The following is a 227,512-nucleotide window of genomic DNA, read 5'->3' as shown; positions in this document are numbered from 1 at the left end:
TTCGGTGTTCACGAAGAGCCCCTGCTCCTCCACCCAGGCCGCCGCCGGCAGAATCACGTCGGCGCGGTGCGCGCCGCGGTCGCCATGGCTGCCCTGGTAAATGACGAAGGGACCTGCATCGATCTCCACCTCGTCAGCGCCGAGATTATAGACAACCTCCGCCCCGTCGATGACGGCTTCAAGGCCGCCCTCGGTCACAGCACCGACATCCATCGCGCCAACGCGGGAGGCTGCCGTGTGCAACACCAGCAGCTTGCTGTCAGTCTGTGCACAGATCTTTTGCGCGGCGGCCAGCACCGCTTCGCCATCAGCTTCGCGAAGGGCGCCCTGACCAACGATCACAATGGAAGGCTTGGAGCGAATCTCGACGGAGCCGCCCATGTCCACCACTTTCTGAAGCGCGGCGCGGTCCGTTCCGGCGTGGAAATAGTCGAATGTCAGATCGACCTTTTGTCCGACCAGGGCGACATCCGCCCCGGCGATCCAGGCCTTGCGGATGCGGGCGTTCAGAACCGGCGCTTCGGTACGCGGGTCGGTGCCGATAAGCAGGATTCGCTCGGCGCTGTCGATATCCTCAAGAGCGGCTGTGCCGACATAGGCGGCACGATTCGCAATCGGCAGGCGCGCGTTGTCGGTCCGGCATTCCACCTTGCCGCCCTGCCCTTCGACCAGTTGCTTGAGCGCGAAGGCCGCTTCGACCGGGGCCAGATCGCCCACGAGACCGGCAATCTTCTTGCCCTTCATCGCGGCAGCGGCGGCAGAGAGCGCCTCGGCCCAGCTCGCGGGTTTCAACTTGCCATCGACACGCACGTAAGCCCTGTCGAGTCGCTGGCGCTTGAGCCCGTCCCAGACGAAGCGCGATTTATCGGCCAGCCACTCCTCGTTGATGGCGTCGTTGTTGCGCGGCAGGATCCGCTTCACTTCGCGACCCTTAGTGTCCACGCGGGTATTGGAGCCAAGTGCGTCCATCACGTCGATGGTCTCGGTCTTGGTCAGCTCCCAGGGCCGCGCGGTGAAGGCATAGGGCTTGGAGACCAGCGCACCGACCGGGCAGAGGTCGATGATATTGCCCTGCAGGTTCGAATCGAGCGTCTGGTTGAGGTAGGAGGTGATCTCCGCATCCTCGCCCCGGCCCGTCTGGCCCATCTGGGTGATGCCGGCCACCTCGGTGGTGAAGCGCACGCAGCGGGTGCAGGAGATGCAGCGCGTCATGTGAGTCTCGACCAGCGGACCGAGATCGAGATCTTCGGTGGCCCGCTTCGGCTCGCGGAAACGGCTGAAGTCGACGCCATAGGCCACGGCCTGGTCCTGCAGGTCGCATTCGCCGCCCTGATCGCAGATCGGGCAGTCCAGCGGGTGGTTGATGAGCAGGAACTCCATCACGCCCTCTCGGGCCTTCTTGACCATGGGCGAGTTCGTACGGACCTCAGGCGGCTCGCCATTGCGACCCGGACGCAGGTCGCGCACCTGCATCGCGCAGGAGGCCGCGGGCTTCGGCGGACCGCCGACCACTTCCACCAGGCACATCCGGCAATTGCCGGCGATCGACAGACGCTCGTGGTAACAGAATCGCGGAACCTCGATCCCAGCCTGTTCGCAGGCCTGAATCAGGGTCATCGCGGGGTCGCATTTCACTTCGATGCCGTCGATGATGATGGTGCGTAGGTCACTCATGCGCTGCCTCCAGCTCCTTCTTGGGGGTACTCCCCTTCAAGACCGGAGGTCTAGGCGCACTCCGGGGTCCCTCTTCGGACCCTCTCTAGCGTCTTCTTTGGCCAAGGCCAATCAGCGATTTCGCCGCGATTTCGGGCGCAGCGCCGCAGGGAGCCGCACTCAATGCAGGGCGAGTCCCTGGCTGCCCGAAACAAGCAAGGTGAAGACGACCAAGGTGGCCGTGGCGATGGAAAGAAATCTGAACATGCGCGTTTCCTTCTGAAATGGGCGCGGGAGGAGCACCCTTTACTTCCAGATGGGGACGCTGTGGCTTTGTTTTCAACAAGGATCGCGTCGTTCCGCCATCCCTGCTGCAATGCAGCAGTTCTTTGCTCAAAACCTGAACGAGCCCGGCGGCTCTTCGCCCAATCACGGAGCCTTGATTGAACGGCCACGCGGCGACCTCTTGAAAGGCCGCAACTCGAAGCCGCACCCCGGCTGCCGGAACAGGGGCTCTCGCGGCCGATCCTACACGGTGAGCTTCATGCCTCCATCGACGAAATAGGTCGAGCCAATGGAATAGCTCGCCCGTTCCGAACACAGGAAGACGAAGAAATCCGCCAGTTCCTCGGGCGAACAGAAGCGCTTGATCGGCGCATATTCGTCGGCTACGCCTTGAAGATACCCCTGCCAGTCGCCGTCGGTGTCCCGCGTCAGCTCCTTGGCGGTATTGACCCAGTCCGGCGTCTGCACCAGCCCCGGATTGACGCAGTTCACGCGGATATTGCGCCCCACGAGCTCGGTCGCCAGCGTCCGCGAGAACATCATCAACGCCGCCTTGGTGACATTGTAGATCGGCTCGTACCAGAGCGGCTGCACGGCACAGATCGAGGCATTGTTGAGCACCACACCACCGCCCCGCGCTTCCATATACGGGACCACACCGCGCGCCAGCCGGACCGCCGCCATCACGTGCAGATCCCAATACTGCTGCCATTTCTCGTCCGGCGCGTCCATGATCGTCTCGTTGGACCCGGTTCCGGCGTTGTTGATGAGGATGTCGACCCCACCAACCGCCTCCACCGCGCCCAGAATCGCGGCAATCCCCTCCGCGGAGGCCACATCGCCCACTGCCGGCACCGCCGCTTCCCCGATATCGGCAATCGCCGCCTCCACCTTTTGGGCGTGGCGCCCATTGATCAGCACCCGCACGCCCTCGGCCGCCAGCCCCTTGGCCACGGCGAGCCCGATTCCGTCAGAGCTTCCGGTGATCAGCGCAGTCTTGCCAGCAAGTTTCAGGTCCATGCTCTCATCCTTTCGTGAAACCGTCCCGAGAGGCATCCACGAACCGGGGATGTCCCCGCTGGCACTTTCTGCCTCGCCTGCACAAAATGCAATCGCGGCTCGCCCAGGAAAATGGACGAGCCGCGAAAATAGTCTGGAATGCCTGTTGCTTACGGGCTTACTGCGACGTGGTCGGATCCACAGCGCCATCGCCGGTGATCTCGACCAAGAAGGCGCCGACCTGCGTACCTTCCTGGATCTCGGCAAACCCGGCCATGCAGACGCGGATGAAATCCGTCTCGTCCTTGCTCAGCTTGTGTTTGTCGAGGAAGGCCGCCTGTGCCGCGCGCACTGCATCGCCCGGATCGGCCATGGAACCTTCGAGATTCTTGGAGTCGAACCCATCCGCAGTGAGGGCTTCCATCACCTCCGTCGTCACATCGGAGGCCTTCACGGCATCGAAGGTCAGATTCGGGCAGGTCGTGGCAATGTTCTCCGCCGTGGTGATCGATACCATCGCATCGACGAAATAATCGGGCGCCGGGCGCAGGTCGTCCGCCAAAACAGGCGTTGCCATCACAAACGCTGCGGCAAGTAGGCTCTTTTTCATCATTGGAACTCCCACTTCCGGCCCTGTATCGAAAAACGGCCCGACGCATGCGCCGGGCCCGTTGTCAGAATGCTAGTGTCAGGATCACTCGGCCGCAATCCCCGGCTTGTTCTTGATCCGGTACTCGATCTCGTCGCGGAAATGCCGGATCAGGCCCTGGATCGGCCAGGCGGCGGCATCGCCGAGCGCACAGATCGTGTGGCCCTCGACCTGCTTGGTGACATCCATCAGCATGTCGATCTCTTCGATCTCGGCCTCGCCCTTCACCAGCCGGTCCATGACCCGCATCATCCAGCCCGTGCCTTCACGGCAGGGGGTGCACTGGCCACAGCTCTCATGCTTGTAGAACTTGCTGAGCCGCCAGATCGCCTTCACGACATCCGTGGACTGGTCCATCACGATCACCGCCGCCGTGCCGAGGCCGGAGCGCTGCTCGCGCAGCCAGTCGAAATCCATGATCGCTTCCCTGGCGATATCGGCGGGCAGCAGCGGCACCGAGGAGCCACCGGGGATGACGGCCTTGAGGTTTTTCCAGCCACCGCGAATACCGCCGCAATGCTTGTCGATCAGCTCCTCGAAGAGGATCGACATGCTCTCCTCGACCACACAAGGGGTGTTCACATGGCCCGAGATGGCGAAAAGCTTGGTACCGGTGTTGTTCGGACGGCCAAAGCCCGCGAACCACTCGCCGCCCCGGCGCAGGACGGTCGGCACGACGGCGATGGATTCCACGTTGTTCACCGTGGTCGGGCAACCATAGAGGCCCGCGCCCGCCGGAAACGGCGGCTTCATGCGCGGCATGCCCTTCTTGCCTTCGAGGCTTTCCAGAAGCGCGGTTTCCTCGCCGCAGATATATGCGCCGGCGCCATGGGCGACGAAGAGGTCGAAATCCCAGCCCGAGCCGGCCGCATTCTTGCCGAGGAGACCTGAATCATACGCCTCGTCGATCGCGGCCTGCAGCGCCTCGCGCTCGCGGATGAACTCGCCGCGGATATAGATGTAGCTCTCATGCGCGCCCATGGCGAAAGAGGCCAGCAGGCACCCCTCGATCAGCGTATGCGGGTCATTGCGCAGGATCTCCCGGTCCTTGCAGGTGCCGGGCTCCGACTCGTCCGCGTTTACAACGAGATAGGACGGACGCCCGTCGCTTTCCTTGGGCATGAAGGACCACTTCAGACCGGTCGGGAAGCCCGCCCCGCCGCGGCCGCGCAGGCCGGAGGCCTTCATCTCGTCCACGATCCAGTCGCGGCCCTTCTTGATGATGTCGGCGGTGCCGTCCCAATGGCCGCGGGCGCGGGCACCGGCGAGCGTACGATCCTTCAGACCGTAGATGTTGGTGAAGATCCTGTCCTTGTCCTGCAGCATCTCTTATCCTCTCATCCCTCGTCGCCGGAGCGGGTGCGCCACATCCGGACTGCCACCACCAGCGCCCAGACAAAGGCCGCCAGCGAGGCGAAATAGAACAACATTTCATAACGCGCGGGAAGCCCCGTCAGGGCCACCAGCGCCGGTGCGAAAATTGCCAGCAAACCGCCAAGCGCGATCACGACAGCCACGATGCGGCCCTGTCGGGCAAAGGCCCGGTCATGTTCGCTGGGTCGGGTCATTGCCGGCGCCATCCGCTCACTTCTTCTTGGCCGAGAACTCGGTCTCGCCGCCTTCCGCCAGGACCTTGGCCTGATCCACCCATTCGTCCCGGGTCACGCGGCCCTTGAAACCTTCGAGGTTCTGATCGACCCAGGCGATCTCCTCGGCGGTCCAGTTCGCGATCTGGTCGAAATGGTAGAAGCCGAGGAAATTGCACATTTCCTCCAGCTTTGGCCCGATACCCTTGATTTTCTTGAGGTCATCCGCCTTGCCCTCGCGCGGCCCGTCGAGCCATTGCGGGCGCGTGCCGGCGATCTCGGCCGCGGTTTCCGGGTCTGGCTTCGCGGTCGACTTCGCAGGGGCTTCCTGAACGGTGGCGCCGGTCTCGTCGACAGGCTGGCCTGCGGCGGGGCGCGGCTCCTCGACGGGCGCGGCACCGACCGCACGTCCGCCCTGGTCGGTCCAGGGCTTGAGCAGCGGCACCTCGGTGCCATCGATCCGTTTGACGGTATCTCCGATCGTCACCGCCAGTTCGACCGAGGCGTTGTACTTGGCGGCATTCTCATTGCCATCCGTGAGCGTCGTCGGACCGCCCAGGGGCTCAGCACCGTAACGGCCGTTCTGCGGGCCCGGCACCGGCACCTTGCCGGCAGCCAACTCGTCGAGGATCTCGGCGAGGCGCTCGGCGGTGAGGTCTTCGTAGAAATCCTTGCCGATCTGCACCATCGGCGCGTTGCCACAGGCCCCGAGGCATTCGACCTCTTCCCAGGAGAACTTGCCATCGGTGGACAAATGGTGCGGCTTCTCGGCGATCTTGTCCTTGCAGACCCCGATCAGGTCCTCTGCCCCGCAGATCAGGCAGGAGGTCGTGCCGCAGACCTGGACATGGGCAACGGATCCAACGGGTTGCAGCTGGAACATGAAGTAGAAGGTCGCCACTTCCAGCGCCCGTATATACGCCATGCCGAGCATGTCTGCGACATGCTCGATGGCTGGGCGGCTCAGCCAGCCTTCCTGTTCCTGGGCACGCCACAGCAGCGGGATGATGGCCGAGGCCTGGCGGCCTTCGGGATACTTGGTGATCTGCGCCTCGGCCCATTCCCGGTTGGCGGGGGTGAAGGCGAAGCTCTCGGGCTGTTCGGGATGGAGACGGCGGAGCATTACACGCGGTCCTTCGATGGCTGGCCGAGGCTCGTGCGGAAAGCGCGGGAGCCTTCGGCGGGGATATTTTCGGAAAGAGGAAGGGAAGCAGGCGCGTGCCGCATCAGCGGTCGATCTCCCCGAAGACGATGTCGAGCGTCCCAATCACGGCCGGGATATCGGCGAGCTGGTGGCCCTTGCAATAGTACCCCGTGGTCTGCAGATGGGCGAAGCCCGGCGTCCGCAGACGCAGACGGTAGGGTTTGTTGGAGCCATCGGAGACGATATAGACGGCCATTTCGCCCTTCGGCGCCTCGGTCGCACAGTAGATCTCGCCGGCCGGGATCTTGAAGCCCTCGGAATAGAGCTTGAAGTGGTGGATCAGCGCTTCCATCGAGGTCTTCATGTCGGCGCGTTTCGGGGGCGTGAGCTTGCCGCGGGCGAGAACGTCGCCCTGCCCGGAGGGCGCGCGCAGCTTCTCGATGGCTTGCAGGACGATCGAGGTCGACTGGCGCATCTCTTCCATCCGCAGCAGGTAGCGGTCGTAGCAGTCGCCGTTCTTGCCCAGCGGGATCTGGAAGTCGAACTCGTCATAAAGATCATAGGGCTGCGTGCGACGCAGGTCCCAGGCAAGCCCGGCGGAACGGGCCATCGGACCGGTCATCGCCCAGTCATAAACATCCTGCTCGGAGACGATGCAGATATCGACGGTCCGCTGCTTGAAGATCCGGTTCTCGGTCAGCAGCTCGTCCAGATCGTCCAGTACCTTGAGGAATTTCGGCGCCCAGGCCTCGATATCGTCGAGCAATTCAGGCGTGACATCCTGATGGACGCCGCCGGGGCGGAAATAGTTGCAATGCATCCGGGCGCCGGAGGCACGTTCGAAGAAGGTATAAACCTCCTCGCGGCCAAGCTCGAAGCCCCAGAGCGGCGGCGTCAGCGCGCCCACGTCCATCGCAGCCGTGGTCACGTTCATCACGTGGTTACCGATCCGGCTCAGTTCCGCCATTAGCACCCGCAGCAGCTGGCCGCGGCGCGGCGCCTGCACTCCGGTCATCTTCTCGATGGCCAGGCAGAAGCTGTGCTCCTGGTTCATCGGCGCGGAGTAGTCCAGCCGGTCCATGTAAGGCGCGTTCTGGAGATAGGTGCGGCTCTCCATCAGCTTCTCGGTGCCGCGATGCAGCAGGCCGATATGCGGATCCGCGCGCTCGACGATCTCGCCGTCCAACTCGGTGACGAGACGCAACACGCCGTGGGTCGCCGGGTGCTGCGGGCCCACGTTGAGGTTGAAGTTGCGGATCGTCTGTTCGCCCGTGCGGACGTCTTCGAAACCCTTGGAACCGTCCATCAGCTTTCGGTCCTCTCCAAATGCGCCTTCGCGGCCTTCGCGGCCACCTTGGCGTTGAATTTTTCCCAGCGGGTAACGGCGCGTTTGTGCGTGCCCTCCCCGATCATATCCTGTCCGTCATGGCCACGGACGCGGAAAGTGATGAATCGGCCGTCGATCCCGATCACTTCCGTTTCCACCGTCACGGTCAGGCCCGGCGGCGTGGGCGCAACATGGCTGAGATCGAAACCGATCCCGAGCGAGCCCTCGCCCGGCTCGTAGTAGGGGGCAATCTGCTCCACGCAGGCCCACTCGAACATGCCGATCATCATGGCCGAGGCAAAGACCTCCGGCATGTCATCCATGATCCACGCATCCGGAAACAGCCGGCAGACGACCTCTTCTGGCCGCACCTCACGGGCAAATGTCGCCCGGTCGCCTATGGCAAGCCCCGGCTTCACTTAGCCTTTTCCGCTTTCTCGTCGCCCGGCAGGATGTATTTCGCGCCTTCCCACGGAGACAAGTAGTCATACTGGCGGTATTCGTGCACCAGCTTCACCGGTTCATAGACCACGCGTTTCTGCGCATCGTCATAGCGCAGCTCGACATAGCCGGAGGTCGGAAAATCCTTGCGCAGCGGATGGCCGCGGAAGCCATAATCGGTCAGGATTCGGCGCAGGTCCGGATGGCCGGAGAAGACCACACCAAACATGTCGAACACTTCCCGCTCGTACCAGTCGGCCGAGGGGAAAATCCCGGTCAGCGAGGGGATGGCTTCGTCCTCCCGCACGCTCGACTTCACGCAGATGCGCTGGTTCTGTTTCATCGACAGGAAATGGTAGACGACGACGAAACGCTTTTCGCGCTCCGGGTAGTCGATTGCCGTGATGTCGACGCATTGGGTGAACTGGCAGGTGGCATCGGCCCGCAGGAACTCGACGAAGCCGAGCAGTGCGGCGGGCGGCGCCTCCACGGTCAGGTCACCATTGTTGATCACCCACTTGGTCACGCAATCCGGGCGGCGTTCGGCGATATATTCGCCAAGGGTGTGAAGCGCATCGCTCATAGCGGTGTCATCCTTCCTTCAAGCAGCGAAGGCCAATCAGCGGGTAATCGTGCCCACCCGGCGGATCTTGCGTTGCAGTTGCAGCGTGCCATAGAGCAGCGCTTCGGCCGTCGGCGGGCAACCGGGGACGTAGACATCGACCGGAACGATCCGGTCCACGCCGCGGACCACCGAATAGGAGTAATGGTAATAGCCGCCGCCATTGGCGCAGGAACCCATGGAGATCACCCAACGCGGCTCCGGCATCTGGTCATAGACCTTGCGCAGAGCGGGGGCCATCTTGTTGGTCAGTGTACCGGCAACGATCATCAGGTCCGACTGGCGCGGCGAGGCGCGCGGCGCGGTGCCGAAACGCTCCAGGTCGTAGCGCGGCATGGAGACGTGAATCATCTCGATGGCGCAGCAGGCCAGCCCGAAGGTCATCCAATGCAGCGAGCCGGTGCGGCCCCAGTTGATGATGTCTGCAGTAGATGTCACCAGGAACCCCTTGTCGTTGAGGTCCTTGTTCATCTTTGCCACCGTGGCGTCCTTGTCGGCGCCGGCGGTGTTGGGGCCGGTCATCACTCCCATTCGAGTGCTCCCTTTTTCCATTCATAGGCGAACCCGACCGTCAGAACGGCAAGGAAGACCATCATCGACCAGAAGGCCGCCATTGAGATGTCTCCGAAGGCGACCGCCCATGGAAACAGGAAGGCCACTTCGAGGTCGAAGATGATGAAAAGGATCGAAACCAGGTAGAAGCGGATATCGAACTTCATCCGCGCGTCGTCCATGGCATTGAAGCCGCATTCATAAGCAGAGTTCTTTTCCGCGTAAGGATCGCTCGGCGCGACCACCCATGCGGCAACAACCATGCCAAGTCCCATCACTATGGCGATGGCGAGGAAAATGAGAATGGGAAGATATTCTCTGAGAAGTCCGTCCACGTCTGGCTCCTTGTCTGCCCGCGCAACTTATCACACAGGTGGTTTGGGGCTAGTAGGCGGTTTACGCGCGGGCCGGGATGGGGTCAACCGGCGGCGTGTCGCGGGCAAGCGGCCATATGTCCCGCCTGCCCCGCCCCGCTTGTCCCACCCCCGGGGCGGCATTCCCGCTTTCATTCCAAGCTGCTGGCGGCCCGCGCATAGGCCGGCGCGAGCGCGTTGACGAGATAGCCGGAGACACAGCCCGCCCCGTGCGGCGAAAGCTCGGCGATACGTGTCGCCAGCAAGCGCTGCGTCGGGCTCCACCCGGACGGAATCTCGGCCGCAAGCGCCGCTTTCTGGAAGAAGGCAGCCGCCGTATCGACGCCCCCCGGCCCCATCCGCCAGCGCAAGCCGCCATCCTGCTGTGCAGCCGCCGCGCGATCATAGATCACCACGTCTTCCTTGATCGTCTGCACGATTTGCACGGCGTCGAGCGTCTCTGGGTCTATGGCGGTCGGGTCCTGCGACAGAATCACCAGGTCGGCCAGCTTGCCGGGTTCCAGCGAGCCCTTCTCGGCCTCCTCGAAATGCTGCCAGGCCGGCCAGAGCGTCATCGCCTTGAGCGCGGTCATCACGTCCACCCGGTGTTCCGGGCCGATAATGTCGCCCGAGCGCGATCGGCGCGTCACTGTCGCGTCCAGCACGCGCATCGAATCGGGGAAGGCGACAGGCGCATCGTGATGGGTGGAAAAGCGCATCCCGCGCTGGAGCACCCAGCCGGTGGGCGAGATATTGTTGGAATTGACCGGGCCCACGGTGCGTTCGCGGTGCCAGTCGCCCCAGTAGAAGGTGTGCATCGGGAAGAGCGACGGGAAAACGTTCAGGCGATTGAGGTCGTCCACCTGGTCCTCGCGCAGGAACTGCCCGTGGATCAGGACCGGCCGGCGGTCTTCCATGCCGTATTCCTTCTCAGCCGTCTCGATGGCCGCCAGCAGCAGGTCGCTCGCCGCCTCGCCGTTGGAATGGGTCAGGATCTGGATGCCATTGCCAAAGGCCCAGTCGATGGCGTCGAAAACGTCATCGGGGCTGGCCGCATGATAGCCCACGTAATCGGCGCGGAAATTCTCGGGCGGGTTGTAATAGGGTCGGTCGCGCCAGGCGGTGAAGCCCTGCGGAGAGCCGTCGATGGTCAGCTTGGCGCCGCCGACGCGGTACCGGTCCACGTAATCGCGGCTGTGAGTCGCGGCGATATAGTCGCGGTCCACTAGCACATCGGGATAGGCAACCACGTCGATCTCCAGCGCACCGCTCGCGGCCACCGCCTCCATGAGCTTGGCCTGCCCAGTGGTCGCCCTGCCCTCCTGAGCGGTGGTGTAGCCATAGCTTGCAATAAGCTCGGTCCCGGCCCGGAACATCGCCATCATGCCCTCGGCATCGAGATGTTGCAGCACGCTCATGAGCGCCACGAAATGCGGCGTTTCTTCCAGCACGCCGGTGGGCCGTGCGCCGCCCCGCTCGCGCCGGATCACGCCACCTTCCATCTCCTCGGTATCCGGACCGATGCCGGCAATTTCGAGTGCGGCGGAATTGGCCACGCCGAGATGTCCGGACTGGTGGACGATATAGATCGGCACGTCGGTGGAAACCGCGTCGAGATCCTCCCGCGTCGGGTGACGTAGCTCGGCAAGCTGGGAATCGTCATAGCCGAAACCGATCACCGCATCCACGGCGGCGATCCGTTCGGGATAGGCCGCAATATAGTCGCGCAGGATCTGCTGGAGATCCGCCACCGAATTGCCGTCGCCATCGGGCGCGGCCAGCAGATTCGCCGCCATCGCCTGCAAGCCGATCATCATCACGTGACCATGCGCATCGACAAATCCCGGCAGCAACGCGCGGCCGTCCAGATCGCGCAATTCCGTCGCGTCCCCCTGATAGGCCAGCATCTCGGCAAGCGAGCCCACGGCGAGGATCCTGCCATCCTTCACCGCCAGCGCCTCGGCGCGGGGGGCGGCATCGTTCATGGTCAGGATCGGGCCGCCTTCGTAAATCGTGTCAGCAATTTCCTGAGCTTGAGCGCTGGCAAGGCTGGCCAACACTGCGAGGGTCGAAAGAAGCGAAATAGGTTTGGTCATGCAAAAATCTCCCTATTTTTCGAAAGAGTGGCATTTTAAAGCGCGATGTCCAGCATGACGAACCTGATCATTGCGGTTTTTCTGAACAATTCGGCGGATCAAACTCTGCGCCAGAACTTGGCCCCGGCGAGCCGGGCGGACCCGAAACGGCGCTTCTTCAGAAGTTCAGGGAACATACACGGCGTGACGCGCCGCAGCTTGCCCGCTTGCCGTTGCAAGTTTTCGAACAGACCGCTGCAACCGCGCGCTTCCCGCGCAGTCTCGCCACTGAATCGGCCCCCCCGGGCAAGGGGGATCGGAAGAATCGGCTCATTGAACACAATCCATCTCCCCCGAGATACATCCGGCCCAATGCACTGACCCAGCCCGTGAGCCCAAACGCCGAACCGTCACGGCAGGGACCCGACTGCCCCCGCTCAGTTCCGCGTGCCCTCGATCCACCGCGCCTTGCGTTTCTCGAAGAAGGCGGCGATTCCCTCCCCGGCTTCCGCGCTCTCCCAACGGCGGACCAGCGCTTCGACCGTGTCGGCAATCGCCGCCTCGTCGATCACCGGACCCAGCCGCCGCAGCAGCGCCTTGGCCTCGGCCACAGCGCCCGGTGCCGCGGCGAGATAGGGTTTCACTTCGGCCTCCACGGCGGCGTCCAGATCGGCCTCGGGAACGGCGCGGGCCAGAAGGTCGAGTGCCGCTGCCTCCTGCGCCTCGAATATCCGGGCCGACATGAAGACCCGCCGCGCCTTGGCCTCGCCCATGCGTGCGGCCACATAGGGGCCGATGGTCGCCGGGATAAGCCCGAGCCGCGTTTCGGTGAGGCCGAACCTCGCCGTGTCCACTGAAATCGCCACGTCGCAGACCGAGATCAGCCCGACACCACCGCCAAAGGCGTTGCCCTGCACCCGCCCGATCACCGGTTTCGGGCAGGTGTTCAGCGCCTGCAGCATGTTCGCCAACTTCATCGCCTCCCGTGCGCGCGTCGGGCCATCCGCGTCCATCTGCTGGCGCATCCAGTCCAGATCGCCGCCCGCACAAAAGCTCGCCCCTGTGCCAGTCAATACGACCACGCGAACCGCCGGGTCGCGCCCCAGCAGAACGATCGCTTCGGTCATCTCCACCAGCATCCGCGCCGACATCGCGTTGTGTTTCTCGGGCCGCGCCAGCGATAGCGTGGCCACGCCGCGCGGGTCGGTTTCCACTCGGATCGTATCGTATTCCACCTGTCTCACTCCCTGCGGCCGCGCATGGCGCGCGCCATCCCGGCGGCCTGCGCGACAATCTCCGCATCCAGCCCCGTCTCGACCCCCAGTTCGGCAAGCCGCGCGATCACCGCCTCGGTCGCCACGTTGCCCTCGGCCCCGGGCGCGTAGGGGCAGCCGCCCAAGCCCCCGACGGCCGCGTCGAAAACACGGATGCCGAAATCCAGCGACAGGGCGATATTGTCGAGCGCCCGGCCGCCGGTATCGTGGTAATGCCCGGCGAGTTGCCCCGTCGGCAGATCGCCCGTTACCGCCTCCAGCATCGGCCGCAGCGTCTCGGACCGGGCCTGTCCAATCGTGTCGCCCAGCGAGACCTCGTAACAACCCAAATCCGCCAGCCGTGCCGCCACCCGCGCCACCTGCCCCGGCGGTGTCGGGCCGTCAAAGGGACAATCGGTGACGCAGGACACGTAGCCGCGCACCTTGAGCCCGGCCGCTTGCGCCCCAGCCACGACCGCTGTGATCCGCGCGAAACTCTCCGCCACCGAGCAGTTGAGATTGGCCCGGCTGAACCCTTCCGAGGCGCTCACGAAGACCGCCACCTCGTCGGCGCGCGCCTCGATCGCGCGTTCCAACCCTTGCAGGTTGGGGACCAGCGCGGTGTAGGACACGCCGTCGGCCCGCGCGATCCGCGCCAGCACTTCGGCCGAATCCGCCATTTGCGGCACCCATTTCGGCGACACGAAGCTGGCCACTTCGATCCGGGCAAAGCCCGCAGCACTCAGGCAGTCGACCAACGCGACCTTTTCCGTTGTCGGAATGGGCCGGGGCTCGTTCTGCAATCCGTCGCGCGGGCCGACCTCGAATATCTCGACACGGTCCGTCATTCCGCCCCCCCCGCCTCTTCCGGGTCCAGCAGGACAAGCGCGTCATGGGCAGCAACCTGCGCCCCCGCCTCCACCAGCACCGCCTCCACGCGCCCCGCGCGCACAGCACTCAGCGCATGTTCCATCTTCATCGCTTCGAGAATGACCAACCGGTCGCCCCGTTCGACCATCTGCCCGGGCTGGACCAGCACCTCGCGGACCAGCCCCGGCATCGGCGCCTCCACGATATTACCGCCCATGGCCTCCGCACTCTCCCGCGCCAGCGGGTCCGGCAGGGCGAATTCCCAGGGTTGGCCGGCAAAGACCACAACCGCACCATCGAGCAGGCGCGCCGGCCCCGGCGCCCGCGCTTCGCCGATCAGCCAGCCCCGCGCGCCACGCCGGCATTGCAAAACCTCTTCCTCGATCTCGATTTCGACGCGGTCCGCCCCCCGGATCGCCACACCGATCCGCCATTGCTTCCCGTCCCGCTCCAGAACGACCGTGCGTTGAAGCGGTGCCCAGAGGGAAAAGCCCGTGAAATCGGCCGGCGGCGCGTCCATCCCGCTAGCCGCAAGCGCGGCACAAGCCAGCACTGCCGCCGGCGGCGCTTCCTGACGGACGAGGCTGTCGAGGTCCCGGTCGATCAACCCTGTATCGACCCGGCCCGCCGCAAAGCCTTCATGACGCGACAGCGCCTCCAGAAAGGCGATATTGGTGACCGTGCCGCCCACTTCCGTCTGCTCCAGCGCACGGGACAGCCGGGCCAGCGCCACCCCGCGGCTCGGGCCATGGGTGATGACCTTCGCAATCATCGGATCGTACCAGGGGCTGATCTCGTCGCCCTCGCGCACGCCGCTATCGTTGCGGGACAGATCGCTGAAGCGCAGATGCGCCAGCCGCCCGGTCGCCGGCAGGAAACCCGCCGGCACGTCCTCGGCATAGAGCCGCGCCTCGAAGGCATGGCCTTCGCAACGGATCTCCTCCTGCGCCAGCGGCAGCTTCTCCCCCGAGGCGACACGCAACTGCCATTCCACGAGATCCAGCCCGGTCACCGCCTCGGTCACCGGATGTTCCACCTGCAATCGCGTGTTCATTTCCATGAACCAGAAACCGTCCGGGCGCAGCACCTCGCCGCCCTCGACGATGAACTCCACCGTGCCCGCCCCGACATAGCCGATGGCCTGCGCCGCGCGCACCGCCGCCTGGCCCATTGCCGCGCGCATCTCCTCGGTCATACCCGGCGCAGGGGCCTCCTCGATCACCTTCTGGTGGCGGCGCTGCAGCGAGCAATCGCGCTCGAACAGGTGCACCACGTTGCCATGCGTGTCGCCGAAGATCTGCAACTCGATATGCCGCGGCTGGCGGACGTAGCGCTCCACCAGCACATCCGCATTGCCAAAGGCCGTGCGCGCCTCTGCCCGCGCAGAGGCAAGCGCGGACGCGAAATCTTCCGGGGCATCGACCCGGCGCATCCCCTTGCCGCCGCCGCCCGCGACAGCCTTGATCAACACCGGGTAGCCGATCCGATCCGCCTCCTCGGCCAGCCGCTCGGGCGATTGCTCCGCGCCGTGATAGCCCGGCACCACGGGCACGCCCGCCGCCTCCATCAACCGCTTTGCGGCATCCTTCAGCCCCATCTGCCGGATCGCCGATGCGGGCGGGCCGACAAAGACCAGCCCTGCCGCCGCGACGGCCTCGACGAAGTCGGGGTTCTCGGAAAGGAACCCATAGCCGGGATGCACCGCTTCCGCCCCCGTCCGCCGCGCAGCCGCCAGCAGCGCCTCCGCATTCAGGTAACTCTGCGCGGGCGCGGACCCGCCCAAATGCACAGCTTCATCGGCCAGCGCCACATGCGCCGCCCCAGCATCGGCATCCGAATAAACAGCAACCGTCGATACCCCCATCGACCTTGCGGTCGAGATGATCCGACAGGCAATCTCGCCCCTGTTCGCGATCAGCAATTTGCGGATCATGCGCCTTCCTCCCTCCTGTTCCGCGCGCCCCAAAGAACGCGGGGTGGGCGGGTGGGAGCGCTCTTTGGGGCGCGCCTCTCCACCAGCCCGAAACGCCATTCACATGCGGAACACCCCGAACCGCGTCTCCTCGACCGGTGCATTCAGCGCCGCCCTGAGGCTCAAACCCAGCACATCCCGGCTCTTGCGCGGATCGATGATGCCATCATCCCAGAGCCGCGCGCTTGCATAGAGCGGGTGGGCCTGCTCCTCGAACATCTCCTCGGTCGGTCGCCGGAAAGCGGCCTCTTCCTCGGCCGACCAGCTTCCGCCCGCCTTCTCGATTCCGACTCGCTTCACCTGCGCCAGAACCCCCGCCGCCTGCGCCCCGCCCATCACCGAGATCCGGCTGTTGGGCCAGGTCCACAGGAATCGCGGCTGGTAGGCGCGCCCGGCCATGCCGTAATTGCCCGCGCCGAAGGAGCCGCCCACCAGCATGGTGATCTTGGGCACGGCGGTCGTCGCCACGGCGGTCACCATCTTGGCGCCATGCCGCGCGATCCCCTCGTTTTCGTATTTCTTTCCCACCATGAAGCCGGTGATATTCTGCAGGAAGACCAGCGGAATACGCCGCTGCGAACACAGCTCGACAAAATGCGCGCCCTTCTGTGCCGCCTCGGAGAAAAGTACCCCGTTATTGGCCACGATGCCCACCGGGCAGCCATGGACATGGGCGAAACCCGTCACCAGCGTCTCGCCGAACCGCGCCTTGAACTCGTCGAAACGCGAGCCGTCCACGATCCGCGCGATCACCTCCCGGATGTCGTAGGGCGTGGAGAGCGAGGCCGGTACGACACCGAAGATTTCCTCCGGGTCATAAGCCGGATCCTCCGGGCTGGCCCAATTGGCCGACACATCCGGCACCGGCCCCAGCGAGCCCACCGCGCGCCGCGCCAGCGCCAGCGCATGGGCGTCATCCTCGGCCAGGTAATCGGCCACGCCCGACAGCCGCGTATGCACATCGCCGCCGCCCAGTTCCTCCGCCGAGACCACCTCGCCCGTCGCCGCCTTCACCAGAGGCGGGCCGGCAAGGAAGATCGTGCCCTGCTCCTTCACGATGATGGTCACATCCGACATCGCCGGAACATAGGCCCCGCCAGCCGTGCACGACCCCATCACCACGGCGATCTGCGCGATCCCCGCCGCGCTCATCCGCGCCTGGTTGTAGAAGATCCGCCCGAAATGATCCCGGTCCGGGAACACCTCGTCCTGCTGCGGCAGGTTCGCGCCACCCGAATCCACGAGATAAACGCAAGGAAGATGGCATTCGGCGGCGATCTCTTGCGCCCGCAGATGCTTCTTCACCGTCATCGGGTAATAGGTGCCGCCCTTCACCGTGGCGTCGTTGCACAGGATCATGACGTCACGCCCCATGACCCGGCCGATCCCGGCCACGGCCCCGGCCGCCGGTGCAGCGCCGCCATACATCCCATGCGCCGCCGTCGCCCCGATCTCGAGGAACGGCGTTCCCGGATCGAGCAGGTTCGCCACCCGCTCGCGCGGCAGCATCTTGCCCCGCTCCAGATGCCGGGCGCGAGCCCGCTCGCCGCCGCCGGCCGCCGCTTGCGCGGCGGCTTCTTGCACGACCTCCAGCGCGGCAAGATGCGCCTGCCTGTTGGCCCGGAAATCCTCCGAGCCTGTCACGACATGACTTGTCAACTTCATGCGTCTCTCCTCGACGAGCCCCGATGTCTCGCTACCTTTCGCCCGCCGGCTGTTCGCGCACCCCGCAGGCATCCTCCCCTTTTTCCGGCCCGCTCACACCGGATACGAAAACGTTCCGAGATTCAGCCTCCCGCTTCGTTTTCCTCCGCCGGCCCTTCCAGCATCCGCCGATGCATCAGCCAGCGCATCCGGTAGGCAAACCGCGCCGCGCGGCTTACATCGGTTTGGAAACTGGCATTTACCGTCGCCGCCACCGCGCCGCCGACAATCGGCACCACGCGGCCCGCACCGCGCCCGGCGAGGCTGAAGCCCAATTGCCGCGCGATGCGCTCGATCACCTTGTCCGTAACCCATTCGCCACCCTTTTCCAGCACGATCCGCCCCTCGGGGCTGGCGAGCCACGCCGCCATGTCCGCCAGATGCGCAAGCGTCTCCTCGCGCCCTTTTTCGGCGCCCGCGGTGGCCACCTGCAGGATCAGCAGGCGATAGGTCTGCTCTTCCTCGCTGTCATTGCCGAAACCGAAGGCCGCGCCCGTCGCCCGGACGTTGCGCGCTGCCAGCGCGATGGTTGCGGGTATGTCGGCGGTCATGCCGATCGCGCCAAAGAACCCCGCCGCGCCGCCAGAGGCCGCATTGGCCCCCACGGCCCAACCCTGCACCCGCCGCGCCGCCCGCTCGCAGGCTTCGAGGTCCTCGACCGAATGGCGGGTGAACTCCGACGGAATGGTATAGCCCGCCGCCTTGTCAGCCATGGAGAGGCCCTGTCGCACGAGGCTGGGCGGCACGAAGCGGCCCACCAGCGCGCCCAGCGGAGCTGTCAGCCGCTCGGCTCCCTTGCCCATCCGCGTGGGTTTGCGCTCTTCATAGGCCCGTTGCCGCTCCAGCGCCGCGCGCAGGATGTCGGAGGCCAGGTGTGGCCGCCGGTCGGGAACCGGTGTCATGTCACGTCTCCCTTCAATGCCATTTGATCAATGCCATTTGACGCAGCTCGCGGCGAATGATCTTGCCGCTGATCGTCATCGGCAGGCTCTCCACGAAATGCACGATCCGCGGATACTCATGCGCGGCCAATCGCTGGCGCACATGCTGCTGCAAACCGGCCCGCATTTCGTCCGTTGGTTCAATCCCGTCGCGCAGCAGCACGAAGGCAGTGACCGCCTCCGTTCGCTCCGGATCGGGCGTGCCGACCACCCCGGCGCTGGCGACAGCCGGGTGGGTCAGCAGGCAGTCCTCCACCTCTCCCGGTCCGATCCGGTAACCCGAGGAGGTGATCACGTCATCGTCACGCCCCTGGAAGCGCAGGAACTCGCCCTCGCGCCAGCCGCGATCCCCGGTCAGCATCCACTCACCGCGAAACTTGCCCCGGGTCGCTGTCGGATTTCTCCAGTATTCCAGCATCATGGAAGCCGAACCTCGCTTGACGGAAATATCGCCTTCACCGTCGCAGGGCATGCCGTCCGGCCCGATTACCTCGAGCTCGTGCCCGGGCACAGCCTTGCCCATCGCCCCCGGACGCGGCTCGAACAGCGCCTCGCAGGCGCTGACGACCATGTTGCATTCTGTTTGGCCGTAGAACTCGTTGATATTCAGGCCAAAAGCCGCCTTCCCCCACTCCAGAATCTCGGCCCCAAGCGGCTCTCCGCCGCTGGCCACAGAGCGCAAACCCAGGATCTCCACATCCGCCGCCCGAAGCGTCCGCAGCGCCGAAGGTGGGAAAAATACATTTTTTACAGATGTTTGCCGAATAATCCTCACACACTCATCTGCCGTGAACTTCTCCATCCGCGCCGAAACCACCGGAACCCCGTGCCAAAGCCCCGGCATCAAGACGTCAAACAGCCCGCCGATCCAGGCCCAGTCTGCCGGAGTCCACAGAACATCGCCAGGCAAGGGCATGAGATTATGAGAAATTTCGACACCGGGCAGATGTCCGCGCAACACCCTGTGGGCGTGCAGCGCCCCTTTCGGATTGCCCGTCGTGCCCGAGGTGTAGATCAGGACCGCCGGATCCTCGGCCGCCGTATCAACCGTCGGGAAGACGATGCCATCAACCGGGACCCGCTCGGCCGGCAAGATCTGCTCCCGCCTAAGGCGCAGATCTCCCGCCTGGCTCCAATTCACGAGCTTCTCCGCGCCGACACCGTCGGTCACGACCACGCTGGCCTCCGCGTCCTCCAGCCGTACCGCCATGGCCTCGGGGCCAAACAGCGTGAAAAGCGGAATGGAGATCGCCCCCAGTTTCCAGATTGCGATATGGGCGGCCGCCGTCCAGGGCGACTGGCTCAGGAACACGCCAACACGGTCGCCCCGTCCCACGCCCATGGCCGAAAGCCTGTGCGCAAGTGCGTTCGCCATGTCGCGCAACCGGCGATAGCTCGTCTCCCGCACCCCCTCACGCAACGGCTCGATCAGCGCCATCCGATCGGGCTCCGTCGCGGCCCAACGGTCGCAGACCTCGCTGGCCATGTTGAGCCGCTCGGGGATATCCCATCCCTGCCCCTGCATGAGCGGCAGATATGTCGGCGTCGTGATCATGCCCACCGTCCCGCGGGCGCAGCCCGCGCCGCTGCGCCGCGCGCAGCGGCCACCGCGCGTGGATCTTCGATCCCGCGCAAGCCCCCGAAGCATAGCGGATTCCCACCGAGCGAGAGCCCGACGCCACAACCGGCAACGGTGACATATGTCGTCCATATCGCCATCACGGGATCAGGAACCTCGGATCGATCTGGGAAGCCAGCGAGCGCAGCTTGGCAAAACGCAGCGCCTCGGCGCGATAGGCGCAGGAAATCTGCCCCGCCTCCGGCACATCGGCGCAAAGATCCACCGCGCCCGCCTCGATATCGTCCAGGATTTCCAGATACCGATCCTTGGCGAATTCCGGCACCCCCTCAAGCTCCGACGGCATTCGTTCCATCAACCCATCGGCGCGCTTCGCCACCGCCGCCGTCATCTCCTCCTCGCAGGCCAGCACCGCACCGTGACAGGCCCCGCGCGCCTCGTTGAAACAGATGATCGTCGTATTGGCGACGTCCCGCCCGGTGGCGCTCTCGACGAGACATGCATCCATGCTCTCCAAAGCCTCGGGGCTTACCCCGTCCGCGGCTGCCGCCGGCCCAACCAGCATCACCGAAAGCAGCGCGCCGCATAGAAAATCACTGGTACCCATGGGTCAACCGAATCTCCAGAATGAGCGCCTGCCGCGCGGTTGCATACATCAGGCAACTGAGCGTGGCCGGCCCGCCACCGGTACCCCCGCCCCATTGCGCACGATCATAATCGCAAGACGCGTCCCGGAACGGGATCCAGGCCCGCTGCATCTCCCGCAGCGCCTCGGAGAGCGAGGGCGCGGACGAACCGATCTCGGCCATTTCGGCATCCACCGCTTTGTCCCGCACCATGACCTGCCGATAGACGGCGTTCAGCCGCGCATCCCAGAAGGCAAGCTCCTGATCCAGGCAATAGCCCATGCCGACCGTCGTGTAACCGAACTCATGCGATTCCATGCAGGCCGTCGCGGCGGTGCCTACACAGGCCTCCATAGCCGGCAAAGTCTCTGCTCCAAGCAAGCAGGATTCGGTTGGCACCGGGGTGAAATGCAACTCCTCCTGTGCCACCGCCGGGCCGGCCACGAACGCTGCCAGTGTCGTCACGATAAAGGCGTTCTGTCTCATAGCTCCGGGTTCTCCTTGATTTGCAGCACTTCCTTGCTCAGGAAGTGGCTGATCGCCGAACGGATCGCCACGAGAAGCCCCAGAAACAGCAGGTCCCCCAGATCGAGGCTCAGCGCCGTGTGCATGATGTCCGAGACAATGAAGACGGTCAGCCCTGCCAGTATGTACCGCGCCAGTTCGATCCTTTCCGAATTCACGATCCGGGCCCGGACCGGTTTGTCCAGCTTGGTCTCGGCCCTCAGGAACCCCAACAGGAAACGCCCAACCCCGACCAGCATGATCAAAATCGCCAAGATGTCGATCCATGCTGCCAGATGCTCCAGAAAATGCGTGATTTCTGGATAGTCGGTGTGAAGAAGGCCAGGTGTGCCCTCCCAGAATGGGCCGGTCTCTGCCACGGTTTACCTCATTGATTGCATCATCTCCCGACCGATGAGCATCCTGCGAATCTCCGAGGTACCGGCACCGATCTCCATCAGTTTTGCATCCCGGAAGAGCCGGCTGACAGGAGAATCGTTCATGAACCCCGCCCCTCCCATGGCCTGCACGGCCTGGTGCGCCTGTGTCATGGCGACTTCCGAGGAGTAGAGAACACAGGCGGCGGCATCGGCGCGGGTCACCGTACCACGGTCACAGGCCTTGGCGACCTCGTAGACATAGGCGCGCGCCGTGTTCAGCGCCGTGTACATGTCGGCGATCTTGGCCTGCATCAGCTGGAAATTCCCGATCGGCTGGCCGAATTGCTGCCGGTCGCGCATGTAGGGCATGATCTCGTCGAGGCAGGCCGCGATGATGCCCGTGCCGATCCCCGCAAGCACGACCCGCTCGTAATCGAGGCCGGACATGAGGACGCGCACACCCTTTCCCTCCTCGCCCAGAACATTCTCGAAGGGCACCTCGACGTCCTCGAAGATCAACTCGGCGGTGTTGGAGCCGCGCATTCCGAGCTTGTCGAAATGCTTGCTGGTCGAGAACCCGGTCATGCTCTTCTCGATGAGGAAGGCCGTTATGCCCTTCGCACCGGCCGCCGGGTCGGTCTTGGCATAGACGACCAGTGTATCCGCATCCGGCCCGTTGGTGATCCAGTACTTGGTACCGTTGAGGACATAACGGTCGTTGCGCTTCTCGGCGCGCAGCTTCATCGAGACCACATCCGAGCCCGCCCCCGCCTCCGACATGGCCAGCGCGCCGACATGTTCGCCCGAGATCAGCCCGGGCAGGTATTTGCGCTTCTGCGCCTCCGTGCCGTTGAGCTTGATCTGGTTCACGCAAAGATTGGAATGCGCGCCATAGGACAGCGAGACCGAGGCCGAAGCCCGCGCGATCTCCTCTACCGCGATCGTATGGGCGAGATAGGACATGTCCGCCCCGCCATATTCCTCGGGCACCGTGATTCCAAGCAGGCCCAGTTCTCCCATCTCTCGCCAGAGATCCGGGGGAAACAGGTTGCCGGAATCGATGTCAGCCGCAAGCGGCTTTACCCGCTCCTGCGCCCAGCGATGAACCATCTCGCGCAGTGCGGACGCCTCTTCGCCGATATCGAACTGTAACGTCGCATTGAACATGCCACAGGGCCTCCCCTCCCCGTTATTGAACAAGCGTTCAAATAGTAGTCACGGTTCGCCCTGCAGGTCAATCACGAATGAAGGCGGAATTCTGGAACGCCAGTGCGGCACAGGCACGAAGGTGGCTTGCCGCCGGGCAGAGCCCGAGCGGCGATGGCGCCGCTTGCGCGGCGCTGGCCGCTACGCGGCCGTCAGTCGGAGATGAATTGCAATATACCTGATACCGGCGTCTCACCGCTGGACGCACGGTCGGCAGGATGGTTCACCCCGTCATTGACGACGATTTCGGAGAAATCAAAGGGGCTGACGCCCTCCAGACAGGCCGCATTGACCCCGTACTGTTCCGGGTTGGAGCGCCGCTGGTGGTGGGTGTAGATCCCGCAGGTCTTGCAGAAATAGTGTTTCGCCGTTCCGGTATTGAATTGGTAGAGGGTCAGGTTCTCTGCGCCCGACAGGATTTCAATCCCGTCCAGAGGTGCGGACACCGCCACCGCGCCGCGCATCCGGCAATAGGAGCAGGAGCAACGGCGCGCCGTCGCCAACCCATCGCTCAGCCGCACGCGAAACCGTACCGCGCCGCAATGGCAGGCGCCGTTTCGACTCTCTGTACTCGTTGACATGACACCTCTCCTTCACGGGCCCGGACAGCTACAGGTCCAACCGAACCAGACCTCCAGGCTGGGCGCAACCACCGCACACCGAAGGTGGGCGGCCACCCCCAACGGGAGGAGCGCATCTGTGACGCGTCGACGACGGGCGGGAGCCTCCCCGGCATGCGTTTTCCGGGAAAGCCATCAGGGAGCGCCGGGTCGTTACTCCGCCGCCACCTTGCGCGCGGCTGCCAGCATCGGCTTGAGGTAGCGTCCGGTATGGCTCTTGGTCTTTTTCGCGATTTCTTCCGGCGTTCCGGTCGCGACAACGCGCCCGCCGCCGTCGCCGCCCTCGGGGCCAATATCGATGATCCAGTCGGCGGTCTTGATGACGTCGAGATTGTGCTCGATCACCACCACCGTATTCCCCTGCTCCACCAATTCGTGCAGCACTTCCAGGAGTTTGCGGACATCCTCGAAATGCAGCCCCGTCGTCGGCTCGTCGAGGATATAGAGCGTGCGTCCCGTCGAGCGCTTGGCCAGTTCCTTGGAAAGCTTCACCCGCTGCGCCTCGCCGCCCGAGAGCGTCGTCGCCTGCTGGCCGACCTTGATATAGCCCAAGCCGACGCGCACCAACGCGTCCATCTTCTCGCGGATGGACGGCACCGCCTTGAAGAACTCCTGTGCATCCTCGACCGTCATGTCGAGCACATCGGCGATGGACTTGCCCTTGAACTTGATCTCCAGCGTCTCGCGGTTGTAGCGCGCGCCGCCGCAGGTTTCGCAGGTGACATAGACGTCCGGAAGGAAATGCATCTCGATCTTGATGACACCGTCACCCTGGCAGGCCTCGCAGCGCCCGCCCTTGACGTTGAAGCTGAAGCGACCCGGCTTGTAGCCGCGTGCCTTGGCCTCCGGCAGGCCGGCGAACCAGTCGCGGATCGGGGTGAAGGCGCCGGTATAGGTGGCCGGGTTCGAACGCGGCGTGCGCCCGATGGGGCGCTGGTCGATATCGATCACCTTATCGAGATACTCCAGCCCCTTGATCGTCTCGCAGGGAGCCGGCGTCTGCCGCGCGCCGTTGAGCCGCATGGATGCGGTCTTGAACAGCGTCTCGATGGTCAGCGTGGACTTTCCGCCGCCAGACACGCCGGTCACGCAGACGAACTTGGCCAGCGGGAACTCGGCGGTCACCTTCTTGAGGTTGTTGCCGGTTGCCTTGACCACGGTCACGGCCTTGCCATTGCCCTCGCGCCGTTTCTGGCTCACCGGGATCTCGCGCTTGCCCGAAAGGTAGGCACCGGTAATCGAGCCCTCATGCGCAGCGATTTCCTCCGGCGTGCCGCAAGCCACAACTTCGCCGCCATGCACGCCGGCGCCGGGGCCGATATCGAAGACGTAATCCGCCTCGCGGATCGCTTCTTCGTCATGCTCCACGACGATCACCGTGTTGCCCTGATCACGCAGGTTCTTGAGCGTGCCGAGCAGCCGGTCATTGTCGCGCTGGTGCAAGCCGATGGACGGCTCGTCGAGCACGTAGAGCACACCCGTCAGGCCGGAGCCGATCTGGCTGGCGAGCCGGATCCGCTGGCTCTCGCCCCCGCTGAGCGTGCCGGCATTGCGCGACAGCGTGAGGTATTCGAGGCCGACATTGTTCAGGAAACCCAGTCGCTCGCGGATCTCCTTCAGAATGGCCCGTGCGATCTCGTTCTTCTGTGCGGTGAGGCTCGTGGGCACGGTCTCGCACCAGTCGAACGCCTCCTTGATCGACATCTGGACCACTTCGCCCACATGCAGGCCCGCGATCTTTACCGCGAGCGCCTCCGCGCGCAGCCGGAAGCCGCCACAGCCGCCGCAGGAGCGGTTGTTCTGGTACCGCTCGAACTCCTCCCGGATCCAGTTGGAATCCGTCTCGCGATAGCGGCGCTCCATGTTCGGGATCACGCCCTCGAAGCTGCGGCTCACCTGGTAGACACGGCCGCCCTCGTCATAGCGGAAATCGATCTCCTCTTCGCCGGAGCCGTAGAGGAACACCTGCTGCACCTTCTCCGGCACGTCTTTCCAGCGCGCGTTCTTGTCGAATTCGTAATGTCGGGCGATGGCCTCGATGGTTTGCAGGAAATAGGGTGACTTGCCCTTGCGCCAGGGCGCGAGCGCCCCGTCGGCGATCTTCAGCGTTGCATCCGGCACCACCAACCGCTCGTCAAAGAACAGCTCTACGCCGAGCCCGTCGCATTCCGGACAGGCCCCGAACGGCGCGTTGAAAGAGAAGAGCCGCGGCTCGATCTCGGGAATGGTGAAACCGCTCACCGGACAGGCAAAATTCTCGGAGAATGTGATCCGCTCGGCCTCGCCCTCGTCTTCGCGCGGCGCGGTCTCCAGAATGGCGATGCCATCGGCGAGATCCAGCGCAGTGCGGAAGCTGTCGGCCAGCCGCGTCTCCATCCCCTCGCGGACCACGATCCGGTCCACCACCACGTCGATATCGTGGCGGAATTTCTTGTCGAGCTTCGGAGGTTCGTCGAGATCGTAGAAGGCGCCGTCCACCTTGACCCGCTGGAAGCCCTGCTTGCGCAGCTCCAGAAATTCCTTGCGGTACTCGCCCTTGCGGTCGCGCACGATGGGCGCAAGCAGGAAGGCACGCGTGCCCTCCTCCATCTCCATGACGCGGTCGACCATGTCCTGCACCTGCTGCGCCTCGATGGGCAGGCCGGTGGCGGGCGAATAGGGTGTGCCAACGCGGGCAAAGAGCAGGCGGAGATAGTCGTAGATCTCGGTGACCGTGCCGACGGTCGAGCGCGGGTTCTTGGACGTCGTCTTCTGCTCGATGGAAATGGCGGGGCTGAGGCCGGAAATATGGTCCACATCCGGCTTTTCCATCATGTCGAGGAATTGCCGCGCATAGGCGGAAAGCGATTCCACGTAGCGCCGCTGGCCCTCGGCATAGACGGTATCGAAAGCCAGAGAGGATTTGCCGGAGCCGGAAAGCCCCGTGATCACAACCAGTTCGTCGCGTGGAATGTCCACGTCGATATTCTTCAGGTTGTGCTCGCGCGCGCCGCGCACCTCTATGAACTTCTGCTCTGGCATCTCTCACCCCGTGACCGGATGCTCTTCAGATAGGCGATGGCGGCGGATTCTCCAATCGAAAACTAAGAACAAAAAGTAAACATCGAGAATATGCCTGTTCCGAGAGCGGCCTGCGACAAGCTGGGCCTTGCCTCAAGATGCAGGTAGGCGCATATGCGCCGTGAAGCATATGCCAGCAAGGAGACTCGCATGCAGGCATTTCTCTCCGCCATAGCCGACCCTGTTCGCCTCGCCGCCCTGCGCATCGTCTGGGACGGCGGTGAGCATTGCGTCTGTGAACTCATGACAAAACTGGACGCGACCCAGAGCCGGATGTCGCGCCACATGAAAACGCTCAAACTGGCCGGAATCATCATCGACAGGCGCGATGCGCAATGGGTGCGCTACCGCCGCAACCCGGATCTCGCCCCGGAACTGACCGCCGTGATCGACGCCGTGCTCGCAGCCGAGTCCGCCTCGGAAAGGAATGCCGCATGAGCTCCGAAACCCAACCTGCCCTGCCCCACGGGGACTGGCCGCCCATCGCCTGGCACCTCGCCGTCGCGGTGCTGGTCGTCGCTTGGTACGCGCTCTACAAGCAGTTGATCCCGCTGTCGGAATGGCTCGTCGCACTGCTGCCGGTGGACCGTTACAGCCATACCGGCGAGGCGCTGGCCTTCTTCTTCTATGACGTGCCCAAGGTGATGATGCTGCTGACGCTGATCGTCTTTGCCATGGGCGTGGTGCGCAGTTTCTTCAGCCCGGAAAAGACCCGCGCAGCCCTGTCGGGCAAACGCGAAGGACTGGGCAACGCGATGGCGGCGGGCCTGGGCGTGCTGACCCCCTTCTGCTCCTGCTCTGCCGTGCCGCTCTTCATCGGCTTCGTCTCCGCGGGCGTGCCGCTCGGGGTGACCTTCTCTTTCCTGATCGCCGCGCCGATGGTCAACGAGGTGGCGCTGATCCTGCTCATCGGGCTCGTTGGCTGGCAGGTGGCGGTCACCTACCTGGTTTTCGGCCTCGGCATTGCCATCGTCGCCGGATTCATCATCGGAAAACTGAAACTGGAAGGCTGGCTGCAAGACTGGGTGCAGGAAATCCATGCCGGCGCCGCACCGCAGGACGGGCTGGACGACGAACCGCTCACTCTCGTGGATCGCTACCGGCTCGGCATCGAAGCCGTGCGTGAGATTTTCGCCAAGGTCTGGGTCTGGATCATCCTCGGTATCGCGCTCGGTGCGCTGATCCACGGTTATGTGCCCGAAGACCTGATGGTCCGCATCATGGGCGCGGATGCGTGGTGGTCCGTCCCGGCTGCCGTCGTCATGGGCATCCCGATGTACACCAACGCGGCCGGCATCATCCCCATCGTCGAGGCACTGCTCGGCAAGGGCGCGGCCCTCGGCACGGTGCTGGCCTTCATGATGAGCGTCATCGCGCTCTCGCTCCCTGAAATGATCATCCTGCGCCAGGTGCTGACGCTGCGCTTGATCGCGGTCTTCATCGGCGTTGTCGGAACCGGCATCCTGATGGTGGGCTTCCTGTTCAACATCCTGTTCTGAGGTGAAAAAATGAAATCGATCAAGGTCTACGGCCCCGGCTGCAAACGCTGCGAAACCACCGCCGATATGGTTCGGAACGCCGCCAGCGCGCTCGGGCTCGAAGTCGAGGTGGAAAAGGTGACGGATCCGCGCGAGATCGCCATGGCGGGGGTCATGTCCACCCCGGGCATCAGCGTGGACGGCAAGCTGGTCCATGCCGGCGGGTTGCCGGATACAAGCAAGCTCGAAGGCTGGCTGAAAGGCTGACCGGAGCGACCGTCAGCCACGATATCCAGAACGATCGGAAGCCCGCGAGCCAAATCCGGCTCACGGGCATCTGTTCAGTTGGTGGCGTTGGCGCCCACGGCGGCACCGGCTGCCGCGCCAGCAACGGTCATGGCGGTCTTGCCCTGGCCGGATCCGAACTGGTTGCCGATCACGCCGCCCACGGCGGCACCGGTCGCCGCATTCATGGCGGTATTGTCCGTGCAGCCAGCAACCGAAAGCATCAGCGCGCCCGCAAGCGCAACAATGGTCAGACGAGTTTTCATGGTTTATCTCCTGTATGATAGGGAAAGCTGTAACCCACCAGAATCGAAGAACAAGCCCTCATGGCGTCCATTCGTTTCCTAGCGCGGGATCCCGCCGTATTCTCAACCGGCGCCCTCATGCACGATGACGAATTGCGGCGTGCCGCCCCAGCCATAGACCTGCACCCGGACATAGCGCCGTTCACCGCGCAGGATGGCAGAAGGAATATACTCCGAGCCTGCCCCGACCCTGCAATCGGCCGAGATTTTCTTGCGATTGGCCAAGGTCGTGAACCAGGCATCGTATTCGTCATATTCGTGCACGATGCCGAATTTATGCACATTCGCCCGGTCCTGCTGGATGATGGCGCAGAAATCCCGCAAAGGCGCACCCTTGGAATTCCGCATGTCTTCATAGCCGATCATTGCATAATAGCCCCCAAGGAGCTGCTGCGCGGCTGCAGGGGCTGCAAAGGCCAGGGTAAACACGAGGGCGGCGGAGAGTCTCAACATGGCATTTCTCCCAAAACAACGGCCGCAGCCTGCGCTTGAAACAGACTGCGGCCAATGTCGCAAATTGCCCCTGTCGAGACTTTACATGTGGATAACCCGATCGAACGCGTCGAGCACGCTTTCATGCATCATCTCGCTGAGCGTCGGATGCGGGAAAACGGTCTCCATCAGGTCCTGCTCGGTCGTCTCGAGCTTGCGGCCAATGACATAGCCCTGGATCATCTCGGTCACCTCGGCACCGACCATATGAGCGCCCAGAAGCTCTCCAGTCTTGGCATCAAACACTGTCTTGACCAGACCCTGCGGCTCGCCAAGCGCGATCGCCTTGCCATTGCCGACAAAGGAGAAACGGCCGACCTTCACGTCGTAGCCGGCTTCCTTGGCCTTGGCCTCGGTCAGCCCGACACTGGCCACCTGCGGGTGGCAATAGGTGCAGCCTGCAATGCTCTCGGGCTTGACCGGGTGCGCGTGCAGCCCCTTGATCAGCTCCGCCACCATCACGCCTTCATGGCTGGCCTTGTGCGCAAGCCACGGCGCCCCGGCGATGTCGCCGATGGCATAGAGCCCGTCGACGCCGGTGCGGCAGAATTCGTCGGTCACGACATGGGTGCGGTCGATCTTTACGCCGAGCGCCTCGAGACCGAGATTTTCCACGTTGCCGACGATCCCGACCGCCGAGATCACGGTGTCGAATTCCTGCTTCTCGACCTTGCCGCCCACCTCGATATGGGCAACCACCTTGTCGGCGGAGCGGTCGAGTTGCTTGACCATGGCTTTCTCCATGATCTTCATGCCCTGCTTGACGAACTGCTTCTTGGCGAAGGCCGAGATCTCGGCATCTTCTACCGGCAGCACCCGATCCATGACCTCGACAACCGTCGTGTCGGCGCCAAGCGTGTTGTAGAAGCTGGCAAACTCGATACCGATAGCACCCGAGCCGATCACCAGAAGCTTCCCCGGCATGTGCGGCGGCTGCAGCGCGTGCTTGTACGTCCAGACGCGTTTGCCGTCCGCCTCAAGCCCGGGCAGTTCACGCGCCCGCGCACCGGTGGCGACAACGATATTTTTCGCGCTCAGTTCCTCGGTACCCTTGTCGGTCTTGACCGAAACCTTGCCCTTCCCGGTGAGCATTGCCTCGCCCATGATCGTGGTCACCTTGTTCTTCTTGAACAGATGCCCGATGCCGCCCGAGAGCTGCGCGGCCACGCCGCGGGAGCGCTTGACCACGGCGTCGATGTCATAGCCGAGTTTCTCGACCTTCAGGCCGAACTCTCCCGCCCTCTCCATCAAGTGGAACACTTCGGAGGACCGCAGCAGCGCCTTGGTCGGGATGCAGCCCCAGTTCAGGCAGATCCCGCCGAGATGTTCACGCTCGACGCAGGCAACCTTGAGGCCCAGCTGCGCGCCGCGGATCGCGGCCACATAGCCGCCCGGACCGGCGCCGATCACGATCATGTCGAAAGTCTGTGCAGCCATTTCCGGCCCTCCAAATCCCAAAACTGGTTTAGCATTAAACTATTTTCAGCCCGCCGCGAAGCCCCGGTCTTCACCGATTCGAAGGAAAGACGCGAATGGCTGCCATACGTCGCGCGCATATCTCGATCGAGGGCGCCCCGCTTGAAAATGCGTAACCGACCCTGCGGATCGTGCCTCCGGCGGAGGTATCTTCGGGAAAGATGAATGAGACAGCGCCACCGTTCTCCTCTTTCCCGAAATGTCTCGGGGGAGAGCACTTGCCAGAGCGCGGGGGCAGCGCCCCCGCCACCGCGAACGTCAGGTCGAATTACTTCCCGTCTTTCTTTTGAATTTCCTGCAGGATTCCAGCATATCCGGCGCCGTCGAGGAATTTCTGCTCGACCGGAAGCGTCATCCGTCCAAACGCCGCGTTGCGATACGGGAAACGTCCGAAACGCCGGACGATTTCGCGATGCGCCCGTGCATGAAGCAGGTTGGAGGCGCCGGTCTGGGGCATCCGTTCGCTCATCAGTCGAATGCAGGAATCCTGGTCGCCCAGCGTCTCCGAATGCATCAGCGGAAGATAGAAGAACTGACGCTCCGGCTCCGGTATGGCGAGGTCCCAGCGGCGATCGATCGCCTTCTTGGCTGCCCTCCGCGCCGCGCCATCGGTCGCAAAGGACCGCGCATCGCCGCGAAACATGTTGCGCGGCAACTGATCGGTCAGAATAAGATACCCCAGAACGCCCTGAGGGTCTTCGCACCAATCCGAGAGCTCGCCATCATGAGCAGCCTGCCAGCAGGGCAGGAAACGCTCCCGGATTTCCGTATCCAGAGCCTCTTCCTGCACGTACCACTTCTGAGGACCGATCTCCTCTATCCAGAATCGCCTTATGTCGGCTGCGGCAATCTCCGCCATGGGGATGTCCTCCAATTCGGCGGGAGCCGTTTCCGACCGGTCTACCCTGCCTGTTCCTGTTCAGCGTCGGCCTCTGCCTCCGCTTCCTGCGCGGCTTCGATGAATACTTCCTGCGCGACCCCGACCGCAACCGGAGATGCAGTTGGCAGGATCGGCGCGTACGAGCCCGTCTCGTCCACCGGCACTGCGTCGCTCTGCGTCATGCGATAGGCCGCATAGCCCGCCAGCGTGGTGCTGAGCACCGTCAGGAACAGGAAGAAACCTTGGGGGCCAACCGCTCCCATCATCCAGCCTGTCACAAGCGGGCCGGAAATGGCGCCGACCCCGTTGATGAAGATCAGCCCGCCCGAGGCCGCGGCCATGTCTTCATATTCGAGGTGATCGTTCACATAGGCAAGCACGAGCGCGTATAGCGGGTTTGCGGTGCCGCCAATGATGAAGGCGGCCGCGAGCAATGTCGAAAAATCTTCGGCCATGGTCATGGCGAGGGCCGCGGCGACCGCGCCGACAGCCGCGAGAACCATGATCAACTGGCGGCGGTCCATCCGGTCCGACATCCAGCCGATCGGATATTGCATGATCATGCCGCCAAGATAGATCGTGGCAATGAATCCGGAGATCTGGCCCACGCTCAACCCGGCTTCCGATCCATAGACCGAGGCCATGCCGAACAGCGCCGAAAAGACCCCGCCAAGCAGGAAAAAGCCCACGCAACCCAGTTGCGACACCTTCCAGAGCTTGCGCAGGCTCATTGGTTTCGTCGTGTCGTAGGCCGGGGTTGGCTGAACTGCCAGCAGGATCGGCGCGAAGGAGATAGAGACCAGAACCGACGGGATGATGAAAAGCACGAAGCCGGAGGGATCGCCCACCAGCAGCAGCCCCTGCGCTGCCACCACCCCCGCCATCTGCACGATCACGTAGAGAGAAAGAGCCTGTCCGCGCCGCTCATTTGTCACCGCGTTGTTGAGCCAGCTTTCGGCGGTCACGTAGACGCCGGACAGGCAGAATCCCATCAGCACGCGGCCAAACGCCCAGGCCACCGGGTGCGCGAAGAGCGGGTAGAGGATCAGAATCGCCGAGACGAACGAGCCGAGAGCGGCAAAGACGCGAATATGGCCGACACGACGGATCATCTCCGGCGCCAGGCGGGAGCCCCCCAGGAAGCCGAGAAAATAGGCCGACATCACAATGGACATCTCGAACGTCGAGAATCCTTCGATACCGCCGCGAATGCCGAGCAACGTGCCCTGCACGCCGTTGCCGACCATCAGCAGCAGAATTCCGAATAGAAGGGCCCAGCTGGCCGAAATCACTTGCAGCACGGCGTGTGTCCTCTTGCCATGAGAATTGTCCCGGGCGCCCTGCGAGACGAGTCGGCACACCAGAAGCGCGCTTTAAGCCGACAGCACCATGTCGGCAATGGTTCATCTCGCCGGGCACAATACCTCAGCTGTCAGGGTGCTGTAGCATTTCCGAAATCCGCCGGCGCACCAACTCGACATGCAGCCGCGCATTATAGGCCCCCGCGCGGAAGGGAGGTGGCAGGCGCATGCCTGCAAGCTCGTGCTCTATCCCGGCAAGCCGCGTGTCGAGAGCGTTCAGGTCGACGGAGGACGTGGTGTTGTCCAGCTCCAGTTCGATCTCGCGGATCACGGTATAGTGACGCCAGACCCGCCGGTGCATGCTCCACCGATAGACGCCGGGCAGGATACGCACCAGCGGAACGACGATAAACAGCAGCGGAAGCAAGATGAGCAAAACCCGGCGAATCTGGGCCGCGATCCAATAGGGCAACCAGTCATGAAAGGCGCTCTGCCCCTCGGCCAGCAATTTCAGAGCGCCCAGGTCGAGCGGCATATCAGCCCCCTCCCCGGTCGGAAACTGCCCCTGTTTGGCGAAGATGCTGCTATTGCCGTGGATCTTGCGCGCGGCGAGGACAAGGCGGTCGACCACTGCCGGGTGCAGATCCTCCACACCGGCCAGCCGCGCCATGAGCGTGATCATCGGCACGTCGACCAAGGGGACCACCGGGTCGAGCGACACCGCCCCGGAGGGCACATTCACGACCCGGCTATTGGGCAGGCGCAACGATATCGCGTCGGCATGCTGGAAACGGACAAGGTCTACCGTCTCGTTGCCCATCAAAGGGACGAAGTAATCCGCCGAAAGCGGCGCGACGAAAATCGCCAGGTCGACCTCGCCGGCCAGCAGCGCTTCGGCGGCCGCAGTGCCGCCGAGATCGCTGAGCGTATTGAGCTGGGTGATGTCCAGAGCATTGAGCAGCCTGTCCGCCGCCACCCGCGTTCCCGACCCCGTGCCGCCGCGCGCGATGGTCAGCCCCTTCCAGGTGCCGGGGTTGGCGGACACCTCGCGATCCGCCCGGGCAAAGACGATGATCGGCTCGAAGAACACCGTTCCCAGGGCCTCGATATCCAGCCCCTCGGTGGAAATGCCGCCCTGCAACAGCCCGACATCGGCCTCCCCCGAGCTCAGCAGACCGAGGTTCTCGAGCGAGCCTGCCGTTTCCAGGATCTCGACCTCGATTCCATCCCGGGCCAGTTCCGATCGGTACCTTTCGGCGATATTCCAGTAACCGCCATCCTGGGAACCGGCGGCAAAGGTGATCCGGCTTGGTGGCGGCAAGTCACGCAAGAGAAAGATCGCGAAGCCAACCGTCAACACGGCGGCCAGCAGAACGGCAAACAGGCGCATGACTTTCCCCCGGATTCGGCTTTCCGTGAAGCCTGCCACAGCCGGCATCGTCACACCAAGCCTCCATTGCCTTCTTGACGCAGCGCGCGCGAAGGCGCATGACGCGGACATGAACCGTTTCGTCGTCTCCCGATTTTATTGGTCGCGTTCCACATAGGAGCGGCCGGACGGATTCATCCAATCTTCAAAGGCCGCCACGGGCGGCTTTTTTCATGACTTTCGGCTTCTCGTGGCGGCAACAGCCAGGAACCGAAACATGCAGATGCAGGAAATTTCAACAGACACGCTCGCGGTGCGGGTGCGACGGGCGGAACGGCAGGACCTTCCCCGCCTTTTGGAAATGGTCATCGCGCTTGCGGCCCATCACGGGGACGTTGCCACGACGTCGACGCGGGCAATCGAGCGCGATCTCTTCGGCAAGCAGGCCTGTGCGAAAGCGCTCGTGGCCGAGCGGAACGGCACGCTATCAGGCTACGCCTTGCTGCACAGCTTTCCGCAAATGCAATGGGGCCTCAGGATCCTCGAAATCAACCATCTCTTCGTGGAAGACGGTCAGCGCGGCCACGGGATCGGTCGGCTGCTGGTGGCGGCCTGCCTGTCGGAGGCGCGCCGGCAGGAATGCGGGCAGATGGTCGTGAGCACGCATCCCGACAATGCCCGCGCGAAGGAGCTGTACCTGTCGCTTGGCTTCCAGCCGCGCGAGAGCGGCGGGGCACGATTCCGGCTGGAATTGCCCTCCAACGGCGCACTGCCGGAGGGATGGATCTGACGCCTAGCCTTCGGGAAGGAAGTCCTCGTCCAACTCCAGTTCGAGGTCTGCCTCCCAGTCCGCCGTGTTGTAGAGCGGGCGGTAATAGTCGATCAGCGCCCGCTCCAGCATGAAGGCATATTCGCGTGCATTGGCCGCCTCGCCGCCCGAGAAATCGAGCGGAACGGGTGCCCAGCTGACATGGATGAAACGGTCATTTCGAATCGTGTTGGCCGTCGCGCTCCCAGTGCCGGTGACGCCCTTGATCCGTGCAAAGGAAATCAGGCGCTTGCCACGATGCTTCATTGCCGCGGCCTTGCTCTCGGTGACCTTTGCCCGCAGATAGGAGCCTAGGCGCCCGCGCAGCCCGCGCTTACCCACGGCGATACCGACATAGAGGCATCTGTCCGGCGACGGCAGGCCCGCGCCCTTGCAGAAGGCATAGAATCCTTTTTCCGTCGGGATCACACCGCGCGCCCCGTGCTCCGCCGTCAATTGGTGGATGGTGTGGGCGGTGCTCCATTGAATAGCTTGCAACCAGTTCAAGACGTATCCCCCCTCAAAACCGGACTCTCGAAATCCAACTTCAGCCTAACGCATCAATGCCCCATCTGAGGAGACCGTTTGTTCGGGCGCGAACGCGCTGGAGGTGAAGGTTGCAGGGGGGCGTTGTCCCCCGCGCTCTTGCGAGCGCTCCCCCGGGACATTTCCGGTCAGAAGAAGGCAGGTTTTTTCCTCACCTTTTCCCGAATACCTCTGCCGGAGGAACGATCCGAAGGACCGTTCCTGCGCGCGGCGAGCCCCAGCAGCGTCACCCCATCGGCAAAAGCAGCGACGCGTCGCCATAGCTGAAGAAACGGTAGCGTTCGGCAATGGCATGTTCATAGAGCGCCATCATCCGATCCCGCCCCATCAGCGCCGAGACCAGCATCATCAGCGTCGATTTGGGCAGGTGGAAATTGGTCATCAGCCCGTCGGCAACGCGGAACTCATAGCCGGGCCGGATGAAGATATCCGTCTCCCCACTCCAGGGGTGGATGCCCTCCGCCCCGGCCGCGCTCTCGATCAGCCGGCAAGCCGTGGTGCCGACAGGGATGATCCGTCCGCCCGTCACGCGGGTGGCGTTGATCTCGGCGGCGGCCACATCCGAGACCTCGCCCCATTCCGAATGCATCTTGTGCTGGCTCACGTCATCGACCTTGACCGGCAGGAACGTGCCCGCGCCGACATGCAGCGTAACTTCGGTGAAGTCCACGCCCATCGCGGCGAGGCGTTCCAGCAACGGCCGGTCGAAATGCAGCGAAGCCGTGGGCGCGGCGACGGCGCCCGAGTGGCGGGCAAAGACGGTCTGGTAATCGGTGCGGTCCTGCGCATCTGCAGCGCGGCGGGCGGCGATATAGGGCGGCAGCGGCATGAAGCCCGCCGCGTCCAGCGCCGCGTCGAAATCATCGCCTTCCAGCGAGAAGGCGAGGTTGAGCTGCCCCTCGGCTCGCCCGGTTACACGCGCCGAGAAGCCCGGCGCGAAATGGATTTCCTCGCCATCCCGGACCTTCTTGGCGGGTTTGGCCAACACGTTCCAGGACCCGTCGCCCTGCGGCTCCAGCAGCGTCACCTCGATGCGCGCCTCGGTCGGGCCCTGCTCGCCATCGCGGCGGCGAACGCCGGAAAGGCGCGCCGGGATCACACGCGTGTTGTTGAGCACCAGCCGGTCACCGGGCCGCAGGAAACCCGGCAGGTCATGAACATGCGAATCCACGGTTCTCCCGCCTTGCGCCACCAGCAGCCGTGCGGAGCTGCGCGGGATAGCCGGGCGGGTGGCGATCAGTTCTTCGGGCAGATCGAAATCGAAATCCGACAGGTTCATGTTCACCCTCCGCCGCGCGGCTGCGGGGGCGGCGCGCGAAAAATGTCGCGGAACATGCCCGGTGTCAGCGCCGAGAGCGGGTTCACTTCCACCGACGGGTTGGAGGAACTGCCACGCATCCGATAGGTGAAGCCGATCAGCCCCTCCCCCTTGCGCGTGAAGATCCGGCCAATGGAATTGACCATGTAGACCGGGGAAAACACGCCCTGCATGTTCAGCCTGTCCCGGTTCATGTCATAGACCCCTTCCATCGAAATGCCGAGCGATGGCCCGACGCCGGAAGAGCGTGTGACGTGCACGAAGCTGGGCGTCAAGCGGAAGACCGCCTCGACATCGGTGAACAAAAGCCCCGTGCCGTTCAATTCGTCGATCAGGCCGACAACGGTGATCGCGTTGAGCAGCGCTGTCAGTCCCGAGGCGCTGCGCACCCGCACATCCTCGACCTGAAGCTGGCCGTCATATTCCCCGGGCGCACCGCGCGGCTGCAGGATCAGGGACATCGCGCCGCCATTGGCCTGCTGGAACATTCCCGCCGCCTTGAAAACCGCACCGGCATTGTCGGACCGAATGCGTACCGCCGTGCCGCCGCGTTTCGCGGGCACAAGCGTGCCATCGACCCGGACTTGCCCGTTCACCGAGCCGGTGAAATTGCCAGAATAGCCGGCCGCCTTGGTCAGCTCGCCTCGGAAACCGGTGAGCGCGATGCCATCGGAAATGGTCAGCCTGTCGAGCACCAGCTTCACGGGCGGTCCAGCGCTGGACCCGCCGCTGTTGCTCGCGCCGCCAATGCTCGTCTTGCGAATATCGATGCGCCCTCCGCGCAGCTCGATTGCCGGCTCCCGGCCCGCGCCGCGCCCCGTGAGCACCACCGGCGCATCGAGCCAGTCCCCGACGGAGACCCGCGAGAACAGCGCTTCCTGCAGCCCGCCCTCCTGCGAGGTCGTCACACTCCCCTCCGCTGTCAGCCCCGCCGCTTTCAGCGACAACGCATCCACATTGGGCCGCTCGCCGAGCCGTCCCGACAATTGCAAGCGGCCCTCGCCTTTTGCAGCCTTGCTCCACCCCAAGGGCGGCAGGGAGAGACCGACACCGCGCAAATCCGAATCAAGCGAATAGCGAATGGCCCCTTCACGCGGCAGTTCCAGCGCGAAATTCGCGGGCCCCGCCCCGGTCACCGCCCCTTTCGGCAGGCCGATCCCGAAGGTCTGCACGAATCCCTCGCCGATCTCGACTTCGCCTTCGATCGTTGGCGCGGCGGCGTCTTCGCCAAAGGGAATCCGCACCGTCGCCCCGGTGAAGGGCACCCCGTCCAACGCGCCGTCACCGGTGATCACCAGCCCCCCGGGCCGCGCCGTCACCCGCGCGTTTTGCCCCTCCAGCGCCCGGTTCGGCACGAGAACTTCGGAACGGAGGTTTTCCGCATAGGCGGTGATCTCGAAATCGACATCGCGCCCCCGGAGGCCACGCTTGAGCGGAAAGACGACCCGCCCCTCGGCGCGGCCCTCGCCAAGCGCAAGATCCACCGGCTGGCCCGCCTTGCTCAGGAAACGGAACGGCTCCTGATCCAGGACCGAAAGCGCCGCGGGTACAGGCGCGCGCGTCTTGAGCAGGAGCTCCACATTGGCCGGCTTCTGCCGCATGTCTGCGACGCGCACCGTGGTACCCGCGGCGTCGATCACGCCGCCCTTCGGCGCGCGCATCTGCCCCTCCTCCAGCGTCATCGCGAAGCGGTGCCCGCCAACAGAGGCGTAGCCGCGCGCGTCGGTAACCGGCGGAAGGGTCTTCATCGCCTGAACCGAGGCATCGCTGAACTCGAAGCTGAGCGCGAGTTGCGGCGGCGTGTCCTGGTCGATCCGCAAACCGCCATGCGCATCGTGGATGACACCGGAGAGAAGGTTCTCCTCGATCCAGCCGCGCGTGCCCGGCACGAGGTTCAACGGCCAAAGGGCCGTCAGCATGGGCGCGCGGATCTCATCGAAGCCCAGATCCAGCGACACGTGCCAGCCGGTATCGTCGGCCGTGACCAGGCCAGCAACGCGCAGATCGGTCTGCCCGCGCGTGTCGTCCGGATCGGCCGTGCTCATGACGAGCTGCCCGATCTCTGCCCGGAACGGATCGAGCGAAACCCTCAGGTCGAGCGCGCCACTATCGAACAGCGCGGGCGCGCGCAGCAATCCCTTCGGATCCAACCGCAGCTCGGAAAAGGCGAACTGGCCGACCAGCGCGGTTGGCCAGCCGGTCTCGATTCCCTCGAAATACACCTGCCCCGTCGCCGAGAGCGTTCCGTCGGGCGCGTGCACCACCAGCTCCTCGAAGGTGATCCGTCCCTGTTCCGGGCGATAGCCGAAATAGGTGCGTGCACCGTCAAAGGGGATCGGGCGGGCACCGGTTTCGGGCTGGAACACGCCGTTGCCGATTTCCAACGTGCCATTGAGCGGCCCCATCCGACCGTCCGCCATCCGCCCGACGATCATCGCCCCCGAGACCCGCGCCTTGAGCGGTTTCAACCAGCTGAGCACCGGGCTGTGCGCGGCGATATCGATGGCACGCACATTCTCGACCAGCGCCGAGGCCTCCGCTTCCGCGCCCGTCTTGCCCATGCTGAGCCGCAGCGCCACGCTGGCCGGCTCGGAATCCTCGTTATCCTCCCCCGGCAATTCGAGCGCGACCGAGAGCGACAGCGCATCCTCCTGATGGGTCAGCAGCATGGTGCCATCGCTGACGCGCCAGGCACGCTCCGCGCGGGCGTCTTCGTAAAAGACCTCCAGTTCCCGCACTTCCAGCCGTTCCACCGGCGCAAGAGCGGGAAGCTCGAAGAGCTGCTGCACGGCCTCTACGGCGCTGTCGAGCGATTCGAAGGCTGCTGGCCTCTGCCCGGTGCCGAAACCCAGATCGAACGACCCGTCCGCCTTGCGGCGCAGCTCCAGTTTGGCTCCAACAACCTCAAGCGTCCGCGGTTGCAACTTGCCCTGCCAGATCGCGCGCTTGTCGACCGAAAGCTGCAGGGCGGGCACGTTCAGCAATTCGGACCCGTCGGGCCCCGTCACCGTCACGTCGCGAAAAATCACCTCCGGCAGGGCTTTCTGCGCCATGCGAATGGTGATCTCGCCCACATTGGTTTCGCCACCGTCGAGGCCGCGCGACAGGATCAGGCTCGCCTGCTCCGCTGCCCAATCCGGCGTCGGCAGGTCACGGCCCTCGATCGTCAGACTGGCCAAGAAAAGCCCGACCCCGAGCACCACGACGGCATCGAACAGGATGAACAGGCTCCAGGACAGCACGCGCCAGCGCTTGCGACGCCGCGGCCGCGACGCGCGTTCCGGATCGACCTGCTGTCGATCGTCACCGGTTTCGGTGTTCTGGCTTTCCTCCACGTTCTGTCCGCCGCTCTGCCGGACCAATGGCCCAGCCTCTTTAACTTCGCGCGCGCCGCACTACTAAGTAAGTGCAACACTTTGCCTGAAGGATGACAGTTACATGATCGACACCCCGACCGGAACCACCCTCACCGAGGGCAATACCGCCCCCGATTTCACCCTGCCCCGCGATGGCGGCACGGATGTGACCCTCTCGGCGCTCCGGCCAAGCCCCGTCATTCTCTATTTCTATCCGCGTGACGATACGCCGGGATGCACGAAACAGGCCATAGGGTTCACCTGCCGCCAACAGGAATTTGAAGAGGCCGGCGCAACGATCCTCGGCGTTTCCAAGGACACCGTCGCCAAACACGAAAAGTTCCGCGACAAGCACGAACTTGGCGTGGCGCTGCTGTCGGATGCCGAAGGCGATATCTGTGAGCGTTACGGCGTCTACGGCGAGAAGAAGATGTACGGCAAGACCTTCATGGGGATCGAGCGCGCCACCTTCCTGATTGACGGCGACGGCGTGATCCGCCGCATCTGGCGCAAGGTGAAGGTTGACGGCCACATCGACGAAGTACTGGAGGCGGTGAAGGCCCTGGGCTGACCTTGCCCGTCGGAGACCCCGTGTCTTCCCGAAACCGGGCTTGCTAGCGGCATGGGCGGCGAACGCCCTTGCCCTTCTTGGCGCGCACGTGACACAGACACCCGCATGAGACTTTGGGGAGCGGATCGTGCCTGAGCAGAAAATCCTGACCGAGATGGCCTGCGAGGTGCTGTGCACCGCCGATGGCCGCGAAAAGACGGCGCTGTCGCGTCGCTACGCGGAGCGCTGGCGCGAGGCGCGCGCGGCGGGTGCGCCGATCCCCGTTGGCACCGCAAACCCGCCCCTGCGCCCTGCCCGGCCCGAGAAGCCCGAACTGCTGGATCCGCGGGACGTGCCGCGCCGCCGGCCTGGCTCGCCGCAGGGACAGGCCGCAATTCTGCATGCGGTGGCCCATATCGAGCTCAACGCGGTGGACCTGCATTGGGACATCATCGCCCGTTTCGGCCATGTGCCCATGCCGATGGGGTTCTATGACGACTGGGTGAAGTCGGCCGACGAGGAGGCCAAGCATTTCAACCTGATCTTCGATTGCCTCGAAGCGCGCGACAGCCATTACGGCGCTCTGCCCGCCCATGCCGGCATGTGGCGCGCGGCCGAGGACACCGCCGAAGACCTGATGGGCCGGCTGGCCGTGGTGCCGATGGTGCTGGAGGCGCGCGGGCTCGACGTGACCCCTGGCATGATCGAGATCTTCCGCAAGGCCGGCGACAAGCAGACCATTGCGGCGCTCGACGTGATCTATGCCGAGGAGGTCCACCACGTCGCCTATGGCTCCAAATGGTTCCACTTCCTGTGCGGACGCGAGGACCGCGACCCGGTCATCGTGTTCCATGATCTCGTGCGCCGCTACTTCCACGGTCCGCTCAAACCACCCTTCAACGAGGAGAAACGTGCAGAGGCCGGATTGCCGCCGGATTTCTACTGGCCACTTGCAGATCGGTCCGGAACGGTCTGAAATCACGTCTCAAATCGGCGATTTTTCGCCGAAAACTCCATATTGCGTGTCTGCGGCACCACAAAACCCCCAAAATTCTTGCACGATTTGTGACCACGCCGTAATCCCCCGTTAACGGGGCGCCGTTGGGGACGGCCGCAACCGGGAAAAACAAGAACGATCCAGGGGACGGAACGGGCCTTGCGTACGCGACTGAGTGACCGCATTCACAATATTCTCGAACGATGGTTTCCCGAGCAGCGCCTTTTTCTGCGCTCGGAGAACGACAGCACACGCTTCATCCGGCTGCGCCCGGGTACGCAGGCACTGATCCTGTTCGGCTCGGCAGCCACGGTTGCCTGGGCCATCATCGCCTCTTCGGTCCTGCTGATGGAGAGCATAGGCGCCGACAATGTACGCGAACAGGCCGGCCGCGACCGCGCGCTTTACGAAGACAGGCTGAACGAGTTGTCGGAAGCCCGCGACGTGGCGGAATCCGAAGCCCTCGCCGCGCATGAGCGTTTCAACTCGGCCCTCGGTCAGATTTCCAGGATGCAATCGCAACTGCTCCAGTCGGAGGATCGCCGCCGCGAGCTGGAAACCGGGATCAATGTGATCCAGACCACGCTGCGCAAGGCAATGAACCAGCGAGACGAGGCGCGCGAAAAGGCAGAGGAAGTGGCCGCCGTCCTGGAAGGCCGCGCCGAGCAGGAAGCCGAACGCAACTCGCTCACCGAAGTGGATGCGACGCTGGCCTTCCTCAACGAAGCGCTGGAACGCACAGCGTCCGAACGCGACGACATGGAGCGCGAGGCGGAGCTGGCGCTGGAAGAGGCGGAAGAGGCGAAGTTCGAGCGCGACCTGATCCTGGACCGCAACGACAAGATTTTCACCCAGCTCGAAGAAGCGCTGACCGTCTCGGTCGAACCGTTGGAGAAAATGTTCTCCAATGCCGGCCTGCCGCCGTCGCGACTGCTCGATGCCGTCAAGCGCGGCTATTCCGGCCAGGGCGGCCCGCTCACCCCTATCGCCTTCTCGACCAAGGGCGTGGAACCCTCCCCGGACGAGGCACGCGCGAACGACCTGCTCAAGGGGCTGGACCGGATGAACCTCTATCGGATCGCCGCCGAGAAGGCGCCTTTTGCGATGCCGCTGCGCGACAGCTTCCGGTTCACCTCGCCCTTCGGTCCGCGTTGGGGCCGCATGCATAATGGCACCGATTTCGCCTCCAGCCACGGCACGCCGATCTATTCCACCGCCGACGGCGTAGTGGTCAAGGCCGGCTGGCACTCGGGCTTCGGCCGCATGGTCAAGATCCGGCACGAATTCGGAATCGAAACATGGTATGGTCATATGTCCCGCCTTCGCGTCTCCGAAGGTCAAAGGGTCTCGAAAGGCCAGCGGATCGGTGATATGGGGAACACCGGACGGTCGACCGGCACGCATCTGCACTACGAGGTGCATGTGAACGGGAAGCCCGTGAACCCGATGAACTTTATCAAGGCAGCCAAAGATGTTTTCTAAGAGCCGAATCAACGAGCCCGGCCCGGCAAAGGAACCCGAAACCTCCAAGGCGCCCGAGGCAGCCAAGAAGCCGGCAATGCCCGGCCTCGACAGCAAGCCCGCGCCCAAAGCCAAGCCTCCGGCATCGGTTCTGTCCTCCGACCTGACGGTCGTGGGCAACCTCAAGACAACCGGGGACATCCAGGTGGAAGGCACGGTCGAAGGCGACATCCGTGCCCATCTGCTGACCATTGGCGAGAACGCGACCATTCGCGGCGAATGCGTCGCCGATGACGTGGTCATCAACGGCCATATCGCCGGCCGCGTACGCGGCCTCAAGGTGCGCCTGACCTCGACCGCCAAGGTCGAAGGCGACATAATCCACAAGACAATCGCCATCGAGAGCGGTGCCCATTTCGAAGGCTCCGTGCAGCGTCAGGACGACCCGCTCAGCGGCACCTCCAACCGCACACCCGTGAAACCGGCAGCCAAGCCCGAAGAATAATCCGGAACCTGTTCCGGATGACAGAATTGTTGCGGACGGCACGGCAGCGTGTCGTCCGTTTTCATTCATGCAGGGCAGAATTCTCCAGGAATACGGAATTCACAATTCCCGCAGGCGGAAGCCCGAACGATCCTGCGTAGCGTGCCTCCGGCGGACGCATTTGGAGAAAGATGAGGCACAAACGCGCAGCCCTTCCTATTTCCCGAAATATCCTTGAGGGGAGCGTTCACAGGCACGCGGCGGAAAAAGCCCCCGATCGCACGGCAAAACAAGCCCAACACCCCTAGGCAGGCATCTCGACCCGAACCCAATGCTATCGCGATTGGGCGACACCTCCGTAACAAAAAGAACATGAGCGATTGATCTGGCCGGGAACATGGGCGCATTGTTCTCCAGCCGGGAGATGTGCCTGGAGACGCGCCATGCCAGTTGAATCACGTATCTATTGCGAACACGGTCTCGTGTTTCACCGGTTTTCCGGGATCGTTCGAATGTCGGACATCCAGGCGGAGATGATGCGCACACTTGCCAACCCCGAATACCATGCCGGCCTGAACGAGATCGTGGACCTTCGCGACGCCACGGAAACGGAAATCGACTTTCCGCAATTGCTCGGTCACACACGTCAACTCCAGACCCTTCAGGAGGGTTCCGGGGTAAGAAAGACGCTTTTCCTCGTCGCGGGCAACGAGCTTGCCTTCGGGATGGCCCGCATGTTCCAGAATATCGCTGATGACGACACCAGCCCGCTCAAGGTGCATGTCGTCACCGAGATGGAGGAAGCCAAGGGCCGTCTCGGGGTGGCGAATCTTCCGCTCTAGCTGGTCCCGTCACCCGGGTGGATGAGCGCCCGGCGATAAAGATGCCAGGTCGCGTGGCCCAGCACCGGCAGCGCGATGAACAGCCCAAGGAACAACGGGATCATCGCCAACACCACATAGACCGCGATGATGATCGCCCAGAGGAACATCACGCCGATATTCTCCCGCACGGCCTCGAAGCTGAGCAGCATCGCCGTCATGAAGTCGATCTCCTTGTCGACCAGAAGCGGCAGCGAAAACGCCGTCAGCCCGAACAGGATGAAGGCCAGCACACCGCCCACGAGCAACTCGACCGCGATCATCGTGAGCCCGTTCGAGGTCAGGAACACATCGAGCGAGGAGGTAACATTGGTCATCACCGAGAGCCCCATGAAAAGTGCGAAAATCATGTGGGCGAGGAAGGAATAAAATAGGAAATAGAAGACGATGATCGCACCCACCCAGGGGATCTGCCGATCCTTCTCTTTCCAGATGACACCGAAGATCTGGTAGAGATCGAGCGGTTTTCCCAGCTCGATCCGCCGGCTTGTCTCGTAGAGACCCACGGCGGCAAAGGGCGCCAGCAGCGGAAAGCCAAGCGCCAGGATCATCGTCTGCGAGACGAAACCGCCGGACACGAAGAACAGGATCCAGCCGCCAAGCACATAGACGCCGCTGAAGACGATGCCGAACATCGGCGCCTTGCGGAAATCCTTCCATCCCATATCCAGGGCGTAGAGAATATCGGAGCGGTCAAGTTCCGCGATATCCGGACGCGGTGACGCCTGGATCTCGGTCGTGTCTGTCATGTGTCGGGCCTCCCCTCCCGGCTACTGGCAAACAATGGCAGCCAGAATGCCGTAGTTCGCGACAGATGCACGCTTTTTTTTGCCCTTAGGACAGATTTCCCGCCACCGCGTCGGATTGCGCGAAATTCGACCACTCCGGTGAGGCGCCTGCGGATGGAGGTTCTCGAACATCGCGCGGAGCGGGATGTTCCGCCCGCCCGCTGCACTCGCCGGCTCAGGTTCGTCATGCTAGACCCGCGCCAGACACGAGAACAGGAGTCCCAGATGGCTGAACACGGCACCCGCCAGACCGAAGGTCGCGGCCAGCGCTACGACAATGTGCTGGACACGATCGGCGACACGCCGGCGATCCGGATCAACCGCCTCGCCCCCGAGCATGTCACTCTCTACGTGAAGGCCGAAGCTTTCAATCCCGGCGGCTCGGTCAAGGACCGGCTGGCCGTGAATATCATCGAGGCCGCGGAGCGCGCCGGCACGCTGCGGCCCGGACAAACGGTGGTCGAGGCCACCAGCGGAAATACCGGGATCGGGCTGGCCATGGTCTGTGCCCAGAAGGGTTATCCGCTCGTCATCACCATGCATGACGGTTTCTCGGTCGAGCGACGTCGCCTGATGCGCATGTTCGGTGCCAAGGTGGTGCTGACCCCCAAGGCCGAAGGGGCCGTTGGTATGCTGCGCAAGGCCGAAGCCCTGGCCAAAAAAAACAGTTGGTTCCTCGCCCACCAGTTCGAAACCGCCGCCAATGCCGATATTCACGAGACGACCACAGCGCGCGAGATCCTGGCCGATTTCGACGGCGAGCGGCTCGACTACCTCGTGACGGGCTATGGCACCGGCGGCACGCTCACTGGCCTCGCCCGAGTGCTCCGCAAGGAACGCCCCGGGACGAAGATCGTGGTGGCAGAGCCCGCCAATGCGCAACTGCTGGCCTCGGGCGAAACACAGGGGCGCCGGGAGGATGGCGCGCCGGCGCACAAGCATCCGGCCTTCGAGGCGCATCCGATCCAGGGCTGGACGCCGGATTTCATCCCCTTCGTTTTGCAGGAGGCCGTCGATTCCGGTTTTTATGATGCGTTGCTCCCCGTCCCGGGCGCGGACGGCATCGCCTGGGCGCGCAAGCTCGCGGCGCAGGAGGGCATCTTTTGCGGCATCTCCGCCGGCGCAACATTCGCCGCTGCGATCAAGACCGCCGAGACGGCCGAACCCGGCTCCGTCATCCTGTGCATTTTGCCCGATACCGGCGAACGCTACCTCTCGACGCCGCTCTTCGAGGGGATCGCGGAGGAGATGACCGAGGAGGAAATGGAGATTGCGGCCTCGGTCTAGGCCCGACAGAGAGATCCGAAACCGCATCCGGGCCGTCCGGCCCGGATCTGCCTAGTTGCCTGGCGCCTTGCGCCTTGCCCACACCGAGGGCATGAGACCTGTCGCAACGCCTCCAAGGATCAGCGCCGCAGCCAGCATGGCCGTGCTGGTGATCGCCTCGCCGAGAAACACCGCGCCCATTGCCAGCGCCAGCACCGGTGCCGAGAGCTGCGCGAGCGCGCCGCGCGTGGCGCCAAGTTGCGGCAGGAGCATGTACCAAAGGGCGTAGCCCAGGGCCGATGTAACCCCGCCGGAGAGGAGCGCGAGGAGGACGCCCTCGCTGCGCGGCATGTTTCCCGGAGAGAGTGCCAGCACCAACAGGACGATGGGCAGGCAATAGACGAAATTCCATGTAGTCTCGTGCAAGGGATCGCGCACCTTTCGGCCAAGCAGCGAGTAGACGCCCCAGCCCACCGCCGCAGCGCTCATCAACAGCACCGCCAGCGGCAGCGGAGCGCCCGCTCCCCCCGGCCAGTTCAGGACAGCGAGACCGGCCAGCGCCATCGCCGCTCCAGCCCAGCGGGCCATGGGGGGCCGCTCGCCCTCGCGCAGCGCCCCGAGGAACATCGTCACCTGTACGCCCCCGAACAGGATCAACGCCCCAAGACCGGCATCCATGGAGACATAGGCGAAGGAGAAGCCGAGCATATAGGCCGCAAGCCCGACCACGGCGGGAATAGCGGGGCGCGGCAGCCGTGGCACGCCCCGATCACGCAACGCCAGCAAAATCAGCAGGACCGTCGCGCCCGCGCCGACACGGATCGCAGCAAACCCGGCCGGTCCGATGGCGCCGTCTGCCAACGCGAGACGGTTCAGCACCGAGTTGGCGGCGAAGGCCACCATCGTCAGTGATGTCAGAACAAAGAGCCTCATGCGCGCATGCCTTCGCAAACCGGTCGAACAGGCAGCGATGCTACTGCAGGCTCCGGCCCCAAGCCATGGTCCGGGGCATCACGTCTGCATCAGCCGCGCGGGGTTCGCGGGGGTCAGTCTTCGGCCTGCGCCTCGGAGCGGCTCTTGCCGGCCACGTCCATGGCGAGTGTTGCGGCCATAAAACCGTCGAGGTCACCGTCGAGTACGCCCGACGTGTCGGAGGTCTCGTAATTGGTCCGCAGATCCTTCACCATCTGGTAGGGCTGCAGCACATAGGAGCGGATCTGGTTGCCCCAGCCGGCCTCGCCCTTGGCGGCGTGCGCCTCGTTGATGGCCGCGTTCCGCTTGTCCAGTTCCATCTGGTAGAGCCGGGATTTCAGCGCCTTCATCGCGATGTCGCGGTTCTGGTGCTGGGATTTCTCCGAACTGGTCACGACGATCCCGGTCGGCAGGTGGGTGATCCGCACCGCCGAGTCCGTGGTGTTGACGTGCTGACCACCGGCCCCGGAGGAGCGGTAGGTGTCCAGGCGGATATCGGCGGGGTTCACCTCGATCTCGATATTGTCATCGACCACCGGGTAGACCCAGACCGAGCTGAAGGAGGTATGACGCCGCGCGGAGCTGTCATAGGGCGAGATCCGCACCAGCCGGTGCACGCCGCTTTCCGATTTCAGCCAGCCATAGGCGTTGGGGCCGGTAATCTTGTAGGCGGCGGATTTGATTCCGGCCTCTTCGCCGGCACTCTCCGATTGCAGCTCGACCTTGTAGCCCTTCTTCTCCGCCCAGCGGACATACATCCGCGCCAGCATGGCGGCCCAGTCACAGCTCTCCGTGCCCCCGGCCCCGGAGTTGATCTCGAGGAAAGTGTCGTTGCCGTCCGCCTCGCCATCCAATAGCGCTTCGATCTCCTTCTCGGCGGCCTTCCCGGCCAGTGCCTTGAGCGCGGCCTCGGCCTCGGAGACGACCTCGGCATCCTCTTCCATCTCGCCCAGTTCGATCAGCTCGATATTGTCCTCAAGCTCCTGCGCGATGCCCTTGTAGGTGGCAATGGAATCCACCAGCACCTGCCGCTCCCGCATCAGCTTCTGCGCAGCGGCCGGATCGTCCCAGAGCGTCGGATCCTCGACACGCGCGTTGAATTCCTCCAGCCGGTAATCGGCGGTCTCCAATCCCAGCCGCTGCCCCAGCAGCGCAAGAGATTTGCGGATCGCTTCAACGGTATTCTGGGTCTCGGCACGCATCGTCGTTCTCCTGAATGAGATCTGCGTCTTAGCGTGGCGCCGCATCCGGGGCAAGCAAACGCCCCGGTTTGGCATGACAATTCTGCCTGGAACCGCAGCGGGGGATTGCCGTCGAGCGGAGCTCGTACGGCGGTGGCGCCGCTGCGCGGCGCGGGATCAGTAGAGGCCGCCCGAGCTGAGCGAGCCGAAGCTTGCCTTGGGCGCGATCTCCACCTTCTTGCCCGTGGAGGTGGTTACCGTCCTGCTCTCGTCATCGCCTTCACCGCGGGAGAACATCGGCACGTTGGACCCCATGACGAAGCCGCCGTCGATGGCAGCGGCCAGACCGAAGATCGGATCCTCGCCCTCGCGGAAATATTCCGCGACCACGTAATCGCCCTCGGCATCGTCGGGCAGGCGCGCGCCGGAGAAACGGTCGATCTTCACGAAGAAGCCTCCCGGGGGAACCTCGAACGGGCCGCCGCCATATTTGGCGATCGCCTCCTTCATGAAGCGCGAGAAGACCGGCCCGCACATGCCGCCACCCGAGGCGCCCCGGCCGAGCGAGCGGGGCTGGTCGTAGCCGATATAGCAGCCGGCCGCGATGTTGGAGGTGAAGCCGATGAACCAGACATCCTTGGCGTCGTTGGTCGTACCGGTCTTGCCGGCCACGGGCACACCCAGCCCCGCCGCGCCAACCGTGCGCGCCGCGGTGCCGCGTTCCACAACGCCGCGCATCATCGAGGTGAGCTGGTATGCGGTGACCGCGTCGATGGCCTGTTTGCGCTGCGAGATGATGCGAGGCGACATGCCCGGCTCCAGTGCGGCATACTCGCAATCGGGGCAGATGCGCCGGTCCTGTCGGTAGACGGTCGAGCCCCAGCGGTCCTGCACCCGGTCCACCAGCGTCGGCTCCAGCCGCTCACCGCCATTGGCGAACATCGAATAGGCCGAGACCATCTTGTAGAGCGTCGTTTCCTGGCTTCCGAGCGCATTGGCCAGGTAGCGGCCAAGATGGTCATAGACACCGAAATCTTCCGCGTAGCGGGCAACGGTGTCCATGCCGATCTCCTGCGCGAGGCGGATCGTCATCAGGTTCCGCGAGCGTTCGATGCCGGTTCTGAGCGGCGTTGGCCCATAGAATTTGTTCGAGGCGTTCTTGGGCCGCCAGACGCCCTGCGGCGTGTTGATCTCGATCGGCGCGTCGACGACGATCGTGGCCGGCGTGTAGCCGGAATCGAGGGCTGCGGCATAGACGAAGGGCTTGAAGGAGGAGCCCGGTTGGCGCGTTGCCTGCGTGGCGCGGTTCAGCTCCGAGCTCTGGTAGGAGAAGCCGCCCTGCATGGCCAGAACGCGGCCCGTGTGGACATCCATCGCCACGAAGGCGCCCTGCACTTCCGGTTCCTGGCGAAGCGTCCATCGCAGGAATTCGCCGTCCTTGGTCATCTGGCGGACATGGACCACGTCTCCGGGCTCGAAATTATCGAAGAAATTGCCCTGGATCCATTTGATATCCTCGCGTGGAACACTGATCGAGCCTTCCACGGTCTCGGCACCAAGTGTCAGCGATTGTTCGGCCACCTTGAGAACGACGGCTGGGTACCACTGGCCCTCCAGTTCGATATCGCGGGCGATATTCACATCCGAGAGCGCGGCGCGCCAGAGCGTCTCATCACCAAGGGTTTCGGTCGGAACCGTCTTGCCACTGCCCCGCCAACGGCCACGGCTGCGATCATAATCTTCCAACGCCTTGCGCAGCGACGCGGTCGCCTCGATCTGCAACTCGGGATCGACGGTGGCCCGGATCGCCAGACCGCCGCCTAGGAATTCGTCCGTGCCGAAATCGCCGGAAAGTTGTCGGCGGATCTCGTCGGTGAAGTAATCGCGCGGCGGCAGGGCGTTACGGAAGGAGTCGAAATCGCCATTCTGCACCGAGCGCAGAGGCATCTCGCGTTCGGATTCATAAGAGTCCCGGTCGAGATAGCCGTTCTGGTACATCTCGCGGAGCACGTAGTTTCGGCGGTTGGTGGCCTCTTGCTTCTCGCGCACCGGGTGGTAGTTCGACGGTGCCTTCGGCAGGGCTGCCAGATAGGCGGCCTCATGCGGCTCCAGATCGGTGAGATTCTTGTTGAAATAGGTCTGCGCGGCAGCGGCCACGCCGTAGGAGTTCTGGCCGAGGAAGATCTCGTTGAGGTACAACTCGAGGATCTTCTCCTTGTCCAGCGCTTGCTCGACCCGTGCCGCGAGGATGATCTCCTTCATCTTGCGCTCGATGGAGCGGTCCGAGGAGAGCAGGAAGTTTTTCATCACCTGCTGGGTGATGGTCGAGGCACCCCGCAGACGCCCGCCCTGCGCCGCATCGAAAGCGGCGGAGGCGATGCCCATCAGGTCATAGCCCTTGTGCTCGTAGAAATTCTTGTCTTCGGCCGAGATGAAGGCCTGTTTCACCAGGTCCGGAACATCCTCCGCCGGCACGAAGAGACGCCGCTCCAGTGCGAATTCGTCGATGATGCTGCCATCGACGTTATAGACCCGGCTGATCGTCTTGGGCGTGTAGCGCGCAAGATCCTCGTGATCGGGCAGATCCCGGCTGTACATCCAGATCACGCCACCGGCGATCAATGCCACGAAAAGCATGCCGGTAACGATCAATGTGAAGATGCCTCCGAAGAAGCGAAGGATGGCACGGAGCATGCAATGTCCTGTCTTTGGCTGGCGCGGTTATACGCAAGGCATGGGGGGCGGTCAAAACCATCCGTCACGAGAATGCGCGACCTGCCGCCGGCGGAGGCGATCACATTTGCGTATTCCCGGCAGGTTTTGCCCTGCACTGTCCCTTCGGACGTCCACCAACAGGCAATCCTTGGACGTTTTCTGCGAAAACTTGCATTTTTCCGCCTGCGATGGCTCGATCCCAGTATGTGCCAGAATTGCCCCTCTCCCGAAGAAATCCTTGCGACCTACGAGGCCGTCGGCCCGCAATGGGCCGCAGAACGCTCGCAAGCCCTGTTCGAGCGGGGCTGGTTGCAACGTTTCGTGGAGATCGCGCCGGGACGGGAGATTCTCGATATCGGTTGCGGATCGGGGCAGCCGATCGCAACCTGGCTGGCGCGCGCCAGACAGCGCGTCACGGGCGTAGACGGGGCCGCCGCACAATGCGCCCTCTTTGCCCGCAACCAGCCCGGACGGGCGGTGCATCACTGTGATATGCGCGGCATGGCGCTCGGACAAAGGTTCGACGGACTGATCGCGTGGGACAGCTTCTTTCACCTGTCGCCCGAGGCACAGCGCGGCATGTTCCCGATCTTCGCCAATCATGCGCGCCCCGGTGCGGCGCTCCTGTTTACCTCCGGACCGTCGGCCAGCATCGCCTATGGTTCGGTTGCGGGGGTGCCTGTCTATCACGCGAGCCTCGACCCGGAGGAATATCGCGCATTGCTGGGCGCGGCAGGCTTCGCGGTACTGGATTTCGTGCCCGAGGATCCCGATTGCGAAAGGCATTCGGTCTGGCTTGCCCGGTATGCCGGCGAGGCTACTGACGTTTGACGGCGGCGCGGGCGCGGTCCTGCGCATCCCACGCCTTGAGCGCGTCCACGATGGCCCCTTGTGCGGCTGCCCGCCATTCCGGATTCTGCAGCTTTTCCAGCTCTTTCGGGCTCGACATGAAACCGATCTCGATCAGGACGGAGGGGATATCCGGCGCCTTCAGCACCGAGAAGGCCGCCTGTTCAAGTGGCCGCTTGTGCAGCCGGACATCCGCCTTCCGGAACCCCTCCAGCAGCGCCTCGGCCAGTGCATCGGTACGCGGGCTGGTCTCGGTCCGGGCGATCGACATCAGCACCCGTGCGACCTCGTCATCCTGTCCAGAGAGATCGACCCCGGCGAGCAGATCGGCCCGGTCGTGACGTTCGGCCAGCTTTGCCGAGGCTGCAGAGGAGGCCTCCTCGGACAGCGTATAGATCTGGGCGCCGCGGGCGATCCCCTCGCTCACAGCATCGGCATGCAGCGACAAAAGCACTTCGCCGTTCGCGCGCCGGGCCACATCGATGCGCGCCTCAAGCGAGACGAACTCATCCTTGGTGCGGGTCAGAATAGCGTCGAACCCCTCGGCGCGCAGAAGCGCATCGCGCAATTCGAGCGCGAAACTCAGCACCAGATCGGCCTCGTGCACATCGCCACGCACGGCGCCGGGATCGATCCCCCCGTGGCCGGGATCGATGACAACCGTCAGCACGCCGTCATCGGGGCCGCGCGCGGCAGGTTCGATCGCCGGCGGCGCGGCCTGGATCGAAGGGCCGGCATGCGCGGCAAAACTGGTCGGGTCGGTCTCGCGCAGGACAATCTCGATACGTGCCGAGCCGTCCGTACTTTCCGTCTCCATCCCGGCCGACTGGACGGCGTAGGGTCCGTCGAGATCGACCACCATGCGGGACCAGCCAGCCTGGATCAGGCCGTGCCGCACGGCCGTGACCGCCGGGCTGACCCCGAGATCCCCGCCGCGCAGAGAGCCGAAATCGGCTTCGCGGAAATCGATGACGAGGCGCGACGGATCGGCCAGCGTCGTCACCTTGTAGGGAATGGGCTGGCTGAGGGTAAGAACGAGGTCGAATCCGTCCGGGTGGCTCACGATCTCGGAACGCTCCGAATCGAGCCGCGCAACGGCGAAAAGCCCCTGCGCCACGGAAGCGAGAGGCAGACACACTATCACTACGGCAAGAATTGCGAGGAGGCGTTTCATATTGCTGCTCGGGTTGGCCCCTGTTTGCGGCGACCATAGGCGGAGCGACACATGAAGGCAAACGGCACTGTTCGGTGCAGCCCAGAGAAGGGAGGATGCCGCCGGGCCAACGACGAGACCGCGTCCGCTTGCGCGGTCACGGTCCCATCTCGCCCCGCGCGGCGGTGGCGCCACTGCGTGGCGGTTCGTCAGCGGCGGCTCATGAAGTCCCGCAGTCGTTCCAGCCCTTCGGCGATATCGCAGGTGGCGCGCGCATAAGAGAAGCGCAGCGTCCCATGTCCGCGCTTCGGGTCGAAATCAAGCCCCGGAGTCAAGGCGACGCCGGCCTCGGCCAGGATCTCGCGGCTGAAGGCGAGGCTGTCCCGGGTCAGGTCGGACACGTCGGCATAGACATAGAATGCGCCATCGGGCGGCGCGATACGGTCGAAACCGGCGCGCGGCAAACCTTCGAGCATAAGGCGGCGGTTCTCGGAATAGGCCGCGAGATTGGCCTGCAGCTCCACATCGCAATCCATCGCGGCCAGGGCAGCGACCTGGCTGACATGAGGCGGGCAGATGAACATGTTCTGCGCCAGCCGTTCGTAACGGCGCACCTCGGCCTCGGGCACTACCATCCAGCCGACGCGCCAACCGGTCATGGAGAAATACTTGGAAAAAGAGTTGATGACGCAGACATCGTCGCTGATTTCCAGCGCCGAGACGGCCCGACCCTCGTATTGGATGCCGTGATAGATCTCGTCGGAGACGAAAGCAGCGCCGATCTCGGCTGCGCGTTCGATCAGCGCGCGCAACGCCTCCGTGGACAGCATCGTGCCGGACGGATTGGCCGGCGAGGCGACGATCAGCCCAGCGAGATCTGCCGGCACGTCCTCCGGCACGGGCTGCAACCGGTTCTCCAGCGAAGTGGGCAGCCCGACCGGCTCAAGGCTGAGCGCCTTGAGGATCTGCCGGTAGGAAGGATAGCCCGGCTCGCCAAGCCCAACACGGTCTCCCGCTTCGAACAGGGCGGTGAAGGCAAGCAGGAAAGCTCCGGAGGAGCCCGGCGTGACGATCACCCGCTCCGGGTTCAGATCCAGCCCGTACCAGTCCTTGTAGAGTTGCGCGATGCGCTGGCGCAGCGCCGGAAGGCCGAGCGCCACGGTATAGCCCAGCGGATCGGCCTCCAGCGCGGTGGCCAGTGCCGCCCGCGCACGGGCGGGTGCCGGCGTGCCGGGCTGGCCGACCTCCATGTGGATGATGCTGCGCCCGGCGGCCTCTGCCTGCCGCGCGGCCTCCATCACGTCCATCACGATGAAGGGATCGACCTCGCTTCGCCTTGATGCGCGCATCGCTTTCTCCTTACTCTGTCGCCCAATGCGTATTTCAATCGACACCGGGGCAGTCAATGGCAGCTGGCAGGGCATTCGGGACCATCACGTTGCGGGCGTCCGCGCGGGCGATGCCGTGGGGTCCAGCCAGGGCGCAATCCTGCACCGCATCCGGCACAGTTGAAGGACGTGACCATTCGTGCCAAATGCCCCGTGGGGAGACTTCCCTGCCGCTCCATGAGCAGGCGCCCTGAAAATGGCATCCTGAAGGCCACAGAGATCCAAGAGAAAAGGAAGACCCGCAAATGAAATCTCTCCTCCCCGCCGCAGTGCTGGCCGCGGGCCTTGCCCTGCCCGCTTCGGCGCTCGACCTGAACGCGATGAACGACGCCGAGCGCGAGGCGTTTCGTGCCGAGGTGCGGGACTACCTGTTGGAAAACCCGGAAATAATCATGGAGGCCGTCGCGGTTCTGGAGCAGCGTCAGGAGGACGCGCAGGCCGCCAATGACGTGTCCCTGGTTCAGGCCAATGCCGCCGATCTCTTCGAGGACGGATCGAGCTGGATTGGCGGCAATCCCGACGGCGACGTGACCATCGTCGAGTTCGTCGACTACCGCTGCTCCTATTGCCGCAAGGCCTTTCCGGAGGTCAGCCAACTGGTGTCGGATGACGGCAATATCCGCCTGATCCTCAAGGAATTCCCGATCCTGGGCGAACAATCGGTCGCCTCGACCCGCATGGCGCTGGCCACGAAACTGGCACTTGGCGACGACGCCTACAAGGCGGTCCACGATTCGCTCATATCCTTCCGTGGCGAGGTGAACCCGGTCTCGGTCAAGGCGCTCGCCTCCGATCTCGACCTCGATGGCGACGCGATTCTGGCGCAAATGGAGAGCCCCGAAGTGGATGCGATCATCGCCGCGAACCACGCGCTGGCGCAGCGGCTCCAGATTTCGGGCACACCGACCTTCGTCGTTGGCGATCAACTCCTGCGCGGCTACCTGCCCTATGCGGGCATGCAGCAGGTCGTTGAGGCCGTCCGCGAAGGCGGCTGACCGGCCACACAGGCCGGACTTCGCCAAACCCGGCCCCTCTGTTTGCGCGGAACGGACGTTGATCAACGTTGCAACAGCGTCCGTTCCGCAATCCGAGGCCTTGTCTTTTTCAGGAATGCACGCGGCCGTCCGGTCTCGGATGCAGAGACCCTATCGCCCCAATGCGTACAAGAGCAGTTCCGGGTAGTCCGTCGATGCCACGAGGCCAACCTCAAGCGCCGCCTTCCACGGGGCAATGTCGGCCTCATTCAAGAGGGCCCGATCTTCCGGCCCGTTCCAGCCCGATATCATCAGCGGCAGGCCCAACGCGGTCATGCGATCAAGAAAGGACGGGGTCAGCCCGGCGCTTACAACGCTGATCATCCTCAGGTCTGTTCCCATCTGCCCAACGATCTGTTCGAGATCCGCCAGGTAGTCGCGAGACCGGAACAGAACGACCACGGCCCCAATCCCGGTGGCATCCGTTGCGGCTTTCAACTTGCTCTGATCGGTGCCTGAATAGAAGAGTTCCCACAAGAGAAGGGTCCGCTTATCGTGTCCCTCCAGCGCCCTCGCCAGGCTCTCCACCTCGTAGGACTTGAGCCCGATCGCAACCAGCACCCTGCCTTCCGCGAGATCGAGCGCCTCCTGAAGCGTGGGGACCGGATGCGATGCGCCCTCATCGTCCGTGACAAGCTGGAGCTTCTTGATCTCCGCGAGAGTATAGTCGCGAACGTAGTCCTTACCGCCCCGTTGCTCCCTTGTGGGGCCGTTCGGCGGGCCATCGGGAAATACATCCACCACATTGGTCATCCGGTTCAAACTGTGGTCGTGCATAAGGATATATCTGTCATCTGCGGTCAACTGGGGATTGATATGCACCAGATCGACCCCCCGGGCGATTGCACCCTCAATCCATGCCAATGAGTTCTCGGGCAGCCCCCCGATCTCGGCACTTCGATGCGCCATGATCGCGGTGGGCTGACCTGGCGCCAGGCGCGCCTCGACTGTGACCTGACTCTCGGCCTGGGCGACTGGAAACCCCAGTACAGCGGCAATTGTCGCGATGAGGAAAACGAACTGGCCCCGCATGCACTCACCCCTTGGGCGTTGGAGATGAACTCAAAGGTTTTGCGGTCGCCAGACTACCCCGAATGCTGCGATCTTGCCTTGATGAGGCTCAAGCGGACATGGAATCCGCCCGACAGAGGTGAGGCTGTGCCGCCTGCTCGACGAGAAGCAGCGTCCGAGCTCGGGTTACCGGCGGGCCGAAAGTATTTGTGCTCCGCAAGCCCGCGCGCCGGGCTCAGCGCTCTGCCCTCTCGCCAGCGTTACTCCGCCGCCTCGGCCCCGGCCTGTGCCTCGATCTCGGCGGCCTTTTTCTCGACCTGCTCGACGATGTGATCGATCATCTGTTCGTTCGACAGCTTGTGGCTCTGCTTGCCGGCCAGGTAAACCATCCCGCTGCCGGCACCGCCGCCGGTAAAGCCGACATCGGTCATCAGCGCTTCTCCCGGCCCGTTCACCACGCAGCCGATGATAGACAGGCTCATCGGCGTCTTCACATGTTCGAGCCGTTTTTCCAGCGCCTCGACCGTCTTGATCACGTCGAAACCCTGCCGGGCACAGGACGGACAGGAGATGATATTCACCCCGCGATGGCGCAGCCCGAGCGATTTCAGGATCTCGAAGCCCATCTTGACCTCCTCGACCGGGTCGGCCGAGAGGCTCACGCGCAACGTGTCGCCGATGCCCATCCAGAGCAGATTGCCAAGGCCAATCGCCGATTTCACCGTGCCGGACATCAAGCCACCCGCCTCGGTGATGCCGAGGTGGATCGGTGCGTCGGTCTGTTCGGCCAACTGCTGATAGGCCGTCGCCGACATGAACACGTCCGAGGCCTTCACCGAGATCTTGAACTCGTGGAAATCATGGTCCTGCAGGATGCGAATATGCTCCAGCCCGCTCTCGACCATCGCGTCCGGGCAAGGCTCGCCGTATTTCTCCAGCAGGTGCTTTTCGAGGCTGCCGGCATTGACGCCGATGCGGATGGAGCAGCCGTGATCCTTTGCCGCCGCGATCACCTCGCGCACCCGGCTCTCGTCGCCGATATTGCCCGGGTTGATCCGCAGGCAGGCAGCACCACTCTCCGCCGCCTCGATGGCGCGTTTGTAATGGAAATGGATGTCGGCCACGATCGGCACCGGGCTCTCGGCCACGATTTCCTTCAGCGCCCGCGCACTGGCCTCGTCCGGCGTCGAGACGCGAACGATATCGGCGCCGGCTTCGGCCGCGGCCTGCACCTGCGCCACGGTCGCGGCCACATCGGTCGTGAGCGTGTTGGTCATCGTCTGGACCGAGATCGGCGCATCGCCGCCGACCTTTACCGAGCCAACCGAGATCTGCCGGCTTTCACGCCGATAGATGTTCCGCCACGGGCGCACGTGATTGATGGACATCTCTGGCCTCCGGTCCTGCGTTTCGCGCCCTATCTAGGACGACAGTCGCATAGGAGCAACATGGCGGCGAATATCAACCGTCACATTCGTGGTATCAGACAGCAACCCGGATTTCCTGCCGACCGGCAGAACCGCCCGGGGCTTACTGCTGGGCGGGTGGGGTCTCGGGGAAGAGCATCGCCTGTGCCACCGCGACGGCCTTCTGGGCGTCGGAGCCGTCAGTGGCCTCGGCAAGGGCATAAGTCTCGGTGAGGGAGGCCGAATTCAGCGCGACCTTGTCCACCACGGCGCCGTTGGCACCTGCCGGGCCATAGGTCTGCCCGTTCACGGCGAAATAGAGCGCACCCGCAGCCCCGGTCCGCAGGGTCGGCGACCCCTCGGTCTGCGGCACGACATAGGTATCGCCCGGGTTCAGGATTTTCTCCAGCAGCACGGAGCCATCCGCCGCGCGCACTCGTACCCAGGCCGGACGCACGGCGACGAGCATGACCTCGGGCATATTCTCGGTCACGCGCGGAATCGCGTTCGGCGTCTCTCCGAGTGCCAGAGCCACGGCGGCGTCAATATCGGTATCGAGACCGGCACCGGCTGGCGTTCCCGGCACACCGGCATCCGAAGCAGAGGCCATCCGCCGAGGATCGGTATCATACTGAACACTGGCAGACATCGGCAGGGACCCGACGGTCGACGGGTCCAGCGCGGCAATCGGTCCATCGCGGGCCACCATGACCGGCACATCCAGCGTCTGTGGCCGGTAGATACGCTCCAGCGCGTCGACGGGAGCGCCTTCGGCGACCACGACCTCGGCCGGCGGCGTTTCGTTGGCGTTCGTGATTTCGCCCAGCGGGTCAACCACGGCCACGGCCGTCGGTGCCCGGTCCACCGGTGTCACGCTGACGCGCTGAATTTCCTGCAGGACCGACCAGCCGCCATAGCTCACAGCCCCGATCAGGGCGAGCAAAACAAGGGTGGACCCAATGGCGCGCGGCTCGAGATTGGCCAGCGGCCCGGAGGATTTCGGCGCGAAGGAGACACGCGGGTCGGCAAAGGGGTTATAGCCTTCAGGCTTTTTCGCTGCCTGGTTGCGATAGACGGGCTTGTTGGAAGCAGGCGGGGTGCTCAGCTTGTCGGCCGTCGAGGCCGAAACGAAATCGGCTTCACGGCAAAAGGTCTCGAAAGCCCATTCGGGATCGAGCCCGAGATAACGGGAATAGGAACGCACATACCCCGCGACAAAGCCCGGGGTTGCGAACGCGGTCGGATCGGCATTCTCGATGGCGGCGATAAAGGACGCCTTGATCTTCAGTTCGCGCTGAACGTCAAGAAGCGACTTTCCCATCGTCGCACGTTCGCCACGCATTACATCGCCAAGGCGAAGATCGAAGTCGTCAAAGCCCTTTGGAGGAGCCTGTTCCTCGACCACCTTGGGCGGTTCCTTGCGCCCAATCATCTGCCCGTCCTCGTCTGCGTCAATTTATTGTGTCCCCGTAAATGCAGCGATTCGACGACTCACCACACCTTAGAGAAACCCTAACACAGGCTCCGAAACCATGCACTTAATGAAAGATCAGGCCGACAGTTCTTGGCGGTTTAACGCGCATTGCGACCAGAGGTTGTCCATCGCGCGCACCAGTCCGTCGAGCATGTCCGGGCTGTGCACGGGCGAAGGCGTGAAACGCAGACGCTCGGTGCCCCGCGGCACTGTCGGGAAGTTGATCGGCTGGACGTAAATACCGAAATCTTCCAACAGCATATCGGACAATTGCTTGGTGTGGACAGGGTCCCCCACCATCACCGGAACGATATGCGAGCCGTGATCGATGATCGGCAGGCCCATCGCCTTGAGGCGGGTCTTGAGGATCTTCGCATGCAGTTGCTGCTTGTCCCGAAGCGCCTGGTCCGTCTTGAGGTGACGAACCGACGCGGCCGCGCCGGCGGCCACTGCCGGGGGCAGCGACGTGGTGAAGATGAAGCCCGGTGCATAGGAGCGAATCGCGTCGCACATCTTGGCGGAAGCCGCGATATAGCCCCCCATCACGCCATAGGCCTTGGCCAGCGTGCCGTTGATGATGTCGAGCCGGCCCATCAGCCCGTCGCGCTCGGCGACACCGGCGCCGCGCGGGCCGTACATGCCAACCGCGTGCACCTCGTCGATATAGGTCAGAGCGTCGAACTCGTCGGCCAGATCGCAGATTGCCTCGATCGGGCCGAAATCGCCATCCATCGAGTAGATCGACTCGAAGGCGATCAGCTTGGGCGCCGCCGGATCGTCCGCTTCCAGAAGTGCACGCAGATGTTCCACGTCGTTGTGCCGGAAGATCCGCTTGGCCCCGCCATTCCGGCGCACGCCTTCGATCATCGAGGCGTGGTTGAGCGCGTCGGAATAGATGATCAGCCCCGGCAGCAGCTTGGGCAGCGTCGAGAGCGTTGCGTCATTGGCGATATAGGCCGAGGTGAAGATGAGCGCGGCTTCCTTGCGGTGCAGGTCGGCCAGCTCCGCTTCCAGCCGCTTGTGATAGACCGTGGTGCCCGAGATATTGCGCGTCCCGCCCGATCCTGCACCGGTGGCCTCCAGTGCTTCCTGCATCGCTTCAAGCACGACCGGGTGCTGGCCCATTCCCAGATAGTCGTTCCCGCACCACACGGTGATGTTCTTCTCGGAGCCATCTGGCTTGGTCCAGACGGCATTCGGGAAGTTCCCCTTTCGCCGTTCGATATCGATGAAGGTGCGGTAACGCCCTTCCTCGTGCAGCTTGGAAATAGCTGTTTCGACGGCGGCGGCGTAGCGGGTTTTATTCGTCACCTGGGGTTACCTCGGTCTGTTTTCGCGCTTTTTCTATGTTGTTGGATCACATTAACGACGCCGGCGCACATTGATATGGCGCAAATTGCCGCTCACTTTCCACAACATGAATATGTTTTGTGCACTTATTGATCGGCTATGACAAGCCTGCAATCCGAACCGCCCTTCGCTTTCGCGGCCGCCGCGCATTTGGAAAGTGCCCTGCCACCATCCCCGCGATCGGCGCCGAACGCCCCTGTCGAGGGCGATATGGCGATCGCCTTGGGCTCGTCCATCTTGCGATATTCCTTGCCGAAATACTTGGTCGCGCCAACCGAGAGCGTCAGCGGCTGCGCCTTGTATCTCTTGGGAGTGATGGTGGCGATCACGACACAGGGCCCGCCCACCGTCCGGCGCGCATTGCAATTGTCGAGCGCCGCCTTCTGGGCGCTTTCGGCGCTGTGCAGGTTGCCGATGGTCGGCATAAGATTCGACGAGGTCGGCTCGCCGGGCGATACCGCGATGGCGCCATAATAGGGAATCTGCTTGCCCGCCTGCTTGATCGCCTTGGCCACGTTGGAATCGATGAGATCGGCCTGGCCGAGGGTCACATCGGAGCTGGTGCCGAACAGCATTTTTTTCGCCGTCCTGCTGTCGATGGTCTGGGCCTGCGCCAGAGGGGCAGCCAGAATGAGTGCCGTGGCCAGGATACGAACCGGTGCGGAAATGCGCATTTCTGAAGTCTCCCTTCGCTTGGCGCGCAACCTAGCGCGCGATCCTCACATCTGCCAGCCCTGTTCTCAGCCCGCGCAAGGCCTTTGCTTCCGGGCTTTATGGGGGCGGATTCCATGTTAACTTATCCATCAGCCATTGGGGAGACGCGCGCGATGATGACCATTCAGGAACAGATCGCCGTGGTGCGCGACATCTCCGACACCGATGTGCTCTGGACAGCCACCCGCGATTTCTTCTTCTCGCGCGGCGCTCAGATGATCGCCTATCGCCACTTCGTTGGCCGCCCCGAGCCTGAATCCCTGGACCGGATGACCGTCGTCGCCGAAGGGTTCCCGGAGGGCCTGATCGAGAAACTCTTCCGCGAGCGGCTGGTGCTGGTAAACCCGATTCCGGACCTTGCCAGCCGAACCGCCGATCCGTTCTTCTGGTCCGACATCCCAAGCATGACCGAGTTGCTGGAGAGCGAAGAAGCCTTTCTCGAAACCCTGAGGGAGTTCCGGCTCGGCGACGGGTTGGCGATCCAGGTTTTTGGCCCGATGTCGCGCAACGGCATCTTCAATGTGGGTTTCGGCGAGACGCGCCCGGCCTTTGGCAAACGCGAACTCAAGGAACTGCAACTGGCCGGACAGCTCAGCCACCTTGCCTATATCCGCATGACGCCCAACCGCGCGAATGGCACCCGGATGACCGCGCGGGAACGCGAGATCCTCGAATGGATCGCCCGGGGCAAATCGAACTCGGTCATCGCCGATATCCTCGGCATCTCGGTGCACACGGTCGATACCCATGTGCGGCGCATCTTCCGCAAGCTGGAGGTCAATGACCGAACGACCGCCGCGGTCAAGGGGCTGGGCGCGGGGCTGGTCAACAGCGCAGCCTAAAAAAGCCGCCGTCACGCAGCTGCGTGACTGAAGCGCCCCCTGCCCGCCCCCTATATCGAGGTCACGGAAGCGGTGGCGGCCGCGAGAGACCGGACACGACGACCCGCAAGAGGCAACCAACGGTGCACGCGCCGTCAGGAGACCGCCAGCGGAGCCCGATGGTCCGGAGCCGCTCTTCTTCTGTGTCCTGTGTCTTTACTCGTTTCGCACGGGGCAACGAGATGTGGCCGGCGCCTCCTCCGGTTCGGCCACCCGGATGCACCACTCACGTGCAACTCTTGCGTGTTGAACGCGCATGGGGCGGCAGGTTCATGGGGATGACCTGCCGCCCGCCTTTTTCCGTCATTTCAACATGTTGAAAACTGGCCGAGAGCAGGCGACCTGCGGACAGTCCAGTATTCGGCGCACCCCATTCACCACGACACGCAGCTTGTCCCGCGCCACCGCTTTTCGCTGTGCTTTCCAAAGACAACCGCTCTTGCAATCGCCCACCCGTGCAGGCTATCACCTCCTGACGGCGGGTGATTAGCTCAGTTGGTAGAGCGCTTCGTTTACACCGAAGATGTCGGGAGTTCGAGCCTCTCATCACCCACCACTTGCACCTTTGAAATCCAAAGTGGCTGCCGTTCGCACTCGGGCTTGCGGGCATTGATGCCCTGCGTTTCGTCCCAACGTCTCGAAAAGTCCGCGCGGCCCGTTCAAACAACGCCAGGCCGGCATCGACCTGCACGAGAGATCATGCGGATCGCAGATATGATCATGTCGGAGCGCACGCCTGGGAACGGCCAGCATCGGCCTTCGGTTGCGCGGCCCACACGTTTTCTTATCCGTGTTGCGTGGCCAGAATCCGATCGGAAATGATTCTGTCAGAATCGGCATTATTCGCCTCAAAACGGCAAATCGGCCCGCTTGGACCGGTTTTTTCGCCCCTGAGGCCTTGCCTCTGCTGCATTTCGGGATTGCGCCATTCAACGTGGCCACGCGGGACCGGCTATCCTATCAACCTTCCGTGGGGGGAAGCTCCCCGAACCCTGAGGAAAAGACCATGACATATCTTCCTGGCGCCTGCCCCGATCGGGACGCCGCGCGGCTTCGTGCGGTCAGGTACTTCGCCGACATCTGCTCGGGACGAGCTCCAATGTCCGAAAAACAAGGGCTGCTCGATAAGGTGCGGGAGCTGGAAGCCATGTCCGACGAGGAACTGTCGTCGCTCGGCATTCTGCGGGAAGATATCGTGGATCACGTTTTCAGGGACGCTCACTTCGTGTGAGCATCAAGCGCGCGAGGCGCCGGATCGTCCCACCGGTTCGGCCTTCGCGCGGTCCAGTCGTCATCGAGGGAGCGGCGTTGTGTCCGGGTTGTGCTATAACGATACACATGATGTTGTCGCGCGCGATCCGGCCCGCAGCCCAAGTGAGCCAGACGAACTCAGCCAAGGTTGTTGCCACGGAATGAAAATAGCTTCGTTCTTCATCGTTCAAAGCATAGAGGCCGGCGCCCCCCGCCGGCTTCCGTTTCCTAACGACCCGCAGATCCGCCTGGAAACAGTTCCACTTAGGAAGGGACGTGACGACGAACCCGACACTTCCGGCCGGGGGCCTTCGTGGCACCCCATCCGTTCGGACGCATCGGTCAATATGTCGAGAGAAACCCGGCTTTCGGCGGCCTTGCATCGCCGCCCGTTAGCCCGCGGGGGCTCCCCCCGCCTTTCGTCAAGAAACGCAACGCCCACGATGGGCGGGGCCTTGGGAGAATAGTCCAGACATGGCAATATCCAAGAAACTAGCAGACGAGCTGGAGCAGCGGCGCGCCATAGCGCTGGCTGGCGGCGGCCAGAAAAAGGCCGACGACCGGCACGCGAAAGGGCGCCTGACTGCCCGTGAGCGCCTCGACGCGCTGTTTTCCAAGGGAACGTTCCAGGAATTCGGCCTTCACGCCAAACACCGCACCCGGCACTTCGGAATGGACAAGAAGGACATCCCGACCGATGGCGTCGTCGTCGGCACGGGCTTCGTCGACGGACGTCCCGTCGCGGCCTTCAGCCAGGATTTCGGCGTGGTCGGCGGCTCGCTCGGCGAGATCCACTCCAAGAAGATCTGTCATACGCTCGACCATGCGGTGAAAGCCGGCATACCGGTCATCGGCTTCAATGACTCGGGCGGGGCCCGGATCCAGGAAGGTGTCGGCTCGCTCGCCGGTTATGGCCAGGTCTTCTACCGCAACGTGCAGCTCTCGGGCGTCGTGCCCCAGATCTCCATCATTGCCGGCCCCTGCGCCGGTGGCGCGGCCTACTCCCCGGCGCTCACCGACTTCATCATCATGACCCGCGAGAACGCCCAGATGTTCATCTGCGGCCCCGAGGTGATCCGCTCGGTCACCGGCGAAGTCACGACGATGGACGAGATCGGCTCGGCCAAGGCCCATGCCTCGATCTCGGGCAATATCCACTTCATCGCCGAGAGCGACGAACATGCCATCGCGCTGGCTCACCGGCTGCTGTCCTTCCTGCCCTCCAACAACATGCAGGACCCGCCGCACAAGGTGGAACCGGACCTCTCCGTGGTCGATGTCCCGGCGCTGGACGAGATCGTTCCCGAGGACCCCAAGGCACCGTTCGACGTGCGCGAAGTCATCAAGCTTCTCGCTGACGACGCGGACTTCCTCGAGGTTCAGGAGCTCTTCGCCCAGAATATCGTCATCGGCTTCGGCCGCATCGGCGGGATCGTGGTGGGCTTCGTCGGCAACCAGCCGACGGTCAAAGCCGGTACGCTCGATATCGACGCCTCCGACAAGTCCGCGCGCTTCGTGCGTTTCTGCAACGTCTACAACATCCCGATCGTCACCCTGGTGGACGTCCCCGGCTTCCTGCCTGGCGTCAAGCAGGAGCAGCAGGGCATCATCCGCCACGGCGCCAAGATGCTCTTTGCCTATGCTTCCGCCACGGTGCCGAAGATCACGGTCATCATGCGCAAGGCCTATGGCGGCGCGTATCTGGCCATGTGTTCGGAAGACATGGGCGCAGACCGGGTGATCGCCTGGCCGACCGCGGAAATCGCCGTGATGGGCGCGGAAGGGGCTGCCAACATCCTCTACCGCAAGGAGATCAAGGAGGCCGAAGATCCGGTCGCGAAGTCCAAGGAACTCATCGCCGAGTACCGTGAAGAATTCGCCACGCCCTATCTGGCCGCCGGTGAACTCATGGCGCATGACGTCATCCAGCCGCGCGAAACCCGCTCGGCGGTTGCGCTCTCCCTGCGCGGCCTGATGTCCAAGCGCGAAACCCGCCCGCCGAAGAAACACGGCAACATCCCGCTGTAATGAAAGGTCTTCCACATGCTTGAAGCCTTGGGAATCATCGGCACCGGCTTTGCTGTCGTGATGTCGGTTCTCGCGTCACTGTGGGCTGCCTGTTCGTTGGTCGGCTACTTCTTCACCCGTGAGAAGAAGGAACAAAAACCGACCGAGGCTGCCCCCGTGCCGCCGCGTGCCGCCGTCGCCTCCCGCGCCGGTGTGCCGCCCCACCACCTAGCCGCGATCTCCGCGGCGGTGTCTGAAATCTTCGGGCCCGGCTACGTGGTTACCCGCGTTGCCGCTCCCTCCCACGTGGTCACCGACTGGCCCATCGAAGGTCGCAAGGACACCTTCGCCGGCCGGCGCATCCGGACAGCCTGGGGTCCCACCCGGCTCACCCTCGGTGGTGAAACCCCCAATATTCTGAGAGGACAGAACAAATGAAACGCCTTCGGATTACCGTTCAGGGCATTGCCTACGAAGTGACCGTCGAAGACCTCGATCTGGATACTCCGGCAAAGGCAGCCCCTGCCCCGGCCGCCGCTCCCGTCTCCGCCCCGGCTCCCGCCGCTGCCCCTGCCCCGGCTCCTGCCGCTGCGCCGGCCCCGGCCGCTGCTCCGGCTGGCGACGGCGCCGTGCCCAGCCCGCTGGCTGGCACCGTGATCAGTGTCGACGTGTCGGTCGGTCAGAAAGTCTCGCAAGGTGACACGCTTCTGGTTCTCGAAGCCATGAAGATGAACACCAACATCGGCGCCCCTTCCGACGGCACCGTCACCGCCGTCAACGTGGCCGCCGGTGCAACCGTGACCGAGGGTCAGGTCCTCGTCACCTTGTCCTAAGGAGGCGTTCCTCCGATGGAAGCCACCACAACAGAAATGTCCAGGCTCGCAGAGCTATGGTCGCTGACCGCTTTCCCGGATCTCACCATTCAAATGGTGGTGATGTGGGTGGTCATCGCCGTGCTGTTCTACCTCGCGGTCTGGAAGCAATATGAACCGCTCCTGCTCATCCCTATCGCCTTTGGCGCGTTGCTCGCAAACCTGCCCACGCAGGGTATGATCAACCTGCCGCATGGCGATCACCCGGGCGGGCTCTATTACTACATCAAGCTCGGCATTGATTACGAGATCTTCCCGCCGCTCATCTTCCTGGGCGTCGGGGCTCTGACCGACTTCGGTCCGCTCATCGCCAACCCGCGCACGTTGCTGCTCGGCGCGGCGGCCCAGTTCGGGGTCTTCGCGACCTTCCTGGGCGCCACGGCCATTGGCTTCTCGCCCCAAGAAGCGGGTGCCATCGGCATCATCGGCGGCGCGGACGGTCCGACCTCGATCTTCCTGGCCAACAAGCTCGCGCCGCATCTGCTCGCGCCGATCGCGGTGGCGGCTTACAGTTACATGGCCCTCGTGCCGATGCTGCAGCCGCCCGTCATGCGGGCCCTAACCACGGAAGCCGAGCGCAAGATCCGCATGAAGTCTCTGCGCCAAGTATCCCGCCTCGAAAAGCTCATCTTCGCCGGCATGGTCACCATCGTCGTCATCCTGCTGGTTCCGGCCGCCTCGGCCCTGATCGGCATGCTGATGTTGGGCAACTTCCTGCGCGAAAGCCTCGTGACCGAGCGCCTTGTGAAAGCCGCCCAGAACGAGCTGATCAACGTCGTTACGATCTTCCTCGGAACGTCGGTCGGCATCACCATGACCGGTGAAGCCTTCCTCAAAGCCGAGACGCTGAAGATCCTCGGCCTCGGCGTGATCGCCTTCGGCATCGCGACAGCCTGCGGCGTGCTCATGGCCAAGCTGATGAACGTCTTCAGCAAGAACAAGATCAACCCGTTGATCGGTTCTGCAGGCGTCTCGGCCGTGCCCATGGCGGCACGTGTGAGCCAGGTGGAAGGCCAGCGCGCGGATCCGGGCAACTTCCTACTGATGCACGCCATGGGTCCGAACGTGGCCGGCGTGATTGGTACGGCCGTTGTCGCGGGCTACTTCATCGCCTCCTACGGCTGATCTCCAGCCGACCAAGGCAATTGACATCGCCCCCGTCCGGGAAACCGGGCGGGGGCTTCTTTTTTGGTCCGGCCGGGAAGGGCGACAAGCCACAGCGACGCCATGGCCGCGACAGCCAAATGCTTCGACCCAACCTGTCTGGCCCAGTTTCTTCCGTGAACCGAAAGAATCGGGCTAGGCTGACCGGACCGCGTCATCCGGCGACCGGATCGGGTCACGCAACCTATTGGAGGCCAGAATGCAGTATTCCATCCTGCTCGAAGACGCCGAGGGCGTGTCCTATTTCGAAGACCGCACCGTCGATGTCCCGTTCCGGGAGTTCGCCCCGCCCGCGGCGCCGCTTCAGATCTCGGAGTTGTATCCGGCGACGGGCTTTGTTTTCCTGACGCTTCCGGCCGGCTGGAAGGGTGTTCAGCACCGCTCGCCGCGCCGCCAGATCGCCGCGATCCTGTCGGGCCGGTTCCGGGTCGAGGCGGGTTCGGGCGAGGTGCGGGATTTCACCGCCGGAGACCTGTTCTGGATGGAAGACACGACGGGTGCGGGACATGTCTCCTCGGCAGAAGATGGTGTGCCGGCGACCATGGTCATCACCCAACTCGGCTGACGGCGCGCCTTCGCGCGTCTCGGAGGATGCGTCCGGGTCCTCTCCCTCAGAAGTAGCGGAGCCAGATATACACGTTGGCGATGATCAGCGTGAGGATCATGATCGGGAAGGCGATCTTGGTAAAGGCGATGAACCCGATCGGCTGCTTGGCCTTTTCGGCGAATGCGGCAACGGTCAGGTTCGCCGATGCGCCGAGCAGCGTCCCGTTCCCGCCGAGGCAGGCGCCAAGCGCCAGCGACCACCAGAGCGGCTCGATCTTGTCCGGACCGAACGTGTGGGCGGTGGACTCGATCATCGGGATCATCGTCGCCACAAAGGGGATATTGTCGAGGATCGCCGAGAGGATTCCCGAGGCCCAGAAGATCAGGAAGGCCGTCCACATCAGGTCGCCTTCGGTGAAATCGAGCACGGCTTCGGCAAACATCTCCAGCAGGCCAACATGCTCGACCCCGGCCACGATCACGAAGAGGCCGCCGAAGAAGAAGATCGTCACCCATTCCACCTCGCCGAAGACATGGTGGAGCGTCTCTGACTGTGCATCCGGCTTCTGGTGGCCATAGGCCAGCAGCATCAGCAGCGCGGCGCCCGCGAGCGCGGCGGTGCCCGGCTGGATGCCATAGCCGTGGCCCATGGTAAAACCGGCCAGCACCAGTGCCAGCACGAAGAGCGACTTGTACATCAGCACCTTGTCCTGGATCGCGCCGGAGGCGTCGAATCCCATGATCCGTTCGCTGGCCGATTTCGGAATGCTGCGCAGCGCCTTGCGGTTCATCAGGTAGATGATGCCGGTCAGAACAACGAGGCAGACCGCGGCGATCGGCGCGAGGTTGAACAGGAAATCGTTGAAGCTGAGGCCCGCCGCGGAGCCGATAATGATGTTGGGCGGGTCACCGATCAGCGTCGCCGTGCCACCGACATTGGAGGCCAGGATCTCGGCCACGAAGAACGGAAACACCTTGGTTTCCAGCGCTTCCGTGATCAGAAGCGTGATCGGCGCGATCAGCAGCACGGTGGTCACGTTGTCCAGCAGCGCCGAGAAGATCGCCGTGATCAGCGTCAGCATGATCAGGATTCCGGTCGGGTCCGCCTTGACCGTCTTGGCCGCCTTGATCGCCACGAACTGGAACAGGCCGCAGCGGCTGGTAATGGCGACGATCACCATCATGCCGATCAGCAATGCCAGCGTGTTGGCATCGACCCCAGCCACGGCCTGCGCCTGGTTGATGATCCCAAAGAGGACCATCAACGAGGCGCCGAGCATGGCGAGAACCGCCCGGTTCACCTTCTCGGTGATCAGGACGGCATAGACGAGCACGAGAATGCCGGTGGCGAGCCAGAGCGGATCGACACCCAGCATGTCCGGAACGGAAATGGCGGCTGCGCCATGTGATGCGGCTTGTTCACTCACTGTTTGCGTTCTCTGTTTCTTCGGGTTGGGCCAGCACGTGGTCCAGGAGCGAGTTGGCACTCATTGTGCCGACGAAGCGGTTCGTTTTCGGATCCACAAGGATCACGTGCCGTTTGTATTGGTGTATCAGGAAGATGCCTTCCATGACCGGCGTCTCGGGCGCGGTCACGGGGATGTTGTCGGGGTTGGAGAGGTTGTCTCCGACCTTCTCGTGCTTGAGTTGTTGGAGGCGCGCGTTGAAATCTTCTTCCGACAGGCTCATGAAGCCAAGGCTGCTCAGCGGCACCCGCGAATGGCTAAGCCCGATCAGAGCCGCCTTGGGCAGGATCAGCTTGAGCAGAGTCGGGGCCGTGAACACGCCGACATATTTGCCGTCATGATCGACCACGGGCAGGAAACGCGCCCGGCTGCGCTTGATGATGTTGAAGGCTTTCGCAACGCTCTCCTCCGGATGGATGGTGTTCTGCACCTCCGGCGAGACCATCACATCAAAGCATGTCAAACCCATATCTGACCTCGAGATTTCCACAGTGGGACCGCCTGCTTGGCATCGGAGCCAATGACCGGCGACATCGCCATTGGGCTCGCCCCACACAGTAAGCCGCTGTTGCGTCACTGCAATGGCTGCTTGATCTCACTGTTTCGCGGTTTGCGCTACGCACCCTATTGCATAGCCGCTTTAACCTGGCCGCCGAAACGGGGCGCCAAGGACAAAAAGATACAGGATTCTTGTGAATTGCGGCCTATTGGTCAAAGCGCCGCGCGCCCCGCCCCGGTCACCAGGGCGCCGGGCAGCGGCGAAGCGAAGCAGCCAGCGCCGCCTCCTATCCGCCTCCTACGTGTCGATCCTGGGAGTATTCCAGCGCGCTTCCCGCGCTTCGATCGCCGCGATACGGACATCGCTTTTGGGGTGACTCATCAGCCAGGCGGGGGTTCCCGCCCCCAATCCGCCGGTCAGTTTCTCCAGCTTGGCAAACAGGCTCTTTTGCGGCCCGGTCCCGATTCCCGACTTGACCAGCAGGGCCGAGGCGTAGGCATCGGCCTCGAACTCGTCCTGCCGGCTCAGCCTCGCTGCCAGCAGCGAGGTCAGCGCCCCCGCGATTACCACGCCAATACCCGGCAGGAAGCGGTTGATCATGCCCGCCAGCGCGACCCGCATGGCGTTCTGGCCGGAGAAATCGATCATCCGACGCCGGGAGTGGCCGAGCGCGACATGGCCCATCTCGTGGGCGATCACGCTGGCGATCTCCTCGTCGCTCACCTCGCCGGCCCGATAGCGGTCATAGAAGCCTCGGGTGATGAAAATCCGCCCGTCCGGCGCTGCGAGGCCGTTGATCGGGGCGACCTCGTAGATGAAGACGCGGATCCGTTCGAGGTCCAGCGCCTTGGCCATCCGGTCCAGCAGCCCGCGCAGGCGGGGGTCGGCCAGCTCGGAGGAGCGGGCATCGAGATCGCGTGCGGTCTTCCAGGCCGAGAAGCGATACATCGCCAGCCCGTAGAGCAGCATCAGAAGGAGCGGAGTGAGCTTGATCATGGATCATGATATGGGCCTGCGAAGCCACTTCGGCAAGCCTTCAGGCGCGCTAGCCGCGCCGCGATGGACGGCTGGTTGCCAATGCGACAGCCGCGAGGATAGCCGCTGCGCCGGCCGCACCATAGCCCGTCGGCACATCGCCGAAGAGCACAAGGTCGAAGCCGAGAGCCCAAAGCAGGCCAGTATATTCAAGCGGCGCAAGTCGCGAGACCGGCGCGCGCGCAACGGCTTCGGCGGAAAGCACGTGGGCGGCGCCGCCAAGCAACCCTGCCGCGAGCAGCCAGCCAAGTGTCGCCGCATCCGGCGTCACCCAGCCGAAGGGTGCGGTTGCAAGCCCGGCAACGCTGCCGGTCAGGGCGAAATAGAACGCGATGGTCGTTGGCCGTTCGGTTCGTGTCATGCTGCGGACATGCACCCGGACAAACGCCATGGTGAGCGCGAAGCCAAGCCCGGCGGCGACGCCGATCATCCTGTCCGTGCCGGGCAGCGTGAGCGGTTCGCCGAGCATGAGTAGAACCCCCGCGAGCCCGGTCTGCGTGGCAAGCACGATCTTCCCAGAGATCCGTTCGCCTGCCAGAAGCGCGGCCATCGGCAGGGTCAGCACCGGCGCGAGATATGCGAGCGCCTGGGCCGTGGCGACCGTCAGGTAGGCCAGCGAGACGAGGGAGAGCGCCATGGACAGAACGCCAAAGAGGCTCCTTGTGACATGCAGCCCCGGGTGGCGCGTGCCGAACGCGGCAGGAAATTCGCCGCGCAGCATCATGTAGCCGACAATCGGAACGACCGCCCCCGCGGAGCGCCAGAACAGGATCTGCCCGATCGGCAACTCCGCCGAGAGGAGGCGCACAATGGCCGACATGGCCGTGATCAGGAAGACCGCGGACAGAAACAGCGTGGCGGCGGGCAAGCGGGGCATTGGCGGGCATCGGCATGTTGGGAGACGTCCGCCGGCGATAGCCGTGTCGGGACTTGTCTTCAAGCATTGGCGCGTTCGGATCAGCCGAGGGTGCGCATTCCACGCTCGATCCCTTCCAGGGACATCGGCACCATGCGGTCGTCAAAGATCTGCCGGATCATGGCGATCGACTGGGTGTATTGCCAGTGCCGCTCCGGTGTCGGGTTGATCCAGAGATTGTCCGGCCATTGCTCGCGCGCACGCCGCAGCCAGAGCTCGCCCGATTCCGCGTTCCAATGCTCGTTGGCGCCGCCGGGTTGCACGATCTCGTAAGGGCTCATCGAGGCATCGCCCACGAAGATGCATTTGTAATCCGGACCATAGGTGTTGAACACCTCCCAGGTCGGGGTCTGCGCGTCCCAGCGGCGCCGGTTATCCCGCCAGACGCCCTCGTAGAGGCAATTGTGGAAGTAGTAATATTCAAGGTGCTTAAACTCGGTGCGTGCGGCCGAGAACAGCTCCTCCACCACCTTGATGAACGGGTCCATCGAGCCACCGACATCGAGAAACATCACCACCTTGACCGCGTTATGCCGCTCGGGGCGCATCTTCACGTCGAGATAGCCGTGATCGGCGGTGGCGCGGATCGTTTCGTCGAGATCCAGTTCCTCATGCGCGCCGTGCCGCGCCCATTGGCGCAGCCGCTTGAGCGCGACCTTGATATTGCGGGTGCCAAGTTCCACCGTGTCGTCCAGATTGCGAAATTCCCGCTTGTCCCAGACCTTGACCGCGCGCTTGTGGCGGCTCTCGTGCTGGCCGATGCGCACGCCCTCGGGATTGTAGCCATAGGCACCGAAGGGCGAGGTGCCGGCGGTGCCGATCCATTTGTTGCCGCCCTGGTGGCGACCTTCCTGTTCCTTGAGGCGCTCCTTGAGCGTCTCCATCAGCTTGTCGAAGCCGCCAAGCGCCTCGATCTCGGCCATTTCTTCCTTGCTCAGATGCTTCTCCGCCATCTTGCGCAGCCAGTCCTCCGGCAGGTCCAGAGCCTCCATGACCTGTTCGACACTGATCGCCTCGATGCCGTCGAAACTGGCGGCGAAGACGCGGTCGAAGCGGTCGAGGTGGCGTTCGTCTTTAACCATGGCGGCGCGGGCAAGATAGTAGAACCCCTCGAGATCATAGGTCACGAGCCCCGCCGACATCCCCTCCAGAAAGGAAAGGTACTCGCGCAGGCTTACCGGCACGCCACCGTCGCGCAGGTTCTGGAAGAAGGGCAGAAACATCGAGCCTCCCGGGTTTCATTGCCTGCCACCCTCCCGTGGCGGCGCGCCAAGGTCAACACCCGCCCCGCTCCGGTAGAACGTTCCCCAATCGCCCGAAGGGCGCCACCCCCAACGCTTTTTGTCGGGCGTCAGCCCGGCGAAAAGGGGCGGGAGCGCTCCCGCCCGTCGCTCGCGCATCAAAGATGCGCTCCTCCCGTTGGGCCGGGCGCGCCTTCGGCGCGTTGGCAACCGTACCGGACTCCGCGACCGAGGCCTCCCGCGCGCCAGCGGCAAACGCTTGGTCCGCGATTCCCTTTCGACAGGTTCAGGAGAGCTTTCCCTTAGCCAGAAGCTTTTGGAAGGCGTCGAAAGTTGTTCGTATCCCCTCCTCCGGCGTGACCGACGGATAGGCGCCAAGATGCGCCCGGATCGGCGCGTCGCTCAGATCGGGCGGAATTGGAAGCAGCGTGCCCACCGTGCGCACCGCATGGCCTGGGGCCACACGCGACAGGATCTCGAGCCCTTCCTCGATGCTCATGCAGGTGCCGTTCAGATCGAACACCGGCGCGCCCTCTCCCTCGCGAGCCACAGCGGCGATGAAGGCCGAGGCGGCTTCGCCCGCGTAGAGCCAGCTCACCGGCCCCCCAAACGATATATCGAAAGCCTCGCCCCGAGCGGCGTGAAGCAGCGCGACACTGAATTCGGAGGTCATGCCCAGATCCCGCCCAACGCCGTAGACCACGTTCGGGCGAATTCCGACCGAGGGCACCTGCCAGTCGAGCCAATAGACCTGCGCGGTATGTTCGTTCGCCAGTTTGTAGGCGCCATAGAGCGTGGCGATGGTCGGCCCGCCCGGTGGCATGCCGTGGATGGCAGAGGAGCTGGCATAGGCCAGCCGTTTCAATCTGTTACGTCGCGCAAGCTCGAGCACGTTGATCGTACCCTCAACATTCACGCGCGCGCCGGCGGCCGGGTCTGCCTTGCAGAAGGGCACCATCAACCCCGCCAGGTGGATGATGGAGCGAATTCCATGCGCGTCGCAGATCTCGGCGAGGCGGGCGCTGTCGGTGATGTCTCCGGTCTCCCAGATCAGCTCCGCGGCTGCTTCTCCCAGAAGCAATGCCGGCCGTGTCCGGTCGTCGCGCAGATCGAAGGCGACGAGGTCGACTCCGGAGGGGGCAAGGATCGAGACCACCCAGGAGCCAATACAGCCCCCAGCCCCGGTGACCAGAACGGGGCCGTCAAAACGGGACGGGTCCACCAGAAACGGGTCTGTCAGAAAATCCATGCGCTCCTCCCCAGGTTGCAATCCGGAGAGTGTGGCGCGGAAAATGCCGGCGGTCGAGCCTTTCCGAAGGCCGTTTCCGCTCTGGCCCGCCTGAAAAAACTCACGAAGTCGGTCTGAAAACCCCAAGTGCGGCGGCTGCCGTTCCGCTCGGGCCAAAGCAGGCCGCCTAAAGCAACCGCTCAAGAACGATCGTGACAATCAGGCCGCAAAGCGCCAGCGCAATGGCATAGCCGGCCGCGTATTGGGCGATATCCGCCGGCTTGCCGCCACGCTTGCGCGCCAGCATGCCGCCCCAGATCGCTCCGCCGATCGATGCCAGAATGACAATCATCTTTGCCCCCGCTATTGCTCGCGCACGGGCTTACCCGCCTGCCGGGGCGGGGGCAAGGCTGGCAATCTCGCTCGCGCGCTGCCGCACCAGATCGTCGGAGCCGAACCCGTAGCGCGCCCAGCCAATCGCCTCGTTGCGTTCGGCGCGCGCCTCGGTCAGCCGGCCCTGAAGCTCCAGCGCTTCCGCCCGCATCAGCATCAGCGTCGACAAGAGCGCCGCATTCTCGGCCGCACGCACCGCCGGAAGGCTCTCATCCACCAGCCTCAGGGTCGCGTTGGCCTCGCCCGCGCTGAGCGAGAAGGCGCCGAGCTGCATGGCGACATGGGCGGCCTGAATCTGGGTGTCGGGGAGCGTGCGATAGATGTTCGAGGCCTCGACAAAGGCAGAAAGCGCCTGGTCCGGGGCCTGGTTGAGCGAGAGCCGTCCGTAGGCATAGAGCGAAAACGCCATCCGCGTATCGCGCCAGCCGGCCGCACGGGCAAGTTCTACCGCGCGTCGCGCCTGTTCGCGGCGATGGGCCGGCGCACCGCGGGGCCCGAGCGCATCCTCTATCGCCTCGATCCAGATATGCGGCGTTGACGGCGCGGGCGGCGGTCCGCTGCGCTGCCCGGCCGGGTTGAGACGAGCGAGGATCGAGGGCAGCGCATCGGCCACCTGTGCACGCCCCATGCCGTTGGCCAGCGCCTTGTCATAGGTCACCCGCAGCATCAGCATGTCGAAACCGGTCAGCACGGTATGGAAATTGTCGTCGTTGAAGACCGAATCCGGCAGGCGGTAAAGGTCGTTGAGCGGGCCGAGCGCCTGCGCGATCTCCTCGTGCAGGCAGTCGCGGGCCTCCTGCGGGCTGACATCGCCGGGAAGGAAGACAGAAGCCACCTCGCGGCTCTGAAGCGTGGTCCAGTCAACCTTGTCCGAGCGGCGCGCCTTGCGGAACTCCTCCCAGCCACGCACGCGCGGGACGACGAAGCAGGCGGCTTGGGGAACGGCGCGCTGCAATTCGCGGCTCGGCAGCACCTCGACGATGATCGCAGCCTGCTCGCCCGGGCGCGCGGCGCGCACGGGCACGCCCGCCTCGCGCTGCAGCCGTCCGATCAGGCGTTCGAGGTCGCGGCGCAGCGACGGCGCGGCATTGCCGCGAAGCTCCAGCGGAATATCGCCCTCGAACCGGGTCAGTCGCGGAATCTCGCGCCCGCTCTCCAGCTCGAAGGTCAGTTCGAGAAAATCGCCAGCCAGTTCGCGATTGCTCCGCACGCTCGGCGTGACGCGCGCGGCGGAAAAGCTCAGCATTGGCGGCAGGGTGCTGACATCCGTTGTCCGGCGCTGCGCGATATCGGCCGAGGGCCCGGGCGCACAGGCCGCCAGCACCAGCGTGAGCGCGGCCGCTCCAAGCGCGCGCAACCTCACGAGAGCCTCCGGTTATAGCGGATGAAAGGGGTCAGTGTTCCGATCCGGTCATAGAGCTGGCGCGCAGTGGCGTTGAAGTCCTGCGTCAGCCAGTAGACGGAGGGCCCGCCCGCCGCATCGGCGGCCTCGTAGACCGTTTCGATCAACGCACGCCCCACGCCCATGCCGCGCGCATCGGGGTCGGCATAAAGATCCTGAAGGTAGCAGGTGTTTTCGACCCGCCACATATGGCGGTGAAAGACGTAGTGGACGAGACCGACGGCGCGGCCATCCCGAATGGCGAGCCGTCCGTGAAACTCCTGCGGATCCGGCGACAGGAGGCGGGCAAAGGATGTGCGATAGACCTCCTCGCTGACGGAGGTCTCGTAAAAATCGAGATAGCCGGTCCACAACCGGCGCCACTGCGCTTCGTCCCCTGCCTCGATGGGACGAACCGTCAAATCTGCTCTGTCGGACATGTTTTTCGGTCCTTGTTATGAGGCGAGGCTACAGCGGGGGTGATTCGGCGGGAACCGTTTTGCGCCTTTTCGGCGTTAACAATCGAGAGAGCGTTGCAGGGCTGCCTCTGTTGCCGGGCGCATTGACTTATCGGATGTGGAAGCGCAGAGGCAGGGAAAACGCGAGGGTGAGCATGCAGCGCAGAGACAGGATCGACACATTCGGCGCGCTCGCCCTGATCGGGTTTTCCGCTTTCCTCGGCTTCAACCAGGTCATCATCAAGGTGGTGAACGAGGGGCTGCAACCGGTCTTCTGGGCCGGGTTGCGCTCGCTCGGGGCCATTCCCTGCATCTGGCTGCTGATGCGGCTTCGCGGGCGGCGCCCCGATCTGCGCCGGGAGACATGGGGCGGAGGTCTGTTGCTCGGGCTCGCTTTCTCTTTCGAGTTCGTTTTCCTGTTCCTGGCGCTGGACCTGACCACGGTCACGCGCAGCTCGGTCATCTTCTATTCGATGCCGGTATGGTTCGCGATCATGGCGAATTTCCTGCTGCCCGGCGAAAGGCTTACCCGGAACCGCTTGGCGGGCCTCCTACTGGCGTTTGCCGGCGTTACCTGGGCGATTGTGAACCGGGGCGGCGGCGCTGGCGAGGCCAGTCTTGCCGGCGATCTCTGCGCGCTTGGCGGGGCGATCTCCTGGGCGGCAATTGCGCTTGTCGCGCGCGGAACGAAAATCTCCGGGGTCGACGCGCAAACCCAGCTTCTGTGGCAAGTGGGCATTTCCGCGCCGATCCTACTGGCGATCTCGCCGCTATTCGGGGAATTCCTGCGCGATCCGCAGCCGATCCACTGGTGGGGCCTGGGTGTACAAATCGTGTTCGTGGTCTCGGTCGGCTTCACCGTCTGGCTCTGGCTGCTCTCGGTCTACCCGCCGGCCTCGGTCGCCGCTTTCAGCTTTCTCACACCGATCTTCGGCGTGAGCATGGGCTGGCTGATCCTCGGCGAAGACATCCAGCCGGGATTGATCGGGGCGCTCGCGCTGGTGATTGGCGGGCTGGTCCTGATCAACCGGCCGCGACGGCCTCAGGTGCCACAGAAGGTACGGTGAACCCGCTCCTCCTCGAGCGGCGGGCGAGCGAGATCGGCCAGATCGCCGGGCAGATCATCAAACGGCCGGGACAGCGCCGCGACCAGTCGCGTCGTTGGCGCAAGGTCTCCATCCAGCGCCGCCGCAATCGCCTGCTCCACCCGGTGGTTGCGGGCAATGATCGCCGGGTTGACCTGTTTCAGCCGCGCTTCAAGCGCCTCCGGTTCGGGTTCACGGGCCAGTCGCGCGCGCCAATCCGCCTCCCACTGGTCAAAGGCCGTGGGATCGGTGAACTGGTCCCGCGCCGCGCCCGTGGCAAGGGCGCGGAACGTGTTGGTGAAATCGGCCTGCTCCTCGGCCATCCGCTGCAACAAGCCGGCCACCAACGCATCGTCCTCCGGCTCCTCGGTCACAAGCCCAATCTTGGCTCGGAAGGTGGCGCTCCAGTTTTCCCGCAGCAGGTCGGGATAGCGTTCCATCGCCGCCTGCGCCGCCTCCAGTGCGGCGTCCTGATCCGCATCGACCAAGGGTAGCAGCGCGCTGGCAAGCTGGGCGAGGTTCCAGCCAAGGATCTCCGCTTGCCGGCCATAGGCATAGCGCCCGCCATGGTCGATGGAGGAATAGACCGTCGCCGGGTGGAACGTGTCCATCATCGCGCAAGGGCCGAAATCGATGGTCTCGCCGCTGATTGCGGTGTTGTCTGTGTTCATCACGCCGTGGATGAAGCCGATGCCCAGCCATTGGCAGACGAGCCGCGCCTGGCTGGCGATAACGGCATCAAGGAAGGCCAGCGGTCCGTCCGCCTGTGGAAAGTGGCGCTCTATCGCGTGGTCGAGCAGCGCTGCCAGCGCCTCGGTATCCTGTCGCGCGGCGAAGAACTGGAAGGTGCCGACGCGGATATGGCTGGCGGCCACGCGGGTCAGAACGCCGCCGGGCAGGTAAGCCTCGCGCCGTACATGCTCGCCGGTGGCGGTGACGGCCAGCGAACGGGTGGTCGGGATGCCGAGCGCATGCATGGCCTCGGAGAGGATGAATTCGCGGATCACGGCCCCCAGCGGCGCGCGCCCGTCACTTCCGGGGCGGGAGAAGGCGGTCAGGCCGGAGCCCTTGAGTTGAATATCCCGCCGCGCGCCATTCCGGTCGATCACCTCGCCCAGAAGGATCGCCCGCCCGTCGCCCAGAACCGGCGAGAAGCCCCCGAATTGATGTCCGGCATAGGCCTGCGCGAGCGGCTCCGCGCCCTCGGGCACGCCATTGCCCGACAGGAAAGCCACGCCTTGCGCGGATTGCAGCGCCTCAGCGTCAAGCCCCAGTTCCTCGACCAACCCGAGGTTAAGCAGCAGCAATTCCGGGGCCTTCACCGGCACCGGCGCCTGCCGCATGAAAAACCGGCCGGGCAAGCGGGCATAGCTGTTGTCGAAAGGGATCTGAATGGTCATTGGCGCGCTCCTGTCCCTTGCAGATAGGCGAAGGGGCGGCATCTATCCAGCCCGAGGCCGCAATAGGCGCGTTGCTCAGCTGACGGACAGCGCCTTTGCCAGTCGCGGCAGGCGGGCCTTTTTAAGCAATTTGCGCAGCTCATGCGGCGCATCGTCGATCTGCTCGGCGCGGGCAAGCACGCGGGCGGCGACCTTCTCCAGTGCTGCCGGGTGATCGAGCCAGAGCTGATAGAGAAACCCGTCCGGCTCGGCCCGCTCCAACCCTTCCTCGAAAAGGGTGTGGCGCGGAAAATCCTTGCGGTTCAGCGTCACGATCACGTCGGCGGAACCGGCAATTGCGGCGGCCAGAACGTGTATGTCGTTCTCATCCGGCAACCACAGGCGTTGCAGGTCGCCATCTCGCGGCGCAATGCAGGCTTTCGGCCAGTTGGCCCGGGCAACCGCGATCTCGCCGCGCGCCTGCACCTCGTCGAGCGGACCACGCCGCGCCGCTGCCCGCGCCCATTCCTCCAGCAGTCGCTCGGACCAGAGCGGGGTGAACAGCCCCTCGCCCGCCGCACCGAGCAGCATCTCTCGCATCACGGTCGGGTAGAGCACGCAGGCGTCGAGCAACGCGCGCATCAGGGCGCGAGCCGGAAGAACAACACCTTGAGATAGCCGCTCTCGGCCAGTTGCGGCAGCATCGGATGATCGGGGCCGGCATAGCCGGTGCGCAGCAGTTGCGCCCGGCGTCCGCCCCGCCCGATGCCTCGGGCCGAGGCGTTGCGGAACTTCGTCAGATCCGCTGCATGCGAACAGGAGCAAAGGCCGAGATAGCCACCCGGCGCCACCAGCGGCGCGGCGAGCCGCGCGACACGTTCATAAGCGCGCAGCCCGGCATCGAGCGCCTGACGCGAAGGAGCAAAGGCGGGCGGATCGCAGATCACGAGGTCGAACTGCGCCCCCTCCCCGGCCAGCGCTTCCATGGTGGCAAAGGCATCGCCCTTGCGCGTGCTCAGCCTGTCGTTCATGCCTGCGGCGCGCGCCCCGGCCTCGGCCAGATCCAACGCCGCGGCCGATCCGTCCACGCAAGTCGCCGAAACGGCGCCCGCAGCCAGCGCGGCGAGGCCGAAGCCGCCGACATGGCTGAATACGTCCAGCACCCGCGCGCCCTTGGCGAGCCGGGCGGCAAAGGCGTGGTTGGGACGCTGGTCGTAGAACAGTCCCGTCTTCTGCCCGCCCAGAAGGTCGGCCATGTAGATCGCGCCATTCATCGGCACCTCGATCGGCGCATCGACATGCCCCGTCAGAACCGCCGTTTCCTCCGGCAGCCCTTCGAGCCCACGCGCCCGGCCCGTGCCGTTTTTGACAATGGTGCTGCAACCGGTCACTTCGGTCAGCGCCGCGGCGATCTCGTCGGTCAAGCGGTCCGCCCAGGCGGCATTGGGTTGCAGCACGGCGGCGTCGCCAAAACGGTCGATCACCACGCCCGGAAGCCCGTCGGCCTCGGCGTGAACGAGCCGGTAGAAAGGGGAATCGTAAAGGCGCTCGCGCAATTCCAGCGCGCGGGCGATCCGCCCGGCCAACCAGGATCGGTCGATCACGGCCTCCGGGTCGCGGTCGAGCATCCGGGCGATGATGCGGGAGGCGGGGGTTACGGCGACAACCCCCAAGGGGCGGCGCTCGGAATCCTCCAGCAGCGCGATGCTGCCCGGGGCCAGCGCCTTGGTGCGCCGGTCGGTGACAAGCTCGTCGCTATAAACCCAGGGGAAGCCATGGCGCAGCGCGCGCGCATCGGCCTTGGGGCGCAGGCGAACAACGGGGAGTGTTTCTGTCTGATCGATCATCCGACCGACCTATCCTCTGCGCGAGGCAAGGGAAAGGGTGAAGCCGCTCAGACCGCCTGACCGGCATCGCGACGAAACGGGCGGGCGACGAGGCGGCCGGTGGCCAGTACAAGGCGCACAAGGGCGTCGGCGCGTTGCCGGGAGGCTTCGGTCTGGATCTCGTGCAGGTGCAATTCGGTGTCGTTCATCTGTATCTCCGCGCGTTTCTGGTCGGTCCGTGGTCTCCTCTCCCTGAGCCGGGTGATACGTGCGGGACAGTTTCCGAACCAGCGCACTCTTGGAAACTCCGCCTTGCAGGCTCGGCATGACCGCGATAGCGAGACAGAAGTCGCATCCCTGTGGCAGTATGTGCAAACGCAAGAAGAATTGACCCGTTAGCGCTAACGTGCTAGCCCGCGACCAATAAGGAAGGAGCGAGTCCCATGAGCCTCAACCCCACCGTCGCAAAGGTGACAGACCGCATTATCGAACGCAGCCGCGGAAGCCGGGAGCAATATCTCGACCAGATGCGCGCAGCGGTGGAAAGCGGACCGGCACGGGCGCATCTGACCTGCGGAAACCAGGCCCATGCCTATGCCGCAATGGGCGCGGACAAGGCGGCGCTTGCCGCCACCCGTGCCCCCAATATCGGGATCGTGACCGCCTATAACGACATGCTGTCGGCCCATCAGCCCTTCGAGCATTACCCGGAACTGATCCGCAAGGCCGCCCGCGCAGCCGGCGCGACCGCACAGGTCGCCGGCGGCGTTCCGGCCATGTGCGACGGAGTCACCCAAGGCCAGGCCGGCATGGAGTTGAGCCTGTTCTCGCGCGACGTGATTGCCATGTCGGCCAGCGTGGCGCTCAGCCATAACTGTTTCGATACCTCGATCTATCTGGGCGTTTGCGACAAGATTGTTCCCGGACTGGTGATGGCTGCGGCCTGTTTCTCGCATCTGCCCGCTGTCTTCCTGCCCGCCGGCCCGATGCCGAGCGGCATTCCCAATGACGAGAAGGCCAAGGTACGCCAGCAATTCGCCGCTGGCGAGGTCGGGCGCGACAAGCTGATGGAGGTCGAGATGGCCTCCTATCACGGCCCCGGCACCTGCACTTTTTATGGCACGGCCAATTCCAACCAGATGCTGATGGAATTCATGGGACTGCACCTGCCGGGCGCGAGCTTCGTGACGCCGAATACGCCCCTGCGCGATGCGCTGACCGAGGCGGGCGCGAAACGCGCGGTAGAGATCACCGCGCTTGGCAATGAATTCACCCCGGCCGGCGAGGTGCTCGACGAGCGCGCCTTCGTCAACGGCATTGTCGGGCTGATGGCGACGGGCGGGTCCACCAACCTGCTGCTGCACCTGCCTGCCATGGCGAAAGCGGCGGGCATACAGTTGGCCGTGGACGACTTCGCAGAACTGTCGGAGGTGACGCCGCTTCTGGCCAAGGTTTATCCGAACGGGCTGGCCGATGTGAACCACTTCCACGCCGCCGGCGGGCTTGGCTACATGATTGGCCAGCTGCTCAAGGTGGGGCTCCTGCATGACGACACCCGCACCGTCGCGGGCGAAGGTCTGGCGCTCTATACCCGCGAACCGAAGCTGCGCGATGGCGAACTGGTCTGGGAAGAGGGCGCCGGAGAGAGCCTCAACGACAAGATCCTGCGTCCGGCATCCGACCCGTTCCAGGCGTCCGGCGGGGTAAAACAGCTCAAGGGTTCGCTCGGCCATGGCGTGATAAAGGTCTCGGCCGTGGCCCCGGAGCGCCGCGTGATCGAAGCCCCCGCCCGCATCTTCCACGATCAGGGGTCGGTCAAGGCAGCCTTTCAGGCCGGCGAGTTCACCGAAGACACGGTGGTGGTGGTCCGTTTCCAGGGCCCGGGCGCGAATGGCATGCCCGAGCTCCACAACCTGACCCCCATTCTGGCCGTGCTGCAGGACCGCGGCCTGAAGGTGGCACTCGTCACCGACGGCCGCATGTCTGGCGCCAGCGGCAAGGTTCCGGCTGCTATCCATGTCAGCCCGGAGGCTGCCATGGGCGGGCCGCTCGCGAAGCTGCGCGATGGCGACCGCGTGCGGGTCGATGCCAACGCGGGCAGTCTGGATGTGCTGGAAGCCGATTTCGACAGCCGCGCGCCCGTGCAGGTAGACTTGTCTGCCAATACTCGTGGCATCGGGCGGGAATTGTTCGCCACGTTCCGCGCCAATGCCGGCCCCGCAACCGAAGGCGCCTGCTCGGTGCTGTGACGCCTGCGGCATCGAAACCGGTTGACCCCACACGGCCCACACTCTCTTTGTGCACGCGCCGTGACTGAGCATTTTGCCGGCCTCTCCCCTGCCGGATACGAAAGGAAACTCGATGACCCCTCAGGAAGCCTCCCTGAAGTCCGCCGAAATCTGCCAGCTCGCCCCCGTGGTGCCGGTGCTGGTGATCGATGACGCCTCCAAGGCACGCTCGCTGGCAGAAGCGCTCGTCTCGGGCGGCCTGCCGGCGCTGGAGATCACCCTGCGCACCCCCGCGGCCCTCGACGCCATCCGCGAGATGAGCAAGGTCGAAGGCGGCGTCGTGGGCGCGGGAACGCTGCTCACCCCCGAAGATGTACTGGCCGCCAAGGAAGCCGGCGCGCTCTTTGGCGTCTCGCCGGGCGCGACGGACCGCCTGCTCGACGCCTGCGAAGATGCCGACCTGCCGCTGCTGCCCGGTGCCGCGACGGCGACCGAGGCCATGCGGCTGCTCGAGCGCGGCTACACCGTGCAGAAGTTCTTTCCCGCCGAAGCCGCCGGTGGCGCACCTGCGCTCAAGGCCATCGGCGCCCCCCTGCCCCAGATCAAGTTCTGCCCCACGGGCGGCGTCTCTCTCGCCAACGCCATGGATTACCTGGGCCTGCCCAACACGCTTTGCGTCGGCGGAAGCTGGGTCGCCCCCAAGGACAAGGTCGTGGCCGGCGATTGGGACGGCATCCGCGAGCTTGCCCGCGCAGCCGCAGCCCTGAAATAAAATTCTTCCAATAGACTGCGCCGATACCGATTTGTCGGCGCAGCACACCCACCAGATCGTTCGAGCGTTCCCCCAGGATATCTGGAGACAGAAGACGTAAGAGCTGTCTTAATTTCATCTTTCCCAAAATACCTCCGGCGGAGGCTCGATCCGCAGGATCGTTCCCGCGCGCGAAGCGCGCGCCACCGAACGGTTTCGCCCTCCGCAAACGCGCCACTCTGGTTACGGGAAACGTCCGGGCAAACTACTCGCGACCGCGCCGGCCGCGCCAGCCGCCACGTCGCGCAGCGGGACGCCCCTGCGCCAGCCCCTCGCGGAGGACCGCGCTCATCGGATGATCCGGCAAAGGCTCGGCATGACGCGAAACAAGTTTCGCGACAGCTTCCTGCGTGGCGACACCCTCGGGTAGGGATAATGCCCAATCCATGAATATCGAACGGCATTCCGCTGTGCTGATCCCTTCAATCCGATAAGCCTCTGCGATCAACGCCTTGGGATCATAGCGATCGCCTTTCATGCCTTTCCCTTTCCACCGATATCCGTGCGCTCCAGCGCCGCATCGATGATCTCGGCGGAGACCGCCCGCCGCGCGGCCAGCTCCGCCATCAACGCGTCGAGATCTTCCAATCCGGTCTCGCGCGCCAGCACTTCCTTTGCGCCTTGCCCCAGCGTTTCCGGATCCAGCGGACCATCCACCAACAAGCGTCCCACGCTCTGCACCGACCGCGCGAGCCGATAAGTCGCCGTCAATTGCTCGGCCTCCGCCTTGCTCAGCCAGCCGTGGCGCGCCGCGGCGGCCAATTGCGGCGGTGTGCGCCTTGCATGCGCCGACGTCAGCAGCGCGCCGGCCTGCGCCAGCAATTCGATGTCCTGCATCCCACCGGGGCCGCGCTTCACGTCGAGCGGACCTTGCTGCCCCTTCGCCTCCGACAGCCGCCGGCGCATGTCGCGCACGTCCTCCAGTACCTTCGCCACATCCCGCGGCTGTTCCAGCACCGAGAGGCGCACTGCCTCGACATCCTCCTTGAGCCGCAGCGATCCCGCGACCGGTCGCGCCCGCGTGAGCGCCAGATGCTCCCAGGTCCAGGCCTCGTTCTTCTGGTAGCTCTCGAAGGCAGAGAGCGAGGTCGCCACCGGTCCCTGCTTGCCCGACGGTCGCAGGCGCATGTCGACCTCGTAGAGACGCCCCTCGGAGGTCGGCGCTGTAATGGCCGTCAGCACCGCCTTGGTCAGCCGAGCATAATACTGCACCACCGGCAGCGGGCGCGGGCCATCGGACACCTCGGCATCGCCCGCATCGTAGATCATTATCAGGTCCAGATCGGAGCGGGAATTGATCCACCCCGCACCGAGCGAGCCCATACCGACAGCGACCCCGCCCCGTCCGGGCATCCGGCCATGTTTATGGGCGAAATTCTCGACGACCGCCGGCAGGAGCGCGGTCAGAACCGCCTCGGCCAGATCGGCATACTGGCGCCCCGCTTCGGCGGAATCGACGATACCGCGCAGCAGGTGAACGCCGACCCGGAAATGCCATTCCTTGAGCCAGCGGCGGGTTTCGTCCAGTTGTTCCTCGTAGTCATCCGTCTCATCGAGCAATTGGCCAAGCGCCACACACAGCTCCATCTTGCCAGGCCAGGGCGCGAAGAACCTGCCGCCGATCACCGCGTCCAGCACACCGGAGTTGCGTGACAGGTAGCTCGCCAGCGCCGGCGCGGTGGAGGCGATATCGACGATCAGCGCCCGCAGATGCGGGTTGGCCTCGAACATGGAGAAGAGCTGCACACCCGCCGGCAGCCCCGAAAGGAAGCCGTCAAAGGCCGAGAGCGCCTCGTCCGGGCGCGGCGCCGCGTTCAGCCGCGCCAGAAGATCCGGCTTCAGCCGTTCGAAGATCTCCTGCGCGCGCTCGGAGCGCAGCGCCGGATAGCGCCGCCAGCGCGAGACGATCTCGGGCTCCGCGGTCGGCGTCGAAGCCCCGCCTCCCTTCTTCCCGGGCGCGAAAAAGCCCTCCGCGGCCTCGCGCACCTCGACCAGCCGCTCGGCGATGCCCGCCTTGAAGGCCGCCGTGTCGCCCTGCCCGCACATGCGCGCGATGCGGTCGAACCCTTCCGCGCTCGTGGGCAGGGCATGGGTGCGCGCATCGGCCACCATCTGCACCCGGTGCTCGATCTCGCGCAGGTAGCGGTAGTGATCGGTAAAACTGGCCGCCAGCCGGTGCGGAATCCATCCCGTCTCGGCCAGCCGCGCCAGCGCCGGCACCGTGCCGCGCAAGCGCAGGCTCGCATCCCGCCCCCCAGCGATGATCTGGCGGGTCTGGGTGAAGAACTCGATCTCGCGAATGCCGCCCGGCCCCAGTTTCAGGTTGCGCCCCTCAAGGCTGCCGGTCTCGTGCAGCCCTTTGTGCTCCTTGATCTTCAGCCGCATGTCATGCGCATCCTGGATCGCCGCGAAATCGAGATGGCGGCGCCAGATGAAGGGCCGCAGCCGCTCCAGATAGGCCTCCCCCGCACCAATGTCGCCACCGCAAGGGCGGGCCTTGATATGCGCCGCCCGCTCCCAGGTGCGCCCGACCGACTCGTAGTAGCGCTCCGCAGCTTCCATCGCCAGGCAGACCGGGGTCACCGACGGGTCCGGCCGCAAGCGCAGATCCGTGCGCCAGACATATCCCTCGCCGGTGATATCGCTCAGAAGCGACGTCATTCGCCGCGTCGCCTTGATGAAACCGGACCGGGCCTCGAGAAAATCGCCCATCTCGTAACGGCTCTCGTCGAAGAGCATGATCAGGTCGATATCGGAGGAATAGTTCAGTTCATGCGCACCCATCTTGCCCATGGCCAGCGCCACCATGCCGCCCGCATCATCCAGATCGTCGAGCGTCTTTCCCGGAAATTTGCCCCGCTCGAACTCGCGCGCCAGCACCGCCTTCATCGCGAGATCCACCGAGAGATCGGCGAAATCGGTCAGCGCGCCGGTCACCTCCTCCAGCGACCAGACGCCTGCCAGATCGGCCAGGCCGGCCAGCAACGCCACCCGGCCCTTCGCCTGCCGCAGCCCCGTCTTGAGGTCGGTCTGGGACATGGGCCTCAGGCGCTCGAACTCGCTTGCCAGAACCTCTCCCGGATCCCGGAAGAGTGCTTCGGCAAGCCACTCCGGCTGCCGCGCCATGAGGCCGCGCAGGTAGGGGCTGCATCCGGCTGTTCCCGCGAGCACCTCGCGCATTTCCGGCGGCAGTTCCGCGAACAGGGACTGCGCATCCGCGCCGGCCTCGGCATCGAAGGGAATGGGTGAACGGGTGATCCGGGCAATGAAACTCATGCCCGTTTGATGGACCGCCACGCCGCGCCGGTCAATGACATGCCGCTTGCCGGAACACACGCGCCGGGGTTACATCGCCGCGGCAAGAAACGAGGGTATCATGAGCAGGAGCCTGAAGCGGGTCCGAGCGGCCCTTGAAGCCTCCGGTGTCGCGCATGAGCTGCGCGAGATGCCCGACAGCACCCGCACCGCCCAACAAGCAGCCGACGCGGTGGGATGCGCGCTCGACCAGATCGCGAAATCCATCATTGTCGAGGGAGAGGAAAGTGGCACGTTATCGCTGTTCGTTACCGCCGGCGGCAACCGCGTCTGCACTGATCGGATCGCGAAACTCCTCGGCGAACCGACCCACCTGGCCTCCGGCAACCGCATCCAGGAGGTGACCGGGTTCGCCATTGGCGGTGTCTCGCCCATTGGGCACACAACACCGATCCGCGCCTTTTTCGATCCACGCCTCGGCATGTTCGACACCGTCTGGGCCGCCGCCGGCACACCGTGCCATGTCTTCGGCATCGCGCCCGAGGCGTTGCGCATGGCCTGTGGTGGCGAAATGGCGGATTTCGTCGAGACCTGACGCGGCAACATGTCGGCACGGTGGCAGGAAACCACGCGACAGAAAAATGTAAAATCTTTTCACATTGCCTATTGAACCCAACCCGTGATGTTCCCATCTTTCGTAATGTGAAAGGCATTCACATTAGTTCGAAACGAGGAGAACAAGGATGACTACCGCAACCCACGTCAGCAACCCGTCCTGGTTTGCCCGGGCCGAAGGCTGGCTCGATGACCGCGGCAAAGGGGCCTGGATCGCCGCAATGGTCCTCGGCTTTATCTTTTTCTGGCCGCTCGGCCTCGCCCTTCTTGCCTACATGATCTGGAGCAAACGCATGTTCAACGGTTCCTGCCGCAGCGCTCGCCGGGCGCATCACCGCAACTACCATGCCGCGATGAAGACCAGCGGCAACTCCGCCTTCGATGCCTATAAGCAGGACACCCTGCGCCGGCTCGAAGAGGAACAGGAAGCCTTTGAATCCTTCCTGCAGCGTCTGCGCGACGCCAAGGACAAGGCCGAGTTCGACGCCTTCATGGATGACCGCACCAAGGCGGCCAGCTCCAGCACCGGCGACAACCCGATCGACGAAGTGCAACCGGCCTGACCGACCCCTCCAGTGGGCGCCCATCTCTCGGGCGCCCCTCCCAAGGCGGCGCATGATTTCCCTCATGCGCCGTTGAAATGTAGCAGCGGATGATACAGATGAGCGACATGATCCAACCCTATCCCGGCCTTCCCGACCCCGACCGCAACGCCGAGTTCTATGCTGACATCCCCGTCAAGCGGGCGGTCGCGTGGATCGTGGATGCGCTTGTCGTCTTCCTGCTGACCCTTCTGGTGCTGCCCTTCACCGCCTTTACCGGGCTGTTCTTCTACCCGTTTCTCTGGCTGGTGGTCAGCTTCGCCTATCGCGTGCTGACTATCTCCGGCGGCTCGGCCACGCTCGGGATGCGGCTGATGTCGGTGGAACTGCGCACCTGGCGGGGCGAACGGTTCGGGCTCGGGGACGCGTTCATGCACACCCTGCTCTATTCGCTCTGCCTGTCCTTCCTGATCCCGCAACTGGTCTCGATAGGACTGATGCTCACGACCGCACGTGCCCAGGGTCTGCATGACCTCGCCCTCGGCACCGCCGCGATCAACCGTGGCCGCTTCTAGGCTTCAAAAACCTGGTCCAGACAGCGCGTATCGCCTTTTGCAGGTCCGCAGGACGCCGAAAGGCCGTGAAAGGCGATACAGCTCTTTGTCCAAACGCCACCGGAAAGAAGGCGTCAAACGGGGGTTGGCGACGCTTTCAAGCCCTGTTACCGTTTCATCAACTATTCGGTCTCACATGAGCGCTCATGCGTCACACTCTCCCACTTGCGCCGCAATTCTACGTGACGGCCCCACAGCCATGCCCCTACCTTGCCGGGCGGATGGAGCGGAAGCTGTTCACCGCCTTGCAGGGCGAACATGCCGAGACGCTGAACGACGCGTTGTCCAAACAGGGATTTCGCCGTTCCCAGAATGTGCTCTACCGCCCCTCCTGCGCCGATTGCACCGCCTGCCTCTCCGCGCGGATTCGGGTTGAGGATTTCCAGCCGAGCCGCAACCAGCGCAAGACGCTGAAACGCAACGCGGCGCTCAAGCGCGAAGCAACTTCGCCATGGGCGACGGACGAACAATATGCGCTTTTCCGGCGCTATCTCGACAGCCGCCATGCCGATGGCGGCATGGCCGACATGGATGTGTTCGAATTCGCCGCCATGATCGAGGAAACCCCGATCCGCTCCCGCATGGTCGAATATCGCGAACCGGGGCTGGAGGAAACGGAAGGGCCGGAAAGCGATCTCGCCGCCGTCTGCCTGACCGATGTGCTCGATGACGGCCTGAGCATGGTCTACAGCTTCTACGAGCCCACGCTCACGCGCCGCTCGCTCGGCACCCATATTATTCTCGACCATGTTGAAATCGCCCGCGCCGCGGGGCTTCCCTACGTCTATCTCGGCTATTGGGTGCCCGGCAGCCGCAAGATGGGTTACAAGGCCAGCTTCGGCGCGCTGGAAATCTACAAGGCCGGGCAATGGCAGTCCATCGGCCACCCCGCCGACCACGACTCGGAAACCCATCCGCTCTCAGTCGACCCCATCGCCGAACAGGTGGCCCGCATCACCCTGCCCGACACCCGACCGACCGGCGGTTGAAAACCGGCCCGGGCGAGCGCCTCCTTCGCAAGCCCCAAGGCATCCTCCTTCCTCACATTTCCCAACGGAGGCACGAATCGTGGGATCGTTCCCGTCATCCGGGCTTTCGGCCCGGGGCTTGGCGGATCGATGCAAATATTCGACACAAACGCACCGTCGAAGCGGTAATGACACAGGTCATGGCTGACCTGACGTAAGTCGCGTAACCTCATCGCGGGAAGGAGGTGTCGCCGTGACGTCCGGGATGGGAAGGCTCTTGCTCGTGGCGCTTGTCGCGATGCCATGCTTATTCACCTTTCTCCCGGCGAATGCGGCGCCACTTGCTTGCGGGACGCCGCTCGTGCGTGTGGACACCGTGGATCGCGCGCTCCATGCCCGGATCTGTGAGATCGTGGCATCAGCCCTTCCATTACTCGAAAACTGCCACCTGAAACTAACAAAACCGGTGACAATCATCTTCTCGGACGACCTTGAGAACGCCCACGGACCCTGTTTCGGCCTCTTCCATCCGGGCAAGAAACAGATGGAGCTTTTGACACCAAAGGCGTTTGCACAGGCGCATGACAAATCGGACTCCTGGGGCGCAATCCCTGTCGCTGAACATTTCGATGTCATTGTCGTGCATGAGTTCGTCCATGCGCTTGTCGACCAGACAGCACGTGGTGAACGAAACTGCACCGCCGATGAAGAGTACATCGCCTACGCAATGCAGATCGAAAGCCTTTCGGAAACGACCAGATCCGCATTGTTGGAAGATGTCGACGCATCGCCACCGATTTCGTTGGAAGAGCTTAACCCGATCCTTCTGGGTTTCGCCCCTCCCCGCTTCGCGGTGAAATCATGGCTGCATTTCTCGGAGCCTGGAAATGGATGTGACTTCATCCAGAAACTCATGCGCGGAGACGTGACGTTGTGGCTGTATCCGGAGTAGGTGCCGAACCACGGCGCAACGGATTTCCCCCCTAAGAATCAAGAAGCGGGGCCCCGAAGGCCCCCGCCTGTTCCGATAGACCTGCGAACCCGATCAGTTCCCGATCAGGTTCGGCAGGATCGTCACCACTGACGGGAACAGCCAGAGCAGCCCCAGCCCCGCAACCTGGATCAGCACGAAGGGGATCACGCCGCGATAGATGTGGCCCGTCGTGACCTCCTTGGGCGCCACGCCGCGCAGGTAGAAGAGCGCGAAACCGAAGGGCGGGGTCAGGAAGGACGTCTGCAGGTTCACCGCTATCATGATTGTCACCCATTTCGGGTCCATCGTGCCGCCATAGATGACCGGCCCGACGATCGGGATGACGATGTAGATGATCTCGAGGAAGTCGAGCACGAAGCCCAGAACGAAGAGCACCAGCATCACGATCAGGAAAACCGTGACCTCGCTGTCATAGCTGCGCAGGAATTGCTGGATGTAGTGCTCGCCCCCGAAGGAGATCACCACCAGGTTCAGCAACTGCGAGCCGATCAGAATGGTGAAGACCATCGAGGTCACCTTGGCCGTCTCGCGCACCACCGGCCTCAACACGCCCTTCGCGAACAGCACGTAGCAGGCGTAGAGGATACCGAACATCGCGTAGAGATAGGCGGCCTTGGCCACAAGGAACCCGACCCAGTTCTCGAACGCGACGTTTTCCTGGTTTACCCGAAGGTCGAAATTCACGCCGACGAGGATCATGATGATAATGGCGAAGGTGGCCCAGATGATCACCTTGCCCTTGCCGTCATCCTCGGCCAACCGCCGGTAGGCCGCCAGCATCAACGCCCCGCCCGCACCCAGCGCGGCGGCCGGTGTCGGGTTGGTAATTCCGCCCAGGATCGAACCCAGCACGGCCACGATCAGCACCAGCGGCGGGAAGACGACCCGCAGCAGCTCGTTCTTGCCCAGAACGCCCGCCGCCGAACGGCAGCCATAGAGAACCATGGCCAGCGGAATGGCGAGCAGCAGAACCGTCTGCCCCGGCGTACTCAGCGGGCCGATAAAGGCCGCATCCACCAGTAACGCCAGCACCACCCCGGCCCCGCCGATCAGCAGGTCCCGCGGATTGCCCGAAGGCGACACGCCGCGCGCGGTGGTCAGCACAATGCTCAGCAGCAGGAAGCCGGTCACGATGGAGCCCGACAGGATCGGCGCATTGGCGACATTCTCGGCCCGCGCGGCGGTGATCTCGTCCTCGGAGAGCTTGCGGCTCTCGGCCACGCCGCCCGCTTCGTCGATGTCGGCCTGCTGCGAGATCGCGTCGTCCCATGCTTCCTGCCCGTGCAGGTCGATCATCGCCGCCTGGCACTGCTCGCTGACATTGGTGCGCAGGCTCGCGGTCTGCCCCGCATCGGAGAAGCTGTCCACGGTCACGTCCTGCGAACCGATGACATTCATCGAGGAAAGCAAGATCGTTCCGCCGATGAGCAACGCCGGCGCAAAGAGGAACCATGTCAGCGCCTCGCCGCGCGATCGCGGCTCGCCATCGCCTTCTTCCATCGGCACCGGCGGGGCCTTGGAGGGGTTGAGGATCGCGTAACCGAGCGCATAGGCGCCATAGAGCACCGCCAGCAGGATGCCCGGCACCAATGCCGCCTGGAACAACGTACCGACCGAAACAACCGCCGGCTCCCCCAGATATGTCAGCGCATCGGAACAGCCGACAAGCTGCGCGCGCTCTTCCTGGGCCGCCGAATAGAGGTCGCCCGCCAGCGTGCCCAGAAGCACGATCACGATCGACGGTGGAATGATCTGCCCCAGCGTGCCGGAAGCCGCGATCACACCCGTCGCCAGCTCCGGCGAGTAGTTGTTGCGCAGCATGGTCGGTAGGGCCAGTAGGCCCATGGTCACGACCGTCGCGCCGACAATGCCCGTCGAGGCGGCAAGGAAGGCGCCCACGACCACGATGGAGACAGCGAGGCCGCCCGGCAGCGGACCAAAGACCCTGGCCATGGTGGTTAGCAGGTCATTGGCGATCTTCGAACGTTCCAAGGTGATGCCCATGAGTACGAACATCAGGACCGCCAGCAGGGTTTCGATCGAGGCGCCGGCGAGCACACGCTCGTTGATCCGGTTGACGATGAAGCTCAGGTTGCGGTCCATCGCCTGTTCCCAACCGCCCGGGAAAACCGACACGGCCTCGCGCGGCAGGTCGGGATATCGGAAGACCGAGATCGCATCCGCGGCCACGCCCGAATTCACGACCTCCCTGTAGGCATCCGACGACTTGTCGATGGCCTGGTGGATCAGCAGCCCGGCCGAGTCGAGCGAGGCGATGATGCCGAACGAGATGATGGCGGCGCCGCCGATGGCGAAGGCCACCGGGAAGCCGGAGAGAATTGCGCCGAACAGGCACAGGAAGACGATGATCAGGCCGATTTCGACCCCGTCGAGTCCAAGAAACATCTGTCCTGCCCCTTAGTGGATTTCTGCGACCAGCTCGGCGTCTTTGTCGCCCAGCTTGTCCTTGTCGAGATGCTTGTTTTCGCTTGCCGGCCCTTCCTTCCATTCCAGGTAGGAGCGGTAGAAGAAGGCGATGGCCTGCAGGAAGACCAGCCCGGCAAAGGCCACGAGCAGCAACTTGAAGAGGAAATAGCCGTTGAAGCCATTGGGGGAGAAACCGATGGTCTCCACGTTCCACTTCACGATCCGGGACTTCTTGAGCATCAGTTCGAGCTTGTCGGAGGCCGAGATCTTGGGCGTGATCAGGTGACGCCACATGAAGAACCAGCCATACATCCAGATGAGTGTCGCCATCGGCATCATGAAGATGATGGAGCCCACCATGTCGATGATCTTGCGGGTGCGGTATCGGACGGTGGCATAGACCAGATCCACGCGCACATGCCCGCCCTGCACGAAGGTATAGGTGGCACAAAGCGCCACGATCATGGCGTTGTAGAGCTTGAGCTCTTCCGACCACCAGGAAACGTCGAAGGTGACCGCCTTGCCGAAGCCGAAGGAGAGCTGGCTGGCCGCGAAGATCCGCTGCATGAACACGATGACGATCTGTTGCAACACCATCAGCAGTCCCGCCCAGGCGGCGAAGCGTCCGACCGTGTTGGCCAGGGCTTCCAGCCCGATGACCACGCCCCACATGACCTTGTTCCAGATCATGCCGATCACGGTCAGCGTCAGGAAGGCCGTGAAGACCACAAAGAAGAATTCGACCGATCCGCCGTAATAGGCGAAACGCATGATCGCTTCCTTGTTCGACCAGTCCAGCCAAAGGCCCGGATGCGTGATCGCGTAGAAGAAATTATAGTAGGATTCGATGATGTTCGCGGCGACCCATCCGAAAAATGTTCCGCCCCATGCCTCGACCAGTCCCATTTGGCCCGTCCCCCGGAAGTTCTCGTTGTCGCCGGTTCAGCCATTCGGCCGGATCGACGAAGGACAGGCCCTCAACGGGCCTGCCCTGTTTCGTTGTCGGTGACGATTAGCCGAGGATGCGGTCACGCTGCCGGCGATAGGCGCCTTCGGAGGCGTCGATCCAGGCGGAGGATGCCTTCATCGAGGCCATCGCGCCGTCATAGATCTTGTCGTAGAGATCGCCGTCGCGCTTGCTTTCGAGGGTTTCCATCGCCGCAGCGCCCATCGCATCCCAGACGCTGTCGGGGAAGGACAGAACCTTCACACCGGCCGATTGCAGGCGCTGCAGAGCGGCACCGTTATTCGACAGGAACTGGGCGAGGTTCCACTGGTGGGTTTCGGCAGCGGCGATCTCGATCACCTTCTGATGCGCGGGGCTCAGGCTGTTGAACACTTCGCGGTTGGTGGCAAGCGACAGGCCCGCACCCGGCTCGTGGAAACCGGCGGTGTAGTAGAACTTGGTGATTTCCTGGAAGCCGGCCTTCTCGTCAGCCCAGGGGCCGATCCACTCGGTGCCGTCGATGGCGCCGGAGGCAAGCGCCTGGTAGACCTCGGAGCCGGGCAGGTTCTGGACGCTCGCGCCGAGCTTGCCGAGCGCTTCGCCGCCAAGACCGGGCATGCGGAACTTGAGGCCGTTGAAATCCTCGGGACCGTTGATTTCCTTGCGGTACCAACCGCCGGCCTGGGCGCCGGTATTGCCGCACAGGAAGGATTTGAGGCCGAACAGCTCGCCCAGCTCGTCATGGGCTTCCATGCCGCCGTCGAAGTAATACCAGTTGACCAGCTCCTGTGCCGTCATGCCGAAGGGCACGGCGGTGAAGAAGGCATAGCCGGGGTGCTGACCGACGAAGTAGTAGTCCGCGCCGTGATACATGTCGGCCTGACCGGCGGTCACCGCGTCAAAGACCTCGAAGGCGCCCACGAGTTCGCCCGCCGCCTTCACCTCGACGGTGAGTTGGCCGTCGGTCATGGCGGTAATGCTGTCGGCAGCGCGCTGCGCGGCGTCGAACACACCGGCGAGGCCGCGGCCCCAGGTGGTAACCATTGTCAGCGTCCGCTTGCCCTGCGCATAGGCCGGTGCCGCCAGCGCGGTCGCGGCGGCCGCCGAGCCGCCAATTGCCGAAGTCTTCAGAAAAGAACGACGATCCATGAATATGTCCTCCCGTTGGTACTTTGGAGCCCGCCTTTTGGCAGGCGGATCGTTTCCAGTGGAGCGGACGTTAGCGGCCCCTTCGCGAGGATCAAATACCGACAAATGCGTAGACCCGGCGGTTTTGGACAAAAAAAGCGGCAGATTTTGCACTAACTTCGGGTGCATTGATGGCTGCACGCGCAGCATTGAATGCGCGAGACGGCATTTGACCTAGCGTCACTCAGAACGTGAAACGCATTGCATTTCGAATCGTCCCCCCGCAAAGACGCCATGGTCCGCGTCAACAGCTTGCATCCGCGACCGGGCTGAGCGTAGGTTTTTCAGCACCTGGCGGCCCGGATGGAGAGCAAACTGCCCGAAGAATCGACATTTCAGCGCATGCGAGACCGGATTCGGCTCAGCTATGCCCAGAAGCTCTTTCTTCTGGCGACGGTGCCGCTTGTGCTGGCCATGGCCGCGATATCGTTGCTGGTAGCGGTTCAAGCGCGCTCGCTGGCAGACAGGGAAATCGCCGAGTTGGAAAACCGGCTGATCGCGGCCAAACGGACGGAACTGAAAAACTACCTGGCGATAGCCCGCAACGCGATATCCAAGGATTACGGCCGCGCGCTGCCCGATGACGAGGGTGCCAAGGAACGCGTCATCCAGACGCTGGCTGCCATGATCTATGGCCAGGACGGCTATTTCTTCGTCTATGACTATGACGGCAACAACCTCGTCGCGCCCCGCCAGACCGAGCTGATCAATTCCAACTGGTCCAGGCTGGCCGATTCTGCCGGCACGCCGATCGTCGATGAACTGATCACGATCGCCCGGCGCGGGGCCGGCTATCACAGCTACCTCTGGCACAAGCCCTCCACAGGCGAAGAAGCGCAGATGGTTTCCTACGTGGTCGGCCTGCAGGATTGGCGATGGGCACTCGGCACCGGGATCTTCATAGACGACGTTCTGGAGACCGTCGCCGCCGCGCGGTCCGAAACCGAGGCCCGTGTGCACGAAACCTTCCTCTGGATCGCAGGCATCACCATGATCGCCCTGCTGCTGGTTTTCCTCAGCGGGCTCTGGCTCAATATCCGCGAGCGGCGGCTGGCCGATGCCAAGCTGAAGGCCCTCACACAGCGGATATTCGACACACAGGAAGAGGAACGCGGGCGGGTGGCGCGCGAGTTGCACGATTCCATCAGCCAGATACTCGTCAGCGTCCGCTACACACTGGAACTGGCGCGCCGGCGCCTGCGTACGGGCGATGACCGCGCCGAGGAAAATCTCGATATGGGGATCACGGCGCTTGGCGGAGCCATCCAGGAGGTGCGCCGGATCAGCCGGGACCTGCGCCCCGGCGTGCTGGACGATCTGGGCCTTGGTCCGGCGCTGCAATCGCTGATCGAGGAGTTTGGCAACCGCACCGGCCTTACGGTGGAGTTCGAGACCGTCGTCTTCCGCAACCGGCTCGACCAGGATGCCAAGATCTCGCTCTACCGCGTGGCGCAGGAGGCGCTGATGAACATCGAACGCCATGCCGAAGCGAGCCATGTGAGCCTGCGCGTCTTTGGCCACAAGGGCGGCGCGACACTGCGCATCGCCGATAACGGCCGCGGGATCGCAGCGGCGCGGGCCGCCTCGGGGCAAAGCCTCGGGTTGGGATTGCGCAACATGCAGGAGCGGATCGAACAACTCGACGGGACCTTGCGGATCATGAGCACCCGCACGGGAACGATCATCGAGGCGCAGGTGCCATTGACCCATATGCTCGCCCCCGAAAGCGGCACGGATGGCCCTAAATCCGGGCATGGCTCGGCGACGGAAAGGAAAAGCGCATGAGCGAGACCCGCGTATTGATCGTGGACGACCACCCCATGGTCGCTGAAGGGATCAAGGCCATCCTGGAGAGCTACCCCGACATCGAGGTCGTCGGCACGCTCACCAATGGCCAGGAAGCCGTGGAACAGGCGGCCGGCCTCGCGCCGGACGTGGTGCTGATGGATCTCAACATGCCGAATGTGAACGGCTTGAACGCCACCGAATTGCTGCTGGAGGACAATCCGGAGCTGAAGGTGCTGATTCTGTCCATGCATGACTCCCCGGAATACATCTCCACTGCGCTCGGCCACGGCGCACGCGGCTACGTGCTCAAGGACGTGCCAACCGAGCAGATAAAGGACGCCATCGACCGGGTGATGGCCGGGGAACGTTACCTGTGCACCGGCGCATCGGACTCGCTCAAGCCCGCCACCGAGAGCGGACGCGAACCTCTGACCAGTCGCGAACAGACGATCCTGCTTCAGCTTGCGCAGGGCAAGTCGAACAAGGAAGTCGCTCATATCCTAGATATTTCCGTACGCACTGTGGAAACGCATCGCAAGAATATCAAGCGCAAGCTTGGCATCTCCTCGACCGCCGGCCTGACGCGCTATGCCTTGGAGCACGGTGTCCTGCAAGGGACCGGCGCGGGTTTCTGAACCGGCTTTACCAGCTATTAGTTCCCCGGGCGTATGCAGGCAGCATCCATTCGCAAATCGGACAATTGTGATGCTGCGTGCCCGCCTTTCCAAACTCTCCACTCGATTTTACGGCATTGTCGCCCTGGCAACCGCCTTGATGGCCATTCTGGCCTATGCCCTCCTGAACCTGGCCGTGGAAAACGCCTACGAGATGAGGAACCTCCATCTGAGAGACGTCTCCGAAACGGCCGTCAGCGTGCTCGAAGACCTCGAAAAGGAGGTGACTGCCGGCAGGATGAGCCGCCAGGAAGCCCAGGCAGAAGGGCACCGCCTGCTTTCCGAACTGCGATATGGCGAATCGGGATATTTTTTCGCCTTCGACAGCAACCACGTGATCAAGGTCCTGCCAACCAAGCCGGAATGGGTCGGCAAGGACAAGTCCGACGTCAAGGATGTCAACGGTGTTCCGATCTACGTCGAACTGGTGAAGGTTGCCCTGAAGGACGGCAAGGGGTCGTTGATCTATCACTTCACCAAGCCGGACTCAGATGTGGCCGAAGCCAAGATCGGCTATGTCGTCCATTTCGAACCCTGGGATTGGATCGTGGGGACCGGGTCGTATGTCGCCGATATCGAGGCCGATTTGGCACTTCTGAACAAGGTGTCGCTGGCTGTTCTGGGGATAAGCCTTCTGGTTCTTTTGGTTTGCTCCGGCCTTGTTGTCCGCAGTGTCACCGCACCGCTCTCCGCGTTGATCAAACGGATGGCTGGAATGTGTGACGGCGATCACGAAACCGATGTGCCCCATACAGCGGCCCGGGGCGAAATCGGTCAGATGGCACGATCGATCGATGTCTTCCGACATGCGCTTGTGGAACGGACGCACCTTGAGCACGAACAGGTCGCCAAGGATGCGGAGCTGGCCCGAGAACGTGAAGAAGCCCTTCAGCACAAATTGGACATGGAAGCGCAGCAGGCCGAGGAAGCCGAGCAACGTCGCGCGGACGAGGCGCGCCATCAGGCCGAGCGCGAAGAGCAACGCGCCATGGTCGAAGCGGAACGGGAAAGGAACCGGAAGGAGCAGGAAGGCGTAGTCGCCGCTCTCTCCCAGTCCCTCAAGGGGATGTCGGACGGCGATCTGAGCATTCGCATCGAGCAGGTTTTCCCCGAGGATTACGAATCCCTACGCCGGGATTTCAACACTGCGATCGGGCGCATCGAAGATCTTGTAGGTTCCATGGTTGAAGGCTCCCAGGCTATTCGGAGCGAAAGCGAGACATTGAACAGCGCTGCCCTGGAAATGAGTCGCCGCACCGAATCCCAGGCCGCTTCGTTGGAAGAAACCGCCGCCGCCGTGACGGAGCTTTCTGCATCGGTCGAGAACTCTTCAGCTGGCGCAAGACGCGCCTCCACCAGCGTAAAGGAAGCGCGTGACCGTACCTCAGTCGGCAAGGAAGTCGTGCAGCGGACGATTTCGGCCATGACCCAAATCTCCGACAGCTCGGGCAAGATCTCCCGCATAACAAGCGTGATCGACGACATCGCCTTCCAGACAAACCTGCTCGCACTCAATGCCGGTGTTGAAGCAGCGCGCGCTGGCGAAGCTGGACGCGGCTTCTCCGTCGTCGCCTCCGAAGTGCGCGCTCTCGCGCAGCGTTCCTCTGATGCGGCCCGGGAAATAGCGCAACTGATCTCGACCTCGGGACAACAGGTCGAAACCGGTGTCGCGCTGGTCAACGAATCCGGAAGCTCGCTCGAAGAAATCGAAAAACTTGTGACCTCGCTGGAAAACCTGGTGTCCTCTATCGCGGACTCCTCGGCCCAACAATCCACGGGTCTGTCGGAAATATCCACGGCAATGAACCGTCTCGACCAGGTCACACAACAAAACGCCGCGATGTTCGAGGAAACGACTGCTGCCGTCAATTCGCTCCAGTCTCAGGCAACGACACTCGAATTCAGCAGTTCGGCATTCAAGATCTCGCAGAAAGACGCACGTAGTCAGAGCGGCCTCCGCCTGTATGCGTGAAATTGTATTTTGGTACTCAGCGGCGGCGTTGTTACACAAGGGCCGTCCGGAGGTTGGGTCCGTGTCGTGCCGAAACCTGCCGTTCCCCGATATCGAACGGCGCAATGGTACAACTATCGAGCCATTGAAGCGCCATTGGTTCGGGCGCAATGGCGAGAAAGATACTTCGGAGACGAAGATCAATGCTGGTCTGGTTCGAACACGCCATGGCTTGGTGAGAACGGCGATGCGAAAGTCGACCACGGTAGCGGCGGGATGAATCTGCTGCGGGCATCGTAAAAATCGTCCACCTTTGCCCTTCCCATTTTTAACGGAGGGAGAGCGGGAGGATCTTCACCGTGGATTTGTATCGCAAAGTTCTTCTGGCTTGCGCAGAAGACACGAGCCAGCGTGAAGCTGCCCGGCATTTCAGGATATCTCGTGACAGCGTTCGGAAGTTTTGGTCGTTTTCGGTTCCCCCCGGCTACCGGCGTTCAGCGCCGATCCGACGGCCCAAACTGGATGGGTTCACCGGGATCATCGACTAATGGTTATCGGAGGATCGGGAACGACCGCACAAGCAGCGGCAAACAGCCAATCGGGTTTTCGAACGGCTCCGTGACGAGCATGGCTTTGAGGGGGGATGTACCATCATAAAGGATCAAGTGAGAGAGGATGGGCGGCGGCATCGTGAAGTGTTCGTCCCTCTGCCGCACAGGCCGGGTCATGCCCAGGCCGACGTTGGCGAAGCGGTCGTCGTAACCGGCGGCGTCGATCAAAAGACCCACTTCTTCGCGCTGGATCTGCCGCACGGCGATGCCTGCTACGTCCGTGCGTATCCAGCGGCTACGGCGGAAGCCCCACAGATCCGGCTGAACCATCAGCTCAAGAGGCTGAAGCTGCCGACCATCCTGCGGGAGTACGACAAGCAGGCCCGGTCTGCGCCGCCGGGGGCGGGACCATGTCCAGTCTCTGACCCGTCCGATCGAGTTGGAACTCATCGACCGGGAACGGCGGATGATCGAACGCCGGAGAAAGGCGGCGAAATTCCTGGCTACCAAGAGCGTGGACAGCTTCGGCTTTGTCGCGATCCCTTCTTTGAAAAAACTGCAGATAAAAAAACTGCAGATACTAGAGTTGGTGCGCGGTGAATGGATCGACCGCTGCTAAAACGTCATCGCTCTCGGCCTCAGCGGCACCGGCAAGACCCAAGTGGCGCTCGGCCTCGGCGTGGTCGCCTGCCAGAAAGGGCTGGCCGTTCGCTTCACGACCGCTGCCTCAATCGTCCACGAGTTGATGGAGGCCCGCGACGAGCGCCAGCTCCTGCGGCTTTAGAAGCAACTGGTGAAGCAGAAAGTGCTGATCATCGGCGATCTGGGCTTCGTGCCTCTCAGCAAAACCGGCGCTGAGCTCCTGTTCGAGCTGATCTCCCAACGATACGAGCGTGGCTCCATCCTGATCGCCTCGAACGTACCATTCGACAAATGGACCGAAACCTTCGGATCAGAACGCCTGACAGGCGCTTTGCTCGATCGGCTGACCCACCACGTCAGCATTCTGGAGATGATTGGCGACACCTATCGGCTGGCAAAGAGCAAGGCACGCCAGAAATCCTGAAACATCACCGAAATTGGTCCTTGCGGACCAAGGCGCCAGTCACGCCAAGACTGGCCGACTTTTGCGCCGCCGTTGACACACCGGACCGTTCAACTCCATATGTCTTGAACACGCGGCCATTGCTGCAACCCTGACTGCGCTACTGCCCGACCGCCTGTCCCGCCGCGCGACGAAGCTGGCCAAACCGGCGATACCCAAGGGGCCGTCGATCCGAGGCAGATGGATTCTGGCCATCCTCATCGTCTTTCTCGTGGTGGCACGCTTCTATTTCCTCGCCAATGGCGGCTGAGGCTCGCCGGGACGGACGCCTTGAACACAGGAAACACGCCGGCGGCAGGAGCAGACGCCGACCGTCAGGCATCGCGGCGTAGCTATCGGCCAGTTAGATCGCAGGCGAGAAATCCGACCTGAGAACCGCAATTTCGCGCGACGCTAACCTGCATCAGGGCGAATCTGGCGCGCGACGATAGAGTATAGCGTGGCCTCCAGATTTCTGGGGGAATGAGTGGATTTTAGCATTCGAGGGGCGCGGGAGCGCAACGACCCACAAAAGGTCTGAACCGTCTCCGCGCTTCCTATTTGTGGTTCTTGGAAAGCCAGATTCTCAGTCCCGAGGGGAACCGACACCCTTCGCACTGACGTTCGACCAATGCCAACGCCCTCAGCTCAGAAGAGGCCCGGTGTGGTTCAGATACTCGGGGTCAAACTCCGCTAAAGTCACGAGACCATCGTAGTTTTCGAACGACACCTGGCCATCCCGAAAAGTCATCAATCCTTCTTCACGAAGCCGTCGCAGCACGCGGTTGACATGGACCGCACTGAGACCTAGCGCATCGGCGAGATGATACTGGGTCAATGGACAGGCGAAGCCTGCCTTGCCTCCCATACCGACGAGAGCCAGCCTGGCAGCGAGTTCCAGAAAGAAATGGGCAACGCGCGCTTCCGCGTCCCGTTGTCCGAGACCAACAAGATGTTCGACCACCATCGCCTCGTCGCGTGAGGCTGCCCAGAGAATGGCCGTCGCCAGTCGCGGGGTGTGAGCGAAAGCATCCAGAAGGTCGCTTACGAGGATTTCCGCCGCTTCGATCTCGACGATAGGCACGATGCTGTGGTCCGACGTGTGCAACAGAACACTACGTAGCCCAAGAAAATCGCCCGGGATCTGGAAATCGACGATCTGACGCGAACCGTCACGCTGGATCTTGTAGGAGCAAACCCAGCCCTCGGCCAGAATATAGGCCGCCTGATCCGACTGCCCCTGATGCACGAGATCGATCCCCTGCACGAAGGTTCTCCGGCGCTGATGCAGACGATCAAGCACGGCCATTTCCATGTCGCTCAGTGCCACGAAGACGGAAAGCTTTCGTGTGAGCGGGCTGTTTTCGATGGCGTTCAAGGAAACCTCCGAACTCGGTGAAGGAATCACGAAGATATCCGCGCAGGGACTGCTTTCGATCAGTTCTCAGTATCACGTTTCCTGCGAAAGTGCGGGAGATCATCAGGCTCTCGCTCGATCCTGCTCTCACATGCAAGGAGGAACGGCACGCGATGTCCGACCAAAATCACCATTCAGGGATGGCAGCGCTCTCGATTTGCGAAGCGCTCCTGCTCGCAATGAATGATCGCAAGCTTCTTCCCGAGCGCGAGATCGTTGGTATTCTCCGCGACGCCGCCGCGACGCACGAGAACGCCATCGGATCCGTCGCCGAAACGGAATCCCACCAGGCCGTTGCCGGGTTGATCAACATGATGATCGCAGGCGGATACTCTTCCGGGCGGCCGTGATGAAATCCCGCAGGTGCTGCAAACCTCCGAGACTGTTTGTGCGAGATGCGGGACCGATGGGGTGTCCGGAAATGCGCAGGCGCGAGCTTCATTGGAACGCGTTTGTTTGACCGCCGAGCTCCGCCGCCCTGCCGATCAACCTGCTCGCTCACTAAAGACAATATATCTACCTGATCCCGAAAGGAAAATCGATGTCCAAAGGCAACAAGAAGCGTGGCAACCGGGAAGTTAAAAAGCCCAAGAAGATCAAGGAAAAGGCTCCTGCAACTGCCGATTTTTCCAAAGGCAGAAGCCCGGTAACTCTCGGAGAGAAGAAGAAACCGTAATCTGGCACCATATCTTTTGGTTTCAGAGGCGTCGGAATGACGGGGCGCCGATTTGAACCTCGGTTCGGGCTTCCCGCGTTTTGGTGGGCCTCCTTGATGTTCGATCGGAAGCTTTCGCCGGTCCATTCGGTTGTCCATTTCGGGCCAAGTACCGTCATTCGGCGGCGCAAACAACTATCCCTCCCAGCCCGACCTCGGCGATCAGAAAACCGGTGTGGGAGTCGCCCATCGTCTTTCCGACCGCTGCCAAGCACTCTGGTCGCAAGCCACGTCGTTGATGCTGTTACCGCCTCAACAGCACCCTTCGTTTCAGGGCGATGGTGCCCGAATTCGTGGATAAGGAACGCCAAGGCAGCCCAAAATCTCCGCCAAGAATTAAAGCAATGTACTGAGCTGAACGAGCCACGAGGCGCTCTATATTGAGCACCTTAGCCGCATTTCAGGGATACTGGAGTGTTTGGTCGGGACGGCAAGATTCGAACTTGCGACCTACGGTACCCAAAACCGTCGCGCTACCAGGCTGCGCTACGCCCCGCTCCGGATGCCCCCCATGAGATCGGGCGCATCAATTTCCAACCAGCCGAATGGATGGCACGATCAGATCGGCGCTATATGACCGCAGATCGGGCAAACCACAAGCACTCGGTTGCATCGACAGTGCAAGAATTTCTAAATTGGTCGCGCAGGGCGGATCATTGCCGGCTCAACGATCGCAGAACCACGCGGCCTCCGGCCCCAGAGCAGGATGGCGCAGCTCGTCTCCGACGGAGATACCCAATGCCTCCGCGAGGCCACCATTGATTTCCAACACGACAAGCACGCCATCGCCACCGTCGATCGGGGTAAGATCGCCCGGAATGGCCCTCGAATGAACCCTCGTCACGACGCCGCGTTGATCGGCAAAGATCATGTCGAGCGGAATAAGGGTGTTCTTCATCCAGAAACTGACCGGACCGGCCGTCTCGTATACGAACAGCATCCCTGCCGAGCGCGCCAGATTCTCCCGGTGCATGAGTCCTTGGGAGCGCTCGCCGGGGTCGTCGGCGAGTTCGACCGAAAAACGCGCGCTGCCCCACGGCCCCCGCACGTCCAAGCGATCAAGAGAACATTCCGCAAGGGCCTGCTGAGACCAGATTGCCAAAAGCAACGGAACGATCAGCAGTTTTTGCCAGTTGCGCATCATTCTCGTTCCCGGATCGCCCTTTCCCATGCCGATACCTGTATCGCCATCAGTCCCCGGCGTCCATCGACGACCTTCAGCCCCACGGCTTCGCCTGGCTGCAGATCGGCCAGCCCCGATCGGCGCAGGATTTCGACGTGCACGAAAATATCTTCCGAGCGGCCGAACACATTGGCGAATCCGAAGCCCTTGCCCTTGTCGAACCACTTGACGCGTGCCGGTTCAAGCGGCAGCGCCTCCAGCTCTTCGGCCGACATCGTCGCGAGGTCCTCGAGCGGGGCCCCCTCCTCCTCCGTCGGCGGCACGATGGAAAGTACCTCCACCGCCTGCATGCCGCGGGTCGTATTCTGAACCAGTATCTCGATTTCAGCGCCGTCCGCGACAGAGGACTGGCCGAAATTCCGCAGCACATTCGCGTGCAGCAGGATATCGGGACCGCCTTCGTCAGCCACCACGAATCCGAACCCTTTCATCGGGTCGAACCATTTCACATGACCGCGCATTGCGCCGGCCATAGTCGTCTTTTCGTTCTCGGTCACCAGCGGGTCACCATTGCACCACTCCCGTATTTCGGGTGAGCCTCGTTACATACCAGTGCACCAATGAATTCGCTTGCGGGATAATTCAGAAAATCGCCGTCAGGCAATAAATACGAGACAGCATCCTTAGGACAACGTCCAGAGAACATCAAGCATCGGGGGCAAAAAGGCCGATTTCTACCGGAATCCCTTCGGCTTCCACCGATTGTCAGAAGAGCGGAAACAATCTTAGGGTGAAAGCCGTTCCACCCGCCAACCACCCTGCCCGTCGTCGCTCCAACGGAAACGATCATGCAGCCGGAAGGCCCCGTCCGCCCAGAATTCGATCTCGACAGGGCGCAGCCGGTACCCTCCCCAAAAGGGCGGGCGCGGAGGGTTCGTGCCGTAGCGCGCGGTCACGCGGGCGACCTCCGCCATCAGAGCAGAACGCGACGCGAGCGGCTGACTTTGTTGCGAGGCCCAGGCCCCCAGTCGAGACTTCAGCGACCGGGACGCAAAATAGGCATCCGCCTTGGAACTCTCTTCGCGGACAACATGGCCACGGACCCGCACCTGACGGCGCAAGCTCTTCCAATGCATGACGAAAGCGGCCTTGCCGGCCTGCTCCAGTTCCGCCGCCTTTGTGGATCCGTAATTGGTGTAGAAGACGAAAGCGTCGTCCTCGATCTCCTTGAGCAGAACCATCCGGGCGTTGGGCATGCCATCGCTATCAACGGTCGAGAGCGCGATGGCGTTGGGGTCATTCGGTTCGCTCGCCTCGGCCTCCGCCAGCCACTTGCGTGCCAGCTCGAAGGGATCGTCGCCCGCGAAAAGTCCGCTACGGTCGCTCATCTACCTCTCCAGATTTCGGTTCAAATGTGATGTTTGATGGCTACACCGCCGGACGCGCCGGCGCCAGCGGCAAAGCGGGCACTCTTGCGCCCGGCCCATTGCATGGCCTAAACGGGCTGAAAGGATTTCCGAGCGGTGGAGGGACCGATGACGACAGGGCTGATGGCCGGCAAGCGCGGCCTGATCATGGGGCTGGCAAATGACAAGTCCATCGCATGGGGTATTGCGAAAGCCTGCGCCGATGCCGGTGCCGAGCTTGCACTCACCTATCAGGGCGATGCCTTTCGCAAGCGGGTCGTCCCGCTTGCCGAGCAACTGGGCGTGACCCAGCTGGCCGATTGCGACGTGAGCGACGATGCCTCCGTCGACGCGGTTTTCACCCAGCTCGAGCAAGCCTGGGGCTCGCTCGATTTCATCGTTCACGCCATCGGCTTTTCCGACAAGAACGAGCTGCGCGGGCGGTATGTTGAGACCTCCCGTGAGAATTTCACCATGACGATGGACGTCTCGGTCTATTCCTTTACCTCCGTGATGCAGCGTGCCGAGAAGCTGATGAAGAACGGCGGCTCGGCGCTGACCCTGACCTATCTCGGTGCCGAACGGGTGATGCCGCATTACAATGTGATGGGTGTGGCCAAAGCAGCGCTGGAAGCTTCCGTGCGCTACCTCGCCGAGGATCTCGGCAAGGACGGTATCCGCGTCAACGCTATTTCGGCCGGCCCGATCAAGACGCTTGCGGCCTCCGGCATCGGCGATTTCCGTTATATCCTGAAGTGGAACGAGTTGAACTCGCCGCTGCGCCGCAACGTGACCATTCAGGATGTCGGCAAATCGGCGCTCTACCTGCTGTCCGATCTCGGCAGCGGCGTGACCGGCGAATTGCACCATGTCGATGCCGGCTACCATATGGTCGGCATGAAGGCCGTGGACGCGCCCGATATCGATGTCGTACCCGGAAAGAAGTGAGCCAGCCAATGAGCGAGCGCCCCCGCCCCGACCGCCTGCCCCATGAAAAGGGCTTCCATATCAGTTGGGACCAGATCCACCGCGACAGCCGTGCGCTGGCTTGGCGGCTGGACGGACAGGGGCCCGATGATGGCGGCTGGAGAGCGATTGTCGCCATCACGCGCGGCGGCATGGCCCCGGCGATGATCATTGCGCGCGAGCTGGATATCCGTCTGGTCGATACGATCTCGGTGAAGTCCTACAACCACCAGACGCAGATGGACGCAGTGGTTCTGAATGCGCCGAACGAAGAACTGATGGGCGATGGCACAGGCATCCTCGTGATCGACGATCTCGTGGATTCCGGCAAGACGCTGGAACTGGTGCGCAAGCTTTACCCGAAGGCGCATTTCGCCACCGTCTATGCCAAGCCCAAGGGGCGGCCCATGGTGCATACCTTCATCACCGAGGTGAGCCAGGACACGTGGATCTTTTTCCCATGGGATATGGCTCTTCAATATGTCGAGCCCTATCGCGGCACCGACTGACAGATCCGCGCGACGCTCCAGAGCGTCGCGCGGGAAGCGGTCCATTAGACCTTTCCCGAGACACGCCTCCGCGATATCCCTTGCCACCGCAAGTAACCTGCCACAGGCGCGGATTTTTTGTGCTGTAGCGAGGGATTTCTGTTGAAATCGTCTTCCAACCCCTTAATCATGTAAATTAGATATCTATTTTAGTGCCGTTTGTGCTGCCCTCACGGCACAACGGGTGGGTGTTTGTGATTGCGGGTCGCCGGATCGGGTCCGACCTGTCCCGATGTCTTCGGCCGGCCCTGGTTGCCTGCCGCCCAGGGGATGCAGTCCCACGGGCGCGAGATCGAAATGTTGAGTGAAACCGCATCGATATGCCAACCGGGAGGCAATCGGATTGATGCGCGAGGGAAGAAGATACGCAAACTGCGATCACGTGGTCTCCACGGCCTGCGGAAGCTGCGCCTCACCTTCGCTTTCGCCTTTGGACTGCCTTCCCGGATTTGACGCCAGCATCTCGCCATCTGGCCCGCCTATTGGCATATCGTTCATTTCTTTTCAGTCAGTTGCGCTCGCCCCTCCGCACAAGGCCGCCCCAACCACATCCGCAAAGATGCGGAGGGCTCTGGCCATCCCCTGCCACACAGTTCAAGCGCTTCCGTCTCCAACCGTTTTCATCCGGCCCGCTCCGTGCCCTCGTCGCGAGAGCAGCAAAAAGGACCCATCAATCGCAGGACATCACCTGCTGGCTTTCAAGAAGGTGGAGAAGATCATGTTCACACAAAGCATCTTTTCGACGATTGCCGGACTCCGGTCATTGCGCATTTCTCGAAATCCTGTCGCGCGGGGCGGCGCGTTCGCGGCAGCGGCGCTGCTCCTGCTGACCGGTCTGCCGGCGGGTGCAACGCCCAATATGGTTGGGGATTGCACCCTGTGTCATCTCAGCGGCTCCAACCTGCCGCAAGACCATGTGGCCGTAGACGGAATGAACCGTCAAAAATGCCTTTCCTGCCATGTGCCGGTGGACGCGGGCCTTTCGACGCCGCAGCCGACGCCGACGCCACGCGCCCAGGCGGCCATCGCCCCGCAAGAGCAGCTGGCACTCGAAGGCTCCGTCGCGGAAATTGCGGAGGATCAAACGGCCTTCATCCTGCCGGCCAGGCATCCCGCAGGCCTGCCCTATCCGCCCGATCCCTTCACCCTGACGGCCAGCTTCGGCGTGCTGTCGAGTTCGAATATCGGCATGCATCGCTCGGGCTGGATCTTTGACGGCGCGCCCATCCAGTCGACCGGGCTCTGCGGCCCGCCCTTCTGGCGGTTCGAGCGCGACGAAGAGCATGACAGCCAGATCTCCGGCAACCGGATCCATCTCGGGCTTGACGGCAAGTACACGCGCCCCACATCGACGACCGACAGCCTGATCCTCGGCTTCGGGGTCACCCGCGACCAGTTCCCGCAAGAGGATCTCGGTCGGAGCAACGCCCGCCTCAGCGCGGGCTGGCAGAGACGAACCGATAGCGGGACGATGAAGGCGACGGCAATTTTGCACAGGGCACATTATGACGGTGACGGGTCGGATGATTTCACCGACCACACGGCCCTGGGGTTTAGTTTCAACTATCACCACTTCCTGCCCTCGAACCAGACGCTCTCGACCTGCCTGCGCTTTCGCAAGAGGCAATATGATGACGAGGATGCGCCCCGACAGGCGGATTGGAGCGCTTCGCTCGCCTATTCACGGCTTCTGCCGAATGCCAGCCGCTACGGCCTCGGCGTGGCATTGAGCGACCGCAACAACCCCGAAAAGGACTCCAGCCGCTATGTTGGCCCGTCGATTTTCGGTGTTTTCGACAAGCAGCTCGGCGAAGGCCTCTCCGGCCGGCTCTCGGCTGAAGCCGGTGTGCGGCGTTACGATGCCGAGCACGAGCATACCGGCATCACGCGCGATGACAGGGTCTGGGATATCGGGCTGGAGCTGGTCGCGACACGTCCGGAATTCGCCCCTGCCCAGATTCGGTTCGGCTGTCACTACACGCAGACGAATTCCAATATCGATGCCGAGGACCGGAACGACAGCTACTGCGCGGCACTGATCGAGGCGCGGTTCTGATCCGCACCGGGCGGCCCCGGTAACGGGTCCGCCGTACGGGCGCCGTCGTCGTTGCCTTCGTGGCAAGCCGATGAAAGGGCCTTTCGGCCATGCCACCGGCTTGCTACGTCTTGGCGCATATCGCTCCGGAGCCGCCCATGCCCCTGCCCCTGAACCCGGCCATGATGACCACGGATGTCTCGCCCGTTCCGGAGGCCGCGCGTTGGGTGGCCGGCGTGACGTTCCCGCCCGACCGGCCGCTGATCAATGTGAGCCAGGCCGCACCGGTGGCCCCGCCACCCGCCGCCTTGCGCGAAGCCATGGCGCAGGCGCTTCTGGAGGAGACGGCGAGCCATCTTTACGGCCCGGACCTCGGCCTGCCCGCGCTGCGCGAAGCGCTGGCCGAACAGGTCTCAGGGCAATATGCCGGGCAGGTTTCCCCCGCGCAGGTCGCCATCACCTCAGGGTGCAACCAGGCCTTTGCCGCCGCCATCGCCACCCTTGCGGGTCCGGGCGACGAGGTACTGCTGCCGACGCCATGGTATTTCAACCACAAGATGTGGCTGGACATGAGTTCTATCCGCGCGGTGCCCTTGCCCACGGACGAAGCGTTGCTGCCCCGGCTGGACGTGGCCGAAGAACGGATCACGCCGCGCACGCGCGCCATCGCGCTTGTCAGCCCGAACAACCCTGCGGGCGTGGAATATCCAGCAGCCCTGATCGCAGGGTTTCGGGACCTTGCGCGTGCACATGGGCTGGCACTTGTGATCGACGAGACATATCGCGATTTCCACTCCGGCGAGGGCGCGCCGCATGAATTGCTCACCGATCCCGACTGGGACGACACGGTGATCCGTCTTTACAGCTTCTCGAAGGCCTACCGGCTGACCGGCCATCGCATCGGCGCGATGATGTCGAGCCCAGCCCGGCTGGCCGAGGTGGAGAAATTCATCGACTCCGTCACGATCTGCCCAAGCCAGGTCGGCCAGCGCGGGGCACTCTGGGGCATCCGCAACCTGGGCAACTGGCTCGCCGGCGAGCGGCAGGAGGTCCTCGGGCGACGCCGGGCCATCGAGCAGGGCTTTCCCCGGCTGGCGGCCAAAGGCTGGCGGCTCAAGGGGTGCGGCGCCTATTTCGCCTATGTCGAACACCCCTTTGCCCTGCCCTCCGATCAGCTTGCGCGCAAGATGGTGGAGGAGGCCTCTGTGCTCTGCCTGCCCGGTACCATGTTCGAGCCGCGCGGTGCCGCTTCAGGTGCCCGGCACCTGCGGATCGCCTATGCCAATATCGACCGCGACGGCATCGCGGCGCTGTTCGAGCGGCTGGAAAGCCTGGAGCCGGCGCGCTGAGTCCGCTTGCCTCCCTGCGCCGCAACGCCTAGACAAACGCGACCACTTCCGCAGGAGGCCACCGGGCAATGACGCAAAAGAAAAAGTCGGTAAGCGACTACTTGATGATGGCTCTTATGGGGATGCTGATCCTCGGCCTTGGCGGCTTCGGCATCACCAATTTCTCAGGCGGCGGAACAACCATCGCCTCGGTGGGCGACCGCGAAATCACCGCCGAGGATTATTACCGCGCCATGATTCAGGCGATCCGCGCGCAGGAAGCCTCCGGCGCCACCGACCTGACGCTCGCGGGGCTGGAAGCGCAGGGCATTCCGGCACAGGTGCGCGGGCAGCTGATCGGAACCGAAGCCATCAACAACGAGGCCGATGGGCTCGGCCTGTCGGTGGGCGATGAAGAAGTGGCCCGCATGATTACCGAATCCTCCGCTTTCCAGGGCGTCGACGGCAAGTTCGACCGTGAAGCCTACGAGTTCATGCTCGACCAGAATGGCTGGAATGTGTCTGATTTCGAACAGGATGTGCGTGAGGAAAGCAGCCGCAATATCCTGCAATCCTCCGTCGTTGTCGGCGTGGCGCCCCCCGCGCAGCTGACCGACATCCTGACCGAGTGGTTCGGCCAGCGGCGCAGCTTCCGCTGGGCAGAATTCGGCCGCGACGGCCTCGCGACCGAGATTGGGGAGCCGACGGAGGAGGATCTGGTTGCCTTCCACGAGGAAAATGCACCGCTCTTCACCCTGCCCGAGACGAAGGCCATCACCTATGCGTGGTTGACGCCCGACATGCTGCTCGACCAGGTCGAGATCGACGAGGAAGCGTTGCGCGCGCTCTATGCCGAACGGGCCGATGAATATGTGATCCCGGAGCGGCGGTTGGTCGAACGGCTGGTTTTCGGCACGCCCGAGGAAGCAAGCGCAGCGAAAGACGCCATCGAATCCGGCGAGAAGGATTTCGCCGCCATTGTCGAGGAACGCGGGCTGACGCTGGACGATGTCGATATCGGCGATGTGGCCGAAGACGCGTTGGGACAGGCCGGTGCGGCCGTGTTCGGGCTCGAGGAGCCGGGGCTTGTCGGCCCCTACCCGACCGATTTCGGGCCGGCGCTTTTCCGGATGAACGGCATCCTTCAGGCACGCGAGACCAGTTTCGAACAGGCGCTGCCGGAACTGCGGGCCGAGCTTGGCCGCGAACGCGCCCGCCGCCTGATCGAGGACATGATCACCGATATGGATGACCGCCTTGCCGGTGGCGCCACGCTGGAAGATCTGGCCGGCGAGACCGAAATGGAGCTTGGCGGCATCGACTATTTCTCCGGCATGCAGGACGGGATTGCCGCCTATGAAGGGTTCCGCGAAGCTGCCGCCACGCTGACGGACAAGGATTTCCCCGCGATCCTGTTGCTTGATGACGGCACGATCTATGCGATGCGCCTCGACGCGGTGAAGGCCCCGCGCCTGCAGCCGCTGGAAGATGTGCGCGACGCTGTCATCGCCGGCTGGACCGCCGAAGCCGAGCGCACGGCGCTGGCAGCCGAAGCCGAAGCGGCCAAGGCGGAAATGGAAGCCGGCAAGACGCTGGTCGACGTGGCCGGGCTTGGGGTGCAGAGCGCCGAGAACATCACCCGTAGCAGCTTTGTCGAGGGGCTCGACCCTGCCGTGAGCGACGCCATATTCAGCATGGAGCCGGAAGAGGTTGCCGTGGTGAAGACCGCCAATGGTGCCGTTCTGGTTGTGCTCGACAGTGTCGCCGAGGCCGATCTCGAAGATCCTCAGGTGGCGCTGTTCAACCGCGCCATGCAGCAGCAGGCCGCACAGGGGCTGTCGTCGGACCTGTTCAACTACTATGCCCAGTACCTGACGGCCACCGCGGGCATTACCATCAACGATGCCGGCGTGAACGCCGTGCATTCGCAAGTGTTCCGTTGACGCGATGACCCAGCTTTTCCCCTCCCAGGACGACTTCGCCAAGGGCTTCGATGCCGGACGCAACCAGGTCGTCTATGCACGTCTTGCCGCCGATCTGGACACGCCGGTGAGCCTGATGCTCAAGCTCGCGGGTGCGCGGACGGACAGCTTCATGCTCGAATCCGTCACTGGCGGCGAACTGCGGGGGCGGTATTCCATCGTCGGGCTGAAGCCGGACCTGATCTGGAAATGCGAGGGCTCTCAGGCGCGGATCAACCGGCAGGCGCGGTTCGACGCAGAGTCTTTCGAGGACGAGCAGGCCGACCCGCTGACCTCGCTGCGCTCCCTGATCGCCGAGAGTCGGATCGAGTTGCCCGATGACCTGCCATCGGCCGCGGCGGGCCTCTATGGCTATCTCGGCTATGACATGATCCGCCTTGTCGAGCATCTGCCCAATGTGAACCCCGACCCTGTCGGCCTGCCGGATGCGGTGATGATGCGCCCCTCCGTGGTGGCGGTTCTGGACGGCGTGAAGGGCGAGGTGATCCTCGTCTCCCCCGCGTTCACCGGCTCGGGGCTGACGGCCAAGGCCGCATATGCCCAGGCGGCCGAACGGGTGATGGATGCGCTGCGCGATCTCGATTTTGGATTGCGGGGCGAGTCGCGCAACCTTGCCGACGCACTTGACGTGGGCGAGCCGGTGTCGAACTTCACCAAGCCTGCCTACATGAAAGCCGTTGAAAAGGCGAAGGAATACATCAAGGCCGGCGACATCTTCCAGGTCGTCCCCTCGCAGCGCTGGACGGTGCATTTCCCGCTACCGCCCTTCGCGCTCTATCGCAGCCTGCGGCGCACGAACCCCTCGCCCTTCATGTTTTTCTTCAATTTCGGCGGCTTCCAGGTGATCGGCGCCAGCCCCGAGATCCTCGTCCGGCTGCGCGAGGGCGAGGTGACAATCCGGCCCATCGCCGGCACCCGCCACCGCGGTAACAACGAGGAAGAGGATCGCGCGCTGGAAGCCGATCTTCTGGGCGACGAAAAGGAAATGGCAGAGCACCTGATGCTGCTGGACCTCGGCCGCAACGATGTCGGCCGGGTGGCAAAGATAGGCACGGTGAAGCCCACCGAGGAATTCGTCATCGAGCGCTATTCCCACGTCATGCATATCGTCTCCAACGTGGTGGGCGAGTTGAAGGATGGCGAGGATGCACTCTCGGCCCTGCTCGCCGGCCTGCCCGCCGGAACGGTATCCGGCGCGCCGAAGGTGCGGGCGATGGAGATCATCGACGAGCTGGAGCCGGAGAAGCGTGGTGTCTATGGCGGCGGGGTGGGCTATTTCTCCTCCGATGGCGACATGGACATGTGCATCGCGCTGCGCACCTCTGTGCTCAAGGACGAGCAGCTCTATATCCAGGCCGGCGGCGGGGTTGTCTATGACAGCAACCCGGAAGCGGAGTGGCAGGAAACGGTGAACAAATCCCGGGCCATCCGCGCCGCGGCACAAGATGCCGGGCGTTTCGCGCGCGGCGGGAACAGCTGAGGCCAGAGGGCAGCCACCGGCTCTTGACAATCTTCCCGATTTCTACCGGCGGCTGAGCGTCCTGTACAGACGGCGAAGCGTGGGGCAGCGCGCCCCTTCAGCGGCTGCTCTTGGCTTTGCCGCAACAGTTTGCTTGCCTGTACTGCCCCCCCATGCCCAACTTCCCGTAGCGCAATAATGGGTTTCTTCATGCATAGCTCCACCGACGCCAAGGTCATTGACCTCACCATCCGAATTGGATTTCTCGGGCTCTTCATCTACGGCTCGCTGATGCTCGTCGCCCCGCTCGTGGGGTTGATGCTCTGGGCGGTCATCCTGACTGTCGCCGTCTACCCGCTTCATGCGACCCTGTCGGGGTGGCTCGGAGGGCGCCAGAAAATCTCCGCGACCTTCCTGACATTGATAGGCCTTGCGATCACGCTCGGCCCAGTGGCGCTACTCGGACTTGGTATCATGGAGGCCGGGCAGACCATCAATGAAGGGCTCGCGAAAGGGACGCTACATATCCCACCACCGTCAGAAACCGTGATCGACTGGCCGGTGGTCGGGCCGAAACTGCACGCAGCCTGGAACTCCGCGCATTCCGATATCCTTGAGATGATCGGGCGGTTCGAACCACAATTGCTCAAGGCCGGCAGCCTGTTGCTCGGGCAGTTGGCCGGTGCCAGCATGGGTGTCCTTACGTTGGCGATGGCTGTGCTCATCATGGGCGTTCTGCTGATCGCGGGACCGGGTCTCGTGATGGGCGCGCGCAAATTCGCCAATCGGGTCTTTGCCGATAGTGGCCCGCTGCTGGTCGACATGGCCGGGGCGACGGTGCGCAATGTCTCGCGCGGCGTGATCGGCGTTGCGGTGATCCAGGCATTGATGGCCGGGATCGTGATGGCCGCGTTCGGGATCGGCGCTGCGGGGCCGCTGTCGCTGGTGGCGCTTCTGCTGGGCGTCATCCAGATCGGGCCGGGGCCGGTCCTGCTGCCGGTCATCATCTGGGCCTGGACATCGATGGATACCGTTACGGCGCTGCTTTTCACGCTGCTGATGCTTCCGGTGATGGTGATCGACAATGTGCTCAAGCCGATCTTCATGTCGCGCGGGCTGAACACGCCGATGCTTGTCATACTGATCGGGGTTCTGGGCGGGCTCATGGCTTACGGCCTGATCGGGATATTCGTGGGGCCGGTCATCCTGTCGGTCTTCTACGAACTCTTCACCCACTGGATCAATCACGAGCCGGAGCCAGCCGCCGCACGGATCGAAGAAGAAACCTGAAGCGGGGCCCTACGTACCACGGAAGGTGTTCCACCACTGCTGCGTGCCGGGCGAGAGCGAGACGGAGCTCTCAAAGGTCGGCAGAGCGGGCACGCCCGGCTCGGCCGGGGCGAGTGCGATATCGGCCCAGACCGGCAGGTGGTCGGAGGCGCGACTGGCGAGCGCCCCCTCTTCTACCCCCGCGTCGCGCAGCGCCACCTTGCGGCCAAGCGCGAACCGGTCGAGGCTGGCAATCGGGCGCGCGGCATGGAAGGAATTGCCGGGGCTGATCACCTCGTAATCTTCATCGAGCGGCTCCAGCCCGCGCCCCTCGGACCACTCGTTGAAATCGCCGAGAATTACAGTGCGCGCCGGAGCGTCGTCCAGATGGCCGCGGATGGTTTCGAGCTGCAGCCGCCGGAAATTCCGCACCAGCCCCAGATGCGCCCCGACGATAGCAAGCGGCCCCTCGGCCGTGGCGATATCCACCCGCACCGCGCCGCGCGGTTCAAGCCCCGGCAGCCCGATATGCCCGGTGGCGAGGATCTCGTGATCGCGATGCACCAGGACCGCGTTGCCATGCCAACCGAGGCTGACCTCGTTGCGCGAAAGCGGTGCGATGCGGAAATCGGTCTCGGCCTCGATCATGCGCCGGCAGAGCACGGAAGGCCGCTCGCCCAGGCGCTTGTCGACCTCCTGAAGCGCCACCAGATCGGCCTGCAGCATGTTGATCACGTCGATGATCCGAGCGGGATCGCGGCGGAAATCCACCCCGACGGCCTTCTGGATATTGTAGCTGGCCAGTCGAAGGTCCTTTGACATTACATTTCCCGACACATGCTCTACAGGATCGGCGCGAGCAGGCGGGCGAAAGGCGCACCGATGCGCCGTCGCCATGGCTGCTCGTCCAGACTCTTCTCCAATAGATAGGCACGCGCGAAATCCGCTTCCAGCATGAAGGCCACTTCCTCGGCCACGCGGCTGTCGAAGAACATTGCCGTTGCCTCGAAATTGAGCCGGCAGGAGCGGTTATCCATGTTCGTGGTGCCAACGGAGGCGATATCGTCATCCACCAGGATCACCTTCTGATGCATGAAGCCCGCATCATAGCGCCAGATACGGACACCGGCATCGCGGATCTCGTCGAAATAGGCGAAGGCGGCGAGCCAGGGTATCTTGTGGTCAATCACATCCGGCACGAGAATGCGCACATCCACCCCGCGCAGGGCGGCCAGCTTGAGCGCTGTCAGGATATCGACATCCGGCACGAAATAGGGCGAGGCGATCCAGATCCGCCGCGTCGCCCGCGTGATACAGGCACAGAAATAGAGCGAGCCGGTTTCCAGCCGGTCCCCCGGGCCGGTGGCGACGATGAGCGCATCCATATTGTCTGGAGACGACTCCGTCGCCCATTTCAGCTTCGGAATAAGCAAAGTCTGCGTGGCCCAGTGCCAATCCTCGGCAAAGACGAGTTGAAGCTGCTGCACGACAGGACCGGTCAGACGGCAATGGGTGTCGCGCCAGTCGCCGAATTTCTCGTTTCGCCCCATGTATTCGTCACCGACATTCAACCCGCCGATGAAGCCGACCTGTCCGTCGATGACCACGGTCTTGCGGTGGTTGCGGAAATTGACCTGGAAACGGTGGCGGGGGCCGCGGATGGCATGAGCGTTGACGACCTCCACGCCCGCCTCCTGGAGGTCATCAAGATAGCTCTGCGGAAGTTTCGCGCTGCCTACGGAGTCAAAGAGCAGCCGCACGCTCACCCCGCGACCAGTTGCGGCCTTCAGGCGTTCGGCAAAGGCGCGACCAAGATGATCGTCATTGATGATGTAGAACTGGACGAGGATGTATTCCTCGGCCTTATCCAGCGCTTCGAAGATCGCGTCGAAGGTTTCCCGCCCATCCACCAGCAGATCGAAGCCATTGCCGCCCACGACCGGCATTTCCGCGATCCGCTCGAAACTGGCAAAGCCAAAGAGACCGCCATCGCCGCTGGCCGGGTTCTGCTCCCGAAAGGTCCCGACGCCGGCGATCACCTCCTCGGAATCGCGCCGTGCGATGACATATCCGCGGAACTTCGTATGCCCCAGCACGAGAAACGCCGGTACAGAGATCCACGGCATCGAGATCAGAAAAGCGACCCAGGCAATGGAGCCTTGCGGCGTACGCGCCCGGGCAACCGCCCGGTAGGCGAAATAGATCGCAAAGACCTCCAGCACGACATAGCTGACGGCATAGATCGAAACCCACATTGCAGCACCTCCCCTGCGGCAGGATGCATCCAATGCCGGTGCCGCGGCAAGGTTTCATCCTGCCGAACCACCGGTTTCAGGTGCCGAACGGGCCCGAAATCGGGCCCTATTGCTGGCGCAGCACCGCCGAGACCGGGGCAAGCGCCACCTGGCCGGCCTTGCCGCCAAGCGCCCAGGAGAACAGCGCGGTCACGGTTTCTGGCCGGCTGTGGCCGACCATGATGACCGATCCGTCCTGCGCCGCCTTGAAGGCCGCGCGGTCAAGATACCTGCGGATGGTGGCGCTACTCTCGTCGCCGGCATCCAGCACCCGGTAGACCAGCCCGACCGGCGAGTCCCCCTTGCGAGCCGCCGCGTCCAGAGGGCCAAGCCCGCGCGACCAGCCGATCAGCCCATGCCCTTCCTGCGCCGCGATCATCAGCGCCTGCTCGACCAGTTCCCGCTTGCCGGCGATGCCGCCCTCTTCCGGGTCCATCAGGGCGACGGCCTGCGGCAGTTGCGCCAGATGCGACTCAAGCGAGGTTTCCAGGTCTCGGGCAGTCGCGCCCTCGGGCAATCCGCTGGCAAGCGCCACAACCTCGAAGCCGGCCCGGGCAAATTCCTCGGCGGCTGCGCGCGCGTCCGGCCGGGTCGGATCGATGGCAAATGTCACCGGGAAGGAGAAAGTGCTCAGCACGGAGCGGTCGAGCCCGCCGTCGCCCTCGTCGATCAGGATCACCGAAAAGAGCGGCTTACCTTCCGTGTTCTCGAACGGGCGGGCGTTGCGGGCCAGCGCGCCGAGCTTCAGTTCCTGCTCTGCCGGCGGATCCTGGCTCTCCGTGGTCTCGGCAAGAGCCAGCTCTGCCTCGCCCGCATCATCGGCTCCACCGATCTGCGGCAGGCGCGAAGAGACCCCGCCGCGCTCGGTGAGCGGGCGGATATGGGTTGCGATCCCCTTCGCTTCGGTCGCCGGTGCCTGCGATCCGGTCACCGTCTCCGGTGCGACCGGATCGGTCTGTTCGGCCATGGCAACCGTCGCGGAACCATCGCCAAAGGCGCCGCCGGCAAGCGGGCCGTCGCTGGCCACGACGGGGGCGATTTCCACGGTTTGGGCTGCAGGGCTGGCTGCGTCCTGCGTGGTGGCAGGCGCGGTCGCAACCGGATCCGGCGTTTCCTGCACGGCCGAGACGAAGGCGCCTCCGGTCGCTGGCGCGAGCGCGGTGACTTCCGGGGCCGGCGCGCCTGCGGCGACGGTTTCTTCCGCCCCGGTGGCGGGCTGGCGATCCGCCGTTTCCGCCGTCCCTGCGAGGGTATCGGTAGCGCCCGGATCGGCGGCCATGGTTTCGGAATCGCTGGCGGCCTGCACGCTCTGAGGCGCTTCAGGGGCAAGCGAGGAAACTGCCGGCGGCGCACCGGCCGTTTCCGCCATCTGCGCTGCCTGCGTTTCCGGTGCATCGACCGCTTTCACGGACTCGGCTTCGGTCTCGACCTCGGCGATGGTTTCCTGAGACCCTTCGCTCGGAGCCACGGCGGGCGCCTCGACGGTTTCGGCCCGACGCGGTGGCGGGAAGCCATTGACGAGGTTGCTGTCCGGCGCGGCCTCTCCGCTGTCCGCCTGTGGCAAGGCAGGCCCGGTGGCGGCCTCGGGGGCGTTGCCCTGGGCAGGCGCGGTCGTATCCGCCGCCTCGGGCTCTGCTACCGGCGCATTCGGTGCGGACACTTCCATACCGGGCAATGCCGGGCGCGGCGCGGCATCTTGTGGCAGGCTCGCCACGACATCCTCGCCACCTCGCGACGGCGCAGTTGGCGCCGAGACCTGGGCCGGCGCGGCGGCCCCTTCGGGCAGCTCGGCTTGCGTCTCGGCCGGCGCCTTGCGGAACTCGGAGCCGGCAGGCAGCTCGACAGCGGTCGCGGGGCGTTCCTGCGCGCCGCTCGCAGCCGCATCGGAGGCGGGCGGTTCGGCCGCGGGCTCCGGCGTGCTCTCAGCTTCGGGGCTTTCCATGAGGGGGGCCACGCCGGGCGCGGCCTCCTCCGCCGGCGCGACCGTTTCGGTCCCCGTGTCCGTTCCGTCCGGCATGGCTTCACCATCTGCCGGAGTTTCAGCCGTTTCCGCTGCGTTTTTCGACATTTGTCGGGATGCGTCGATTGGCGAAAGCTGTGACATGGCGCCGAGGACGACGACCGAGATTATGCTGCCCCAGATCAGGCCCGACAGGATTCCGCGTCCCATCTCTTACCCCTGTTGTTATCGTTGTGCTCCGCCAAGGGCCCCCTTTCGGGCGGGATGACCTTGACCCCGGCGAATGCCTCTGAACATGTATAGCCCGACCCGTTCGCCGGTTCACCCCCTATTGCTCGGACCTGACGCTATGCTGCTACTTATCGATAATTACGACAGCTTTACCTATAACCTCGTCCATTATCTGGGCGAGCTTGGGGCCGATGTTCAGGTCTGGCGAAACGATGCAATGGACGTTCAGCAGGCCATGGGTCTCGGTGCCGAGGCGATCATCCTCAGCCCTGGCCCCTGCGATCCGGCGCAGGCTGGCATCTGCCTGCCGCTGACAAAGGCCGCCGCCGAGGCAGGCGTGCCGCTCTTGGGCGTCTGCCTTGGGCACCAGACAATCGGCGAAGCCTTCGGCGGCAAGGTGGTCCGCTGCCACGAGATCGTGCATGGAAAGATGGGCCATATACACCATGACGGGCGCGGCGTGTTCGATGGGATCGACGGCCCCTTCGAGGCGACTCGCTATCACTCGCTGGTGGTGGAGCGCGAGAGCCTGCCCGATTGCCTGGAAGTGTCTGCCTGGCTTGAAGACGGCACCATCATGGGGCTGCGGCACAAGAGCCTGCCCATCGAGGGCGTGCAGTTCCACCCCGAAAGCATCCGGTCCGAGCATGGCCACAAGATGCTCGGCAACTTCCTCAACCGCATGAAGGTGCCGGCATGAGCGATACACTCAAACCCCTGATCGGCCCCGCCGCCGACCGTCCGCTGACCGCAGCCGAAGCCGAGACCGCCTTTGACGCTCTGTTCGAGGGCGAGGCGACGCCCAGCCAGGTTGGCGGCTTCCTGATGGCGCTGCGCACACGGGGCGAGACGGTCGAGGAGATCGCTGCCGCCGCCCGCGTGATGCGCGCCAAGTGCAACGCCGTGACCGCCCCCGAAGGCGCGATGGATATCGTCGGCACCGGTGGCGACGGCAAGGGCACGCTGAATATCTCCACCGCGACCGCCTTTGTGGTGGCAGGCGCGGGCGTTCCGGTGGCCAAGCATGGCAACCGCAATCTCAGCTCCAAGTCCGGCGCGGCCGACGCGCTCGGGCAGATGGGCATCAACGTCATGGTTGGCGTCGACGTGGTGAACAAGGCGCTGGCCGAGGTCGGCATCGCCTTCATGATGGCGCCGATGCATCACCCGGCGATGCGCCATGTCATGCCGACGCGGGCAGAGCTGGGCACTCGGACGATCTTCAATATCCTCGGTCCCCTGACCAACCCCGCCGGTGTCAAGCGGCAGTTGACCGGCGCTTTTTCGAAGGACCTGATCCGTCCAATGGCCGAGACGCTGGCCTCGCTCGGCTCGGAAGCCGCCTGGCTGGTGCATGGCTCCGATGGCACCGACGAGCTGTCCATCGCAGGCCCCTCCTGGGTGGCCGAGCTGAAGGATGGCGTGGTGAGCGACCGCGAGGTCTCGCCCGAGGATGCCGGCCTGCCGGTGCACCCGTTCGAGGCCATCCTGGGCGGAACGCCCGAGGAGAACGGCAAGGCCTTTGCCGCGCTTCTGGCGGGCGAACCGGGTGCATACCGTGATGCGGTCCTGCTCAACACCGCCGCCGCGCTGGTCGTGGCGGGTGTTGCCAGCGACCTGCATCAGGGCGTCGAGATGGGCCGCGCCTCCATCGACAGCGGCGCGGCCAAGGACAAGATCACCGCTCTGGCTGCGCTGACCTCCGCCGCCGGATGACCCCCGGGACGGCGCATATCGGGGCCTGGGCCGAGCTGCCTTTCTTCCGGGAGGACCTGCCGGCCATTGCCGACGCGCTTGAAGCAGAGCCGCGACAGGTGCTGCCCGCGCCAGAACGGATCTTTGCCGCGCTCGAGATGACCCAACCCGAACAGACCCGCGTGGTGATCCTCGGGCAGGATCCCTACCCGACGCCCGGCCACGCGCATGGGCTGGCCTTTTCGGCCGAGGCGGATGTGCGGCCTCTGCCCCGCTCGCTTGGCAATATCTACAAGGAGATGCGGGCCGATCTTGGCGACGCACCGAGGAATGCGGACCTGCGTTTCTGGGCGAGACAGGGTGTTTTGCTCCTCAACTCGGTACTGACTGTGCCGGCGGGCGAGGCCAACGGGCACAAGGCGCTCGGCTGGCAGACGCTCACCGCGCAGGTGCTGGATCGGCTCTCGGATGCCCCGCGCGTCTTCCTGCTCTGGGGCCGTCCGGCGCAGAAGGCCGCAGCGCAATCGCTGCAGGGCGCGCATCACCTGCGGATCGAGACCGCCCATCCCTCGCCATTGTCTGCAAGCCGAGGTTTTTTCGGCTCCCGCCCCTTTTCACGCGCGAATACATGGCTGCAGGAACGTGGCCACACCCCTATCAATTGGATTACCCCGGAGGCCGCATGAGCACGCCGACAATTCTTGAAAAGATCAAGGCCTATAAACTGGAACATATCGCGGCCTGCAAGGAGGCCCGCCCGCTCGAAGAGATCGAGGCGATGGCCAAGGCCGCGCCGCGCGTGCGTCCATTTGCGAACGCGCTCGCCAAGGCAATCCAGAACGGCTACGGCCTGATTGCCGAGGTCAAGAAAGCCAGCCCGTCGAAAGGCTTGATCCGGGAGGATTTCAACCCGGCCGTGCTGGCCGAAGCCTATGAGAAAGGCGGGGCGACCTGCCTGTCGGTGCTCACGGACGGCCCGTCCTTTCAGGGCGACGATGCTTTCCTGATGGCCGCGCGCGAGGCGGTGTCCCTGCCCGTGTTGCGCAAGGACTTCATGTACGAGACCTACCAGGTCGTCGAGGCACGCGCGCTTGGGGCCGACTGCATCCTGATCATCATGGCCTCTGTTTCTGACGATCAGGCTGCCGAGTTGGAAGCCGCCACCGTCGAACTGGGCATGGATGCGTTGATCGAGGTGCACAACCGCGAGGAGCTGGACCGGGCTTTGCGCCTGAAATCCCGCCTGATCGGCATCAACAACCGCGACCTGAACACTTTCGAGACAACGCTCGACACCACGCGCAACCTCATCAAGCATATTCCAGCGGACCGGCTGATCGTCTCCGAGAGCGGATTGAGCGGGCCGAAGGAACTGGCCGAACTGGCCATGTATGGCGCGCGTTGCTTCCTCATCGGCGAGAGCCTGATGCGCCAGGATGACGTGGAAAAGGCAACCCGGGATCTGCTCGCAAACCCGCTGACCGCCGCGCATGGTGGGGGGATGTAATGACGCTCACGCATTTCGACGCGTCCGGACAGGCGCATATGGTCGATGTCTCGGACAAGGCGGTGACATCGCGCGTGGCCGTGGCCGAGGGCTGGGTGAAGATGCTCCCGGAGACGCTGGCCCATGTCGAAGCCGGCACCTCCAAGAAGGGCGATGTGCTTGGCATCGCCCGCCTCGCCGGAATCATGGGCGCCAAGAAGACCTCCGAGTTGATCCCGCTCTGCCACCCGCTGCCGATTACCAAGGTGTCGGTGGAACTGGAGCCGGATGCGGAGCTGCCCGGGGTACGGATCTCCGCCACCGTGAAGACGACCGGGCAGACCGGCGTCGAGATGGAGGCGTTGACGGCAGTCTCGACCGCGGCCCTGACCGTCTATGACATGCTGAAGGCGGTAGAGAAGAGCATGGAGATCGGCGGCGTCCGCGTGACGCTCAAGGATGGCGGCAAGTCCGGCCGTTACGAGGCCGCGCCATGATCCCGGTACGCGAGGCGCTGGAAGAGGTTCTCGCCCTTGCCGAGGTTCTGGAAACCGAAACCGTACCGCTTCAGGCGGCGGCGGGCCGCGTTCTGGCCGAACCGGTCATCGCCAGGCGCCTCCAGCCGCCCTTTGCGGCCTCCGCGATGGATGGATACGCGATCCGCAGGGAGGATCTGGCGCAGGACGCCCGTTTCGACGTGATCGGTGATGCCCCGGCGGGGCGCGCCTTCGAAGGCACAGTCGGCCCCGGACAGGCAGTGCGGATCTTCACAGGCGGGGTTGTTCCCGAGGGCGCGGATTTCGTAGTCATTCAGGAAAATGTCCGCCGTGACGGTGATCGGATCACGCTCACCGATGCCGATGCCCATAGCGACAATATCCGCCCTGCCGGTGGCGATTTCCGCCCCGGCGACCGGATAGAGGCCCCAAGGCGGCTTGTACCGGGCGATGTCGCGCTTGCGGCGGCGATGAATGTGCCCGAGCTGGTGGTGCGCCGTCGCCCTGTCGTGGCGTTGTTGGCGACCGGTGACGAGCTGGTCATGCCGGGAGAAGAACCGAAACCGGACCAGATCGTTGCCTCAAACTCCTTCGGGTTGAAGGCGATGTTCGAGGCCGAGGGCGCCGAGGTGCGGATGTTGCCCATCGCGCGCGACACGGAGGCGAGCCTGCGCGCGGCCTTCGCTCTGGCCAGTGGCGCAGACCTGTTGGTCACCATCGGTGGCGCCTCGGTTGGCGACCATGACCTTGTCAGCAAGGTCGCGGGAGATCTCGGCATGGAGCGTGCCTTCTACAAGGTCGCCATGCGGCCCGGAAAGCCGCTCATGGCCGGTCGCTTGAACGGAGCAGCCATGATTGGCCTACCCGGAAACCCTGTTTCCGCAATGGTTTGCGGCCATCTTTTTATCCTGCCGATGCTGCGCTCCATGCTGGGCCTCGGCCGGGCGCCGGCGCCCCGGCAAAAGGCGGTGCTGGGAAGCGACGTTCGGGCAAACGGCCCACGCGAGCACTACATGCGCGCCATGGTCAAAGACGGCATCGTGACCGCATTCGAGCGACAGGATTCCGCGCTGCTGACGGTCCTTGCCGGCGCGAATGCGCTGTTGATCCGCCCTGTCAAGGACGGGCCACGACAGGCAGGCGACGAGGTCGAAATCGTCCCGCTTTGAGCGGGACGGTTGACACAAAACGTGAACACTGGCAGAACATCCCGTAAACGCGCGTCATTCCGCGCCTGTTGGGAACCGAACGAGGGCCTGCCATGCTGACGAAGAAACAACTCGATCTTCTGGAGTTCATCCACAAGCGCGTGCAGCGTGACGGCGTGCCGCCTTCCTTCGACGAGATGAAGGACGCGCTGGACCTGCGTTCCAAGTCCGGCATTCACCGCCTCATCACCGCGCTGGAAGAACGGGGGTTCATCCGTCGCCTCGCACACCGGGCGCGGGCCATCGAGATCGTGAAGCTGCCGGATTCGATGCTGGCCAAGGGCTTTACCCCAACCGTGATCGACGGAGACCTGCCCGATAGCGGACACGCACCGAGCGGCGCGATGCCGGTCAAGGTGCACGCGACCGAGCTTCCGGTGATGGGCCGGATCGCGGCCGGTGTTCCGATCGAGGCCATCAGCCAGATCAGTCATACCGTTGCCGTGCCGGGACAGATGGTCGGTGCCGGCAAGCATTACGCGCTCGAAGTACGCGGGGACTCGATGATCGATGCCGGCATCAACGATGGCGACATCGTCGTGATCCGCGAACAGAGCACGGCAGACGATGGCGACATCGTGGTTGCGCTGGTGGTTGAGTCCAGCGAAGCGACGCTGAAGCGTTTCCGCCGCAAGGGCAAGATGATCGCGCTCGAAGCCGCCAACCCGGCCTATGAGCCGCGCATTCTGCGCGACGATCAGGTGAAGGTTCAGGGCCGACTGGTTGGGCTGATCCGCAGCTATCTGAACTGACCATCGGGGGGTCAGCGGGTCCAGAGCCGCTGACCGGATGTTTCTGCGACCGTCTCCACGTGCAGCCCGTCGGACCTCATCCAGATCGCCACCGCGCCGCTTTCGCGCAGCGATGCTGCATCGAACGCAAGACAGCTGCCTGACGGACGGTCTGCCAGTGGCTTGTTGGAGACGATCACGTCGGCTTCGCAACGTCCGCTGAAGGCTTCGGCCGCCTTCACACCTGACAAGGCCAGGATGCGGGTGCCTGTGACCTCCAAATACCGCGTGCCGCGTGGACCGGAGACACCCTCTCGTGCGGCGGCCTGCTCCTGATCCGCGCCGTCTCCATCGTTTTCGAGCCAGTTTCCGGCCGCGAACCCGTCGCCGCGCGGTTTGGAAAGGACCCGGCCGCCCTCGCCCATGACACCGACAAGCCCACCCGTATCCGCGATCAGGATCGGCGGCCGTTCCGCCTGAAACCAAAGAAAGACCGCGGCCAGGATCGGACACAGCCCGAGCCACCGTCCGGCTCCACGCCAGATGATGAGCAGAAGAAACCCGAGGCTGAGGCTTGGCAGCACCCAGGGGCCGGGCGCAATGACATAGGTTACGGCTCCCTCGATGCCGGCAATCCTGTCGGCCACCAGCAGGATCCACTCCAAACCGTAGCGCATGACCTGCAACGGCAACCATGCCAGCCCAAGTGGCCCCAATAGTGCGACTGCAACCGCGGCGGGCATGATGAGCGCCCCCATCAGGGGCACCGAAAGCAGGTTCGCGATCAACCCATAATCGGCGATCCGATTGAAATGCGCGGCCCCGAAAGGTGCTGTCGCGGCGCCGGCCACGGCCGAGGAGAGCACCACCGCCAATATCGGGGCCAGCCAACGCGGCAGCCTTGGCAACCGGTCCCGATAGTCGCGCAACAGGCCAAAGACGGCGACAAGCGCGGTCGTTGCGGCAAAGGACATCTGGAAGCCGGCGCCGAACAACGCTTCAGGCGCCAAAACGAGGATCAGGCTCGCCGCGATCGCCACGGAGCGCAGCGAAATCGCCCGCCGCTCCAGCAGCACCGCCACAAGCATCACGGAGACCATGATGAAGGCCCGTTCGGTCGAAACCGCCCCGCCGGAGAGCGCCAGATAGGCCGCCCCGGCCAGAAGCGCGCCGATTGCGGCGAATTTCCGGGTCGGGTAACGCAAGGCGAACCATGGGAAAAGCGCCATCCCCGCACGCAGCGCCGAAAAGACCACCCCGGTCAGCAGCCCCATATGCAGTCCGGATATGGCAAGCAGGTGCGCCATGTTTGTCGCACGCAGCGCCTCGACGCTTTCACGCGGCATCGCGGAGCGGTCCCCGGTCAGGATGACCGCCGCAAAGGCACCGGCCGCGCCGGGAATACGCGCCTGCACCCATTCGCTGATGACGATCCGCAGGCGAAACACCGAAAGGCCAGCCCGCCCGTCGTCGGCGGGCATAAGCGCCAGGACCGGCGTCCGCGAGTAGCCGACCGCCCCGAGTCGTTCGAACCATGCCAATCGGCGGAATTCGAAACCACCGGGTTCGACCGGCCCGTTGGGCGCAGACAGGTGGCCGGTCAGGATGACGGTTAGTCCCGGCTCGGGCGCGACATGCGGACCGTCGCCATGCAGAGACACCCGCACCCGTGTCGGAACGCGTTCGGGGCGAATGTCTTCCAGCACAACATTGTCGAGCGTCAAACGCAGCTTGTCCGAGGAGGAGCGGTCGATATCGACGATCCGGCCCTCAATGGGGCCGTAATAACGGAACCCCAGCACAGGTGCGGTCACAGAATGCGCCCGCGCTCCGGCCAGAAGCACCCCGATCAGGATCAGGGTCGCGCCCCAGAAGACCGGCGCGACGAGCTCGCCGCTGCGCAAACCGAGGCCCGCAAGTCCTACGGCCAATGCACCGCAGACCCAGTAGACTCCGCTCGAAGGCTCGTTGGGAAGTGAAAACCACGTGCCGATCCCGATGGAGAGACAGATCGGCACCCAAAGCAGCAGGTGCCCCCGTTGCGCCAGAAGCGCCCCGGAGATCCGCAGCCGCGTGGCTGCCGGGCGGTCAGACAGCGCCCCGGGCAAGGGTTCCGCATACATCGCCCCACCCTTGGGCGATCACGGTTACCAAAGGATTAACACCATTCTCCGGCGCCCGTCCGTCATGTCCGGCACCCGCGCGAAGGGAAGGAAATCTGTGACGACCGGCGCTCTTTCCTTCGACATGCCAAGCGATTATAGCTTGCTCGACCAAGAGACATGGGCGCGAGGAACGAAGCCGGATTCATCCTGCAACTTCAGAAACTTGAACGCCCGACCGATCGAAAGGCAGACAGGATTCATGGCTGAAGCCAAACAGGTAGTCACCCGCATCGCTCCCTCGCCAACGGGCTTCATGCATATCGGCACGGCCCGCACGGCGCTGTTCAACTGGCTCTACGCGCGCGGGCGCGGTGGGAAATTTCTGCTGCGGATCGAGGATACCGACCGTGAGCGCTCCACGCCGGAAGCCACGGATGCGATTCTGGCGGGAATGCGCTGGCTTGGGCTGGACTGGGATGGCGATGCCGTGAGCCAGTTCGAGCGCGTCGAGCGCCACGCGGAAGTGGCACATACGTTGCTTGAGAACGGCGGTGCCTACAAATGCTTCTCCACGCAAGAAGAAATCGCGGCTTTCCGCGAGGCGGCCCGCGCCGAGGGCAAATCCACCCTTTTCCGCTCGCCCTGGCGGGATTCCGACCCGACCGCCTTCCCGGACGCGCCCTATGTCGTGCGCATCAAGGCGCCGAGCGAGGGCACGACGGTGATCGACGATCAGGTGCAGGGCAAGGTGACCTTCAAGAACGCCGAGTTGGACGACATGATCCTGCTGCGTTCGGACGGCACGCCGACCTATATGCTCGCCGTGGTTGTCGATGACGTTGATATGGGCGTCACCCATGTCATCCGGGGCGATGACCACCTGGCCAATGCCGCGCGCCAGTCGCTGATCTATGCCGCCATGGGCTGGGAGTTGCCCGTCTACGCGCATATCCCACTGATCCTGGGGCCGGACGGCAAGAAACTCTCCAAGCGGCACGGGGCGACCGGTGTCGAAGAATACCAGAAGATGGGCTACCCGGCCGCCGGCATGCGCAATTACCTCACGCGGCTCGGCTGGAGCCACGGCGATGACGAGTTCTTCACCGATGCGCAGGCGCTTGAGTGGTTTGACTTCGACGGAATCAACAAGTCCGCAGCCCGCTTCGATTTCAAGAAACTCGAGAATCTGTGCGGACAGCATATTGCAGCTGCAGAAGATTCCGATTTGGTGACCGAAATTCTCGCATATCTGGACGCAATCGGCGCTGAAAACCTTGCCGCAGAAAAGAAAGATGGTCTGTCTCGTGGAATGTATTGCCTCAAGGAGCGCGCGAAGACATTCGAAGAACTCCTTGAAAAGGCACACTTCATTCTTGGAGACCGCCCCTTTGAGCCCGATGCGAAATCCGCGAAGAGCCTCGATCCGGTATCCCGTGGTATACTGGAAGAATTGACGCCGCACCTGCAAAATGCTAGCTGGTCCCGCAATGGGTTGGAGGAGGCCGTCGCCGGGTTTGCGGAGGACAAGGAACTCAAGCTTGGCAAGATCGCTCAGCCCTTGCGTGCCGCCCTCGCCGGGCGCACGGTGACACCGAGCGTCTTCGACATGATGCTCGTGATCGGTCGGGAGGAGACCCTTGGCCGTATAGAGGATGCCGCGGGCCGAGCGGGGGAGTGATCCACCGGCCCGCACTTGGTAAAGCCGTGCCCACCAAGGAAATACTTGGCCGGGCGAAGTCAGAGAGGGATGTCAATGACTGAAAGAAAAGCGACGCTCACGTTCGACGACAAGACGCTAGAACTGCCGATTTATTCCCCCACACTGGGTCCGGACGTTTTGGACATCCGCAAACTCTACGCCCAAGGCGATGTGTTTACCCACGACCCGGGTTTCACCTCGACCTCGGCCTGCGAGTCCACCATCACCTTCATCGATGGCGAAAAGGGTGAATTGCTGCACCGCGGCTACCCGATCGACCAGTTGGCCGCGGACAGCCACTATCTCGAGGTCTGCTACCTGCTTCTCTACGGAGAGCTGCCGACCCGGGCACAGATGGAAGATTTCGAGACCCGTGTGACACGCCACACGATGCTGCACGACCAGATGACCTATTTCTATCGCGGTTTCCGCCGCGACGCGCACCCGATGGCAATCATCGTGGGCGTGATGGGCGCGATGTCGGCCTTCTACCACGACTCTACCGACATCACCGATCCCTGGCAGCGCGAGGTCGCCTCGATCCGCCTGATCGCCAAGATGCCGACCATCGTGGCATGGGCCTACAAGTACTCGATCGGGCAGCCCTTCGTGTACCCCAACAACAAGCTGGGTTACGCGGCGAACTTCCTCAACATGTGCTTCTCTGTCCCGGCAGAAGACTATGCGATCGACCCGATCTTGGCCCGCGCCATGGACCGGATCTTCACGCTTCATGCCGACCACGAGCAGAACGCGTCGACCTCGACCGTCCGCTTGGCGTCTTCCTCGGGCGCAAACCCGTTCGCCTGTATCGCAGCCGGCGCGGCCTGTCTCTGGGGTCCCGCACATGGCGGCGCCAACCAGGCCTGCCTTGAAATGCTGCGCGAAATCGGTACCGTCGATCGGATCCCCGAGTTCATCGCCCGCGCCAAGGACAAGAACGACCCGTTCCGCCTGATGGGCTTCGGCCACCGCGTCTACAAGAACACCGACCCGCGCGCCAAGGTGTTGAAGGAGTCGGCCGACGAAGTGCTCGACCTGCTGGGGGTTCACGATAACCCGACGCTCCAGGTCGCCAAGGAACTGGAAGCGCAGGCCATCGCCGACCCGTATTTCTCCGAGAAGAAACTGTTCCCGAACGTGGACTTCTACTCGGGGATCATCCTCGAAGCGATGGGTTTCCCGACCTCGATGTTCACCCCGATCTTCGCGCTGTCGCGGACCGTCGGCTGGATCTCGCAGTGGCACGAGCAGCTCTCGGATCCGGAGCACAAGATCGGCCGCCCGCGCCAGCTCTATACCGGCGAGCCGCATCGCGACTACGTTCCGGTCGACAAACGCGGCTAAGCTCAGTCATAAGCCAAACGCAGAAGGCCGGGGAAATCCCCGGCCTTTTTCAGTTTCCAGCAGAGCGGCGCGTCAGTTCGGCTGCTCAAAGATTTCCTTGAGCGCCGTATCGAGACGATCTGCCGCCTCCCGGTTCTGCTCCAGCGAGTGGATGAAGCGGCGCCCCAGAAGGAGTTTTCTCAGAAGCTTGAAGCTCGCCGCGCCAAGCCGCCCAAGCGCGCCCGCCATGCGGCCGAAAAACATGCTTTCGCCTCCATCAGACACGGCCGTCTCACCCCACCAGAGCCAGCAGCAGGCTCGAGAACAGAAGAGCGCCCGCCACCGGAAGAAGAAAAGCACCGCGACGATAGCCGAAGGAGGTCTCCAGCACCTCGAAATGCAACACCGCGCCGGTCATCAGCAACCCCATCAACAACAACAAAAGCTCGTTCTCGTTCATCCAGGCCGGCCGCCCAAGCTGTGCCGATAGCCACCCCCACCCCATGACCATCGCCGATCCGGCCCACGAGAAGGCCATTCCCAGCGACAGCGGCGACATCCGCATGCCCCAAAGCCAGAGGAAAATGGCGGAGATCATCAGCGCCATGATTGTCAGCGCACCGAACAGGATCTCGGCCGTCCCCACATAACCTTGCATCAGGAATGCCAAATGCGTCCCCGCAAGGACAAGTACATAAATCGAAAGGGCCTGTTTCACTTTCCCGGTCTCCTCTCAGCCCACGCGGTCACGCGGCAGGCGTTCACGGATCAAGGTGGTGATTTCCACGATGATCTCGGTATTGCGGTTCAGGATGGTCCGGGTCGCATCATCCTTTTGATGGTCCCGGAACAGCAGGTAGAAAACCAGAAGCACCCACGGCCCGTGCTCCGTGGCCAGGGAGATCCAGAAGTCGTCAGGAATGGGCATTCTTCCACTCCGCAAGCGCGGCATTTTCCGGGAAATTGCCCTCGATCACATTGGTCTCGGCGGACTGGGCCTCTTCCACGCCCGACCCCGATTGCAACGCCCGAAGTGCCGAGATGCCTTGCGTCACCTGCCCTGCCCGGGCCAGCGTCGTTGCTATGGAGCGCTGAAAGTCCTGCCCTTTTGCCTGGTGGCGCGCGCCGAAATAGAAACCGACGATCGCCCCCAGAAGCCACCAGAGCGGCTCCGGAACCAGCGCGATACCCTGCATGCGCGAGGCAAACCAGATCGGATCGACCATTGCCGACACGAACAGGCCCAGAGTGCCCAGTGCCATCGCCGGGCGCGGAACCCGGTTCAGGCCATCGATCACCTTGTCAAAGGTGGATCTCTGCTCCAGAGCAAACTCCGCCGCGAACTGGCTCAACGCGGACTGAACCTGTTCCGCGTCCCGCTCCGCACCATTTTCCGCGTTCTCGCGAAACACCTCCACCGTTTCGACCACGACATTCCGCCCGCTCCCGAACAAGGTCGAGACCAGCTCGTTGATCATCCCCATTGCGCCACCCGTTCCTTGTGTTCGCCCTCGCTCAGGTGAAACCGTGGCGAGATGAACTCCTCTGACCGCCGGATCCAGCCGCCCTTGCCGCCATCGCGACGGCGGGCATATTTCCGGCTCGACGGTCGGCGGTCTGCCAAGGCGTAGTAATAGTTCCGGCGGGCGATCCCGTACGCATCTGCCAGATGCTCCGGTGCCGTCCGCGCGGCGGTATCGGCCGCCGCGAGGGTCTGCGGCCCGATAGCACCGTCCACCGCGATCTCCTCGCCCATCTGGCAAAGCAGTCGTTGCAGGATCTTCACCGCGTTGGAGCCTGCGTTCACATACATGTCGAACACACTGGCATGCAGGCATTCGGGCAGATCGGAGATGCGCGGGCGACGGAAGTAGTGCTCGATAAAGATGTTTTCCGCGGTTTTTCGATCCAGTTTTCGGACATCCGCCACTGTGACCCGTCCATCACCGTCGAGATCCAGGCCGAGCCGGCGCATGGTGCCTATAGTCACGCCATATTTCGTGGCGCCCCCCGGATCATCGGGATCATTCACGAAGCCACCCTCGCGGGCGACGATTTCATGTGCAATTGCCTCAATGTTTTTCATGGAGCCTGTTCCCCGGCACAATTGGATAGGACGAAAGCTGCGCCAAAGTGTTTAAGAAGAGTAAACCACTGCGTTCGCCCACCTTTGAAACGCGGGACGACATCCATGCGACCAGGAGACAATATGCCGGGATATCTGACACTTATTTTCGTCTGCCAACTGCTCGGCGAGTTGGCCGTGGGGGCCTTGGCCCTTCCGATCCCTGGGCCGGTTCTCGGCATGGTCCTGCTTTTCGTCTGGCTCCTGCGCCGCGGCGCCGTCCCCGAAGGGCTGGGGGACGTGGCCGGCGGGCTGCAACGCGCAATGTCGTTGCTCTTCGTTCCGGCCGGCGCCGGTGTGATGCTGCATTTTCAACTGCTGGGCGACGCACTGCTTCCGCTGGGCATCGGCCTCGTGGTCAGCACATTGCTCACCATCCTCGTCACCGGGGCAATGATGCACTGGCTCGCCAAGGGGGACGCGCAATGAATAACCTTCAGGAAACATGGGTCTATCTCAGCGCATCGCCGCTCTTTCACCTGACCTTGACGCTGGTGGCTTTCCAGGCGGCCTCTTGGCTTTTCGAGCGCGGCGGACGCAATCCGCTGCTCAACCCGGTACTTGGCGCGGTGCTGATCGTCGTGGCCGTTCTGGTGGCGACCGGCACCGACTACGGCACTTATTTCGAGGGGGCGCAATTCGTCCATTTCCTGCTCGGCCCGGCCACCGTCTCCCTCGCCATCCCGCTCTATCGGCAGTGGCACCGTGTTCGCGCCTCCGCTTTGGCCATCACTGTCAGCCTGCTCTGCGGCTCTCTTACGGCCATTGTTTCGGCCGTGCTCGTCACCCGCGCCTTGGGCGGAGGCTCCGAAATCCTGGCGTCCATCGCTCCAAAATCCGTCACTGCCCCCGTGGCCATGGCGATCGCCGAAGAGCTTGGTGGCCTGCCCTCGCTCACCGCAGTGCTGGTCATCGTCACCGGCATCCTTGGTGCGATGTTCGGCCCACTGCTGCTCGACCTCGCCCGCATTCGCGGCTGGCCCGCGCGCGGCCTTGCCATCGGCACCGCCAGCCACGGGATCGGCACCGCCCGCGCGCTGCAGGTCAACGAGACCGCAGGCGCCTTTGCCGGCCTCGCCATGGGGCTGAACGCGCTGGCGACCGCCCTGCTCCTGCCAATCCTCTGGCACCTCGTTTTCTGACAAAAAAGGCCGCGTATCAAATCAGATACGCGGCCTCATCAACTCAGTTCGCGTGTCGGTTCAGCTGCCGCCTTCTTGCGTCTCCTGGTAGACACCCTGCTCCTTCAACGCATCCACCACTTCCTTGGGCATGTAGGTTTCGTCATGGCGGGCCAGGATCTCGCTGGCCACGAACACGCCGTCCACAAGGTTGCCCGTACCGATCATCCCTTGCCCTTCATTGAACAGGTCCGGAAGCACGCCGGTATAGGAAACCGGCACCGAAGCCCCCCCATCGGTCACGCTGAAGGTGATGGTCTCGCCTTCACCGCGAATGAGCGTGCCCTCTTCGACAAGCCCGCCAATCCGGAAGGTCTCGCGCGCTTCGGGCGGCGCATCCACCACATCGGACGGCGCGCGGAAATAGTTGATCCCGTCCCGCATCGCGTAGCCGATCAAGGCAGTGCTTCCCGCCAGCGCCAAGAACGCCAGCAGGATGATCTGTACCCGTCTCTTCTTTTTCAGGCCTTTCATGCCAGCCATCGTCGCGTTTCCTCCCCAGAATAACGCCTGATTTTACGGATAGACCGGTGAAAGCATCAAGCCCTCGGTCTCCTCATGTCCCAACATAAGATTGGCGTTCTGCAGCGCTTGTCCAGCCGAACCCTTGGTCAGGTTGTCAAGAACGGTATAGATCGTCGCCCGGCCCGCCTTGCGCTCCTGCACCACGCCAATATGCACGAAATTGGTCGCCCGCACATGCTTTGTCGCCGGCACCTGCCCGAAAGGCAGCACGCATATAAAGGGCTCGTCGGCATAGGCCGCCTGCAGCGCCGCATGGATCTCGGCCGCGTCTCCGCGCACGTAGCTCGCCGCCAGAATGCCGCGGCTCGCAGGAACCAGCGTCGGCGTGAACTGCACCTCGACCGGACGACCGGCGGCCTTTGAGAACTCCTGGTCGAACTCGCCCAGATGGCGGTGCTTGCCCCCCATGCCATAAGCGTACCAGTTCTCGCCCAACTCGGCCTGGAGCAGGTTCTCCTTGAGAGAGCGCCCCGCGCCGCTCACGCCCACCTTCATGTCGATGATGATCTCATCGAGGTCGATCACGCCGGCCTTGATCGCGGGGATCAGCGAAAACTGCCCGGCCGCAGCGTTGCAGCCCGTTCCGGCGATGAGCCGCGCGCTCCGGATCTCCTCGCGGTAAAACTCGGTCAGGCCATACACGGCCTCTTTCTGTAGCTCCGGCGCCGAATGCGGCTTGCCGTACCATTTCTCGTAAACATCGAGATCCCGCAGACGGAAATCCGCGCTCAGATCCACGATCTTCACGCCCGCAGGCAGCGTTGCGATCACCGCCTGGCTTGTGGCGTGCGGCAGGGCACAGAAGCAGATATCGATCTCGGAAAAATCCAGCTCCTCGATCCGCTTCAGCACCGGCAGTTTCATGTGGCGCAGATGCGGATACACCTCCGACATTTCCATCCCCGCCTTTCGGTCGGCGGACAGGGCTGCGATTTCCAACCCCGGATGGGTTGCAATCAGGCGGACGAGTTCGGCGCCGGTATAGCCGGACGCCCCAAGAATAGCGGTTTTATGGGTCATGTCGGGACCTGGGAGTTGAGTAAGGCTGCAGGTTTAGCGAGATTTCAGGCGCCCCGCAATCACGCGGAGACAAACTCGATCTTTCGTCGCAGGAATTGCGTGGCACGGTTCGAGACCACGCGTGGATTTCCAGTCGTCAGGAAAACGGAATTCTGCCCCTCCCCAACCATCTTGGGGTGACGTCCGAGATAGTCGGCAAGGCTCTCGGCGACGAGATTGGCCTGCGAGTAGACCTTCACCTCCGGCCCGAGCGCATCGGCAAAGATTTCTTCCATCAGCGGATAGTGGGTGCAGCCGAGAATCGCGGCCTCGGGATGCGGCATCTTGCGTTTGAGCGCATCCACATGGCTGCGCACCAGCGCTTCGGCAAGGATAAGGTCGCCGTCTTCGATCGCGTCCACGACGCCACCGCAGGCCTGCGCTTCCACATCTACACCGATCGCCCGAAAGGCAAGTTCGCGCTGGAAGGCCCGGCTGGACACCGTCGCCGGCGTCGCGAACAGAGCAACATGCTGAACGGCCACTTCGCGCGGCGGGGAGTTGTCGCCCCATTGCCGCTCCGTCATCGCCTCGATCAGTGGCACGAACACGCCGAGCACGCGCTTGTTGGTCGGCACCCAGCTTTCCTGCATCCGCCGAAGTGCCGCGGCCGAAGCCGTATTGCAGGCCAGGATGACAAGGTCGCACCCCTCCTCCCACATCCGCGCCACCGCCGACGTGGTCAGCTGATAGACGTCTTCGGCGTCCCGCACCCCGTAGGGCGCATGCGCATTGTCTCCGAAATAGACGAAGGGAACATCCGGCAGACGCTTGCTCACCGCTTCCAGAACCGTCAATCCGCCTAGGCCGCTGTCGAAAATTCCAACTGCCATCAGTACACCCGATGCCCTTTCTCGCCTTTTTCGTCGCGATATTTCTCGTCGAACTCGAAACCGTAATCGAGCGATTTCAAGGGTCTTGGGGAAAGCGCGTAGGTTTCAGCACGCAGGAAATCCATCATCGCCCGCGAATCTCCGGCTTTTTCCGCCAGACGTTCCTGATCGATCGGGTTGCCGATCACAACCCGCACCGGCTCATCCATCCGTTTCTTGAACTCCTTGAGCAGGAGCGCAAGGCGCAGGGTCGAATGCAGATGACTGGCAAACTGGAACAGGCGGCTGTTATGGCCCTCGAAGAAGATCGGCACCACGGTCGCATTCGATTTCGCGACCATCCTTGCGGTGAAACTTCGCCAGCCAGGATCCATCGGGCGGGTGTAGAACTTCGCCGAAGTCGATACCGTCCCCCCCGGGAAAACGCCGATCGCACCGCCGCTGTCGAGATAACTCAACGCCGTCTTCCGGGTGAGGAGGTTTTCGCGCATGGCCTCTTTGGTCTCCTCGAAGGAGATCGGCAGGATCACCTTGTTCAGGTCTTCCGCCTTTCGAAACACGTTATTGGCCAGAATCCGGAAATCGCCGCGCACGATGGACAGGATATGCCCCATCATCAGCCCGTCGAGAATGCCATAGGGGTGGTTTGCAATCACGACCAGCGGCCCCTCGGCGGGTAGATTCGAGAGGCTCCCACCGACCACATCAAGGCTCAGCCCGTAACGCGCGACCATGACGCCCCAGAAATCCTTGCCCGCGGCGATATCGTGTTCGTAGCCCTCGGCGCGCTTGATCAACCCGATCCGCCCCGTTGCGTTCTCCAGAACCCGCACCAAGGCCCGTCCGCCTCGCGACCGGACGGAATTGGCATAGGTTATGTCGCGCGCGACGTGCCGGCCTGGCATTCGTTACGTCTCCTCGTTTCGTGGCGAAATACCTCGGAATACCAAGCGTTGTCATCATATATGGTAGGGATGCGACGATTGGGAGGCCCGAAACAGGGCTTCCGGAACACGCGCAGTCGTGCCGAATCGCGACAGGATGAGACACATTCTGTCGCTATATGGATTTTTCTTGCAACGGGGATATGATCTCGGCGCAGGGCATGCAAAAAGGCGCGGCAAGTATACGAGCGCAAACAACAAACCGGGTAACCAAAAATGGACTGGGACAAGCTTAGAATCTTCCACGCCGTGGCGTCCGCCGGCAGCCTCACCCATGCCGGAGATTCGCTGCATCTGTCCCAGTCGGCGGTCTCCCGCCAGATCCGCGCCCTCGAAGAAAGCTTGAACACCACGCTCTTCCACCGCCATGCGCGGGGCCTGATCCTGACGGAGCAAGGCGAGCTGCTGTACGACGCGACCAGTGGCATGAGCAAGCGCCTTGAGGCCGCCTCTGCGCGCATCCGCGATTCCGAGGAAGAGGTCTTCGGCGAATTGCGCGTGACCACGGCCCATGGTTTCGGCTCGCTCTGGCTCGCGCCACGTCTAGAACATCTTTACGGCAAATACCCCGATCTCAACATCGACCTGATGTTGGAAGAGCGGGTCCTCGACCTGCCGATGCGGGAAGCGGATGTTGCCATCCGGATGAAAGAGCCCTCGCAGGCCGATCTCATCCGCAAGCGCCTGATGACCGTCCGCATGCGGCTCTACGCTTCGCAGACCTATGTGGACAACCACGGCCAGCCCGAGACGCCGGACGAGATGGCGAACCACCGCTTGATCTGCCAGGGCGCCTCCTCAACCCAGGTCGCCGCCGGCGCGGCGATGGTACAATGGCTTCTGGGCCATGGAATCACCTCACGCCTGAACGTGAACAACTATTTCGGCGTGCTGCAATGCGTGCAGAACCATCTCGGCGTCGGCGTCCTGCCGAACTACATCGTCGAGAGCGCTCCGAACCTGGTGCGTGTTCTGCCCGAGGTCGAAAGCGCTGAAGTGCCCGTTTTCCTTGCCTATCCTGAAGAGCTGCGCCAATCCAAGCGGATTGCTGCCTTCCGCGATTTCATCGTCGAGGAAATCCAGGCGTCCCGCCGCCGGAGCGAGGGCGACGAGGACTAGAGGTCGGGTAACGTTGCGCATGCAACACATACATGACAGCTATTCGCACCCACAGCATTTTTGAGCTTGTCCAAGTCGGCCCGGCTTCCTAAATCTGGGGTATCGACGGACATTGATTGTTCGTCTTTACCTCCCTGTTGGACTTGGGCCGAGACTTGTTCTCGGCCTTTTTTTTTGCGTGTCTCACTCGCTCCGGGCGGGTCTCCTACAAACACCTTTCCAGATCAGGGATGAAGTTTTTTTCGGATGGTTGACGGCGAAAGCAGCATTTGGAAACCGCGGATCTTGAGCTAAGGTGTAGGTAATTTAATCGGAGGATTCCTATGCTTATGCGCAACCTTGTCTTTTCCGCCATTGCCATGATCGGCCTTGCGGGCCCGGGCCTTGCTGCACAATGCGGCAACTCGTCGGGAGGTTTCGAAGCCTGGAAGCAGGCTTTCGCCAAGGAAGCGGCCAGCGAAGGCGTCGGCAAGCGCGGGCTCTCTGCGTTTTCTCAAACCCGCTACGCCCAGGGCACGATCAACGCCGACCGGAATCAGAAGAGCTTCAAATACAGCTACGAGAAATTCTGCCAGGTGCGCGGGTGCAACGTGATCGCCTCGCAGGGCCGCAAGCGCAAAGCACAGAGCGCCAGTTTCTACGCCTCTCTTGAAAACGCATATGGCGTGCCTGCTGGTGTTATAATCGCAATCCACGGCATGGAGACCGGATTCGGCCGTTTCATGGGCGATTCCAACGTGCTGAGCGCGACGGCGACCCTCGCCTACGATTGCCGCCGGCCTGATTTCTTTCGTCCGCACCTGATCGGCGCGCTCATGATGATCGACAGGGGAATGATGTCGCCCAATGCGATCGGGGCCAAGCATGGTGAGTTGGGACACACGCAATTCCTGCCGGGCAACGCCTATCGCTATGGCCGTGACGGCAATGGGGACGGCCGCATCGACCTCAACAACCAAGCCGATGCCCTTGCCTCCACCGCGAACTACTTACGCCAGAAGGGCTGGAAACCCGGCCAGAGCTACCAGCCGGGCAGCTACAATTTCAACGTGCTGAAGCAGTGGAACGCGGCCTCCGTCTACCAAAAATCGCTCGCCGCCATGGGCGCCCAGATCGACGGCTGATCCGGGCGTTGGCCTTCTTTTTTCAAGTTGCGGTGGCGACAAGCGCATAGGGCCTGTCGCCACCCTCGCGTGGCCTTGATTTTGAAAATGCCCCGAGCGTGCCACCCGCATCCCGCCCGCGCAATTCAACCGCATGGTCCGCCCCTCTTCCCCTTTTGCGCAACAGGCCCTAAAAGCTCAGCCGACAAAGGGGAATGTTCATGCAAGAGCCAGCCATCACGCCGGAAATCATCGAAGCCCATGGCCTCAAGCCCGAGGAATATGCCGAGATCCTGCGGATCCTGAACCGCGATCCCAATTTCACCGAGCTGGGCATCTTCTCGGCAATGTGGAACGAGCATTGCTCCTACAAGTCTTCCAAGAAATGGCTGCGCACCCTGCCGACCACCGGCCCGCAGGTCATCTGCGGCCCCGGCGAGAATGCCGGCGTGGTCGACATCGGCGACGGGCAGGCCGTGATCTTCAAGATGGAGAGCCACAACCACCCCTCCTATATCGAGCCCTATCAAGGGGCTGCGACCGGGGTTGGCGGTATTCTGCGCGATGTCTTCACCATGGGCGCCCGCCCCATCGCAGCGATGAACTCGCTCTCTTTCGGCGTCCCCGAACACCCCAAGACCAAATCGGTCGTCTCCGGCGTCGTGGCCGGCGTCGGTGGCTATGGCAACTGCTTCGGCGTGCCGACCATCGGCGGCGAGGTCCGCTTCCACGCTGCCTATAACGGCAACTGCCTGGTCAACGCCTTTGCCGCCGGTCTGGCCGACACCGACTCGATTTTCTACTCCGCCGCGTCTGGCGTCGGCATGCCAGTCGTCTATCTCGGTGCCAAGACAGGCCGCGACGGAGTCGGAGGCGCGACCATGGCGTCTGCCGAATTCGACGACACCATCGAGGAAAAGCGCCCGACGGTGCAGGTCGGTGACCCCTTCACCGAAAAGCGCCTGATGGAAGCCACGCTGGAGCTGATGCAGACCGGCGCCGTGATCTCGATCCAGGACATGGGCGCTGCCGGCCTCACCTGCTCCGCCGTCGAGATGGGCGACAAGGGCAAGCTCGGCATCAAGCTCGATCTCGACTGCGTGCCGCAGCGCGAGGCGAACATGACGCCCTATGAGATGATGCTCTCCGAGAGCCAGGAGCGGATGCTCATGGTGCTGCGCCCCGAGAAGGAGGCCGAAGCCAAGGCCGTCTTCGAGAAATGGGAGCTGGATTTCGCCATCGTTGGCGAGACCATCCCCGAGGACCGTTTCCTAATCCAACACAAGGGCGAAACCGTCGCCGACCTGCCGCTGGCGACACTCGCAGGCTCCTCGCCTGAATATGACCGCCCCTGGATCGAAACGCCCCCGGCCCCGGCGATGGACCCGGTGCCGGAGATCGACCCGATCGACGGGCTGAAGGGGCTGATCGGCTCGCCCAACTATGCCTGCAAGTCCTGGGTCTATGAGCAATATGACCAATCGGTGATGGGTGACACCGTGCGCACGCCGGGAGCGGGTGCCGGAATTGTCCGGATCCACGGCACCAACAAGGCGGTTGCCTTCACCTCTGACGTGACCCCCCGCTACGTGCGCGCGAACCCGCTGGAAGGCGGCAAGCAGGCGGTGGCCGAAGCTTATCGCAACCTCACCGCCGTCGGTGCCAGGCCGCTGGCAACCACGGACAACCTGAACTTCGGCAACCCGGAAAAACCCGAGATCATGGGCCAGCTGGTCGGCGCCATCAAGGGCATCGGCGCGGCCTGTGCGGCGCTCGACATGCCGATCGTGTCGGGCAATGTCTCGCTCTACAACGAGACCGATGGCGAGCCGATCCTGCCGACGCCGACCATTGGCGCCATCGGCCTGATCGACGACCTTTCGCACATGATCGGCCGCGAGGCCCGCGAGGGCCACGTGCTGCTGCTTCTGGGTGAGACCGCCGGCCATCTCGGCCAATCCGCCCTGCTCTACGAGGTCTTCAACCGCGAGGACGGCGACGCCCCTGCGGTCGATCTCGACGCCGAGCTTCGCAACGGCAATTTCATCCGGGACAACCGCGACCTGATCGACGGCTGCACGGACCTTGCTGATGGCGGCCTTGCACTTGCCGCCTTCGAAATGGCGGAAGGCGCCGGCGTTGGCGTCATTCTCGACCCCGCCGACACGCCCTCACTCTTTGGCGAAGATCAGGGCCGTTATCTGATCACTTGCTCCTACGACAAGGCCGAAGCGCTGATGGTCGAAGCTGGCAAGGCCGGGGTGCCGCTGCAAACCGTTGGCCGCTTCGCCGGCGACACGGTCCGCTTCGGCAATTCCGAAGCCCCGCTCGAAGAGCTCTCCACGCTCTATCATAGCGCCTTCGCCGAAGCGGTCGGCTGATGCCACGCCCGGAGCAATGACAGGGAAGCCCCATGCAGCAGTATCACGACGCCCTGCGCACTATCCTCGAACACGGCCACGAATCCACCGACCGGACCGGCACCGGCACGATTTCCCATTTCGGATTGCAGTGCCGTTACCCGCTCGCCGATGGCTTCCCGCTCGTCACAACGAAAAAGCTACATCTGCGCTCGATCATCCACGAGCTGCTCTGGTTCCTCTCGGGCGACACCAATATCGCCTACCTCAAGGAGAACGGCGTTTCGATCTGGAATGAGTGGGCCGATGAGAATGGCGATCTCGGCCCCGTCTACGGGCATCAATGGCGGCATTTTCCGAAACTGGAACCGACCGGATCCGAGACCGACGGCCGCCCGCTGTTTCACGCCGGCGAGGTCGATCAGATCGTCGATCTGGTCGACGCCATCCGCAGGACTCCGGACTCGCGCCGCTTGATCGTCTCCGCCTGGAACCCGGCGGACGTGCCCGACATGGCGCTGCCCCCCTGCCACACGCTCTGGCAGGTCCGGGTGCTGAACGGCAAGCTGCACCTGCAGCTCTACCAGCGCTCGGCGGACATGTTCCTCGGCGTGCCGTTCAACATCGCCTCCTACGCGCTGCTGCTGGTCATGCTGGCCCACGTCACCGGATACGAGCCGGGCGATTTCGTTCACTCCATCGGCGACGCGCATATCTATTCCAACCACATGGACCAGGTGCAGACCCAGCTCGCCCGAACGCCCAAGCCCCTGCCCCAACTGCGCCTCGCCCGCGACGTGCCCTCGCTTTTCGACTTCCGCTACGAGGATTTCGAGATCCTCGGCTACAATCCCGATCCGGGCATCAAGGCCCCGGTGGCGGTCTGATCATGCTTAGCCTGATCGTGGCCCGCGCCCGCAACGGCGCCATCGGCAAGGGGAACACCATTCCCTGGCACGCCCCCGAAGACCTCGCAGCCTTTCAGCGCGAAACCATGGGCGGCGCGCTCATCATGGGGCGGCGCACCTGGGAAAGCCTGCCCGTGAAACCGCTCAAGGGGCGGCTGAACTGTGTCGTATCTTCCAACACTGAATTGGCCGAACATGTGTTCGCCACACCCGAAGCCGCGCTGGAATTCGCGCTGCATTCCGGCTACCGGCGCATCTATGGTATTGGCGGCGAAGCGATCTATCGCAATCTGCTGCCACGAGCCGACCGACTGCTCGTGACCGAAGTCGATCTGGAGATCGCGGAGGCGGATGCCTATTTCCCTCCATTCGATCCAGAGGACTGGTGCCAACAGCCGCAATCGCTTCTACGGACGGCAAATCCGCGCTGCGTTCTACACGAATATCTCCGGTAAGCCGGATCCCCCGCGGAATAAGCATATGAGTCACAGCATAAGGCTTTGACGATTCCCGCCTGCATTGTCGGTTGACAGCGAGTCCACCAGTTCTGCACATTCGACCCAAATAAAAATATCGAGGCAGAGCAGTTCAATGATCCAGAAGCTGGCGCTACTCATGGCGCTGCTTGGCATGCTTGCGGCATGCGGAGGCGGCGATGGCACCAACCCGGTCAACAATCCGGGAACGGACGAAGACGATACAGAGACCGAACTCCCCGACGGCACCGATGACGCGACAGCGAGTGATCCGATCACCCGCTACGAGGAGCAGGATGGCAGCGGGAACGGTTACGCGAGCGACATCAGCTACGATGCCGCGACCGACACTTTCACGGTAAACAATCTCGGCTTCGACGGCGCCAACGTCTACACGCGCGACGATCAGGTGGCCTCACTCGGCCCCTTCGCTGTCTATGAGGCGACAGATACCTTCTACGACTCCATTACTGGCGCGCCGATCAACCAGATCGCGGATTACAAGGCTGTCTATGGTGTCTCCACCAGCGGCCAGACCAACTTCGCCATCGTCCGCACAGGTGGCTATATCGATTACGGTTTCGGCGGGTTCGTTTATGCCCGCAACGGCTCCGTCACCCTGCCCACGACGGGTCAGGCCGCCTATTCGGGCGACTACGCCGGCCTGAGGGATTTCAGCGGTCGTGGCGGCATCGAATATGTCACCGGCGACATGAACATGTCGATTGATTTCGAAGATTTCGATGATGGCGATGCCGTTAAGGGCTATGTTTTCAACCGGCGTGTCTATGACACCGCCGGCAACGACGTCACCAACAATATCCTTGACGCGATGGGCAATGGGGCAACTGCGCTTCCGACACTCGTCTTCGACGTTGGTCCGGGCGTAACCCAGGAAAACGGCGAAATTGCCGGTACTCTCGGTTCCAATACCTTTGACGAGAATGGCGTTGCCACACAATATGAAGACGGTAACTACTACGCCGTTCTCTCCGGCAGTAATGCCGAGGAGGTGGTTGGCGTGATTGTCGTGGACTCCAACGATCCTCGTTTTGGCGTAGACGTGCGTGAGACCGGTGGTTTCATCCTCTACCGATAAGGCCCGCAATGGGCCAATCCGCCGGAACCGAGCATTGCTCGGGCTAGCGCTTGGCGTTTCCCTCTCCTTGGGAAGCGCCATTACTGCGCTTGCGGAAAGCTTTACACTCGATCCGGATGCTATGCGGGCCACGGCGGCCCTCTCGATCGAGCAAAACAATCCCCAACAGGCGCTGCAACTGGCCGAAGCCCTGCTGCAACGCGACCCCGAGGATGTCGAAGCGCTGGTTCTGAAATCCCGCGCATTGCGCGATCTTGGGAAATACCGTGAAGCATTGGACGCAGCGCGCGCGGCGCATCAGCTCGCCGAGAGCGATGTCGAGATCTATTCCACCTCGCTCGCCCGCGCACAGGCGCTGTCCTCGCTCGGGGCCAGGACCCGCGCCCAGCTCTGGCTGCGCATGGCCGGTCAGCACGCGCCCAACGAAGAGGCCCGCGCCCGCGCCATTCAGGATTTCCGCTATGTGCGGGCCCGTAATCGCTGGAACACCAATCTCAGTTTTTCCATCGCCCCCACCTCCAACGTCAATGGCGGTAGTGTTCATGACACGATCAGCTATGGCGGCCTGCAAGGAATCGTTCTGGGCGGCACGGCCAGGGCGCTGTCGGGGCTGTCCTATTCCGGCGGCCTGACCACGCGGTACCGTTTTTCAGAAAGCCGCAACCACCAGACCGAGCTTGGCCTGCACCTGTATCACCAGAGCTATCTGCTCTCGGACGAGTCGCAGGAACAGGCGCCCGATGCCGAGGGCGACGATTTCGCCTATAGCTCCGTCGCGGTCGGACTGCGGCACAAATGGCGTCCCGAAGGCTGGAACACGCCGCTGGAATTTTCGCTGCTGGCCGGGCGCGGCTGGTACGGGCTGGAAGACTACTCCCGCTACACGCGCACCGCGATCGCCCGCGCCTTCCTGCTGGGCAAAAGCACCGCCCTGCGGCTGGAAGCCGGTGGCGAGCAGTTTCATCGCGTCACCGACGATGCCGAACAACGCTCGTTGCACGCAAGCGCTACCCTGCTGCATGAATTCGACAATGGCGGCGGGATGCGGCTGAATTTCGGCATACGAGACAGCGATTCCGACACCGGCTCGCTCGACTATCGGCGCGTCATGGGCGGGGTCGGCTACACATTGCCCAAGCCCATCGGCTCGGCACGCGTCACACTGGAGGCCGATATCGAGCATCGGCTCTACGAGAATTTCCCGACGGTCGACACCACCGACATCTTCATCATCATGACCGAAAAGGAACGCGAGGACTTGCGCACCTCCGTCGGTGTGCAGCTTTTCTTCGACAAGGTGGAGTATTACGGCTTCTCGCCCACAGTCACTCTGCGCCATTCCGAAACCCGTTCTACGGATGACCGCTATGACACGGTGGAGACGGGGTTGAATTTCGGTTTCCGTTCGAACTTCTGATCGGCCCTCGTCGCGCGAAGTCGCATTCACCTTCGGCCTTCCGGGAGGTACTGTGCGGGCGGAATGAAATCGGGAGAAGTTCGAGATGAAGGTTACCTATCTGCACACGATGGTTCGCGTGAAGGATCTGGAGAAATCCATGGCCTTCTACAAACTGCTGGGACTTGAGGAGACGCGCCGTATCGACAACGAGAACGGTCGTTTTTCGCTGATCTTCCTCGCCCCTCCGGGCCAGCCTGAATGCCCGGTCGAGCTGACCTATAACTGGGATGGAGATGACGCGCTGCCCTCCGACAGCCGGCATTTCGGTCACCTCGCCTATGAGGTCGAGGATATCTACGCGATGTGCCAGCATCTTCAGGATAACGGCGTGGTCATCAACCGCCCGCCGCGCGACGGGCGCATGGCCTTTGTGCGCTCGCCGGACAATATCTCCATCGAACTGCTGCAGGCAGGCGACGCCAAGGCCCCGGCCGAGCCCTGGGCGAGCATGGAGAATACCGGTCACTGGTAAGGCAATCCGGCGGCTGGCCGGGCTGTTTGGCCTGACAGCCCTTCTGTCTGCGTCGCCCGTCGCGGCGCAGACCCCATGCCGTCTTGCCCTGCAATTGGCGCTGGACGTGTCCGGCTCCGTCGATTCCCGCGAGTACCGGCTTCAGCTGGACGGCCTTGCGAGCGCCCTGCTCGACCCGGAGGTACAGGCCGCGCTTCTCACGATGCCCGATGTTCCGGTGGTCCTCAGCGTCTTCGAATGGAGCGGGAAGGACTCGCAACGCGTCCTCTTCGATTGGAGTCCAATCCGGAACAAAGTGGACGTGGCGGCACTGGCTTCTCAGCTTCGTGACACCCAACGCGCCGAGATGTCCGTCAGCACCGGATTGGGTACCGCGATGCTCTTTGCAGGCGCGCGATCCGAAACTGCACCGGCCTGCTTTCGGCAGGTTCTGGATGTGTCGGGAGATGGCAAGAACAATGACGGACCGCGTCCTCAGGATGTCGGCGCGGCATTACCGCCCGGCCTGAATATCAACGCTCTGGTCATCGGTCCGCGCTCGCCCGGTGCCGTCGGCGCCCAGGCGGGCGAGATAAACGAGCTCGTGGGGTATTTCCAGGCTTACGTCCTGCGTGGCCCTGAGGCCTTCGTCGAAATTGCCGTCGGTTACGAAAACTATGCCAAAGCCATGCAGCGTAAATTGCTGAAGGAGTTGCAGGTTCTTACCCTGAGCGACGCACGCTCCGCCTTCCCGGAATAGCCCTGCCGATCCTGCGACCGATCCTTCAACTTCCCCATGAAACCGAAGTCCGCAAGTAGCAAGACCGCGCGCTCATTTCCAGCGAATGCCTTTGAAGAGTGGGAACAGGCTTCCAGATTGCCGCGCCCCTACCAGCCGCGTTCCGTCATGCCGCCGAACTATCCGTCCTTACCGACGCCAGCCATGGCATCGGTTTTGGCGTTGGCGACGGCGTTGGATCAATAGATGTAGCGAATCTGGTCCGTCCAGTAGCGTTCCATCCGACGCAGGGCGGTCGTGATGTCTTCCAGCCCCTCCATGGTGATGATCTCTCGTTCGATCAGGCCTTCGGCATGGCGCTCGAACAGTTCGGTGACGATCCGCCGGATCTCCCGCCCCTTTTCCGTGAGACGGACGCGCACCGCGCGGCGGTCGATCTCGCAACGCTGGTGGTGCATGTAGCCCATCTCCACTAGCTTCTTGAGATTGTAGGACACGTTGGAGCCCTGATAGTAGCCGCGTGTTTTCAACTCGCCGGCTGTCACCTCGTTATCGCCGATATTGAACAGCAGTAGCGCCTGCACCGCGTTGATATCGAGGATTCCGACCCTTTCGAACTCGTCCTTGATCACGTCCAGCAATAGACGGTGTAGGCGTTCCACCAGGGCCAGCGTATCCATGTATCCGGACATGAACCCGTGGCCCCGTCCGGGCAAGACGCTGCTGTGAATGCTCATTCTGGCCTCCGCTTGGCTCTCTCTTTGAGCGAGTCATAGGCGGCAAAGTCCGAACAAGCGGTTAAATCCGCTCAAAAACTCGAAGAATTCGAACGATCACTTCGCGGTGCCTTGCGACTTGGCATGATCGGAAATCCGCTGGAACAGTTCCGTGTACTGCTCCGGCACCGGATCCAGACCGGTGATCCAGCGCAGCAGATCCTGGTCCATTTCGGCCAGAAGCGCTTCGTAGAGGTCAAGCTCGGCATCGTCCATGCCGCTCAGCTTGTCATCCGAGTAGCGCCCAAGAACAAGGTCCATTTCCTTGATTCCGCGCCTCCAGGAACGCATATACAGCCGCTTCACGCGGTTTTCGCGGGTTTCGGTGGTCATTCTTCGGTTGCCTCCAGCAAGGCCGTCCTGAGCCTCTTCTCGACGCGGGCCAGCCGGTCGGCCGCATCATCGACCTCGGCGCGGATCTGGCGCAGCTCCAGCAAAAGCGAGCGCACTTCGGGAACGAGCGTCGCTTCTTCCTCGGCGGGGCCGTCGAGCCCCTCGCCTTCGCCGTTCAGCAGCCACATCAGCGACACGCCCAGCACGCCGGACAGCATCTGAAGCTTGTTGGCTCGCGGCTCGCTGAGATCGTTTTCCCAGGCACGGACGGTTTTCAACTTTACCCCGAGGCGTCGGGCCAAACCGGCCTGATCGAGCCCGAGCGCTTCGCGCGCACCGGCCACACGATCGCCGAAAGTCGCGGTTTCCGCGCCATACCAGTCGGTTTTGTCTTCCATCGGGGTCTCCATGTGGTCGGTTAATCCTTGAATGGGCCCAAGCGCAAGCCTAAGAAGCCCGCGGACCTTTCCCTGAGACAACAAGACCGGAGGCCGTTTATGTCTTTTCTGTCCGCGACCCTCGACCGGGTGAAACCGTCGCCTACCATTGCCGTGTCGACCAAAGCCCGCGAACTCAAGGCCGCCGGCAAGGACGTTATCGGCCTTGGCGCAGGCGAGCCTGACTTCGATACGCCCGACAACATCAAGGCCGCCGCAAAGGCCGCGATCGATGCCGGCGACACCAAGTATACCGCGCCCGACGGCACGCCCGCACTGAAGCAGGCGATCTGCGCCAAGTTCAAGCGCGACAATGGGCTCGACTACACCCCGGCCCAGATTTCCGTCGGCAATGGCGGCAAGCAGATCCTGATCAACGCGCTGATGGCGACCATGAACCCCGGCGACGAAGTGATCATCCCCGCGCCCTACTGGGTGTCCTACCCGGACATGGTGCTGCTGTGCGGCGGCGAGCCGGTGATCGTGGAGGCCAAGGCCGAGACGAATTACAAGCTGACGCCGGAAGCGCTGGAAGCGGCGATCACCGACAAGACCAAGTGGTTCATCTTCAACTCGCCCTCGAACCCAACCGGTGCCGCCTATAGCTGGGATGAGCTGAAGGCGTTGACGGATGTTCTGGTCAAGTACCCGCATGTCTGGGTGATGACCGACGACATGTACGAACACCTCGTCTATGACGATTTCAAGTTCTGCACCCCGGCCGAGGTGGAGCCCGCGCTCTATGACCGCACGCTGACCTGCAACGGTGTCTCCAAGGCCTATGCCATGACCGGCTGGCGCATCGGCTATGCCGGCGGGCCGGAGAAGCTGATCAAGGCGATGGGCAAGATCCAGTCGCAATCGACTTCCAACCCCTGCTCCATCTCGCAGGCCGCCGCGGTCGAGGCGCTGAATGGCACGCAGGACTTCATCCCCGCCAACAACGTCGTTTTCAAGCGCCGCCGTGACATGGTGGTCGAGCTTCTGAACGCCGCCGAGGGGATCACCTGCCCCAAGCCGGAGGGTGCGTTCTACGTCTATCCTTCGATCGAAGGCTGCATCGGCAAAACCACGCCGGCCGGCACGAAGATCGAGAATGACGAGATCTTTGCCACCGCGCTGCTGGAAGAAAAGGGCGTCGCGGTCGTGTTCGGCGCGGCATTCGGGCTGGAGCCCTGCTTCCGCGTCTCCTACGCGACCTCGGACGAGAACCTGAAGCAAGCCTGCAAGCGGATCCAGGAGTTCTGCGCTTCGCTGACCTGAGCTTGCCGTGTTGAACCAGAAAACAGGCCGCGCTTCTTCGGAGGCGCGGTTTTCTCATTTCCTCAGATTGAAACACTGGTCGATCATGGCGGGTTTGCCGGCCGTTTGGGGGGCGCGCGCTTCGCATGCGGGGATATTTCTTGAGAGAGGAAGACGCAGGTCCGTTCTATTTCGAGGACAGGCACTTAACCGCGGCCGCAGCATTTCCCGAGTTCTTTGACAGTTCGCCCTGCCATCAATAGGCTTGCCGGGATTTCAGACAGCCGGTGTGACAGATGACCGAACTCCCAGAATTCTACTTCCGCGTTCGGGAGAACGGCGCGACCGTTTTTCGTGTCGATACCGATAATCGGCAGCGGCGCATCGAGATGGACCAGATAGCTGTGCTGAACATTCGCAATGGCGAGATTCGCGCCCAGGGCCAGCGCGAACTCTTGGACCAGGAGCGTGCCGCCATCGAGAGCTGGATGGAAGAGCGCCGCGCATTGCTGGCGAAGCGGGACATGGATGACATCCACCGTGCGGTGGATTACCTCAACATCACCACGCAATGGGTGCAGTCGAAGGCATCGCCAGAGCAGCTTGAGGAGGTCACCGATCCGCTCCTGATGGCGATGCATGATCTTCGGACGGTGCTTGTTCGCAAGAAAGCCGAGCGGCTGGCAGAAGCGCGCTCGGAACAGTAGCGCCGCGCTACGTCTTTCCCCGGGCCGCAAGCGCCGGCAGGGAACGGAACCAGAAGCGGTACATGAGCAATATTCCGGCGACGATCAGTCCGATGACGAGGCCCGCCCAGATTCCTATTGCACCGAGTTCCATGTGGAAGCCAAAGAAATACCCCGCCCCGAGCCCGATGGGCCAATAGGAGGCCGCGGACATGATAAGCGGCACGCGGGCGTCCTGAATTCCTCGCAGCAGGCCATGCGCCATGACCTGCGCGCCATCGGCAAGTTGAAACAGGGCCGCCATAAGCATCAGCCCCGTTCCCATCGCGAGGATTTCCGGCTTGAGAGGATCCTCTGGGTCAATGAACAGGCTCAGCAGTTGTTCCGGCCAGGTGAGAAAGGCCGCGACCGTCGCGCAGGCAAAGATCATCGACAGGGCGACAGCGACCTTCCCACCGCGCCGCAGATGGTCGAAATCCCTGCGGCCCAAAGCCTTGCCCGCGCGAATGGTGACGGCATTGGAAAGCCCCAGATGCACGAGGAAGGTGGCGGTCGCGCATTGCATGGCGATACCGTGCGCAGCCAGCGGGATCGTGCCCAGCCACCCGACCATGACGGCGGAAAACACGAAGAGACCAACTTCGGTGAGGTTCGTGAGCCCGATCGGCCAGCCGAGGCGGAAAACCTGTGCGAAGGCAGACCAGTCCGGTCGCCAGAAGCGCTGGAACAGTGCATGTTGTGGAAAACTGCGGATGGCATAGATCACCAGCCCCACCAACGAGATGACATGCACTGTCAGCGAGGCGATGGCCGCGCCGCGTATACCCAGCTCCGGAAACCCGAAGGAGCCGAAGATCAGCAGGTAATTCACACCCGCATTGACCACCGCTGCCGCGAGCGTCACCCAAAGCACGACATGCGCCCGCTCCAGCGCCGCGAGGTAGGATTTGAGCACCATGACCCCGAGCGCCGGCAAAACGCCCCACCCCGCGATTTCGAGATATTTCCCGGCATCGGCCGCAAGCTTTGGTTCCTGACCAATGGCCAGCAGAATCGGTTCGGCCAAGAGCAGCGGCGGAAGCGCCAAGAGAACGTAGAGAAGCGAAATCCAGATCCCCATCCGGGTCACCCGACGGATCTGTCTATCCCCGTCGTCGTTCTCGCTGGCCGCCGCCACCATCGGCATCACCGCAAAGGCGAAGCCGGAACCCATGATGAAGATCGTGAAGAACAGCGAGCCGGCCAGCACAACCGCCGCCAGCGCCTCGACATCATACCAGCCAAGCATGATCGTATCGGTCGCCTGGATCGCGAATTGCGCCAGGTGGCCGCCGATCAGCGGAACGCCGAGAGTGAGCAACGCACGCGCGTGCCCGTATGAGGTCATGACTGTGGACATTCCAGCCCCTTAGACCCGGTGGATCAAAACGGCAAGCGCCGGATCTGCACCCGACATTTTCCCGCTCATTGGCCGGACATGGCCTGATGCGGCTCCCGCCCCTCTTCCCCAGACTGGCCATTCCTGTCAAAATGGCCCACAACATCTGGCAGCATACAAACAAGAAGAGCAGCAACATGCCCGACGATCTCCTCTCCGGCGGTCAGCCGAACCAAGCCTATGATGCCTCCTCCATCGAGGTGCTGGAAGGGCTGGAACCGGTGCGCAAACGGCCCGGCATGTATATCGGCGGCACCGACGAGCGGGCGCTGCACCACCTCGTCGCCGAGGTGCTCGACAACTCGATGGACGAGGCCGTTGCCGGCCACGCCAACCGCATCGAGGTTGAGCTGCATTCCGACTACGCCATCACCGTCCGCGACAATGGCCGCGGCATCCCCGTCGATCCACACCCGAAATTCCCCGGAAAATCGGCGCTGGAGGTGATCCTGTGCACGCTGCACGCGGGCGGAAAATTCTCCGGCAAGGCCTACCAGACCTCCGGCGGCCTGCATGGCGTGGGTGCCTCGGTGGTCAACGCGCTCTCCGATTCCATGGTGGTGCAGGTCGCCCGCGACCGGCAACTCTACGAACAGCGTTTCTCGCGCGGCAAGCCGCTCGGGCCGATCGAAATCGTCGGCAAGGCGCCCAACCGGCGCGGCACCACCACCACCTTCCATGCCGACGAAGAGATCTTCGGCAGCCACCGCTTCAAGCCCGCACGGCTCTTCAAATCGATCCGCTCGAAGGCCTACCTCTTCTCCGGCGTGGAGATTCGCTGGAAATCCGAGATCGACGACGGCGAGACCCCGCAGGAGGCCACCTTCCACTTCCCCGGCGGGCTGGCCGATTACCTGCGCGAGACGATGAACGGCTCCACCACCTATTCCGAGCAACCCTTTGCCGGGAAGGTGGACTTCACCTCGAAATTCGGCGAGCCGGGCTCGGTGGAATGGGCGATCAACTGGACGCCCACGCGGGACGGCTTCCTGCAATCCTACTGTAACACCGTGCCCACGCCCGAGGGCGGCACCCATGTCGCCGGCTTCTGGGCGGCGATCCTCAAGGGCATCCGCGCCTACGGGGAACTCAGCAACAACAAGAAGGCGGCGCAGATCACGCGGGAGGATCTCATCTCAGGCGGCTGCGCGCTGGTCTCCTGCTTCATCTCCGAGCCCGCCTTCGTGGGCCAGACCAAGGACCGCCTCTCCACCGAATCCGCCGCGCGGATGACGGAGAACGCGGTGCGGGACCATTTCGACCACTGGCTGACCAGCGACCCGAAATCCGCCGGCGCCATTCTCGATTTCCTCGTGCTGCGGGCCGAGGAACGCGCCAAACGCCGGCAGGAAAAGGAAACCGCGCGAAAATCGGCCACCAAGAAGCTGCGCCTGCCGGGCAAGCTGGTCGATTGCTCGGCCACCAGCCGCGCGGGCACGGAACTGTTTATCGTCGAGGGCGACTCGGCGGGCGGCTCGGCCAAGATGGCGCGCAACCGCAAGACGCAGGCGCTGCTGCCGCTGCGCGGCAAGATCCTCAACGTGCTCGGCGCGGCCTCTTCCAAGCTGGGCAGCAATGCCGAGATCTCGGACCTGTCACAAGCTCTCGGCACCGGCCTCGGAACCCGCTTCGTGCTGGACGACCTGCGCTATGACAAGGTCATCATCATGACCGACGCCGACGTGGACGGCGCCCATATCGCCGCCCTGCTGATGACCTTCTTCTTCAGCCAGATGCGCCCGATGATCGACGCGGGCCACCTCTACCTCGCCTGCCCGCCGCTCTATCGCCTGACGCAGGGCGCCAAGCGCGTCTACTGCCTCGACGAAGCGGAGCGCGATGCGTGGATGGAAAAGGGACTCGGCGGCAAGGGCAAGATCGACGTGAGCCGCTTCAAGGGCCTGGGCGAGATGGACGCCAAGGACCTCAAGGACACCACCATGAACCCGGCCAGCCGCAAGCTCATCCGGGTGAGCATCGACGAGGACGAACCGGGCGAAACCGGGGACCTCGTGGAGCGGCTGATGGGCAAGAAGCCGGAACTGCGCTTCCAGTATATCCAGGAGAATGCGCGGTTCGTGGAGGAGTTGGATGTTTAATGGACTTAGAAACGATCCTCGGCTCAAAGGCCCTAACAGCAGTTTCTGTCAACGGGTTGCTGGTGCCCGTAGACTCGTTGTCCAAGACTTTAAGAAGCTTTTCTGAACCAGTTCTTTTCTATTGCAAGGATTTCGGCGAACATGGCCTCAGTAAAAGCGGGTCGCTATTCAAGACAAAGTTTCGCGGGCGTTATTTCGGAATTATCTCTGCCCATCAAATCCAAAAAAGCAGCTATTCATATCAAGAACTCGTTCTTTCAACGGACGACAAGGGAAATTTCGTAACTTCTTCGATGGCGTCCTTTCCCCTTGAAGATGTCGACCGTTCGGGCGATTTTGACTGTTTGGCGTTTGATTTCACTGAACCGGTAAACGCAGGTGTCCTGCCAACGACAGGCTGGTTCAATCTTTCTAAAGATTGGGATGTCGGCTGGCCCCCGAAACCTGATCTTGTTGTTGCCATTGGGTATCCTTCTCATAGAAATAACATTGACTACGAAAAAATGCATTATCCAGCCGGCCCAAACGCCGTTTGGGGTGACGCAACCAAACCAAATATCAGTGGAAGACTGGCGTTTAAGCCAGATCCACCGCTTGACTACAATCCAGAAGGCATGAGCGGCAGTCCCGTGTTTGCTATTTCTGTGAACGGCATGGAAACAAAACTGTTTTTTGCCGGAATTGTTACGGAGGCGGGAAGCTACATGTTTCACTTCTTTCCATTCTTCCGAATTAGGAAACTACTCTCAAACTTGATGGAAGACAGCGCAATCTGAAGGGGTTCCACCGCACTACTCCCAACACCGGTACAATGCGCAAAGGGAGCGCCCGACCCCGGGTGTGCGCTTTGCAACGCCGGTTTAACGCGATTTATCCCAAAGCCCCGGGCGACATCTCAACACAACACCACATCGCCAATGCGCCCTCCCCGGGGGGAGGGTCGGGCGTTCGAGGGGCTTACGCGGCCGCACTGCGGCCACGGTCCCCTCTCACTCCGGGCTGGACGCCCGAACCAATGGGTGCGCAGCGAGGTGCCCTAAACAGCTGCCGTCAGAGCGCCTCAGTCCGGTAGAGCTGCACCTTCAGCCCGCCATGCGCCACCGGCGCGCCCGTGGGCAGGAAGGGCAGCCCGGTCGCCTTGGCCAACCCGCCATCCGAGGTGATGATCCCCACGCGCCAGCCGTGGAAACGCTCCTTCAGCACCTGTCCGAGCGCGTTATGCAGCGCAAAGAGCGGCTTCTTGTTGCCAATCCGCGCGCCATAGGGCGGGTTGATCATCACCAGCCCCGGCGGTCCGTCGGGGCGTTGCAAGTCCGCCACCGCACCGCGCGTGAAGCTGCACCAATCGGTCACCCCTGCCCGCTCCGCATTGGCCTGAGCACCGCGAATGGCGCCGTCATCCCGGTCCGAGCCATAGAAGCGCGCCTCGGGCACCACCGGCTGCACGCCCGCGCGCAGCCCCTCCCACGCGGCGGGATCGAAGCCCGGCAGTTCCTCGAAGGAAAAACGTCGCGTGCGGCCCGGGGCCAGCCCGGCGGCGATCTCGGCGGCCTCGATCACGAAGGTGCCGGAGCCGCACATCGGGTCCAGCACCGGCTCGGAGCCATGATACCCGCATTGGCGCAGGAACATCGCCGCCATCGTCTCGCGCATCGGCGCCTTGCCGACGAATTCCTTGTGCCCGCGCTTGTGCAGCGATGGGCCCGTGCTATCGACCGAGACCGTCACGAGGTTGTCGTCGATCCGCACCAGCAGGCGCAGCGGCGCCTCGGCCGAGACCTCGGCCCCCGCCTCCTCGACCAGCGCCCGCTCGATCCTCTGCGCGGCGGCGCCTGCGTGGTAGATCTTGGATTTCTTCGTCGTCACCTCGACCTTGACCGCCTGCCCGCGCCGTATCACCTGCGCCCAGTCGAATTTCCGCGAACGCTTGTCGAGCTGCGCGAGGTGGAAGGCGCGGAACGATCCGATCCGGGCCAGCACCCGCGTCGCGCCCCGCAAGACCAGGTTCGCCCGCCAGACATCCGGCCAGCCGCCGGTAAAGGCCACGCCGCCATCGGTGACCGCCGCCCCGGCAAAGCCGCATTCCCGCGCCTCCTCGCAGAGCACGGTTTCCAGCCCCGGCGTCGCCACGAGGTAGATTTCAAATGTCTCGTTATCCATTGGACCGTCTTAGACGGAAGCCGCGCCCGCTACGACAGGAAAAGGGCCGCCGGAGACCGACGGCCCTTCCTGCATTTCGGTTTCGATGGTTCAGAAGCGGAAATTCCAGAGCAGCATCGGGCCGCTTTGGTAGTAGTTGGTGACCATGTCGTCATCCGGAAGTTCCCACTCCATGTGGCGATAGCCGAAAACGATATCGTTGCGCCCGAACCGGTAGCCGACCCCGAGCCCGGCCTGCCATGTCAGGTCCGACTGGCCGGCGCCGACATCCAGAACCCAGGGCATGAACCAGTTCTCGTTGAAGCGCGCCTCGCCCTGCAGGCCGACCACGGCATCCCAGTAGTCATCGTCGCTTTCGAGCGACAGTTTCTGGTTCGCAACCTTCAGCTGGATTGTGGAGTCCAGCCTGAGGTAACGGGCGCCGCCCGTCACATACATCGTGTAGTTTGGCTCGTTGATCACCCGGTAGCCACCACCAAAGGACACCACCGTCGACTTTACCTCGGTGTCGAGATCGACGTCGATATCGACACCGATGGAGGTGTTGATGGTCGCGTCGTCCTTGTAGCCGAGAGCGGCATATCCCAACTCGCCATAGCTCATCCAGTTGCCGTTATAGGCCTTCAACCCGCCCATCAGGGCAAAGTTCAGGTTCTCAACAAGGGTGTCGAACCCGATATCGAAATCGTTGCCATTGGCGACACCGCCCACTTCCGTGCCCCAGATGTAAAGCTGCAACTGATAGGTCCAGCCACTATCGGCCGTCCCGCCATAGCCGGCCGCCTCCACCGGGGCCATGTCCTGGGCCGCGGCAAGGCTGGACATTGTAAGAAAGCCACCCACGGCGACAGCGCTCGATAAACGTCTCATATCAATCCCTTCCCTCTCGGCGGCGCAGGAGCCGTTCCTGACCATCCTCTCGGTTGCCATTATAGCGCAAAGCCAGAAAACCTCGAAACCAAACATTGGGGACAAAAAGAAGCTGCGCAGGTGGATTTCGGCACTGCTTCACGCGCGCACCGCTCCTCCCAGATGTCGCGCGTCTGTTGCCCGACGCCCTCAAAATGTCGCCGTGAAGGGGCGTTGCGGGCGCCCGCCGTCCCTCATAGGGTGCGCGCAAACATTTAGGAGATTTCCCGATGTCTCTCGACGATCCCAGAACGATCCATCTCGCCGACTACACGCCTTTCACCCATGTCGTGGAGCAGGTCCAGCTGACCTTCCAGCTGGCGCCAGAGGCGACGCGGGTGATTTCCAGAATCTCCTTCGCGCCAAATCCAGACAGCAAGGGCGGCGCCTTCTTCCTGCATGGCGAGCAGCTCAAGCTGATCCACGCCCGGATCGACGGCAAGGACGTGACCCCGGTCGCAACCGAAGGCGGTATCACCTGCGAAGTCCCCGATGGCCCGTTCACCTGGGAAGCCGAGGTCGAGATCAGCCCGCAGACGAACACTGCCCTGGAAGGTCTTTACATGTCGAACGGCATGTATTGCACCCAGTGCGAGGCCGAAGGCTTTCGCAAGATCACCTACTACCCTGACCGCCCCGACGTGATGGCCCCCTTCGATGTGCGCATCGAAGGCGCGCTTCCGGTGCTGCTGTCCAATGGCAACCCGGTGGCCAAGGGCGATGGCTGGGCCGAATGGTCGGACCCCTGGCCCAAGCCCGCCTATCTCTTCGCGTTGGTGGCGGGCGATCTGGTCAACCACCCGGATCGCTTCACCACCCGCTCCGGCCGCGATGTCGAGCTGAATATCTGGGTTCGTAAACCCGATCTCAAGAAATGCGCCTTTGGCATGGACGCGCTCAAGCGTTCGATGAAATGGGACGAGGAGGTCTATGGCCGGGAATACGATCTCGACGTGTTCAACATCGTCGCCGTGGACGATTTCAACATGGGAGCGATGGAGAACAAGGGGTTGAACATCTTCAACTCCTCCGCCGTGCTGGCATCGCCCGAGACGGCAACGGACGCCAATTTCGAGCGCATCGAGAGCATTATCGCGCATGAGTATTTCCACAACTGGACCGGCAACCGCATTACCTGCCGCGACTGGTTCCAGCTCTGTCTGAAGGAGGGGCTGACCGTCTTCCGCGACCAGCAATTCTCCGGCGACGAGCGCTCCCACGCGGTGCAGCGCATCAACGATGTTCTGGCCCTGCGCGCCCGCCAGTTCCGTGAGGATAACGGCCCGCTTGCCCACCCGGTGCGCCCCGAGAGCTTCGTCGAGATCAACAATTTCTATACCGCGACCGTCTATGAAAAAGGCGCCGAGGTGATCGGCATGCTCAAGCGCCTTGTCGGCGACGAGGGGTATTCCAAGGCGCTGGATCTCTATTTCACCCGCCACGACGGCGACGCCGCCACGATCGAGGATTGGCTGAAGGTCTTCGAGGACGCCACCGGCCGCGACCTGTCGCAATTCAAGCGCTGGTACAGCCAGGCCGGCACACCGCGCATCGCCGTGCAGGAGAGCTTCGAGAACGGCACCTACACACTCACTCTGTCGCAAACGACGCCCCCCACGCCAGGTCAGCCCTACAAGGAACCGCTCGTGATCCCGGTCGCCGTCGGGCTGCTTTCGCCCAATGGCGACGAGGTGGTGCCGACGCGGGTTCTGGAACTGACAGAACCCGAACAGAGTTTTACTTTTGACGGGCTCTCCGCGAAACCTGTCGCCTCGATCCTGCGCGGTTTTTCCGCCCCCGTGGTGCTGCAGCGCGAGCAGAGCGCCGGCGAACGTGCCTTCCTGCTCGCCCATGACACCGACCCCTTCAACAAGTGGGAAGCGGGCCGGACGCTGGCCAAGGACGTGCTGGTCCGAATGATCACCGAAGGCGCCGCCCCCGACCCGGCGCTGCTCTCGGCGCTGGAGAACGTGGCCCGCGACGAGACGTTGGACCCGGCCTTCCGCGCTCTCGCCCTCGGACTGCCCGGGCAGGACGACCTCGCCCAGACGCTCTTTCAGTCGGGGCGGACCCCAGACCCGCTCGCAATCCACGACGCGGTCCAGCAGCTGCGCGAGGCAATCGCCCAACGGCTCGGCTCCACCCTGTCCGATCTCTATGACGACATGGCCGTGCACGGCCCCTACCGCCCCGATGCAAGCGATGCCGGCCAACGCGCCCTGCGCCAGTCCGCACTTGGCTTCCTGAGCCTGTTGGACGGCGGCGCCCGCGCCCAGTCCCAGTATGAAACCGCCGACAACATGACCGAGCAGCTTGGCGCTTTGGCCTGCCTGCTCGACATCGGCAAGGCCGAGGCTGCGCTCGCCGCCTTCCGCCGCCAATGGCAGAAGGACCGGCTGGTCATGGACAAATGGTTCGGCCTCCAATCCAGCCTTGCCGCTCCGGCCAAGGCCGCCGACGTGGTCCGCCATCTGACCGAGGACAAGGATTTCGACTGGAAGAACCCCAACCGTTTCCGCTCGGTCATGGGCGGGCTGGCCATGAACGCGGCCGGCTTCCACGACCCGTCGGGCGCGAGCTACGCGCTGCTGACCGACTGGCTGATCCGCCTGGACCCGGTCAACCCGCAGACCACGGCGCGCATGCTGACCGCGTTCGAGACCTGGAAGCGCTATGATGCGGACCGTCAGGGGCTCATCCGAGAGAACCTGGAACGGCTGGCAGCCACGCGGGAACTGAGTCGTGACAGCTCGGAAATGGTTGGTCGCATCCTCGGGGCCTGACGCCCGGAAGAGGCGATCATATCGAGTAAAAACGGTTGTTTACCGCGCATCAAGCGGAGAATCGCGTATCGCATTTACGCAGGAATCCCACGGGGAGCGCTTGAAAAAGCGCAAGGCGCAGCGCCCCCCGCCCCTGCCCATCTGCAAAATGACCGAAAAAAGGGCGTTCTTCGGCTGCAAGGCATCCGTTCCGGGTGACGGGTCGTCATCAAGGTGCTAAATTGCGGTCGTAGCGTTGTGGGAATGCGCAATGGCTGGGTGCGGAACGTACCGTCTATTGAATGTATTTTCCGTTATCCCACAGATTTGCTGAGGTAAGGCATGCGAGATAGAATTGATCCCATGATCGAAGAAAGGGCTGCCTGGCTCTTCAAGGACAATTTCGTCAGCCGAAATGCCCATCGCCTGTTGAACAAGATGCTCGGATATGACCGGACCATCGAGCTGAGTTCCGAACTCCGCGACGAGCCGAATGACGTCATCATGCGCCGCATGGCCGATCTGATCGCGAAGGACGTTCAGGTCAGTGGTCTTGAGAACGTGCCGGTCGATGGGCCGGCGTTGATCGTTGCCAACCACCCGACGGGAATCGGCGACGGAATCATCCTGTGGGACGCGATCACCCGGCGCCGTCAGGATCCCTTCATCTACGCCAATTCCGACATCCTGCGGTTCATGCCGCAGATGAGCACCATGATCTGCCCGGTCGAATGGCGGCTGGAGAAACGTAGCCACGCCAAGACGCGCGAAACCATGGCCTATACCCGCAAGGCGATCGAACAAGGCCGAATCGGCGTGATCTTCCCCTCCGGCCGGCTGGCAAAGCGCCGCTGGCTCAAACTGCATGAGCGCGAGTGGATGGCCTCGGCGGCGATGATCGCCCGCAAATGGGATCTGGACGTGATCCCGGTGAACATGCGCGCGCGCAACTCGGCGCTCTTCTACCTGTTCGACATGATCCACCCGAGCCTGCGCGACATTACGCTCTTCCACGAGACGCTGAACAAGGACAGCCAGCCCTTCCGGCTGACCTTCGGGCGTCCGATCCCAGCCAAGTCACTCTCGACGAACTCCAACGAGGCCATCGAGGAACTCAAGGCAGCAACCCTCAAGCTCGGCGGCCGGCACGCGCCGACTGTCTCGCTGGCCGAAATGACCCGCCGCCCTCGCTGGGTCCGCTCGACGCAGTCGGCCTGACGTCTCGGGACGGCAACCGGCCGACCGAGTGGATCGCTCACAAGCCGCGCGTGTCGGCACCGATATTTCGAGAACCGCACCCAAATGACGCGGTCTCGGATCCGTCGGATGCGACCATTCTTGATCCCCTCCGAGCAGGTAGCCGTTGTTGACGGGGCGCCTCGCGCACCCGCGTCTTTGGAACGCTGCTCTCGGATGGTTACTCTGTCCGAAAAACGCCGGACTTGGCGAGAACTGTCCGGCCCGTCGCTATCCGATCATGGTCCCGCCCGCGATCCAGCCCCCCCAGACGAGAAGCACTGTTCCTGAAACGAAATCCAGCCAGCGCAGGGCGGCAGGCTTCATCCGATTTCCGACGAAGAGCGCAAGTTGTACCAGCAGCAGCCACCAGAGCGCCGATCCAGCGAAGACCCCGATGACCAGCCAATAGGGCGCGGCCGGATTGCCCGAGGCTGCCGAGCCAAGCGCGGCCACCATGCCGATAAAGGCCAGGATTGTCATCGGGTTGGAAAGCGTAAGGAAGAATGTTGTCGTCCACGCAGTCGCCACCCCCCGATAGGGGCGTACGCCACTGGCCGGTTGAGTTTCCGGCATATCTGGCGTGACGAAGAACCTCTTTAGCGACATGGCTCCGAGAAGAGCCACCAACACCCCACCCGCTACGGCCAGCGGCGCGGCATAGGAGACCAGCACGCCCGTCGCCGCGAAGCCCGCTGCCACCATCAGCCCATAGCTTCCATCCGCGGTTGCGGCCCCGAGTCCGGTCGCCAGCCCCGCCGCGCGCCCATCGATGAGCGTCCGCCGGATACAAAGCAGCCCGATCGGACCGACCGGGGCGGCAATGGCGAAACCGATCCCGATTCCCTTGAGCAGAACCTCAAGCATCGTCCCCGCCAATGTCCAGACCGGCGATCGGCATGGCCGTCGTCTCCTTCAGGGCTTCCAGCGACAGCAGGGTTTCCGTCCGGCGCACGGCTGGCAATGGTTTCAACACCTCCTGCAGAAAGGCTTGCAGCGACCGGCTGTCCCGCACCCGAATCTTCATCAAGTAGGAGTGCGCACCACTCACATGGTGCAGTTCCATCACCTCCGGTCGCGCGACAAGCGCAGCGCAGGCTTCCGGCTCACCCTCGTAATCCATATCGATGAACACAAGCGCGCAAAGCCCCGCCCCGACCGCATCCGGCTCCAGACGCGCCTGCCACCCGATCACCACGCCTTGCGACACCAACCGGCGCACCCGCTCATGTGCAGAGGAAACCGACAGGCCAACCGCTTCGGCCAGTTCCGCGCTGGAAGCACGGGCGTTTCCCTGCAAAAGGCCGCAAATTTTTCGGTCAATGTCATCCATGACCGGATATTTGCCGGAATGCAAAACCACTTTCAAGCAAATTAATGCCCGTGAGGAATGCCGTCGAATATACAACTCGCAAACAACAAAACGGCCGGAAATTTTCCGGCCGCTTGCGCACTGCTCTGGGCAATGGAGAAAAACTCAGCCCTTTGTCATACCCTTCAGGAGAGCCGCAGGCCCCTTGGCCTCGGCCTTTCCCTGGCAGAAAGGCTGCGACCGCGTCCACGCGATCATGTCCGAGCGTTTCTTGGCGGAATGGAACGGCCCCCAATCGGCCGCCACGCCGCGCATCCCTTCGCTCACCACGCCATCGCGCGACACCGTCGAAGACATGATCCGGATGGCACAGCTGACATTGCTCGCCCCGTTCTTGAGCGCCTCACCGCTGCGTGCCGCGCAATTGTAACCGCGCGCCGTTTGCGGCGAGATCTGAACAAGACCGAACCAGGCCCCGCCACCGCCAACGGCCTTTGGATTCCAGGTGCTTTCATGCTTGGCCAGTGCCGAGATCAGCCCGACCCAGAACGCTTCCCGCTCCTCCTGGCTGCCATTGACATAGCCGGGGCACCATTTCTCGATATCGCGTGGAACCATGTGGGGCAGAACCGCCCCATGCGTGCGCAGCGCTGACACCGCAGTCGCCGTCCACGCATCCGAATTCGGCTGGTGATCCCAACGCATCGCGTAGTCAAGCTCGGGCGTCTTGGTCGAAGCCCTCGCCGTTGGCTCGCCATCGGGCCCAAGCGCCTGTTGAACATCGGCACAAGCCGCAAGGGTCAGCGCCCCAACCAGGACAGAAGCCTTGGCAATGCGCGCAATCAGATTGGACATCTGTAACTCTCGTTAACCGCCTCAAACCGCAAGGCAGCTTCTCATACCCGAATTCGCGTTCTGCGGCAAAGGTGACGAAAATACATCGGCGATTTCCCGCAAACCCGGGACCGGCCGGCCAATCCTCCCTGCTTCGAAACGCCCGCCCAGGCGGCATCGTCGGCTTCAGGCGCGCGGGAATGGCGATGGATCGCGCCAGACGACTTGCCCCTTACCCCGCGCTGTTCTAAGACCGCTGCGATCAGCCAAAGGGACCTGCGCAATGCTCGACCTCACCTATGAAGCCCCGAAACCAAAGGTCATTTCCGGTGCCAAGGAAGACTGGGAACTGGTGATCGGCATGGAAGTCCATGCCCAGGTCGCCTCCCGGGCCAAGCTGTTTTCGGGCGCCTCGACCACCTTTGGTGCCGAGCCGAACTCCAACGTTGCCTTCATCGATGCCGGCATGCCGGGCATGCTGCCGGTGATCAACGAGTTCTGCGTCGAGCAGGCGGTACGCACCGGGCTTGGCCTCAAGGCCGAAATCAACCTGTTCTCCGCCTTCGACCGCAAGAACTATTTCTACCCGGACCTGCCGCAGGGCTACCAGATCTCGCAGCTCTACCACCCGATCGTGGGCGAGGGCGAAGTGCTCGTTGATATGGGTCCCGGCATTGCCCGCAAGGTGCGCATCGAGCGCATCCATATCGAGCAGGATGCAGGCAAGTCGATTCACGACATGGATCCGCACATGTCCTTCGTCGATCTCAACCGCACCGGCGTGGCGCTGATGGAGATCGTCTCGCGCCCCGACATCCGCGGACCGGAAGAAGCGGCGGCCTATGTCGTCAAGCTGCGCCAGATCCTGCGCTATCTCGGCACCTGCGATGGCAACATGCAGAACGGCAACCTGCGGGCCGATGTGAACGTCTCCGTCTGCCGTCCGGGCCAGTACGAGAAGTACCAGGAAACGCAGGACTTCTCGCATCTCGGCACACGCTGCGAGATCAAGAACATGAACTCCATGCGCTTCATCCAGGCCGCCATCGACTACGAGGCGCGTCGCCAGATCGCGATCCTAGAAGATGGCGGATCCATCGATCAGGAAACCCGCCTCTACGATCCGGACAAGAACGAGACCCGCTCGATGCGGAGCAAGGAAGAGGCGCATGATTACCGCTACTTCCCCTGCCCCGACCTGCTGCCGCTAGAGATCGAACAGGACTGGGTCGACGGCATCGCCGAAACGCTGCCCGAACTGCCCGATGAGAAGAAGGCCCGCTTCGTGACCGATTTCGGTATGACCGAATATGACGCCTCGGTGCTGACCGCCGAGGCCGAAGCGGCGTCCTATTTCGAGGAGGTCGCCACTGGGCGCGACGGCAAGCTCGCCGCCAACTGGGTGATCAACGAGCTTTTCGGCCGGTTGAAGAAAGACGATGCCGATATTGCCGAAAGCCCGGTCTCCGCGGCCCAACTCGGCGGCATCATTGATCTGATCTCCAAGGGCGACATTTCCGGCAAGATCGCCAAGGACCTGTTCGAGATCGTATACACCGAAGGCGGCGAGCCGGCCGAGATCGTGGAGAGCCGCGGTATGAAGCAGGTGACCGATACCGGCGCCATCGAGAAGGTCGTGGACGAGATCATCGAGGCCAACCCGGCTCAGGTCGAGAAAGCCAGGGTGAACCCGAAGCTCGCCGGCTGGTTCGTCGGCCAGGTGATGAAGGCCACGGGTGGCAAGGCCAATCCGAAGGCCGTGAACGAGATCGTGGCCAGGAAACTCGGCTAAACCGGGCTGCGCAGGCAGCAAAGGACAGAGTTTGCAGGCCCCAGCCACTTGCCTATAAGGGGCCGCGTCGCAAGCGGTGCAGATTGGGAAGACAATGGCGGTATACGAATACAAGGTGGTGCCTGCACCGGAAAAAGGGCTCAAAGGCAAGGGCGTGAAGGGCCCGCGAGAGCGGTTTGCCAACGCGTTGCAGAGCGTCATGAACGAACTCGGCGCCGAGGGCTGGGAATATCTGCGCGCCGATACGCTGCCCTGCGAGGAGCGCTCCGGGCTGACCGGCTCGACCACTACCTATCAGAACATGCTGGTCTTCCGCCGCGTGGTCGCTGCCTCCGAGGCCCCGCAACCCAAGGCACTCCCGGCGCCCGAGGCCACTCCAGCGGCCGAAACGGCTGCCGAGGCGGCCCCGTCCAGGGCCTCCGAGAAAGCCGTCCCGTCGATCGTCCCCGAGCGCGGCGCGGCCGCAACGGATCAGGCGGCAGCCGCTGCAGCCGCCGCCGCCCTGACCGCTTACCGCGAATCGACCTCGGGCGCGCCCAAGCTCGGCCCGGCCACGGGCCGCGGGCAAAAGTCAGACTGATTTCCGAACGCCCACTGTCAGGGCGCCAGATCCAGGGAAAGCGCGTGGATCCGGCCTACAAGCTCGGCCCCAAGCGCGGAATGCACAGCCCTGTGCCGCGCAATGCGGCTCATATCAGCAAAAGCGGGCGTGCGTAGCCGCACGTGGAAGTGGCTTTCCCCTTCCTCGCGGTAACCGGCATGGCCGCGATGTTTCTCGCTTTCGTCGATCACCTCGATCTCGCTCGGCGAGAAGGCCTCGGTAAGTTTCTGCTCGATTTCTGCGGCAACGCTCATTTTTTGCCTGACCCCCTGTTCTAATCCCCGTCCGACAGATTAAACTCCTGCGTCCGAGTCGGAAAGAACTCAGAATCGAGCGCAGCAGTTTCGAGAAAGGATACCGTTCCATGGCAAAGTCCGATCCCTTCGGTTTCGATATCCGCGTAAAAAGCGACAAGAAAAAGCGCTCGCGCGGCAAGAGAGGCATGTCCGGTGCAATCGAAACCTCGCAACGGGTTTGCGATCATCCGGGATGCGAAGAATCGGGCAAGTACCGCGCGCCCAAATCGCCCGACTCGCTCGACGACTTTTTCTGGTTCTGCAAGGATCACGTCCGCGAGTACAACCTGAAGTGGAATTTCTTCGACGGCACGAGCGAGGAGGACATGCAGGCCCAGGTCGACAAGGACCGGGTCTGGGAACGCGAGACCAAGCCTTTCCGCCAAACCGCGGAGGAACGCGCCTGGGCCCGGCTCGGCATTGACGACGCCCACCAGGTGCTGGGCGAGAATGCCACCCGCAACCCCGGCAAGGGCTCCGGTGGCGGGCGGCGCCTGCCGCCGACCGAGCGCAAGGCGCTGGAAATCCTCGAGGCCAAGGATCACTGGACCAAGGCCGAAGTGCGCAAGGCCTACAAGAGCCTGATCAAGATTCTGCACCCCGACATGAATGGCGGCGACCGCTCGGACGAGGACCGCCTGCAGGAGGTCGTCTGGGCTTGGGACCAGATCAAGGAAAGCCGGAACTTCAAATAAGGATTTCGCCGCCACACCATCTCTGGCGCGCCGGCGTGCGAATGGGCCGCCCGCCCAACTAGCTGCGAGCGCGCCCTGCGCGAATATGGGTCAGCACGATCAGCCCGCACCAGACCACGGCCACGAGTGGCTGTCCGGCCATCGCAAAGACCGGAATTAGAAGCCCCGCCAGAACCGAGATCAGGTCTGCCAGCTGGAAACCGTCGGCGACCAGTTCCGGCAGTCTCCCGAAGCCAGCCCCCACGAGGCAGGCCAGCAAGGTCGTCACGACGCCGCCTACTCCCGCAAGCGCCCAGCCGAGTACCCCTCCGCGCCCAAACAGCCCGGCCAGCAGCCAGCCCGCCAGCGCACCACCGAGCCCCATGGACAGCAGGTAGAGAAGCACCGTCATCCAGGGAAGGTCGGCCCATTCCAGCTCGGTGAAATTCTGCACATCCTCCCGCAGCAGGAAGAACAGGAACATCGCACTGGTCGGGGCCATCATCAGCGCCACCACTCGGCGCGGCGTGGCGGCCCTGACTTCGCTTGAACTATCGGTCATCCTGTTGGCTCCTCACGCATCCTCTGTGCGCCAATTTGCCGGGGATGCGGACCAATTCATAGCCCCCAAGAGCAGTACAGCCCCTCAAAGCTCCGCCCCCTTGCAGGCCCGCCGCCCTTCCGGGCCGCCCCCCCTTGCACGCCCGCACGGAATGGTGCATCCCCGACTGCGTCGTCGTTCGCGGCGGCGACCCTTTATTTCGAGGATCTGGATCATGGCAGCCACCGCAATCGACCCGAGTACACGCCCCACCGAGGAGATTTCCGTCCGCGATGTCTTTGGCATTGACACAAATATGGTGGTGAAGGGTTTTGCAGAGCGCGGCGACCGGGTGCCGGAGGTCGATGCGACCTACAAGTTCGACCCGGACACGACGCTCGCGATCCTCGCCGGTTTCAGCCATAACCGCCGCGTCATGATCCAAGGCTATCACGGCACCGGCAAATCGACCCATATCGAACAGGTCGCTGCGCGCCTCAACTGGCAGACCGCGCGGGTGAACCTCGACAGCCACATCTCGCGGATCGACCTGATCGGCAAGGACGCGATCAAGCTGCGCGACGGCAAGCAGGTAACCGAGTTCCACGAGGGAATCCTGCCCTGGGCGCTGCGCAACCCCGTCGCCATCGTCTTTGACGAATACGATGCCGGCCGAGCCGACGTGATGTTCGTCATTCAGCGAGTGCTGGAGCATGACGGCAAGCTGACGCTGCTCGACCAGAACGAGATCATCACGCCGCATCCGAGCTTCCGCCTGTTTGCAACCGCGAATACGGTTGGCCTGGGCGACACGACCGGTCTCTATCACGGCACCCAGCAGATCAACCAGGCGCAGATGGACCGCTGGTCGCTCGTCGCCACGCTGAACTATCTCAGCCACGACGCGGAAACGCAGATCGTCCTGTCGAAAGCGCCGACTTACAACACGGACAAGGGCCGCAAGACGGTCAGCCAGATGGTGACGGTGGCGGATCTTTCGCGCACGGCCTTCATGAATGGCGAGTTGTCCACCGTCATGAGCCCGCGCACGGTGATCAACTGGGCCCAGAACGCGCTGATCTTCCGCTCCGTGGGCTATGCCTTCCGGCTGACCTTCCTCAACAAATGCGACGAGCTGGAGCGGCAGACTGTGGCCGAGTTCTACCAGCGCTGCTTTGACGAGGAACTTCCCGAGAGTGCCGTCAGCACCGCGCTGGTCTGACATCGCCGCCTTACAGGCCTGATGCTTCCGAACCCGCCCGGCGCAAGCCGTGGCGGGTCTCGCTTGGGTAATTCTGGCGTCCCCAAAGGCTGGGTCCGTCCAGATACGCGCGGCGGTCGGGGGCGATATCCCCCCGCGCCCCTTGAGCCCCCCCGGGATATTTCCGGAACGAAGATGTTTTGCATGCCAATTGCAGTCGTCGATCAGCGCGACAAGGCAGTCTCGGATACGCCATCATTTCCCGTCGGAGAAAGGTCGGGAAGGATCTTTCACGCTGTCCAAGAACGCGCGTCGAAAACGCGGCCGGTTCCGAACACCGGATCCACAGCGCCTCGTGGCGCAGTCGCTATCAAACGCGCTCTACCGCCACGTCCGGATTGCTGGTGTGAAAGGCGATGAGATCCTTGAGCGGCTCCATTCCCTCGATGGGGCTTTGGTAGGACCAGGCGGCGTTGCTTAGCGTCTGGTTCTTGGTCTGGATGGAGAAGTAGTGCGCATCACCCATATGGGGGCAATGGCCGCTCTGCTCGGACGCATCGAGGAAGGCCATCGCGATATCCTCTCGCGGGAAATAGATCACCGGCGCCTGTTCGCCATCGGTCAACTCCAGCGCATTGCGGCTTTCGGCCAGAACGGCTCCGCCGGCACGGACAACCCATGTTCCATCGGCCTTGCGGATCTTGATATGGTCTACCATGTCGGTTCCTTCGAATTCCTGCCATCCATCTATGGGAGGGCATTTTGACATTCGCATGAATGCCTAATGTTAGCGTGCGACACTACAGGGGAGAGGTCACCGCGTCCAGCCAGTTCGCGGCGTCACCATCCAGCAGCGGACCGATCCGCTGGCGGCACCCGGCGTGATAGGCATCCAGCCAGGCGCGTTCCCCTGCGCCGAGCATGTCGACCGCGATCATCCGGCGGTCGATGGGCACCCAGGTCAACGTTCCGAAGGCCAGCATGGCACGATCATCGGCATCGGGCAGCGGTGGCGCGGGCAGGACATGGAGGAGGTTCTCGATACGGATGCCAAATGCGCCTTCGCGGTAGTACCCCGGCTCGTTCGACAGGATCATGCCGTCCTGCAAGGCGACATCCGAGACGCGCGAGAGCCGTTGCGGCCCCTCGTGGACCGACAGATAGGCGCCGACGCCATGTCCGGTGCCGTGGTCGTAATCCAGCCCTGCCCGCCAAAGCGGCGCGCGGGCCAGCGCATCCAGGTCGCGCCCGGCCAGCCCCTCAGGCCAGCGTTGCATCGAAATGGCGATCATCCCTTGCAGGACCCGCGTGAAGCAGGTGCGCTCCAACTCTCCCACTGGCCCCGTGGCGACGGTGCGGGTGATGTCTGTCGTCCCATCGGCATATTGCCCGCCCGAGTCCACCAGCAGGACCTCTCCCGGGGTGATCGCTCGGTTGCTCTGCTCGCTCACACGATAATGCACGATGGCCCCGTGTGGCCCAGAGCCGCAAATCGTCTCGAAGCTGATATCGCGCAGCAGCGGATCCTTGCGCCGTTCCTGCTCAAGGCGGCGGACAACGTCGATCTCGGTCAGCGTCCCTTTGGGCGCCTCCTGTTCGAGCCAGCACAGGAACCGGCACATCGCAGCGCCGTCGCGCAAATGCGCGGCCGCCATGCCAGACAGCTCCGCGGCGTTCTTGCGCGCCTTGGGAAGGGTGCATGGGTCCGGAGCCGGGACAATCTCGGCCTCCTTCAGCGAATCCGCTACCCGGACCGGCGCACTTGCCGGGTCGATCTGGACCGTCCCAAGGAGCGCTTGCAGGGCCGCCTCGAATTCGTCCGCTCCGTGGCAATGAACCTCCGGGCCGAGATGTTCCCGAACGGCTTCGGTCACCTTCGCGGCGGCGCAGTACAACTCCACGACGCCTGATTGGTGCAGAATGGCAAAAGCATGCGGAACCGGGTTCCGTACGATGTCGCTCCCACGGATATTGAGCAACCAGGCAATACTGTCAGGCAGGGTCAGAACGGCCGATTGGACGCCCGCCTCCGCCAGTGCGGCGCCAAGTTCCCGCCGCTTCTCAGCATGTGGCGTTCCGGCCAGATCCAGAGGATGCACAAGGATCCTGCCAGCCGGCGGCACCGGCTGATCCTCCCAGATCGCATCGACTGGGTTGTCACAGGCGATCAGTTCGATCCCCCTATCCGCTCCGGCCACCTGCAATTTCTCGATTTCCTCGACCGAATGCAGCCATGGATCGAACCCGATACGCCCGCCCTCGGGCAAATGCTCCAGCAACCATTTCGCAAGCGTCACTTGTGGCCAGGCCACCGGCGTAAAATGCTCCAGCGCGACCTGCGAGCGTACCTGAACCCGGTAGCGACCATCGACAAAAACCCCGGCAATATCCTTCAGTACCGCGCAGAATCCCGCCGAACCGGTGAAACCGGTCAGCCATGCCAACCGCTCATCATGCGGGGCAACATACTCGCCCTGATGTGCATCGGCCCGCGGCACGAGGAACCCGTCGAGATCGGTGGCCTCAATTTGCGCCCGTAAAGCCGCCAGCCTCGGTGGTCCGTCTTCCGGCCGCGTCGATACCTCGAAGCTCTGATACATGCGCTGCCCTCCAGCCGCCGAGGCGAACCACCGCCCCTTCTTCTTGGAAAAATCCACCCGCCGGTGGCACGATCCGCTGGATCGTTCCCCGCTCAGGACGCCCGCTTCAACCCGGAAAACCGCGCCCGCGCCCGCTTGTCGGTGTCAAAGAGCGATGCAAGCTGTTCGGTCATCGCCCCGGCAAGCTGCTCCACATCGGTGATTGTCACCGCGCGGTCGTAATAGCGGGTCACGTCATGGCCGATACCGATCGCCATCAACTCCACCTGCCGCCGACGCTCGATCATCGCGATCACGTCGCGCAGGTGCTTCTCCAGATAGTTGGCCGGGTTCACCGAAAGCGTGGAGTCGTCCACCGGCGCACCATCCGAGATCACCATCAGGATCTTGCGCGCCTCTGGGCGCACGACCATCCGCTTATGTGCCCATTCCAGCGCCTCGCCGTCGATATTCTCCTTCAGCAGACCCTCTTTCATCATCAGGCCCAGATTATCGCGGGAGCGCCGCCAGGGCGCGTCGGCCGACTTGTAGATGATGTGGCGCAGGTCGTTGAGGCGGCCGGGCAATTGCGAACGTCCTTCCTTGAGCCAGCGTTCGCGGCTCTGCCCGCCCTTCCAGGCGCGAGTGGTAAAGCCGAGGATCTCCACCTTCACCGCACAACGCTCCAGCGTGCGCGCCAGCACATCGGCGCAGATCGCGGCGATGGAGATCGGGCGGCCGCGCATGGAGCCGGAATTGTCCAGCAGCAGCGTCACCACCGTGTCGCGGAACTCGGTATCCTTCTCCACCTTGAAGGAAAGCGGCGTCGTCGGGTTCGCGATGACACGGGCCAGACGCCCGGCATCGAGAATGCCTTCCTCCAGGTCGAATTCCCAGCTTCGGTTCTGTTGTGCCTGCAAGCGGCGCTGCAGCTTGTTGGCCAGTCGCGAGACCGCGCCCTTGAGTGGCTCCAGTTGCTGGTCGAGATAGGCCCGCAGCCGTTCCAGCTCCACCGGCTCGGCCAGATCCGTCGCGTCGATGATCTCGTCGAAATCGGTGCTGAAGACATCGTAATTCGGGTCGGCCTCCGAGACCGGCGCGGGCGGGGGCGGCTCCAGCGGCGCCTCGCCCTCTGGCAACTCGGTCTGCTCGTCCATGTCCGAATCCGCCGAGTCGTCCATCGAGACCTCGGCCTCGGTCGGATCGTCGGTCGCGTCCTGATCTTGCTCGGGCTGGCTGTCGTCCTCCTGGGCGTCCTGGTCTTCGTCGCCGGAGCTCTCGGCCTCTTCCGGTTCGTCCTGCGCCTGCTCGGGCTGCTCCTCGTCGTTCATCTCGTCGGGATCGTCGCCAAGCTGGTCGCCATAGCCCAGATCCTCGATCACCCGGCGGGCAAAGCGCGCGAAAGCGGTCTGATCCTCGAGACAGTTCTCCAGGTCCGGCAGCGTCTCGGCGGCCGAGCCTTCGAGATAATCCCGCCACAGGTCGAGTACGTTCTGCGCCCCCTCGGGCAGCTCGCGCCCGGTGGCCAATTGCCGGATCATATAGCCCGCGGCAACCGCCAGCGGCGCCTCGGTTGCCTTGGTGATCTGGTGATAGCCCTTCCGGCTCGCCTCGTAGTCGATCTTGGCATCGATATTTGAGGCAGTGCCCGGCATCGCCCGCGCCCCCACGGCCTCGCATCGCGCGGTCTCCATCGCCTCGTAGAGATCGAGCGCCATCTGCCCCGATGGCAGGTAGCGCTGGTGGATCGCGGAATCATGGAAACGCCGCTTCAGCGCCAGTGCATCCGCGGTACCGCGGGCCAGCAGGACCTCGTCCTTGGTCATCCGGCGGCTTACCTGCGGCAGACGCATCTGGTCGGCCGTCATGCCCGACGGATCGACCGTGAAAACAATGCCAAGATCCGGATCATCCGCGATCACCCGGGTCGCTTCGCTCAAGGCCTTCTTGAACGGATCGGCTGGATTGTCACTCTGGCTCATGATGCCCGATCCCTTGCTCTTGCCCGGGGGCGTTGCCGCACCGCCGGGGCTTCCCTTGAACCTGTAATCGGACAAGCTCGATCAAATGACAAGGGGCGGCTCCGGGGGGGCCTCGTTTTCACCCTTTCCAAGGAGGACGGCAGGTCGGCCCGGGTTCGACGGATCTGATCCTGCCGATCGCCACCTGAACACCTGACCCGCCCAGTGTCGGCGTGTGGGGCGGAGAACGGGCACCGAAAAAGCGGACGGCAGCAGCTTGCGCCGACCGCTCAGCGCCAGAAAGGTCCTGTCACGGTCACGTCGCGCCACAAGCCCCTGGCGTGCGCCCAGGCCGCCTCGGCCTTCACCGAGCGCGCGCCGAGTACCCATCCGACCGCGCGCTGCGCGTTGGCGTTGCGCGCGCCGGGGCTGTCATTCTGGCACAGAAGCTCCTCGGCCATGGCAAGGTCGTTCAGATCGCCAAAGATGTTCTGCATCTTCTTCATCGTCTTAACGAAGCGGGCGACCTTCTTTGCCGAATAGAGCGGACCAAGGAATTCAATCGTGTAGCGGAGCTTTTTCAGTTCCTTTCTCAACTCATGGCGCTCGTCGATCGTCAGATGATCGATGCCGCGAGCATGCTTCACACAGGATTTCCACCGCTTGCCAAGCGCCTTGCAGGACAGCGCCCGGATCGGCTGCGCCAGCCGCGCCGTTTGCTCAAAATCCTCAGGCGTCAGCCAGCGTCGGGTTTCGATGAACCGCGCCAGGTCAATCTGGAAGCTCTGCGCGCGCTCGGAACGCAGGTACTCCCGCAGTTCCTCGCGAACGGCTTCGCGGCGGGCCTCGATGGCTGAGCGCAGCGCGTTGAAGCCCTGCTCATGGGGGTGCGCCTCGTGCTCCGGGTCGATGATATCGGTGATCACCACATCCAGGTCGCGCAGCGCGCCGACCTGTGCGCCGACGAGTTTCGCTTCTTCGTTCAAGCGCATCAATTCCGGATGCCCGATAACCGGCTTGAACATGCCAAAGGCCGCGCGCAACCGGCGCAGGCCAATGCGAAGCTGGTGCGGGCCCTCGGGCGCGTCAGTGAACAGGACGACCTCGATATTGGCCGAGATCTGTTCGAAACACTCGCGCAGCACGTCGCGCGCCGCAATTTCGGACGTCATCTCGGCACCGAGGGGCACCGTGCAGGCATTGCGTGGCAGGGGCTCCGTCTGCGCCCTGCCCGTCGCGGCCAACATGTAGCCGCGTTCCGATTTCGACATGGTCGACAGATGCAAACCACCATCGGGAAAGAGCGTCTGGGTCAGGTCGTAGAGCGAATCCACATCACCCTCCAGAAGCTCCAACTCGGCTTCGTGGAAGGGCTCGCGCAGCTCGCCTGCGATGATCTCGCCGGAATCTATGGCCAGTTCGATCCTGGCGCCATTTTCCAGCATCAGCACACTGGTGACCCGCTTCATCTGGGTCTCGCAGACAGGCGCCAACTCCGCGCCGGCAATCGCCTCCTCCACCTCGGCCCGCACCGCGAGAACAGGGATCTTCGTCAGGTCCAGCCGCCCGCCGGGCGCGGGGTTCTCGACCTCCTGCGCCCGCAACAGGCCACCATTGATCGATGCCCGCGCCTTCACGGTCTGAATCCAGCGGCGTCCGTCCCGGCGCATGCGCAGCGCCGTGCCGGCCTTGCGCAGGCTGTGTTCGGGCGTGTCGTAATAGACGCTACGAAGCGTCCGTGTGCGCGCAGCGCTCTCGTTCAGTTCCAACCCTTTCAACCGGTTTTTCAAGCGGCGGATGCTGTCTTCGTTCAGGACGAACTTCAACTCGATCTCGGTCATGTCACATCAGTATGAAATGGATACCTCAGGTACAAGTAAAATAGGGGAGAATTGCATGGGTGCAGGCAGGCCCATGCTGCTCCAAACGGCTTCCTCCGCACTGCCCACTCGACGGATGCCCGCCACGCGAGTACCATTGGACGCACGCGACCGGAGAAAGATCGATGAAACCCGCCTCCCGCATTGGCGACATGCATGTCTGTCCGATGATCAATCCCGGGCCGGTGCCGCATGTCGGCGGGCCGATCTTGCCGCCCTGCGTTCCGACCGTTCTCATCGGCTGCATGCCTTCGGCGCCGGTTGGCAACATGTGCACCTGTGTCGGTCCGCCTGACGTCACTGCAATGGGCTCGGTTACCGTGCTGGTGGGGGGCCGCCCGCAAGTTCGCTTGGGCGATTCGACAGCGCATGGCGGAACGATCGTGGTCGGTTTTCCGACAGTTCTGGTCGGCGGGTAGCGATCCTAACGGATCATCAGCGCCTCGCATTGCGTGATTTCGGCAGAGACCCGCCTCTGCGCCCAGGCCGCATCCCTTGCATTCTCGTTGAACGTGGCACGGCTCAGCAGGGCCGCGTGTGCCTGCCGTGCGGCGGACCGAAACCTGAGCGCTTGCCGCCCCGAACCTGTCGGAAGGGCCGCGTCCAGCAGATCGATCATCGCCGCACGATAGGCCTCGGTCCGATCCGCTGCCGGATCCGACAGCAACCATTGGTGCTGCATCTGTGCCGTCAAGCGCCCTGCGCAGGAGGCAAAGACCTGAACGATTTCCGGCAGCGGCGGAGCGTCAGCCTCGCTCGGCTGCGCGAAAAGGAACAGCACCCCGGACAGAAGGGAAGTTACCGTTTTGTTCATAATTTAATCTTTAAGGCGAATTTAACGCCAATCAACTATGCGGTTTGAAAACTTTTTGACGTGTTGCAATGGCTGCCCAATCCGGGAGGCAAGCCGAGCGTTGACCCAGATCATTGACCACACCGTCTTGTTGAGTCGAACGTGAAGCGATTGCAAAGAAAGAGGAAAGAGCGTGTTCGTGCCGCAGCTAAAACGGCTTCCGCGAGAGAGGCCACATCTGGAATGCGCAGGGCGGGCCGTCATGCAGGGCGCGAAGCCGACCAGCCGCTCCCCGTTCCGTTTCGCCGGCCTGTTGGCCAGCTTCCTGATGTCGGCGGGAACGGCCTCGGCCTGGGATGTCTGCGCCAATTTCGGAGCAACCGAGCTTGTCGGCGGTATGACCTATTGCGTGGCATCTGTCCTGCCGTCGAGCAATGTCGCCAGTTACGGGCCGGACAACCTCTTTGACGGCATTGGCCAGACGGCATGGTGCGAGGGCAGTCCCGGACAGGGCGTTGGGCAGCGGATCGTCATCTACATTCACAACGGCGCCCCATTCCGGCAATTGTTGATCCGGATCGGCTATGGAAAATCCGGGCAAACCTATGGGAGAAACTCCCGGCCGAGCCTGGTTCGGATCACCACCGACAGGGGCACCACCCATGATGTGAACCTGCCCGACTACCATGGCGAACTGGCGTTACCGATGCCGGCCCTTGCGACCTATTCCAGCGTGACGCTGGAAATTCTCGCCGTCTATCCGGGCAGCAATTACCAGGACACCTGCATCAGCGAATTCTACCCCGATTTCGAGTACCAGTGACGGTTGCCGGCAACGTGGGTGAGCCTGTCGACGCTGCCTCCAACGCTCAGTCGTTCTTCTGACCAGAAATATCCTGGGAGGCGCGCTCGCACGAGCGCGGGGGGGGGGGCAAGCCCTATCCCACATCGCGAGCCGGCTCGGACCATGGCCAACCACGCGCCCGGACAAATCGGCTCCCGAAACCCGAGCGGCCGACGCAGATTATCTCAGGAATGTTCCTCGGCCGCAGTATCGGCCAAAGCCCGGTTATAAGCTTTCAGAGCATCCACCTGAAACAGCGCCCCCAGCAATTCCGCCTGTCCGCCATCTGCCGCAGGCGCCACGACCGGCAGGAAACTCTCTCCGGTCTCGTCAAACATCGGCAGGGACACTTCGAGCGTCGTATCGGGGGTGATCGAAATGCCGGCATCGACGAGCTTGCGGCAAGCGTCTTCCGGCGCGGCTCGGGGCGAGTCCTTCGAGCGCATGATGACGGCGGCGGAATAGATCGACAAAAGGTAGGCCTGCGGCCCGGCCGCCAGATGCACGCCGCGATGCTCCAGTTGGGTCAGGAAGAAAGACCGATCGACAAGCCGGCTGGCCAGGGCCGTGGACAGCGAGACGGCGACCATCACCGCAAGCCCGGTCTGCCAGTCCCCCGTCAGCTCGAAAACGATCATGGTGGTAGAGATCGGTGCCCCCAGAACGGCGGCGGCAACGGCGCCCATGCCGGCGAGCGCGTAAAGCTCGCCCGTGCCCGAATATTGCGGCACCACCTGCGTCGCCACCAGCCCAAAGGCAAGCCCCGTCAAAGCGCCAACCATGAGAGATGGCGAAAAAACACCGCCCCCCATCCGTCCGCCCATCGTGACGGAGACCGCAAAGACCTTGAGAATGGCAAAGACGACCGCCTCGTGAAACAGCAGATCGGCCTTGAGCGCCCGTGCCGTCGTCTCGTAGCCCACCCCGATGATATGCGGGAACCCGATGGCCAGCAGACCGAGTATCGCGCCTGCCGCGGCCGGGCGCAGAACTTGCGGAATCCGCCATTTCCGCTGCAAGTGGCTGGCAAAATCATCGGCAAAGAACAGCGCCCGCATCAGCAGCACCGCCACGATCCCGCAAAGCAGGCCCAGCAGCATGAAGGCGGGCAGTTCGACATAGAAGGAAAGCGAGCCCTTCGGCGTCAGGGTGAACTCGGTGACATTGCCGAAGGCGAGGCGCGAGATCACGGTCCCCGCGACGGAGGCAATCACGATCGGCGCGAAGGCATGGACGGCGAAATGGCGCAGCACCACTTCCAGTGCAAAGAGCGCTCCGGCGATGGGCGCGTTGAAGCTGGCCGAGACGGCGGCGGCCACGGCGCAGCCCAGCAGGTCCCGCCCGGTTATGCCACTCGCGCCAATCCGATCCGACACCCAGGTAGAGATCACCCCGGCAAGGTGCACCACCGGCCCCTCCCGCCCCGAGGAGCCGCCGGAAGAGAGCGTGATCAGCGAGGCCGCGGCCGAGGCAAGCCCGGCCTTTATCTCCACCCGGCCCCGATGCAGCGCCGCCCCCTCGATCACGTCGGCCACCGAGCGCACCCGTCCATCCGGCGTGAAGCGGCCAAGGATCACCCCAACGGCGAGCCCGCCGCAGATCGGCAGCGCAAGCAGCATCCACCACGGCAGGCTGGCCGCGAAACTGTGGATGTTGCGGATATCCTCGGCCCCGTAGAGCGTGCCCTGCAGCCAGACGATCCCCTCGCGAAAGCCGACAGCGGCCGCACCGGCGACAATGCCAACGGCCAGTGCGATGAACCAGAACTGCACCTGGCTCGTCCCGCGCCGCAACAGAAGCTGCCAGCCGCGCTGCAGGGCGCTGCGGCTTTCCTCCCATTGGCGTCGGATCAGGTCTCTCGTGCGTTCAGGCAAAATGCGCGTTCCGCGGGCGAGGCAAGGCTTTCCCCGGGGGCCCGCCTGCCCTAGGGTACCAGTCGGTTTAGCGCAGGGGAGGTGCGGATGACCATCGCCACGGCACTTGAGGTTCTTTCCACTTTCCTAGGCGATCGGCTGTCGCGGTCCAAGTCGGATCTGGCCGCACATGGGCAATCGGAGAGCTACTTCCTGCCAACACCGCCCGATGCGGTCGCATGGCCCGAGACAACCGAAGACGTCTCGGAAATCATGCGTACTTGCAACGAACACGGCTGCCCGGTCACTCCATGGGGCGCAGGAACGTCGCTCGAAGGGCACGCGTTGGCCGTTCGGGGCGGGCTCAGCCTCGATTTCGGCCGTATGAATGCCCTGCTCGAAATCCACCCCGAAGATATGGACGCCGTGGTGCAACCCGGCCTGACGCGGGAGGAGCTGAACCGCGACTTGCGGGCGACCGGTCTGTTCTTCCCGGTCGACCCCGGCGCCAATGCGTCGCTGGGTGGCATGGCGGCGACGCGGGCCAGCGGCACGACGACAGTGCGCTACGGCACAATGGCCGACAACGTGCTGGGCCTTCAGGTGGTGCTAGCCGATGGTCGGGTGATCCGCACCGGCACGCGGGCGCGCAAATCGGCCTCTGGCTATGACATGACACGGCTCTTCGTCGGCTCGGAGGGCACACTCGGCATCATCACCGAACTGACGCTGCGCCTGCACGGCCAGCCGGAGGCGATCTCGGCCGCGATCTGCGCTTTTGACGATATCGGCGCCGCGGTCGATTGCGTGATCGCTACGATCCAGTCAGGGATCAAAGTTGCACGGATCGAGTTCGTCGATGCGGCGACAGCGGCGGCGGTGAACGCCTATTCCGCCGGAAGTTTTGCCCAGAAGCCCCACCTGTTGATCGAGTTCCATGGCTCGCCACAGACCGTCGCGGAGGAATCGCAGCGCTTGGGCGAACTGGTCGATGACATGGGCGGCGAAGGCTTCCGCTGGTCCACGAAACCCGAGGATCGCAGCGCGCTCTGGGAGATGCGCCACACCGCCTATTGGGCGATCCTTGCCAGCCGCAAGGGCGCGCGCGCGGTAGTGACGGATCTCTGCGTACCAATCTCGCGGCTCGCCGAGGCGGTGGAGGAAACCCGCGCCGACATCGCCGAAAGCCCGATCCCCGGCCCGATCCTGGGCCATATGGGCGACGGCAATTTCCATGCCATCCTGCTGATCCATGACGACGCCCCCGACGAGTTGGCAGCCGCCAAGGCGCTATCGCACCGCATGGTCGAACGCGCGCTGCGGATGGGCGGAACGGTGACGGGCGAGCATGGCGTAGGCATGGGCAAGCTGGACTACATGCAGGCCGAACATGGCGATGCCTGGGAGCTGATGGGCGACATCAAGCAGGTTCTGGACCCCAAGGGCATCCTGAACCCCGGCAAGCTCGTGCCGCAGCTTTAGCTGCTCAAGAGCGCCCGGGCCGCCGCCCGGGCCTCCTCGGTGACGGTGTCGCCGGCCAGCATGCGCGCCAACTCGTCCACCCGAGCGTCGGAATCGAGCGGGGTCACGTTGGACAGGGTCATGCCACCGCTGACGCGCTTTTCCACCCGCCAGTGATGCCCGCCAAGCGCGGCCACCTGCGGCGAATGCGTGACGACAAGCACCTGCGCCCCATCGGCCAGCGCCTTCAGCCGCCGACCGACAGCGTTGGCAGTGGCGCCGCCAACACCCCTGTCGATCTCGTCGAAGATCATGGTCACGCCCGTGGCCTCGCCCATCAGGCATACCTTGAGTGCCAACAGGAAGCGCGACAGCTCACCGCCCGAGGCGATCCGCGCCAGCGGCCCGGAAGGCGCGCCGGGGTTGGTGGCGACGGTAAAACTCACCTCATCCTGCCCTTCAGCCCCCGGGAGGACGGTTTCGACCCGGGTAGTGAAAATGGCCCGCTCCATCTTGAGCGGCGCGAGCTCGGCGGCCATTGCCTTGTCGAGCCGCTTGGCGGCCGCGCGGCGCAGCTCGCTCAAGGCATCACAGGCCGCCTGATGCGCAGTGGTCGCCTCGGCCAGCACCGCTTCCAGCGCTGCGATGCCCTCGCTGCCCGCTTCGAGCGCATCCAGCGCCGCGCGCAACTCCACCGCCTTCTCTGGCAGTTCATCCGGCTGAACCTGGTATTTGCGGGCCATGTCGCGGATGGCAAAGAGCCGCTCGGCGACCCGCTCCAACTCGCGTGGATCGAAACTCAGGCTCTCAAGGCAATCGGAAATCTCGCGCTCCGCGTCGCCCAGGGCATCCAATGCCCGCGACAGCGCTTCGGAAGCTCCATCGAGCCGCCCTTCGACTGCGCCCGCCGCCCCGTCAAGCCAGCGCATGGCATCGGAAACGATCCCTTCGGCACCGTCGCCCGTAACTGCGCCGTAAGCGCGCGAAATATCCTCGCGAACCCGCTCGGCATTCTGCATCAGCCGGCGGCTCGCATCGAGCCCGGCCTCTTCGCCTGGCTCGGGGGCCAGGGCCTCCAACTCGTCCACGGCATGACGCAGAAAGGCCTCTTCCGCGTTCAGCGCCTCCAGCCGCGCGCGCGCGCCCGACAGCGTCGACGCCGCTTCCTGCCGCGCCTTCCATGCCGTGCGAACATTTTCGCTTGCAGAGGCGGCGCCGGCGAACTCGTCCAGCAACAGACGGTGCCCGCGTGCGTTCAACAACCCACGGTCGTCATGCTGCCCATGCAACTCGACGAGACTCGCCGAGACCTGCCGCAGCACCTCTCCAGAACAGCGCCGGTCATTGATCCAGGCCGTCTTGCGCCCGTCGGCCGTGTTCACGCGGCGCAGGATCAACTCGTCGCTGACCGGCAGGCCCGCCTCGCGCAGCACGTCCCGCGCGGGATGATCCTCCGGCAGGTCGAACCACGCGATCACCTCGCCCTGTGCCGCGCCTTCACGCACCAGCTCGGCACGGCCGCGCCAGCCAAGAACGAATCCCAGCGAATCCAGAAGGATGGACTTGCCTGCCCCGGTCTCGCCGGTCAGCACGTTCAAGCCTGGCTGAAACGACAATTCCAGCCGGTCAATGATCAGCATGTCACGGATATCAAGCCCGCGCAGCATCCCGCACCCTCACCCTCGGACGCACCCCGCGCCATCGGCTTCTACATAGCGCGGCCAGCGTGTGGATTGCCAGCCGCACAGGATAAGCTCCGTGAAACTTTCCCGGGGAAACGTCACGACCTGTCCGGCCGGACTGTTCAGGCCACCGGCCCGATCAGAGCCATTGCCCCTTGACCATCTGGCGGTGAACCTGCCGCAGCCAGCTGTCGCCCTTTGCCTGGGCCGTCAGGCCACGCTTGACCAACAGTTGGTAGGTATCGAAATACCAAGAGGTCGCCTGGAAATTATAGGCCAGGATCGCACCCGCGGTCTGCGCCTCATCTACAAGGCCGAGAGACAGGTAAGCCTCTACCAGCCGGTGCAGCGCCTCGGGCGTGTGGGAGGTCGTCTGGAATTCCTCAACGACAACGCGGAATCGGTTGATCGCCGCGGTGTAGTTCTCACGCCGCAGGTAGTAGCGACCGATTTCCATCTCCTTCGCCGCGAGATGGTCGAAGGCCAGGTCGAATTTGAGAATCGCAGACCGGGCGTATTCGCTGTCGGGATAGATCTCGATCACCTCGCGCAGCGATTGCAGCGCCTGGTAGGTCAGGCCCTGATCACGCCCCACCTCGTCGATCTGATCGTAATAGCTCAACGCCAGTAAGTATTGCGCGTAGGCGGCATCCTCGTCGGCGGGGTAGAAATCGATATAGCGTTGCGCGGATGCGCGGCTGTTCTCGAAGTCACGGTCCTGATGAAATGAGAAGGCCTGCATGATCAGCGCGCGCTTGGCCCATTCCGAATAGGGATAAAGGCGCTCGACCTCGCCAAAAAGCTGCGCCGCATCGTCCGGGTCGCCGTTCTCCAGGTCGTATTCGGCCCGCTTGAAGATCTGCTCCGCCGTAAAGTTCTCCAACGGAACTCCCCGGCTCGCATTCACGCCCTTCCGGTCGCCGCATGCGGTCAAGACCGCCACCACGGCCAGAGCACCGACCAGCCGGATTATCACACTGCGCACCGCCATGCCTTGATACCCTTGCACTACCCTGCCCTGCATCGACCCTCGCGTCGATATTTGCCACCCTCTAGCACAGAAAAATCCGGTGCAAAATGTCTGGCACCGGATTTCCCGCACTTCATTTCAAGTTGTTGTCAGGCAACCGCGTCCAGATCGGCAAGGCTCACGCCCACGCCGGGCAGTTTTTGCATCGTACCGTAAGAACAGGGCACCCATTCCACCGCGCCGGGCGTGGCAAAGAGCGCACGCAGAAGCTTGTTGGTTATGGTATGGCCAGCCCGGTTGCCGACGTAACGACCGAGAATCGGCGCGCCTGCCAGGGCCAGGTCGCCAAGCGCATCCAGCATCTTGTGCCGAACCGGCTCATCCACGTGACGCATCCCGCCGGGGCTGAGCACGTGAGAGCCGTCCACCACGACCGCATTTTCCAGCGTTCCACCGAGCGCCAGCCCGTTGGACTGCATGAACTCGACCTCGGAGCGGCGGCAGAAGGTGCGGCTGTCGCACAGCTCATGCACAAAGGCGCCATTGGCCATGTTCAACGTCCGGTGCTGGTGACCGATCGCCTCGTCCGCAAATTCGATCTCGAAATCGATCGTCAGCCCGTCGGAGGGCTCAAGCCGCGCACGCGCTTCCCCATCCACGACTTCGACGGTCTTGCAAACCTTGAGAACCATCAGCGGCGCGTCGAGCGAGCGCACGCCCGCCTTTACGATCGCCTTGACGAAGGGCGCCGCGCTGCCGTCGAGAATCGGAACTTCCGGGCCGCTGACCTCGATCAGCGCATTGTGCACCCCGAGACCGGCAAGCGCCGCCATGACATGTTCCACCGTGGAAACGCTCGTTCCGGACGCATTCACCAACCGGGTGCAAAGCGGCACATGCTCGGTCGCATCCCAACGGGCAGGAACCAGCGCATCTTTTTCGGTGACATCCGTGCGACGAAAAACGATCCCGCTATCCTCAGTGGCCGGGTTCAGCGTAATCCGGGCCGGGCGTCCCGAGTGGAGCCCTGCGCCTGCGAGTGTTACCGATGTCTTGAGCGTGGTTTGCACGACCAGTTCTTTCTGCTTGGCGAGAGCTGCTCCTCCCGCAACTTGCATTTACGAAGCGGTCAGCAAATGCTCAATTCAAACATTGTAACCGTGTGAAACATGGGCTTGCCGGGGTGAGCGGAACCCCGCCCATTGCGGCAATACAGCTGCCAATCATTTGATTCAAAATAGAAAAGGGCCGGCGAAAACCGGCCCTGTTCAAAGCGACTGAAGAAAAATGTCAGTTGGCCTGGCGGCGAAGGAACGCAGGAATTTCAATACGTTCCTGTTCCGGGTCCATTTCTGAATCGTCTTCGTAGGCCTGGCTGGGTCGAGTCGTTTGCTGGCGCAGCTGCGGCGGTTGCTGCCGCGAGGGTTGCGCCGGACGCTCGGGCGTCTCGCCGGTGCCGGACATGCGATGGATCAGGTTGCCAATACCGAAGCTCGGCTTCTTCGCAGCGGGTTCCGCTTCGGCGCGTCGAGCCGGAGCGGCCGCAGTTTCCGGCTTCGGCGCGGAGGGTGCGGCCTTGCTGACAGCGGCCTGAAGGCGCTGGATCGCTTCAGGGCTCGGGGTGCCGGCCGGGCGTTTCTTTGGCGCGACATACTCGTCGGCGGCCGGTTCGATCGCATCCACCAGCGGCAGCGGATCGCTTGCGGGCTGATGATAGGCCGGCGGCGGAAGATCGTCAGAGACTTCCTCGACCACCTGCTCGTGACCCCTCGGCTGGAAACCGGTGAAGAGCGAAGGCTCCTCGGCCGCAACGGCCACTTCGGCGACGGCCGGTTCCGGCAGTTCGGCCTCGGTCGGGGCCGGCTTTTCCGAAACGGAGATGGACGGGCTTGCCACCGCACGCAGCTTGCGATCGGGGCGCGGAATGTCCTGCTGCACATCGGAGGCGTCGATGCCGGTGGCGACCACCGAAACGCGCATCTTGCCTTCCATGTCCGTGTCGAGCGTCGAGCCGACGATGATGTTTGCCTCCGGGTCCACCTCTTCGCGGATCCGGTTGGCTGCTTCGTCCAACTCGAACAGTGTCAGGTCGTAACCACCCGTGATGTTGATCAGAACGCCCTTGGCGCCGCGCAGCGAGATCTCGTCCAGCAGCGGGTTGGCAATGGCTTTCTCGGCGGCTTGGATCGCGCGATCCTCGCCATCGGATTCACCGGTGCCCATCATCGCCTTGCCCATCTCGTCCATCACCGAGCGCACGTCGGCGAAGTCGAGGTTGATCAGGCCCGGGCGCACCATCAGGTCGGTCACGCCCTTGACGCCCTGATAGAGCACGTCATCGGCCATCGAGAAGGCCTCGGTAAAGGTCGTCTTTTCGTTGGCGAGGCGGAACAGGTTCTGATTGGGGATGATGATCAGCGTATCGACGACCTTCTGGAGCGCTTCTACGCCCTCCTCGGCCTGCCGCATGCGCTTGGCGCCTTCGAACTGGAACGGCTTGGTCACGACACCGACGGTGAGAACGCCCAGCTCACGTGCAGCCTGCGCAATGATCGGAGCCGCGCCTGTGCCGGTGCCGCCGCCCATACCGGCGGTGATGAAGCACATATGGGCACCGGCGAGGTGATCGACGATCTCCTCGATGGTTTCCTCGGCCGCGGCCGCGCCAACCTGCGGGCGGGCACCGGCGCCGAGGCCTTCGGTGACCTTCACACCCATCTGGATGCGGGCTTCGGCGTTGCTCTGCTGCAGCGCCTGGGCATCGGTATTGGCGGTAACGAACTCCACGCCTTCCAGATGCTTTTCGATCATGTTGTTGACGGCGTTGCCGCCAGCACCGCCGACACCGAAAACGGTGATCCGCGGCTTCAATTCGTCCTGCTCCTGGGGGATACCGAGGTTCAAAGCCATGTTTTCTCCGCCTGTATTTTGCCGCCCCGTCCCCGGGCGGTTTGCCATCTGTCCCTAAACGGGGCAATTGGACCCCGATATTCGTTTAGTTACAGTCGAGCATAGGCGAGCGACAAACATTCGTCATCAGAAAAGTGCAGAATTGCCACAAAATATGGACCCTAAATAGTTAATTGAGCGCTTATCTGCTGACTGGCACGCGATCTGGTGGCGCCAAGCGAGAATAGCACAAGACCCGCACAAATGTTCGATATTGCACGGATCCACTCGCAACAGCGAGCCAGGGTCTAACGATGTGGGGCGGCTGCTCGGCCTGCCATTCGCCGGATTCCCAGCGTTGTTGGACGCCAACGTAGCGACAGCTTTCTCCGGATTCCAGCTTTTTCCACACCCTGTGGATTTCTTTTTCCAACCTGCGCCCGCCGCCTTTGCGGCGCGAGACGGTTTTCGACGGAAAATCGACCGAAGCCGCACTAATTCGGAACACAGTTCGTCCCTTTTTGGAGGTTAACCATACGTTACCCAATCAAAAGGACATTTCAGATGATCGAGACCATCGTCGCATTCGTGACCCAAAATCAAAGCCAGCTGAACGCCGTCGCGGCCTTCCTCACGGGGGCCTGCCTTATGCACCTGGTGATTACGCGAACCCTTCGGAAACGTCGCATGGAGGAGGCGCAGAGGGCTGCTTAGCCCTCCCACAGTTACGCTCGTTCCGGGGCAGGTACGAACCGATCCTACCAGTTGTCCCGGAACCATTTCACGGCGCGCTTGAGAGAGCGGGCCGGATAGCGGTCGGCGGGTACGTCGAAATCCCACCATTCGTCCTGCGGATGGGCGGCGAAAAGGCACAGCCCCACGGCCGAGGAAAACGCCGGCCCGGTTGCGGCCTGTGGCAAGCCCTGCACGCGCAGCGGACGGCCCAGGCGGACCTGCTGGCCGAGGATGCGTGTGGCAAGTCCGTCGAGCCCCGGGATCTGGCTGCCGCCGCCGGTCAGCACGATCTGTTGCGCCGGAAGATGGTCGAAGCCGGCCGCATCCAGCCGCATGCGCACCTCTTCGAGGATCTCCTCCACCCGCGGGCGCATGATGCCGATCAGTTCGGCCCGGCTCACGGTGCGCCGGTCCCGTTCCCAATCGCCGGTATCGCCACCGATCTCGATCATCTCGCGGTCGTCCATGCCCGTCGCCATCACGCCGCCATAGAAGGTCTTGATGCGCTCGGCCACGTTCAGCGGCACTTTCAAGCCCTTGGAAATGTCCTGCGTGATGTGATCGCCGCCGATCCGGACGCTGTCGGCAAAAATCATGTGTTTCTTGATGAAAACCGAAATGCCGGTCGCGCCGCCGCCAAGGTCGACACAGGCCGCGCCCAATTCCTGCTCGTCCTCGACCAGCGCCGAGATGCCCGAGACATAGGCCGAGGAGGCCAGGCCCGCGAGCTCCAGATCGCAACGCTTGATACAGTAGAGCAGGTTCTGCACCGCCGAGGTATCCACCGTCAGCAGATGCATGTCGGCGGCCAGCGAGTTGCCCATCTGGCCGCGCGGATCGCCCAGGCCCGAGCGGTGGTCGATGGCGAAATTCACCGGCTGCGCGTGCAACACCTCGCGCTCACGCCCATAATCGGGCACGTCGCAGGCGGCCAGAACACGCGCAACATCATTCTCGGTCACGATGCTGTCGGCCAGATCGATCCGGCCATCGAGCCCATAGCTGCGCGGTCGGGCACCGGCGAAACAGGCGATGACGTGGTCCACCCGCACATTGGCCATTTTCTGCGCTGCCTGCACAGCGGTGCGAATGGCGCGCTCCGTCTCCTGCATGGCGTCGATCTCACCGAATGTTACACCGCGCGAGCGTGTCGTTGCCGCTCCGATCACCCGGAAGCTCGATTGCCCCGCTAGCGAGCCGACGCTGTCGCTGCCCAGGAACTTGTCCGAACCGTCGAAGCGCAGCACGAGGCATCCTATCTTGGAGGTGCCCACGTCAAGGATCGCAATCACGCCGCGATCCATCGCCTGTTTGCGCATCCGACGCATCGCGCGTTGGGTCTGGTACAGCTCGGTCATTCTGGTTGGCCTCCGGACTCGATGTCTCTTATGTTCCGCAGTTCATGGACCGCGTTGGTGTTGAGCCGCACCGTCGGGCGGCGGGGATTACGAAAATCGACGATGGTAACGTCGCGCTGTAGCATGTCGCGCCCCTTGTCGAGCGCGATCAGCCGCTCAAGCGCGGCGACAGGTTCCCTTTCAGGAAGCAGCAGGCGCTGACCGCGATCGAGAACGGCGTCCCAACGACGCTCCCCCATGCGGACCAGCCCACGGAAACGGTCGTTGAGCGGCGCGGCGGCGGCGATGAGCGCGAGCGCCTCGGGGATCACCAGCTCCGCGCCCTCTCCGGCGACTAGCGGCAGATCGGGCCAGTCGGCCCGCAGCGATGCGCCGGCCACCATGTTCCCCTCGGCATCCAGAAGGCTCAGGCCATCGGCATGGCGCCACAACACGGCCGGTTGCCGTTCGGTAATCTCGACGGCAAGCACCCCGCCCGGCCGCACACGCAGATTGGCATCCGCGACCGCGTTGAATTTCTTCACACTCTGGCGCATCGCATCCAGATCCATGTCGAAACTCGACATCGGAAGGCGCAACGCGAGCGTTTCACGCACTGCCTGCGCGAGCTCGGGAGACGCCCCCTCGACCGACATGACCTTGACCATGAATTCCGGCCGTTCCTCGATCGCTTCGCGCGCCTCGCTCACCGCCTCGGTGATCCGGGTCACGCGCGCCTCGTCGGAGACATACCAGAACACGGCGCCGAACATGGCCAGCGCCGGCACCCCGACGCGAAGAGCGCGCCGGTAAAAGGGCGTCAGCCACCAGCGATGGATCCGATAGGACCAGCGCGACGGCGCCGGATCGTGCTGTGGAGGCGTCACCGATTGCACGAGGCGTCCTCCACCAGCCAGCGGCAGAGCGCACCGAAGGAGATGCCAACCGAAGCGGCCTGTTCGGGCGAAAGCGAGGTCGGCGTCATGCCCGGTTGGGTATTCGTCTCCAGCAGGATCAAGCCGTCCAGCCCACGCGGCTCGTCCCAGCGGAAATCGGTCCGAGAAATCCCCCGACAGCCAAGCGCTTCATGCGCGCGCAGGGCGTAGTCCATGCAGGCATCGAAAATCTCGACCGGGAGCTCGGCCGGCACAACGTGGCGCGACCCGCCCGGCTTGTATTTCGCGTCGTAGTCGTACCAACCATCGGTGAGGATATCGGTCACCGTCAGCGGCCGGTCGCCCATCACGGTTGTGGTTAGTTCGCGCCCGGGCGCGAAGGCCTCGACCATGACCACCTCGGGCATGGCCTCGTCCAGTTTCGGCGGCCCGTTCGCCACATCGTGCACTATATAGACACCGACCGAGGAGCCTTCGTTATTTGGCTTCACCACGTAGGGCGGTTCCATCACGTGGCGCGCGCGCACTTCGGCCGCACAGGCCAGAAGGCTTTCCACCACCGGCAAACCAGCGGCCGTATACGCTTCCTTGGAGCGCTGCTTGTCCAGCGCTAGCGCGGAGGCCAGCACGCCGGAATGGGTATAGGGTATGCGCAGCCATTCCAGCATCCCCTGCACGCAGCCATCCTCGCCCCAACGGCCATGCAGCGCATTGAAAACGACATCCGGCGCGACCTCGACGAGGCGCGCCGCAAGGTCCGGACCCGCGTCCAGCTCGACAACTTCAAACCCTTCGCCCCGCAGCGCGGCGGCGCATTCGCGCCCAGACGAAAGCGAAACCTCACGCTCCGCCGATGGCCCTCCGAGAAGAACCGCCACCTTTGGGGATGTCCTGCTCGACATGCCCGCCTCTTTTCCGGACCTGCGTCCGATTTTTATATTGTGAAATCCGCTGGTTGCGTGGTTTCACTGCCCGTCATCCCGGCGTGGTTCCGCCGGTGTCATTCCGGGGCCGGTTCACCGACCCTCATGATTTCCCACTCTAGCTCTATTCCGCTGTTTTGGTAAACCTTTTTCCTGACCAACTCGCCGAGTCCTTCGAGCTCCGCCGCGGTGGCGTTATTGGCATTCAGCAGGAAATTCGAGTGCTTCTCGGACATCTGCGCGCCCCCCAACCAGGCGCCGCGCATTCCGGCATCGTCAATCACCTTCCAGGCTTTCAATTCATGCGTGTCATCGGCCCATCCCGTCGAGCTGAAACCGGCCGGATTACGGAAGGTGGAGCCGGCGGAACGTTCCTTGGTGGGTTGCGTCGCGTCCCGCTTGGCAAGCTGGCTGGCCATGCGGGCCTGAAGGCCGTCAGGGTCGGCTTTTCGGGCACGCAAGCGCGCCGAAGTGATGACCCAACCGCGTGGCAGCTTGGTAGATCGATATGCAAATTTCAACATCTCCGGTGTGAGATGCACGACGTTGCCATTGCGCGTCACCGCCTCGGCCTCGATCAGGTGATCGGCCATGTAGGAGCCATAACAGCCCGCATTCATCCGAACAGCCCCGCCAATTGCTCCTGGAATGGTCCGAAGAAAGGTCAGATCAAGCCCCGCCTCGGCCGCTTTTCGGGCCACCATGGAATCGAGCGCGGCCGCGCCGGCTGTCACTATTCCATCATCGCAGTCGATCTGGTTGAAACCGCGCCCCAGACGGACCACCACGCCCCTGATGCCGCCATCACGTACGATCAAGTTGGAGCCGACGCCCATGGGAAAGACCCGGATATCGTGGTCGAGCTGCTCCATGAACGCGCACAAATCCTCCCGGTCGGCCGGCTGGAAGAGCCAATCCGCCGGCCCACCAACACGCAGCCATGTCAGCCCGTCGAGGGGCCGGTTCGGGGTCAGTTCACCGCGGATCTCGATCTGGTCGGGCTGGGCCATGTCCTGTTCCTCCAACATATGGATCGCGCCTTGATAGACAGGCGTCGGCGGTCAAGTCGAGGGCGAAATTGGTGGGGAGCCGAAGGCCGATCTAGCCGAAGATCCGCCGCGCCCACCGCCACAGATACACCAACGGCCAACGCAGGATCGAAGCTCCGGCAAGGAAGACGAGAAGCCCCACCAAGATCCCATTTTCATGGATCACGAAACCCAGGATCGGCAGACCGAACGCGATCAGCACATAGGCCTGTGGCCAGTGGTGACGTCGGGACGGGATCAGCGCGATCACCGCAGCCGTGACGACCCAGAGGCAGGCAAGCGTGAGCGACAGGCTCACTGCCGCTCTCCCAGAACGCGCCCCCGGGCGCTTTCACGGGTCGCGCCGGTTACCCGAAGCGCGAGGTAGCGCAACGGCTTGCGGAACATCGACAGCACGGCAACGGTGGCCAGCAGAAGCGGCAGCCAACCATAGTCACCGCCGATCTGCCAGACGAGCCAGGGCGCGCTCAGAAGCAGCGTCAGGCCGGGGAGGGTCTGGTAACGTAAGGGCAACATCGCGGTGGCAGCACCGAGAAGCACCCAGAGACACCCGAGGACAAGAACGTTCATGCGTTCCTCCCTGGGGCCGGCCGAACAGGCCGGCGGTTTCACTCACCCCTGCAGGCGTTCCGGCAGGGCATTGGCCCAGGCGCTGATGGTACCGGCGCCAAGGCAGACCACCATGTCGCCCGGCTGAGTCTGTTCGCGCACAAGCCGCTCAAGGTCGTCCTCGCACAGAAGCGCGCGGGCATGGCGGTGTCCGTGGCGGATCAACCCGGCCACGAGCGCATCCCGGTCCGCGCCCTCGATGGGGGTTTCGCCGGCGGCAAAGACTTCGGCGATGCCAACCACGTCCGCCTCGTTGAAGCAGGCGCAGAAATCGTCGAAGAGGCTATGCAGCCGCGAATAACGGTGCGGTTGGTGCACGGCAATGACACGTCCGTCACAAGCCTGCCGTGCGGCCTTCAGCACCGCTGCGATCTCGACCGGGTGATGGCCGTAATCGTCGATGATGGTCACACCGTTTACTTCGCCCACCTTGGTAAAGCGACGGTTAACGCCACCGAAATTGGCCAGCGCCTCACGGATTTCGTCGGCCTTCATGCCGAGGTGACGCGCAACGGCAATGGCTGACAGCGCGTTGGAAACGTTGTGATCACCCGGCATCGGCAGGGTGCAGCCCTCGATGACCATGCCGTCATTCTTCAGCTCGACATCGAAATGCGCGATGCCCGCCTTGTAGTGCAGGTTGAGCGCCCGCACATCGGCCTGCGCGTTGAAACCATAGGTGATGACCCGGCGATCCGTGATCTTGCCGACCAGTGCCTGCACCTCCGGGTGATCGGTGCAGCAGATCGCAACGCCATAGAAGGGCAGGTTCTCGACGAAAGTCTTGAAGCCCGCGCGCAGGTTATCGATCGAACCCCAGTGCTCCATGTGCTCGGGGTCGATATTGGTGATGATGGCCACGGTCGCGGGCAGGCGGTTGAAGGTGCCGTCGCTTTCGTCGGCTTCAACCACCATCCACTCGCCCTGCCCCGCGCGCGCGTTGGAACCGTAAGCGTGGATGATGCCGCCATTGATCACCGTCGGGTCAATGCCGCCGGCATCGAGAAGGGTGGCGACCATGGTGGTGGTCGTCGTCTTGCCATGGGTGCCGGCAATGGCGATGTTGGATTTGAGCCGCATCAGCTCGGCAAGCATCTCGGCCCGGCGCACGACCGGCAGGCCGCGGGCGCGGGCGCCGTCCAGCTCCGGGTTGCCCGGCTTGATCGCGGAGGAAATCACCACGACCTCGGCATTTTCGAGATTGTCGTCCCTCTGCCCGATGAAGACCGTCGCCCCGAGCCGCTCCAGCCGCTCCGTGATCTTCGACGGTTTCAAGTCAGAGCCCTGAACGGTGTAGCCATGGGTCAACAGCACCTCGGCAATGCCGGACATGCCGATTCCGCCAATTCCGACGAAATGGATCGGGCCCACATCGGTGGGGAGTTTGGTGACTGCGTTCATAATTCTGCTTCCGTCCATCATGGCTGCGCGCCCTCCTGCGTCTTGTGACCGGACAGTTCTTCGACCATCTCGACCAGCCTCTCGGTGGCGTCGGGGCGCCCTTCGGAGAGCGCATTCCGCGACATCTGCAAGGCCGCATCCGGGTTTTCCAGTATCGCGCGTATCTGCTCTGAAAGCGTTTCGACATCAAGCTGCGATTCCGGAATCACTATCGCCGCCTGGGCATCGGCAAGACCTCGCGCATTGGCGGTCTGGTGATCGCCCGCTGCCACTGCATAGGGGATCAGGATCGAGGGCCGGCCTATGATCGAGATATCCGCCACCGAAGACGCGCCCGAACGCGAGATCACGAGCTGTGCCTCGCTCATGCGGCGGGGTACGTCGGTGAAGAAAGGCTGCACATCCGCCGTGATCGCATGCTCAAGGTAATAGGTCTCGACCCGTTCCTGATCCTCGCCGCGCGCCTGATGGGAGACGCGCATATGCTCAAGGTGCTCCATCGGAAGGGCCGCGATGGCGGGCGGTACGACATCGGAAAGGATCCGCGCCCCTTGGCTGCCGCCAATCACCAGCAGCTCCATCGGGTAGTCTCCCGGCGGAATATAGCCGGCGCCTGCCCGCTCCATGACCGCCGCCCGCACAGGGTTTCCCGTGTGAACGCCCTCGACGCCGGCGGGCAGTTCGGTCGGCCATGTGCCGCAAGCAACTGCATTGACGCGTTTCGAGAAGATCCTGTTCACCCGGCCCAGCACACCGTTCTGCTCATGCAGCATCCGGGGCAGGCGCAGGATCCACGCCGCCGTCATGGCCGGAATGGCAGGGTAGCCGCCGAACCCCACGACCACGGCGGGCCGCTCCAGCAGCATGCGGAAGGTCGCGCCGATCACGCCACCGAGGATGCGGAACGGCGCCAGCGCCTTGGCGAGAATCCCGCCGCGCGCAAAGGTCGCCGAGGCAACCTCGACGATCTCGACCGCATCCGGGAAGCCGCCGGCATAACGCGCGCCGCGCGCATCGGTGGACAGGCGCACCCGCCATCCTTTCTCCAACAGCGCTTCGGCCAGCGCCTGGGCGGGGAACATGTGCCCGCCCGTGCCGCCAGCCGCGATAATGATCAGAGGTTGAGCCACTAGTGCCCCCTGCGTTGGAAGACATCCGCGATTTCGCCCTGCGGGCGGGTGCGGGTAAACGCCAGAAGCATGCCGACGGCAATCCCTCCGGCGATCAGCGAGGAGCCGCCATAGGAGACAAAGGGAAGCGTCATGCCCTTGGCGGGCAGCAGGCGCACGGCAACGCCCATATTGATCATCGCCTGAACACCGAACATGCAGGCAAGCCCCGTCCCGGCCAGACGCGTGAAGGGGTCGCGCTCCCGCATAAGCCGGAACAGCGAGCGCAGCACGACAATACCATAGAGCACAATGATCGCCATCACGAGCACGAGCCCGTATTCTTCCGCCGCAACGGCAATGATGAAATCGGTATGCGCATCCGGCAGGGACCATTTCACCTGTCCCTCGCCCACGCCGACACCGAAGAAGCCGCCCTCCTGAATCGCGTTGGTGGCATAGCCAAGCTGCGTACGCGGATCGATTTCCGGGTTGAGAAAGCCGTCGATCCGGCGGGCGAAATGCTCCGAGGCATTATAGGCCATGAAGCCGAACCCCACGATCCCCCCGGCAATGCCGACAAGCAGGACAAGCGGCGCACCGGCCACGAAATACATCACGCCCCAGGCGAACATGGTCAGCGCGGCCTGCCCGAAATCGGGCTGCAGCGCCAAAAGGCCGACAATGGCACAGACCAGCGCAAAGGAAATCGTCTTCCCCGGAGGTCCACCCACTTCCTGGCTGGCGGCCATGAGCCAGGCAGCCAGCACCACGAAGGCGGGTTTGAGGAACTCAGACGGCTGCACCGAGGCGAAGCCGAAGGAATACCAGCGCACCGCGCCCTTGCCGAAATCGGTCCCGAAGAAGGGTAGCAGCACGAGGGAGAAAAAGGCCGCGATGAAACCCAACACCGCCAGACGGCGCACCAGCGCCGGCGACATCATGGATGTCAGAAGCATGGTGATTATGGCCAACCCGCCAAAGAACACCTGCCGCTCCACGTAGTGGAACGAACTCAGCCCGTTGCGCGCGGCCAGCGGCGGCGAGGCGGCAAGCCCCAGCAACAAGCCGATGCCGAACAGCAACAGGATGGCCGACATCGTCCATTTGTCGACCGTACGCCACCAACGTGGAAGAACCGGATCGCCCGCGCGCGCGGGCGCGGTGCCATAGACCATCTCCGTCATGGATAAACCGCCACTCTGCCTCTACATGCCCGGTTTTCCGGGTCTATGCGCGGACTCTACGCGCCTGTGGCCGTTTTTTCCAGAAGAATGACAATCAGGGGACTTTTTCTTGTCGCCCTGAATCCGAAAGCCGACAGTCATCGGTTGGGGCTTGACCCCGTCGCGGCGGAGCGGCAGGTGCCAAGGCATGAAGCTCGACACCCTGATCCTTGGAGCCGGAGCCGCGGGGCTCATGTGCGCCGCCCATGCCTGCGGGCGCTGCCTCGTTGTGGATCACGCGAAAGCGGCGGGCGAGAAGATCCGCATCTCGGGCGGCGGGCGATGCAATTTCACCAATCTCCATGCCGGCCCGGACAACTTCCTCTCGGCCAACCCGCATTTCTGCAAATCGGCGCTGAGCCGCTATACGCAGTGGGATTTTCTGGATCTCGTCGGGCGCCACAAGATCGCATGGCACGAAAAGACGCTCGGGCAATTGTTCTGTGACGGCTCCGCCAAGGAGATCATCGCCATGCTTCTGGCCGAAATCGCCAAGGCCGGGGCCGAGATCTGGCTGGAGACACAGATCGGCGAGATCACCCATTCCGACGGGCGCTTTCGGGTACAACTGACCCGCGGCGGCAAGGTCACCACCGTCGAAACCCGCGCGCTGGTCGTGGCCACGGGCGGCAAATCCATCCCCAAGATGGGCGCCACGGGCCTTGCCTACAGGATTGCCGAGCGTTTCGGGCTGCCGCTCGTCGAAACGCGCCCCGCCCTTGTGCCGCTTACCTTTGGTGGAAGCACGCTGGAGGGCCTGAAGCCTCTGGCCGGCCTGTCGGTCGAGGCCGAGATCACCTGCAACGGTACGCGCTTCCGCGAAGGTCTGCTTTTCACCCACCGCGGCCTCTCCGGCCCCTCGATCCTGCAGATCTCCTCCTATTGGCGCGAAGGGGACGCATTGTCGGTCCACCTGCTGCCGGATCAGGATTTCCTCGCTCTTCTGCAATCCCATCGGCAGACAGAGGGCCGCAAGGCGCTGCAAACCGTGTTGGGGGAGTTTCTTCCAACAAGGCTTGCGCGAAAGATGGTGGAGGAGAGCGGGCTTGTCGGAAATCTTGGCGACCAGTCCGACAGATCCCTGCAAGGGCTCGTCTCGAAGCTGACCGATTGGCAACTGACCCCGACCGGCAGCGAAGGCTACCGAACCGCCGAGGTGACGCTTGGCGGCATAGACACCGCGGCACTATCGTCCCGCACAATGGAAGCCAACGCCCTGCCCGGCCTCTATTTCATCGGCGAAGCGGTCGATGTCACCGGTTGGCTCGGCGGCTACAATTTCCAGTGGGCCTGGTCGTCGGGCTGGGCGGCCGGACAGGCGATCGCCTCAACCTGAGGCGCTCCGTGTCAATGCGCGGCAATGGCCCGAAGGGCTCAGGAACAATGCGCCGCAGGCGCGCTGTTTGATAGCCGGCCCCTACGCGTCGAGCGCGGCCCGCACCCGCTCCATGAAATCCTCGCCGCGCTTCTCGAAGCTGTCATACTGGTCGAAACTCGCGGCAGCCGGCGCCAGAAGCACGGTCTCTCCCGGCTGCGCCTCGGCCATGGAACGCAAAACCGCCTGCTCCATGGTGCCACAGATCTCGCTCTCGACCCCGTCACCGAGCCCGAGCGCGAAATGTTCCGCCTCGCGCCCGATCACATAAGCCTTGGTCACGTTGCCAAGATGCGGATGCAGCGCCGCCAACCCGCCTTCTTTCTCCAGCCCGCCACAGATCCAGCGGATCCGGTCGAATGCCTGCAAGGCCTGCGCCGCCGAGTCGACATTCGTCGCCTTGGAATCGTTGACGAAAACAACGCCGTCCTTCTCGCCCACCACCTGGCTGCGATGCGGCAGGCCCTGGAAGGAATGCAGGCCAGCCTCGATCACCCTCGGCGCAACACCGAGTGTACGCGCCACCGCGTAAGCCGCGCAGGCATTCTGATGGTTATGCGCTCCCGGCAGGCCCTTCACTTGCCGCAGATCAATCGAGGCCACCTGCCGCCCCTTGCGTGTCTCCGCCAGGAACCCCTTTCGGGTAAAAACGGACCAGCCCGGCCCTTGCAACTTGCGCCCGGACGACACCCGGATCACCCGGTCATCCGCCGGTCCCTCGGAAAGCTGCCCGGCAAGAAACAGCCCCTCGGGTTCGTCCACGCCGATCACCGCCCGATCCGGTCCGCCTTCGGCCAGAAGTCTCCGCTTGGCTGCGAAATACCCGCCATAACCGCCGTGCCGGTCGAGATGATCCGGCGAGAGATTCGTGAACACGGCCACATCCGGCGTCAACGAGCGCGCAAGGTCGGTCTGGTAGGAACTGAGCTCGATCACCACGACACCGCCATCCTCCGGCGGGTCGATATCGAGCACGCCACGGCCGATATTGCCGGCAAGCTGCACCGAACGGCCGGCCTCTGCCAGCAAATGCGCGATCAAGGCAGAGGTCGTGGACTTGCCATTGGACCCGGTCACCGCAACCACTTTCGGGATGGTCTCGAACTGATCCCAGTCCGATATCGCCAGCGAGCGGAAGAACAGGCCGATATCATTGTCGACCGGCACGCCAGCCTCCAATGCTGCGGCAATGGCCCGGTGCGGGGCGGGGTAGAGATGCGGAATGCCGGGCGAGGTCACCAATAGGGCTATATCGTCCAGCGCACCGGCTCGACTGATATCCCGTATTTCAAACCCTTCAGCCTTCGCGCGCTCCCGTCCAGCCGCGCCGTCATCCCAGCACATGGGGGTACCGCCGCCCGCCTGCACGGCCCGCGCTGCGGCAAGGCCCGAGCGCCCAAGACCCAGGATAGCGATATTCTGTCCTTCAACTCCGCGAACCGGGATCATGTCCTGTCTCCTTTCGTCAAGAGGGGCTTGCCCGCGGGCGGAGCCCGACGGGCGGTGGCGCGCGCAAGCGCGCGCGGATGGCAGTCAAGGGCGGTGCCTTTCACCACGAGATTTCCTTGCGGCGCCGGAAGAAGCCGCCCGTGGGGCCATCCTGTGGCAATGTCGCCAGCCAGATCGCCGTATCGGCCCCCTCTTCGGGGCTGAGATTGGCGCCATCGCCCCCCATGCGCGTGCGAACCCAGCCGGGGCACATGGTGTTGATCTTCACGCAATCGGGCAGGTCGCGCGCCAAGGCCTTCGTCTGCGCATTCAGCGCTGCCTTGGCGATGCCATAAGCATTCGGCCCGCCCAGCCCCTCGGCAAAAGCACCCCAACCGGAAGACATATTGACGATCCGCCCGTAGCAACGCGCGATCATCCCGGGCGCCAGCGACAGAACAAGCCGAAAGGGCGCATCGACCATGACCGCCATCGCGTCGAAATAGCCGGCCGGGTTCTCCAGCAGGCTTCCCTGCGGCAGGATACCGGCATTGTTGACCAGGATGTCGAACTTCGCACCATCGAACTGGCGCAGCGTGTCCGGCTCCAGCAGATCGGCCAAGGCCCAGTTGCAGCCGAGCGCCGCCGCGGCACCTTCTCCTGCGTCCCGATCTCGCGCGGTGATGGTCACGTCGAACCCCTGCGCAACGAGTCCGGCCGCGATAGCGCGACCGATGCCACGATTTCCACCGGTTACCAGAGCGGCCCTGGCCATGGTTCTTCTCCCTCGGGCAATTGCCTCAGCGGATTTTCAGCGTTGCCAGACCAATCAGGCCCAGGATCAGCGAGATGATCCAGAAGCGGATGACGATCTGCGGCTCTGCCCAGCCGCGCTTCTCGAAATGATGGTGGATCGGCGCCATAAGGAAAACCCGTTTCCCCGTGCGCTTGAAATAGGCGACCTGGATGATGACCGAAAGCGCCTCGACCACGAACAGACCGCCGACGATGGCCAGTACGATCTCGTGCTTGGTCGAAACGGCGATGGCGCCGAGCGCACCGCCAAGAGCCAGCGATCCGGTATCGCCCATGAAAACGGCCGCAGGCGGTGCGTTGTACCACAGGAAGCCCAGCCCTCCGCCGATCAGTCCGGCGACGAAGACGATCAACTCACCGGTGCCCGGCACGTAATGCAGGCCCAGATACTCGGTATAGTCCGAACGGCCAACGAAATAGGCGATGATCCCCAACGTACCGGCGGCGATCATCACCGGCATGATCGCCAACCCGTCCAGCCCGTCGGTCAGGTTTACGGCGTTTGCCGCGCCCACGATCACGATCATGGCGAAGGGGATGAACAGGAAGCTCAGGTTGATCAGCATGTCCTTGAAGACGGGCAGCGCGAGCTGGTTGGTCAGCTCCGCCGGATGCATCCAGGCCGCCAACCCGCTTGCCAGCGCTGCGATCAGGAAGCCCAGCCCAAGGCGTACACGCCCAGATACGCCGGCCGTGTTGTTCTTGGAGACCTTGGCATAATCGTCAGCAAACCCGATAGCCCCGAACCCCATGGTGACAAATAGCACGACCCAGACGTAGGGGTTGTCGAGCCGCGCCCAGAGCAGGGTCGAGAATACGAGCGCGCCCAGGATCAGAACCCCACCCATGGTGGGCGTGCCGGCCTTGACGAAATGGCCCTCCGGCCCATCCTCGCGGATCGGCTGCCCTTTGCCCTGCTTGCGCCGCAGCAGGTTGATCAGCGGACGGCCAAAGAGAAACCCGAAGATCAGCGCGGTGAAGAACGCGCCGCCGGTGCGGAAGGTGATATAGCGAAACAGGTTGAAGAAATCGCCGCCATCCGAGAAATTTGTCAGCCAGTAGAGCATTCGCCCTGCCCCTTCTTGTTATTCCGCCACCGATTGACCCAGTTTGCGAACGGCGTCAACGACACGCGCAAGCCGTATGCCGAGCGACCCCTTGATCAGCACGATATCGCCGGGGGCGACCACCGTTCGGATCCTGTCGGCCATCTTGGCGCTGTTGTCGCAACACAGGCCCTGCTGTGCCTTGGGCAACGCCTCGTAGAGAGCCTGCATGCGTTCACCCACGCAATGCACCACGTCCACCGCCTCCATCGCCGGAAGATCGGCCAGTGCTGCATGCAAGTCCGCTTCCTGCGGGCCAAGCTCCAGCATATCGCCCAGAATGGCGATCCGGCGCCCACGCGGCTCAGATGCCGCCAGCATGGCCAGCGCCGCGCCAACGGAAGCCGGGTTGGCATTGTAGGAATCGTCGATCAGCTCGAAACGAGCCGTCTCGTCCACGATATCGAACGAAATGACCTCCCGTGCGCCCCGGCCCTCATAGGGTTTCCAAAGCGCGAGGTCATGTGCCGCAATGGCCAGGTCCGCTCCAACGGCGGTAGCGGCGGCCAGTGCGCCCAGACCGTTCATGGCGAAATGCCGTCCCGGCGATTGCAGCTTGAACATGACCGGATGGGATTTGCCATCCGGCCCGGTCATCCGGGCCTTGGCAATCGTCATGCCTTCCTGAAGCAGCACTTCGATCAGGCGGGCCTGTGCGCCGGTCTCCCCGAAACCGATGATCCTGGCGCCATGCGCTCGCGCGGCGTCGAACAGGATATCGGCTGTCGGGACATCGGCGTTCAACACCGCCGGTCCGCCCGGGCGCAGCCCCTCCAGAATCGACGCCTTCTCGCGCGCGATCCCTTCTATACCCTCGAAAGCTTCCAGATGTGCCGGCGCGACGATGGTCACCAGCGCCGCGTCCAGATCGGCCAGACGCGCGAGCGGGGCGATCTCGCCGGGGTGGTTCATGCCGATCTCGATCACCGCGTAATCGGCATCGGCCGGCATACGGGCAAGCGTCAGCGGAACGCCCCAGTGGTTGTTGTAGCTCTTTTCGGCCGCGTGAACCTTGCCCTGGCCCGCGAGGATGGCGCGCAGCATCTCCTTGGTCGAGGTCTTGCCAACAGACCCCGTGACGCCGATTACCTTCGCCCTTGTGCGAGCCCGCGCGGCGGCGCCGAGCGCTTCCAGCGCGGACAGAACATCTTCGACGATCAGGAGTGGCGCATCTTCGGCCACACCTTCGGGGATCCGGTTGACCAGCGCCGCCGCAGCGCCTTTCTCCAGCGCCTGCGCCACGAAATCATGCCCGTCACGCACGTCTTTCAACGCCACGAACAGCCCGCCCGGCGCCAGCGTGCGGGTGTCGATGGACACCGAACTGGCCTGCCAGTTGGTGGTCGCGCGCCCGCCGGTCGCGGCAGCGGCGGCCTCAGAAGTCCACAGGATATTGTTCATGTCAGATGTCCGTCCAATGCGGCCACGGCAACCGAGGCCTGCTCCACATCGTCAAAGGGGTAGACCACATCGCCCACCGTCTGGCCCGTCTCGTGCCCCTTGCCCGCGATGAGCAGCGCATCGCCAGGGCCGAGCGCATCGACGCCGCGCAGGATCGCCTCGGCCCGGTCGCCGACCTCGGTTGCTTCCTGGCACCCTGCCTTGACCATGGCCCGAATGTCCGCCGGGTTCTCGGAGCGGGGATTGTCGTCGGTCACGATGGCGACGTCGGCATTCTCGGCCACGGCCTGCCCCATCAGGATGCGCTTTCCGGTATCCCGGTCGCCGCCGGCGCCGAACACGCAGATGATGCGCCCCATCACATGCGGGCGCAGCGCCTTGAGCGCGGTCGAGAGCGCATCGGGCGTGTGGGCATAATCGACGAAAACCGGTGCGCCATTGTCGCGCGTGGCAGCCAGCTCCATCCGGCCGCGCACGCCAACAAGCTTCGGCAGCACACCGAACACATCCGCCGGGTCGCTGCCGGAGGCAATGGCCAGCCCTGTGGCGATCATGACATTTTCGGACTGGAAGCCGCCGATCAGCTTCAGCCGCACCTGCTGCAAGGCGCCATTCCAGGCGAAGCGCACATCCTGCCCGGTGCTGTCGAAGCGCAGCCCGAGAATGCGCAGGTGGTTCTCCTCGCCGCGTCCGACCCGGACTACCTCCTGCCCGACAGATTCGGCCACACCGGCCATGCGCGCACCATAGGCGCTGTCCATCTGGATCACGGCAATGCCGTCATCGCTCATCACGCGTTTGAACAGACCCGCTTTCGCGGCGAAATACTCCTCGAAATTCGCATGATAATCGAGGTGGTCCTGCGTGAGGTTGGTGAAGCCGGCCGCAGCGAGCCGCACCCCATCGAGCCGCTTCTGTGCCAATCCATGCGAGGAGGCCTCCATCGCGGCGTGGGTCACGCCGTTCGCGGCGGCCTCGGCAAGCGCGCGGTGCAGCGTGATCGGCTCGGGTGTTGTGTGGCGCAGCGGCGCCTCCCAGGCGCCTTCGACGCCGGTGGTGCCGAGATTGACGGCTTCAAGGCCAAGATTGGTCCAGATCTGGCGGGTAAAGCTGGCGACCGAGGTCTTGCCGTTGGTGCCGGTCACGGCGACCATCACCTCGGGTTGGGCGGCGAACCAGAGCGCCGCCGCGCCCGCCAACGCGGCACGCGGGTCTTCAACCACGACAACGGCGACCGGGTTGGTGATAAGCTCGGCCTCGGCAATGCGCGCGCCCTCGGCATCGGTCAGGATCGCGCCCGCCCCTTGCCGCAGCGCATATTGGATGAACTCTCCGCCATGCACCTTGGTTCCCGGCAGCGCCGCGAAAAGAGTACCGGGCGCCACCTCGCGGCTATCGACGGCGAGGCCCGTGATCCGCGCCTCCGCGCCGCCCTGCGCGGTCAGCCCCAACTCGGCAAGGGATTTTGTCGCAACTTCGCTCATTCCTGCCCACCCCATGTTTCCCAAGGGACATCCGCCCTTCAATGATGGCGCTCTTTTTCGTCCCTTTTTGGCGCGGGGTCCACCGCTCAATGCTGTGCGACGCGAACGACCTCGGCCTCTGGGAGGGGCTCGGCCTGAGGGCGCAGGCCCAGCAACGGCGCCGTGCGCCGGATCATCTCGGCGGCGACCGGAACCGCCGTCCAGCCGGCGGTGCGGCGCGGCTTGGTGCCCGAGGTTTCCACCGGCTCGTCCAGCGTGACGATCAGCACGTATTTGGGATCATTCGCGGGAAAGACCGAGGCAAAGGTCGCGATCACCTTGTCATTGTAATAGCCGCCCTTGGGCTTGGGCTTGTCGGCGGTGCCGGTCTTGCCGCCCACGGCATAGCCGGGAACTTCGCCAAAGCTCGCGGTGCCGCGTGTCACCACCTGCCGCAGCATGCTGCGCGCGGCTTTGGAGGCTTCTTCGGACACGATGCGCTCACCATGCTGGGGCTTTTCCTGCCGCAGCAATGTCGGCCGAACCCGCAGCCCACCGTTCAACAACGATGCATATCCGGCGGCGAGATGCACCGGCGAAGAGCTGAGACCGTGGCCATAGGAGATCGTGATGGTCGAGATCTCCGTCCAGCGGGGCGGCAGCAGCGGCTTGCCCGTGGGCGCCTCGACCATTTCGAGCGGCGTCGGCTGCAGGAAACCGAGCGTGTCGAGGAATGTCTGCTGTCGCTCGGCCCCGATCGCAAGCGCCAGTTTGGCGGTGCCCACATTGGAAGATTTCACGATCACATCGGTCACTGACAGGGTACCGTAGGATTTATTCTGGAATTCCTTGATCTTGAACTTGCCCCATTTCATCGGCGCATGGGCTTCGATCATGGTGTCGGCGTTGACCAGGCCCAGGTCCATCGCCTGTGCGGCGGTGAATATCTTGAACACCGAGCCAAGCTCGTACACACCCTGAACCGCGCGGTTGAATAGCGGGCTGTCACCGGCATCGCCCGTGGTGAGCGGACGGGGGCGGTCGTTGGGATCGAAATCGGGAAGCGAGATCATCGAGAGGATCTCGCCGGTTTTGACATCCATCAGGACGGAACTGGCGCCCTTGGCATTCATCAGCCGCATGCCACCTTCGAGGATCTCGCGCGAGGCGGCCTGCACCGTCAGGTCCAGCGACAATTCCAGAGGTGCGCCGTTATTGGCCGGGTCCCGCAGCCAGGCATCGAACTCCTTTTCGACACCGGCCACGCCGACAACCTCGGCAGAATGGACGCCCTCGCGGCCGAAACTTGCCCCCCCAAGCACATGCGCGGCCAGTTTTCCGTTCGGATAGAGCCGCATTTCGCGCGGGCCGAACAAAAGCCCCGGCTCGCCGATATCATGCACGGCCTGCATCTGCTCGGGGCTCAGCTTCTTCTTGATCCAGAGGAATTTCCGCTTGCCGGTGAAATCGGAATAAAGCTTGTCCGCGTCGAGATCGGGAAAGATCTTGGCTAGCTCGCGCGCGGCCCGTTCCGGCTCGACCATGTCGCGAATCTGGGCATAGAGCGAATGGGTAGACAGGTTCGTGGCAAGGATACGGCCGTTGCGATCGACGATATTGGCGCGCTGTGCAACGATATCGGACCCGGTCGCGGCGGCGCGTGGCTCCGTTGGCTCGGAAGCCGCAAGGCTCCCCATCCGCATGCCGATCACCGCGTAGGCACAGAAAAAGCAAAGCACGAGCAGGAACAGCCGGCCCTCGGCCCGATGGCGCGCCCGGTCGCGCATTTGCTCGTGGCGCTGACGAAGGTTCTCTTTCTCGATAGCCTCGGGGTTCTCACCCTTTTCACGCGCCGACAACACGCGGGCGAGCGGGCGCAGCGGTGTGCGGATCATGGGAACTGTCCTCCGACGGCAATATGACCGCGCACCTCGATTGGATCCGAAATGGCGAGCCCGGGCAGCGGCGGGAAGGCCACCTGTTCCAGCGAGCCGAATTGCTCCGGCATGAGCGGCAACAGGCCCAGCGTGTCGAAATTGATCTCGGCCAGCTCGGCCAATCGCCCGGGCCGGTTTAGATAGGCCCACTCGGCCTCCAGCACCGCAAGCTCCTGACGAAGATCGCCGATTTCACGCTTGAGCACGGCCGATTGCTTGAGCGCGGCCTGGGTCTGGTAATTTTCCTGGTAGGCCCAGAAGGCCAGCCCCATGACGAAAAGCGCGGACATCAGGTAGAAAAACGTCTTCATGGCGTCTCCTTCCACCAATCCTTGGGGCCCGGAAGGCCCATGGCGGTGCGGTCGAGGGGGGTAATGGGAGCGTCCGTCCGGATCGCGGCGCGCAACTTGGCCGAGCGCGCACGCGGGTTGGCGGCAATCTCCTCGTCACTCGGCCCGATGGCCTTGCGGGAAATCAGCTTGAACTGCGCCACCTGCTCTTCTGCCTCGGGCGCGTAACGGTTGGTGCGCGCCATGCTGCCCGAACGCGCCTGCAAGAAGCGTTTGACCACGCGGTCCTCAAGCGAATGGAAGGTCACGACCGCGAGTTTTCCGCCCGGCTTAAGCGCCCGTTCGGCCGCCTGAAGTCCCGCGATCAGCTCTCCGAACTCGTCATTCACCGCAATGCGGATCGCCTGAAAAGACCGGGTGGCCGGGTGGATCTGCCCCGGACGCGGACGCGGCAGGCACGAGGCGACAGCCTCAGCCAGTTGCAGCGTGTTCTCGAAGGGCCGCACGGCGACAATCGCCCGCGCGATGCGGCGCGAGGCACGCTCCTCGCCATAGTGATAAAGAATGTCGGCAAGCTCGTCGGCGCTGGCAGAGTTGACCAGGTCGGCGGCCGACGGCCCCTGATCGCTCATCCGCATGTCCAGCGGCCCCTCGCGCAGGAACGAAAACCCGCGCTCGGCCTGATCGAGCTGCATCGAGGACACGCCGAGATCGAGCACGACCCCGTCGAGCGGCTCCCCGGCATGCTCGTCCAGTTCGGAAAACTTGCCTTGGACCAGTTTCAGCCGGTCGCCATATTCTTCCTGCAAGGGCGCCGCGAGCGCGAGCGCACTCGGATCGCGATCGACACCGATCACCTTCTCCGCCCCTGCATCGAAAAGGCGTCGGGTATAGCCGCCCGCACCAAAGGTGCCGTCCAGCCATGTGCCGGAAACGGGCGAAACCGCCTTGATCAACGGGTCGATCAAAACGGAGACATGCGGCGATTTGGGGTCGTTCGAAGGGGCGGCACCAACCATGGTTCAGAAGCCTCCTGCCTCCAGGAGCGTCAGCGGATCGACATCGTCGGGCAGTTCATCCAGCATCGCTTCGGTTTGCGGGGCGACTTCCCGCTCATAGGTTTCCGGGTTCCAGATGTGGAACGTGTCGTGGGAGGCGACGAAAAGCGCCTCCCCTTCCAACCCGATCATGTCGCGAATGTTTTGCGGCAACAGCAGGCGCCCGTTGTCATCCACGCTTGCCGGATGTGACTGCGCGTTGAAATAGGCTTCCATCATGCGGCGCTCCTTGGAGCCACGCGTCATGCCGCTGATCTTGGCATCGACTTCGGCTGCGGCCTCCATCGTGTAGACTTCGAGGAATTTCTTGCGGGAGGTGCCGTAATGCACGACCAGGTTCGGCTGCAGGCCGTCTTTCCACTCAGGGTCACAGGCTTCCAGCACACGACGAAACGGGGCGGGTACTGAAACCCTGCCCTTCGCATCGACCTTGTTGCGGCCCTGACCTCTGAATACACGCGCCACTTTGAGCGCTCCTTGCTGCCTCTCGTTTCCGTCCCTTTAACGAAAACGGCGGATCAGACTGCTGCCACTGTCTGATCCGCCGCCCTCGTCCCATCGCTGGGTATGTCCGATCGCGCGTGCCACCTGGGGGGATGTCTGCTCGCTCACGCGTCGGATCTCTTTTTGTCGATGAAAAGCGGGTGCCTGTATGAAACCTGACCTTGGGAAGTTCCGGGGTCTGTCGCCCCTTTTTTTGTCTGCCCGTCCTCATCGTGTGAATTCACTATGCCGCCCCCCTTCATAGAAATCAATAACACTTTGCCCCACACTGACCCACTTGGTGAAGAACGGGGCTCAATGAGGACAGGAGTACCCCGCATTTTCGGCACAAATAGCGATCAGGGAGCAGACAGGCACAAGATATGCCACCGACGCCGTTAACGAAAAAAATCTTGGGAATGCCTTCGAACTCATGAAATCGACCCGATTTTTTCAGTATTTCCCGTCTCGGACCATGATTTCCCATACGAATCAAGCCATCGCCACCGGCGCGATTCGCCTTGCCGCACCCCTAGGGCTAGTCGGTGTCATGATTTCCCATCGCCGGAATCAAAACGGGAGGGGACAGCCCCCTCCCGTCGGATTTTCAGCTTATTCGGTCTGGATCAGGCCATGCCGCCGCCCACAAGTCGCGCCGCCAAAGCCGCATAGGCATCGGCCGCAGGCCCCTCGCCCAACGCGACCGGCACCCCGGAATCGCCCGCGACCCGGGTTTCCAGTTCCAACGGCAGCGCTCCAAGGAAGGGCACATCCATCGCCTGCGCCTCGGCAGCCACGCCACCATGACCAAACAGATGCGCCTCATGTCCGCAGCTGGGACATATATAAGTAGACATGTTCTCGATCAGACCGAGGATCGGCACCTTGAGCTTGGTGAACATGTCGATTGCGCGGCGCGCATCGAGCAGCGCGACGTCCTGGGGCGTGGAGACGACGATCGCGCCGTTGGTCCGGTATTTCTGGCCAAGGGTAAGCTGTACGTCGCCGGTTCCCGGCGGCAGGTCGATGATCAGGACATCAAGCTCGCCCCAGGCCACATCCCCCATCATCTGCTGAAGCGCCCCCATAAGCATCGGGCCACGCCAGATCACGGCTTCGGATTCCTTGAGCAGCGAGCCCATGGACATGAGCGTGACGCCATGTGCTGTCAACGGCACGATGGTTTTGCCATCCGGCGACGCCGGCCGGCCGCTCGCCCCCATCATCCGCGGCTGAGACGGACCATATATATCGGCATCCAGCAGCCCGACACGCCGCCCCTGCCGCGCAAGCGCCACCGCGAGGTTAGCCGAAACCGTGGATTTGCCGACGCCCCCCTTGCCGGAGCCGACAAGAAGAATGCGTTCGATGCCGGGAACGCCCTGAGGGCCGGCGGGTTGTGCCGTAGGATGCCGCCCCACCTTCAAATTCGGCGGCGAACTGGCCTGCGCTCCGCCACCCGGGGCTCCGGAATGTGCCGTCAGGATTGCGGAAACCGCCGTCACGCCGTCGAGTCTTGCCACGACACCCTCGGCAGCCTGCCGAACCGGCTCCATCGTCCGCGCCATCTGCGCAGATTCGGCTTCGATGACGAAACTGACCCTCCCACCGGGATCGACGGAAAGAGCACGCACGAGGTCGCGTGAGACCAAATCGCCACCATCTTCCAGAGATACGCCCTTCAGCGCCTTGACAACTTCTTCACGGGTTAGAGCCATTTTCTTGTCCGACCTTCCGAAAACCTACCGTCACACCTAACCTCCCCACGGTCGAGCGCAAGTCACGTCCGTATCTCGCCCAAAAAAGCAGCGACCCGCCCCCAAAAAGGTCAGGCCTACATATGCAAATGCTGCATAGCGGCATTGAAGCTGCTGGTGATTGCGCAAACGGTTTCCATCCTTATTTTGAATATCAACGAGGGCGCTAACGGAACGCAAGTCAGGCGCTAACACAATCGAAACCCGCTTCGGGTAGAATGGTGAGAAACGCGGATAGATCCGCAAGGAGCGAGAAGATGGCTACGGCAAGGAATGCACAAGACATGCGCAGCCGCACATCTGGCAATCGTTTCTCCACCGTACTGCTGGGCGCGACGGGATGGTTTGGGCAAGCGCGGAGGTTCCGCCGGACCCGGAGTGAACTGTCCGCGCTGACCGATGCGGAACTGAACAAGCTGGGCCTCAGCCGGGACATGATCCGGCCTCTGGCATGGCAGGCTGCGAAAGCGGCGTAACGAGATAGAGTTTCAGGAACCCGTCCTCCTCCCTGGGTTTTCTGATACGGCGGCAACACCCTCCTCCTCCCTGGTGTTGCCGCCACAAGATACCGCCCGAAAGGGCAGAGATACGGAACCGGAAGCCCCTCCTCCTCCCTGGGTCATGGTTTCGGCGGCGGCACCCTCCTCCTCCCTGGTGTCTCCGCAACCTACACGGTCGGGCAAGCCCGACGCGCCTGAGAGGCGCAGCGACATAAAGTTCCGAAGATCCGTCCTCCTCCCTGGGTCTTTCGGTTCCGCGGCGACACCTTCCTCCTCCCTGGTGTCGCCGCACCTAATTCCAGCCGGTTTGTCCGGAGCGCGAAAGCGCAGAACATGGTTACAGAAAGCCCGTCCTCCTCCCTGGGTTTTCTGCATTACGGCGGCGACACCCTCCTCCTCCCTGGTGTCGCCGCCATTTTTTTGTCTCCACCGCCAAGTTGAATTGGAAAGCTGCGCTAAACCTGCGCGAAGCAATGCTTAACGCTAACATCATAGCTCACGGCGCAAACTGCATAGCGGCTTTGACCATTCTCGGGATTGCCCCGAAACGCCCAATCACTAAATTGAGGCTCAAGAGAGCGCTAACAATGACTGATTAGATGCCTCAACACCCGGTTCGGAAAGGTTCCGAACAATCCGAAGGAAGACGAAAATGGATATCGCTGCCAACACCTCCCGTATCGAAACCGGCGTGAACGCATCCTGGTTTTCGGCGATGGTCGATGGTGGACTGACCAAGTTGCGCCAGTTCCGCGCCTATCGCCGGACCATGGATGAGCTGAGCACGCTTGGCGATCGCGAACTTGGCGACCTTGGCCTGAGCCGCGCAATGTTCCGCGAAATTGCGCGCGAGGCCGCACGCAAAGCCTGAGTTTTACCAAACTACGGTCCATCTCCTCCCTCAGGACCGTAGATCAAAATGGCGACGACACCCTCCTCCCTGGTGTCGTCGCCATTTCTTTTTCTGCGCCGGCATTTGTGCCTAAGTATGAACCTTTTGTGAAAATCAGATTGCAAATGCTGCATAGCAGCATTGCCCAATCAAGCGTTCAAATCGCCACAATCCGGCGTATCTTAATCAGTGAAGATAGCGCTAACAGAACGAACGGCGCGCTGAACCAAAAGCCCTTCGCGGCACCGAATGCAGGATTGAAAAATGGAAACGACTTTTACGACGAACAGCATCGTCAGCTGGTACTCCGCCCCGATCGAAACCCTTCGGGTCCACATGCAGAAGCGCAAGATCTATCGCCAGACCTATCGGGAACTGTCCAGCCTCTCGGATCGCGCCCTGGCCGACCTGGGACTGAGCCGCTCGATGATCAAGAGCCTCGCCTACGAGGCCGCCTACGGCGCCTGATCCGGCGATTACGGAAATCGGAAAGCCCTCCTCCTCCCTGGGCAGATCCGGTCAGGCGGCGGCACGTACCTCCTCCCTCGTGCCGCCGCTGAAAATACGAGACGACAGCGGGACATTCCCGCGCCCCTGAAATCCAATTCGGCGACTTGCCGAATATCCCCCAAGGAGCCTGAAATGGCATTCATGTCCGAAACGCCCCGTGCCGCTGGTGGTTCTATCCCGGTCTGGTTTTCGGCAATGGCCGAAGCCATCCGAATTCAACGAGTCCGCCGCAAAGCCTATCGCCGCACGTTCAACGAATTGAACGCGATGAGTGAAAAGGAACTGGCCGATATCGGGTTGAGCAGCCTGATGGTGCGCGACATCGCCATGCAAGCCGCAGAAATGGCTGTGTAAGCTTCAACAAAGCTTACTCTAGGGAAAGATTCTCCGATAGCCATCAAACTGCGTGTTATCCAATCCCGGGATCCGCCCTCTTGTAGCGAGGAACCCTGAGCGGAATGCGGTTTACTGACGGAACTCTGCGCAACCACTCTCGAAGCTTGGAGCCGGTGCACGGCGCTCGTTGCCCTGAACGGCATTACAGACTTCGACGAGATCCTCGATGTCCACCGGTTTTCGTATTGTCGCCGCGACGGCGGGCGACATGGCAAAGAGGGTCTTTCGAGAATACTCCGCCGATCCACTCACGACCACGACCTTGCAGAGCGGGTTGCGATAGGTGGCCAATGTCGCGACCCCGAGCGCCTTTGAACCATTCATGCACAGGTCCAGCACGACGAGGTCATAGGGCTTGCTCTGAAGCAGTTTGAGCGCCTCGGTCTCGGTATCGACCAGCAGCATCGAATGACCGGCTCGCTCGAGGACATCGCCCCACAGGGCCCCCAGGTTAGGATCGTCCTCGACAACCAGTATTCTCATGCGCTCACTCCGCGACTCGGGGAACAGGGAAAACTCCATCCGGACCCCTAATTACACACAAAATGTCGCAGGTCAAAAGGGCACATCGTCGGCTGAAGCCGCCGGAACGACGAATTTTGCGACAACTTTCTTCACCCCGGCTTTGTCGAAGGCGATCTCGAGCTTGTCGCCCTCAATTGCCGTGACCGCGCCATAGCCGAATTTCGTGTGGAACACCCTGTCGCCCAAGCCAAAGGCCGAGACAGCCTCCAGGTCGATCGTGATGTTGCGGGTTTCGCGCGGCTGCCCCATCGGGCGGGTCTGGCTGCGGGCCTGCATCCGTTTCCAGCCGGGCGAATTGTAGACATCGGCCCGCGATGCCTTTTCGTGCTGGTCCGACCGCGCGGGCTGCGCCGTGGCCGCCGCACCATAGCCACCGCCATAGAGACCCGGCGGGGTAAGCACATCGACATGCGCTTCAGGCAATTCATCGATGAAACGCGAGGGTAGCGCCGACTGCCACTGGCCATAGATTCGACGATTGGCGGCGAAGGTAATGGTGCAGAGCTCCTCGGCACGGGTGATGCCAACATAAGCCAGCCGCCGCTCCTCCTCCAGCCCCTTGAGCCCGGTCTCGTCCATCGCCCGCTGGCTGGGGAACAGCCCATCCTCCCAGCCAGGCAGGAAGACCGCCGGAAATTCCAACCCCTTGGCCGCGTGCAAGGTCATCAGCGTGACCTTGGCTTCCGCATCCTCTGTCTCGTTGTCCATGATCAACGCGACATGCTCCAGGAATCCCTGAAGATTGTCGAAATTTTCCAGCGCCTTGACCAGTTCCTTGAGGTTTTCCAACCGTCCCGGCGCTTCCGGCGTCTTGTCGTTCTGCCAATGCGCGGTGTAACCGGATTCCTCCAGGATCGTCTCGGCCAGCTCAATATGCGAGACGCGCGGTCCTGCCCCCGGCGCGACCGTCGTAAAAAGCCCGTCATCGAGCACGTCGTCATCGTCAGGCAGCGGTGGCGCGGTTCCGACGGCTGCCCGGTGCCAGCGTTCCAGCCCGGCCAACAGCTCGGCCAGCGCCTTCGCGCCCTTTCCCGTCAGCCCCTTGGCCGCGAGCAGGATCTTGGCGCCTTCCACCAGCGACACCCCGTTGGCGCGCGCCGCCACCTGAATTTTCTGCTGCGCCTTGTCTCCAAGGCCGCGTTTTGGCGTGTTCACAATCCGCTCGAAGGCCAGATCATCCTCGAGACTCACGGCGAGGCGGAAATAGGCCATCGCATCGCGGATCTCCATCCGCTCGTAGAAGCGCGGCCCGCCGATGACGCGGTAAGGCAGACCGATGGTCAGGAAACGATCCTCGAAGGCCCGCATCTGGTGCGAAGCCCGCACAAGAATCGCACATTCGTTGAGCCCAATGGGGCGCTGACCGCGCGTCCCCTGTCCCATTGCTTCCAGTTCCTCGCCGATCCAACGCGCCTCTTCCTCGCCGTCCCAATGGCCGATGAGGCGGACCTTCTCGCCGCCCTCCGCGGCCGTCCAGAGCGTCTTGCCGAGCCGGCCCTTGTTGGCCTCGATCACACCGGAGGCGGCGGCCAGGATATGTGCGGTAGAGCGGTAGTTCTGTTCCAGACGCACCACGACGGCGCCCGGGAAATCCTTTTCAAACCGCAGGATATTGCCCACTTCGGCACCCCGCCAGCCATAGATCGACTGGTCGTCATCGCCCACGCAACAGATATTCTTGTGCCCGCCGGCCAGTAGGCGCAGCCACAGGTACTGGGCCACGTTTGTGTCCTGGTATTCGTCCACGAGGATGTAGCGGAACCAGCGTTGATATTGGGCGAGCACGTCCTCGTGGCGCTGGAAGATCGTCACCACATGCAGGAGCAAATCGCCGAAATCCACGGCGTTCAGCGTCCGCAGCCGCTCCTGAAACTGGGCGTAGAGCTTCACGCCCTTGCGGTCGAAGGCGCCCGCCTCCGCCGATGGCACCGAATCCGGCGTCCAGGCGCGGTTTTTCCAATTGTCGATCACCTGCGCCAGGTGGCGTGGCGGCCAGCGTTTCTCGTCGATCCCGGCGGCCACGATCAACTGCTTGAGCAGGCGCTGCTGGTCATCGGTGTCGAGAATTGTGAAATTCGACTTCAAGCCAACCAACTCGGCATGCCGCCGCAACAGCTTCACACAGATCGCGTGAAAGGTGCCAAGCCACGGCATTCCCTCGACAGATTCGCCCAGAAGCCGCGCCACCCGCTCCTTCATTTCCCGCGCGGCCTTGTTGGTGAATGTTACCGCGAGAATCTCGTTCGGCCGCGCAGACCCGGTATTGAGCAAATGCGCAATTCGCGCCGTCAGCGCCTTTGTTTTGCCGGTCCCGGCACCGGCAAGCATCAGCACCGGTCCATTCAGCGTTTCGACGGCGTCCCGTTGCGCCGGGTTCAGCTCATCGAGATATGGCATCGGGCGCGCTGCCATGGCGCGCTTCGAAAGCGGAACCGCGGCCGCGAAGGCCTCTTCATCATCGTAACTGCTCATGCCCGCACCTTATCCTGCGCGGTGGACAAGGAAAACCTGTGTTCGCCATGTGTTCCGTCGATCTTCGTGACAATCCAACGTGGACACCAAACCTATATCATCAACTTTTTTGAATTATTATCATTATTGTCGATTTTTTAAAGGTGACGCCATACCGATTTATACGTTATTGCCATGTAAGCCCGAACCGACTTACACCTATGCTGCAACTGCAAAGGGAGGCCCGCCATGCCCGAATTCAACAAGATCCTTGTCGCCAACCGCGGCGAGATTGCCATTCGCGTCATGCGTGCAGCCTCTGAACTGCGCAAACGCACCGTTGCCGTCTATGCCGAGGAAGACAAGCTTTCCCTGCACCGTTTCAAGGCGGACGAAGCTTATTCCATCGGCGAAGGTCTCGGCCCGGTCCAGGCCTACCTGTCGATCGACGAGATCATCCGAGTCGCCAAGGAATGCGGCGCCGACGCGATCCATCCCGGCTATGGCCTGCTCTCCGAGAATCCCGATTTCGTCGATGCCTGTACCGCCAACGGTATCGCCTTCATCGGTCCCAAGGCCGAAACCATGCGCCAGCTCGGCGACAAGGCCAGCGCGCGCAAGATCGCAATCGAGGCGGGTGTGCCCGTCATCCCGGCAACCAATGTGCTGGGCGATGACATGGAAGCGGTCAAGAAAGAAGCCGCCGAGATCGGCTATCCGCTGATGCTCAAGGCCTCCTGGGGCGGCGGCGGGCGCGGCATGCGCCCGATCATGGCCGAGAGCGAGTTGGTCGAGAAGGTGCTCGAAGGCCGGCGCGAGGCCGAGGCCGCTTTTGGCAATGGCGAGGGCTTTCTGGAGAAGATGATCACCCGCGCCCGCCACGTGGAGGTGCAGATCCTCGGCGATCAGCATGGCAAGATCTACCATCTCTACGAGCGCGACTGCTCGGTGCAGCGCCGCAACCAGAAGGTCGTGGAACGCGCACCCGCGCCGTATCTCTCCTCCGCACAGCGCGAGAAGATCTGCGCGCTTGGCAAGCGCATCTGCGAGCATGTGCATTACCAATGCGCCGGTACCGTCGAGTTCCTGATGGATATGGATTCGGGCGAGTTCTACTTCATCGAGGTAAACCCGCGCGTACAGGTGGAACACACCGTCACCGAGGAAGTCACCGGGATCGATATCGTCCGAGCCCAGATCCTCGTGACCGAGGGCAAGAGCCTGATCGAGGCGACTGGCGTTGCGAGCCAGTATGACGTGAAGCTCGACGGCCACGCCATGCAGTGCCGGATCACCACCGAGGACCCGCGCAACAATTTCATCCCCGATTACGGCCGCATCACTGGCTATCGCGGTGCCACCGGGATGGGCGTCCGGCTCGACGGCGGCACGGCCTATACAGGCGCGGTGATCACCCGCTATTACGACTCGCTGCTGGAAAAAGTCACCGTCTGGGCGCCGACGCCCGAAGATGCCATCGCCCGGATGGACCGCGCGCTGCGTGAGTTTCGCATCCGTGGCGTTGCCACCAACATCGCCTTCGTCGAGAACCTGCTCGCGCATCCGATGTTCCTCAACAACGAATACCACACCAAGTTCATCGACGAGACGCCGGAGCTGTTCCACTTCCCGCGGCGCAAGGACCGCGCGACGAAGCTCTTGCGCTACATCGCCGATATCACCGTGAACGGACACCCGGACGTTGCGGGCCGGCCGAAGCCACCCGCCGATATTCGCCAGCCCGTGGTGCCGCCGCTGCTGACACGCAATCCGAAGCCCGGTACGCGCAACATCCTGGAGGATTTCGGCCCGCAGGCCGTCGCCGACTGGATGGCGGACCAGAAACAGCTGCTGATCACCGACACCACCATGCGGGACGGCCACCAGTCGCTTCTGGCCACAAGGATGCGCTCGATCGACATGATCAACGTGGCGCCCGCCTATTCGTCAAACCTTCCGCAGCTTTTCTCGGTGGAATGCTGGGGCGGCGCGACCTTCGATGTCGCTTACCGCTTCCTGCAGGAATGCCCCTGGCAACGTCTGCGCGACCTGCGCGCTGCCATGCCCAACCTGATGACGCAGATGCTGCTGCGCGGGGCCAATGGCGTAGGCTACACCAACTACCCCGACAACGTGGTGCAGGCCTTCGTGAAACAGGCTGCTGAAACCGGAATCGACGTTTTCCGCGTCTTCGACAGCCTCAACTGGGTCGAGAACATGCGCGTCGCCATGGACGCAGTGGTCGAGAACAACAAGGTCTGCGAGGGCACGGTCTGCTACACGGGCGATATTCTGAACCCAGACCGGGCCAAGTATGACCTGAAATACTATGTCGCCACGGCCAAGGAGCTAAAGGCCGCCGGCGCGCATATTCTCGGGCTGAAGGACATGGCAGGCCTCTTGAAGCCCGCCGCCGCCCGAGTGCTGATCAAGGCACTGAAGGAGGAGGTCGGCCTGCCGATCCACTTCCACACTCATGACACCGCCGGCATTGCCTGCGCCACGATCCTTGCCGCATCCGAGGCGGGCGTGGACGCGGTGGACTGCGCGATGGACGCTTTCTCCGGCAACACCTCGCAGGCCACGCTTGGCACCGTGGTCGAGGCGCTGGCGCATACCGATCGTGACACGGGGCTCGATATCGAGGAAATCCGCAGGATATCCAACTACTTCGAAGCCGTACGAGGCCATTATGTCGCCTTCGAGAGCGGCATGCAGGCGCCCGCCTCCGAGGTCTACCTGCACGAGATGCCGGGCGGACAGTTCACCAATCTCAAGGCGCAGGCCCGCTCGATGGGTCTGGAAGAACGCTGGCACGAGGTGGCCCACATGTATGCCGAGGTGAACCAGATGTTCGGCGACATCGTGAAGGTCACACCGTCTTCCAAGGTGGTGGGCGATATGGCGCTGATGATGGTCTCCCAGGGCCTCACCCGCGCCGATGTCGAGAATCCCGAGCGCGACGTCTCCTTCCCGGACTCGGTGATCGACATGATGCGCGGCGCGCTCGGTCAACCGCCGGGCGGCTGGCCCGCGGCCCTGCAAAAGAAGATTCTCAAGGGCGAAGCCCCCTCCACGGAGCGGCCGGGCAAGAACCTTGCCCCGGTTGATCTCGAAGAGGTGCGCGCGGAGATGAAGGCGAGCTTCGACTACGATCCCGATGACGAGGATCTCAACGGCTACCTGATGTATCCAAAGGTCTTCAGCCAGTACCGCGCGCGCAACGAGGAATACGGCCCCGTCCGCGTCCTGCCGACCCACAGTTTCTTCTATGGAATGGTGCCGAGCGAACAGATCACACCTGCTATCGAGAAGGCCAAGACGCTGGAAATCCGCATGCAGGCGGTCTCCGAGACCAACGAGGAAGGTCTGGTGAAGGTCTTCTTCGAACTCAACGGCGAACCGCGCGTCATCCGCGTTCCCGACCGCAAGAACCAAGGCGCGGTGGCGGTGCGCCCGAAGGCAGAAGTGGGCAATGCCAACCATGTCGGCGCGCCGATGCCGGGCTCGATCGCCTCGGTCGGTGTTCAGCCGGGGCAGAAAGTCTCGACGGGCGACCTGATGGTGACCATCGAGGCAATGAAGATGGAAACCGGCATCCACGCCGAGCGAGATGCCGTGATCAAGGCGGTCTATGTCCGCCCCGGCGAACAAGTGGATGCAAAAGATCTGCTCGTCGAGTTCGAGTAAACGTTTCGGGGATCATGGCTCTTGCCGTGATCCCCGCACATTCCACCGCTCTGTTTCGGCACAGCGCCCAAGTGACTAGCGCGGCAAACCGTCCAGCTCTTGCACGCGATCGAGGCCATCATCCCACTCGGCCCGGCTGGAACAGCAAATATGCGCATTCGGCGGGATGTCGATTGGGCTGTCCAGACATCCGGCCGGCACGACCAAAAGACTGCCGTCCATCTGAACCGAGGGAAGCGCCGAGCCGCATTCCGAACAGAAACTCTTTTCGTGATGCGTCCCGGGAATCTGGAACGGTTTCACTTTATCCTCGCCCTTCTCCCAAGTGATTTCTGCACTCTTCGAGAACAGGTTCGCCGAATGTGCCGAGCCGGAGTCTTTGCGGCACCGCTTGCAGTGACACAGGAAAAAACTGTCGAACTCTCCCAGGATCCGAAAGCTGACGGCCCCACATTGGCAACTTCCAGCAAAACTCTTGCTCATCGCGCAACACCACCTCGTTCCAATCGAAAAGCAGACCACGTCCGCAACTCCCCTATAGGAACGATTCAGGCTTGGCGCAAATCCATCCCCTGAAAATCGGGGACTGGCAGCACAGCCCCTTTCTTTCAAATCGTTAGTGGAGGTTACTTTACCCGCGTCCAGGTCTGGCTGCGGCAGATCGGGCCGACACAGCCGGACACCTTCAGCGCATTGCCATTCAACGCCATCTTGGACTTGTAGGTCTTGTCGCGATCCGGCGCCCAGATCTTGCCGCCCGAATACGCGCCGTTTCCGTCGGATTTCATGTCCCAGACCATGCGCTTGCCCACCTTGTCCGAGGGCACCGAATTGCCGGAACTATCATAGGCCTTGCCCAGCGTTCCGCAGATCATCCCGCCACAATTGTCCATCGTGACATGGGCATAGTTGCCTTCGTCACCGGGCTGGGTTTTCCAGACGCCGTGGATCGGATCGGCCAGCCCCATTGTGGCAAGGCAGGCAAAGGCCGCGGCCAAAGCGAATTTCGTCATTTCATGTCCTCCCGAGTTTTCCCGGGCACACTGTCGCAGCCGGTATGAGGCGATCAACATTAACGTTCCGTCGCTTTGCATTCGCGCGCGGGCCGTGGCACAGAGCAGTTCGAGCAATAGTGAAAGGCCCAAGCCATGATCCTCTATCCCGCCATCGACCTGAAGGACGGTCAATGCGTGCGTCTTCTCAAAGGCGATATGGACAAGGCGACCGTGTTTGGTGACGATCCGGCCGCACAAGCCCGCCACTTCGTCGCGGCCGGTTGCGAATGGCTGCACCTGGTGGATCTGAACGGCGCTTTCGCCGGCCGGCCCGTCAATGCCGAGGCCGTGGAAGCCATTCTCGGTGCCGTCGATGTGCCGGTGCAGTTGGGTGGCGGCATCCGCGATATCGAGACCATCGAGATGTGGCTGGGAAAGGGCGTATCGCGCGTGATCCTTGGCACGGTGGCCGTCGAGGACCCGGAACTCGTCCGCGAGGCGGCGACGCTGTTTCCGGGCAAGGTGGCGGTCGGGCTGGATGCGCGGAATGGCAAGGTGGCCACGCGCGGCTGGGCCGAGGAAACCAAAGTGACGGTGACTCAACTGGCCGGGCAGATGGAAGACGCCGGGATCGCCGCGATCATCTATACCGACATCGACCGGGACGGCGCCATGCAGGGGCCGAATGTACAGGCCACCGCCGCGCTGGCGCGCTCCACGACGATTCCGGTGATCGCCTCGGGCGGCGTTTCCTCGCTCAAGGACATCGAGGCTCTGCGCGATGCGGTTGGCATTTCCGGCGTCATTACGGGCCGGGCGCTCTATGACGGAGCAATTGATCTCGGCGAAGCGCTGAAGCTGCTCTAACCACCAGCGGCGGCTGCGGTGAGTTTCGACAACGCGCCGGACATCTTGCCGAGGTATTCGGCGTCATCGTCGATCTCGAGATCATCGAGCATCTCGGCAGGATCTTCATAGGCCAGCCAGACTGCCCCATCGCCATCCTCGTACACGAGCACCCGCAACGGCAGGTAGAGGCCGGCCAGTGGATCGTCCTGCATTGCCGGGGTGCCGAGCATCGGATTGCCGAACACCAGTAGCTGCGATCCGGGAAGGGTCATGCCAACCGACTCTGCACCTCCCGAATGGTCGACGCGAGCAAAAACGGTCGCGCCAGCCTTGCCGACCGCGGCTTCGAGCGCATCCATCGTCGTTTCGACATCGCCAGAAGCGCGCACAGAAACGATATCCTCCGCCAGACCAGGCGTTGCGAGGCTGGCGGCGAGGGCCATGATTGCAGCAAATCTCATCTCGATCTCCCTGATTCCCCAAACGTATTGATGTCGCTCTATGGTCTGGCCTATCGGCGCGATTGCCCATAAAACATCTCGTGATTTGTTAAGGACGTCTTCCATATGCTCAAAACGCGCATCATCCCCTGCCTGGACGTCAAGGACGGCCGTGTCGTCAAGGGTGTGAATTTCGTCGACCTGATCGATGCCGGCGACCCGGTGGAGGCGGCCAAGGCGTATGACGCGGCCGGGGCCGACGAGCTTTGCTTCCTCGACATCAACGCGACCCATGAGAACCGGGGCACCATGTATGATCTGGCCACACGCACGGCGGAGCAGTGTTTCATGCCCCTGACCATCGGTGGCGGCGTGCGCACGTCCGAGGATGTGCGCAACCTGCTGTTGGCAGGCGCGGACAAGGTGAGTTTCAACTCTGCCGCCGTGGCCAATCCGGATGTCGTCGCACATGCGGCGGAACGTTTCGGCAGCCAGTGCATCGTTGTCGCCATCGACGCCAAGACGGTCAGCCCCGGCAAGTGGGAGATCTTCACCCATGGCGGGCGGCGTCCGACGGGGATCGACGCGGTGGAGTTCGCGAAAACCGTGGTGGCGAAAGGTGCCGGGGAGATCCTGCTGACATCGATGGACCGCGACGGCACGCGGGCGGGTTTCAACCTGCCGCTCACCCGGGCGATTTCGGATGCGGTGAGTGTTCCGGTCATTGCCTCGGGCGGCGTGGGCACGCTCGATCACCTGGTCGAGGGCGTGACCGAGGGCGGCGCGAGCGCGGTCCTGGCTGCCTCGATCTTCCATTTTGGCGACTACACCATCCGCGAGGCCAAGGAACATATGGCGGCGGCAGGGATTCCCGTGCGGCTGGACTGAGATTGCGGGACCGGCCCCCCCCGCACCCCCGAGGTATTTCTTGAAAGATGAAGGCTGAAAATGAGTGCCATTGAGCGGCTTGCCGAGACCATAGAAGCCCGAAAGGGCGCGGATCCGGACTCGTCCTGGACGGCGAAGCTGTTCGCGAAGGGGCCGGAAAAATGTGCCGAGAAGTTCGGTGAGGAGGCCGTGGAGGCAATCATCGAAGCGGTGAAGGGCGACCGGGAGAAGCTCACCGCCGAAGCCGCGGATGTGCTCTATCACCTGTTGGTCATGCTGGCCGCGAGGGATGTTTCACTGGCGGATGTCGAGGCGGAACTGGCGCGTCGCGAGGGCACCTCTGGCATTGTTGAGAAGGCCAGCCGGGGCTGATAGAGCGAGCGCTCAGCCGACGCGCCAGTCCGGTCCGAAAAGGCGCGGGATTTCGATTTTCGGGCAGCGGTTTTCGATGACATCGACGCCGCGTTCACCCGCCATCATGGCGGCGTCGGCATTGGCAACGCCGATCTGCATCCAGACCGTGCGCAGCCGGGGCAAGTGGATCAGCGCCTGGGCCACAATTGGCGAAACCTGTTCCGAGCGGCGGAAGATGTCGATCATGTCCACCTCGGCTTCGACCTCGGACAGGCTGCCGACCACGGTTTCGCCAAACAACTCCTGTCCCGCCAGCCCGGGGTTCACCGGGATGACGCGGTATCCGCGTTGCTTGAGGAAGATGGAAACGTAATAGCTCGGGCGGGCCGGGTTGGCGGAGGCCCCGACGCAGGCGATGACGCGGCTGCGTTCGAAGATCTCGCGAATCTGTTGGTCGATTGCGTTCATGCGGCAAGATGTGCCCGCATCGTGCGAAAAAGAAAAGGCGCTCGGGAGTACCGAGCGCCAGTTGCGGAACGAGGGACAGTGCAGCGGGTTGCGTTGTTCCAAAACTGCAACCCATGAGTAAGATGTAGGTTTTTTCCGGCTCTTTCCAAGAGAGTGTAATAAAAATGTGAACACGACCGGGTTTTTCCAAAAAAGGACTTGACTACCCCCGCGCCGCAAAGCGCGGCCTAGTCAAAGATATCCTCTATCTCATCCAGAATATCACCGAACACTCTTCTAAACGACGGTTTTTTCGGTTTAGAGCGCTTTTTCGACTTCGTTTTCTTTGCCGATCTGGGGTCAAAAGGCGCCGTTTTGTTCGCGGATGACGTCTTCGTCGTCTTGCCGCTCGGCAAGCTCTTGAGGTCGCTCAAAGGGGCACCGCAACCACCACAGGCCAAGCTATGGCGGTCTTCGCCAAGGACCAGCGTCGCACGCATGCCGCAATAGCAGCAGGTTGCCAGCTTGGTATTTCGGTGCATCCTATTCTCCGGTTGTCCTTGCCTGTGTGGCATATAGGGCAACCGCGGCCGCATTGGAGACGTTGAGAGAGCCAAAAGCGCCAGAAGCGTCGATTTTCACCAGTTTATCGCAAGTATTGCGGGTACGTTCCCGCAGGCCCGGACCTTCTGCGCCCATCACGAGTCCGAGGGGGATGTTCCGTGCCTCTTCCGCCGCTTGGGCAAGATCCGTCTCGGCTTCGCCATCGAGACCGATGAGCAGGTAGCCCATCTCGCGCAGCTGGGTCATGCTGTCGGCCAGGTTGCGGACCCGCAGATAGGGCTGGCGTTCGAGCGCGCCGGAAGCCGTCTTGGCCAGCGCACCGGTTTCGGGGGCGGAATGGCGCAGCGTGCCGATCACGGCGCGGGCGCCGAAGACCTCGGCCGAGCGCAAGATGGCGCCCACGTTATGCGGGTCGGTCACCCGGTCCAGTAGGACAACGCGCGGCGAGGCGCTTCCGGGCGCACAAAGCTCCTCCAGGCTGCCCCAATCCAGCGGGCGCACTTCCAGCGCCGCGCCCTGGTGGACGGAGCCGGGATCGAGCGGCACCGGGAACTTGCGCGGATCGGCAATCTCGGGCTCAAGCCCGCCGACGGCGATGGCATCGGCCAGCTTGTCGGCGGCATTGCGCGTCACCACGAGGCGCAGCCGGTCGCGGGCGGGGTTTTCCAGCGCATCGCGCACCGCATGCAGCCCGAACAGCCAGATCGTCTGTGCGGCGGCGGCGCGGCGGGCGCGTTCCTTGTCGATAACCCAAGTCGGTTTCTTCATGTCTGCATTCCTTCTTCCCCTCCCCTGCCCGTCCGTGGCGGGAATGGCAAGTTCGGCACGGGGATCCAACGCCGTTTTGGCCGTTTAACCCGCAATTGGAAGCATTACACGCCCGAAGGCGCACCGGTGCGGGATCTGCACGGACCGAAGAGCGCGGCCAGCGCAAGAATGACACCGGACACGGTGGCGATCATGCCGGCGGCCGAGACCGCATCCTGCCCGCCGAACCAGAGCGGGCCGTAGCCGGCGAAGACATAGCCCAGCACCGCCGAGAGCGCGGCGAAGGCAACCGACCAGGCGATCTGAATCTCCAGCCGGTTGGTCATCAGCCGCGCGGCGGCGGGCGGGCAGATGAACATGGCGATCACGATGATGGAACCCACTGCATCGAAGGCGGCGACCGCCGCGATGGCGGACACCACGACCAGCGCCATGCCCATGGTCCCGGTGCGGATACCGACGCCCTGTGCAAAGCCATCGTCGAAGGTCGAGATCTTGAGCGGACGCCAGAACAGCCAGAGGAAGGCCAGCACGCCGAGCAGGGTGACGAAGATGCGCGGCAGCTCAGGCGGCAGCCCCGCCAGCGCCACCGGATCGAGCAGCGAGGACCAACCCATCGCATCGAGCCAGATCAACGATTCCAGGTTCCCCATAAGGGCATGTTCGACATCAAGATGGACCGTGGAGGTGTCGGAGCGCTCCAGTAGCAGCACGCCTCCGGCGAACATGGAGGTAAAGACGACGCCCATGGCGGCACCGGTCTCGATCCGTCCCAGCCGCCGGATGGCCTCGATCAGGATCACGGCGATGATGGCTGCAAAGGCGGCGCCGATCATCATCGGCCAGGTGCTCAGCGTGCCGGTCACCAGAAAGGCCACGACGATCCCGGGCAGGACGACATGGCTGATCGCATCGCCGATGAGCGCCTGCTTGCGCAGCAAGAGGAAATTGCCTGGAAGCGCGCAGGCAATTGCGGTGAAGGTGCCGATCAGGATTGGCACGAGGCTCAGTGCAACGAACTCCTCACCCATCATGGGGTCACCTCCGCAGGGCCGCCGATCAGGGCGTCGATCTCGGCCAGTTGGTCGGCAGTCAGGACGGATTCGATATCCCGCAGCCCGTCATACAGGCTTGAGATAGCTTCGAAATCGGCCATCCCATGGACGATTTGCCAGCGGTGCTCATCGAGCAGGGCCTTGGCGGCGCGCGCGCGGCCGGCCTCCGTCGGGACGCCATCAAGCCGGGCCAGCCCTTCGCGCGCCAGAAGCCGGATCGTCAGCGGCTCATAGACCGGCTGTTGCTGGGCCAGCGAGAGAAGCCCCTGCCGGATATGGACTTTCTCCTGGAACCTGCGGTGGCGGAGATAGGCCGCCAGCACACCGCGTTCCGGCGCCAGGAAGAGGGAGACGAGAAAAAGCGCGAAACAGGTCAGCACGATGATCGGACCGGTCGGCATGTCCGGGGTCGAGGCCGAAATTGCCGCGCCCACATAGCCCGACACGCCGCCCACCACCCCGGCATAGGTGGCCACCTTTTCGCTACGCTCGGTCCAGAAACGCGCGGTGACGGGCGGGATGATCAGCAGCGCCACGATCAGGATCAGCCCCACGATCTTGAGCCCGACCACGGTGACCGAGAGCACGAGCAGCATGGTCAGCATATCGACCCGGTCGGGATCGATGCCGATGGAACGGGCATATTGCGGATCAAAGGCAACAAGGGTCATGGCGCGTCGCAACAGCAGGACAAGCGCCAGGGTTATCGCGCCACCCCCGGCGATGATCATGGCATCCTGCATCAGCATGCCCGCTGTCGAGCCAAGCAGGAGCCCGTCGAGCCCCGCCTGCCGGCCGGAGGACATGCTCTGGATGATCGTCAGCAACACCACGCCAAAGCCGAAAAAGACCGACAGGATCGCCCCAATGGCCGCGTCTTCGGAAAGGCGCGTGCGGCGGGTGAGCGATTGAACGCAGATGAGCCCGATCCACGCCGAAAGCGCCGACCCGGCCATGAGACCCGCGAGGTTCCGTCCGTCTCCTCCGAGCAGGACCATGACGATAAAGGCCAGACCGACGCCCGGAAGCGTAGCATGGCTGATCGCATCCGAGACAAGCGCCCGTTTGCGCAGGAACAGGAAAGTGCCCGTCACCCCGGCCGAAATCCCGAGCAGGGCCGAACCAATGGCCACCAGCGTGGCGTTGTAGCCAAGTTGCAGTGCCAGCGCTTCGAACAACATCGCCTTATCCCGCGCCCAGCTCCAATTCCTCGATCTGCGCCGTGGCCAGACGGCCGCCATAGGCCTTTTGCAGATTCTCGGCAGTAAAGGTCGTCGCCACCGGCCCTTCGGCCACCTTGCGCACGTTGATCAGGAAGACATGGTCGAAATACTCGGTGATCGTCGCCAAGTCGTGATGCACCGCCACAACCGTCTTGCCCTGCGCCTTCAGCGCCTTGAGCACGTCGATGATCGCCTTTTCGGTGGCGGCATCGACACCGGCAAAGGGTTCGTCGAGCAGGTAGAGATCGGCGTCCTGCGCCAAGGCGCGCGCCAGGAAGACACGCTGCTGCTGGCCTCCCGAAAGCTGGCCGATCTGGCGTTCGGCGAAATCGGCCATGCCGACACGCTGCAAGCACTCTAGTGCCTTCTGGCGATGCCCGCCGGTCAGCCGGCGCAGCAGGCCGAGCTCGCGATAGAGGCCCATCAGCACGACGTCGATCACGCGGGCCGGGAAATCCCAGTCGATCGAGGCGCGCTGCGGCACATAGGCGATGCGCGCGCGCTGGCCTTCCAGCGGCGCGCCATAGACCGAGACCGTTCCCGAGAGCGGCTTGATCACGCCAAGCGCAGCCTTGAGCAGGGTGGACTTTCCGGCGCCGTTGGGGCCGATGATCGCCGTCATCGAGCCGTCTTGCACCGTCGCGTCAATGGAAAAGACCGCCGGCTTTTCGCCATAGGAGACCGTCAACCCACGGATCGCCAGCGGGCTTGCAGCAAGGGTTTCCGCCGCCACGATATGTCCCCGGTCCGTCGCCAGTTCCAACTGTGTCATTCCACTCTCCTCAAAGCCCGGCACTCAGCCGGCCCAGCATGCCGCGTTCCGGGGCGTCCCCGCCCAGGGCACGGGTAATACTCGTGACGTTGTGATCGATCATGCCGAGATAGCTGCCCTCATAGGTGCCCGTCTCGCCCATCGCGTCCGAGAACAGCTCACCACCGATCCGAACCTCGTGGCCACGCGATGCGGCCCCCTCGATCAGCGCGCGGATATTGCGGTCCGAGACCGAGCTTTCAACGAAGACCGCGCCGATCTTGCGGTTCACCAGCACATCGACCAATTCGCCGATCCGGTTCAGCCCGGCTTCGGATTCGGTCGAGATCCCCTGGATCCCCAGCACCTCGAACCCGTAGGCGCGACCGAAATAGCTGAACGCGTCATGCGCGGTGACCAGCACCCGGCTTTGCTCCGGCACACTCGCCAACACGCCGCGCGCATAGTCGCCGAGTTTGTCGAGATCGGCCAGGAAAGCCTCCGCTCCGGCATCGAAGGCCGCTTCGTGTTCCGCCCGCGTGTCTTTCAGCGCGTCCCGGATCACCGGTACCACCTGTGCCCAAATCTCGGGCACCATCCAGACATGCGGATCAAACTTGTCGTCATAATCCGGATGCCCCAACAGCACGTCGCGCGGCAAGGCATCGGCCACGGCGGTCACATTGCCCCGGCGCTCCAGCTTGTGGAAGAACTCTTCCATCTGCGCCTCAAGGTAGAGCCCATGCCAAAGCACCAGATCCGCCTTGGTCATGGCGACGATATCCGTCCGCGTCTGACGATAGGAATGCGGATCGACCCCGGGGCCCATCAGCCCGCGCACCTCGACCAGCTCTGCCCCGATCTGCCGGACCGCATCGGCGATCATGCCGGTCGTGGCAACAACACTCAGCGTTCCCGCTGCTCGGGCTTGCCCGGGCAACACCGTCGCATAAAGCGCAGTCGCCCCCATCGCTGCCAGCAGCGTTCGTCTTTGCATCTCGATTCCTTTGGACTCGGGCGCAACGCACCCTCCTGTTCACTCACTGTATATGCAAATCAGTTGCAGGAATCAACAATATTGCGAACGATTATCATCTGCATAAATCACATATCCGCTACCCATCCCCTAAATTTGCGCGGCAGGCACATCCCCGTTCAGAACCTCACCGTTCCGGCAATCCTTTGCAGAACTCTGCCGCGAAGATTTTCGCTTTTTTCTGTTGACCCCGGAAGTCCGCTTGGCTACGTACGCCCGGCGTCGGGCGACGTGCTGCAAGGTGCGGCAGCGGACTGTAACTCCGCCGGGGAGACCCATGCCTGGTTCGATTCCAGGGTCGCCCACCATCTTTCCAAGATGTTGGTTTGCCTCACAAATCCCCAAGTCGCGGACCACAAAGCGCCTCAGATATCGTACTTTTTTGCCTTGATATCGTACTTTTGCTCTCAGACCATGGGGTATGACCCAGCAAAAGATCCGATACCTGACCCCCGGAAACGACCGAAACTTCTACTACCAGCGCAAGGTGCCAAAGGTGCTCGTGCCGGTCCTCAAGATGTCCCGTTGGTACATCCCGCTCGGCGATGATTTCGAGCTGGCGAAAGATCGGGTCACCGATTTGAAGCGGCAACACAACGCGATCATCGCCGCCGCAAAGGCTGATCCCGATTACGCTACCAAGATCCGACGCGAAGCTGAAGCCACACAACAGGCCAAGTGACCTGCCCCCCGTTGGTCCCTCAGTCATAACGAGAGTCTGCGG

214 protein-coding genes, 3 tRNA genes and 2 pseudogenes (1 of these 219 cut by a window edge) are annotated in these 227,512 nt (G+C 63.3%); 87 read left to right on the top strand and 132 right to left on the bottom strand.

What is annotated here, in order from left to right; genetic code table 11:
* The 24 genes from nuoG to uvrA form a co-directional block, all read right to left on the bottom strand.
* Positions 1–1,674, bottom strand: partial view of an NADH-quinone oxidoreductase subunit NuoG gene (gene nuoG, locus AX756_RS09855; protein ID WP_068310537.1) — the 5' portion only. It extends 348 nt beyond the left edge of the window; the window shows 1,674 of its 2,022 coding nt (coding positions 1–1,674); its start codon is at positions 1,672–1,674; the stop codon falls past the left edge of the window.
* 507 nt (positions 1,675–2,181) lie between these two features.
* Positions 2,182–2,958 (bottom strand): SDR family NAD(P)-dependent oxidoreductase, encoded by a 777-nt coding sequence (locus AX756_RS09850; RefSeq protein ID WP_068310535.1) that lies wholly within the window; start codon positions 2,956–2,958, stop codon positions 2,182–2,184.
* 157 nt (positions 2,959–3,115) lie between these two features.
* The gene (locus AX756_RS09845; protein WP_156461442.1) at positions 3,116–3,547 is read right to left on the bottom strand and encodes a DUF5333 family protein; all 432 of its coding nucleotides are present in this window, start codon (positions 3,545–3,547) and stop codon (positions 3,116–3,118) included.
* 84 nt (positions 3,548–3,631) lie between these two features.
* Positions 3,632–4,912, bottom strand: coding sequence for an NADH-quinone oxidoreductase subunit NuoF (gene nuoF / locus AX756_RS09840; protein ID WP_068310531.1), 1,281 nt, complete (start codon positions 4,910–4,912; stop codon positions 3,632–3,634).
* An 11-nt stretch (positions 4,913–4,923) separates the two neighbouring features.
* Positions 4,924–5,154 (bottom strand): DUF5337 domain-containing protein, encoded by a 231-nt coding sequence (locus AX756_RS09835; RefSeq protein ID WP_068310633.1) that lies wholly within the window; start codon positions 5,152–5,154, stop codon positions 4,924–4,926.
* 16 nt (positions 5,155–5,170) lie between these two features.
* Positions 5,171–6,295, bottom strand: a complete 1,125-nt coding sequence (locus AX756_RS09830; protein WP_068310529.1) for an NADH-quinone oxidoreductase subunit E — start codon at positions 6,293–6,295, stop codon at positions 5,171–5,173.
* 103 nt (positions 6,296–6,398) lie between these two features.
* A complete protein-coding gene (locus tag AX756_RS09825) occupies positions 6,399–7,622 on the bottom strand; it encodes an NADH-quinone oxidoreductase subunit D (RefSeq protein ID WP_068310527.1) in 1,224 nt (407 codons plus the stop codon).
* Positions 7,622–8,062: a thioesterase family protein gene (locus AX756_RS09820; RefSeq protein ID WP_068310525.1), complete on the bottom strand. Its 441-nt coding sequence runs from the start codon at positions 8,060–8,062 to the stop codon at positions 7,622–7,624. Before AX756_RS09820 ends, AX756_RS09825 begins: the two co-directional genes overlap by 1 nt.
* Entirely contained in the window at positions 8,059–8,667 is a 609-nt protein-coding gene (locus tag AX756_RS09815) for an NADH-quinone oxidoreductase subunit C (RefSeq protein ID WP_068310523.1), read from the bottom strand. Before AX756_RS09815 ends, AX756_RS09820 begins: the two co-directional genes overlap by 4 nt.
* A gap of 36 nt (positions 8,668–8,703) precedes the next feature.
* Positions 8,704–9,228, bottom strand: coding sequence for a NuoB/complex I 20 kDa subunit family protein (locus AX756_RS09810; RefSeq protein WP_068310522.1), 525 nt, complete (start codon positions 9,226–9,228; stop codon positions 8,704–8,706).
* Positions 9,228–9,593: an NADH-quinone oxidoreductase subunit A gene (locus tag AX756_RS09805; RefSeq protein WP_068310520.1), complete on the bottom strand. Its 366-nt coding sequence runs from the start codon at positions 9,591–9,593 to the stop codon at positions 9,228–9,230. Before AX756_RS09805 ends, AX756_RS09810 begins: the two co-directional genes overlap by 1 nt.
* Before the next feature lie 170 nt (positions 9,594–9,763).
* Positions 9,764–11,707, bottom strand: a complete 1,944-nt coding sequence (locus AX756_RS09800; RefSeq protein WP_068310518.1) for an amidohydrolase — start codon at positions 11,705–11,707, stop codon at positions 9,764–9,766.
* A gap of 416 nt (positions 11,708–12,123) precedes the next feature.
* A complete protein-coding gene (locus AX756_RS09790; protein WP_068310514.1) occupies positions 12,124–12,921 on the bottom strand; it encodes a crotonase/enoyl-CoA hydratase family protein in 798 nt (265 codons plus the stop codon).
* Positions 12,922–12,926: 5 nt separating this feature from the next.
* Entirely contained in the window at positions 12,927–13,787 is an 861-nt protein-coding gene (locus tag AX756_RS09785; RefSeq protein WP_068310512.1) for a hydroxymethylglutaryl-CoA lyase, read from the bottom strand.
* Positions 13,784–15,742 (bottom strand): acetyl/propionyl/methylcrotonyl-CoA carboxylase subunit alpha, encoded by a 1,959-nt coding sequence (locus AX756_RS09780; protein WP_068310510.1) that lies wholly within the window; start codon positions 15,740–15,742, stop codon positions 13,784–13,786. The genes AX756_RS09785 and AX756_RS09780 overlap by 4 nt, the downstream gene beginning before the upstream one ends.
* A gap of 99 nt (positions 15,743–15,841) precedes the next feature.
* A complete protein-coding gene (locus AX756_RS09775; protein WP_068310508.1) occupies positions 15,842–17,446 on the bottom strand; it encodes a carboxyl transferase domain-containing protein in 1,605 nt (534 codons plus the stop codon).
* Positions 17,447–17,568: 122 nt separating this feature from the next.
* Entirely contained in the window at positions 17,569–18,387 is an 819-nt protein-coding gene (locus AX756_RS09770; RefSeq protein WP_068310506.1) for an EcsC family protein, read from the bottom strand.
* Positions 18,388–18,400: 13 nt separating this feature from the next.
* Entirely contained in the window at positions 18,401–19,981 is a 1,581-nt protein-coding gene (locus tag AX756_RS09765; protein ID WP_068310504.1) for an AMP-binding protein, read from the bottom strand.
* Between the two features lie 163 nt (positions 19,982–20,144).
* On the bottom strand, positions 20,145–20,612 hold the full coding sequence (locus AX756_RS09760; protein ID WP_068310502.1) for a hypothetical protein: 468 nt from the start codon (positions 20,610–20,612) through the stop codon (positions 20,145–20,147).
* Positions 20,599–21,117, bottom strand: coding sequence for a lysozyme inhibitor LprI family protein (locus AX756_RS09755; protein WP_068310500.1), 519 nt, complete (start codon positions 21,115–21,117; stop codon positions 20,599–20,601). Before AX756_RS09755 ends, AX756_RS09760 begins: the two co-directional genes overlap by 14 nt.
* Positions 21,114–21,515, bottom strand: a complete 402-nt coding sequence (locus AX756_RS09750; protein WP_068310498.1) for a DUF1622 domain-containing protein — start codon at positions 21,513–21,515, stop codon at positions 21,114–21,116. Before AX756_RS09750 ends, AX756_RS09755 begins: the two co-directional genes overlap by 4 nt.
* Positions 21,516–21,518: 3 nt before the next feature.
* Positions 21,519–22,682, bottom strand: coding sequence for an isovaleryl-CoA dehydrogenase (locus AX756_RS09745; RefSeq protein ID WP_068310496.1), 1,164 nt, complete (start codon positions 22,680–22,682; stop codon positions 21,519–21,521).
* Between the two features lie 191 nt (positions 22,683–22,873).
* Positions 22,874–23,302 carry a GFA family protein gene (locus AX756_RS09740; RefSeq protein WP_068310494.1) on the bottom strand — a complete coding sequence of 143 codons (429 nt, stop codon included), beginning with the start codon at positions 23,300–23,302 and terminating at the stop codon, positions 22,874–22,876.
* Between the two features lie 192 nt (positions 23,303–23,494).
* The gene (gene uvrA / locus AX756_RS09735) at positions 23,495–26,362 is read right to left on the bottom strand and encodes an excinuclease ABC subunit UvrA (RefSeq protein WP_068310492.1); all 2,868 of its coding nucleotides are present in this window, start codon (positions 26,360–26,362) and stop codon (positions 23,495–23,497) included.
* Between the two features lie 189 nt (positions 26,363–26,551).
* Here uvrA and AX756_RS09730 point away from each other — a divergent pair, with 189 nt between their 5' ends.
* Genes AX756_RS09730 through AX756_RS09720 form a run of 3 tightly spaced genes read left to right on the top strand, consistent with a single transcriptional unit; the run spans position 26,552 to position 28,146 of the window.
* Positions 26,552–26,839, top strand: a complete 288-nt coding sequence (locus tag AX756_RS09730; RefSeq protein WP_068310490.1) for an ArsR/SmtB family transcription factor — start codon at positions 26,552–26,554, stop codon at positions 26,837–26,839.
* Positions 26,836–27,900 carry a permease gene (locus AX756_RS09725; protein ID WP_068310488.1) on the top strand — a complete coding sequence of 355 codons (1,065 nt, stop codon included), beginning with the start codon at positions 26,836–26,838 and terminating at the stop codon, positions 27,898–27,900. Before AX756_RS09730 ends, AX756_RS09725 begins: the two co-directional genes overlap by 4 nt.
* Before the next feature lie 9 nt (positions 27,901–27,909).
* Positions 27,910–28,146 (top strand): thioredoxin family protein, encoded by a 237-nt coding sequence (locus AX756_RS09720; RefSeq protein WP_068310486.1) that lies wholly within the window; start codon positions 27,910–27,912, stop codon positions 28,144–28,146.
* Positions 28,147–28,220: 74 nt separating this feature from the next.
* Here the strand turns inward: AX756_RS09720 and AX756_RS09715 are convergent, their stop codons facing one another.
* From AX756_RS09715 to AX756_RS09690, 6 genes are all read right to left on the bottom strand, one after another.
* A complete protein-coding gene (locus AX756_RS09715) occupies positions 28,221–28,430 on the bottom strand; it encodes a glycine zipper 2TM domain-containing protein (RefSeq protein ID WP_068310484.1) in 210 nt (69 codons plus the stop codon).
* A gap of 102 nt (positions 28,431–28,532) precedes the next feature.
* Positions 28,533–28,922, bottom strand: coding sequence for a hypothetical protein (locus tag AX756_RS09710; RefSeq protein ID WP_068310483.1), 390 nt, complete (start codon positions 28,920–28,922; stop codon positions 28,533–28,535).
* An 81-nt stretch (positions 28,923–29,003) separates the two neighbouring features.
* Positions 29,004–30,398 carry a dihydrolipoyl dehydrogenase gene (gene lpdA / locus AX756_RS09705; RefSeq protein ID WP_068310481.1) on the bottom strand — a complete coding sequence of 465 codons (1,395 nt, stop codon included), beginning with the start codon at positions 30,396–30,398 and terminating at the stop codon, positions 29,004–29,006.
* A gap of 307 nt (positions 30,399–30,705) precedes the next feature.
* Positions 30,706–31,296, bottom strand: a complete 591-nt coding sequence (locus AX756_RS09700) for a DUF924 family protein (protein ID WP_068310479.1) — start codon at positions 31,294–31,296, stop codon at positions 30,706–30,708.
* Positions 31,297–31,337: 41 nt separating this feature from the next.
* On the bottom strand, positions 31,338–32,618 hold the full coding sequence (locus tag AX756_RS09695; protein ID WP_068310477.1) for an MFS transporter: 1,281 nt from the start codon (positions 32,616–32,618) through the stop codon (positions 31,338–31,340).
* Between the two features lie 124 nt (positions 32,619–32,742).
* A complete protein-coding gene (locus AX756_RS09690) occupies positions 32,743–34,008 on the bottom strand; it encodes a TAXI family TRAP transporter solute-binding subunit (RefSeq protein WP_068310475.1) in 1,266 nt (421 codons plus the stop codon).
* A gap of 256 nt (positions 34,009–34,264) precedes the next feature.
* Here AX756_RS09690 and AX756_RS09685 point away from each other — a divergent pair, with 256 nt between their 5' ends.
* Positions 34,265–34,777 (top strand): GNAT family N-acetyltransferase, encoded by a 513-nt coding sequence (locus tag AX756_RS09685; protein ID WP_068310473.1) that lies wholly within the window; start codon positions 34,265–34,267, stop codon positions 34,775–34,777.
* Positions 34,778–34,780: 3 nt separating this feature from the next.
* Here the strand turns inward: AX756_RS09685 and AX756_RS09680 are convergent, their stop codons facing one another.
* The 3 genes from AX756_RS09680 to AX756_RS09670 all read right to left on the bottom strand — a co-directional run bounded on the left by AX756_RS09680 (position 34,781) and on the right by AX756_RS09670 (position 40,021).
* A complete protein-coding gene (locus AX756_RS09680; RefSeq protein WP_156461441.1) occupies positions 34,781–35,302 on the bottom strand; it encodes a hypothetical protein in 522 nt (173 codons plus the stop codon).
* 265 nt (positions 35,303–35,567) lie between these two features.
* The gene (gene queA, locus AX756_RS09675; protein ID WP_068310469.1) at positions 35,568–36,620 is read right to left on the bottom strand and encodes a tRNA preQ1(34) S-adenosylmethionine ribosyltransferase-isomerase QueA; all 1,053 of its coding nucleotides are present in this window, start codon (positions 36,618–36,620) and stop codon (positions 35,568–35,570) included.
* Positions 36,621–36,622: 2 nt separating this feature from the next.
* Positions 36,623–40,021, bottom strand: coding sequence for an AsmA-like C-terminal region-containing protein (locus AX756_RS09670; protein WP_068310467.1), 3,399 nt, complete (start codon positions 40,019–40,021; stop codon positions 36,623–36,625).
* A 76-nt stretch (positions 40,022–40,097) separates the two neighbouring features.
* Between AX756_RS09670 and bcp the strand changes: the two genes are divergently transcribed.
* The 5 genes from bcp to AX756_RS09645 all read left to right on the top strand — a co-directional run bounded on the left by bcp (position 40,098) and on the right by AX756_RS09645 (position 44,349).
* Complete coding sequence (gene bcp / locus AX756_RS09665; RefSeq protein ID WP_068310465.1) at positions 40,098–40,586, top strand: thioredoxin-dependent thiol peroxidase; 489 nt, start codon at positions 40,098–40,100, stop codon at positions 40,584–40,586.
* Positions 40,587–40,740: 154 nt separating this feature from the next.
* The gene (locus tag AX756_RS09660) at positions 40,741–41,541 is read left to right on the top strand and encodes a ferritin-like domain-containing protein (RefSeq protein ID WP_068310631.1); all 801 of its coding nucleotides are present in this window, start codon (positions 40,741–40,743) and stop codon (positions 41,539–41,541) included.
* 180 nt (positions 41,542–41,721) lie between these two features.
* A complete protein-coding gene (locus tag AX756_RS09655; RefSeq protein ID WP_068310463.1) occupies positions 41,722–43,044 on the top strand; it encodes a M23 family metallopeptidase in 1,323 nt (440 codons plus the stop codon).
* Positions 43,034–43,528 (top strand): bactofilin family protein, encoded by a 495-nt coding sequence (locus AX756_RS09650; protein WP_068310461.1) that lies wholly within the window; start codon positions 43,034–43,036, stop codon positions 43,526–43,528. Before AX756_RS09655 ends, AX756_RS09650 begins: the two co-directional genes overlap by 11 nt.
* A gap of 422 nt (positions 43,529–43,950) precedes the next feature.
* Positions 43,951–44,349, top strand: a complete 399-nt coding sequence (locus AX756_RS09645; protein WP_068310459.1) for a hypothetical protein — start codon at positions 43,951–43,953, stop codon at positions 44,347–44,349.
* Here AX756_RS09645 and AX756_RS09640 read toward each other — a convergent pair.
* Positions 44,346–45,137, bottom strand: coding sequence for a DUF2189 domain-containing protein (locus tag AX756_RS09640; protein ID WP_068310457.1), 792 nt, complete (start codon positions 45,135–45,137; stop codon positions 44,346–44,348). The two genes, AX756_RS09645 and AX756_RS09640, sit on opposite strands and share 4 nt — an antisense overlap.
* Before the next feature lie 264 nt (positions 45,138–45,401).
* On the opposite strand from AX756_RS09640, the gene AX756_RS09635 reads away from it, so the two are divergent.
* Complete coding sequence (locus AX756_RS09635) at positions 45,402–46,463, top strand: PLP-dependent cysteine synthase family protein (protein ID WP_068310629.1); 1,062 nt, start codon at positions 45,402–45,404, stop codon at positions 46,461–46,463.
* A gap of 51 nt (positions 46,464–46,514) precedes the next feature.
* Here the strand turns inward: AX756_RS09635 and AX756_RS09630 are convergent, their stop codons facing one another.
* The 3 genes from AX756_RS09630 to AX756_RS09620 all read right to left on the bottom strand — a co-directional run bounded on the left by AX756_RS09630 (position 46,515) and on the right by AX756_RS09620 (position 51,289).
* The gene (locus AX756_RS09630; RefSeq protein WP_068310455.1) at positions 46,515–47,375 is read right to left on the bottom strand and encodes a DMT family transporter; all 861 of its coding nucleotides are present in this window, start codon (positions 47,373–47,375) and stop codon (positions 46,515–46,517) included.
* A gap of 113 nt (positions 47,376–47,488) precedes the next feature.
* Entirely contained in the window at positions 47,489–48,616 is a 1,128-nt protein-coding gene (gene prfB / locus AX756_RS09625) for a peptide chain release factor 2 (protein WP_068310452.1), read from the bottom strand.
* Between the two features lie 156 nt (positions 48,617–48,772).
* Positions 48,773–51,289 (bottom strand): penicillin-binding protein 1A, encoded by a 2,517-nt coding sequence (locus AX756_RS09620; protein ID WP_068310449.1) that lies wholly within the window; start codon positions 51,287–51,289, stop codon positions 48,773–48,775.
* 225 nt (positions 51,290–51,514) lie between these two features.
* Between AX756_RS09620 and AX756_RS09615 the strand changes: the two genes are divergently transcribed.
* Positions 51,515–52,141, top strand: a complete 627-nt coding sequence (locus AX756_RS09615; RefSeq protein WP_068310627.1) for a class I SAM-dependent DNA methyltransferase — start codon at positions 51,515–51,517, stop codon at positions 52,139–52,141.
* On the opposite strand, the gene AX756_RS09610 is transcribed toward AX756_RS09615, so the two are convergent.
* Both AX756_RS09610 and AX756_RS09605 read right to left on the bottom strand, forming a co-directional pair.
* Positions 52,128–53,333 (bottom strand): N-acetylmuramoyl-L-alanine amidase, encoded by a 1,206-nt coding sequence (locus tag AX756_RS09610; RefSeq protein ID WP_068310447.1) that lies wholly within the window; start codon positions 53,331–53,333, stop codon positions 52,128–52,130. The genes AX756_RS09615 and AX756_RS09610 overlap by 14 nt on opposite strands.
* A gap of 188 nt (positions 53,334–53,521) precedes the next feature.
* Complete coding sequence (locus AX756_RS09605) at positions 53,522–54,661, bottom strand: pyridoxal phosphate-dependent aminotransferase (RefSeq protein WP_068310445.1); 1,140 nt, start codon at positions 54,659–54,661, stop codon at positions 53,522–53,524.
* 284 nt (positions 54,662–54,945) lie between these two features.
* Between AX756_RS09605 and AX756_RS09600 the strand changes: the two genes are divergently transcribed.
* Complete coding sequence (locus tag AX756_RS09600) at positions 54,946–55,695, top strand: DsbA family protein (protein ID WP_068310443.1); 750 nt, start codon at positions 54,946–54,948, stop codon at positions 55,693–55,695.
* A gap of 150 nt (positions 55,696–55,845) precedes the next feature.
* Here AX756_RS09600 and AX756_RS09595 read toward each other — a convergent pair whose 3' ends face one another.
* The 5 genes from AX756_RS09595 to AX756_RS09575 all read right to left on the bottom strand — a co-directional run bounded on the left by AX756_RS09595 (position 55,846) and on the right by AX756_RS09575 (position 61,649).
* On the bottom strand, positions 55,846–56,766 hold the full coding sequence (locus AX756_RS09595; RefSeq protein ID WP_068310440.1) for a glycerophosphodiester phosphodiesterase family protein: 921 nt from the start codon (positions 56,764–56,766) through the stop codon (positions 55,846–55,848).
* A gap of 239 nt (positions 56,767–57,005) precedes the next feature.
* Entirely contained in the window at positions 57,006–58,133 is a 1,128-nt protein-coding gene (gene ispG, locus AX756_RS09590; RefSeq protein ID WP_068310438.1) for a flavodoxin-dependent (E)-4-hydroxy-3-methylbut-2-enyl-diphosphate synthase, read from the bottom strand.
* A 142-nt stretch (positions 58,134–58,275) separates the two neighbouring features.
* Positions 58,276–59,583, bottom strand: coding sequence for a helix-turn-helix domain-containing protein (locus tag AX756_RS09585; protein ID WP_068310436.1), 1,308 nt, complete (start codon positions 59,581–59,583; stop codon positions 58,276–58,278).
* 117 nt (positions 59,584–59,700) lie between these two features.
* On the bottom strand, positions 59,701–60,936 hold the full coding sequence (gene hemA, locus AX756_RS09580; RefSeq protein WP_068310434.1) for a 5-aminolevulinate synthase: 1,236 nt from the start codon (positions 60,934–60,936) through the stop codon (positions 59,701–59,703).
* Between the two features lie 125 nt (positions 60,937–61,061).
* On the bottom strand, positions 61,062–61,649 hold the full coding sequence (locus tag AX756_RS09575) for a hypothetical protein (RefSeq protein WP_068310432.1): 588 nt from the start codon (positions 61,647–61,649) through the stop codon (positions 61,062–61,064).
* 153 nt (positions 61,650–61,802) lie between these two features.
* Between AX756_RS09575 and AX756_RS09570 the strand changes: the two genes are divergently transcribed.
* From AX756_RS09570 to AX756_RS09535, 8 genes are all read left to right on the top strand, one after another.
* Positions 61,803–62,531 carry a helix-turn-helix transcriptional regulator gene (locus AX756_RS09570; protein ID WP_068310430.1) on the top strand — a complete coding sequence of 243 codons (729 nt, stop codon included), beginning with the start codon at positions 61,803–61,805 and terminating at the stop codon, positions 62,529–62,531.
* 519 nt (positions 62,532–63,050) lie between these two features.
* A tRNA-Val gene (locus AX756_RS09565) sits at positions 63,051–63,126 on the top strand.
* Between the two features lie 543 nt (positions 63,127–63,669).
* Complete coding sequence (locus AX756_RS26630) at positions 63,670–63,801, top strand: hypothetical protein (protein ID WP_269432948.1); 132 nt, start codon at positions 63,670–63,672, stop codon at positions 63,799–63,801.
* A gap of 494 nt (positions 63,802–64,295) precedes the next feature.
* Positions 64,296–65,849, top strand: a complete 1,554-nt coding sequence (locus AX756_RS09555) for an acyl-CoA carboxylase subunit beta (RefSeq protein WP_068310426.1) — start codon at positions 64,296–64,298, stop codon at positions 65,847–65,849.
* 15 nt (positions 65,850–65,864) lie between these two features.
* Positions 65,865–66,266 (top strand): OadG family protein, encoded by a 402-nt coding sequence (locus AX756_RS09550; protein WP_068310424.1) that lies wholly within the window; start codon positions 65,865–65,867, stop codon positions 66,264–66,266.
* Complete coding sequence (locus AX756_RS09545) at positions 66,263–66,661, top strand: acyl-CoA carboxylase biotin carboxyl carrier protein subunit (RefSeq protein ID WP_068310422.1); 399 nt, start codon at positions 66,263–66,265, stop codon at positions 66,659–66,661. Before AX756_RS09550 ends, AX756_RS09545 begins: the two co-directional genes overlap by 4 nt.
* A 15-nt stretch (positions 66,662–66,676) precedes the next feature.
* A complete protein-coding gene (locus AX756_RS09540; protein WP_082739030.1) occupies positions 66,677–67,825 on the top strand; it encodes a sodium ion-translocating decarboxylase subunit beta in 1,149 nt (382 codons plus the stop codon).
* Positions 67,826–68,063: 238 nt separating this feature from the next.
* The gene (locus AX756_RS09535; RefSeq protein ID WP_068310419.1) at positions 68,064–68,429 is read left to right on the top strand and encodes a cupin domain-containing protein; all 366 of its coding nucleotides are present in this window, start codon (positions 68,064–68,066) and stop codon (positions 68,427–68,429) included.
* Positions 68,430–68,475: 46 nt separating this feature from the next.
* Here the strand turns inward: AX756_RS09535 and AX756_RS09530 are convergent, their stop codons facing one another.
* From AX756_RS09530 to AX756_RS09490, 9 genes are all read right to left on the bottom strand, one after another.
* Positions 68,476–69,837 carry an ArsB/NhaD family transporter gene (locus AX756_RS09530; RefSeq protein WP_197431068.1) on the bottom strand — a complete coding sequence of 454 codons (1,362 nt, stop codon included), beginning with the start codon at positions 69,835–69,837 and terminating at the stop codon, positions 68,476–68,478.
* A complete protein-coding gene (locus AX756_RS09525; protein ID WP_068310415.1) occupies positions 69,830–70,345 on the bottom strand; it encodes a CBS domain-containing protein in 516 nt (171 codons plus the stop codon). Before AX756_RS09525 ends, AX756_RS09530 begins: the two co-directional genes overlap by 8 nt.
* 327 nt (positions 70,346–70,672) lie before the next feature.
* Positions 70,673–71,371 (bottom strand): M48 family metallopeptidase, encoded by a 699-nt coding sequence (locus AX756_RS09520; RefSeq protein ID WP_068310413.1) that lies wholly within the window; start codon positions 71,369–71,371, stop codon positions 70,673–70,675.
* 49 nt (positions 71,372–71,420) lie between these two features.
* Complete coding sequence (locus AX756_RS09515; RefSeq protein WP_068310411.1) at positions 71,421–72,287, bottom strand: DMT family transporter; 867 nt, start codon at positions 72,285–72,287, stop codon at positions 71,421–71,423.
* Positions 72,288–72,367: 80 nt separating this feature from the next.
* The gene (locus AX756_RS09510; RefSeq protein ID WP_068310409.1) at positions 72,368–73,549 is read right to left on the bottom strand and encodes a vWA domain-containing protein; all 1,182 of its coding nucleotides are present in this window, start codon (positions 73,547–73,549) and stop codon (positions 72,368–72,370) included.
* A 304-nt stretch (positions 73,550–73,853) separates the two neighbouring features.
* Positions 73,854–74,816 (bottom strand): NAD-dependent epimerase/dehydratase family protein, encoded by a 963-nt coding sequence (locus AX756_RS09505; RefSeq protein ID WP_068310407.1) that lies wholly within the window; start codon positions 74,814–74,816, stop codon positions 73,854–73,856.
* A 166-nt stretch (positions 74,817–74,982) separates the two neighbouring features.
* The gene (locus AX756_RS09500) at positions 74,983–75,147 is read right to left on the bottom strand and encodes an apolipoprotein acyltransferase (RefSeq protein ID WP_068310405.1); all 165 of its coding nucleotides are present in this window, start codon (positions 75,145–75,147) and stop codon (positions 74,983–74,985) included.
* Positions 75,148–75,177: 30 nt separating this feature from the next.
* Positions 75,178–76,545 (bottom strand): DUF2927 domain-containing protein, encoded by a 1,368-nt coding sequence (locus tag AX756_RS09495; RefSeq protein ID WP_068310403.1) that lies wholly within the window; start codon positions 76,543–76,545, stop codon positions 75,178–75,180.
* Positions 76,546–76,547: 2 nt separating this feature from the next.
* Positions 76,548–77,009, bottom strand: a complete 462-nt coding sequence (locus tag AX756_RS09490; protein ID WP_068310401.1) for a GNAT family N-acetyltransferase — start codon at positions 77,007–77,009, stop codon at positions 76,548–76,550.
* Between the two features lie 173 nt (positions 77,010–77,182).
* Here AX756_RS09490 and AX756_RS09485 point away from each other — a divergent pair, with 173 nt between their 5' ends.
* On the top strand, positions 77,183–78,094 hold the full coding sequence (locus AX756_RS09485) for a DMT family transporter (RefSeq protein ID WP_068310399.1): 912 nt from the start codon (positions 77,183–77,185) through the stop codon (positions 78,092–78,094).
* Here AX756_RS09485 and AX756_RS09480 read toward each other — a convergent pair.
* The 4 genes from AX756_RS09480 to AX756_RS25590 form a co-directional block, all read right to left on the bottom strand.
* A complete protein-coding gene (locus AX756_RS09480; protein ID WP_068310397.1) occupies positions 78,070–79,512 on the bottom strand; it encodes a protein adenylyltransferase SelO in 1,443 nt (480 codons plus the stop codon). The genes AX756_RS09485 and AX756_RS09480 overlap by 25 nt on opposite strands.
* Positions 79,513–79,587: 75 nt before the next feature.
* Positions 79,588–80,133, bottom strand: coding sequence for an RSP_2648 family PIN domain-containing protein (locus AX756_RS09475; protein ID WP_068310395.1), 546 nt, complete (start codon positions 80,131–80,133; stop codon positions 79,588–79,590).
* A complete protein-coding gene (locus AX756_RS09470; protein WP_068310393.1) occupies positions 80,133–81,338 on the bottom strand; it encodes an RSP_2647 family RNA methyltransferase in 1,206 nt (401 codons plus the stop codon). The genes AX756_RS09475 and AX756_RS09470 overlap by 1 nt, the downstream gene beginning before the upstream one ends.
* Positions 81,339–81,385: 47 nt before the next feature.
* Positions 81,386–81,526 (bottom strand): hypothetical protein, encoded by a 141-nt coding sequence (locus tag AX756_RS25590; protein WP_156461439.1) that lies wholly within the window; start codon positions 81,524–81,526, stop codon positions 81,386–81,388.
* 234 nt (positions 81,527–81,760) lie between these two features.
* On the opposite strand from AX756_RS25590, the gene edd reads away from it, so the two are divergent.
* Together edd and eda are read left to right on the top strand one after the other, a co-directional pair.
* The gene (edd, locus tag AX756_RS09465; protein ID WP_068310391.1) at positions 81,761–83,566 is read left to right on the top strand and encodes a phosphogluconate dehydratase; all 1,806 of its coding nucleotides are present in this window, start codon (positions 81,761–81,763) and stop codon (positions 83,564–83,566) included.
* Positions 83,567–83,678: 112 nt separating this feature from the next.
* On the top strand, positions 83,679–84,317 hold the full coding sequence (gene eda / locus AX756_RS09460; RefSeq protein ID WP_068310389.1) for a bifunctional 4-hydroxy-2-oxoglutarate aldolase/2-dehydro-3-deoxy-phosphogluconate aldolase: 639 nt from the start codon (positions 83,679–83,681) through the stop codon (positions 84,315–84,317).
* Between the two features lie 244 nt (positions 84,318–84,561).
* On the opposite strand, the gene AX756_RS09455 is transcribed toward eda, so the two are convergent.
* Complete coding sequence (locus AX756_RS09455) at positions 84,562–84,834, bottom strand: hypothetical protein (protein ID WP_068310387.1); 273 nt, start codon at positions 84,832–84,834, stop codon at positions 84,562–84,564.
* Positions 84,831–87,632, bottom strand: a complete 2,802-nt coding sequence (gene glnE, locus AX756_RS09450) for a bifunctional [glutamate--ammonia ligase]-adenylyl-L-tyrosine phosphorylase/[glutamate--ammonia-ligase] adenylyltransferase (RefSeq protein WP_068310385.1) — start codon at positions 87,630–87,632, stop codon at positions 84,831–84,833. Before glnE ends, AX756_RS09455 begins: the two co-directional genes overlap by 4 nt.
* Before the next feature lie 100 nt (positions 87,633–87,732).
* Here glnE and AX756_RS09445 point away from each other — a divergent pair, with 100 nt between their 5' ends.
* The 5 genes from AX756_RS09445 (at position 87,733) to AX756_RS09425 (ending at position 91,302) form a co-directional block, all read left to right on the top strand.
* Positions 87,733–88,206, top strand: a complete 474-nt coding sequence (locus tag AX756_RS09445; RefSeq protein WP_068310383.1) for a YbaK/EbsC family protein — start codon at positions 87,733–87,735, stop codon at positions 88,204–88,206.
* Positions 88,207–88,354: 148 nt separating this feature from the next.
* Positions 88,355–88,789: a DUF2852 domain-containing protein gene (locus tag AX756_RS09440; RefSeq protein WP_068310381.1), complete on the top strand. Its 435-nt coding sequence runs from the start codon at positions 88,355–88,357 to the stop codon at positions 88,787–88,789.
* 98 nt (positions 88,790–88,887) lie between these two features.
* Positions 88,888–89,343 (top strand): RDD family protein, encoded by a 456-nt coding sequence (locus AX756_RS09435; protein WP_231701020.1) that lies wholly within the window; start codon positions 88,888–88,890, stop codon positions 89,341–89,343.
* 185 nt (positions 89,344–89,528) lie between these two features.
* Positions 89,529–90,371 (top strand): arginyltransferase, encoded by an 843-nt coding sequence (locus AX756_RS09430; RefSeq protein WP_068310379.1) that lies wholly within the window; start codon positions 89,529–89,531, stop codon positions 90,369–90,371.
* A 262-nt stretch (positions 90,372–90,633) separates the two neighbouring features.
* Entirely contained in the window at positions 90,634–91,302 is a 669-nt protein-coding gene (locus tag AX756_RS09425) for a DUF6639 family protein (protein WP_156461438.1), read from the top strand.
* Positions 91,303–91,395: 93 nt separating this feature from the next.
* On the opposite strand, the gene AX756_RS09420 is transcribed toward AX756_RS09425, so the two are convergent.
* The 3 genes from AX756_RS09420 to AX756_RS09410 all read right to left on the bottom strand — a co-directional run bounded on the left by AX756_RS09420 (position 91,396) and on the right by AX756_RS09410 (position 95,866).
* Complete coding sequence (locus AX756_RS09420) at positions 91,396–93,750, bottom strand: TRAP transporter large permease (protein ID WP_068310374.1); 2,355 nt, start codon at positions 93,748–93,750, stop codon at positions 91,396–91,398.
* A gap of 12 nt (positions 93,751–93,762) precedes the next feature.
* Positions 93,763–94,677, bottom strand: a complete 915-nt coding sequence (locus tag AX756_RS09415) for a TRAP transporter small permease subunit (protein ID WP_068310372.1) — start codon at positions 94,675–94,677, stop codon at positions 93,763–93,765.
* Between the two features lie 106 nt (positions 94,678–94,783).
* Complete coding sequence (locus AX756_RS09410; protein WP_068310370.1) at positions 94,784–95,866, bottom strand: TRAP transporter substrate-binding protein; 1,083 nt, start codon at positions 95,864–95,866, stop codon at positions 94,784–94,786.
* A gap of 342 nt (positions 95,867–96,208) precedes the next feature.
* On the opposite strand from AX756_RS09410, the gene AX756_RS09405 reads away from it, so the two are divergent.
* The 5 genes and pseudogenes from AX756_RS09405 (at position 96,209) to istB (ending at position 101,935) form a co-directional block, all read left to right on the top strand.
* Positions 96,209–97,690: a cache domain-containing protein gene (locus AX756_RS09405; RefSeq protein WP_068310368.1), complete on the top strand. Its 1,482-nt coding sequence runs from the start codon at positions 96,209–96,211 to the stop codon at positions 97,688–97,690.
* Positions 97,687–98,328 (top strand): response regulator transcription factor, encoded by a 642-nt coding sequence (locus AX756_RS09400; RefSeq protein ID WP_068310366.1) that lies wholly within the window; start codon positions 97,687–97,689, stop codon positions 98,326–98,328. The genes AX756_RS09405 and AX756_RS09400 overlap by 4 nt, the downstream gene beginning before the upstream one ends.
* Positions 98,329–98,398: 70 nt before the next feature.
* Complete coding sequence (locus AX756_RS09395; protein ID WP_068310364.1) at positions 98,399–100,339, top strand: methyl-accepting chemotaxis protein; 1,941 nt, start codon at positions 98,399–98,401, stop codon at positions 100,337–100,339.
* 338 nt (positions 100,340–100,677) lie between these two features.
* A pseudogene (locus tag AX756_RS26350) lies at positions 100,678–101,178 on the top strand (helix-turn-helix domain-containing protein); the annotation flags it as partial.
* 6 nt (positions 101,179–101,184) lie between these two features.
* Positions 101,185–101,935: pseudogene (gene istB, locus AX756_RS09390) on the top strand (IS21-like element helper ATPase IstB).
* A gap of 661 nt (positions 101,936–102,596) precedes the next feature.
* Here istB and AX756_RS09380 read toward each other — a convergent pair.
* Complete coding sequence (locus tag AX756_RS09380) at positions 102,597–103,268, bottom strand: Crp/Fnr family transcriptional regulator (RefSeq protein WP_082739035.1); 672 nt, start codon at positions 103,266–103,268, stop codon at positions 102,597–102,599.
* Between the two features lie 215 nt (positions 103,269–103,483).
* Here AX756_RS09380 and AX756_RS09375 point away from each other — a divergent pair, with 215 nt between their 5' ends.
* A complete protein-coding gene (locus AX756_RS09375; RefSeq protein WP_068310358.1) occupies positions 103,484–103,720 on the top strand; it encodes a hypothetical protein in 237 nt (78 codons plus the stop codon).
* 191 nt (positions 103,721–103,911) lie between these two features.
* The gene (locus AX756_RS26625) at positions 103,912–104,046 is read left to right on the top strand and encodes a hypothetical protein (RefSeq protein ID WP_269432947.1); all 135 of its coding nucleotides are present in this window, start codon (positions 103,912–103,914) and stop codon (positions 104,044–104,046) included.
* Between the two features lie 458 nt (positions 104,047–104,504).
* Here AX756_RS26625 and AX756_RS09370 read toward each other — a convergent pair.
* The 4 genes from AX756_RS09370 to pdxH form a co-directional block, all read right to left on the bottom strand.
* Positions 104,505–104,581: transfer RNA gene (locus AX756_RS09370), tRNA-Pro, on the bottom strand.
* Positions 104,582–104,749: 168 nt separating this feature from the next.
* Positions 104,750–105,226, bottom strand: coding sequence for a DUF192 domain-containing protein (locus AX756_RS09365; RefSeq protein WP_068310622.1), 477 nt, complete (start codon positions 105,224–105,226; stop codon positions 104,750–104,752).
* The gene (locus tag AX756_RS09360) at positions 105,226–105,741 is read right to left on the bottom strand and encodes a cold-shock protein (protein WP_068310356.1); all 516 of its coding nucleotides are present in this window, start codon (positions 105,739–105,741) and stop codon (positions 105,226–105,228) included. The genes AX756_RS09365 and AX756_RS09360 overlap by 1 nt, the downstream gene beginning before the upstream one ends.
* A gap of 252 nt (positions 105,742–105,993) precedes the next feature.
* Positions 105,994–106,596, bottom strand: a complete 603-nt coding sequence (gene pdxH / locus AX756_RS09355) for a pyridoxamine 5'-phosphate oxidase (protein ID WP_068310354.1) — start codon at positions 106,594–106,596, stop codon at positions 105,994–105,996.
* A 147-nt stretch (positions 106,597–106,743) separates the two neighbouring features.
* On the opposite strand from pdxH, the gene fabI reads away from it, so the two are divergent.
* The 7 genes from fabI (at position 106,744) to AX756_RS09320 (ending at position 116,222) form a co-directional block, all read left to right on the top strand.
* Positions 106,744–107,562 (top strand): enoyl-ACP reductase FabI, encoded by an 819-nt coding sequence (gene fabI, locus AX756_RS09350; RefSeq protein WP_068310352.1) that lies wholly within the window; start codon positions 106,744–106,746, stop codon positions 107,560–107,562.
* Between the two features lie 8 nt (positions 107,563–107,570).
* Positions 107,571–108,089 (top strand): xanthine phosphoribosyltransferase, encoded by a 519-nt coding sequence (gpt, locus tag AX756_RS09345; RefSeq protein WP_068310350.1) that lies wholly within the window; start codon positions 107,571–107,573, stop codon positions 108,087–108,089.
* A gap of 757 nt (positions 108,090–108,846) precedes the next feature.
* On the top strand, positions 108,847–110,184 hold the full coding sequence (locus tag AX756_RS09340; protein WP_068310348.1) for a surface lipoprotein assembly modifier: 1,338 nt from the start codon (positions 108,847–108,849) through the stop codon (positions 110,182–110,184).
* A 137-nt stretch (positions 110,185–110,321) separates the two neighbouring features.
* Positions 110,322–111,512 carry an aminotransferase gene (locus AX756_RS09335; protein WP_068310346.1) on the top strand — a complete coding sequence of 397 codons (1,191 nt, stop codon included), beginning with the start codon at positions 110,322–110,324 and terminating at the stop codon, positions 111,510–111,512.
* A gap of 68 nt (positions 111,513–111,580) precedes the next feature.
* A complete protein-coding gene (locus AX756_RS09330; protein ID WP_068310344.1) occupies positions 111,581–113,434 on the top strand; it encodes a peptidyl-prolyl cis-trans isomerase in 1,854 nt (617 codons plus the stop codon).
* A 4-nt stretch (positions 113,435–113,438) separates the two neighbouring features.
* A complete protein-coding gene (trpE, locus tag AX756_RS09325) occupies positions 113,439–114,953 on the top strand; it encodes an anthranilate synthase component I (RefSeq protein WP_068310342.1) in 1,515 nt (504 codons plus the stop codon).
* 189 nt (positions 114,954–115,142) lie between these two features.
* Positions 115,143–116,222, top strand: a complete 1,080-nt coding sequence (locus AX756_RS09320; protein ID WP_068310620.1) for an AI-2E family transporter — start codon at positions 115,143–115,145, stop codon at positions 116,220–116,222.
* A gap of 9 nt (positions 116,223–116,231) precedes the next feature.
* Here AX756_RS09320 and AX756_RS09315 read toward each other — a convergent pair whose 3' ends face one another.
* The 3 genes from AX756_RS09315 to AX756_RS09305 form a co-directional block, all read right to left on the bottom strand.
* Positions 116,232–117,023 carry an endonuclease/exonuclease/phosphatase family protein gene (locus AX756_RS09315; protein ID WP_082739027.1) on the bottom strand — a complete coding sequence of 264 codons (792 nt, stop codon included), beginning with the start codon at positions 117,021–117,023 and terminating at the stop codon, positions 116,232–116,234.
* 20 nt (positions 117,024–117,043) lie between these two features.
* Complete coding sequence (gene cls / locus AX756_RS09310) at positions 117,044–118,456, bottom strand: cardiolipin synthase (protein WP_068310340.1); 1,413 nt, start codon at positions 118,454–118,456, stop codon at positions 117,044–117,046.
* Positions 118,457–118,562: 106 nt separating this feature from the next.
* Complete coding sequence (locus AX756_RS09305; protein ID WP_068310338.1) at positions 118,563–120,665, bottom strand: divergent polysaccharide deacteylase family protein; 2,103 nt, start codon at positions 120,663–120,665, stop codon at positions 118,563–118,565.
* 139 nt (positions 120,666–120,804) lie between these two features.
* On the opposite strand from AX756_RS09305, the gene AX756_RS09300 reads away from it, so the two are divergent.
* From AX756_RS09300 to lexA, 7 genes are all read left to right on the top strand, one after another.
* Positions 120,805–121,386, top strand: coding sequence for an anthranilate synthase component II (locus AX756_RS09300; protein ID WP_068310336.1), 582 nt, complete (start codon positions 120,805–120,807; stop codon positions 121,384–121,386).
* Entirely contained in the window at positions 121,383–122,402 is a 1,020-nt protein-coding gene (gene trpD, locus AX756_RS09295; protein ID WP_068310334.1) for an anthranilate phosphoribosyltransferase, read from the top strand. Before AX756_RS09300 ends, trpD begins: the two co-directional genes overlap by 4 nt.
* Positions 122,399–123,067: a uracil-DNA glycosylase gene (locus tag AX756_RS09290; protein WP_068310332.1), complete on the top strand. Its 669-nt coding sequence runs from the start codon at positions 122,399–122,401 to the stop codon at positions 123,065–123,067. Before trpD ends, AX756_RS09290 begins: the two co-directional genes overlap by 4 nt.
* Positions 123,064–123,888, top strand: a complete 825-nt coding sequence (gene trpC / locus AX756_RS09285) for an indole-3-glycerol phosphate synthase TrpC (protein WP_068310331.1) — start codon at positions 123,064–123,066, stop codon at positions 123,886–123,888. Before AX756_RS09290 ends, trpC begins: the two co-directional genes overlap by 4 nt.
* Positions 123,888–124,364 carry a cyclic pyranopterin monophosphate synthase MoaC gene (gene moaC, locus AX756_RS09280; protein ID WP_068310329.1) on the top strand — a complete coding sequence of 159 codons (477 nt, stop codon included), beginning with the start codon at positions 123,888–123,890 and terminating at the stop codon, positions 124,362–124,364. The genes trpC and moaC overlap by 1 nt, the downstream gene beginning before the upstream one ends.
* A complete protein-coding gene (locus AX756_RS09275; protein ID WP_068310326.1) occupies positions 124,361–125,533 on the top strand; it encodes a molybdopterin molybdotransferase MoeA in 1,173 nt (390 codons plus the stop codon). The genes moaC and AX756_RS09275 overlap by 4 nt, the downstream gene beginning before the upstream one ends.
* Before the next feature lie 92 nt (positions 125,534–125,625).
* Positions 125,626–126,324 (top strand): transcriptional repressor LexA, encoded by a 699-nt coding sequence (lexA, locus tag AX756_RS09270; protein ID WP_068310324.1) that lies wholly within the window; start codon positions 125,626–125,628, stop codon positions 126,322–126,324.
* An 11-nt stretch (positions 126,325–126,335) separates the two neighbouring features.
* Here lexA and AX756_RS09265 read toward each other — a convergent pair whose 3' ends face one another.
* Entirely contained in the window at positions 126,336–128,426 is a 2,091-nt protein-coding gene (locus AX756_RS09265) for a ComEC/Rec2 family competence protein (protein ID WP_068310322.1), read from the bottom strand.
* A gap of 241 nt (positions 128,427–128,667) precedes the next feature.
* Here AX756_RS09265 and gltX point away from each other — a divergent pair, with 241 nt between their 5' ends.
* Both gltX and gltA read left to right on the top strand, forming a co-directional pair.
* Positions 128,668–130,086, top strand: a complete 1,419-nt coding sequence (gltX, locus tag AX756_RS09260) for a glutamate--tRNA ligase (protein ID WP_068310618.1) — start codon at positions 128,668–128,670, stop codon at positions 130,084–130,086.
* A 75-nt stretch (positions 130,087–130,161) separates the two neighbouring features.
* On the top strand, positions 130,162–131,454 hold the full coding sequence (gene gltA / locus AX756_RS09255) for a citrate synthase (RefSeq protein ID WP_438938398.1): 1,293 nt from the start codon (positions 130,162–130,164) through the stop codon (positions 131,452–131,454).
* Between the two features lie 72 nt (positions 131,455–131,526).
* On the opposite strand, the gene AX756_RS25585 is transcribed toward gltA, so the two are convergent.
* The 5 genes from AX756_RS25585 to AX756_RS09235 are packed head-to-tail and all read right to left on the bottom strand — an operon-like array spanning position 131,527 to position 133,519.
* Positions 131,527–131,697 carry a hypothetical protein gene (locus tag AX756_RS25585; protein WP_156461437.1) on the bottom strand — a complete coding sequence of 57 codons (171 nt, stop codon included), beginning with the start codon at positions 131,695–131,697 and terminating at the stop codon, positions 131,527–131,529.
* Positions 131,698–131,725: 28 nt separating this feature from the next.
* Positions 131,726–132,151 carry a hypothetical protein gene (locus tag AX756_RS09250; protein ID WP_068310318.1) on the bottom strand — a complete coding sequence of 142 codons (426 nt, stop codon included), beginning with the start codon at positions 132,149–132,151 and terminating at the stop codon, positions 131,726–131,728.
* A gap of 15 nt (positions 132,152–132,166) precedes the next feature.
* Positions 132,167–132,361, bottom strand: coding sequence for a hypothetical protein (locus AX756_RS09245; RefSeq protein ID WP_068310316.1), 195 nt, complete (start codon positions 132,359–132,361; stop codon positions 132,167–132,169).
* A complete protein-coding gene (locus tag AX756_RS09240; protein ID WP_194247529.1) occupies positions 132,348–132,917 on the bottom strand; it encodes a holin family protein in 570 nt (189 codons plus the stop codon). Before AX756_RS09240 ends, AX756_RS09245 begins: the two co-directional genes overlap by 14 nt.
* A complete protein-coding gene (locus AX756_RS09235; protein ID WP_068310314.1) occupies positions 132,908–133,519 on the bottom strand; it encodes a holin-associated N-acetylmuramidase in 612 nt (203 codons plus the stop codon). The genes AX756_RS09240 and AX756_RS09235 overlap by 10 nt, the downstream gene beginning before the upstream one ends.
* Before the next feature lie 123 nt (positions 133,520–133,642).
* On the opposite strand from AX756_RS09235, the gene AX756_RS09230 reads away from it, so the two are divergent.
* Together AX756_RS09230 and AX756_RS09225 are read left to right on the top strand one after the other, a co-directional pair.
* A complete protein-coding gene (locus AX756_RS09230; RefSeq protein WP_068310312.1) occupies positions 133,643–133,987 on the top strand; it encodes a CidA/LrgA family protein in 345 nt (114 codons plus the stop codon).
* Entirely contained in the window at positions 133,984–134,700 is a 717-nt protein-coding gene (locus AX756_RS09225; protein WP_068310310.1) for an LrgB family protein, read from the top strand. Before AX756_RS09230 ends, AX756_RS09225 begins: the two co-directional genes overlap by 4 nt.
* Before the next feature lie 60 nt (positions 134,701–134,760).
* Here the strand turns inward: AX756_RS09225 and ccmE are convergent, their stop codons facing one another.
* The 4 genes from ccmE to AX756_RS09205 are packed head-to-tail and all read right to left on the bottom strand — an operon-like array spanning position 134,761 to position 138,061.
* Positions 134,761–135,213, bottom strand: a complete 453-nt coding sequence (gene ccmE / locus AX756_RS09220; RefSeq protein WP_068310614.1) for a cytochrome c maturation protein CcmE — start codon at positions 135,211–135,213, stop codon at positions 134,761–134,763.
* A 42-nt stretch (positions 135,214–135,255) separates the two neighbouring features.
* Positions 135,256–136,284, bottom strand: coding sequence for an N-acetyl-gamma-glutamyl-phosphate reductase (argC, locus tag AX756_RS09215; RefSeq protein WP_068310308.1), 1,029 nt, complete (start codon positions 136,282–136,284; stop codon positions 135,256–135,258).
* 59 nt (positions 136,285–136,343) lie between these two features.
* Positions 136,344–137,156 (bottom strand): glutamate racemase, encoded by an 813-nt coding sequence (gene murI / locus AX756_RS09210; RefSeq protein WP_068310306.1) that lies wholly within the window; start codon positions 137,154–137,156, stop codon positions 136,344–136,346.
* Positions 137,156–138,061: a lysophospholipid acyltransferase family protein gene (locus AX756_RS09205; RefSeq protein ID WP_068310304.1), complete on the bottom strand. Its 906-nt coding sequence runs from the start codon at positions 138,059–138,061 to the stop codon at positions 137,156–137,158. The genes murI and AX756_RS09205 overlap by 1 nt, the downstream gene beginning before the upstream one ends.
* Before the next feature lie 255 nt (positions 138,062–138,316).
* Between AX756_RS09205 and AX756_RS09200 the strand changes: the two genes are divergently transcribed.
* From AX756_RS09200 to AX756_RS09160, 9 genes are all read left to right on the top strand, one after another.
* On the top strand, positions 138,317–139,219 hold the full coding sequence (locus tag AX756_RS09200; RefSeq protein WP_068310302.1) for a LysR family transcriptional regulator: 903 nt from the start codon (positions 138,317–138,319) through the stop codon (positions 139,217–139,219).
* A 329-nt stretch (positions 139,220–139,548) separates the two neighbouring features.
* Entirely contained in the window at positions 139,549–140,343 is a 795-nt protein-coding gene (locus tag AX756_RS09195) for a lytic murein transglycosylase (protein WP_068310612.1), read from the top strand.
* A gap of 200 nt (positions 140,344–140,543) precedes the next feature.
* Positions 140,544–142,703, top strand: coding sequence for a phosphoribosylformylglycinamidine synthase subunit PurL (gene purL, locus AX756_RS09190; protein WP_068310609.1), 2,160 nt, complete (start codon positions 140,544–140,546; stop codon positions 142,701–142,703).
* A 32-nt stretch (positions 142,704–142,735) separates the two neighbouring features.
* Positions 142,736–143,569: a thymidylate synthase gene (locus tag AX756_RS09185; protein WP_068310300.1), complete on the top strand. Its 834-nt coding sequence runs from the start codon at positions 142,736–142,738 to the stop codon at positions 143,567–143,569.
* A gap of 2 nt (positions 143,570–143,571) precedes the next feature.
* Positions 143,572–144,045 carry a dihydrofolate reductase gene (locus tag AX756_RS09180; protein WP_068310298.1) on the top strand — a complete coding sequence of 158 codons (474 nt, stop codon included), beginning with the start codon at positions 143,572–143,574 and terminating at the stop codon, positions 144,043–144,045.
* 136 nt (positions 144,046–144,181) lie between these two features.
* Positions 144,182–145,165: a hypothetical protein gene (locus AX756_RS09175; RefSeq protein ID WP_068310296.1), complete on the top strand. Its 984-nt coding sequence runs from the start codon at positions 144,182–144,184 to the stop codon at positions 145,163–145,165.
* Positions 145,166–145,199: 34 nt separating this feature from the next.
* Positions 145,200–146,582, top strand: a complete 1,383-nt coding sequence (locus tag AX756_RS09170; protein WP_156461436.1) for a surface lipoprotein assembly modifier — start codon at positions 145,200–145,202, stop codon at positions 146,580–146,582.
* 85 nt (positions 146,583–146,667) lie between these two features.
* Positions 146,668–147,096, top strand: a complete 429-nt coding sequence (locus tag AX756_RS09165; RefSeq protein ID WP_068310293.1) for a VOC family protein — start codon at positions 146,668–146,670, stop codon at positions 147,094–147,096.
* Positions 147,080–147,835: a DUF1194 domain-containing protein gene (locus AX756_RS09160; protein ID WP_331457759.1), complete on the top strand. Its 756-nt coding sequence runs from the start codon at positions 147,080–147,082 to the stop codon at positions 147,833–147,835. The genes AX756_RS09165 and AX756_RS09160 overlap by 17 nt, the downstream gene beginning before the upstream one ends.
* A 218-nt stretch (positions 147,836–148,053) precedes the next feature.
* On the opposite strand, the gene AX756_RS09155 is transcribed toward AX756_RS09160, so the two are convergent.
* The 3 genes from AX756_RS09155 to AX756_RS09145 all read right to left on the bottom strand — a co-directional run bounded on the left by AX756_RS09155 (position 148,054) and on the right by AX756_RS09145 (position 149,321).
* The gene (locus AX756_RS09155) at positions 148,054–148,551 is read right to left on the bottom strand and encodes a MarR family winged helix-turn-helix transcriptional regulator (protein WP_068310291.1); all 498 of its coding nucleotides are present in this window, start codon (positions 148,549–148,551) and stop codon (positions 148,054–148,056) included.
* 96 nt (positions 148,552–148,647) lie between these two features.
* The gene (locus tag AX756_RS09150; protein ID WP_068310289.1) at positions 148,648–148,923 is read right to left on the bottom strand and encodes a succinate dehydrogenase assembly factor 2; all 276 of its coding nucleotides are present in this window, start codon (positions 148,921–148,923) and stop codon (positions 148,648–148,650) included.
* Complete coding sequence (locus tag AX756_RS09145; RefSeq protein WP_068310287.1) at positions 148,920–149,321, bottom strand: helix-turn-helix domain-containing protein; 402 nt, start codon at positions 149,319–149,321, stop codon at positions 148,920–148,922. Before AX756_RS09145 ends, AX756_RS09150 begins: the two co-directional genes overlap by 4 nt.
* Positions 149,322–149,420: 99 nt before the next feature.
* Here AX756_RS09145 and AX756_RS09140 point away from each other — a divergent pair, with 99 nt between their 5' ends.
* Both AX756_RS09140 and AX756_RS09135 read left to right on the top strand, forming a co-directional pair.
* On the top strand, positions 149,421–150,623 hold the full coding sequence (locus tag AX756_RS09140; RefSeq protein WP_068310285.1) for a pyridoxal phosphate-dependent aminotransferase: 1,203 nt from the start codon (positions 149,421–149,423) through the stop codon (positions 150,621–150,623).
* 275 nt (positions 150,624–150,898) lie between these two features.
* The gene (locus AX756_RS09135; RefSeq protein WP_068310283.1) at positions 150,899–151,309 is read left to right on the top strand and encodes a hypothetical protein; all 411 of its coding nucleotides are present in this window, start codon (positions 150,899–150,901) and stop codon (positions 151,307–151,309) included.
* A 7-nt stretch (positions 151,310–151,316) separates the two neighbouring features.
* Here the strand turns inward: AX756_RS09135 and AX756_RS09130 are convergent, their stop codons facing one another.
* Positions 151,317–152,687, bottom strand: a complete 1,371-nt coding sequence (locus AX756_RS09130; RefSeq protein ID WP_068310281.1) for an MATE family efflux transporter — start codon at positions 152,685–152,687, stop codon at positions 151,317–151,319.
* A gap of 176 nt (positions 152,688–152,863) precedes the next feature.
* Between AX756_RS09130 and parE the strand changes: the two genes are divergently transcribed.
* Positions 152,864–154,825: a DNA topoisomerase IV subunit B gene (gene parE / locus AX756_RS09125; RefSeq protein WP_068310604.1), complete on the top strand. Its 1,962-nt coding sequence runs from the start codon at positions 152,864–152,866 to the stop codon at positions 154,823–154,825.
* Positions 154,825–155,601: a hypothetical protein gene (locus AX756_RS09120; protein ID WP_068310279.1), complete on the top strand. Its 777-nt coding sequence runs from the start codon at positions 154,825–154,827 to the stop codon at positions 155,599–155,601. Before parE ends, AX756_RS09120 begins: the two co-directional genes overlap by 1 nt.
* 274 nt (positions 155,602–155,875) lie before the next feature.
* On the opposite strand, the gene AX756_RS09115 is transcribed toward AX756_RS09120, so the two are convergent.
* Entirely contained in the window at positions 155,876–156,985 is a 1,110-nt protein-coding gene (locus AX756_RS09115; RefSeq protein ID WP_068310277.1) for a THUMP domain-containing class I SAM-dependent RNA methyltransferase, read from the bottom strand.
* Between the two features lie 90 nt (positions 156,986–157,075).
* The gene (locus AX756_RS09110) at positions 157,076–157,855 is read right to left on the bottom strand and encodes a hypothetical protein (protein ID WP_156461435.1); all 780 of its coding nucleotides are present in this window, start codon (positions 157,853–157,855) and stop codon (positions 157,076–157,078) included.
* A gap of 269 nt (positions 157,856–158,124) precedes the next feature.
* Between AX756_RS09110 and pepN the strand changes: the two genes are divergently transcribed.
* Together pepN and AX756_RS09100 are read left to right on the top strand one after the other, a co-directional pair.
* Positions 158,125–160,677: an aminopeptidase N gene (pepN, locus tag AX756_RS09105; protein WP_068310273.1), complete on the top strand. Its 2,553-nt coding sequence runs from the start codon at positions 158,125–158,127 to the stop codon at positions 160,675–160,677.
* 342 nt (positions 160,678–161,019) lie between these two features.
* Positions 161,020–161,874, top strand: coding sequence for a 1-acyl-sn-glycerol-3-phosphate acyltransferase (locus tag AX756_RS09100; protein WP_231701018.1), 855 nt, complete (start codon positions 161,020–161,022; stop codon positions 161,872–161,874).
* Between the two features lie 249 nt (positions 161,875–162,123).
* Here AX756_RS09100 and AX756_RS09095 read toward each other — a convergent pair whose 3' ends face one another.
* The 3 genes from AX756_RS09095 to AX756_RS09085 all read right to left on the bottom strand — a co-directional run bounded on the left by AX756_RS09095 (position 162,124) and on the right by AX756_RS09085 (position 164,059).
* A complete protein-coding gene (locus tag AX756_RS09095; protein WP_068310270.1) occupies positions 162,124–162,759 on the bottom strand; it encodes a LysE/ArgO family amino acid transporter in 636 nt (211 codons plus the stop codon).
* A complete protein-coding gene (locus AX756_RS09090) occupies positions 162,752–163,225 on the bottom strand; it encodes an Lrp/AsnC family transcriptional regulator (protein ID WP_156461434.1) in 474 nt (157 codons plus the stop codon). Before AX756_RS09090 ends, AX756_RS09095 begins: the two co-directional genes overlap by 8 nt.
* Before the next feature lie 144 nt (positions 163,226–163,369).
* Positions 163,370–164,059, bottom strand: coding sequence for a transglycosylase SLT domain-containing protein (locus AX756_RS09085; protein WP_068310266.1), 690 nt, complete (start codon positions 164,057–164,059; stop codon positions 163,370–163,372).
* 262 nt (positions 164,060–164,321) lie between these two features.
* On the opposite strand from AX756_RS09085, the gene gatB reads away from it, so the two are divergent.
* Positions 164,322–165,830: an Asp-tRNA(Asn)/Glu-tRNA(Gln) amidotransferase subunit GatB gene (gatB, locus tag AX756_RS09080; protein ID WP_068310264.1), complete on the top strand. Its 1,509-nt coding sequence runs from the start codon at positions 164,322–164,324 to the stop codon at positions 165,828–165,830.
* A 94-nt stretch (positions 165,831–165,924) separates the two neighbouring features.
* Positions 165,925–166,410, top strand: a complete 486-nt coding sequence (locus AX756_RS09075; RefSeq protein WP_082739026.1) for a DUF4177 domain-containing protein — start codon at positions 165,925–165,927, stop codon at positions 166,408–166,410.
* 17 nt (positions 166,411–166,427) lie between these two features.
* On the opposite strand, the gene AX756_RS09070 is transcribed toward AX756_RS09075, so the two are convergent.
* Entirely contained in the window at positions 166,428–166,685 is a 258-nt protein-coding gene (locus AX756_RS09070) for a BolA family protein (RefSeq protein WP_068310263.1), read from the bottom strand.
* Positions 166,686–166,795: 110 nt separating this feature from the next.
* Here AX756_RS09070 and AX756_RS09065 point away from each other — a divergent pair, with 110 nt between their 5' ends.
* A complete protein-coding gene (locus tag AX756_RS09065) occupies positions 166,796–167,422 on the top strand; it encodes a DnaJ domain-containing protein (RefSeq protein WP_068310261.1) in 627 nt (208 codons plus the stop codon).
* Positions 167,423–167,480: 58 nt separating this feature from the next.
* Here the strand turns inward: AX756_RS09065 and AX756_RS09060 are convergent, their stop codons facing one another.
* Positions 167,481–167,963, bottom strand: coding sequence for a hypothetical protein (locus tag AX756_RS09060; protein WP_068310259.1), 483 nt, complete (start codon positions 167,961–167,963; stop codon positions 167,481–167,483).
* 214 nt (positions 167,964–168,177) lie between these two features.
* On the opposite strand from AX756_RS09060, the gene cobS reads away from it, so the two are divergent.
* Entirely contained in the window at positions 168,178–169,164 is a 987-nt protein-coding gene (gene cobS, locus AX756_RS09055; RefSeq protein WP_068310257.1) for a cobaltochelatase subunit CobS, read from the top strand.
* 349 nt (positions 169,165–169,513) lie between these two features.
* On the opposite strand, the gene AX756_RS09050 is transcribed toward cobS, so the two are convergent.
* The 4 genes from AX756_RS09050 to AX756_RS09035 form a co-directional block, all read right to left on the bottom strand.
* Positions 169,514–169,861: a DUF427 domain-containing protein gene (locus AX756_RS09050; protein WP_068310255.1), complete on the bottom strand. Its 348-nt coding sequence runs from the start codon at positions 169,859–169,861 to the stop codon at positions 169,514–169,516.
* 82 nt (positions 169,862–169,943) lie between these two features.
* The gene (locus AX756_RS09045; RefSeq protein WP_068310253.1) at positions 169,944–171,743 is read right to left on the bottom strand and encodes an aminopeptidase P family protein; all 1,800 of its coding nucleotides are present in this window, start codon (positions 171,741–171,743) and stop codon (positions 169,944–169,946) included.
* A gap of 92 nt (positions 171,744–171,835) precedes the next feature.
* Positions 171,836–173,704 (bottom strand): cobaltochelatase subunit CobT, encoded by a 1,869-nt coding sequence (gene cobT / locus AX756_RS09040; RefSeq protein WP_068310602.1) that lies wholly within the window; start codon positions 173,702–173,704, stop codon positions 171,836–171,838.
* Positions 173,705–173,973: 269 nt separating this feature from the next.
* Complete coding sequence (locus AX756_RS09035) at positions 173,974–175,524, bottom strand: CYTH and CHAD domain-containing protein (protein WP_068310251.1); 1,551 nt, start codon at positions 175,522–175,524, stop codon at positions 173,974–173,976.
* A 164-nt stretch (positions 175,525–175,688) separates the two neighbouring features.
* Between AX756_RS09035 and AX756_RS09030 the strand changes: the two genes are divergently transcribed.
* Positions 175,689–175,982, top strand: coding sequence for a PAAR domain-containing protein (locus AX756_RS09030; protein ID WP_068310249.1), 294 nt, complete (start codon positions 175,689–175,691; stop codon positions 175,980–175,982).
* A 5-nt stretch (positions 175,983–175,987) separates the two neighbouring features.
* Here AX756_RS09030 and AX756_RS09025 read toward each other — a convergent pair whose 3' ends face one another.
* A complete protein-coding gene (locus AX756_RS09025; protein WP_068310247.1) occupies positions 175,988–176,377 on the bottom strand; it encodes a hypothetical protein in 390 nt (129 codons plus the stop codon).
* A gap of 241 nt (positions 176,378–176,618) precedes the next feature.
* Between AX756_RS09025 and AX756_RS09020 the strand changes: the two genes are divergently transcribed.
* Positions 176,619–177,179 (top strand): NADase-type glycan-binding domain-containing protein, encoded by a 561-nt coding sequence (locus tag AX756_RS09020; RefSeq protein WP_068310245.1) that lies wholly within the window; start codon positions 176,619–176,621, stop codon positions 177,177–177,179.
* Positions 177,180–177,385: 206 nt separating this feature from the next.
* Here the strand turns inward: AX756_RS09020 and AX756_RS09015 are convergent, their stop codons facing one another.
* Positions 177,386–179,074: a chloride channel protein gene (locus AX756_RS09015; protein WP_068310243.1), complete on the bottom strand. Its 1,689-nt coding sequence runs from the start codon at positions 179,072–179,074 to the stop codon at positions 177,386–177,388.
* A gap of 87 nt (positions 179,075–179,161) precedes the next feature.
* Between AX756_RS09015 and AX756_RS09010 the strand changes: the two genes are divergently transcribed.
* Positions 179,162–180,535: an FAD-binding oxidoreductase gene (locus tag AX756_RS09010; protein WP_068310241.1), complete on the top strand. Its 1,374-nt coding sequence runs from the start codon at positions 179,162–179,164 to the stop codon at positions 180,533–180,535.
* On the opposite strand, the gene recN is transcribed toward AX756_RS09010, so the two are convergent.
* The 4 genes from recN to ftsZ form a co-directional block, all read right to left on the bottom strand.
* Positions 180,532–182,181 carry a DNA repair protein RecN gene (gene recN / locus AX756_RS09005; RefSeq protein WP_068310239.1) on the bottom strand — a complete coding sequence of 550 codons (1,650 nt, stop codon included), beginning with the start codon at positions 182,179–182,181 and terminating at the stop codon, positions 180,532–180,534. The two genes, AX756_RS09010 and recN, sit on opposite strands and share 4 nt — an antisense overlap.
* 154 nt (positions 182,182–182,335) lie before the next feature.
* Positions 182,336–183,187, bottom strand: a complete 852-nt coding sequence (locus AX756_RS09000) for an outer membrane protein assembly factor BamD (protein ID WP_068310237.1) — start codon at positions 183,185–183,187, stop codon at positions 182,336–182,338.
* 128 nt (positions 183,188–183,315) lie between these two features.
* The gene (lpxC, locus tag AX756_RS08995) at positions 183,316–184,236 is read right to left on the bottom strand and encodes a UDP-3-O-acyl-N-acetylglucosamine deacetylase (RefSeq protein WP_082739033.1); all 921 of its coding nucleotides are present in this window, start codon (positions 184,234–184,236) and stop codon (positions 183,316–183,318) included.
* 220 nt (positions 184,237–184,456) lie between these two features.
* Positions 184,457–186,076 (bottom strand): cell division protein FtsZ, encoded by a 1,620-nt coding sequence (gene ftsZ, locus AX756_RS08990; RefSeq protein WP_068310235.1) that lies wholly within the window; start codon positions 186,074–186,076, stop codon positions 184,457–184,459.
* 543 nt (positions 186,077–186,619) lie between these two features.
* Between ftsZ and AX756_RS25580 the strand changes: the two genes are divergently transcribed.
* Positions 186,620–186,769, top strand: a complete 150-nt coding sequence (locus AX756_RS25580; RefSeq protein WP_156461433.1) for a hypothetical protein — start codon at positions 186,620–186,622, stop codon at positions 186,767–186,769.
* A 44-nt stretch (positions 186,770–186,813) separates the two neighbouring features.
* Here AX756_RS25580 and ftsA read toward each other — a convergent pair whose 3' ends face one another.
* The 9 genes from ftsA to ftsW form a co-directional block, all read right to left on the bottom strand.
* Entirely contained in the window at positions 186,814–188,148 is a 1,335-nt protein-coding gene (gene ftsA / locus AX756_RS08985) for a cell division protein FtsA (RefSeq protein WP_068310233.1), read from the bottom strand.
* Complete coding sequence (locus AX756_RS08980) at positions 188,145–189,023, bottom strand: cell division protein FtsQ/DivIB (protein ID WP_068310231.1); 879 nt, start codon at positions 189,021–189,023, stop codon at positions 188,145–188,147. The genes ftsA and AX756_RS08980 overlap by 4 nt, the downstream gene beginning before the upstream one ends.
* Positions 189,011–189,925: a D-alanine--D-alanine ligase gene (locus AX756_RS08975; protein WP_068310229.1), complete on the bottom strand. Its 915-nt coding sequence runs from the start codon at positions 189,923–189,925 to the stop codon at positions 189,011–189,013. Before AX756_RS08975 ends, AX756_RS08980 begins: the two co-directional genes overlap by 13 nt.
* A 98-nt stretch (positions 189,926–190,023) precedes the next feature.
* A complete protein-coding gene (gene murB / locus AX756_RS08970) occupies positions 190,024–190,956 on the bottom strand; it encodes a UDP-N-acetylmuramate dehydrogenase (protein ID WP_082739025.1) in 933 nt (310 codons plus the stop codon).
* 91 nt (positions 190,957–191,047) lie between these two features.
* Positions 191,048–191,293: a DUF2484 family protein gene (locus tag AX756_RS08965; protein ID WP_068310226.1), complete on the bottom strand. Its 246-nt coding sequence runs from the start codon at positions 191,291–191,293 to the stop codon at positions 191,048–191,050.
* Entirely contained in the window at positions 191,290–191,565 is a 276-nt protein-coding gene (locus AX756_RS08960; RefSeq protein WP_068310224.1) for a DUF2484 family protein, read from the bottom strand. Before AX756_RS08960 ends, AX756_RS08965 begins: the two co-directional genes overlap by 4 nt.
* 42 nt (positions 191,566–191,607) lie before the next feature.
* Entirely contained in the window at positions 191,608–193,005 is a 1,398-nt protein-coding gene (murC, locus tag AX756_RS08955) for a UDP-N-acetylmuramate--L-alanine ligase (RefSeq protein ID WP_068310222.1), read from the bottom strand.
* Between the two features lie 17 nt (positions 193,006–193,022).
* Complete coding sequence (locus tag AX756_RS08950) at positions 193,023–194,087, bottom strand: UDP-N-acetylglucosamine--N-acetylmuramyl-(pentapeptide) pyrophosphoryl-undecaprenol N-acetylglucosamine transferase (protein WP_068310599.1); 1,065 nt, start codon at positions 194,085–194,087, stop codon at positions 193,023–193,025.
* A 47-nt stretch (positions 194,088–194,134) separates the two neighbouring features.
* On the bottom strand, positions 194,135–195,301 hold the full coding sequence (gene ftsW, locus AX756_RS08945) for a putative lipid II flippase FtsW (RefSeq protein ID WP_068310221.1): 1,167 nt from the start codon (positions 195,299–195,301) through the stop codon (positions 194,135–194,137).
* Between the two features lie 187 nt (positions 195,302–195,488).
* Between ftsW and AX756_RS08940 the strand changes: the two genes are divergently transcribed.
* Entirely contained in the window at positions 195,489–196,676 is a 1,188-nt protein-coding gene (locus AX756_RS08940) for a BaiN/RdsA family NAD(P)/FAD-dependent oxidoreductase (RefSeq protein ID WP_068310219.1), read from the top strand.
* A gap of 81 nt (positions 196,677–196,757) precedes the next feature.
* On the opposite strand, the gene murD is transcribed toward AX756_RS08940, so the two are convergent.
* From murD to AX756_RS08890, 10 genes are all read right to left on the bottom strand, one after another.
* Positions 196,758–198,164: a UDP-N-acetylmuramoyl-L-alanine--D-glutamate ligase gene (gene murD, locus AX756_RS08935; protein ID WP_068310217.1), complete on the bottom strand. Its 1,407-nt coding sequence runs from the start codon at positions 198,162–198,164 to the stop codon at positions 196,758–196,760.
* A 100-nt stretch (positions 198,165–198,264) separates the two neighbouring features.
* Positions 198,265–198,918, bottom strand: a complete 654-nt coding sequence (locus AX756_RS08930; protein WP_068310215.1) for an SDR family NAD(P)-dependent oxidoreductase — start codon at positions 198,916–198,918, stop codon at positions 198,265–198,267.
* A gap of 25 nt (positions 198,919–198,943) precedes the next feature.
* The gene (mraY, locus tag AX756_RS08925) at positions 198,944–200,026 is read right to left on the bottom strand and encodes a phospho-N-acetylmuramoyl-pentapeptide-transferase (RefSeq protein ID WP_068310213.1); all 1,083 of its coding nucleotides are present in this window, start codon (positions 200,024–200,026) and stop codon (positions 198,944–198,946) included.
* 18 nt (positions 200,027–200,044) lie between these two features.
* Positions 200,045–201,466, bottom strand: coding sequence for a UDP-N-acetylmuramoyl-tripeptide--D-alanyl-D-alanine ligase (locus tag AX756_RS08920; protein ID WP_068310211.1), 1,422 nt, complete (start codon positions 201,464–201,466; stop codon positions 200,045–200,047).
* Positions 201,463–202,950, bottom strand: a complete 1,488-nt coding sequence (locus AX756_RS08915) for a UDP-N-acetylmuramoyl-L-alanyl-D-glutamate--2,6-diaminopimelate ligase (protein ID WP_068310209.1) — start codon at positions 202,948–202,950, stop codon at positions 201,463–201,465. Before AX756_RS08915 ends, AX756_RS08920 begins: the two co-directional genes overlap by 4 nt.
* Positions 202,951–203,036: 86 nt before the next feature.
* Positions 203,037–204,824, bottom strand: a complete 1,788-nt coding sequence (locus AX756_RS08910; RefSeq protein ID WP_068310207.1) for a peptidoglycan D,D-transpeptidase FtsI family protein — start codon at positions 204,822–204,824, stop codon at positions 203,037–203,039.
* A complete protein-coding gene (gene ftsL, locus AX756_RS08905; RefSeq protein WP_068310205.1) occupies positions 204,821–205,177 on the bottom strand; it encodes a cell division protein FtsL in 357 nt (118 codons plus the stop codon). Before ftsL ends, AX756_RS08910 begins: the two co-directional genes overlap by 4 nt.
* Complete coding sequence (rsmH, locus tag AX756_RS08900; RefSeq protein WP_068310202.1) at positions 205,174–206,175, bottom strand: 16S rRNA (cytosine(1402)-N(4))-methyltransferase RsmH; 1,002 nt, start codon at positions 206,173–206,175, stop codon at positions 205,174–205,176. The genes ftsL and rsmH overlap by 4 nt, the downstream gene beginning before the upstream one ends.
* 3 nt (positions 206,176–206,178) lie before the next feature.
* Positions 206,179–206,679, bottom strand: a complete 501-nt coding sequence (gene mraZ, locus AX756_RS08895) for a division/cell wall cluster transcriptional repressor MraZ (RefSeq protein WP_068310200.1) — start codon at positions 206,677–206,679, stop codon at positions 206,179–206,181.
* A gap of 644 nt (positions 206,680–207,323) precedes the next feature.
* Positions 207,324–208,415, bottom strand: a complete 1,092-nt coding sequence (locus AX756_RS08890; protein ID WP_068310198.1) for an Mrp/NBP35 family ATP-binding protein — start codon at positions 208,413–208,415, stop codon at positions 207,324–207,326.
* A gap of 296 nt (positions 208,416–208,711) precedes the next feature.
* Between AX756_RS08890 and AX756_RS08885 the strand changes: the two genes are divergently transcribed.
* The 4 genes from AX756_RS08885 (at position 208,712) to AX756_RS08870 (ending at position 210,710) form a co-directional block, all read left to right on the top strand.
* A complete protein-coding gene (locus tag AX756_RS08885; protein WP_231701017.1) occupies positions 208,712–208,930 on the top strand; it encodes a DUF1127 domain-containing protein in 219 nt (72 codons plus the stop codon).
* Positions 208,931–209,606: 676 nt separating this feature from the next.
* Positions 209,607–209,825 carry a DUF1127 domain-containing protein gene (locus tag AX756_RS08880; RefSeq protein WP_068310194.1) on the top strand — a complete coding sequence of 73 codons (219 nt, stop codon included), beginning with the start codon at positions 209,607–209,609 and terminating at the stop codon, positions 209,823–209,825.
* 285 nt (positions 209,826–210,110) lie between these two features.
* Positions 210,111–210,314: a DUF1127 domain-containing protein gene (locus tag AX756_RS08875; RefSeq protein ID WP_068310192.1), complete on the top strand. Its 204-nt coding sequence runs from the start codon at positions 210,111–210,113 to the stop codon at positions 210,312–210,314.
* 174 nt (positions 210,315–210,488) lie between these two features.
* Positions 210,489–210,710, top strand: coding sequence for a DUF1127 domain-containing protein (locus AX756_RS08870; RefSeq protein ID WP_068310190.1), 222 nt, complete (start codon positions 210,489–210,491; stop codon positions 210,708–210,710).
* 111 nt (positions 210,711–210,821) lie between these two features.
* Here AX756_RS08870 and AX756_RS08865 read toward each other — a convergent pair whose 3' ends face one another.
* Both AX756_RS08865 and AX756_RS08860 read right to left on the bottom strand, forming a co-directional pair.
* Complete coding sequence (locus AX756_RS08865; protein WP_068310188.1) at positions 210,822–211,235, bottom strand: response regulator; 414 nt, start codon at positions 211,233–211,235, stop codon at positions 210,822–210,824.
* Between the two features lie 72 nt (positions 211,236–211,307).
* The gene (locus tag AX756_RS08860; RefSeq protein WP_068310186.1) at positions 211,308–213,749 is read right to left on the bottom strand and encodes an ATP-dependent helicase; all 2,442 of its coding nucleotides are present in this window, start codon (positions 213,747–213,749) and stop codon (positions 211,308–211,310) included.
* A gap of 228 nt (positions 213,750–213,977) precedes the next feature.
* Here AX756_RS08860 and AX756_RS08855 point away from each other — a divergent pair, with 228 nt between their 5' ends.
* On the top strand, positions 213,978–217,418 hold the full coding sequence (locus AX756_RS08855) for a pyruvate carboxylase (RefSeq protein WP_068310184.1): 3,441 nt from the start codon (positions 213,978–213,980) through the stop codon (positions 217,416–217,418).
* 75 nt (positions 217,419–217,493) lie between these two features.
* Here the strand turns inward: AX756_RS08855 and AX756_RS08850 are convergent, their stop codons facing one another.
* Positions 217,494–217,901, bottom strand: a complete 408-nt coding sequence (locus AX756_RS08850; RefSeq protein WP_068310182.1) for a GFA family protein — start codon at positions 217,899–217,901, stop codon at positions 217,494–217,496.
* Positions 217,902–218,044: 143 nt separating this feature from the next.
* Positions 218,045–218,431, bottom strand: coding sequence for a DUF2147 domain-containing protein (locus AX756_RS08845; RefSeq protein ID WP_068310180.1), 387 nt, complete (start codon positions 218,429–218,431; stop codon positions 218,045–218,047).
* A 135-nt stretch (positions 218,432–218,566) separates the two neighbouring features.
* On the opposite strand from AX756_RS08845, the gene hisA reads away from it, so the two are divergent.
* A complete protein-coding gene (hisA, locus tag AX756_RS08840; RefSeq protein WP_068310178.1) occupies positions 218,567–219,280 on the top strand; it encodes a 1-(5-phosphoribosyl)-5-[(5-phosphoribosylamino)methylideneamino]imidazole-4-carboxamide isomerase in 714 nt (237 codons plus the stop codon).
* Here the strand turns inward: hisA and AX756_RS08835 are convergent.
* A complete protein-coding gene (locus AX756_RS08835) occupies positions 219,277–219,723 on the bottom strand; it encodes a DUF302 domain-containing protein (RefSeq protein ID WP_068310176.1) in 447 nt (148 codons plus the stop codon). The two genes, hisA and AX756_RS08835, sit on opposite strands and share 4 nt — an antisense overlap.
* A gap of 105 nt (positions 219,724–219,828) precedes the next feature.
* Between AX756_RS08835 and hisF the strand changes: the two genes are divergently transcribed.
* Both hisF and AX756_RS08825 read left to right on the top strand, forming a co-directional pair.
* Positions 219,829–220,590: an imidazole glycerol phosphate synthase subunit HisF gene (hisF, locus tag AX756_RS08830; RefSeq protein WP_068310174.1), complete on the top strand. Its 762-nt coding sequence runs from the start codon at positions 219,829–219,831 to the stop codon at positions 220,588–220,590.
* 60 nt (positions 220,591–220,650) lie between these two features.
* Positions 220,651–220,962: a phosphoribosyl-ATP diphosphatase gene (locus AX756_RS08825; protein WP_068310172.1), complete on the top strand. Its 312-nt coding sequence runs from the start codon at positions 220,651–220,653 to the stop codon at positions 220,960–220,962.
* A 12-nt stretch (positions 220,963–220,974) separates the two neighbouring features.
* Here AX756_RS08825 and AX756_RS08820 read toward each other — a convergent pair whose 3' ends face one another.
* From AX756_RS08820 to AX756_RS08790, 7 genes are all read right to left on the bottom strand, one after another.
* Positions 220,975–221,412, bottom strand: a complete 438-nt coding sequence (locus AX756_RS08820) for a CoA-binding protein (RefSeq protein ID WP_068310597.1) — start codon at positions 221,410–221,412, stop codon at positions 220,975–220,977.
* A 227-nt stretch (positions 221,413–221,639) separates the two neighbouring features.
* Positions 221,640–221,933, bottom strand: a complete 294-nt coding sequence (locus AX756_RS08815; RefSeq protein ID WP_068310169.1) for a hypothetical protein — start codon at positions 221,931–221,933, stop codon at positions 221,640–221,642.
* Position 221,934: 1 nt separating this feature from the next.
* Positions 221,935–222,723, bottom strand: a complete 789-nt coding sequence (gene rlmB / locus AX756_RS08810; protein WP_068310167.1) for a 23S rRNA (guanosine(2251)-2'-O)-methyltransferase RlmB — start codon at positions 222,721–222,723, stop codon at positions 221,935–221,937.
* Positions 222,724–222,827: 104 nt separating this feature from the next.
* The gene (locus AX756_RS08805) at positions 222,828–223,757 is read right to left on the bottom strand and encodes a metal ABC transporter permease (RefSeq protein ID WP_068310165.1); all 930 of its coding nucleotides are present in this window, start codon (positions 223,755–223,757) and stop codon (positions 222,828–222,830) included.
* Positions 223,754–224,959, bottom strand: a complete 1,206-nt coding sequence (locus AX756_RS08800; RefSeq protein ID WP_068310163.1) for a metal ABC transporter permease — start codon at positions 224,957–224,959, stop codon at positions 223,754–223,756. Before AX756_RS08800 ends, AX756_RS08805 begins: the two co-directional genes overlap by 4 nt.
* 4 nt (positions 224,960–224,963) lie before the next feature.
* Positions 224,964–225,773 (bottom strand): zinc ABC transporter ATP-binding protein AztA, encoded by an 810-nt coding sequence (aztA, locus tag AX756_RS08795; RefSeq protein WP_068310161.1) that lies wholly within the window; start codon positions 225,771–225,773, stop codon positions 224,964–224,966.
* A gap of 10 nt (positions 225,774–225,783) precedes the next feature.
* Positions 225,784–226,749 (bottom strand): metal ABC transporter solute-binding protein, Zn/Mn family, encoded by a 966-nt coding sequence (locus AX756_RS08790; protein WP_068310159.1) that lies wholly within the window; start codon positions 226,747–226,749, stop codon positions 225,784–225,786.
* A 263-nt stretch (positions 226,750–227,012) separates the two neighbouring features.
* On the opposite strand from AX756_RS08790, the gene AX756_RS08785 reads away from it, so the two are divergent.
* A tRNA-Tyr gene (locus AX756_RS08785) sits at positions 227,013–227,096 on the top strand.
* Positions 227,097–227,209: 113 nt separating this feature from the next.
* Positions 227,210–227,470, top strand: coding sequence for a hypothetical protein (locus tag AX756_RS08780; protein ID WP_068310157.1), 261 nt, complete (start codon positions 227,210–227,212; stop codon positions 227,468–227,470).
* The last annotated feature ends 42 nt before the right edge of the window (positions 227,471–227,512 follow it).

The organism is Aliiruegeria sabulilitoris, from assembly GCF_001558155.1.
Taxonomy (GTDB): Bacteria; Pseudomonadota; Alphaproteobacteria; order Rhodobacterales; family Rhodobacteraceae; genus Tropicimonas; species Tropicimonas sabulilitoris.
Note: the sequence above shows the minus strand (reverse complement) of the source record. Positions and strands in the feature narration are given on the sequence as shown.

Bases quoted from the DNA above. Each gene is read 5' to 3' on its own strand.
- AX756_RS09545 (WP_068310422.1), top strand. From the start codon at position 66,263: ATGAAACGCCTTCGGATTACCGTTCAGGGCATTGCCTACGAAGTGACC.
- ispG (WP_068310438.1), bottom strand. From the start codon at position 58,133: ATGTCCATCAATCACGTGCGCCCGTGGCGGAACATCTATCGGCGTGAA.
- AX756_RS09110 (WP_156461435.1), bottom strand. From the start codon at position 157,855: ATGAGACGTTTATCGAGCGCTGTCGCCGTGGGTGGCTTTCTTACAATG.
- hisA (WP_068310178.1), top strand. From the start codon at position 218,567: ATGATCCTCTATCCCGCCATCGACCTGAAGGACGGTCAATGCGTGCGT.
- AX756_RS09320 (WP_068310620.1), top strand. From the start codon at position 115,143: ATGCATAGCTCCACCGACGCCAAGGTCATTGACCTCACCATCCGAATT.
- AX756_RS09730 (WP_068310490.1), top strand. From the start codon at position 26,552: ATGCAGGCATTTCTCTCCGCCATAGCCGACCCTGTTCGCCTCGCCGCC.
- trpD (WP_068310334.1), top strand. From the start codon at position 121,383: ATGAGCGATACACTCAAACCCCTGATCGGCCCCGCCGCCGACCGTCCG.
- AX756_RS09335 (WP_068310346.1), top strand. From the start codon at position 110,322: ATGCCCCTGCCCCTGAACCCGGCCATGATGACCACGGATGTCTCGCCC.
- AX756_RS08820 (WP_068310597.1), bottom strand. From the start codon at position 221,412: ATGAACGCAATCGACCAACAGATTCGCGAGATCTTCGAACGCAGCCGC.
- AX756_RS09415 (WP_068310372.1), bottom strand. From the start codon at position 94,677: ATGGGACTGGTCGAGGCATGGGGCGGAACATTTTTCGGATGGGTCGCC.
- AX756_RS09025 (WP_068310247.1), bottom strand. From the start codon at position 176,377: ATGAACAAAACGGTAACTTCCCTTCTGTCCGGGGTGCTGTTCCTTTTC.
- AX756_RS26625 (WP_269432947.1), top strand. From the start codon at position 103,912: ATGTCCAAAGGCAACAAGAAGCGTGGCAACCGGGAAGTTAAAAAGCCC.
- AX756_RS09185 (WP_068310300.1), top strand. From the start codon at position 142,736: ATGCAGCAGTATCACGACGCCCTGCGCACTATCCTCGAACACGGCCAC.
- AX756_RS09180 (WP_068310298.1), top strand. From the start codon at position 143,572: ATGCTTAGCCTGATCGTGGCCCGCGCCCGCAACGGCGCCATCGGCAAG.
- AX756_RS25585 (WP_156461437.1), bottom strand. From the start codon at position 131,697: ATGTTTTTCGGCCGCATGGCGGGCGCGCTTGGGCGGCTTGGCGCGGCG.
- AX756_RS09235 (WP_068310314.1), bottom strand. From the start codon at position 133,519: ATGAAAAACATTGAGGCAATTGCACATGAAATCGTCGCCCGCGAGGGT.
- AX756_RS08950 (WP_068310599.1), bottom strand. From the start codon at position 194,087: ATGTTCCCCGCCCAGGCGCTGGCCGAAGCGCTGTTGGAGAAAGGATGG.
- AX756_RS09030 (WP_068310249.1), top strand. From the start codon at position 175,689: ATGAAACCCGCCTCCCGCATTGGCGACATGCATGTCTGTCCGATGATC.
- murB (WP_082739025.1), bottom strand. From the start codon at position 190,956: ATGGCCCAGCCCGACCAGATCGAGATCCGCGGTGAACTGACCCCGAAC.
- AX756_RS09610 (WP_068310447.1), bottom strand. From the start codon at position 53,333: ATGAAACGCCTCCTCGCAATTCTTGCCGTAGTGATAGTGTGTCTGCCT.
- AX756_RS09515 (WP_068310411.1), bottom strand. From the start codon at position 72,287: ATGCCCCGCTTGCCCGCCGCCACGCTGTTTCTGTCCGCGGTCTTCCTG.
- AX756_RS08835 (WP_068310176.1), bottom strand. From the start codon at position 219,723: ATGAGATTTGCTGCAATCATGGCCCTCGCCGCCAGCCTCGCAACGCCT.
- AX756_RS08845 (WP_068310180.1), bottom strand. From the start codon at position 218,431: ATGACGAAATTCGCTTTGGCCGCGGCCTTTGCCTGCCTTGCCACAATG.
- AX756_RS09780 (WP_068310510.1), bottom strand. From the start codon at position 15,742: ATGATCCGCAAATTGCTGATCGCGAACAGGGGCGAGATTGCCTGTCGG.
- AX756_RS09490 (WP_068310401.1), bottom strand. From the start codon at position 77,009: ATGTCCGACAGAGCAGATTTGACGGTTCGTCCCATCGAGGCAGGGGAC.
- AX756_RS09770 (WP_068310506.1), bottom strand. From the start codon at position 18,387: ATGACACCGGTTCCCGACCGGCGGCCACACCTGGCCTCCGACATCCTG.
- AX756_RS09540 (WP_082739030.1), top strand. From the start codon at position 66,677: ATGGAAGCCACCACAACAGAAATGTCCAGGCTCGCAGAGCTATGGTCG.
- AX756_RS09645 (WP_068310459.1), top strand. From the start codon at position 43,951: ATGCCAGTTGAATCACGTATCTATTGCGAACACGGTCTCGTGTTTCAC.
- AX756_RS09810 (WP_068310522.1), bottom strand. From the start codon at position 9,228: ATGACCGGCCCCAACACCGCCGGCGCCGACAAGGACGCCACGGTGGCA.
- AX756_RS09395 (WP_068310364.1), top strand. From the start codon at position 98,399: ATGCTGCGTGCCCGCCTTTCCAAACTCTCCACTCGATTTTACGGCATT.
- AX756_RS08915 (WP_068310209.1), bottom strand. From the start codon at position 202,950: ATGAGCGAAGTTGCGACAAAATCCCTTGCCGAGTTGGGGCTGACCGCG.
- AX756_RS09685 (WP_068310473.1), top strand. From the start codon at position 34,265: ATGCAGATGCAGGAAATTTCAACAGACACGCTCGCGGTGCGGGTGCGA.
- AX756_RS09330 (WP_068310344.1), top strand. From the start codon at position 111,581: ATGACGCAAAAGAAAAAGTCGGTAAGCGACTACTTGATGATGGCTCTT.
- AX756_RS09535 (WP_068310419.1), top strand. From the start codon at position 68,064: ATGCAGTATTCCATCCTGCTCGAAGACGCCGAGGGCGTGTCCTATTTC.
- AX756_RS09120 (WP_068310279.1), top strand. From the start codon at position 154,825: ATGGACTTAGAAACGATCCTCGGCTCAAAGGCCCTAACAGCAGTTTCT.
- AX756_RS09455 (WP_068310387.1), bottom strand. From the start codon at position 84,834: ATGAAAGGCGATCGCTATGATCCCAAGGCGTTGATCGCAGAGGCTTAT.
- AX756_RS09690 (WP_068310475.1), bottom strand. From the start codon at position 34,008: ATGCGCCTGTTTGCCGTTCTGCTGGCCGCCGTGTTGACGGTTGGCTTC.
- AX756_RS08960 (WP_068310224.1), bottom strand. From the start codon at position 191,565: ATGAACGTTCTTGTCCTCGGGTGTCTCTGGGTGCTTCTCGGTGCTGCC.
- AX756_RS08850 (WP_068310182.1), bottom strand. From the start codon at position 217,901: ATGAGCAAGAGTTTTGCTGGAAGTTGCCAATGTGGGGCCGTCAGCTTT.
- AX756_RS09000 (WP_068310237.1), bottom strand. From the start codon at position 183,187: ATGGCGGTGCGCAGTGTGATAATCCGGCTGGTCGGTGCTCTGGCCGTG.
- AX756_RS09165 (WP_068310293.1), top strand. From the start codon at position 146,668: ATGAAGGTTACCTATCTGCACACGATGGTTCGCGTGAAGGATCTGGAG.
- AX756_RS09265 (WP_068310322.1), bottom strand. From the start codon at position 128,426: ATGTATGCGGAACCCTTGCCCGGGGCGCTGTCTGACCGCCCGGCAGCC.
- pepN (WP_068310273.1), top strand. From the start codon at position 158,125: ATGTCTCTCGACGATCCCAGAACGATCCATCTCGCCGACTACACGCCT.
- AX756_RS09115 (WP_068310277.1), bottom strand. From the start codon at position 156,985: ATGGATAACGAGACATTTGAAATCTACCTCGTGGCGACGCCGGGGCTG.
- AX756_RS09605 (WP_068310445.1), bottom strand. From the start codon at position 54,661: ATGCGCGCATCAAGGCGAAGCGAGGTCGATCCCTTCATCGTGATGGAC.
- AX756_RS09430 (WP_068310379.1), top strand. From the start codon at position 89,529: ATGCGTCACACTCTCCCACTTGCGCCGCAATTCTACGTGACGGCCCCA.
- AX756_RS09600 (WP_068310443.1), top strand. From the start codon at position 54,946: ATGAAATCTCTCCTCCCCGCCGCAGTGCTGGCCGCGGGCCTTGCCCTG.
- AX756_RS09225 (WP_068310310.1), top strand. From the start codon at position 133,984: ATGAATAACCTTCAGGAAACATGGGTCTATCTCAGCGCATCGCCGCTC.
- AX756_RS09525 (WP_068310415.1), bottom strand. From the start codon at position 70,345: ATGGGTTTGACATGCTTTGATGTGATGGTCTCGCCGGAGGTGCAGAAC.
- AX756_RS08805 (WP_068310165.1), bottom strand. From the start codon at position 223,757: ATGATGGGTGAGGAGTTCGTTGCACTGAGCCTCGTGCCAATCCTGATC.
- prfB (WP_068310452.1), bottom strand. From the start codon at position 48,616: ATGCGTGCCGAGACCCAGAATACCGTTGAAGCGATCCGCAAATCTCTT.
- cobS (WP_068310257.1), top strand. From the start codon at position 168,178: ATGGCAGCCACCGCAATCGACCCGAGTACACGCCCCACCGAGGAGATT.
- AX756_RS08910 (WP_068310207.1), bottom strand. From the start codon at position 204,824: ATGATCCGCACACCGCTGCGCCCGCTCGCCCGCGTGTTGTCGGCGCGT.
- AX756_RS09480 (WP_068310397.1), bottom strand. From the start codon at position 79,512: ATGACCATTCAGATCCCTTTCGACAACAGCTATGCCCGCTTGCCCGGC.
- AX756_RS09775 (WP_068310508.1), bottom strand. From the start codon at position 17,446: ATGAAGTTGACAAGTCATGTCGTGACAGGCTCGGAGGATTTCCGGGCC.
- nuoF (WP_068310531.1), bottom strand. From the start codon at position 4,912: ATGCTGCAGGACAAGGACAGGATCTTCACCAACATCTACGGTCTGAAG.
- AX756_RS08890 (WP_068310198.1), bottom strand. From the start codon at position 208,415: ATGGCTCTAACCCGTGAAGAAGTTGTCAAGGCGCTGAAGGGCGTATCT.
- AX756_RS09020 (WP_068310245.1), top strand. From the start codon at position 176,619: ATGCAGGGCGCGAAGCCGACCAGCCGCTCCCCGTTCCGTTTCGCCGGC.
- AX756_RS09640 (WP_068310457.1), bottom strand. From the start codon at position 45,137: ATGACAGACACGACCGAGATCCAGGCGTCACCGCGTCCGGATATCGCG.
- AX756_RS09585 (WP_068310436.1), bottom strand. From the start codon at position 59,583: ATGATTGGGCGCAAGGAACCGCCCAAGGTGGTCGAGGAACAGGCTCCT.
- fabI (WP_068310352.1), top strand. From the start codon at position 106,744: ATGACGACAGGGCTGATGGCCGGCAAGCGCGGCCTGATCATGGGGCTG.
- rsmH (WP_068310202.1), bottom strand. From the start codon at position 206,175: ATGGTTGGTGCCGCCCCTTCGAACGACCCCAAATCGCCGCATGTCTCC.
- mraY (WP_068310213.1), bottom strand. From the start codon at position 200,026: ATGCTCTACTGGCTGACAAATTTCTCGGATGGCGGCGATTTCTTCAAC.
- AX756_RS09140 (WP_068310285.1), top strand. From the start codon at position 149,421: ATGTCTTTTCTGTCCGCGACCCTCGACCGGGTGAAACCGTCGCCTACC.
- AX756_RS09715 (WP_068310484.1), bottom strand. From the start codon at position 28,430: ATGAAAACTCGTCTGACCATTGTTGCGCTTGCGGGCGCGCTGATGCTT.
- bcp (WP_068310465.1), top strand. From the start codon at position 40,098: ATGATCGACACCCCGACCGGAACCACCCTCACCGAGGGCAATACCGCC.
- AX756_RS08880 (WP_068310194.1), top strand. From the start codon at position 209,607: ATGGATATCGCTGCCAACACCTCCCGTATCGAAACCGGCGTGAACGCA.
- purL (WP_068310609.1), top strand. From the start codon at position 140,544: ATGCAAGAGCCAGCCATCACGCCGGAAATCATCGAAGCCCATGGCCTC.
- AX756_RS09510 (WP_068310409.1), bottom strand. From the start codon at position 73,549: ATGTTTCTGCCCTTCTTCCAGAACCTGCGCGACGGTGGCGTGCCGGTA.
- parE (WP_068310604.1), top strand. From the start codon at position 152,864: ATGCCCGACGATCTCCTCTCCGGCGGTCAGCCGAACCAAGCCTATGAT.
- AX756_RS09520 (WP_068310413.1), bottom strand. From the start codon at position 71,371: ATGATCAAGCTCACTCCGCTCCTTCTGATGCTGCTCTACGGGCTGGCG.
- glnE (WP_068310385.1), bottom strand. From the start codon at position 87,632: ATGAGTTTCATTGCCCGGATCACCCGTTCACCCATTCCCTTCGATGCC.
- AX756_RS09360 (WP_068310356.1), bottom strand. From the start codon at position 105,741: ATGGCCGGCGCAATGCGCGGTCATGTGAAATGGTTCGACCCGATGAAA.
- AX756_RS08825 (WP_068310172.1), top strand. From the start codon at position 220,651: ATGAGTGCCATTGAGCGGCTTGCCGAGACCATAGAAGCCCGAAAGGGC.
- gltA (WP_438938398.1), top strand. From the start codon at position 130,162: ATGACTGAAAGAAAAGCGACGCTCACGTTCGACGACAAGACGCTAGAA.
- AX756_RS09475 (WP_068310395.1), bottom strand. From the start codon at position 80,133: ATGCGCGCGTTGCTCGACGCCTGCGTGCTCTACCCGACCGTGATGCGA.
- AX756_RS09230 (WP_068310312.1), top strand. From the start codon at position 133,643: ATGCCGGGATATCTGACACTTATTTTCGTCTGCCAACTGCTCGGCGAG.
- AX756_RS09555 (WP_068310426.1), top strand. From the start codon at position 64,296: ATGGCAATATCCAAGAAACTAGCAGACGAGCTGGAGCAGCGGCGCGCC.
- AX756_RS09070 (WP_068310263.1), bottom strand. From the start codon at position 166,685: ATGAGCGTTGCCGCAGAAATCGAGCAGAAACTTACCGAGGCCTTCTCG.
- AX756_RS08885 (WP_231701017.1), top strand. From the start codon at position 208,712: ATGGCTACGGCAAGGAATGCACAAGACATGCGCAGCCGCACATCTGGC.
- AX756_RS09315 (WP_082739027.1), bottom strand. From the start codon at position 117,023: ATGTCAAAGGACCTTCGACTGGCCAGCTACAATATCCAGAAGGCCGTC.
- AX756_RS09400 (WP_068310366.1), top strand. From the start codon at position 97,687: ATGAGCGAGACCCGCGTATTGATCGTGGACGACCACCCCATGGTCGCT.
- rlmB (WP_068310167.1), bottom strand. From the start codon at position 222,723: ATGAAGAAACCGACTTGGGTTATCGACAAGGAACGCGCCCGCCGCGCC.
- AX756_RS09440 (WP_068310381.1), top strand. From the start codon at position 88,355: ATGACTACCGCAACCCACGTCAGCAACCCGTCCTGGTTTGCCCGGGCC.
- AX756_RS09100 (WP_231701018.1), top strand. From the start codon at position 161,020: ATGATCGAAGAAAGGGCTGCCTGGCTCTTCAAGGACAATTTCGTCAGC.
- ftsL (WP_068310205.1), bottom strand. From the start codon at position 205,177: ATGAAGACGTTTTTCTACCTGATGTCCGCGCTTTTCGTCATGGGGCTG.
- AX756_RS09300 (WP_068310336.1), top strand. From the start codon at position 120,805: ATGCTGCTACTTATCGATAATTACGACAGCTTTACCTATAACCTCGTC.
- AX756_RS08975 (WP_068310229.1), bottom strand. From the start codon at position 189,925: ATGTCGAGCAGGACATCCCCAAAGGTGGCGGTTCTTCTCGGAGGGCCA.
- AX756_RS09745 (WP_068310496.1), bottom strand. From the start codon at position 22,682: ATGTTCAATGCGACGTTACAGTTCGATATCGGCGAAGAGGCGTCCGCA.
- trpC (WP_068310331.1), top strand. From the start codon at position 123,064: ATGAGCACGCCGACAATTCTTGAAAAGATCAAGGCCTATAAACTGGAA.
- AX756_RS09785 (WP_068310512.1), bottom strand. From the start codon at position 13,787: ATGACGGACCGTGTCGAGATATTCGAGGTCGGCCCGCGCGACGGATTG.
- AX756_RS09075 (WP_082739026.1), top strand. From the start codon at position 165,925: ATGGCGGTATACGAATACAAGGTGGTGCCTGCACCGGAAAAAGGGCTC.
- AX756_RS09135 (WP_068310283.1), top strand. From the start codon at position 150,899: ATGACCGAACTCCCAGAATTCTACTTCCGCGTTCGGGAGAACGGCGCG.
- AX756_RS09090 (WP_156461434.1), bottom strand. From the start codon at position 163,225: ATGGATGACATTGACCGAAAAATTTGCGGCCTTTTGCAGGGAAACGCC.
- AX756_RS09485 (WP_068310399.1), top strand. From the start codon at position 77,183: ATGCAGCGCAGAGACAGGATCGACACATTCGGCGCGCTCGCCCTGATC.
- gatB (WP_068310264.1), top strand. From the start codon at position 164,322: ATGCTCGACCTCACCTATGAAGCCCCGAAACCAAAGGTCATTTCCGGT.
- AX756_RS09410 (WP_068310370.1), bottom strand. From the start codon at position 95,866: ATGGATCGTCGTTCTTTTCTGAAGACTTCGGCAATTGGCGGCTCGGCG.
- pdxH (WP_068310354.1), bottom strand. From the start codon at position 106,596: ATGAGCGACCGTAGCGGACTTTTCGCGGGCGACGATCCCTTCGAGCTG.
- AX756_RS09010 (WP_068310241.1), top strand. From the start codon at position 179,162: ATGACCATCGCCACGGCACTTGAGGTTCTTTCCACTTTCCTAGGCGAT.
- AX756_RS09045 (WP_068310253.1), bottom strand. From the start codon at position 171,743: ATGTATCAGAGCTTCGAGGTATCGACGCGGCCGGAAGACGGACCACCG.
- AX756_RS09550 (WP_068310424.1), top strand. From the start codon at position 65,865: ATGCTTGAAGCCTTGGGAATCATCGGCACCGGCTTTGCTGTCGTGATG.
- AX756_RS09815 (WP_068310523.1), bottom strand. From the start codon at position 8,667: ATGAGCGATGCGCTTCACACCCTTGGCGAATATATCGCCGAACGCCGC.
- AX756_RS09365 (WP_068310622.1), bottom strand. From the start codon at position 105,226: ATGCGCAACTGGCAAAAACTGCTGATCGTTCCGTTGCTTTTGGCAATC.
- murD (WP_068310217.1), bottom strand. From the start codon at position 198,164: ATGATCCCGGTTCGCGGAGTTGAAGGACAGAATATCGCTATCCTGGGT.
- AX756_RS09830 (WP_068310529.1), bottom strand. From the start codon at position 6,295: ATGCTCCGCCGTCTCCATCCCGAACAGCCCGAGAGCTTCGCCTTCACC.
- eda (WP_068310389.1), top strand. From the start codon at position 83,679: ATGACCCCTCAGGAAGCCTCCCTGAAGTCCGCCGAAATCTGCCAGCTC.
- AX756_RS09505 (WP_068310407.1), bottom strand. From the start codon at position 74,816: ATGGATTTTCTGACAGACCCGTTTCTGGTGGACCCGTCCCGTTTTGAC.
- AX756_RS09035 (WP_068310251.1), bottom strand. From the start codon at position 175,524: ATGACCGAGATCGAGTTGAAGTTCGTCCTGAACGAAGACAGCATCCGC.
- AX756_RS08920 (WP_068310211.1), bottom strand. From the start codon at position 201,466: ATGAACAATATCCTGTGGACTTCTGAGGCCGCCGCTGCCGCGACCGGC.
- moaC (WP_068310329.1), top strand. From the start codon at position 123,888: ATGACGCTCACGCATTTCGACGCGTCCGGACAGGCGCATATGGTCGAT.
- AX756_RS08875 (WP_068310192.1), top strand. From the start codon at position 210,111: ATGGAAACGACTTTTACGACGAACAGCATCGTCAGCTGGTACTCCGCC.
- murI (WP_068310306.1), bottom strand. From the start codon at position 137,156: ATGGCAGTTGGAATTTTCGACAGCGGCCTAGGCGGATTGACGGTTCTG.
- ftsW (WP_068310221.1), bottom strand. From the start codon at position 195,301: ATGACGGAGATGGTCTATGGCACCGCGCCCGCGCGCGCGGGCGATCCG.
- AX756_RS09635 (WP_068310629.1), top strand. From the start codon at position 45,402: ATGGCTGAACACGGCACCCGCCAGACCGAAGGTCGCGGCCAGCGCTAC.
- AX756_RS09470 (WP_068310393.1), bottom strand. From the start codon at position 81,338: ATGATCGATCAGACAGAAACACTCCCCGTTGTTCGCCTGCGCCCCAAG.
- AX756_RS25580 (WP_156461433.1), top strand. From the start codon at position 186,620: ATGATCGAGACCATCGTCGCATTCGTGACCCAAAATCAAAGCCAGCTG.
- recN (WP_068310239.1), bottom strand. From the start codon at position 182,181: ATGCTGCGCGGGCTTGATATCCGTGACATGCTGATCATTGACCGGCTG.
- AX756_RS09755 (WP_068310500.1), bottom strand. From the start codon at position 21,117: ATGAGACAGAACGCCTTTATCGTGACGACACTGGCAGCGTTCGTGGCC.
- AX756_RS09660 (WP_068310631.1), top strand. From the start codon at position 40,741: ATGGCCTGCGAGGTGCTGTGCACCGCCGATGGCCGCGAAAAGACGGCG.
- gpt (WP_068310350.1), top strand. From the start codon at position 107,571: ATGAGCGAGCGCCCCCGCCCCGACCGCCTGCCCCATGAAAAGGGCTTC.
- AX756_RS09825 (WP_068310527.1), bottom strand. From the start codon at position 7,622: ATGGACGGTTCCAAGGGTTTCGAAGACGTCCGCACGGGCGAACAGACG.
- AX756_RS09760 (WP_068310502.1), bottom strand. From the start codon at position 20,612: ATGGGTACCAGTGATTTTCTATGCGGCGCGCTGCTTTCGGTGATGCTG.
- AX756_RS09245 (WP_068310316.1), bottom strand. From the start codon at position 132,361: ATGCCCATTCCTGACGACTTCTGGATCTCCCTGGCCACGGAGCACGGG.
- AX756_RS09085 (WP_068310266.1), bottom strand. From the start codon at position 164,059: ATGTCCAATCTGATTGCGCGCATTGCCAAGGCTTCTGTCCTGGTTGGG.
- murC (WP_068310222.1), bottom strand. From the start codon at position 193,005: ATGAACGCAGTCACCAAACTCCCCACCGATGTGGGCCCGATCCATTTC.
- lpdA (WP_068310481.1), bottom strand. From the start codon at position 30,398: ATGGCTGCACAGACTTTCGACATGATCGTGATCGGCGCCGGTCCGGGC.
- AX756_RS09130 (WP_068310281.1), bottom strand. From the start codon at position 152,687: ATGTCCACAGTCATGACCTCATACGGGCACGCGCGTGCGTTGCTCACT.
- ftsA (WP_068310233.1), bottom strand. From the start codon at position 188,148: ATGACCGAGCTGTACCAGACCCAACGCGCGATGCGTCGGATGCGCAAA.
- AX756_RS09850 (WP_068310535.1), bottom strand. From the start codon at position 2,958: ATGGACCTGAAACTTGCTGGCAAGACTGCGCTGATCACCGGAAGCTCT.
- AX756_RS09835 (WP_068310633.1), bottom strand. From the start codon at position 5,154: ATGACCCGACCCAGCGAACATGACCGGGCCTTTGCCCGACAGGGCCGC.
- ftsZ (WP_068310235.1), bottom strand. From the start codon at position 186,076: ATGGCTTTGAACCTCGGTATCCCCCAGGAGCAGGACGAATTGAAGCCG.
- AX756_RS09420 (WP_068310374.1), bottom strand. From the start codon at position 93,750: ATGTTTCTTGGACTCGACGGGGTCGAAATCGGCCTGATCATCGTCTTC.
- AX756_RS09845 (WP_156461442.1), bottom strand. From the start codon at position 3,547: ATGAAAAAGAGCCTACTTGCCGCAGCGTTTGTGATGGCAACGCCTGTT.
- AX756_RS09380 (WP_082739035.1), bottom strand. From the start codon at position 103,268: ATGGAAATGGCCGTGCTTGATCGTCTGCATCAGCGCCGGAGAACCTTC.
- gltX (WP_068310618.1), top strand. From the start codon at position 128,668: ATGGCTGAAGCCAAACAGGTAGTCACCCGCATCGCTCCCTCGCCAACG.
- trpE (WP_068310342.1), top strand. From the start codon at position 113,439: ATGACCCAGCTTTTCCCCTCCCAGGACGACTTCGCCAAGGGCTTCGAT.
- AX756_RS09195 (WP_068310612.1), top strand. From the start codon at position 139,549: ATGCGCAACCTTGTCTTTTCCGCCATTGCCATGATCGGCCTTGCGGGC.
- AX756_RS09095 (WP_068310270.1), bottom strand. From the start codon at position 162,759: ATGCTTGAGGTTCTGCTCAAGGGAATCGGGATCGGTTTCGCCATTGCC.
- edd (WP_068310391.1), top strand. From the start codon at position 81,761: ATGAGCCTCAACCCCACCGTCGCAAAGGTGACAGACCGCATTATCGAA.
- AX756_RS08790 (WP_068310159.1), bottom strand. From the start codon at position 226,749: ATGCAAAGACGAACGCTGCTGGCAGCGATGGGGGCGACTGCGCTTTAT.
- cls (WP_068310340.1), bottom strand. From the start codon at position 118,456: ATGTGGGTTTCGATCTATGCCGTCAGCTATGTCGTGCTGGAGGTCTTT.
- AX756_RS09630 (WP_068310455.1), bottom strand. From the start codon at position 47,375: ATGAGGCTCTTTGTTCTGACATCACTGACGATGGTGGCCTTCGCCGCC.
- AX756_RS09205 (WP_068310304.1), bottom strand. From the start codon at position 138,061: ATGCCAGGCCGGCACGTCGCGCGCGACATAACCTATGCCAATTCCGTC.
- AX756_RS08940 (WP_068310219.1), top strand. From the start codon at position 195,489: ATGAAGCTCGACACCCTGATCCTTGGAGCCGGAGCCGCGGGGCTCATG.
- AX756_RS09065 (WP_068310261.1), top strand. From the start codon at position 166,796: ATGGCAAAGTCCGATCCCTTCGGTTTCGATATCCGCGTAAAAAGCGAC.
- uvrA (WP_068310492.1), bottom strand. From the start codon at position 26,362: ATGCCAGAGCAGAAGTTCATAGAGGTGCGCGGCGCGCGCGAGCACAAC.
- AX756_RS09620 (WP_068310449.1), bottom strand. From the start codon at position 51,289: ATGCTCCGTGCCATCCTTCGCTTCTTCGGAGGCATCTTCACATTGATC.
- argC (WP_068310308.1), bottom strand. From the start codon at position 136,284: ATGACCCATAAAACCGCTATTCTTGGGGCGTCCGGCTATACCGGCGCC.
- aztA (WP_068310161.1), bottom strand. From the start codon at position 225,773: ATGACACAGTTGGAACTGGCGACGGACCGGGGACATATCGTGGCGGCG.
- AX756_RS09725 (WP_068310488.1), top strand. From the start codon at position 26,836: ATGAGCTCCGAAACCCAACCTGCCCTGCCCCACGGGGACTGGCCGCCC.
- AX756_RS09290 (WP_068310332.1), top strand. From the start codon at position 122,399: ATGACCCCCGGGACGGCGCATATCGGGGCCTGGGCCGAGCTGCCTTTC.
- AX756_RS25590 (WP_156461439.1), bottom strand. From the start codon at position 81,526: ATGAACGACACCGAATTGCACCTGCACGAGATCCAGACCGAAGCCTCC.
- lexA (WP_068310324.1), top strand. From the start codon at position 125,626: ATGCTGACGAAGAAACAACTCGATCTTCTGGAGTTCATCCACAAGCGC.
- AX756_RS08930 (WP_068310215.1), bottom strand. From the start codon at position 198,918: ATGGCCAGGGCCGCTCTGGTAACCGGTGGAAATCGTGGCATCGGTCGC.
- AX756_RS09800 (WP_068310518.1), bottom strand. From the start codon at position 11,707: ATGACCAAACCTATTTCGCTTCTTTCGACCCTCGCAGTGTTGGCCAGC.
- AX756_RS09145 (WP_068310287.1), bottom strand. From the start codon at position 149,321: ATGGAAGACAAAACCGACTGGTATGGCGCGGAAACCGCGACTTTCGGC.
- AX756_RS08860 (WP_068310186.1), bottom strand. From the start codon at position 213,749: ATGAGCAGTTACGATGATGAAGAGGCCTTCGCGGCCGCGGTTCCGCTT.
- AX756_RS09200 (WP_068310302.1), top strand. From the start codon at position 138,317: ATGGACTGGGACAAGCTTAGAATCTTCCACGCCGTGGCGTCCGCCGGC.
- AX756_RS08865 (WP_068310188.1), bottom strand. From the start codon at position 211,235: ATGAGAATACTGGTTGTCGAGGACGATCCTAACCTGGGGGCCCTGTGG.
- AX756_RS09375 (WP_068310358.1), top strand. From the start codon at position 103,484: ATGTCCGACCAAAATCACCATTCAGGGATGGCAGCGCTCTCGATTTGC.
- AX756_RS09240 (WP_194247529.1), bottom strand. From the start codon at position 132,917: ATGGGGATGATCAACGAGCTGGTCTCGACCTTGTTCGGGAGCGGGCGG.
- ccmE (WP_068310614.1), bottom strand. From the start codon at position 135,213: ATGAAAGGCCTGAAAAAGAAGAGACGGGTACAGATCATCCTGCTGGCG.
- AX756_RS09050 (WP_068310255.1), bottom strand. From the start codon at position 169,861: ATGGTAGACCATATCAAGATCCGCAAGGCCGATGGAACATGGGTTGTC.
- AX756_RS09405 (WP_068310368.1), top strand. From the start codon at position 96,209: ATGGAGAGCAAACTGCCCGAAGAATCGACATTTCAGCGCATGCGAGAC.
- AX756_RS08855 (WP_068310184.1), top strand. From the start codon at position 213,978: ATGCCCGAATTCAACAAGATCCTTGTCGCCAACCGCGGCGAGATTGCC.
- AX756_RS08815 (WP_068310169.1), bottom strand. From the start codon at position 221,933: ATGCACCGAAATACCAAGCTGGCAACCTGCTGCTATTGCGGCATGCGT.
- AX756_RS09175 (WP_068310296.1), top strand. From the start codon at position 144,182: ATGATCCAGAAGCTGGCGCTACTCATGGCGCTGCTTGGCATGCTTGCG.
- AX756_RS08800 (WP_068310163.1), bottom strand. From the start codon at position 224,959: ATGTTGTTCGAAGCGCTGGCACTGCAACTTGGCTACAACGCCACGCTG.
- hisF (WP_068310174.1), top strand. From the start codon at position 219,829: ATGCTCAAAACGCGCATCATCCCCTGCCTGGACGTCAAGGACGGCCGT.
- cobT (WP_068310602.1), bottom strand. From the start codon at position 173,704: ATGAGCCAGAGTGACAATCCAGCCGATCCGTTCAAGAAGGCCTTGAGC.
- AX756_RS09595 (WP_068310440.1), bottom strand. From the start codon at position 56,766: ATGCGGGGCCAGTTCGTTTTCCTCATCGCGACAATTGCCGCTGTACTG.
- AX756_RS09305 (WP_068310338.1), bottom strand. From the start codon at position 120,665: ATGGGACGCGGAATCCTGTCGGGCCTGATCTGGGGCAGCATAATCTCG.
- AX756_RS09740 (WP_068310494.1), bottom strand. From the start codon at position 23,302: ATGTCAACGAGTACAGAGAGTCGAAACGGCGCCTGCCATTGCGGCGCG.
- AX756_RS09650 (WP_068310461.1), top strand. From the start codon at position 43,034: ATGTTTTCTAAGAGCCGAATCAACGAGCCCGGCCCGGCAAAGGAACCC.
- AX756_RS09710 (WP_068310483.1), bottom strand. From the start codon at position 28,922: ATGTTGAGACTCTCCGCCGCCCTCGTGTTTACCCTGGCCTTTGCAGCC.
- AX756_RS08870 (WP_068310190.1), top strand. From the start codon at position 210,489: ATGGCATTCATGTCCGAAACGCCCCGTGCCGCTGGTGGTTCTATCCCG.
- AX756_RS09435 (WP_231701020.1), top strand. From the start codon at position 88,888: ATGAGCGACATGATCCAACCCTATCCCGGCCTTCCCGACCCCGACCGC.
- AX756_RS09340 (WP_068310348.1), top strand. From the start codon at position 108,847: ATGTTCACACAAAGCATCTTTTCGACGATTGCCGGACTCCGGTCATTG.
- AX756_RS09150 (WP_068310289.1), bottom strand. From the start codon at position 148,923: ATGACCACCGAAACCCGCGAAAACCGCGTGAAGCGGCTGTATATGCGT.
- AX756_RS09275 (WP_068310326.1), top strand. From the start codon at position 124,361: ATGATCCCGGTACGCGAGGCGCTGGAAGAGGTTCTCGCCCTTGCCGAG.
- AX756_RS09700 (WP_068310479.1), bottom strand. From the start codon at position 31,296: ATGGCGGAGATTGCCGCAGCCGACATAAGGCGATTCTGGATAGAGGAG.
- AX756_RS08780 (WP_068310157.1), top strand. From the start codon at position 227,210: ATGACCCAGCAAAAGATCCGATACCTGACCCCCGGAAACGACCGAAAC.
- AX756_RS09765 (WP_068310504.1), bottom strand. From the start codon at position 19,981: ATGATCACGACGCCGACATATCTGCCGCTCATGCAGGGGCAGGGATGG.
- AX756_RS09445 (WP_068310383.1), top strand. From the start codon at position 87,733: ATGAGCAGGAGCCTGAAGCGGGTCCGAGCGGCCCTTGAAGCCTCCGGT.
- AX756_RS26630 (WP_269432948.1), top strand. From the start codon at position 63,670: ATGTCCGAAAAACAAGGGCTGCTCGATAAGGTGCGGGAGCTGGAAGCC.
- AX756_RS09500 (WP_068310405.1), bottom strand. From the start codon at position 75,147: ATGATTGTCATTCTGGCATCGATCGGCGGAGCGATCTGGGGCGGCATG.
- AX756_RS09060 (WP_068310259.1), bottom strand. From the start codon at position 167,963: ATGACCGATAGTTCAAGCGAAGTCAGGGCCGCCACGCCGCGCCGAGTG.
- AX756_RS09575 (WP_068310432.1), bottom strand. From the start codon at position 61,649: ATGCGCATTTCCGCACCGGTTCGTATCCTGGCCACGGCACTCATTCTG.
- AX756_RS09720 (WP_068310486.1), top strand. From the start codon at position 27,910: ATGAAATCGATCAAGGTCTACGGCCCCGGCTGCAAACGCTGCGAAACC.
- AX756_RS09570 (WP_068310430.1), top strand. From the start codon at position 61,803: ATGATGACCATTCAGGAACAGATCGCCGTGGTGCGCGACATCTCCGAC.
- AX756_RS09615 (WP_068310627.1), top strand. From the start codon at position 51,515: ATGTGCCAGAATTGCCCCTCTCCCGAAGAAATCCTTGCGACCTACGAG.
- AX756_RS09155 (WP_068310291.1), bottom strand. From the start codon at position 148,551: ATGAGCATTCACAGCAGCGTCTTGCCCGGACGGGGCCACGGGTTCATG.
- queA (WP_068310469.1), bottom strand. From the start codon at position 36,620: ATGAACCTGTCGGATTTCGATTTCGATCTGCCCGAAGAACTGATCGCC.